This window comes from Marinobacter sp. AN1 (assembly GCF_026013985.1).
GTDB lineage: Bacteria > Pseudomonadota > Gammaproteobacteria > Pseudomonadales > Oleiphilaceae > Marinobacter > Marinobacter segnicrescens.
In genome coordinates this window covers 2,297,136-2,527,821 of the sequence record NZ_CP110342.1, presented here as the reverse complement: position 1 = coordinate 2,527,821, position 230,686 = coordinate 2,297,136, and the positions used below count along the sequence as shown (strand labels likewise).

Annotated in this window: 197 protein-coding genes, 7 tRNA genes, 1 other RNA gene and 5 pseudogenes (2 of these 210 only partly in view); 113 read left to right on the top strand and 97 right to left on the bottom strand. The window is 58.5% G+C overall.

All coding sequences use genetic code 11. The annotated features are described in order from the left end of the window. Positions 1-170, top strand: partial view of a peptidoglycan -binding protein gene (locus LJ360_RS11635; protein ID WP_264994049.1) — the 3' portion only. The gene continues 898 nt to the left of window position 1, outside the view; only the last 170 of its 1,068 coding nucleotides appear in the window; its start codon lies off the left edge, out of view; the stop codon is at positions 168-170. On the opposite strand, the gene rimI is transcribed toward LJ360_RS11635, so the two are convergent. Further along, positions 151-1,296 (bottom strand): ribosomal protein S18-alanine N-acetyltransferase, encoded by a 1,146-nt coding sequence (gene rimI, locus LJ360_RS11630; RefSeq protein ID WP_091848362.1) that lies wholly within the window; start codon positions 1,294-1,296, stop codon positions 151-153. The genes LJ360_RS11635 and rimI overlap by 20 nt on opposite strands. A gap of 191 nt (positions 1,297-1,487) precedes the next feature. Between rimI and LJ360_RS11625 the strand changes: the two genes are divergently transcribed. Beyond that, positions 1,488-2,984 carry a RimK family protein gene (locus LJ360_RS11625; RefSeq protein WP_264994048.1) on the top strand — a complete coding sequence of 499 codons (1,497 nt, stop codon included), beginning with the start codon at positions 1,488-1,490 and terminating at the stop codon, positions 2,982-2,984. A gap of 41 nt (positions 2,985-3,025) precedes the next feature. On the opposite strand, the gene LJ360_RS11620 is transcribed toward LJ360_RS11625, so the two are convergent. Then, entirely contained in the window at positions 3,026-4,165 is a 1,140-nt protein-coding gene (locus LJ360_RS11620; protein ID WP_264994047.1) for a cation diffusion facilitator family transporter, read from the bottom strand. A gap of 455 nt (positions 4,166-4,620) precedes the next feature. Between LJ360_RS11620 and LJ360_RS11615 the strand changes: the two genes are divergently transcribed. Continuing rightward, positions 4,621-5,655 carry a quinone-dependent dihydroorotate dehydrogenase gene (locus LJ360_RS11615; RefSeq protein WP_264994046.1) on the top strand — a complete coding sequence of 345 codons (1,035 nt, stop codon included), beginning with the start codon at positions 4,621-4,623 and terminating at the stop codon, positions 5,653-5,655. 336 nt (positions 5,656-5,991) lie between these two features. On the opposite strand, the gene rmf is transcribed toward LJ360_RS11615, so the two are convergent. Then, a complete protein-coding gene (gene rmf, locus LJ360_RS11610; protein ID WP_091848358.1) occupies positions 5,992-6,204 on the bottom strand; it encodes a ribosome modulation factor in 213 nt (70 codons plus the stop codon). A gap of 396 nt (positions 6,205-6,600) precedes the next feature. On the opposite strand from rmf, the gene rlmKL reads away from it, so the two are divergent. Next, positions 6,601-8,736 carry a bifunctional 23S rRNA (guanine(2069)-N(7))-methyltransferase RlmK/23S rRNA (guanine(2445)-N(2))-methyltransferase RlmL gene (gene rlmKL / locus LJ360_RS11605; protein WP_264996031.1) on the top strand — a complete coding sequence of 712 codons (2,136 nt, stop codon included), beginning with the start codon at positions 6,601-6,603 and terminating at the stop codon, positions 8,734-8,736. Positions 8,737-8,739: 3 nt separating this feature from the next. Here the strand turns inward: rlmKL and LJ360_RS11600 are convergent, their stop codons facing one another. Continuing rightward, entirely contained in the window at positions 8,740-9,258 is a 519-nt protein-coding gene (locus LJ360_RS11600) for a hypothetical protein (protein ID WP_264994045.1), read from the bottom strand. A gap of 534 nt (positions 9,259-9,792) precedes the next feature. Here LJ360_RS11600 and LJ360_RS11595 point away from each other — a divergent pair. Further along, complete coding sequence (locus LJ360_RS11595) at positions 9,793-11,088, top strand: M18 family aminopeptidase (RefSeq protein WP_264994044.1); 1,296 nt, start codon at positions 9,793-9,795, stop codon at positions 11,086-11,088. A 12-nt stretch (positions 11,089-11,100) separates the two neighbouring features. On the opposite strand, the gene LJ360_RS11590 is transcribed toward LJ360_RS11595, so the two are convergent. After that, a complete protein-coding gene (locus LJ360_RS11590) occupies positions 11,101-12,732 on the bottom strand; it encodes a methyl-accepting chemotaxis protein (protein ID WP_264994043.1) in 1,632 nt (543 codons plus the stop codon). 187 nt (positions 12,733-12,919) lie between these two features. Further along, positions 12,920-12,995, bottom strand: a tRNA-Asn gene (locus tag LJ360_RS11585). Between the two features lie 81 nt (positions 12,996-13,076). Here LJ360_RS11585 and LJ360_RS11580 point away from each other — a divergent pair. Beyond that, positions 13,077-14,087: a YheT family hydrolase gene (locus tag LJ360_RS11580; RefSeq protein WP_264994042.1), complete on the top strand. Its 1,011-nt coding sequence runs from the start codon at positions 13,077-13,079 to the stop codon at positions 14,085-14,087. A 29-nt stretch (positions 14,088-14,116) separates the two neighbouring features. Here the strand turns inward: LJ360_RS11580 and LJ360_RS11575 are convergent, their stop codons facing one another. Continuing rightward, complete coding sequence (locus tag LJ360_RS11575) at positions 14,117-14,800, bottom strand: arylesterase (RefSeq protein ID WP_091848354.1); 684 nt, start codon at positions 14,798-14,800, stop codon at positions 14,117-14,119. 69 nt (positions 14,801-14,869) lie between these two features. Between LJ360_RS11575 and LJ360_RS11570 the strand changes: the two genes are divergently transcribed. Together LJ360_RS11570 and LJ360_RS11565 are read left to right on the top strand one after the other, a co-directional pair. Continuing rightward, positions 14,870-15,589, top strand: a complete 720-nt coding sequence (locus tag LJ360_RS11570) for an ABC transporter ATP-binding protein (RefSeq protein ID WP_091848353.1) — start codon at positions 14,870-14,872, stop codon at positions 15,587-15,589. After that, complete coding sequence (locus LJ360_RS11565) at positions 15,589-18,075, top strand: ABC transporter permease (RefSeq protein ID WP_264994041.1); 2,487 nt, start codon at positions 15,589-15,591, stop codon at positions 18,073-18,075. Before LJ360_RS11570 ends, LJ360_RS11565 begins: the two co-directional genes overlap by 1 nt. 48 nt (positions 18,076-18,123) lie before the next feature. Here the strand turns inward: LJ360_RS11565 and LJ360_RS11560 are convergent, their stop codons facing one another. From LJ360_RS11560 to LJ360_RS11545, 4 genes are all read right to left on the bottom strand, one after another. Then, positions 18,124-18,909 (bottom strand): substrate-binding periplasmic protein, encoded by a 786-nt coding sequence (locus tag LJ360_RS11560; RefSeq protein ID WP_091848351.1) that lies wholly within the window; start codon positions 18,907-18,909, stop codon positions 18,124-18,126. 201 nt (positions 18,910-19,110) lie between these two features. Then, on the bottom strand, positions 19,111-20,295 hold the full coding sequence (locus LJ360_RS11555) for an iron-containing alcohol dehydrogenase (RefSeq protein WP_264994040.1): 1,185 nt from the start codon (positions 20,293-20,295) through the stop codon (positions 19,111-19,113). Then, on the bottom strand, positions 20,292-20,852 hold the full coding sequence (locus LJ360_RS11550; RefSeq protein ID WP_091848349.1) for an SCP2 sterol-binding domain-containing protein: 561 nt from the start codon (positions 20,850-20,852) through the stop codon (positions 20,292-20,294). Before LJ360_RS11550 ends, LJ360_RS11555 begins: the two co-directional genes overlap by 4 nt. 130 nt (positions 20,853-20,982) lie before the next feature. Further along, positions 20,983-22,272: a M48 family metalloprotease gene (locus LJ360_RS11545; protein ID WP_413774361.1), complete on the bottom strand. Its 1,290-nt coding sequence runs from the start codon at positions 22,270-22,272 to the stop codon at positions 20,983-20,985. A gap of 177 nt (positions 22,273-22,449) precedes the next feature. On the opposite strand from LJ360_RS11545, the gene LJ360_RS11540 reads away from it, so the two are divergent. From LJ360_RS11540 to LJ360_RS11510, 7 genes are all read left to right on the top strand, one after another. Continuing rightward, positions 22,450-22,920: a PaaI family thioesterase gene (locus LJ360_RS11540; RefSeq protein ID WP_091848348.1), complete on the top strand. Its 471-nt coding sequence runs from the start codon at positions 22,450-22,452 to the stop codon at positions 22,918-22,920. Further along, entirely contained in the window at positions 22,917-23,351 is a 435-nt protein-coding gene (locus LJ360_RS11535; protein ID WP_091848347.1) for a PaaI family thioesterase, read from the top strand. Before LJ360_RS11540 ends, LJ360_RS11535 begins: the two co-directional genes overlap by 4 nt. Before the next feature lie 130 nt (positions 23,352-23,481). Beyond that, complete coding sequence (gene htpG, locus LJ360_RS11530; RefSeq protein WP_264994039.1) at positions 23,482-25,374, top strand: molecular chaperone HtpG; 1,893 nt, start codon at positions 23,482-23,484, stop codon at positions 25,372-25,374. Between the two features lie 6 nt (positions 25,375-25,380). After that, positions 25,381-25,599, top strand: a complete 219-nt coding sequence (locus LJ360_RS11525) for a DUF2835 domain-containing protein (RefSeq protein ID WP_091848345.1) — start codon at positions 25,381-25,383, stop codon at positions 25,597-25,599. A 374-nt stretch (positions 25,600-25,973) separates the two neighbouring features. Further along, a complete protein-coding gene (katG, locus tag LJ360_RS11520) occupies positions 25,974-28,148 on the top strand; it encodes a catalase/peroxidase HPI (RefSeq protein WP_091848344.1) in 2,175 nt (724 codons plus the stop codon). A 148-nt stretch (positions 28,149-28,296) separates the two neighbouring features. Then, positions 28,297-29,262 (top strand): tRNA dihydrouridine synthase, encoded by a 966-nt coding sequence (locus tag LJ360_RS11515; protein ID WP_091848343.1) that lies wholly within the window; start codon positions 28,297-28,299, stop codon positions 29,260-29,262. Between the two features lie 35 nt (positions 29,263-29,297). Continuing rightward, complete coding sequence (locus tag LJ360_RS11510; protein WP_091848342.1) at positions 29,298-30,008, top strand: SIMPL domain-containing protein; 711 nt, start codon at positions 29,298-29,300, stop codon at positions 30,006-30,008. 34 nt (positions 30,009-30,042) lie between these two features. Here the strand turns inward: LJ360_RS11510 and LJ360_RS11505 are convergent, their stop codons facing one another. Together LJ360_RS11505 and LJ360_RS11500 are read right to left on the bottom strand one after the other, a co-directional pair. Then, positions 30,043-30,453: a PaaI family thioesterase gene (locus LJ360_RS11505; protein WP_264994038.1), complete on the bottom strand. Its 411-nt coding sequence runs from the start codon at positions 30,451-30,453 to the stop codon at positions 30,043-30,045. Between the two features lie 156 nt (positions 30,454-30,609). After that, complete coding sequence (locus tag LJ360_RS11500) at positions 30,610-31,530, bottom strand: hypothetical protein (RefSeq protein WP_091848340.1); 921 nt, start codon at positions 31,528-31,530, stop codon at positions 30,610-30,612. A gap of 289 nt (positions 31,531-31,819) precedes the next feature. On the opposite strand from LJ360_RS11500, the gene LJ360_RS11495 reads away from it, so the two are divergent. After that, positions 31,820-32,239 (top strand): universal stress protein, encoded by a 420-nt coding sequence (locus LJ360_RS11495; RefSeq protein WP_091848339.1) that lies wholly within the window; start codon positions 31,820-31,822, stop codon positions 32,237-32,239. A gap of 27 nt (positions 32,240-32,266) precedes the next feature. Here LJ360_RS11495 and LJ360_RS11490 read toward each other — a convergent pair whose 3' ends face one another. The 14 genes from LJ360_RS11490 to LJ360_RS11425 all read right to left on the bottom strand — a co-directional run bounded on the left by LJ360_RS11490 (position 32,267) and on the right by LJ360_RS11425 (position 47,282). Further along, positions 32,267-32,782, bottom strand: a complete 516-nt coding sequence (locus LJ360_RS11490; RefSeq protein ID WP_264996030.1) for a GGDEF domain-containing protein — start codon at positions 32,780-32,782, stop codon at positions 32,267-32,269. Positions 32,783-32,805: 23 nt separating this feature from the next. Next, positions 32,806-33,846, bottom strand: coding sequence for a PAS domain-containing protein (locus tag LJ360_RS11485; RefSeq protein WP_264994037.1), 1,041 nt, complete (start codon positions 33,844-33,846; stop codon positions 32,806-32,808). Positions 33,847-33,984: 138 nt separating this feature from the next. Then, on the bottom strand, positions 33,985-34,455 hold the full coding sequence (locus LJ360_RS11480) for a universal stress protein (protein ID WP_264994036.1): 471 nt from the start codon (positions 34,453-34,455) through the stop codon (positions 33,985-33,987). Then, the gene (locus tag LJ360_RS11475) at positions 34,427-36,046 is read right to left on the bottom strand and encodes a BCCT family transporter (RefSeq protein WP_264994035.1); all 1,620 of its coding nucleotides are present in this window, start codon (positions 36,044-36,046) and stop codon (positions 34,427-34,429) included. The genes LJ360_RS11480 and LJ360_RS11475 overlap by 29 nt, the downstream gene beginning before the upstream one ends. 123 nt (positions 36,047-36,169) lie before the next feature. Next, complete coding sequence (locus tag LJ360_RS11470; protein ID WP_264994034.1) at positions 36,170-37,033, bottom strand: universal stress protein; 864 nt, start codon at positions 37,031-37,033, stop codon at positions 36,170-36,172. Beyond that, positions 37,023-39,443, bottom strand: a complete 2,421-nt coding sequence (locus LJ360_RS11465; protein ID WP_264994033.1) for a Lon protease family protein — start codon at positions 39,441-39,443, stop codon at positions 37,023-37,025. The genes LJ360_RS11470 and LJ360_RS11465 overlap by 11 nt, the downstream gene beginning before the upstream one ends. A 105-nt stretch (positions 39,444-39,548) precedes the next feature. After that, on the bottom strand, positions 39,549-40,337 hold the full coding sequence (locus LJ360_RS11460) for an SDR family oxidoreductase (protein WP_177185956.1): 789 nt from the start codon (positions 40,335-40,337) through the stop codon (positions 39,549-39,551). A 140-nt stretch (positions 40,338-40,477) separates the two neighbouring features. Further along, on the bottom strand, positions 40,478-41,143 hold the full coding sequence (locus tag LJ360_RS11455; RefSeq protein ID WP_264994032.1) for a cupin domain-containing protein: 666 nt from the start codon (positions 41,141-41,143) through the stop codon (positions 40,478-40,480). Between the two features lie 259 nt (positions 41,144-41,402). Then, positions 41,403-41,879 carry a Mut7-C RNAse domain-containing protein gene (locus tag LJ360_RS11450; protein ID WP_264994031.1) on the bottom strand — a complete coding sequence of 159 codons (477 nt, stop codon included), beginning with the start codon at positions 41,877-41,879 and terminating at the stop codon, positions 41,403-41,405. Positions 41,880-41,906: 27 nt separating this feature from the next. Further along, positions 41,907-42,686 carry a Crp/Fnr family transcriptional regulator gene (locus LJ360_RS11445; RefSeq protein ID WP_264994030.1) on the bottom strand — a complete coding sequence of 260 codons (780 nt, stop codon included), beginning with the start codon at positions 42,684-42,686 and terminating at the stop codon, positions 41,907-41,909. A 412-nt stretch (positions 42,687-43,098) separates the two neighbouring features. Beyond that, on the bottom strand, positions 43,099-43,617 hold the full coding sequence (locus tag LJ360_RS11440; protein ID WP_091848330.1) for a PaaI family thioesterase: 519 nt from the start codon (positions 43,615-43,617) through the stop codon (positions 43,099-43,101). Positions 43,618-43,769: 152 nt separating this feature from the next. After that, complete coding sequence (locus LJ360_RS11435) at positions 43,770-45,971, bottom strand: OsmC domain/YcaO domain-containing protein (RefSeq protein ID WP_264994029.1); 2,202 nt, start codon at positions 45,969-45,971, stop codon at positions 43,770-43,772. 144 nt (positions 45,972-46,115) lie between these two features. Next, complete coding sequence (locus LJ360_RS11430) at positions 46,116-46,595, bottom strand: GNAT family N-acetyltransferase (protein WP_091848328.1); 480 nt, start codon at positions 46,593-46,595, stop codon at positions 46,116-46,118. Positions 46,596-46,748: 153 nt separating this feature from the next. After that, positions 46,749-47,282: an outer membrane beta-barrel protein gene (locus LJ360_RS11425; RefSeq protein WP_091848327.1), complete on the bottom strand. Its 534-nt coding sequence runs from the start codon at positions 47,280-47,282 to the stop codon at positions 46,749-46,751. A gap of 408 nt (positions 47,283-47,690) precedes the next feature. Between LJ360_RS11425 and LJ360_RS11420 the strand changes: the two genes are divergently transcribed. Beyond that, on the top strand, positions 47,691-48,365 hold the full coding sequence (locus LJ360_RS11420; RefSeq protein WP_264994028.1) for a DUF2202 domain-containing protein: 675 nt from the start codon (positions 47,691-47,693) through the stop codon (positions 48,363-48,365). 63 nt (positions 48,366-48,428) lie between these two features. On the opposite strand, the gene LJ360_RS11415 is transcribed toward LJ360_RS11420, so the two are convergent. Beyond that, positions 48,429-48,686, bottom strand: coding sequence for a TIGR02647 family protein (locus LJ360_RS11415; RefSeq protein ID WP_264994027.1), 258 nt, complete (start codon positions 48,684-48,686; stop codon positions 48,429-48,431). A gap of 118 nt (positions 48,687-48,804) precedes the next feature. Beyond that, a complete protein-coding gene (locus tag LJ360_RS11410; RefSeq protein ID WP_264994026.1) occupies positions 48,805-50,394 on the bottom strand; it encodes an ABC-F family ATPase in 1,590 nt (529 codons plus the stop codon). Between the two features lie 347 nt (positions 50,395-50,741). Here LJ360_RS11410 and LJ360_RS11405 point away from each other — a divergent pair, with 347 nt between their 5' ends. Next, on the top strand, positions 50,742-50,948 hold the full coding sequence (locus tag LJ360_RS11405) for a cold-shock protein (protein ID WP_091848323.1): 207 nt from the start codon (positions 50,742-50,744) through the stop codon (positions 50,946-50,948). Positions 50,949-51,080: 132 nt separating this feature from the next. Here LJ360_RS11405 and LJ360_RS11400 read toward each other — a convergent pair whose 3' ends face one another. From LJ360_RS11400 to LJ360_RS11385, 4 genes are all read right to left on the bottom strand, one after another. After that, a complete protein-coding gene (locus LJ360_RS11400; protein ID WP_264994025.1) occupies positions 51,081-52,184 on the bottom strand; it encodes a histone deacetylase in 1,104 nt (367 codons plus the stop codon). A gap of 114 nt (positions 52,185-52,298) precedes the next feature. After that, positions 52,299-52,688 (bottom strand): nuclear transport factor 2 family protein, encoded by a 390-nt coding sequence (locus LJ360_RS11395; protein ID WP_091848322.1) that lies wholly within the window; start codon positions 52,686-52,688, stop codon positions 52,299-52,301. A gap of 148 nt (positions 52,689-52,836) precedes the next feature. Continuing rightward, positions 52,837-54,144 (bottom strand): CynX/NimT family MFS transporter, encoded by a 1,308-nt coding sequence (locus tag LJ360_RS11390; protein ID WP_264994024.1) that lies wholly within the window; start codon positions 54,142-54,144, stop codon positions 52,837-52,839. Between the two features lie 263 nt (positions 54,145-54,407). Further along, positions 54,408-55,085 carry a glutathione S-transferase family protein gene (locus LJ360_RS11385; protein WP_264994023.1) on the bottom strand — a complete coding sequence of 226 codons (678 nt, stop codon included), beginning with the start codon at positions 55,083-55,085 and terminating at the stop codon, positions 54,408-54,410. A gap of 178 nt (positions 55,086-55,263) precedes the next feature. Here LJ360_RS11385 and LJ360_RS11380 point away from each other — a divergent pair, with 178 nt between their 5' ends. Beyond that, on the top strand, positions 55,264-55,413 hold the full coding sequence (locus tag LJ360_RS11380; RefSeq protein ID WP_264994022.1) for an entericidin A/B family lipoprotein: 150 nt from the start codon (positions 55,264-55,266) through the stop codon (positions 55,411-55,413). A 92-nt stretch (positions 55,414-55,505) separates the two neighbouring features. On the opposite strand, the gene LJ360_RS11375 is transcribed toward LJ360_RS11380, so the two are convergent. Next, complete coding sequence (locus LJ360_RS11375) at positions 55,506-55,670, bottom strand: hypothetical protein (RefSeq protein WP_264994021.1); 165 nt, start codon at positions 55,668-55,670, stop codon at positions 55,506-55,508. Positions 55,671-55,882: 212 nt separating this feature from the next. Here LJ360_RS11375 and LJ360_RS11370 point away from each other — a divergent pair, with 212 nt between their 5' ends. The 4 genes from LJ360_RS11370 (at position 55,883) to LJ360_RS11355 (ending at position 59,953) form a co-directional block, all read left to right on the top strand. After that, positions 55,883-57,439 carry a BCCT family transporter gene (locus LJ360_RS11370; RefSeq protein ID WP_264994020.1) on the top strand — a complete coding sequence of 519 codons (1,557 nt, stop codon included), beginning with the start codon at positions 55,883-55,885 and terminating at the stop codon, positions 57,437-57,439. A gap of 152 nt (positions 57,440-57,591) precedes the next feature. After that, on the top strand, positions 57,592-58,953 hold the full coding sequence (locus LJ360_RS11365; protein ID WP_143066550.1) for a hypothetical protein: 1,362 nt from the start codon (positions 57,592-57,594) through the stop codon (positions 58,951-58,953). Then, complete coding sequence (locus tag LJ360_RS11360; protein WP_091848317.1) at positions 58,946-59,497, top strand: GNAT family N-acetyltransferase; 552 nt, start codon at positions 58,946-58,948, stop codon at positions 59,495-59,497. Before LJ360_RS11365 ends, LJ360_RS11360 begins: the two co-directional genes overlap by 8 nt. A 132-nt stretch (positions 59,498-59,629) precedes the next feature. After that, entirely contained in the window at positions 59,630-59,953 is a 324-nt protein-coding gene (locus LJ360_RS11355) for a thioredoxin family protein (RefSeq protein ID WP_264994019.1), read from the top strand. A 121-nt stretch (positions 59,954-60,074) separates the two neighbouring features. On the opposite strand, the gene LJ360_RS11350 is transcribed toward LJ360_RS11355, so the two are convergent. Further along, positions 60,075-60,944: a sulfurtransferase gene (locus LJ360_RS11350; RefSeq protein WP_264994018.1), complete on the bottom strand. Its 870-nt coding sequence runs from the start codon at positions 60,942-60,944 to the stop codon at positions 60,075-60,077. Positions 60,945-61,311: 367 nt separating this feature from the next. Between LJ360_RS11350 and LJ360_RS11345 the strand changes: the two genes are divergently transcribed. The 3 genes from LJ360_RS11345 (at position 61,312) to LJ360_RS11335 (ending at position 65,308) form a co-directional block, all read left to right on the top strand. After that, positions 61,312-63,396, top strand: coding sequence for a putative bifunctional diguanylate cyclase/phosphodiesterase (locus tag LJ360_RS11345; RefSeq protein ID WP_264994017.1), 2,085 nt, complete (start codon positions 61,312-61,314; stop codon positions 63,394-63,396). Positions 63,397-63,610: 214 nt separating this feature from the next. Next, positions 63,611-64,438: a MipA/OmpV family protein gene (locus LJ360_RS11340; RefSeq protein ID WP_264994016.1), complete on the top strand. Its 828-nt coding sequence runs from the start codon at positions 63,611-63,613 to the stop codon at positions 64,436-64,438. A gap of 243 nt (positions 64,439-64,681) precedes the next feature. Next, complete coding sequence (locus LJ360_RS11335) at positions 64,682-65,308, top strand: MipA/OmpV family protein (protein WP_264994015.1); 627 nt, start codon at positions 64,682-64,684, stop codon at positions 65,306-65,308. Between the two features lie 21 nt (positions 65,309-65,329). Here LJ360_RS11335 and LJ360_RS11330 read toward each other — a convergent pair. From LJ360_RS11330 to LJ360_RS11270, 13 genes and pseudogenes are all read right to left on the bottom strand, one after another. Next, positions 65,330-65,656 (bottom strand): annotated as a pseudogene (locus LJ360_RS11330) (transposase); the annotation flags it as partial. A gap of 64 nt (positions 65,657-65,720) precedes the next feature. After that, positions 65,721-66,476: an IS21-like element helper ATPase IstB gene (istB, locus tag LJ360_RS11325; RefSeq protein WP_264994014.1), complete on the bottom strand. Its 756-nt coding sequence runs from the start codon at positions 66,474-66,476 to the stop codon at positions 65,721-65,723. Next, positions 66,469-67,965: an IS21 family transposase gene (gene istA, locus LJ360_RS11320; protein ID WP_091848196.1), complete on the bottom strand. Its 1,497-nt coding sequence runs from the start codon at positions 67,963-67,965 to the stop codon at positions 66,469-66,471. Before istA (LJ360_RS11320) ends, istB (LJ360_RS11325) begins: the two co-directional genes overlap by 8 nt. Positions 67,966-68,038: 73 nt before the next feature. Next, positions 68,039-68,668, bottom strand: a pseudogene (locus LJ360_RS11315) (IS630 family transposase); the annotation flags it as partial. 582 nt (positions 68,669-69,250) lie between these two features. Continuing rightward, positions 69,251-69,610, bottom strand: coding sequence for a Rap1a/Tai family immunity protein (locus LJ360_RS11310; RefSeq protein WP_264994013.1), 360 nt, complete (start codon positions 69,608-69,610; stop codon positions 69,251-69,253). Positions 69,611-69,621: 11 nt separating this feature from the next. Then, a complete protein-coding gene (locus LJ360_RS11305; protein WP_264994012.1) occupies positions 69,622-70,467 on the bottom strand; it encodes an abortive infection family protein in 846 nt (281 codons plus the stop codon). A 321-nt stretch (positions 70,468-70,788) separates the two neighbouring features. Next, positions 70,789-72,090, bottom strand: a complete 1,302-nt coding sequence (locus LJ360_RS11300; RefSeq protein WP_011784498.1) for an IS1380-like element ISMaq3 family transposase — start codon at positions 72,088-72,090, stop codon at positions 70,789-70,791. Positions 72,091-72,274: 184 nt separating this feature from the next. Continuing rightward, a complete protein-coding gene (locus tag LJ360_RS11295) occupies positions 72,275-72,943 on the bottom strand; it encodes a hypothetical protein (RefSeq protein ID WP_264994011.1) in 669 nt (222 codons plus the stop codon). A gap of 90 nt (positions 72,944-73,033) precedes the next feature. After that, positions 73,034-73,726, bottom strand: coding sequence for an NrdJb (locus LJ360_RS11290; RefSeq protein ID WP_264994010.1), 693 nt, complete (start codon positions 73,724-73,726; stop codon positions 73,034-73,036). A gap of 27 nt (positions 73,727-73,753) precedes the next feature. Continuing rightward, positions 73,754-75,892, bottom strand: a complete 2,139-nt coding sequence (locus tag LJ360_RS11285; RefSeq protein WP_091848307.1) for an adenosylcobalamin-dependent ribonucleoside-diphosphate reductase — start codon at positions 75,890-75,892, stop codon at positions 73,754-73,756. 343 nt (positions 75,893-76,235) lie between these two features. Then, positions 76,236-77,030, bottom strand: coding sequence for an ABC transporter ATP-binding protein (locus LJ360_RS11280; RefSeq protein ID WP_264994009.1), 795 nt, complete (start codon positions 77,028-77,030; stop codon positions 76,236-76,238). Positions 77,031-77,041: 11 nt separating this feature from the next. Further along, positions 77,042-77,950, bottom strand: a complete 909-nt coding sequence (locus tag LJ360_RS11275) for an ABC transporter permease (RefSeq protein WP_264994008.1) — start codon at positions 77,948-77,950, stop codon at positions 77,042-77,044. A 58-nt stretch (positions 77,951-78,008) separates the two neighbouring features. After that, the gene (locus tag LJ360_RS11270; RefSeq protein ID WP_091848304.1) at positions 78,009-78,980 is read right to left on the bottom strand and encodes an ABC transporter substrate-binding protein; all 972 of its coding nucleotides are present in this window, start codon (positions 78,978-78,980) and stop codon (positions 78,009-78,011) included. Positions 78,981-79,305: 325 nt separating this feature from the next. Between LJ360_RS11270 and LJ360_RS11265 the strand changes: the two genes are divergently transcribed. Beyond that, complete coding sequence (locus LJ360_RS11265) at positions 79,306-80,973, top strand: AMP-binding protein (protein ID WP_091848303.1); 1,668 nt, start codon at positions 79,306-79,308, stop codon at positions 80,971-80,973. Between the two features lie 118 nt (positions 80,974-81,091). Then, positions 81,092-81,565, top strand: coding sequence for a thioesterase domain-containing protein (locus LJ360_RS11260; RefSeq protein ID WP_264994007.1), 474 nt, complete (start codon positions 81,092-81,094; stop codon positions 81,563-81,565). A gap of 5 nt (positions 81,566-81,570) precedes the next feature. On the opposite strand, the pseudogene LJ360_RS11255 reads toward LJ360_RS11260, so the two are convergent. Next, a pseudogene (locus tag LJ360_RS11255) lies at positions 81,571-83,263 on the bottom strand (ABC transporter permease). 107 nt (positions 83,264-83,370) lie between these two features. Beyond that, the gene (locus LJ360_RS11250; protein WP_091848300.1) at positions 83,371-84,390 is read right to left on the bottom strand and encodes a Fe(3+) ABC transporter substrate-binding protein; all 1,020 of its coding nucleotides are present in this window, start codon (positions 84,388-84,390) and stop codon (positions 83,371-83,373) included. Positions 84,391-84,579: 189 nt separating this feature from the next. Between LJ360_RS11250 and LJ360_RS11245 the strand changes: the two genes are divergently transcribed. The 6 genes from LJ360_RS11245 to queF all read left to right on the top strand — a co-directional run bounded on the left by LJ360_RS11245 (position 84,580) and on the right by queF (position 89,081). Continuing rightward, on the top strand, positions 84,580-84,852 hold the full coding sequence (locus tag LJ360_RS11245) for a PilZ domain-containing protein (RefSeq protein WP_091848299.1): 273 nt from the start codon (positions 84,580-84,582) through the stop codon (positions 84,850-84,852). A 171-nt stretch (positions 84,853-85,023) separates the two neighbouring features. Then, positions 85,024-85,449: a DUF3391 domain-containing protein gene (locus LJ360_RS11240; protein ID WP_264994006.1), complete on the top strand. Its 426-nt coding sequence runs from the start codon at positions 85,024-85,026 to the stop codon at positions 85,447-85,449. 20 nt (positions 85,450-85,469) lie between these two features. Continuing rightward, positions 85,470-86,369 (top strand): HD-GYP domain-containing protein, encoded by a 900-nt coding sequence (locus LJ360_RS11235; protein WP_264994005.1) that lies wholly within the window; start codon positions 85,470-85,472, stop codon positions 86,367-86,369. Positions 86,370-86,514: 145 nt separating this feature from the next. Further along, positions 86,515-87,483: an ABC transporter ATP-binding protein gene (locus LJ360_RS11230; protein WP_264994004.1), complete on the top strand. Its 969-nt coding sequence runs from the start codon at positions 86,515-86,517 to the stop codon at positions 87,481-87,483. Then, entirely contained in the window at positions 87,480-88,253 is a 774-nt protein-coding gene (locus LJ360_RS11225; RefSeq protein ID WP_264994003.1) for an ABC transporter permease, read from the top strand. The genes LJ360_RS11230 and LJ360_RS11225 overlap by 4 nt, the downstream gene beginning before the upstream one ends. A gap of 9 nt (positions 88,254-88,262) precedes the next feature. After that, complete coding sequence (queF, locus tag LJ360_RS11220) at positions 88,263-89,081, top strand: NADPH-dependent 7-cyano-7-deazaguanine reductase QueF (protein ID WP_091848296.1); 819 nt, start codon at positions 88,263-88,265, stop codon at positions 89,079-89,081. A gap of 31 nt (positions 89,082-89,112) precedes the next feature. Here queF and LJ360_RS11215 read toward each other — a convergent pair whose 3' ends face one another. Further along, the gene (locus LJ360_RS11215; RefSeq protein WP_413774424.1) at positions 89,113-90,471 is read right to left on the bottom strand and encodes an adenylate/guanylate cyclase domain-containing protein; all 1,359 of its coding nucleotides are present in this window, start codon (positions 90,469-90,471) and stop codon (positions 89,113-89,115) included. A 272-nt stretch (positions 90,472-90,743) separates the two neighbouring features. Between LJ360_RS11215 and LJ360_RS11210 the strand changes: the two genes are divergently transcribed. The 18 genes from LJ360_RS11210 (at position 90,744) to secF (ending at position 109,390) form a co-directional block, all read left to right on the top strand. Then, positions 90,744-91,298 (top strand): nitroreductase, encoded by a 555-nt coding sequence (locus LJ360_RS11210; protein WP_264994002.1) that lies wholly within the window; start codon positions 90,744-90,746, stop codon positions 91,296-91,298. 220 nt (positions 91,299-91,518) lie between these two features. Then, a complete protein-coding gene (flgB, locus tag LJ360_RS11205) occupies positions 91,519-91,917 on the top strand; it encodes a flagellar basal body rod protein FlgB (RefSeq protein ID WP_091848293.1) in 399 nt (132 codons plus the stop codon). Between the two features lie 30 nt (positions 91,918-91,947). After that, positions 91,948-92,397: a flagellar basal body rod protein FlgC gene (gene flgC, locus LJ360_RS11200; RefSeq protein WP_091848292.1), complete on the top strand. Its 450-nt coding sequence runs from the start codon at positions 91,948-91,950 to the stop codon at positions 92,395-92,397. Positions 92,398-92,430: 33 nt separating this feature from the next. Next, a complete protein-coding gene (locus LJ360_RS11195) occupies positions 92,431-93,111 on the top strand; it encodes a flagellar hook assembly protein FlgD (protein WP_091848291.1) in 681 nt (226 codons plus the stop codon). Between the two features lie 13 nt (positions 93,112-93,124). Beyond that, positions 93,125-95,044: a flagellar hook protein FlgE gene (locus tag LJ360_RS11190; protein WP_264994001.1), complete on the top strand. Its 1,920-nt coding sequence runs from the start codon at positions 93,125-93,127 to the stop codon at positions 95,042-95,044. Between the two features lie 521 nt (positions 95,045-95,565). Next, on the top strand, positions 95,566-96,318 hold the full coding sequence (locus LJ360_RS11185) for a flagellar basal body rod protein FlgF (protein ID WP_091848289.1): 753 nt from the start codon (positions 95,566-95,568) through the stop codon (positions 96,316-96,318). Positions 96,319-96,399: 81 nt separating this feature from the next. Then, complete coding sequence (gene flgG / locus LJ360_RS11180; protein WP_091848288.1) at positions 96,400-97,188, top strand: flagellar basal-body rod protein FlgG; 789 nt, start codon at positions 96,400-96,402, stop codon at positions 97,186-97,188. Positions 97,189-97,274: 86 nt separating this feature from the next. Then, on the top strand, positions 97,275-97,919 hold the full coding sequence (gene flgH, locus LJ360_RS11175; RefSeq protein WP_413774423.1) for a flagellar basal body L-ring protein FlgH: 645 nt from the start codon (positions 97,275-97,277) through the stop codon (positions 97,917-97,919). A 29-nt stretch (positions 97,920-97,948) separates the two neighbouring features. Beyond that, on the top strand, positions 97,949-99,013 hold the full coding sequence (locus LJ360_RS11170; RefSeq protein WP_091848662.1) for a flagellar basal body P-ring protein FlgI: 1,065 nt from the start codon (positions 97,949-97,951) through the stop codon (positions 99,011-99,013). Between the two features lie 8 nt (positions 99,014-99,021). Next, positions 99,022-100,059: a flagellar assembly peptidoglycan hydrolase FlgJ gene (gene flgJ, locus LJ360_RS11165; protein WP_091848286.1), complete on the top strand. Its 1,038-nt coding sequence runs from the start codon at positions 99,022-99,024 to the stop codon at positions 100,057-100,059. Between the two features lie 5 nt (positions 100,060-100,064). Beyond that, positions 100,065-102,083: a flagellar hook-associated protein FlgK gene (gene flgK, locus LJ360_RS11160; protein ID WP_264994000.1), complete on the top strand. Its 2,019-nt coding sequence runs from the start codon at positions 100,065-100,067 to the stop codon at positions 102,081-102,083. A 22-nt stretch (positions 102,084-102,105) separates the two neighbouring features. Continuing rightward, positions 102,106-103,653 (top strand): flagellar hook-associated protein FlgL, encoded by a 1,548-nt coding sequence (gene flgL / locus LJ360_RS11155; protein ID WP_091848284.1) that lies wholly within the window; start codon positions 102,106-102,108, stop codon positions 103,651-103,653. 80 nt (positions 103,654-103,733) lie between these two features. Further along, positions 103,734-103,820: transfer RNA gene (locus LJ360_RS11150), tRNA-Leu, on the top strand. A gap of 65 nt (positions 103,821-103,885) precedes the next feature. Next, on the top strand, positions 103,886-104,947 hold the full coding sequence (queA, locus tag LJ360_RS11145) for a tRNA preQ1(34) S-adenosylmethionine ribosyltransferase-isomerase QueA (RefSeq protein ID WP_264993999.1): 1,062 nt from the start codon (positions 103,886-103,888) through the stop codon (positions 104,945-104,947). A 20-nt stretch (positions 104,948-104,967) separates the two neighbouring features. Beyond that, positions 104,968-106,089 (top strand): tRNA guanosine(34) transglycosylase Tgt, encoded by a 1,122-nt coding sequence (gene tgt / locus LJ360_RS11140; RefSeq protein ID WP_264996029.1) that lies wholly within the window; start codon positions 104,968-104,970, stop codon positions 106,087-106,089. 48 nt (positions 106,090-106,137) lie between these two features. Then, complete coding sequence (gene yajC, locus LJ360_RS11135; protein ID WP_264993998.1) at positions 106,138-106,500, top strand: preprotein translocase subunit YajC; 363 nt, start codon at positions 106,138-106,140, stop codon at positions 106,498-106,500. Between the two features lie 63 nt (positions 106,501-106,563). Continuing rightward, positions 106,564-108,438 (top strand): protein translocase subunit SecD, encoded by a 1,875-nt coding sequence (gene secD / locus LJ360_RS11130; protein WP_091848280.1) that lies wholly within the window; start codon positions 106,564-106,566, stop codon positions 108,436-108,438. After that, positions 108,431-109,390 carry a protein translocase subunit SecF gene (secF, locus tag LJ360_RS11125; RefSeq protein WP_264993997.1) on the top strand — a complete coding sequence of 320 codons (960 nt, stop codon included), beginning with the start codon at positions 108,431-108,433 and terminating at the stop codon, positions 109,388-109,390. Before secD ends, secF begins: the two co-directional genes overlap by 8 nt. A 114-nt stretch (positions 109,391-109,504) precedes the next feature. Here the strand turns inward: secF and LJ360_RS11120 are convergent, their stop codons facing one another. Further along, positions 109,505-110,305 carry an inositol monophosphatase family protein gene (locus LJ360_RS11120; RefSeq protein ID WP_264993996.1) on the bottom strand — a complete coding sequence of 267 codons (801 nt, stop codon included), beginning with the start codon at positions 110,303-110,305 and terminating at the stop codon, positions 109,505-109,507. A gap of 204 nt (positions 110,306-110,509) precedes the next feature. Here LJ360_RS11120 and trmJ point away from each other — a divergent pair. From trmJ to der, 13 genes and pseudogenes are all read left to right on the top strand, one after another. Next, positions 110,510-111,354, top strand: a pseudogene (gene trmJ / locus LJ360_RS11115) (tRNA (cytosine(32)/uridine(32)-2'-O)-methyltransferase TrmJ). After that, entirely contained in the window at positions 111,347-112,168 is an 822-nt protein-coding gene (cysE, locus tag LJ360_RS11110; RefSeq protein ID WP_264993995.1) for a serine O-acetyltransferase, read from the top strand. The pseudogene trmJ and the gene cysE overlap by 8 nt, the downstream one beginning before the upstream one ends. Before the next feature lie 76 nt (positions 112,169-112,244). Then, complete coding sequence (gene iscR, locus LJ360_RS11105) at positions 112,245-112,745, top strand: Fe-S cluster assembly transcriptional regulator IscR (RefSeq protein ID WP_091848275.1); 501 nt, start codon at positions 112,245-112,247, stop codon at positions 112,743-112,745. Between the two features lie 13 nt (positions 112,746-112,758). After that, on the top strand, positions 112,759-113,931 hold the full coding sequence (locus LJ360_RS11100; RefSeq protein ID WP_264993994.1) for an IscS subfamily cysteine desulfurase: 1,173 nt from the start codon (positions 112,759-112,761) through the stop codon (positions 113,929-113,931). A gap of 109 nt (positions 113,932-114,040) precedes the next feature. Next, on the top strand, positions 114,041-114,469 hold the full coding sequence (gene ndk, locus LJ360_RS11095; protein WP_264993993.1) for a nucleoside-diphosphate kinase: 429 nt from the start codon (positions 114,041-114,043) through the stop codon (positions 114,467-114,469). Between the two features lie 53 nt (positions 114,470-114,522). Beyond that, positions 114,523-115,635, top strand: coding sequence for a 23S rRNA (adenine(2503)-C(2))-methyltransferase RlmN (rlmN, locus tag LJ360_RS11090; protein ID WP_264993992.1), 1,113 nt, complete (start codon positions 114,523-114,525; stop codon positions 115,633-115,635). A 27-nt stretch (positions 115,636-115,662) separates the two neighbouring features. After that, positions 115,663-116,490 carry a type IV pilus biogenesis/stability protein PilW gene (gene pilW / locus LJ360_RS11085; protein ID WP_264993991.1) on the top strand — a complete coding sequence of 276 codons (828 nt, stop codon included), beginning with the start codon at positions 115,663-115,665 and terminating at the stop codon, positions 116,488-116,490. Beyond that, positions 116,477-117,535 (top strand): RodZ domain-containing protein, encoded by a 1,059-nt coding sequence (locus LJ360_RS11080; protein ID WP_264993990.1) that lies wholly within the window; start codon positions 116,477-116,479, stop codon positions 117,533-117,535. Before pilW ends, LJ360_RS11080 begins: the two co-directional genes overlap by 14 nt. A 75-nt stretch (positions 117,536-117,610) precedes the next feature. Then, positions 117,611-118,729, top strand: a complete 1,119-nt coding sequence (ispG, locus tag LJ360_RS11075; RefSeq protein ID WP_091848269.1) for a flavodoxin-dependent (E)-4-hydroxy-3-methylbut-2-enyl-diphosphate synthase — start codon at positions 117,611-117,613, stop codon at positions 118,727-118,729. Positions 118,730-118,793: 64 nt separating this feature from the next. Beyond that, positions 118,794-120,050, top strand: coding sequence for a histidine--tRNA ligase (hisS, locus tag LJ360_RS11070; protein ID WP_413774360.1), 1,257 nt, complete (start codon positions 118,794-118,796; stop codon positions 120,048-120,050). A 65-nt stretch (positions 120,051-120,115) separates the two neighbouring features. After that, on the top strand, positions 120,116-120,772 hold the full coding sequence (locus LJ360_RS11065) for a YfgM family protein (protein ID WP_091848267.1): 657 nt from the start codon (positions 120,116-120,118) through the stop codon (positions 120,770-120,772). Then, positions 120,772-121,941 (top strand): outer membrane protein assembly factor BamB, encoded by a 1,170-nt coding sequence (gene bamB / locus LJ360_RS11060; protein ID WP_264993988.1) that lies wholly within the window; start codon positions 120,772-120,774, stop codon positions 121,939-121,941. The genes LJ360_RS11065 and bamB overlap by 1 nt, the downstream gene beginning before the upstream one ends. Before the next feature lie 111 nt (positions 121,942-122,052). After that, complete coding sequence (gene der / locus LJ360_RS11055; protein WP_091848265.1) at positions 122,053-123,474, top strand: ribosome biogenesis GTPase Der; 1,422 nt, start codon at positions 122,053-122,055, stop codon at positions 123,472-123,474. A 25-nt stretch (positions 123,475-123,499) separates the two neighbouring features. On the opposite strand, the gene pta is transcribed toward der, so the two are convergent. The 3 genes from pta to LJ360_RS11040 form a co-directional block, all read right to left on the bottom strand. Next, entirely contained in the window at positions 123,500-125,641 is a 2,142-nt protein-coding gene (pta, locus tag LJ360_RS11050) for a phosphate acetyltransferase (protein ID WP_264993987.1), read from the bottom strand. Positions 125,642-125,652: 11 nt separating this feature from the next. Beyond that, the gene (locus tag LJ360_RS11045; protein ID WP_413774359.1) at positions 125,653-126,861 is read right to left on the bottom strand and encodes an acetate/propionate family kinase; all 1,209 of its coding nucleotides are present in this window, start codon (positions 126,859-126,861) and stop codon (positions 125,653-125,655) included. A 74-nt stretch (positions 126,862-126,935) separates the two neighbouring features. Next, positions 126,936-129,341, bottom strand: coding sequence for an EAL domain-containing protein (locus LJ360_RS11040; RefSeq protein WP_264993985.1), 2,406 nt, complete (start codon positions 129,339-129,341; stop codon positions 126,936-126,938). Positions 129,342-129,626: 285 nt separating this feature from the next. Here LJ360_RS11040 and ccoM point away from each other — a divergent pair, with 285 nt between their 5' ends. Then, the gene (gene ccoM / locus LJ360_RS11035) at positions 129,627-129,764 is read left to right on the top strand and encodes a cytochrome c oxidase subunit CcoM (RefSeq protein WP_264993984.1); all 138 of its coding nucleotides are present in this window, start codon (positions 129,627-129,629) and stop codon (positions 129,762-129,764) included. A gap of 7 nt (positions 129,765-129,771) precedes the next feature. Here ccoM and LJ360_RS11030 read toward each other — a convergent pair. The 3 genes from LJ360_RS11030 to LJ360_RS11020 form a co-directional block, all read right to left on the bottom strand. Further along, a tRNA-Glu gene (locus LJ360_RS11030) sits at positions 129,772-129,844 on the bottom strand. A 105-nt stretch (positions 129,845-129,949) separates the two neighbouring features. Beyond that, on the bottom strand, positions 129,950-130,864 hold the full coding sequence (locus LJ360_RS11025) for a TIGR01777 family oxidoreductase (protein WP_264993983.1): 915 nt from the start codon (positions 130,862-130,864) through the stop codon (positions 129,950-129,952). After that, a complete protein-coding gene (locus LJ360_RS11020) occupies positions 130,857-131,234 on the bottom strand; it encodes a sirohydrochlorin chelatase (protein WP_264993982.1) in 378 nt (125 codons plus the stop codon). The genes LJ360_RS11025 and LJ360_RS11020 overlap by 8 nt, the downstream gene beginning before the upstream one ends. An 82-nt stretch (positions 131,235-131,316) precedes the next feature. Between LJ360_RS11020 and LJ360_RS11015 the strand changes: the two genes are divergently transcribed. The 4 genes from LJ360_RS11015 to LJ360_RS11000 all read left to right on the top strand — a co-directional run bounded on the left by LJ360_RS11015 (position 131,317) and on the right by LJ360_RS11000 (position 134,977). After that, positions 131,317-131,925, top strand: a complete 609-nt coding sequence (locus tag LJ360_RS11015) for a DUF924 family protein (protein WP_264993981.1) — start codon at positions 131,317-131,319, stop codon at positions 131,923-131,925. A gap of 104 nt (positions 131,926-132,029) precedes the next feature. Further along, positions 132,030-132,105, top strand: a tRNA-Gly gene (locus LJ360_RS11010). 113 nt (positions 132,106-132,218) lie between these two features. After that, a complete protein-coding gene (locus tag LJ360_RS11005) occupies positions 132,219-133,022 on the top strand; it encodes an MOSC domain-containing protein (protein WP_264993980.1) in 804 nt (267 codons plus the stop codon). Between the two features lie 8 nt (positions 133,023-133,030). Next, positions 133,031-134,977: an ATP-binding cassette domain-containing protein gene (locus LJ360_RS11000; RefSeq protein ID WP_264993979.1), complete on the top strand. Its 1,947-nt coding sequence runs from the start codon at positions 133,031-133,033 to the stop codon at positions 134,975-134,977. Between the two features lie 75 nt (positions 134,978-135,052). Here LJ360_RS11000 and LJ360_RS10995 read toward each other — a convergent pair whose 3' ends face one another. Both LJ360_RS10995 and LJ360_RS10990 read right to left on the bottom strand, forming a co-directional pair. Continuing rightward, complete coding sequence (locus tag LJ360_RS10995) at positions 135,053-135,484, bottom strand: universal stress protein (protein WP_264993978.1); 432 nt, start codon at positions 135,482-135,484, stop codon at positions 135,053-135,055. 182 nt (positions 135,485-135,666) lie between these two features. Further along, entirely contained in the window at positions 135,667-136,479 is an 813-nt protein-coding gene (locus tag LJ360_RS10990) for a hypothetical protein (protein ID WP_091848255.1), read from the bottom strand. Positions 136,480-136,859: 380 nt separating this feature from the next. On the opposite strand from LJ360_RS10990, the gene fadB reads away from it, so the two are divergent. From fadB to topA, 3 genes are all read left to right on the top strand, one after another. Then, entirely contained in the window at positions 136,860-139,007 is a 2,148-nt protein-coding gene (gene fadB / locus LJ360_RS10985) for a fatty acid oxidation complex subunit alpha FadB (protein WP_091848254.1), read from the top strand. A 26-nt stretch (positions 139,008-139,033) separates the two neighbouring features. Then, complete coding sequence (gene fadA / locus LJ360_RS10980; protein ID WP_091848253.1) at positions 139,034-140,209, top strand: acetyl-CoA C-acyltransferase FadA; 1,176 nt, start codon at positions 139,034-139,036, stop codon at positions 140,207-140,209. A 259-nt stretch (positions 140,210-140,468) separates the two neighbouring features. Beyond that, entirely contained in the window at positions 140,469-143,102 is a 2,634-nt protein-coding gene (gene topA, locus LJ360_RS10975) for a type I DNA topoisomerase (protein WP_264993977.1), read from the top strand. A gap of 326 nt (positions 143,103-143,428) precedes the next feature. On the opposite strand, the gene LJ360_RS10970 is transcribed toward topA, so the two are convergent. After that, positions 143,429-144,298: an NAD(P)-dependent oxidoreductase gene (locus LJ360_RS10970; protein ID WP_264993976.1), complete on the bottom strand. Its 870-nt coding sequence runs from the start codon at positions 144,296-144,298 to the stop codon at positions 143,429-143,431. Between the two features lie 425 nt (positions 144,299-144,723). Beyond that, positions 144,724-145,998, bottom strand: coding sequence for a citrate synthase (gene gltA, locus LJ360_RS10965; protein WP_264993975.1), 1,275 nt, complete (start codon positions 145,996-145,998; stop codon positions 144,724-144,726). A gap of 510 nt (positions 145,999-146,508) precedes the next feature. Here gltA and sdhC point away from each other — a divergent pair. The 13 genes from sdhC (at position 146,509) to rluB (ending at position 161,878) form a co-directional block, all read left to right on the top strand. Then, complete coding sequence (gene sdhC, locus LJ360_RS10960) at positions 146,509-146,886, top strand: succinate dehydrogenase, cytochrome b556 subunit (RefSeq protein WP_091848249.1); 378 nt, start codon at positions 146,509-146,511, stop codon at positions 146,884-146,886. Continuing rightward, a complete protein-coding gene (gene sdhD, locus LJ360_RS10955; RefSeq protein ID WP_091848248.1) occupies positions 146,871-147,224 on the top strand; it encodes a succinate dehydrogenase, hydrophobic membrane anchor protein in 354 nt (117 codons plus the stop codon). Before sdhC ends, sdhD begins: the two co-directional genes overlap by 16 nt. 3 nt (positions 147,225-147,227) lie before the next feature. Further along, the gene (gene sdhA / locus LJ360_RS10950; RefSeq protein WP_264993974.1) at positions 147,228-149,000 is read left to right on the top strand and encodes a succinate dehydrogenase flavoprotein subunit; all 1,773 of its coding nucleotides are present in this window, start codon (positions 147,228-147,230) and stop codon (positions 148,998-149,000) included. Positions 149,001-149,015: 15 nt separating this feature from the next. Then, the gene (locus LJ360_RS10945) at positions 149,016-149,720 is read left to right on the top strand and encodes a succinate dehydrogenase iron-sulfur subunit (RefSeq protein ID WP_091848246.1); all 705 of its coding nucleotides are present in this window, start codon (positions 149,016-149,018) and stop codon (positions 149,718-149,720) included. Between the two features lie 316 nt (positions 149,721-150,036). After that, positions 150,037-152,871, top strand: coding sequence for a 2-oxoglutarate dehydrogenase E1 component (locus LJ360_RS10940; protein WP_091848245.1), 2,835 nt, complete (start codon positions 150,037-150,039; stop codon positions 152,869-152,871). A 26-nt stretch (positions 152,872-152,897) separates the two neighbouring features. Next, the gene (odhB, locus tag LJ360_RS10935; RefSeq protein ID WP_264993973.1) at positions 152,898-154,151 is read left to right on the top strand and encodes a 2-oxoglutarate dehydrogenase complex dihydrolipoyllysine-residue succinyltransferase; all 1,254 of its coding nucleotides are present in this window, start codon (positions 152,898-152,900) and stop codon (positions 154,149-154,151) included. 74 nt (positions 154,152-154,225) lie between these two features. Beyond that, a complete protein-coding gene (gene lpdA / locus LJ360_RS10930) occupies positions 154,226-155,668 on the top strand; it encodes a dihydrolipoyl dehydrogenase (protein WP_091848243.1) in 1,443 nt (480 codons plus the stop codon). Positions 155,669-155,905: 237 nt separating this feature from the next. After that, a complete protein-coding gene (sucC, locus tag LJ360_RS10925) occupies positions 155,906-157,072 on the top strand; it encodes an ADP-forming succinate--CoA ligase subunit beta (RefSeq protein WP_091848242.1) in 1,167 nt (388 codons plus the stop codon). Continuing rightward, positions 157,072-157,944, top strand: coding sequence for a succinate--CoA ligase subunit alpha (gene sucD, locus LJ360_RS10920; protein WP_091848241.1), 873 nt, complete (start codon positions 157,072-157,074; stop codon positions 157,942-157,944). Before sucC ends, sucD begins: the two co-directional genes overlap by 1 nt. A gap of 187 nt (positions 157,945-158,131) precedes the next feature. Continuing rightward, positions 158,132-159,307, top strand: a complete 1,176-nt coding sequence (locus LJ360_RS10915) for a tryptophan--tRNA ligase (RefSeq protein WP_245742425.1) — start codon at positions 158,132-158,134, stop codon at positions 159,305-159,307. Between the two features lie 49 nt (positions 159,308-159,356). Next, positions 159,357-160,175, top strand: coding sequence for a segregation and condensation protein A (locus tag LJ360_RS10910; RefSeq protein ID WP_091848661.1), 819 nt, complete (start codon positions 159,357-159,359; stop codon positions 160,173-160,175). A gap of 12 nt (positions 160,176-160,187) precedes the next feature. Beyond that, positions 160,188-160,895, top strand: coding sequence for an SMC-Scp complex subunit ScpB (gene scpB, locus LJ360_RS10905; RefSeq protein WP_091848239.1), 708 nt, complete (start codon positions 160,188-160,190; stop codon positions 160,893-160,895). 17 nt (positions 160,896-160,912) lie between these two features. Further along, entirely contained in the window at positions 160,913-161,878 is a 966-nt protein-coding gene (gene rluB / locus LJ360_RS10900) for a 23S rRNA pseudouridine(2605) synthase RluB (RefSeq protein ID WP_091848238.1), read from the top strand. A gap of 22 nt (positions 161,879-161,900) precedes the next feature. Here the strand turns inward: rluB and LJ360_RS10895 are convergent, their stop codons facing one another. After that, positions 161,901-162,833, bottom strand: coding sequence for a GGDEF domain-containing protein (locus LJ360_RS10895; protein WP_091848237.1), 933 nt, complete (start codon positions 162,831-162,833; stop codon positions 161,901-161,903). 266 nt (positions 162,834-163,099) lie between these two features. On the opposite strand from LJ360_RS10895, the pseudogene smc reads away from it, so the two are divergent. The 3 genes and pseudogenes from smc (at position 163,100) to ligA (ending at position 169,885) form a co-directional block, all read left to right on the top strand. After that, positions 163,100-166,595 (top strand): annotated as a pseudogene (smc, locus tag LJ360_RS10890) (chromosome segregation protein SMC). 121 nt (positions 166,596-166,716) lie between these two features. Then, entirely contained in the window at positions 166,717-167,781 is a 1,065-nt protein-coding gene (gene zipA, locus LJ360_RS10885; RefSeq protein ID WP_264993972.1) for a cell division protein ZipA, read from the top strand. Between the two features lie 73 nt (positions 167,782-167,854). Beyond that, the gene (gene ligA / locus LJ360_RS10880) at positions 167,855-169,885 is read left to right on the top strand and encodes an NAD-dependent DNA ligase LigA (RefSeq protein WP_264993971.1); all 2,031 of its coding nucleotides are present in this window, start codon (positions 167,855-167,857) and stop codon (positions 169,883-169,885) included. Between the two features lie 367 nt (positions 169,886-170,252). Here ligA and LJ360_RS10875 read toward each other — a convergent pair whose 3' ends face one another. The 6 genes from LJ360_RS10875 to flgA form a co-directional block, all read right to left on the bottom strand. Then, positions 170,253-170,885: a CBS domain-containing protein gene (locus LJ360_RS10875; protein ID WP_091848233.1), complete on the bottom strand. Its 633-nt coding sequence runs from the start codon at positions 170,883-170,885 to the stop codon at positions 170,253-170,255. A 127-nt stretch (positions 170,886-171,012) separates the two neighbouring features. After that, entirely contained in the window at positions 171,013-172,836 is a 1,824-nt protein-coding gene (gene mnmC, locus LJ360_RS10870) for a bifunctional tRNA (5-methylaminomethyl-2-thiouridine)(34)-methyltransferase MnmD/FAD-dependent 5-carboxymethylaminomethyl-2-thiouridine(34) oxidoreductase MnmC (RefSeq protein ID WP_264993970.1), read from the bottom strand. A 69-nt stretch (positions 172,837-172,905) separates the two neighbouring features. Further along, the gene (locus LJ360_RS10865) at positions 172,906-173,538 is read right to left on the bottom strand and encodes a peptidylprolyl isomerase (RefSeq protein WP_091848231.1); all 633 of its coding nucleotides are present in this window, start codon (positions 173,536-173,538) and stop codon (positions 172,906-172,908) included. A 197-nt stretch (positions 173,539-173,735) separates the two neighbouring features. After that, positions 173,736-174,206: a flagella synthesis protein FlgN gene (locus tag LJ360_RS10860; protein ID WP_264993969.1), complete on the bottom strand. Its 471-nt coding sequence runs from the start codon at positions 174,204-174,206 to the stop codon at positions 173,736-173,738. 8 nt (positions 174,207-174,214) lie between these two features. Next, positions 174,215-174,541 carry a flagellar biosynthesis anti-sigma factor FlgM gene (gene flgM / locus LJ360_RS10855; protein ID WP_091848229.1) on the bottom strand — a complete coding sequence of 109 codons (327 nt, stop codon included), beginning with the start codon at positions 174,539-174,541 and terminating at the stop codon, positions 174,215-174,217. Between the two features lie 170 nt (positions 174,542-174,711). Further along, positions 174,712-175,416, bottom strand: coding sequence for a flagellar basal body P-ring formation chaperone FlgA (gene flgA / locus LJ360_RS10850; protein ID WP_264993968.1), 705 nt, complete (start codon positions 175,414-175,416; stop codon positions 174,712-174,714). Positions 175,417-175,720: 304 nt separating this feature from the next. Between flgA and LJ360_RS10845 the strand changes: the two genes are divergently transcribed. Together LJ360_RS10845 and LJ360_RS10840 are read left to right on the top strand one after the other, a co-directional pair. Next, positions 175,721-176,650: a chemotaxis protein CheV gene (locus LJ360_RS10845; RefSeq protein ID WP_091848227.1), complete on the top strand. Its 930-nt coding sequence runs from the start codon at positions 175,721-175,723 to the stop codon at positions 176,648-176,650. A gap of 51 nt (positions 176,651-176,701) precedes the next feature. Beyond that, positions 176,702-177,532, top strand: a complete 831-nt coding sequence (locus LJ360_RS10840; RefSeq protein WP_264993967.1) for a CheR family methyltransferase — start codon at positions 176,702-176,704, stop codon at positions 177,530-177,532. A gap of 13 nt (positions 177,533-177,545) precedes the next feature. Here LJ360_RS10840 and LJ360_RS10835 read toward each other — a convergent pair whose 3' ends face one another. Both LJ360_RS10835 and LJ360_RS10830 read right to left on the bottom strand, forming a co-directional pair. After that, positions 177,546-179,243, bottom strand: coding sequence for a diguanylate cyclase (locus LJ360_RS10835; protein ID WP_264996028.1), 1,698 nt, complete (start codon positions 179,241-179,243; stop codon positions 177,546-177,548). 111 nt (positions 179,244-179,354) lie between these two features. Continuing rightward, positions 179,355-180,437 carry an IS630 family transposase gene (locus LJ360_RS10830; RefSeq protein WP_264993966.1) on the bottom strand — a complete coding sequence of 361 codons (1,083 nt, stop codon included), beginning with the start codon at positions 180,435-180,437 and terminating at the stop codon, positions 179,355-179,357. A gap of 328 nt (positions 180,438-180,765) precedes the next feature. Here LJ360_RS10830 and LJ360_RS10825 point away from each other — a divergent pair, with 328 nt between their 5' ends. The 6 genes from LJ360_RS10825 to LJ360_RS10800 all read left to right on the top strand — a co-directional run bounded on the left by LJ360_RS10825 (position 180,766) and on the right by LJ360_RS10800 (position 185,188). Continuing rightward, positions 180,766-181,665, top strand: coding sequence for a LysR family transcriptional regulator (locus tag LJ360_RS10825; RefSeq protein ID WP_264993965.1), 900 nt, complete (start codon positions 180,766-180,768; stop codon positions 181,663-181,665). 135 nt (positions 181,666-181,800) lie between these two features. Next, a complete protein-coding gene (locus LJ360_RS10820; RefSeq protein WP_245742381.1) occupies positions 181,801-182,172 on the top strand; it encodes a hypothetical protein in 372 nt (123 codons plus the stop codon). A 233-nt stretch (positions 182,173-182,405) separates the two neighbouring features. After that, positions 182,406-183,464 (top strand): endonuclease/exonuclease/phosphatase family protein, encoded by a 1,059-nt coding sequence (locus LJ360_RS10815; RefSeq protein ID WP_264993964.1) that lies wholly within the window; start codon positions 182,406-182,408, stop codon positions 183,462-183,464. Between the two features lie 52 nt (positions 183,465-183,516). Next, positions 183,517-184,047 carry a lipocalin family protein gene (locus LJ360_RS10810; protein ID WP_091848222.1) on the top strand — a complete coding sequence of 177 codons (531 nt, stop codon included), beginning with the start codon at positions 183,517-183,519 and terminating at the stop codon, positions 184,045-184,047. A gap of 12 nt (positions 184,048-184,059) precedes the next feature. Next, positions 184,060-184,266: a DUF2905 domain-containing protein gene (locus LJ360_RS10805; RefSeq protein ID WP_091848221.1), complete on the top strand. Its 207-nt coding sequence runs from the start codon at positions 184,060-184,062 to the stop codon at positions 184,264-184,266. Between the two features lie 4 nt (positions 184,267-184,270). Continuing rightward, complete coding sequence (locus tag LJ360_RS10800; RefSeq protein ID WP_264993963.1) at positions 184,271-185,188, top strand: ROK family protein; 918 nt, start codon at positions 184,271-184,273, stop codon at positions 185,186-185,188. An 11-nt stretch (positions 185,189-185,199) separates the two neighbouring features. On the opposite strand, the gene LJ360_RS10795 is transcribed toward LJ360_RS10800, so the two are convergent. After that, positions 185,200-186,090, bottom strand: coding sequence for an AEC family transporter (locus LJ360_RS10795; RefSeq protein WP_264996027.1), 891 nt, complete (start codon positions 186,088-186,090; stop codon positions 185,200-185,202). Between the two features lie 250 nt (positions 186,091-186,340). Here LJ360_RS10795 and LJ360_RS10790 point away from each other — a divergent pair, with 250 nt between their 5' ends. Continuing rightward, positions 186,341-187,090, top strand: coding sequence for a fructosamine kinase family protein (locus LJ360_RS10790; protein ID WP_264993962.1), 750 nt, complete (start codon positions 186,341-186,343; stop codon positions 187,088-187,090). Here the strand turns inward: LJ360_RS10790 and LJ360_RS10785 are convergent. From LJ360_RS10785 to LJ360_RS10770, 4 genes are all read right to left on the bottom strand, one after another. After that, a non-coding RNA gene (locus LJ360_RS10785) (RtT sRNA) lies at positions 187,089-187,231 on the bottom strand. The genes LJ360_RS10790 and LJ360_RS10785 overlap by 2 nt on opposite strands. A gap of 33 nt (positions 187,232-187,264) precedes the next feature. Then, a tRNA-Ser gene (locus LJ360_RS10780) sits at positions 187,265-187,355 on the bottom strand. 279 nt (positions 187,356-187,634) lie between these two features. After that, a complete protein-coding gene (locus tag LJ360_RS10775) occupies positions 187,635-187,973 on the bottom strand; it encodes a branched-chain amino acid transporter permease (protein ID WP_091848217.1) in 339 nt (112 codons plus the stop codon). After that, positions 187,966-188,664: an AzlC family ABC transporter permease gene (locus tag LJ360_RS10770; protein WP_091848216.1), complete on the bottom strand. Its 699-nt coding sequence runs from the start codon at positions 188,662-188,664 to the stop codon at positions 187,966-187,968. The genes LJ360_RS10775 and LJ360_RS10770 overlap by 8 nt, the downstream gene beginning before the upstream one ends. Before the next feature lie 194 nt (positions 188,665-188,858). Between LJ360_RS10770 and LJ360_RS19915 the strand changes: the two genes are divergently transcribed. The 6 genes from LJ360_RS19915 to pgsA all read left to right on the top strand — a co-directional run bounded on the left by LJ360_RS19915 (position 188,859) and on the right by pgsA (position 197,490). After that, positions 188,859-190,472 (top strand): methyl-accepting chemotaxis protein, encoded by a 1,614-nt coding sequence (locus LJ360_RS19915; RefSeq protein ID WP_320108761.1) that lies wholly within the window; start codon positions 188,859-188,861, stop codon positions 190,470-190,472. 64 nt (positions 190,473-190,536) lie between these two features. Further along, complete coding sequence (locus tag LJ360_RS10760; RefSeq protein WP_091848214.1) at positions 190,537-190,791, top strand: hypothetical protein; 255 nt, start codon at positions 190,537-190,539, stop codon at positions 190,789-190,791. Positions 190,792-190,926: 135 nt separating this feature from the next. Then, positions 190,927-194,256: a carboxyl transferase domain-containing protein gene (locus LJ360_RS10755; RefSeq protein WP_091848213.1), complete on the top strand. Its 3,330-nt coding sequence runs from the start codon at positions 190,927-190,929 to the stop codon at positions 194,254-194,256. 157 nt (positions 194,257-194,413) lie between these two features. Then, a complete protein-coding gene (gene uvrY, locus LJ360_RS10750) occupies positions 194,414-195,070 on the top strand; it encodes a UvrY/SirA/GacA family response regulator transcription factor (protein ID WP_091848212.1) in 657 nt (218 codons plus the stop codon). Next, the gene (uvrC, locus tag LJ360_RS10745) at positions 195,054-196,922 is read left to right on the top strand and encodes an excinuclease ABC subunit UvrC (RefSeq protein ID WP_264993961.1); all 1,869 of its coding nucleotides are present in this window, start codon (positions 195,054-195,056) and stop codon (positions 196,920-196,922) included. Before uvrY ends, uvrC begins: the two co-directional genes overlap by 17 nt. Before the next feature lie 7 nt (positions 196,923-196,929). Next, positions 196,930-197,490 carry a CDP-diacylglycerol--glycerol-3-phosphate 3-phosphatidyltransferase gene (gene pgsA, locus LJ360_RS10740; RefSeq protein ID WP_091848210.1) on the top strand — a complete coding sequence of 187 codons (561 nt, stop codon included), beginning with the start codon at positions 196,930-196,932 and terminating at the stop codon, positions 197,488-197,490. Here pgsA and LJ360_RS10735 read toward each other — a convergent pair. Genes LJ360_RS10735 through LJ360_RS10720 form a run of 4 tightly spaced genes read right to left on the bottom strand, consistent with a single transcriptional unit; the run spans position 197,484 to position 200,989 of the window. Then, positions 197,484-198,140: an ABC-type transport auxiliary lipoprotein family protein gene (locus tag LJ360_RS10735; protein ID WP_264993960.1), complete on the bottom strand. Its 657-nt coding sequence runs from the start codon at positions 198,138-198,140 to the stop codon at positions 197,484-197,486. The genes pgsA and LJ360_RS10735 overlap by 7 nt on opposite strands. After that, the gene (locus LJ360_RS10730) at positions 198,137-199,075 is read right to left on the bottom strand and encodes an MlaD family protein (protein ID WP_264993959.1); all 939 of its coding nucleotides are present in this window, start codon (positions 199,073-199,075) and stop codon (positions 198,137-198,139) included. The genes LJ360_RS10735 and LJ360_RS10730 overlap by 4 nt, the downstream gene beginning before the upstream one ends. Position 199,076: 1 nt before the next feature. Then, the gene (locus LJ360_RS10725) at positions 199,077-199,868 is read right to left on the bottom strand and encodes an ABC transporter ATP-binding protein (protein ID WP_264993958.1); all 792 of its coding nucleotides are present in this window, start codon (positions 199,866-199,868) and stop codon (positions 199,077-199,079) included. After that, the gene (locus LJ360_RS10720) at positions 199,862-200,989 is read right to left on the bottom strand and encodes an MlaE family ABC transporter permease (RefSeq protein WP_091848206.1); all 1,128 of its coding nucleotides are present in this window, start codon (positions 200,987-200,989) and stop codon (positions 199,862-199,864) included. The genes LJ360_RS10725 and LJ360_RS10720 overlap by 7 nt, the downstream gene beginning before the upstream one ends. A 237-nt stretch (positions 200,990-201,226) precedes the next feature. Here LJ360_RS10720 and LJ360_RS10715 point away from each other — a divergent pair. Together LJ360_RS10715 and LJ360_RS10710 are read left to right on the top strand one after the other, a co-directional pair. Further along, a tRNA-Gly gene (locus LJ360_RS10715) sits at positions 201,227-201,302 on the top strand. A gap of 89 nt (positions 201,303-201,391) precedes the next feature. Beyond that, positions 201,392-201,465 (top strand) — tRNA-Cys (locus tag LJ360_RS10710). A 153-nt stretch (positions 201,466-201,618) separates the two neighbouring features. Here LJ360_RS10710 and LJ360_RS10705 read toward each other — a convergent pair. From LJ360_RS10705 to LJ360_RS10665, 9 genes are all read right to left on the bottom strand, one after another. After that, positions 201,619-202,500, bottom strand: a complete 882-nt coding sequence (locus LJ360_RS10705) for a hypothetical protein (RefSeq protein ID WP_143066546.1) — start codon at positions 202,498-202,500, stop codon at positions 201,619-201,621. A gap of 10 nt (positions 202,501-202,510) precedes the next feature. Continuing rightward, positions 202,511-205,282: a hypothetical protein gene (locus LJ360_RS10700; protein ID WP_091848204.1), complete on the bottom strand. Its 2,772-nt coding sequence runs from the start codon at positions 205,280-205,282 to the stop codon at positions 202,511-202,513. After that, positions 205,279-205,872 (bottom strand): condensin complex protein MksE, encoded by a 594-nt coding sequence (locus LJ360_RS10695; RefSeq protein WP_091848202.1) that lies wholly within the window; start codon positions 205,870-205,872, stop codon positions 205,279-205,281. Before LJ360_RS10695 ends, LJ360_RS10700 begins: the two co-directional genes overlap by 4 nt. Beyond that, positions 205,865-206,947: a hypothetical protein gene (locus tag LJ360_RS10690; protein WP_245742378.1), complete on the bottom strand. Its 1,083-nt coding sequence runs from the start codon at positions 206,945-206,947 to the stop codon at positions 205,865-205,867. The genes LJ360_RS10695 and LJ360_RS10690 overlap by 8 nt, the downstream gene beginning before the upstream one ends. Positions 206,948-207,143: 196 nt before the next feature. Continuing rightward, entirely contained in the window at positions 207,144-207,578 is a 435-nt protein-coding gene (locus LJ360_RS10685; RefSeq protein ID WP_091848200.1) for a type II toxin-antitoxin system VapC family toxin, read from the bottom strand. Next, entirely contained in the window at positions 207,578-207,814 is a 237-nt protein-coding gene (locus LJ360_RS10680; RefSeq protein ID WP_041333254.1) for a type II toxin-antitoxin system Phd/YefM family antitoxin, read from the bottom strand. The genes LJ360_RS10685 and LJ360_RS10680 overlap by 1 nt, the downstream gene beginning before the upstream one ends. Before the next feature lie 93 nt (positions 207,815-207,907). Next, positions 207,908-208,582 (bottom strand): replication protein P, encoded by a 675-nt coding sequence (locus LJ360_RS10675; protein ID WP_264993957.1) that lies wholly within the window; start codon positions 208,580-208,582, stop codon positions 207,908-207,910. Positions 208,583-208,584: 2 nt separating this feature from the next. After that, the gene (locus tag LJ360_RS10670) at positions 208,585-209,229 is read right to left on the bottom strand and encodes a helix-turn-helix domain-containing protein (RefSeq protein WP_264993956.1); all 645 of its coding nucleotides are present in this window, start codon (positions 209,227-209,229) and stop codon (positions 208,585-208,587) included. Between the two features lie 23 nt (positions 209,230-209,252). Continuing rightward, positions 209,253-210,820 (bottom strand): IS3 family transposase gene (locus tag LJ360_RS10665; RefSeq protein WP_264996024.1). Its coding sequence is split into 2 segments (ribosomal slippage): positions 209,253-210,338 and positions 210,341-210,820, totalling 1,566 coding nucleotides; the frame shifts between segments, so codons are not numbered across the junction. Positions 210,821-211,349: 529 nt separating this feature from the next. Here LJ360_RS10665 and LJ360_RS10660 point away from each other — a divergent pair. Together LJ360_RS10660 and LJ360_RS10655 are read left to right on the top strand one after the other, a co-directional pair. Beyond that, positions 211,350-211,748, top strand: a complete 399-nt coding sequence (locus tag LJ360_RS10660) for a hypothetical protein (protein WP_264993955.1) — start codon at positions 211,350-211,352, stop codon at positions 211,746-211,748. 80 nt (positions 211,749-211,828) lie between these two features. Further along, the gene (locus tag LJ360_RS10655) at positions 211,829-213,130 is read left to right on the top strand and encodes an IS1380-like element ISMaq3 family transposase (RefSeq protein ID WP_011784498.1); all 1,302 of its coding nucleotides are present in this window, start codon (positions 211,829-211,831) and stop codon (positions 213,128-213,130) included. A 207-nt stretch (positions 213,131-213,337) separates the two neighbouring features. Here LJ360_RS10655 and LJ360_RS10650 read toward each other — a convergent pair. From LJ360_RS10650 to istA (LJ360_RS10635), 4 genes are all read right to left on the bottom strand, one after another. After that, a protein-coding gene (locus LJ360_RS10650; protein ID WP_091854787.1) for an IS3 family transposase occupies positions 213,338-214,425 on the bottom strand; the annotation gives its coding sequence in 2 pieces (ribosomal slippage) (positions 213,338-214,173 and positions 214,173-214,425; 1,089 coding nt in all). 102 nt (positions 214,426-214,527) lie between these two features. Then, complete coding sequence (locus LJ360_RS10645) at positions 214,528-215,625, bottom strand: IS630 family transposase (protein WP_264996025.1); 1,098 nt, start codon at positions 215,623-215,625, stop codon at positions 214,528-214,530. A 64-nt stretch (positions 215,626-215,689) separates the two neighbouring features. After that, complete coding sequence (istB, locus tag LJ360_RS10640; RefSeq protein ID WP_091849090.1) at positions 215,690-216,445, bottom strand: IS21-like element helper ATPase IstB; 756 nt, start codon at positions 216,443-216,445, stop codon at positions 215,690-215,692. A gap of 14 nt (positions 216,446-216,459) precedes the next feature. Further along, the gene (istA, locus tag LJ360_RS10635; protein WP_264993954.1) at positions 216,460-218,004 is read right to left on the bottom strand and encodes an IS21 family transposase; all 1,545 of its coding nucleotides are present in this window, start codon (positions 218,002-218,004) and stop codon (positions 216,460-216,462) included. A gap of 405 nt (positions 218,005-218,409) precedes the next feature. Here istA (LJ360_RS10635) and LJ360_RS10630 point away from each other — a divergent pair, with 405 nt between their 5' ends. Further along, the gene (locus tag LJ360_RS10630) at positions 218,410-218,976 is read left to right on the top strand and encodes a hypothetical protein (RefSeq protein ID WP_264993953.1); all 567 of its coding nucleotides are present in this window, start codon (positions 218,410-218,412) and stop codon (positions 218,974-218,976) included. 35 nt (positions 218,977-219,011) lie between these two features. Here the strand turns inward: LJ360_RS10630 and LJ360_RS10625 are convergent. Beyond that, a protein-coding gene (locus tag LJ360_RS10625; RefSeq protein ID WP_091855255.1) for an IS3 family transposase occupies positions 219,012-220,096 on the bottom strand; the annotation gives its coding sequence in 2 pieces (ribosomal slippage) (positions 219,012-219,835 and positions 219,835-220,096; 1,086 coding nt in all). A 127-nt stretch (positions 220,097-220,223) separates the two neighbouring features. On the opposite strand from LJ360_RS10625, the gene LJ360_RS10620 reads away from it, so the two are divergent. Continuing rightward, on the top strand, positions 220,224-220,496 hold the full coding sequence (locus LJ360_RS10620) for a hypothetical protein (RefSeq protein WP_264993952.1): 273 nt from the start codon (positions 220,224-220,226) through the stop codon (positions 220,494-220,496). Positions 220,497-221,045: 549 nt separating this feature from the next. On the opposite strand, the gene LJ360_RS10615 is transcribed toward LJ360_RS10620, so the two are convergent. Further along, positions 221,046-222,773: a putative bifunctional diguanylate cyclase/phosphodiesterase gene (locus LJ360_RS10615; RefSeq protein ID WP_091853726.1), complete on the bottom strand. Its 1,728-nt coding sequence runs from the start codon at positions 222,771-222,773 to the stop codon at positions 221,046-221,048. 139 nt (positions 222,774-222,912) lie between these two features. Further along, positions 222,913-223,857 carry a LysR family transcriptional regulator gene (locus LJ360_RS10610; RefSeq protein WP_091853724.1) on the bottom strand — a complete coding sequence of 315 codons (945 nt, stop codon included), beginning with the start codon at positions 223,855-223,857 and terminating at the stop codon, positions 222,913-222,915. 99 nt (positions 223,858-223,956) lie between these two features. Here LJ360_RS10610 and LJ360_RS10605 point away from each other — a divergent pair, with 99 nt between their 5' ends. The 3 genes from LJ360_RS10605 to LJ360_RS10595 all read left to right on the top strand — a co-directional run bounded on the left by LJ360_RS10605 (position 223,957) and on the right by LJ360_RS10595 (position 229,969). After that, positions 223,957-225,570 (top strand): NADH-quinone oxidoreductase subunit L, encoded by a 1,614-nt coding sequence (locus LJ360_RS10605; protein ID WP_264993951.1) that lies wholly within the window; start codon positions 223,957-223,959, stop codon positions 225,568-225,570. Next, entirely contained in the window at positions 225,567-228,023 is a 2,457-nt protein-coding gene (locus tag LJ360_RS10600) for a YbcC family protein (RefSeq protein WP_264993950.1), read from the top strand. Before LJ360_RS10605 ends, LJ360_RS10600 begins: the two co-directional genes overlap by 4 nt. A gap of 173 nt (positions 228,024-228,196) precedes the next feature. Further along, the gene (locus LJ360_RS10595; RefSeq protein WP_264993949.1) at positions 228,197-229,969 is read left to right on the top strand and encodes a PAS domain-containing protein; all 1,773 of its coding nucleotides are present in this window, start codon (positions 228,197-228,199) and stop codon (positions 229,967-229,969) included. Positions 229,970-230,292: 323 nt separating this feature from the next. On the opposite strand, the gene LJ360_RS10590 is transcribed toward LJ360_RS10595, so the two are convergent. After that, positions 230,293-230,686, bottom strand: partial view of an EAL domain-containing protein gene (locus tag LJ360_RS10590; protein ID WP_264993948.1) — the end only. It continues 2,477 nt past the right edge of the window; 394 of the gene's 2,871 nt are visible here — the last part of the coding sequence; the start codon falls outside the window, past its right edge; it ends in the stop codon at positions 230,293-230,295.

The window sequence follows — 230,686 nt, the reverse complement described above, 5'->3', positions numbered from 1 at the left end:
TGTCCACGGCCAGGGCGGTGGCGGTTGTGCGCTACCTGGCGGACAAGGGCGTGCCGGAGGGTCGCATGGCCGCCGCTGGTTTCGGTGAATTCTTCCCGGTGGCGGAAGGCCGTACCGAAGAGGCTCTCCGCCAGAACCGGCGCATCGAGATCAAGCTGACGTCCCGCTGATGCGGGCATCGCCGGTGCGTTTGGGGCCGACGATGACTGCCGCTTGCAGGGGCTGGTTACGCCCGTACCGGGACATGCGGTCGAAGATCCGGCGGTCAACAGGCAGATACTGGTTGTCAGCGATGGTTTCGCCTTCCTCGACGTCCACTTCCGGGTCATGGAGATAGACGAACTGCTCGTCGACGGCGCAGACGGTTACCCAGTGGGGCACCCGGCTGCGGTTCAGTTGCCAGGTGCTGATCAGTATCACCGGTACCTGGCCTTCTCGCAGGGCCCGTTCGATTTCTTCAAGGGTCAGGGGGTCGTGGTGCAGCTCGATACCGGTCTGACCGATGTCGTGCAGGAAACCCTCATGGACCAGCTCCAGAACCCGTTTCTTGTCATCATTGCGCACCGTTTCCCGGAACAGGGGGCCTTCCTGGCTGATCCATGCCGTGGCGTTGTAACCGCGATTCCAGGCGGCCAGGGCCAGGCCGTGGGGGCCACAACCGCCGTGCCCGGCGAGCATGAAGATGGTAGTGGCCTCCCGCCAGATGCGAAGCTCTTCCAGGGTAGTCAGGGATTGGTCATGGGCTACCGCCGCCATCGCCATCAACAGTGATGCGGGGCCACAGGTAAAGTCCGTGGTCTGGGGGTAGTAGGGTACCTCCGGGAATTCTGCAGACGGCTCATAGAACAGGATTCGTCTCTCAAACCGCAGCGCATCGCCGTGATCCTCGTAGTAATCCCGCAGCGTGCCGAACTGACGATAGCCCAGGCGCTCATACAGTGCGATCGCGCCATGGTTATCGGTGCGCACTTCCAGGCGCATCAGAATACGCCCGACGTCAGCAGCCTGTCGCTCCGATTCCCGCACCAGGGCTTCGCCCAGACCCTCGCCGCGTCGTTCCGGGGCCACCGCAATGGAATAGATCCTGGCCAGGCGGGTGTTGGCTTTCATCAATACCAGGCTGTAGCCGGCCAGCTCTCCTCCCTGTTCCGCCAGGACCAGGCGATCACGGGGCATATCGATAAAGCGGCGGAAACTGCGGCGGGAAATACGATCGTCCCGGAAACACCGGTTTTCCAGCGCGACGAGGGCATCGATATCGGCCAGTGAGGCGTTACGGAAAGTAGTCCTGGTCATAGTGACAGCCGCCAGCAGAGGGTGGAAACGCCGCTATTATGGGTGACAGGGCTCGTACCGGATAGCGCCCTGTCATGCGTAAAAGCACGCATCCGGTGACGATTGCCGAAACCGGTTACTGGTACTACTGTAGCCAACATTGCGTTCACGGGTGAACGCCTTTGCCTGTGCTGGCCGGGAGGCCTCTTCTGATGTCACGATTGCTGCTTGTAGTGGACCATGCCAGGGACTGGGCGCCGTACTATCCCAGTGAGGATCTGCTGACCTTCGATCAGTACCTGCAGTTTTCAGCGCCGGCACACAGCCGGGTACGGGTCATCAACCTCTGCCAGAGTGCCCGCTACCTGAGTCAGGGGTACTACTGTTCCCTGCTGGCAGAGGCCCGGGGCCACCACGTGGTGCCCTCGGTCATGACCCTGAATGACCTGGGGCGCAAGGGTTTGTTCTCGCTGCAACTGGAAGAGTTGGATCCCTCAGTGATCCAGTGGCTGGACCAGGCAGCGAGGGATGAGGTGCCGGACAGCAAGGGTGGCCGTAATGTAAGGGTGCGCACCTTCTTTGGCCAGGCCGAGGTGCCCGATCTCAAGCCAGTGGCGCGGGCCCTTTTTGAACGTTTTCCATGCCCGATCCTTGAAGTGTCCTTCCGGCACCGCAAAGGCAAGGGTTGGCAGATTGATGCCATGAAGCCGGGTGCCCCGGCGGACCTGACGGAAGCCCAGCAGGATGCCTTCGCCGCAGCCCTGGACCGGTTCAGTAGTATCGTCTGGCGCAAGCCCCGCACCCGCAGGCGATACCGTTTCGACCTGGCGATGCTGGTCAACCCGGAAGAAGACATGCCCCCCAGTGACGAAGTGGCCCTGGGCCGCTTCGAGAAGGCCGGGCGCAAGCTGGGTATCAATGTGGAGCGAATCACCCGCCGGGATTACATGCGCCTGCCGGAGTACGACGGGCTGTTTATCCGGGAGACCACGGCCATTGACCACCACACCTATCGTTTTGCCCGCAAGGCGGAGGCAGAAGGCCTGGTGGTGATTGACGATCCGGTTTCCATCCTGCGCTGTACCAACAAAGTGTTCCTGGCGGACCTGCTGAAAACCAACAAGGTTCCTACGCCACGAACGCTGATCCTGTCAAAGGACCAGAAAAACGCAGCGAGCCAGGTGATTGAGCAGCTGGGCTTGCCGGTGGTGGTCAAGATCCCGGACGGGGCGTTTTCAAAAGGGGTACTCAAAGCCCGGGACGAGAAAGAGCTGAGGGAAGCGCTGAAGACCCTGTTCCGCCAGTCCGCACTGGTGCTGGCCCAGGAATACCTCTACACCGACTACGACTGGCGTATCGGGGTACTCGGAGGGCGGGCCATCTACGCCTGCAAGTATTTCATGGTCAAGGGGCACTGGCAGATCTACCAGCACGGGGAAGCCAAGCAGGTGGACAGCGGCGACTTTGATACCTTGCCCACCTACGAAGTCCCCAGGAACGTGGTCCAGGCTGCCCTGAACGCAACCCGGCTGATCGGCAATGGCCTCTATGGCGTAGACATCAAGCAATCCGGGAACCGGGTGGCGGTGATCGAGGTGAACGACAACCCCAGCATAGACTCCGATGTGGAAGACAGGTTCCTTGGGGGAGAACTCTACACGCTTGTCATGCAGGAATTTCTCTCCCGCATGGAGGCCAAGCGCCGGTAGGCCGCCGTAGTTGGGATCGTTTCCCCGATAGTGGGCCGGATTCAGCCTGGCTGCCAGACTCTCAGGCTGCCCAGCCAGGCGGGGGAGTCAAGCCTTGCCATCACAGTGTCCCCAGAAAGGGGGTGTGGCGGGGATTCGTCGAGGAAAAGCTCTACGTGTACCTGATTGCCAAGATAGTGCAGGCGCAGGTGGTGCCGGGTTTTGTCCAGTTCCGGAACCTGCCCGCGTAACCACTCGCGGATCGACTTGCGAGACGGCAGTTCGGGGTTGGTAATGATGCCTTGCTGGTCATTCTCGGCGTCAATATGGAAATTGATGTCGCGGATCTCAGGCAGGGTTTCGCGCATGCGCCGGATGACCTGCATGCCCACCTGGTGGCCTTCTGACACGCTGATTTCCGGCTTTACCACAAGGTGTACATCCACCAGGATATCGCTGCCCATGCGCCGGCTGCGCAGGTCATGGACATTCCGTACTCCCTCCGTTTCCATGGCCGCAGAGCGCAGGCGCTGGGTGTCTTGGTCAGATAGGCCGGTATCCAACAGCTCCCTGACGCTGCTCCAGGTAAACTGCCAGCCAACATGGGCAATAATGATCGCAATGATGATAGCTGCCAGGGCGTCAAGCCAGGGGAAGCCGGCCATGGCACCTATGGCGCCCACCAGTACGACGACCGACGAAAAGGCGTCGGTACGGCTATGCCAGGCATTGGCGACAATCAGGTCCGAGCGTATTTCTTCACCCACTTTACGGGTGTAGCGGAAGATCCATTCCTTGCCGAGAATCGACAGGGCTGCAATCACCAGTACGGGCCAGCCAGGAATCGCCAGTTCATTGGACGTGAGTACCCGCCACAGGTTGTCCCAGGCGAGGGCGCCGCCAATCGCGATCAGGAAGCTGCCCAGGATCATCGTGCCAAGGGTTTCGAAACGCTGGTGCCCATAAGGGTGGTCCGCGTCTGGCCCCCTCCTGGAGAGCTTCATGACCACAAGGACGACCAGGTCGGATGCCACATCGGTGAAAGAGTGGATGCCGTCCACAAACAATGCCTGGGAGTTGAACAGCAGCCCTACGATACATTTAAGGAGACCAAGCACGGCATCCAGTATCATCCCGATGACGGTCACCCGGGAGGCGGCGCGGTACTCTCCGTCCAGGCGATGCTGGTGGCTGGCAGACATGTCAACTCCTGTAAAATGGACTTGCTTTTGAGATCTGCGTCACAGAACTGTGTTCGTTTTATGCACAAGAACCGTGTACGGATATTCGATTGCTAAAGCGTAGCGTAAAGCCTGAATCAATGCGTTGACTAATATAAAATCATGAAAATAAGAGAAAAAATAACTGGTTAAAAAATGATCAATTTGCAGGGGGCGGCTTGAGGCAAGGGATCAGCCCGGTTGAAAGGCGATTTTCAACAGAGTTATCCACAGAATTCGTGGAAAAGGTCACAAGACCTTAACCAGACAGTCATTTAGAGGTCATCGCGATGCAACAGAAGCCACTGTGGAAAACTTCCGCTATACTCGCTGCCCGTTCACAAGGCGCGAAATAATACCAGAAGATTTCACAAGGTCACGTTGTTTTGCCGGTTTTCTGACCAGCGCCGTAGTCGCGATATCAACCAGGGTCTTCTATGTATACGTTGCTTCGCAGGATTTTGTTCACCTTGCCTCCAGAAACCGCTCACCGGGTTGCGCTGGCCGGCCTGGATGTGGCCGCGGCCAGCGGCCTGCTGAAGGCCCTGATCCCGCCGCCGGCCAACCTGCCTGTCAAGGTTATGGGGCTGGACTTTCCCAACCCGGTGGGGCTGGCGGCGGGGCTGGACAAGAACGCAGACCACCTGCTGGGGCTGGGTGCCCTGGGCTTCGGTTTCATTGAAGTGGGGACCGTCACGCCACAGCCGCAACCAGGAAACCCGTCTCCCCGTATGTTCCGCCTGCCGGAGCACCATGCAATTATCAATCGCATGGGCTTCAATAATGAGGGCCTCGATCACCTGGTAGCCCGGGTGGCCAAGCGCCGCTATGCCGGTGTGCTCGGAATCAACGTAGGCAAGAACAAGGACACGCCTGCCGAGGAGGCTGAGTCGGATTACCGAAAGGGTATTGCCGCTGTCTACGATTACGCCGATTACATTACGGTCAATGTCTCTTCTCCCAACACACCGGGATTACGCGACCTCCAGTTTGGCGACTCCCTCAGGCAGTTACTGACGGCAATAAAGGAAGAACAGGGGATCCAGCACCAGGCAACCGGCCGCTACGTTCCTCTGGCGGTAAAGATCGCTCCGGATATGGACGACGAGGAAATCCGGTTTGTGGCGAATGCATTGCTCGAGGCGGGAATTGATGGTGTTGTGGCCACCAATACCACCATCAGCCGAGAGGCGGTGAAAGGGCACCGGCATGCAGGCGAGGCGGGGGGCCTGAGTGGTGACCCGGTTCGTGAACCTTCCTTGCGAGTGATCCGGGGGCTGTATCAGGTTCTCGGCGATGAGATCCCTATTATTGGTGTTGGCGGTATCCGGGATGGTGCGAGTGCTGCGGAGAAGATCCGCGCGGGTGCGCGCCTGGTCCAGGTGTATACAGGCTTTATCTACCGCGGACCGGCATTGGTGAGGGAGTCGGTGGAGGCGATCCGGGCATTGAAGGCGGGTCATCAGGCGTAGCGAGGCAGAGTCTGACGGGCGCACAAAATAAAGGGCCCGCTGAGCGGGCCCGTGCGGGGAATAAACCCCGTGGCGACATGGTTATGTCTGGTTCGGGTCGGGTGGACCCGATTTCAGGTTCCGGCAGTTGATGGAGGGGAGCCGGTGCGCCCCTGCAGAAAACCAGATTGTCAGTTTGTATGGTCCGTCAGTGTGACGACGCCTTGATTTCGTTCTGTGTTATGTGTCCGCCTGAAAGCGGTAAGTCTCTGGTCGTACTTTCACTAAAGTACTGAAAAAACATCCGTCAGAGACATTCTTCCAGCCCGGAGCACGCGGGGTTGTCCAGGGTGACCGTCAGGTCGTGCCGTTGACGGCAAGCCTGTGAATGCCGGAAACGCCGGTCATACCCTCCCAGTTATCGGTGCGTCCTTCCCGCCACCCGTTCAGCCATTCCTGCCTTATTTCTGGCTGGTCCAACGGGCAGGTGTCCTTGGATTTACCGGACACGCCGGCCTGGTATCCCCGCTTGAATGCGCGAGCGTACATGTCTCTTTTCTGTCTTTTCATGCCGTTCCTCACCTACATGGATTTACAGAACAAGCGTGTACACGTCTGCCAGTGTGCGATGAAAGAAACCCTTGAAAAACAAGACCCTCAAGGTCCCGGGTTACTTTCTGACAAGGCAGTCAGGATCCTGAATCAGGGAGGCCACCTGGCACTCCCCTTTATTTGACGCGTCTATGACACCCTATGATGAATCTGGTGGCGGAGTACAGTACTTATTTCATCTATGTGACCGCACCTTTATGTTTATGTGAAATAACCAGGGTCGGTTACCATGCGCTACCCTGACTCTTTGACACCCAATCCCCACACCGGCGTCCCGCAAACCAGGGGCGAGGTGCTGATCCGGAGGTTCCAGTGACCGAGCAATACGAATTTTTTGTGACCTGTCCCAGAGGCATGGACAACCTGCTGCAGGCGGAGCTGGCCTCGTTCGGATTGGAACCCCTGAAGACGGCACCTGCCGGCGTATGGGTTCGGGGCGGGCTCGCCGAAGGTTACCGTGCCTGTCTCTGGTCCCGGCTGGCTAACCGGGTGCTGTTGCACCTGGCAACGGTGGATGCCCGCACCAACGAATCCCTTTACCAGGGTGTCCATGAGATACCCTGGGAAGCCCACCTGGCGGTAACCGGCAAGTTTCGTGTGGTGTTTACCGGGACCAACGAGCTCATCCGTAACACGCAATATGGCGCCCAGAAAGTAAAGGATGCGGTTGTTGACCGGCTCCGGGGGAAGGGCACGGTGCGTCCCAGCGTGGACGCAAAGGATCCGGACATTACCGTGTCAGCTCGCCTGCACCGGGGAGAGCTGGACATTGCTGTTGACCTGAGTGGCGATAGCCTGCACATGCGGGGCTATCGCACAGAGAAGGGGATCGCCCCGATAAGGGAGAACCTCGCGGCAGCGCTGCTGATGCGTGCAGGCTGGCCGGACATTGCCGCAGAGGGTGGGGACTTCATTGATCCCATGTGCGGTTCCGGAACGCTGGTGATCGAGGCGGCCATGATGGCCCTGGACCAGGCGCCGGGAAGGCTGCGCAAGACCTTCGGCTTTGAGCGTTGGCTGGGCCATAAGCCGGAAACCTGGATGGAGTTGCGCCAGGAGGCGGAACGCCGGGCCTGGGAGGGCAAGCAGGGCCGGATACCCCGTTTTGTCGGCTACGACCGGGACAGCCGGGTGATTGCCACCGCCTGGCGTAACATTGCCCGGGCAGGGCTGGACGGTATCATCCACGTGGAGGCAAGGGCGGTGGCAGACTTCCACCGGGACGGACAGTGGGCATCTGAGGGCCTGGCCCTGGTCAACCCGCCCTATGGTGAGCGCCTCAGTGAACGGCGCGAGCTGGGAAGCCTTTACCAGGCCCTGGGAGAAGCCGTCCGTGAACACTTGCCTGGCTGGCGTCTGGGGGTCTTCACCGGTGCCCCTGAGCTGGGGCACTCCCTTGGCCTGCGGAGCCATAAACAGTACCGGTTCTTTAATGGCAAGATACCCGCCCAGCTGCTGTTGTTCGATATTAACGAGGGCAATATCGTCCGTCCGCGGGATGTCACAGCGCCGGGAGAGATCCGCGCGAAGATCAGCCACCCCGAGCGGGCGCAGATGCTCGCCAACCGTCTGAAGAAAAACCTGAAAGCCCTTGGCCAGTGGGCCCGCAAGCAGAATATCCAGTGCTATCGCCTGTACGATGCGGATATGCCGGAATTTTCCATGGCGATCGATATCTACGGCGACCGGGTTCATGTGCAGGAGTACGCCGCCCCGAAATCGGTAGACGAGAAAAGTGCCAGGGAGCGGCTGGCGGAAGCGCTGGCGGTCATACCCGAAGCACTGGGTGTATCTCCGGAACAGGTGGTGTGCAAACAGCGCCAGCGCCAGACCGGAACCCGCCAGTACGAAAAGCAGGACGCTACCGGCGAGTTCATGGAAGTGGACGAGCTTGGCAGTCGCCTGAAGGTCAATCTGAGGGACTACCTGGATACCGGCCTGTTCCTGGATCATCGCCCGGTACGACGCTGGATTCGTGACCATGCCCGCAACAGGCGATTCCTCAACCTGTTCTGCTACACCGGTGCTGCCACGGTGCAGGCGGTGGCTGGGGGCGCCAGCCGGTCACTGAGCCTGGATATGTCCAACACCTATGTGGATTGGGCCCGGGACAATCTGGCGCTCAATGGCGCAGATCCGAAGAAACACGTGGTTGAGCAGGCGGATTGTCTGAAATGGCTGGCGGACAAGCCGGCGGCGGATCAGCGTTTCGACCTGATTTTCATGGACCCGCCGACCTTCTCGAACTCTGCCCGTATGCAGGGGGTTCTCGATATCCAGCGGGACCACGGCAAACTGATCCACCAGGCCATGTCCCGGCTGACGGCCGACGGCGTGCTGATCTTCTCCAACAATTTCCGGCGTTTCCGGCTGGATGAGGGCCTGGACGAGCTGTTCGAGGTGGAGGATGTGACCCCGGCCACCCTGGACCGGGACTTCCAGAGGAATCCCCGGATCCATCAGTGCTGGCATATCCGTCACAAGGTGTGATGGTCACCACTCATCGTTATGGTGGTCTGCGTCCGGAGCCTCGATAAGGCCTTCCTGACGGGCGAGCAGGAGCAGGGCGTAGACGCCGTTTTCCGGCAGTTGGGGCTCCAGGCCCTGTTCGAACATGAGGTCCCGCCGGTGGTCTTCGAGGGCATCCCGGTCCAGGCCCGGTATCAGGTCGTCCAATGGTGCCAGCTCGAAGGGCACGGGCATGGCGACGGCGTCGAAGATCAGGTCGATCAGGGTTTCGTCCGGGTCGAGGCCGTCGGTGTAGACCTGCTGGTCGGGCAGGTCTTCGTGGAGTGCCCGGGCCAGTTCGATGAGGGGGACGCCCTGTTCCCGCAGGTACCGGAGTTCGTCTTCGGCCAGTTCGGCATCCTGGGGCAGCCAGCTTTCGTCCGGTTCGATGACGACGGTTTTCATTCGGCCATCGGCGAGGCTCCAGGCGATGGCGGTGGGGAAGAAGAGGTCGTCGTTCTGGAAGTATTCGATGTCCAGAAAGTGGGGGATGCCCTGCGGCATATTGGCTCCTAAGTATTCGATGATCAGCGACTGCAAGCTAACAGTCTACCCGAGAAGTAAGGCACGGTGTTGGGGGGAGGTTTCCAGGACCGTCGAAAACAGGGATGTTTTCGTCGAGCTTACAGAGATGTATTCACAGCGTGTCCTGGAAACCTCCCCCCAATGGCGGGCCGTCAGGGTAGCACCGTATTCGAGTTCTAGACTATGTAGGCCTGGGAGTGCGTGCCAGGGGCCAGGGAGCGGTATAATTTTCCGGGACACGCCGTGGATCCGTCCATGGAGGCTCTTCAAAAACGTCCCTGTTTTTGAAGGTCCCGGAAAATCATCCCCCACCCTGTCCCTCCAACAGAGGGGTGGCCTCTAATTCAGAATAAGCTTTAAAGCTGAAAACCAACTTAGTGTTCGCCGAACATTTTGCCCACTGATCACCTGCAGCTCGAGTGTGGCTGTAAGCTTAACCCCTCAGTAGAGTACACCCCGGTCCCCATGCGATACTCCCTTCAACTGAATTCCCGTGCGAGTCTTTGAGAACCTATGGAACACACCAGCTTTAACCAGAAACTGCTCGAATTCCTTTCCGCTTCACCAACCCCCTGGCACGCAACCCGCAACATGGCCCAAACCCTGGACAAGGCCGGGTTCCAGGTCCTGGATGAACGGGAGGAGTGGAACCTGCAGCAAGGTCAGGGTTACTACGTCATCCGAAACGGCTCATCCATTGTTGCCTTCCGGACCGGTAAGCGGTCGCCGCTGGAGGCGGGTGTCCGTATGGTCGGTGCGCATACCGACAGCCCCTGCCTGAAGGTCAAGCCCAACCCCGAACTGCGTCGTAAAGGGTTCTACCAGTTAGGGGTGGAAGTCTACGGTGGTGTACTGCTCAACCCCTGGTTTGACCGGGATCTGTCACTGGCGGGGCGGGTAACCTTGCTGGACGGGCAGGGCCGGGTTCAGGACCGGTTGGTGGATTTCCGGCGGCCGGTGGCGTTTATTCCCAGCCTGGCGATTCACCTGGACCGGGACGCCAACAGCAGTCGTTCCATCAATGCCCAGACGGATCTGCCCCCGGTGCTAATGCAGGCTCCAGATGATGACAAGACGGCGTTCAACGACCTGCTCGAGGCGCAGGTACTCAAGGAGTACCCGGAGCAGTCCATCGGCAAGGTGCTGGGTTATGAGTTGAGTTTCTACGATGCCCAGCCGGCCAGTTTGTCCGGCCTCCGGGACGAGTTTATTACCTCTGCGCGGCTGGATAACCTGCTCAGTTGCTACATTGGCCTGCAGTCGCTGCTGGATTCAACCGGTGATGAGCCGGCACTGCTGGTATGTAACGACCATGAAGAAGTGGGCAGTATGTCCGCAGAAGGGGCTCAGGGGCCGTTCCTGTCGTCGGTGCTGGACCGCTGGTGCGGTGCGGAGAACCGTAGCCGGGTGATCGCCCGTTCCATGATGATCTCTGCTGACAACGCCCACGGCGTGCACCCTAACTACAGTGACCGGCATGACGAAAACCATGGTCCGTTGCTGAACCAGGGGCCGGTGATCAAGGTAAACCACAACCAGCGCTACGCCACCAACAGCCGATCAGCGGCCCTCTACCGGCATATCAGTGACGAGCTGGGCCTGCCGCACCAGACGTTTGTGGTGCGCAGTGACATGGGCTGTGGCAGCACCATCGGACCTATTACGGCGGGTAACCTTGGGGTGACCACCCTGGATATCGGTGTGCCCCAGCTGGGCATGCACTCGATCCGTGAACTTTGTGGCACCCGGGATGGCTATACCCTGTACCAGGTGCTCAGGGAGTTTATGGGGTGGCCAGAGGTTAACTGACCACCCGAGCTGTCAGCGCTTCTGGTGGATCCGGGAGGCCAGTTCCCTGGCTTCCCGGGCCATGCTTTCCAGTTCCGGTACCCGGCGCAGGTTCTCTTCGGCACTGGTACGCATGTTCTCTGCGGTTTCCGAAACGTCGGTGACATTACGGTTGATGTCGTCGGACACGCTGGTCTGCTCTTCGGCCGCGGTCGCTACCTGGATAGTGGCGTCGCTGATCTGTTTCATGCGGTCGTTGATGCCGGCGAGGGTCTGACGGACGGCGTCTACCGCCTCACTGGTCTCGCCGGCAACGATTTCACTGGCGCGCATGAACTCGGTGGCGTCGTTGGAGCCCCGGGTGATGGTGTCCACGATGGTATCGATACGCGTGGTTGCCTCCTGGGTCTTGGCTGCCAGGCTTCGCACTTCGTCTGCCACCACCGCAAAGCCGCGACCTGCCTCGCCGGCCCGGGCCGCTTCGATAGCCGCATTCAGGGCCAGCAGGTTGGTCTGGTCGGCGATTTCGCGGATCACGCCCATCACTTCGCTGACCTTCCGGCCGTCGCCTGCCAGGCGCTCCACGGTCGCGGCTGATTGGCGGATCTGGTCGCTCAGCCGGCCCATGCTGTGTGTTGCCTGTTGGGTACGGTCGTCAGCGTCGTCCACCTCAGCGGTGGCTTCCCGGGTTTCCACCGACACCGAAGTGGCGTGGTTGGCGACGTCCTGGGCGGTAGCAGACATTTCATTCATCGCCGTGGCAATCTGCTCGATGCGCTGGTGGGACAGGTCGGAATGGTTCGCGACCGCCTGGGCGTTGCTGCGGAGACTCTCGCTGGTACTGGAAAGCTGCTCTGCAAAGCGTCCCATAAGGGCTCCGGTCTCAGACAGGAAGGCATGCAGGTTACGTGCTGCATCAGCCAGGCGGCCGAGTTCGTCCTCGCGTCGCAGGGTGGCCGGATCTGAAAGGTCGCCTTCGCCCAGGCTGTGAAGTTGGGCCGTCAACGTACGGACCGGTCGCACTACGGAGCGGGATAGCACCAGGATGCACAGAAGGGTTCCTGCGATGATGGACAGCAGCATCAGCGACCCGATAAGGGTGGTGTTGCGGCTGACGGATTCGTTCAGGGCGGACGCCTGCGTCAACGCCTGCTCACGGATCAGCGTAGACGCTTCTTCGATCAGTTGAGCCGGCTCACGGTCAATGCCCTGCACAGCCTGGTCACCGGCCTGGTGGTCATAATTTGACCGGCTGAAGGCTTCGAAGCCTTCCCGGTAGGCCAGGCCCATACGCTGGTGGGCGTCCCGGAAACGACTCATCAGGTCCCTGGCTTCACCGTTCTGGAGCCGGGGTAGGAGGTCGCCCAGTGCCTGTTGAATGCTGGTCTCCTGCTGCTGGAACTGGCGCCAGTACTTGTTCCGCTGGTCACTGTCACTGCCACGGATCAGCACGTTCTTCCATTCCTGAACCTGGGTCTTGAACTGATTGAGGATGTCTTCAGCTTCCAGGGCGTTGACCATCTGGTCGCTGGCCAGGGCGTGGTATTCCCGGTTCGAACTCAGCGAGTGACTGAAGTAAAGCAGGGCACAGATAGCAACCAGCAGGTTAGCTGCCAGGACAACGGAGAGGACTCGGGCGAGAATACTTCTGGAAAACAGGGACATTAGTGGTCTGGCGCTCCATGGCAAGGCGGGCATATGGTGGAGTTAACGGCCGTGGCACGGATTTCTTGAGCGTTAGTAAGCGGGTATTTTCCGAGTTCAGGAGATGGCAGTGGATGTGGGAGGGAGGCGAGCTACGAGCAAAATAAAAAGCCGCCAACCTTGTAAAAGGTGGCGGCTTTTCGGAATATGGCTCCCCGACCTGGGCTCGAACCAGGGACAAACGGATTAACAGTCCGTTGCTCTACCAACTGAGCTATCGGGGATTGGCGTCGAGATGGCGCGCATATTAAGGTCTTTGGGGGGTGGGGTCAAGCCCCTGAAAACACAGGATTCGAATTTTCACCATGTCTGAAACAGCGGTATCCGCAAGTCCTGAACAGGCACCGGCGGAGGTGGCTTCCACAACGCCTTATCGGGCTCCATTGCTGCTTCGTAGTGGCCACGCCCAGTCTATCTGGCCCAGCCTCTTCCGGCGGGTGGACCTGTGTGAGCCCGAAGCGGAAGCGATTGTCACACCAGACGATGATGAACTCTGGCTGGACTGGTACCGGCAGGGTTCGGATCGGGTGGTCGTTGTCTGCCACGGGCTGGAAGGGCACAGCCGGCGCCCCTATGTGCAGGGACTTGCCCGTGCGCTGTTGGCGACAGGCTGGGATGTACTGGCCTGGAACTATCGCTCCTGTGGCGGTGTCATGAATCGTCAGCCCCGGTTCTACCACAGCGGCGCTACCGAAGACCTCGATGTGGTGGTTCGCCATGGCCTGGGCCAGGGTTACCAGGCCATGGCGCTCGCCGGTTTCAGTATGGGCGGTAACCTGGCGCTGCAATACCTTGGCGAGCAGGGTGAAAGGGTGGACAGCAGGATTGCCGGTGCGGTGAACTTCTCAGTCCCCTGCGACCTGGCCGGGGGCGCTGATGTATTGGCGCTCCCGAGCCGTCGGCTGTATATGTCCCGCTTTATCCGGGACCTGAAGCCCAAGATGGCCGAAAAGGCCCGGCGCTTCCCCGAGCTGATCACCATGGAGGGCTATGACCGCATCCGCACCTTCCACCAGTTTGATGAGCGGTATACGGCACCACTTCATGGCTTCGCCAGCGCGCAGGATTACTGGCACAGGGCGTCTTCCCTGTTTCGCCTGAGGGATATCCGGGTGCCGGCGCTCATAGTGAACGCCGCCGACGATCCTTTCCTTTCACCCGCCTGTTTTCCCGGAGATCCGGGAGTCCTCGGTGCGTGGACGCAACTGGAGACTACCCGCCATGGCGGGCACGTGGGGTTTGTGCAGTACGGCCGTGGTGGCTGGTACTGGTCCGAGCAGCGGGCCGTGGGTTACCTTGGCGCGCTCGTCCGTTAGACATGGCTCTGCAGGGGCGGCCAGGCAAACTACCGGCTGGCGGATGCTGTTTCCTGCAGGAGCGGCTGAAGGTGCGGCCAGACGTTTTCCAGCAGGAGTGGCTGGGCTTCGCTGGTAGGATGAATGCCATCATCCTGCATCAGGCCATCGCCATTGTAGATTCCGTCCAGAAAGAAGGGAACCAGGGCCGTGTCATACTGGTCTGACAGGTTTGGGTACATCTCGGTGAACAGGCGGGTATAACTGGCGCCATAGTTGGGAGGAATCTGCATACCGACCAGCAGTACACGGGCACCGGCCTGCTGGGAGGCTTTAATCATGGCCGACAGGTTGTCCCGGATGACCGGCGGCTGGAAGCCCCGAAGGCCATCGTTGCCGCCCAGTTCGATGATGACAATATCCGGTTGGTGCTTGTCCAGCAGCGCCGGCAGGCGACGGGCACCGCCATCAGTGGTTTCTCCGCTGATGCTGGCATTGACCACCTGCCACTGCTCGTGGTCGTGCTCTTCCAGGCGCTCCCGAAGCAGGTTGACCCAGGCAATTTCTGTTTCCACCCCATAGGCGGCACTCAGGCTGTCGCCCATAACCAGGATGGTCCGGGCTGCAGCGGCACCGGGCAGGACCAGGCAAGCCAGTAACCAGAAAAGCAGAACCGTTGATCTCTGGCGGGAAAATACCGTAGTTATAGAAGCAACCACCGAGTTAACGACCATTAAGCGTCCTCTTGTCTTTCTATCAGGCAAGGTAGAGTGGCAAATACTGAATCAGTTCCCGGAGCATACGTGACAGACCTTTCCAGCGGACCCCGACAGACTTCCGAAGCCATTCTCACAGTAACCGATCTGACTCAGCGGGTAGACCTGGGCAGAGATACGCTCACCATCCTGCAAGGGGTCAGTCTTGAAATCAAGCGTGGAGAATCCGTAGCCATTGTGGGGCGCTCAGGGTCTGGAAAGACCACGTTGCTGGGCCTGCTGGCAGGGCTGGATACGCCCACCGAAGGTGAAGTGGTGCTGGAAGGCAAGGCCATCAGCCGACTGAGTGAAGATGAGCGGGCCGCGTTGCGGGCCCGGCGTGTTGGCTTCGTGTTTCAGTCGTTCCAGTTGCTGCCCGCACTCACTGCGCTGGAAAACGTGATGCTGCCGCTGGAACTGGCGGACTTCCCGGACCCGCAAGCCCGGGCCCGGGAGTTGCTTGGGCGTGTCGGGCTTGGTGATCGCCTGACTCATACCCCGCGCCAGCTTTCCGGGGGTGAGCAACAGCGGGTGGCCATTGCCAGGGCGTTCGCCTGTGAGCCGGTGATCCTGTTTGCGGATGAGCCCACCGGCAACCTGGATAACCAGACCGGCCAGGAGATCCAGGAGTTGCTGATGGCCCTGAACCGGGAGCAGGGCACTACCCTGGTGATGGTGACCCACGATGAAACCCTCGCGGCCCGTTGTCAGCGCCGCCTGACCATTGAGGCCGGACACCTGGAAGCCGCCCGTGAGGAGACCGCCTGATGTCGGCCAGCCAGAAACTGGGTTCCGTCAAGAGGGACTGGCGCCAGCGTGACGTCAAGGTGGTGCTCAGTGCCCTGATCATTGCGGTGGCCACCGTTGCGATCATTGCCCTGTTCGCCAGCCAGCTTCAACGCACGCTGATTACGTCTGCCAGTTCCTTCCTGGCGGCGGACCGCCAGCTCGAGGCCGAGCACGGCAAGCCCATTCCTGCCGAATGGCGGGAAGAAGCCCGGAACCGGGGACTGCAAACTGCCCGTATGGTGGAATTTTCAACCATGCTGAGCGGCGGAGAACGTTTCCAGCTGGTGTCTATCAAGGCAGTCAGCGATGAGTATCCTCTGCGGGGGCAGATTGAATTCCAGCAGGATGCCGACAGTGACCGGCAGTTGCTCGGGCAGGGCCCACGTCCCGGGGAAGCCTGGCTGAATCCCCGCCTGGTGCGACTGCTGGAGATTGATGTTGGTGACACCGTCGAGGTGGGTAACCTTGAACTTACCGTATCCGGCCTGCTGGTCCGTGAGCCGGATGGGGGCTTTAACCTTGGCGGGCTGGCCCCCCGGGTGATGATGCACGCGGACGACGTGGATGCTACCGGTGTCATCCAGGAAGGCAGCCGTGTCGAGTACGTCAACCTGTTTGCCGGTGAAGAAGCCGCACTCGATGGCTTCTACCAGTGGCTCCAGCCACGGCTGGAACCCTCCCACGAATGGGAAAGTATCCGGGATGGCGAAGCCCTCTCCGAGTCCCTGCAGCGGGCGGAGCGTTTCCTGCTGCTGGGGGGCAGTATTGCGGTTCTGCTGGCATCGGTGGCAGTGGCGGTGGCCAGTCGTCAGTTTGCCGTCGGCCAGCGGGACACTGTCGCACTGCTCAAGACCCTTGGCCTGTCCAGCCGACGCATCGGCCATATGTACCTGGTGCGCCTGTCTGTCTGGGGCCTGGCTGGCATGGCCGGAGGGTTGCTGGTGGCGCTCCCTGTCTATGGCTTTCTCAACAATCTGATGGCCAGGGTGCTGGAGCAGGAGATTCCGTTCACGGTGGATCTGCCATCCCTGATGCCCGCCCTGGCCACAGCGGTCGTTTCACTGTTTGCGTTTGCGTATCCCCCGATTCGTCGCCTGCGCCATGTGCCTGCGATGCGGGTGCTGCGCAGTCAGCCCGGTGAGGCAGACAGTCGCGCCTGGAGCGATATCGCCATTGCCGTAGTGGCCATATTCGGCCTGGTATGGCTGTACGCCCGTGAAGTGATGCTGGTAGTGGCACTGATTGGCGGGCTGGTGGCGTTACTGGGCACCCTGGCCCTGCTGGGCTGGTTGTTGCTGCTCGCCCTGCGCCGTGTCACCGGTGGTGGCAACGCCTGGCGACTGGCGCTGGTGGGCCTGTACCGGCACCGCCGCGCCAGCCTGTCACAGATTGCCGTGTTCGCCATGACGCTGATGCTGGCCAGTACGCTGATCCTGGTGCGTTCCTCTCTGCTAGCGGACTGGCAGGCACAGTTGCCGGAGCAAACCCCTAACCATTTCCTGATCAATATTGCCCCGTCGACTGTGGATGAGGTTGACGCCTTCTGGCGTGAGCAGGGGCAGGGCCTGGATACCCTCTATCCCATGGTCCGGGGACGCCTGACCGAGATAAACGGCCAACCGGTGAGGCAGGTGGTCAGCAAGGATGACAGCGTGAACGCCCTTAATCGTGAGCTGAATCTTACCTGGATGGAAAGCCTGCCGGAGGATAATCGCATTGTTGCGGGCGACTGGTTCGGGAGTGATCAGACGGAAGGGGTTTCCGTCGAAGCGGAGCTGGCGGCTGAACTGGGCGTTGAGGTTGGCGATGTGCTTGGATTTACCATCGGCTCGGAAACCATCGCCGAACCAATAACCAGTATCCGCACGGTGCAATGGGAGAGTATGAAGCCCAACTTCTACATGGCATTTCCCCCTGGCGGCGCATTGGAAGGGTTGCCTGCTACCTGGATTACCAGTTTTTACCTGCCGGAGGACCGCAAGGACGCCCTTAACGAATTCACCCGCGAGTTCCCGACGGTTTCCCTGCTGGAAGTCGATCACATCATCGAGCGAATACAGGCAATCGTGGGGCAGGTAACCCAGGCCATTGAAGCGATACTGGCGTTGATCCTGGCGGCTTCCCTCGTCGTCATGGCAGCTGTGGTCAGTGCCACGCTGCAGGACCGGCAACGGGAGGGCGCCCTGTTGCGGACTCTGGGAGGTCGCCAGTCGTTGCTGGTAAACAGCACCATGCTGGAATTCGGCCTGGCGGGTTTGCTGGCAGGGATACTGGGCGTACTGGCGGCGGAAAGTGCAGTGTGGGCCCTGCAGTACCGGATGTTTGGCGGCGAATTCCGGTGGCACTGGCAGGTGGCGCTGCCCATCCCGCTGATCAGCGGGTTCGTACTGGCACTGCTGGGCCGATGGCAATTGCGGCCCGTGTTGCAGGTCAGCCCGATGCTGCTGTTACGACGGCTGGAATGACGACCGGGATGCGCCCGCCGTCGGACGAACCGTGGCGGGTGCATTGGCTCAGCGGTACTGGTTGAGGATCTGCTCCAGCTCGCCACTGGCTTTCATTTCGGCCAGCTCTTTGTTGAAGGCTTCGGCAAACGATGCCCAGTCCTGGCGGAGCATCAGGCGGTAACCATAATCGCTGAGTGCCTGGTCGCTATGGCGAAATCGTCCCTGCCAGTTATTCTGACGAATAATCCACTGGCCCACGGCCAGGTCGGCGATTGTCGCGTCCAGGCGCCGTCCATGGAGCAGGTAGGTGAAGATGTCCCGGTCGTCAGACACCTCGTACCGCCCAATAATGCCGCTTTCAAACAGCGGCTCCAGTTCAGGGTAATGGTAGCCGAGCGGTGTCACCAGGGTGACATCCTTGAGTTTTTCCAGACCGTCGAACCGGAAGTCAGATTCAACCGGTGTAAAGAAGACTTCCCGGATGGATACGATGGCATCGGTGAACAGGAAATCCCCCGGCGTTTCCGTCCATTCCCTGGCCCTGGGTGTCGCATCAATGTAGCCATCCTGCAGCATGGCATCTACGCGCTTGCGTGGAATTTCATGGGGCTTGAGGTGGTAACCGAGGCGCTCGGAGATCCGGCTGACCACCTCATAGGCGATACCACCATAACGGTCTTCACCAAGGTGAATCAGGTAGGGGGGGTAGCCGCTGGTAGACACGTTGAAGTTGAGGGTCGGGTTCTCGCCGTTCAACGGTTCGGACGAAGTCACCGGTTCACTGGCATTGGCCACGGTGGACGCGAGGGGAATGACAGCCGTGGCCAGCCAGCGCAGAAGGGGATGGAGCATGGTTAAGATACCCTGTTAATGCTGTTTCACACGGTATGGATGTCGCGCCAAAACCGCAGGGTTGAGACTCAATGCCCAGTGAGCAAAAAGGGCATCCGATCCGTCTGCCTGTCCCGTAAGCGTTTTCTGGTTCCTTGTTAGCTTGCAAAGATTGTTACCCGTTTCGTTCTGCTATTCAACCCTCAAAAAGTCGGAACTGCTTCATCCCCATGCCTTATCGAGTATTGACCGGACTTCTTTGAGGCTGGCCTCCCGCGGGTTGTAGATAATGGATCCATCATCCAGCGCCTGGCGGGCGATGGCATCCAGCTGGTCTTCTTTTACCTTGCCGGTCTCCCGCAGGGTTCTGGGCAGTTCACAACGGTGGTGCAATTCGTCCCTGAGGTGACGGATGGCAGAGATGGTGGCCTCTGCGCGACGGGACGCGGGAGTGGCTGACCAGACTTCCGGACCCTCCAGGTAAAGCAGGAGCTCTGCCAGCGGCTCACGTATGTCTTCCAGGTTGTATTCAAGTACGTATGGCAGGTAGAGGCTCATGCAGAGACCGTGGGGAAGGTGACAGATTGCGCCAGTGGCATGGCCAAGGGAGTGGACCAGGCCCACCATGGAGTTGGAGAACGCAATACCCGCCATGGTCGAGGCTTCCGCCAGGTCCAGCCGACCCTTGGCGTCGTCAGGGTTGTCCATAACCGCCAGTAATGAACGACCGATTTTCCTGATCGCGGCCGTCGCATAGGCGTCGCTGAGAGGGTTCTTGGCCAGGCAGGTGTAGGCTTCCGTGGCATGGGTCAAGGCATCCATGGCGGTCGCTGCCGTGATGTGGGGCGGCAGGGTCAGGGTCATTCTCGGGTCGATGATCGCGGCATTGGGCAGCAGGAATGACGACGTGAAGGGCAGCTTCACTGACCGCTCGGTGTCGGCAATCACGGCTACAGAGGTGACCTCCGAGCCCGTGCCAGCGGTTGTCGGAATCACAAAGAAGGGACGCAGGGGCCGGGTCAGGACACCTGCACCGCTGTACGCGGCGATGTTATCACCGCCCTCGGAGACCAGGATATTTACGGCCTTCGCGGTATCGATGGAAGACCCACCTCCGATCGCGATAATGGCGTCGCATTGTTGCTGCCGGTAGAGGTTGGCGATATCCCGGACGATCGTGGTGGAGGAATCCGGCGGCACTTCATCGTAGATGGCCGCGATGGTGACCGCGCTCTCTTCACAGGCAGCGATGACCGGATCCAGCAGGCCAGCGGCCCTTACGCCTGCATCGGTGATGATCATGGGGCGGACAGACGCGATGCCGGTCAGCTCGTAGGGCAGGTGCTCCAGTGCGGCTTCACCGGCGATGACCTTTACCGGGCAGAAGAACTCGTAATAGCGACTCATTGTGACAGGCCCTCTTTGCGTAAATCGCGGATCATCGAAAAAGCCACCCGGCGATACACACCGATGGCTCCGGGTACCTTTTCCAGCAGGCCAAGTTCGGACGGGTATTCCTTAACCGCCCTGCGGGCAACAAGCCTTGGCAGGATGATCGCTTCCAGGCGATTGAGAATCCGGGTCATGCGTACTGCCAGGGCAATGTCACCGTCCACCACCATCCGGTCGTTGGCAAAGGCCTCCACCGTTTTTTCCTGGAAGGAAAGCACCAGGAACGCATGGGCAAGGTGCTTGAAGCGGATGGACAGGTCCACGGGGCCCTGGTAATGGCTGCCCAGGTAGCGAAGAGAACCGCCCCCGGTGTGTTCAACCGCCAGCGAGGGGCCGGCAGGTAATACCGTCATCTGGAATACCAGGCCTTCGGGCAACGCTGAGGCCTCATCGATAACCGTCTTGTCGAAGCGGGAGATGGCCTCCAGGGCATGGCCCATGAAGCGGAACATCATGCCGACATACTGTCGGCGCGCGCGACGCGCGGTTGAGCGGGAGAAGCTTTCCAACATGGGCAACACCTTCGTGGGCAGGCCAGGAATACTGAGTTTCAGGGGGATTGCCCAGCCAAGTCAATGCCGGATGGCGGGAAGGGAGACCCGTGACCGAAGGGCAGGGAGCTGCCCTTCGGTATGCAGGGGGTTACCTGAGGTTTGACAGCTTGCGTTTTGCTTCTTCAGCCAGTTCGCCATCCGTCTTGGCGACTTCGTTGTAATAGGCTGCCGCCTTGTTACGGTCACCCTGCCGGGCCGCAATGTCCCCCAGCCTCAGATAGGCAATGGACGTGGGAACCACTTGCGCAGACGCCTCCAGGTCGGTCCTGGCGCCCTGCAGGTTACCCTTGTCCAGCCGGTCAAGGCCTCGGTACAGGCGATAGCTGAACATCTCCGGGTAGAGCTCGACGGCTTTGTCAAAATCCGCTTCGGCCTTGTCCGGGTTGTTCATGGCGTCATACAGACGGGCCCGGGTGGCAAAGAACGCCGCCTCGCGGGGTGCTTGCTTGAGGGCCTGGTTCACCTTGTCCAGCGCCGCCTGGTACTTCTTCTCACCGGCGAGCTTGAGGGCTTCATCGTGCAGGTCGTAGGCCGGCTGCAGGCGCTTTGCTTCGGCGATCATCTGCTGGTACCTGTCCCGGTTTCGGGTACCTCCAGTGCCCAGCTCCCGGGCCATTCGCCGGTTCTCGTCAACCCGTCGCTGTGACGGCGGGTGAGTAGCGAACAGACCTTGCAGGAAGCTGGACGAGCGGCCCTCGGACAGTTCAAGGAACAGCTCCTGTAGTTCCACCGCTGCCTGGGGGTCATAGCCGGCTTCCACCATGTATTCGATACCGTAACGGTCAGATTCCAGCTCGTGGGACTGGCTGTACTGGGCCAGGGCCAGCTGGCTACCGACGGCGGCGCCGCCCATGATCAGGCCACCCCATTCGTTATCACCCAGTGCCAGGCCCAGCCCCGCCATACCGGCGCTCAGCAGCATGCCCTGTTGCATACGCTGAACACTGTGGCGGGCAGCGGCGTGGACGATCTCGTGGCCAAGGACGGATGCGAGCTGGGCTTCATCCTCCAGCTTCACCAGCAGCCCGCGGTTGATGGCAATCTTGCCGCCCGGGAGCGCCCACGCATTGGGCACACTGCTGTTCAGTACGGCGAATTCGTAGGGCAGGTCAGGTCGGTCACTGACCTGTGCCATCTTGTTGCCCACTTCCTGGACATAGACTGTGAGCTCCGGGTCCAGGTAGAACCGTCCACCCTGGGTCTGGATGGTGGGGGTGTAATTTTCCTGACCGAGCTGACGTTCCTCGTTCTCGCCGATCAGTGACAGCTGGGACTCACCGGTAACCGGGTTGGTGGCGCAGCCGCTGGTCAGAACAACCAGTGCCGTCGCAGCAGAGATAATGGCTGCCCTGGCCCTGGTCAAAGACAGTTTGCTCACGTAGGTCTCCTTGCCTGTTGTTTGAGATGTGTGCCCAGAGTGTCCCTCAAGAACACCCTGGTATAATAGCTGAATCTGTTGCTTCAGGTAGTCCTCCAGCAATCGGGGTGTCGCCGCTGAACCCATCGATTAAATGGGGTATGATCCGCCCGTTTTTCGCCCGACGACAGGATCGCTATGACCGATAAAGTGCTTATGGACCGGGTCGACCGGTTCATCAACATCCTTAACCAGGCCCGTGACCTGGGGCTGACCGTTGCGGATGCCGACGCAGGGCAGTTGACCCTGTGCCTGCCCTACAGCGAAAAAATCATCGGTAACCCGGAAACCGGCGTGATTCACGGGGGGGCCATTACCACGCTGATGGACACCACCTCGGGCTCTGTCATGATCTGCGCACTGGACGAGTTCGAACTGTGTCCCACGCTGGACCTGCGCGTCGATTACATGCGTCCCGCCGAGCCGGGCAAGCCGGTCTACGCCCGGGCAGAAATCCGCAAGATGACCCGAAACATCGTGTTTACCCGCTGTGAAGCCTTCCAGGACGATGGCGAGATCGTGGCCACCTGTGTGGGCACCTTCATGCGTATCGGCAAGGATGCCACACCCAAGGCGTACCGCGACATGATCATGGGGGTGGACCAGTGACTACTGCAGATATTCTTCGCGAAACCCAGCAGACCGGTGACTTTACCCGGCTCCTGGAGAGCATCCCCTACGCCGGTTACATTGGTCTGCAGTGCGACCGGTTCGGCGATGACCTGATCTTCCGTCTGCCCCGCAAGGACTCCAACCTGGGCAACCCCATGCTGCCGGCCATCCACGGCGGTGTGATCGGCGGCTTCATGGAAGTTTCCGCGGCCATTTACCTGATGATGTCCCAGGACACCTTCCGTATGCCCAAGATCGTGGATTTCTCCCTCGATTACCTGCGTGCGGGACTGGACCGTGAAACCTACGCAGAGTGTCACCTGACCCGCCAGGGTAACCGGGTGGCCAATGTGATGATCAGCGCCTGGCAGAAATCCCGTAACGAACCCATCGCGACGGCACGGGCGCATTTCCTGCTGGAAAAGTGAGTCCTTTCTGGGGCTTGAAATGGCCCTCGATATCCCCAAATTAACTCCACACCATGAATCAGCCACACCGGCCGGTTGTTATCGGCCGGTGTGGGACGTTTGTCAGACATTGAGCAGGAGATACCGCGCCATGACGGTTGATACCGGTAAAGAAACCCTGGGTTTTCAGACCGAGGTGAAGCAGCTGCTTCACCTGATGATTCACTCCCTCTATTCCAACAAGGAAATCTTCCTGCGAGAGCTGATCTCCAACGCCTCGGATGCGGAAGACAAGCTGCGCTTCGCCGCCCTCAAGGACGACAGCCTGTACGAGGATGATCCGGAGCTGAAAATTCGCCTGGACTATGACGCTGATGCAGGCACCGTCACCCTGACTGACAACGGCATCGGCATGTCCCGGGACGATGTAATCGAGAACCTGGGCACCATCGCCAAGTCCGGAACCGCCGAGTTCCTGAAACAGCTGTCCGGTGACGAGAAGAAGGACAGCAAGCTGATTGGCCAGTTCGGGGTTGGCTTCTATTCAGCATTTATCGTGGCCGACAAGGTGGAGGTCTATACCCGCCGCGCCGGCGCACCCAAGGCCGAAGGCGTGCACTGGGAGTCCCTCGGTGATGGTGAATTCTCCATCGAGAACCTTGAACTGGACAACCGTGGTACCCGAATCGTCCTCCACCTGAAAAAGGACGAGAAGGAGTTTGCGGACGGCTGGCGCCTGCGCAGCCTGGTCAAGAAGTACTCGGACCATATCTCCTTCCCGGTGGTCATGAAGTCCGAATCGGAAGACGAGGACAAGAAGGGCGAGGACGAAACCGTCAACGACGCCACCGCCCTGTGGACCCTGCCCCGTACCGAGATCAAGGACGAGGAGTACAAAGAGTTCTACAAGCACATCGCCCATGACTTCGAGGACCCGCTCACCTGGTCTCACAACAAGGTGGAAGGCAAGCTGGACTACACCAGCCTGCTGTACATCCCCAAGCGTGCACCGTTTGACCTCTATAACCGGGAAGCGCCCCGCGGGCTGAAGCTGTACGTACAGCGCGTGTTCATCATGGACGACGCCGAGCAGTTCCTGCCGCTGTACCTGCGCTTTGCCAAGGGTGTGATCGACTCAAACGACCTGTCCCTGAACGTCTCCCGGGAGATCCTGCAGAACGACAGCACCGTGGAGTCCATCCGCAGTGCCATGACCAAGCGCGTACTGGACATGCTGTCCAAGCTCGCCAAAAAGCAGCCCGAAGACTACCAGGGCTTCTGGAACGAGTTCGGCACAGTCCTCAAGGAAGGCCCGGCGGAGGACTTCAGCAACCGGGAGAAGATTGCCGGCCTGCTGCGGTTTGCCTCGACCCACACCGGCGAGAGCGCCCAGAATGTCTCCCTCGACGACTACATCGGCCGTATGAAAGACGGCCAGAACAAGGTCTATTACATCACCGGCGACAGCTTCCAGGCAGCCAGCAGCAGCCCGCACCTGGAAGTCTTCCGCAAGAAAGGCATCGAGGTGCTGATCCTTTCCGATCGCATCGACGAGTGGATGATGGGTTACCTCAGCGAGTACGACGGCAAGCAGTTCCAGGACGTGGCCCGTGGCGACCTGGACCTGGGCGAAGTTGAGACAGAGGAAGACAAGAAGCACCAGGAAGAAGCCGCCAAGGAGCACAAGGACCTGCTGGAGCGGATCAAGACTGCCCTGAGCGACCAGGTGCAGGAAGTACGCGTGACCAACCGGCTGACCGATTCACCGGCCTGTCTGGTGGTCGGGCAGTTCGATATGGGCGCCCAGATGAAGAAGATCATGGAAGCTGCCGGCCAGAAAGTGCCGGACAGCAAACCCATCTTCGAAATCAACGTGGACCACCCGCTGGTACAGCGACTGGAAACCGAGCAGGGCGAAGAGCGCTTCAAGGAGCTGTCCGCTGTCCTGTTCGACCAGGCCACCCTGGCCAGCGGCGAACAGCTGAAGGATCCGGGTGCCTACGTCAGCCGCCTTAACCGGTTGCTGCTGGAGCTGTCGAACTGATCTGCCATGCAGCAAATTATTGTGGACATCCAGATCAGCCCGGACGAGTGGATCAAGCTCTACCAGGGCGTTGCCACCGATGTCCACACCACGGCCCGGGACGGACGATCTGTCCGTTTCCCGGCCCGTATCCTCTCCCGCTTCTTCCTCCGCGATGGTATCCGCGGCAGCTTCCGCATCCTCTTCGACGACGCCGGCAAGTTCCTGTCCATCGAACGGTTATAGCTTTCTGATCTGACCATTGTGGGTCAAACATAACCACCTGCCCGTCGATCGATAGTAAAAAGCTTTCAAAAAAGTTCTTTTAATTAATTGTAACCAGGACTGCTCCCCGGCGTACAGTGAACCTGTTGCTGATAACGCAGGAGTTGCCCTATGTCAGTGTTGACCGATTTCACGCAGTTAGCATGGAAAGAGACGCTCGCAATCCTTGCTGAATACTACGGCGACTATGCCAGCGCTCAATGGCCCGCTGGCTATAGCGATTCGCTATCCAGACGTTAGGAAAGTTTCAAGCAGGGGCGATCAGCTTGACCTATGTTAAGTGATGCCCCTCAACAACGTGTCCCTTGCCGAAGTGGTAAACACAGGAGTGAACGATGAGTCAGAATAACAGTACAGGTGGAAAGTGCCCGGTCATGCACGGAGCCAACACCGCCAGCAGTCAGAGCGTGACTGGCTGGTGGCCTGAATCCATTAACCTCGACATCCTCCATCAACACGACATCAAAACCAACCCGATGGATGAAGGCTTCGACTATCGGGAAGAAGTGCGCAAACTGGACTTCGACGCCATCAAGCAGGATCTGCATGCACTGATGACAGACAGCCAGGACTGGTGGCCAGCAGACTGGGGTCACTACGGTGGCCTGATGATTCGTATGGCCTGGCACTCTGCCGGAACCTACCGTATGGCCGATGGCCGCGGTGGCGGTGGCACCGGTAACCAGCGGTTTGCCCCGATCGCTTCCTGGCCGGATAACGCCAGCCTCGACAAGGCCCGACGCCTGCTGTGGCCTGTCAAGAAGAAGTACGGCAACAAGATCAGCTGGGCGGACCTGATGATCCTGGCCGGCAACATTGCCTATGAGTCCATGGGCTTGAAAACCTACGGTTTCTCCTTTGGCCGTGAAGATATCTGGCATCCGGAGAAAGACATCTACTGGGGTGCCGAAAAAGAGTGGCTGGCTCCCTCCGATGAGCGTTACGGCGACATCGAGAAGCCGGATACCATGGAAAACCCGCTGGCAGCGGTGCAGATGGGGCTTATCTATGTAAACCCGGAAGGCGTTAACGGCCAGCCCGACCCCATGAAGACCGCTGCCCAGGTGCGTGAAACCTTCGCCCGTATGGCCATGGACGACGAAGAAACCGCTGCCCTGACGGTGGGTGGCCATACTGTGGGTAAATGTCACGGTAATGGTGATGCTGGTGCACTGGGGGCCGAGCCAGAAGGCGCGGATATCGTTGGCCAGGGCTTCGGCTGGGATAACCCCAATATGCAGGGCAGGGCGTCCAACGCCGTCACGTCGGGCATTGAAGGCGCCTGGACCAAGGAGCCCACCAAGTTCGACATGGGCTATTTTGACATGCTGCTGGACCACGAGTGGGAGCTGAAGAAGAGCCCTGCCGGTGCCTGGCAGTGGGAGCCGGTGGACATCAAGGAAGAGGACAAGCCGGTGGATGCCACCGACCCGTCCATTCGCCACAACCCGATCATGACCGACGCCGATATGGGTATGAAGGTGGATCCGACCTACCGCAAGATCCTCGAGGACTTCCGCAAGGATCCGCAGCGGTTCCAGGACGCCTTTGCCCGTGCCTGGTTCAAGCTGACCCACCGTGACCTGGGGCCCAAGTCCCGTTACATCGGCCCGGAAGTGCCGGATGAAGACCTGATCTGGCAGGACCCGATCCCGGCCGGCCCCACGGACTACATCGAGGAAGTGGTCAAAGAGAAGATCGCCGATGCCGGCCTGTCCATCAGTGACATGGTCAGCACCGCCTGGGACAGCGCCCGGACCTACCGTGCCTCCGACATGCGCGGTGGTGCCAACGGTGCGCGTATCCGCCTTGCACCCCAGAAGGACTGGGACGGTAACGAGCCGGAGCGCCTGGCCAGGGTGCTGAAGGTGTATGAGCAGATCTCTGCCGACACCGGGGCCAGCATTGCCGATGTGATCGTACTCGGCGGCAGTGTTGGTATCGAGAAAGCTGCGAAGGCGGCTGGATACGACGTGCACGTACCCTTCCTGAAAGGTCGCGGTGATGCTACCGACGACATGACCGATGCGGCTTCCTTCGATGTGCTGGAGCCGGTGGCCGACGGTTTCCGTAACTGGCAGAAGAAGGACTACGTGGTCAAACCCGAAGAGCTGCTGCTGGATCGTGCCCAGCTGATGGGCCTGACCGCCGCACAGATGACCGTTCTGATCGGTGGTATGCGGGTATTGGGTACTAACCACGGTGGCAGCAAGCACGGTGTATTCACCGACCGGGAAGGCCAGCTGACGAACGACTTCTTCGTGAACCTGACCGATATGGCCTACAGCTGGAAGTCCGCCGGTGACAATCTCTATGAGGTTCGTGACCGCAAGACTGACCAGAAAAAGTGGACCGCTACCCGGGTCGACCTGGTATTCGGCTCTCACTCCATCCTGCGGTCGTACGCCGAGGTGTATGCCCAGGACGACAACCACGAGAAGTTCGTTCGTGACTTCGTCTCAGCCTGGGCCAAGGTCATGAACAATGACCGGTTCGACGTACAGGCCTGATACGCCAGTAGTGTCGTAAAAAGTCAGCCGGACACCCTGATTTCAGGGTGTCCGGCTACCATCTTCCCCGCATATTCCTTACAATCCGCCCCGCCTGATTTTTGATCAGCTGAACCCTGACTCACTTCGCTCAGACCCTGGAGCTTCCATGCGAATTATCCTTGCCCCGATGGAAGGGCTGGTGGACGCACCGATCCGCGAAACCCTGACCCGGGTTGGTGGTATTGACCGGTGTGTTACCGAGTTCATTCGCGTGACCCACGGCATGTTACCACCGCGGATCTTCTACAAGTACGCGCCGGAACTATACAACCAGGCTGTGACAGAAGCCGGCACCCCGGTTGCGGTCCAACTGTTGGGCTCTGACCCTGAAATGATGGGCCGCCATGGCGCCAAAGCCGCCGAGCTGGGTGCAGGGCAGGTGGATATCAACTTTGGTTGTCCCGCCAAGACCGTCAATAAACACAAGGGCGGTTGTGTGTTAATGCGGGAACCCGAGCTGATGTACGAGATCGCTGCTGCTGTGCGCAGGGCTGTACCGGCTGAAATCCCGGTGACCGCCAAGATGCGCCTGGGCTACGATGACCGGTCCATGGGTGTCGCCTGTGGCCAGGCCCTGGAGGCAGCGGGTGCTGCCGAGATCGTTATCCACGCCCGCAGCAAGGTTGACGGCTACAAACCGCCAGCCTACTGGGAGGAAATTGCCCGGGTACGGGAGGCGGTCAACGCCCACGTGATTGCCAATGGCGAGATCTGGTCCGTCGAAGACTACTGGCGCTGCCGCAGGGTGTCTGGCTGTGACGACGTGATGATCGGCCGGGGCCTGATTGCCCGGCCGGACCTGGCCCGGCGCATCAAGGCCAGCCAGGCTGGAGAGGCCGAGCGGGAAATGACCTGGGCTGAGGTGGTCCCGCTCATCGCCGAGTATGCCGAGGCCCTCCAGGCCCGGCTCGAAGACCGCTATGTGACCGGGCGCATCAAGCAATGGCTCAATTACCTGCGCCAGGGCTTTGTCGAGGCGGAGCAGCTTTGGCCCCAGGCACGCAAACTGAAACAGGTTGATGCTATGCTGGGTTGTCTGGCGGGTACCGCTGGTGAAGAACAGGCAGCTTGAAGCTGTTGCCGTTAAAGACCGTAAGGGAATACCCCATGAAATTTCTGGTAGCGCTGATTCTTGGAGTCAGCATGATTTTCTCCGCCTCGCTGCTGAAGGATGGCCTGACCGAAATGCGCACCGGTGACCGCTATGTCACCGTCAAGGGCGTGGCCGAACAGGAGGTCACCGCAGACCTGGCCCTGTGGCCGATTCGTTTTGCCGCCAGCGGCGATACGCTGGACGCGGCCCGGGAGCACGCTCGCAAGAGCAGGGACGGTGTCATGGCCTTCCTGAAGCTGCAGGCTATCGCCGACGATGCCGTGGAGCTGCAACGACTGGATGTGGTGGACACCGGGGCGAACCCTTATCAGCCTGAGGGGGGCACCCGCAAATTCATCATTAACCAGGTTCTGATGGTGCGCACCGATGAAGTGGACAAGGTGCGACAGGCGGCCCAGAACGTCAGCGACCTGGTGGACTCCGGCGTCATCCTGTCGTCGGATTATGGCCCGGCCGGACCGACCTACCTGTTCACCCGTCTGAACGATATCAAACCGGACATGATTGCCCAGGCCACAGCCGCGGCGAGGGAGTCTGCGCAACAGTTCGCCCGTGATGCCGACGCCGAACTGGGCGGCTTGCGCCGCGCCAACCAGGGTGTCTTCCAGATCCTGGCTCGGGACCAGGCGCCGGGTGTCATGGCTGAACAGCAACCCGTGAAGACGGTGCGTGTTGTCTCTACCTTCGATTACTACCTTAGGTAGCGCTGGCGATGCCAGCTGCCCCGGCATATCCTGGCTATGCGCTCTTGCCCTGTGACGGGTTGCCGTTACCGGATTTTATGCGGAAAATCGCATAGTTGCCGTTGGCCTGGGCCACCAGCACATCATCCACATACAGGCGGGACTCCAGGTTGGCGATGGTCTTGCCGCGGTTGATCATTTCGGTGCGGCACACCACCTTTCCGGCGAACACCGGCTTGAAATACGTCATCTTGATCTCGATGGTGGCACACACCTGACCCTCATCCAGGGTGGGGAACAGGGCTGAGCCCATGCCGGTGTCGGCCAGCGCGTAGAGTACGGCGCCGTGGGCCACGTTATTGGTGTTCATGTGCTTTTCGCCGATCTGGATACTGTTAACGCTCCAGCCGGGTTCACTCTCATCCATGACCATATCGATCAGGTCGGGAAAGGGGTGTTTCATCATGGACTGTCAGCCTGTTATTGGGGGTATTGTTATTGTGGTCAGGTACGGAAGTTATCGGCACCGGTAAAGAGAGTAGTTTGCAAAGGATTTGTGTGAAATGGAAGCCTGTTGATGCTGCCAGTGTCACAGGAGGCCCCGGGTGGGGCCTTCAGGGTCTTAGCCTGCCGCTTCTTCGTCGTAGTGAGGGTAGGAGTGCTTCAGGGTGGCGTGGTTCAGGAGCATTTCCGCCTTCAGGGTCTCTCCGGCAGCATCGTAGATGCGTGATCGTACCCAGTAGGACTCTGTACGCTTGCTCTCTGACAGGGCAACGATTTCCCGGCGAATCAGGTAGTCTTCACCTACAAAGAGCGGGCCGTCCACCATGCGGATTTCCTGGTCGGCAAAAAGGCCGACAGTGGGCTGCTTCACCGGGAAGCGTGCATCCTTGCTGCTGTATTCGGCCAGTACACTGACCATCTCCAGGGGGATAATCGCCCGACCCCAGGGGGTCGAGCTGCCATCGCTGTACCAGGGGGTGTTTTCGGTGATGCGTTCGAGCTTCTGGTTCAGGGAGAAGGGGTACAGCTTGCCCATGTTCTGGTCCGGGTCCATGCGCACAGGCTCGTCTTTCTCTCCAGTCATGCCAATGCGGAGGTCCGACAGAATCACCAGCTTTTCCGGAGCCCGCAGTTTCGCCATCCGCTGGTCCAGCAGGGTGTCGCCGTCACCAGGGCCGAGGCTGGCACTGGCTTCCAGCACCGGGGTGCCGTCTGCCTTCTCGGCCCAGGCCCGGACTCGGGTGGCACCTGGTGCCGGCCGCTCAATGAAGGCACGCACCTGCTCCCCCTCAACCACCATGTTCTGGAAGTGAGCGGAGAAGCAGCCCCGTTCGAACCAGTCCCGCCCCCAGACTTCCGCCAGCAGCGGTACAAACTGACTGAAATGGGTGGGTCCTTCAATGGGGCCGGCCTGGAAGCCCAGCTTCTCGGCCATGCTGTCATCGTGGATGGAGGTGTGCCCGCTGTACTCCTGGTCCGCCAGCATCTGCCGGGGCTCGCGAAGTGGGCCACACAGGTAGAGAGGTGTATCAAAGGCCATGGCTTGTCCTTGTTGTCGGTGAACCACAAACGGCACCCTCGGTCGGTGCCGGACGTTATTGGAACGCTAACTTTAGTCGATTCCCCGGTCTGGGCGAAAGCACTGAAGTATTCACTGGCCATCGCTGGCAAAGACGCCATCGCCGCAAACCGTCCCTGGTTTCTGGTTACCTCATCACCTACAGGATGGATCAGGGTCATAGGCTAACCACCATGCAAGCGGTAGCCTTGGTCTAGACTTGCTGAGAGGAGTCAGACCATTCACCCGGCCAACCAAAAGGAGGCCGCTTATGTACAGCAAGATTCTGGTACCCGTGGACCTTGGTCACCTGGAGAAACTGTCCAAGGCGCTCAACACAGCCATCGACATTGCCAGGCACTACAAGGCCACCCTCCATTATGTGACCGTTACCAACAGCACGCCTTCGTCGGCTGCGCACAGCACCCGGGAACTGGAGGAGGAGCTTGGCCGGTTTGCGGAGGAGCAGGGAAAGGACCATGGTATCGACACGTCCTGGTCGATGATTACTTCACCAGATACTGCCGTTGAGCTGGAAAAGCGACTGGTCTCAGCGGTCAGGGAGACCGGGGCGGACCTGGTTGTCATGGCCTCGCACGTGCCCGGTATTGGGGACAAGCTCCATTTCATCCATTCCAACGCCGCCAACCTGGTGAAGGATACGGATGTTTCTGTCTTTGTCGTGCGTTAACCGGGCAGTCCAGACTCTACCGTGAAGTTACTCATCGGCCTCAGCCGGCTGTTGCCGGCGTGGCTGACCCTCAGCGACGATCTGATCACGGCCAGACCGCTTGGCGCTGTAGAGTGCCTGGTCAGCCAGACGCATGAGGCGCTCCGGGTCTGCCGGATCCCCGGGTTGCCAATGAACCAGTCCCGCGCTGAAACGAACCGTATGAGAGGCGGGTAGTCCGGGTATATCCAACCCGGCCAGTGCATCCCGTATACGTTCAAGCAGCTGAAAGGCGGCAGCTGTGTCTGTTTCCACCATCAGGATGACGAATTCCTCTCCGCCGAAGCGTGCCAGCAGGTCGGTGCTGCGCAGGTTTTTCCTGCAGCATTCTGCGAATGCCACCAGGACCTGGTCACCCGTGCCATGACCATATTGATCATTGATCCGCTTGAAGTGGTCCAGGTCGATAACCGCAAATGACAGGTTGTGCCCATATCTCTGGCAACGCTCCATTTCAGAGCGAATGCCAGTATCAAAGGCTCGCCGGTTGAGGGTTCCAGTCAGCGAGTCCCTGGTGGCCAGCTGGTTCAGCTGGTTTTCGAGGGCTTTGTGGTGGCTGATATCGCGAGCTCCAGAATGCTTTGTGACTCGCCGTTCCCAATGGGAGAGAGGGTGATTTCGCAGTCAAAGGGGCCATTGTCTCTGTGGACTGCCAACAGGTCCTGCTGACGGACACCGCCCTGATTGAGGTAACCCCTGAGTCTGACCTGGCTGCTGGCGCTGAACAATCCACTGACGGGCAGGCCCAGCAACTGGTCGCGATTGAGCCCTGTCAGCTGTTCCAGGCCGGTGTTGGCATCGGTGATAACCTTGTCACTGAGAATGGCTACGCCTGAGGTGGAAGCGGACATTAGCCGCTCGAAGCGTTCGGCACTTTGCCGGGCTTCGACAGCGTGGCGCTCGCTCTGGGCGAGGATTCGCTGCATGGTCATGAGCGTCACGCCAATAAAGCCCATGACAAGGGCCGGAATTGCAAAGTTGTAGGGCAGCAGGTAACTGAAGGAGTCATAGGGCATCTGGTAGGGTTTGCCCTGCCACCAGTCCAGGTACCCCAGGGCACCCCGCATCAGCGTGACCACCGAGTAAACCAGCAGGCTCAGCCCAACCAGGAGGCGTGCGGGGCGAGTCACCGTATCGTTCCTGGCCTTGATCAGCAGCCAGATGGCCTGTATTGGCAAAAGTCCCGCAATAGTGGAATAAACGCCCATCAGGAAATCGGAGTTTCCGGAGTAAACCCAGTAGTGGATATTGAAGGCCACCATGGTGCCCACGCTGGCGGCAACAATCCACCAGGGCAAGGGGCGGCCCATAAACCGGAAAATGCCCAGCAGGAATATGGCCTCACCGGCAAGTTGTCCCGCGTTACCCAATACATTCAGTACGGGGTTGCCGGTAACCATGAAACCGATAAAGAAGACGATGCCGCCGATCAGTGACCAGCAACCGGCCATCCAGAATCCGGGGCCGGCGTAGGGTCTCGACATGCGCCACAACGCGGTTGCCGCAATGGCGACGGCAACCAGCAGGCAGAGCCCAAGGAGCATGGGTGAGAAATACAGCTGGCTCATCGGTCTGATAACTCCTGTAAATAAACGCCGATGGTAGCTCAGCGACAGATGGGTATCACAAACGGTTGACGAGGGCGCTCTGATGTAGCCGAACAGTATAAATCGGCTATGCGGATAGAAAAACTGCCCGGTGCGGCCTTAGCCTGTCTGGCCAGGCTCGTCCACTTCCTCTTTTCCGTTCCTGTTAATCTCGGGCAATACCAGTACCGCGCAGTTGGCGTTGACCGTCACATACTCTACGGTAGCTTTTCTCAGGGGCCAGTGGCCACTGCTGCCCCTGGATACCAGTATGACCAGGTCAACGCATAGCTGTGCGGCCAGCGCCACGAGTTTCTCGCCAGCTGCACCCGCCACTACGTGAAGACTGGCGCTTCGGTTCAGTGGCAGGTACTTGCGGGCAAGGAGGTCAAGCTTCTCCCGTACCCTTGTCTCCTTTTCTTCAGGGGCCTCTTCGGTGACATGCGGGAAGAAGCCGCCGCTGACAGGCTGATACACGCTGGCCAGGTGGAGCTCGCCAGTCTCATCCAGCAATGCCAGCGCCGCTTCCAGCGCACGCTTGCCTTCACCGTCGTCTTCCGGGTCAATCGCGATCAGTAGCTTCCGGTACATAGTCGGTCTCCTTTGGTTGGGGCGGTACGGCTTCCACTTCCGGATAGGCCTGGCCTTTTACCAGTTCGTCAATGCTGTAGCCCCGGTAGTCGGCATGGAGAGCCCGGTACAGGGCAACCGCCATGAAAATGAGTAGGACACAGAATGGCAGTCCCAGTGAGGTGATGACGTTCTGCAGGGCATCCAGACCCCCAGCCAGTAGCAGTGTGGCCGCAATTACCCCCTGGGCAGCTGCCCAGAATATGCGTTGCCGTATCAGTGACGGCTGGTCTTCCCGACGGGTGAGCAGGTCAATCACCAGTGAGGCAGAATCCGATGAGGTCGTAAAGAAAATGACGATAATCACCACGCTGAGCGCGGACGCTGCCTCTGCCAACGGGAATGCCTCAAGGAACGCAAAGATGGCTACTGAGGGGTCCTGCTGAACCTGCTGTGCGAGGGCCACCCCACCGCCGGATTCCACCTGGATGGCGGACAGGCCGAAGACGCCGAACCACACGAGGGTAAAGGCCGTTGGCGCGAAGAGTACACCGGCCACGAATTCACGGATGGTTCGCCCCCGGGAGATCCGGGCAATGAAGATGCCGACGTAGGGCGCCCAGGAAATGGTCCAGGCCCAATAGAACAGGGTCCATTGGCGCTGCCAGTCGCTCTCGCGAAAGGTTTCGGTCCAGAAGGCGAGCCAGGGAAGGGCATGGAGGTAGTCGCCCACACTTTGCACCATTCCCTCGGCGATAAAGACGGTGGGGCCGACGATTGCCACAAATCCGATCAATACGATGGCGAGCACGATATTGAGCTGCGAGAGGCGGCGCACGCCCTTGTCCAGACCGAGCGCGACAGAGGTTGCGGCAATACTGGCAATCACCGTGATCAGCACTACCTGGACGAGGCCACTGACGGGCACTCCGAACAGGTAGTTGAGACCGCTGTTCAACTGAAGTGTTCCGAGGCCCAGGGAGGTGGCGACACCAAACAGGGTTCCCAGTACGGCGATGACGTCCACCGTCCAGCCCCAGGGGCCGAACGTTTTCTCTCCGAGGATCGGGTAGAACAGGCTGCTGATCCGCATCGGGAGGTTGTGGCGGTAGGCGAAGTAACCGATGGCCAGGCCGGGCATGGCGAAGATGGTCCAGGTGTGCAAGCCAAAGTGGTAGAGTGCCAGGGTCATGGCGTCGCTGGCTGCCCGTTCAGAGCGGGGTTCCACGCCATCGAACGGGGGACTGGCAAAGTGGGAGACCGGCTCGGCCACACCCCAGAACATCAGGATGGTGCCAATGCCGGCGGCGAACAGCATGGTGAACCAGGTAAGGTTGGAGTAATCCGGCCGGCTGTCATCCGCGCCCAGACGGATGCGGCCGTAGCGACTCATGGCCAGCGCCAGCAGGAAAATCAGCAGCGAACTGACTGACAGGATATAGAACCAGCCCATATTGCGGGCAACCCAGCCGGTCAGGTCGCCAAACCGGATAGCCACTTCCTGGTCGAAGGGAATGGCCAGGGCTACAAACACAATGGCAATACCCGCCGAGGTAAAGAACACCCCGGGAATGGTCTGCAGGCCGAGCCGGCGTTGCAGCCGTTCTAGCACGTGCGCCTCCGTTACCGTCGTGAATGGGGGGCAGCCGTGAGCTGCCCGACCCAACAACGCTATCACATGCGGGCTGCTCAACGCCCTTGTCAGGTCAATTTATAGCGAATCGGCCTGTCAGGATCAGGGTGTTACCGTCAGAGGCAGGCTTAGCTCCGTCAGCAGGTTGTCGGCGCCTGGCTCGCTGAACAGGCTGCAGGTGCGGCTGATCACCAGTTGCGATGCGCCTTCTTCCTGCAGTGCCCGCGTCACGGCACTGGCCGATGCCATGGGCAGTAGCCGTATGCGAGCGGCGATGCCCTGTTGCTGCAGATAGCTCAACAGGTCTTCAGTGACCCGCTGATGGTCGCCATTCGTGGTACGAACCAGGACCGAGAGCGGCTGATGGTACTGCAGGGCAAGGTCTGCTCCCACGCGTACAGCCCGGTGGTTGGCCCCCTGGTCGTGATTGAGCAGGACCACGACCCGGCCTTGCGGTCGCTGGCGGGGACGGGTCCAAAGCAATACGTCTCCGGGGGCCTGGCGCACCAGTGACCGGGCGGTAGAGCCAATGCGCGAGCCCGGCGCAGCGGACCAGCCCACCCGGCCCAGAACCAGAAGGTCTTCCGGGCTTGCCAGGCCCAGGACTTCCTGCACTACCTGGCCCCGGCAAAGCTTCAGCGTCTGGGGAATGCCGCGCCGGGACATGGCCTGTGCCAGTGAACGCCTGGCCTGTTCCGCCAGGGCATGCATCCGTGCCTCGATGTGGGCTGAATCCAGGGGGCGGGCCTGGCCTGAGCTGGCGCCCACCTCCCGGGCAAAGCCATAACCGGCGCTGCGCAACAGGTTCACCTCTTCGACAAAGATGCCGAGTACTTCGGCACCGCGTGAATGCGCCAGATCCGCCGCCGCTTCAAGGGCATCGAGGCTGAGGCGGGATCCGTCCAGCAGCACCAGCACCCGGCCCGCGGGCCGGGTCGGGTCGGGGATCTTCGGTTCACTGGTCATCGTCGCCCGCTCCACTGCCGCTGTCGTTACCGTTGCCGCCGTTATCCCCGTTATCGTCCTTCTTGCGCCCGACTTCGGCGAACTCTGCAAGTCGGTCAGCGACCCGCCGGTTAAAGCTGCCTTCGGGGAAGTTGCCGTCTGCGTCAGGTTCACCGGGCTCCATACCGGTCATCAGGGTGATGGCCTGGTTGATGTGGGTGACCGGGTAGATGGCAAACCGACCCTCACTGACGGCTTGCCGGACCTCGGCGTTCAGCATCAGGTGTTCGACGTTACTGGCAGGTAGCAATACGCCCTGGCCGTCTACCTTGCCGGATTGCTGACAGACGTTGAAGAAGCCTTCGATTTTCTCGTTTACGCCGCCAACTGCCTGGACCTCCCCATGCTGGTTCATGGAACCGGTCACTGCCAGGGATTGGCGCAGGGGTACACCACTGATGGCGGATAACAACACGCAGGTCTCAGCAACCGAGGCGGAATCGCCCTCGACGCCGCCGTAGGACTGCTCAAAGGCCAGGCTGGCGGAGAGCGAGAGTTCGCTCATGGGTGCGTAGTGGTTGGCCAGGAACCGGGACAGGATCATCACCGCCTTGCTGTGAATGGGTCCCCCCAGTTTGACCTCCCGCTCGATGTCCACCACCTGGCCCTTGCCGGGCCGCGCGGTGGCGGTAATACGGGTAGGCTGGCCAAACATCATGGCCCCCAGGCGCAGTACGGAAAGACCGTTGACCTGCCCGGTGACCTCGCCGCTGGTGTCGATCATCACCACGCCACGGCGGATCTGTTCAAGGCTGCGTTCACGGACCCGGCTGGCCCGGTAATCCCGCTCATCAATGGCCTGCTGGATATGGCTGGCGGTGATGAGGTCGCTCTCATTCCGGGATGCCCAGTGGTCGGCCTCGTTGAGCAGATCCTTTAGCACCCGGTCATGGGCAGTGAGTTTCTTCTGGTCGCTGGCCAGGCGACTGGCGTGTTCGATCAGGCGCGCAACGGCGCCCCGGTCCAGGTTTCGTGCCTGCACCGAGCGAGCCATGGTGGCGATCATACGGGCATAGAGCTCATAGCTGCTGTCATCCCGGTCCAGGTCATCCTCGAAGTCTGCCTCAACCTTGAACAGGTCAAGGAAGTCCGGGTCGTAGTGGGAGAGCAGGTAATAAAGCATCCGGTCACCCAGCAGCACGACCTTGACGCTTACCGGAATCGGTTCCGGTTGCAGGCTGACGGTACTGACCAGGCCGTAAAGCCGTTCCAGCGACTCGATACGGATCTCACCGGAGAATAACACCCGCTTGAGGCTCTCCCAGGCCATGGGGTGAGTCAGGATTCGTCGGGCATCGACGATCAGGTAGCCACCGTTGGCCCGGTGCAGGGCGCCACCCTTGATCAGCGTGAAGTCAGTATACAGGTTGCCCTGGTGGGCCCGGTGTTCGATCTGTCCCGCCAGGTGCTGATGGTTTGGCAGGTCTTCGTAGATCACGGGTGCGCCTTCGGTACAGGCGTTATCCACCATCAGGTTGACCCGGTAACGATTGAGCAGGCCCGATGGCGGGCCGTTGCCGTCATCCTGGAAGGCCTCGGCGTGTTCTACGATGTCATTTCGCACCCTATCCAGGTGTTCGACCACCGCTGGCACGTGGGTCCATTTTTCCCGGAGTTCTCCAAAAGGTCCGCCAAGGGTGAGCTGAACCATTTCCTCATTGAGCGCATGGATACGTTCGCGGACTTCCTTGCGCAGCCGGGGAATCTGCTGGATCGCCTGCTGCAGTTTCTTCTGCAGTTCCTCAACCTTGGATTCGATGAGTTCCTTCTCGTCGTCGGAGAATTTCTTGTATTCATCCGGCTCGATGACCTCTCCATCCCGCATGGGGGCGAAAGTGAACCCGGCCGGAGTGGTGATCATGGCGATGTTACTGCGGTTCGCTTCCTGCTGGATTTCGAACAGGCCCTGATGTTGACGCCGGGCCACCTCTTCCTGCAGTTCCTGCAACCTTGCCTGGTATTCCTCGCTTTCGAAGGTGGCCGGGACGGCGGTTTTCAGTTCGTTGGTCAGTTCCTGCATATCCTTGCGGAATTCCCGGCCCTGACCGGCGGGCAGTTCCAGGGCGCTGGGCTTGTCTGAGGACTCGAAGTTATAGACATGACACCAGTCCGGGGGCACTGGCTGAGTGGCGGAGTGCTTTGCCAGGAAGCGTTCGACCAGCTCATTCTTGCCGGCACCGGAAGGGCCGAGAACGAACAGGTTGAAGCCGCGGGCGGCCATGCCTGCGCCAAATTCAAGGGCGCGGAGCACCCGCTCCTGGCCAAAGGGCTGGTCCAGGTCTTCCAGGGTTTCCGTGGTATCAAAGGATAGCTTTTCAGGGGGGCAGTAGTGGTAAACCTGGTCCTCTGTCAGCGCGGTGGGTAACGTCATCCGGTCCTCCTTGGTGGTCCGTACTGCAGTGACAGTACCTTTTGGATCATTTCAAGGATAGACCAGTTGGCGCTCCCCGCGACTGACAGGGATCAAAAGGGACTTTTACTCGGTATACGGCAGCTTGGCGTAGGCGTGGCCTCCGTCTACTGCGATGGTGTCGCCAACCACATAGTCACCGGCGCGGGACGCCAGGAAGATCGCCGCACCGGCCATATCCTCGTCGTTGCCAACCCGCCCCAGAGGGGTCTTGTGGGCGACTTCATCCCCGTTATCGCGGGCATCCCGGTTCATTTCTGACGGGAACGGGCCCGGGGCAATGCCGCTGACCACGATGCGATCCTGTACCAGGCGTGCAGCGATGCGGCGGGTCAGGAAAATCAGGCCAGACTTGGAGGCGTGGTAGGAGTATGTTTCCCATGGGTTGAGGCGGATGCCGTCAATGGAGGCGATGTTGATCACCTTGGCGGGCTTCTGGTCGGATGCGCCGGCCTTGAGCATACCGTGCAGGGCCTGGGTCAGGAAGAACGGCGATTTCAGGTTCAGGTCCATCACCTTGTCCCAGCCGTGCTCGGGGAACTCGTCAAAGTCAGCGCCCCAGGCGGCGCCGGCGTTATTGACCAGGATATCCAGGTGATCTTCCCGCTCCTGCAGCTTGCGGGTCAGCTCCCGGCAGCCTTCCACGGTGGACAGGTCCTGGGGCAGGGAGAAGCAGCGGCCATTGCCCTCGGAGAGTTCCTGGGCAGCGGCATCGCACTGGTCCGCCTTGCGGGACGAGATATAGACCTTGGCACCCTGGGCGATAAAGCCCGCGGCAATCATCTTGCCGATACCACGGGATCCGCCGGTGACCAATGCCGTGCGGCCTTCAAGGGAAAACAGGTTTTCGAACATCAAGGTTGCTCCGAATTATCGTTATGGGTAAATGACCGTGGCTGACAACAGGCCGGCCATTCAAGGCCGGCCACCAGCACGGCTTGGCAACTTAGCGCACCCATTCTGACGCTTTCCGGGCTGGATGAGAAGTTATTGGGCTATGACGGCGAGTGCGTCACCGGAAGATGTCCGGTCTTGACCCAGATTACGGTCTCCTGCTCCACGAACGGATGATGCTGGCCCATGTGCGGGCTGCGTAGCCAGGTACCGGCTGGATACCTTCCATGCTCGTCGCGGAACTCACCGGAGAGCACGAAGATCTCTTCTCCACCAAAATGGCGGTGGGGCTGGAAGCGCTCGCCGGCCGGCCATTTTACCAGGGCAACGTGTTCATGCTCGAAATCGTGAAGGGGCATGACCTGCAGGCCGCCCTGGCCAGGCAGCCAGGGGGTAGTCCTGGTATCAACCCGTACGGTTTTCAGATCCCGGGGGTCGAACTGGTGCAGTTTGACCAGCAGGGTGCAACCCTCCCGGGAAAATGGAGCGTGGCCACTGCCGGGTGGGTTGCGAAGGTAGGTGCCGGCGGGATAATCACCGGTTTCGTCGGAGAATACGCCCTCCAGTACGAGGATCTCTTCCCCCAGTGGGTGCTCGTGACGATTGAAGCTGGCGCCAGGCTCGTAGCGAACCACAGAGGTGGCGTGTCCGCGCTCAGCCTCTTCCCGGGCCAGGGGCTTGCGCAGAACGCCCCCCGCCGGACTGGGCACCCACTCCTGCTGGTTGGTGTTGATCACCACCCGTTCATCAAAATTCATGTTGAGCATGTCGGCCTCCGCAAGGTAGTTGGCCAGTGTTACGTCCGCTCGCGTACGACGGATGACGGTCACCGGATGCCTGAATAATCCTTGACCCGGCAGGTGGTTTAAAACCCCTGGGCGGCTTCGTCTATACCGGGGCACCGCAACAGGTGGTGTTGCCACCTTTGCCGCCGGTTAATCCGGCCCCTTGAGATTGTCTAAAACGCATCCATCAAGCAGGGACTGTCGGTGAGTATAGGCAGGGTGGGTTGATGCAGGTAACCGGTCAATCGGGAAAGAGCGTTTCCAGAACCCGCCGCATACGGCGGGTATGACTGCCCGGCCAGTATACCCGGCCACAGCCGGGGCACCTCAGAAACGGCCCCGGGCGGGCGCGTGCCTTGTCCGGCACCAGCGTTGCGACTTCCTGTTCAGTGGCCTGCCGCAACTCCGTATTACACACCATGCACCGGGTGAACAGATCCTCCGCCATACCGATACCGCATGCCTCGGCCACCTCCAGCAGTTGCTCGTGTGGCGACAATGACTGCAGCAATAAAGAGTTGCGGGGTCTGAGATAGGTGACCAGGTGGCGGTCACGGGTGAGCAGGATCCTGCCTTCCCGGTCGGCCAGGGCCACCAGGTCATGGTCATCAACATCCGGGATGTGAACGGTATCGAAGCCCAGCACCCGAAGCCATCGGGCCAGGCGGCCCAGCATGGCGTCTGCGGCAAACCGTTTTTCTGCTTCAGGGTAGCTCACAATAAACGCGTCCCGTCGTGAGGACGTTCACCCCGGAGTGGATCGCCAGCGTGCCGCCGGATCGACCCCGGCAATGTCACGGAGGCCGTCCACATCCATGAGGGTGATGCCCTGATTCTGTGTGGTGATCATATCTTGTTCACGCAACTGTCGCAGCACGCGGCTGACGTGCACAATGCTTAGACCCAGGGTGTCTGCAATCACCTGCTGAGGGATGCGGAACGTGAGTGGAGATTGCAGGCCCTTGTTCGCCTGGTCCGCTTGCTCGGCCGGCACTTTGCGCAAGGACCGTACCCCAATGGGGTTGGCATAGCCACCCCGGTGCAGAATCTCCAGCAGGAAGTGTGCGACCCGGCGAAGCGCACCGTGGCGAGCGAGGCCTACGATGCGCTCCGTCATGATTGCCTGCCCCCGTGAGACCATGTGGAGCAGTAATCGGGCAAGGGCCGGAGAGCCCGTAAACAGGTGCATTACCGAAAGCTTGTTGTACATGAACAGGGCTGTATCGGTCATAGCCGCCAGGCCAGACAGGTGCAGCGGCTGCGAAAGCTGGTCCAGCCCAACGATCTCGCCGGGAAAGTGTACATCGATAATATGGCGTGTACCGTCGTGCAGGAAACGCTGGGTATAGCAAAGTCCCTTTTCCACCACGAACAGACCATGGGCAGGCTCGCCTTCTCGAAGAATCACCTCATCTTTCGGGCACACGAGGCGTTCTGACGGTAGTTCCACCAGTTGCCGGCGCTCCCGTGCCGGCAACGTGTCCGCATCTTCGAAACATGCATAGAGCCCTGCTTGTGATGCCATGGCGCACCTCCTGGTTCGCTGATTCCGTTACCTTTCACACCAATCCTGCGGCGCCGGCGACAAGTACCGGGGCTGGACAGGCCGTAACGCCTGTGTCTCAGCTGCCGCTTGCAGGTCATAAATTACGGTTTGTACGTATCCAAGCTATTGATTAATCGAATTTTCTGTACATAAAAGATTGCAGGCAGGTGCTCGGGTTTTCAATAAGGAGGGGGCGCAAGAACCGGGTGCCAGGGTGAAATCAAACATCCGTTTAATGTTTTCGGGTGTGCTTAAGTTGTTCTTGTGAACCATTAACCACGTGATCCGTTAGTGATTGTGGGGACGGATTCCGGGGAGGTTATTAAATTTCTGTAGTTGGGCAGGGACTGGATGTTTGCCCGCTTGCAGTGCCTTCCGTGGCGTGGTGCCGTCAGGCGCAGACGGTGTCCCTTTCCTTGCGGCCGTGTGCCTTGTCAGTCAGTTCCTCCGTGTCCACTCGCACAAAGACTGAATCTGCCACGACGGTCATTACCTCACCTGCCCAGACTTCACAGATGACCCGACTCTTGCGGCCAACGTCGCCTTCAACCCGGGCTTTCAGGGTAAGTTCCACGCCCATGGGTGTGGGCTTCAGATAGGTCAGGTTGAGTTTGCCGGTGACGCAGTCGATTCGGGGCAGGGTGCCGGGCTCGCGGCCTTCGGCCCGATAGTGCCAGGCCATGGCAGTCCAGTTGGAATGGCAATCCACCAGCATGGCCAGCAGGCCGCCATAGACCAGTTCCGGCCAACCAGTGTATTCGGGGGCCGGTGTGTGCCGCGCCACGACATGGGTGCCGTCGTCTGACCAATAGCTTTTCAGTTGCAGGCCGGTGGGGTGAACGGTGCCACAGCCGAAGCAGATCCCGTCGGGGCTGGCCAGGTCCTGCAGTGCGGTGGGTGTATCAGTCATTACTGCTATCCTTTGTCGGTTTCTTAGATCGGGATAGCATAACCGCAGATCAAAAAGGAATCGAGCGGTCGCTCGGTTTTGGCAGGTAATTTCTCACTCAGGGTTACCGATGAGCGACGCGGGCGTCGTCGCTCATCGGCTTGACGGCCAGGTTACGCAGAACGCGCAGTTGCAGCCTGTGCCCGTGCAGCCCGCGCTGCATGAAGCTTGTTGTAGCTCTCCAGCAACCGCAGGTGCCGGTCAAGGCCTTCCAGCTGCATGTTGGTCGGCGTCAGGCCCTGGAAGCGCACACTGCCGTCCACGGAACCCACCGCGGCGTCCATGGTCTCGTCGCCGAACATGCGTCGCAGGTTGACGTCAAAGTCCTCCAGTTCCAGTTCGTCATCCAGCACGATTTCCAGTACCGCATTCATGGCCCGGTAGTAGAGGTTGCGCTCGACCGTGTTGTCGTTGAACTGGAGGAAGGCATCTACCGTGTCCAGGGCCTCCTCATGCTGCTGCAGGGCCAGGTAGATCATGAGCTTGAGCTCGAGGATGGTGAGCTGGCCCCAGATGGTATTTTCGTCGAACTCCACGCCGATCAGGTTGATGATCTTCATGTAGTTGTCCAGCTGGCTCTCTTCCAGGCGCTCCACCAGGTCGGCCAGCTGCTCGTCATCCAGGCGGTGGATGTTAAGGATCTCCTCCCGGTAGTCCAGGGCCATGTTGGTGTTGTCCCACACCAGGTCTTCCACCGGATAGACCTCGGAATAGCCGGGTACCAGGATACGACAGACGGGGGCGCCCAGATCCACGTGGATGGCCATGTAGACCTCCTTGCCCAGGTCTTCCAGGATACCGAACAGCCTGTCCGCTTCTTCCTGGTTGGTGCCGGAAAAGTCCCAGTGACTGAATTCGTATTCGGAACGGGCGCTGAAGAAGCGCCAGGACACCACGCCGGTGGAGTCGATGAAGTGTTCCACGTAGTTGTTGGGCTCGGTAACCGCCAGGCTGTTGAAGGTGGGCGGGGGCATGTCGTTCAGGCCTTCAAAGCTGCGGCCCTGCATCAGCTCGGTCAGGCTGCGTTCAAGCGCCACCTGAAAGCTGGGGTGGGCGCCGAAGGAAGCAAACACGCCGCCGGTTTTCGGGTTCATCAGGGTGATGCACATTACCGGGTACTGGCCGCCCAGGGAGGCGTCCTTGACCAGGATGGGGAACCCCTGTTTTTCGAGTGCCTGTACACCTTCCAGAATGTGGGGATACTGCTCCAGCACGGACAGGGGTACGTCCGGCAGGGCGATTTCCTCTTCGATGATCTGCTTCTTGACCGCCCGCTCGAAGATTTCCGACAGGCACTGTACCTGGGCTTCCTGCAGGGTGTTGCCGGCGCTCATGCCGTTGCTGAGGAAGAGGTTCTCGATCAGGTTGGAGGGGAAATACACCTCCTCGCCATCAGAGCGCCTTACAAAGGGCAGTGAGCAGATACCCCGGTCCACGCGGCCAGAATTGGTGTCAATCAGGTTGGACCCCTGCAGCTCGCCTTCCGGGTTATAGATGGCCAGGCAATGGTCATCCAGGATGCCTGCAGGCAGTTCATCATCCGGTCCGGGTTTGAACCACTGTTCATTCGGGTAGTGGACGAATGCCCGATTGGCGATGTCCTCGCCGAAATACTGGTCGTTATAGAAGAAGTTACAGCTCAGACGCTCGATAAACTCACCCAGGGCGGAACACAGGGCGCTTTCCTTGGTGGAACCCTTGCCGTTGGTGAAACACATGGGGGAGGAGGCATCCCGCACATGGAGCGACCAGACGTGAGGCACGATGTTGCGCCAGGAGGCGATCTCGATCTTCATGCCCAGGTCCCGCAGGATTCCGGTCATGTTAGCGATGGTTTCCTCAAGCGGCAGGTCCTTGCCCTCAATAAAGGTGCGGCTGCCCTCCGGCGTCGTCATCAGCAGGGCCTGGGCGTCTTCGTCCAGGTTGTCCACGGTCTCGATCTCGAAGGTCGGGCCGGTCTGGACCACCTTTTTCACGGTACAGCGGTCGATGGAACGCAGGATGCCCTGGCGATGCTTCTCCGGCAGGTCTTCCGGCAACTCCACCTGGATTTTGAAGATCTGGTTGTAACGGTCCTCCGGGTCGACAATATTGTTCTGGGAGAGCCGGATATTGTCCGTGGGTATATCCCGGGCCAGGCAGTAGACCCGCACGAAATAGGCGGCGCACAGGGCAGAGGAGGCCAGGAAGTAATCAAACGGACTGGGCGCGGAACCGTCACCCTTGTAGCGAATAGGCTGGTCTGTGAGAACGGTGAAGTCGTCGAACTTCGCTTCCAGTCTCAGGTTGTCGAGAAAGTTAACGTTGATTTCCATGGCGAGTCTACCGGATCCGGAAAAATGGCGGGCTTACTGAACTGGCCGCCATTATCCAGATTTTGCCGGGTCCCGTCTCGGTGGATTACCCCGACGTCGGGCTGGCGCTGGCTGGATCGGTCGGGGCGGGGCTGGAAAACCGCCCTACAAGGCCTTGCGCATGTTGTACCGCAGGAAATGGGCACCGCGCACGGTAGTCTGGTACTCCTGCTCGATTTCGAAGCCGTGACGGAGGAAGAACGGGCGGGCAACCACGCTGGCTTCGGTGAGCAGTTCCGTCACGCCCAGTGTCCTGAGGTGTTCCTCAGCCCTCCGCAACAATGCGGAAGCCACGCCCTTGCGAGCATAGTTGGGGGCCGTGTAGATCAGGTCAATCTGGCCGGTGAGTTCATAGGAAATGAACCCTGCGAGCTGGCCGGCCTCCTCTGCCACCAGGGTCTCCAGAGAGTCCAGCCGGTGCTGCCAGGTATCCAGGTTGGGAGTCCGTGATGCCCAGGCATAGCGCTGGGTTTCGTCGTAGGCGGTTGCGGTCAGCTCATGCACCGACTCGGTAAACAGCCGGACAAGCGGGCTGAGATCCTGAATCTGGTATTTACGGATACTGATGTTACTGTCGAGCGGCATTGGCGATTCCATCGGGTATGTTACTGATGAACACAGTACGACAAATCCGCCCCGTGGCAAACCGGGAATTCCATTACAAGCTGGAAGGATGGCCCCCTCAAGGTTCAGGCATTGGACGCTTGATCCGTCAGGGGCCTGCTGGCCGCCAGGGCATCAGAAGTTGACCAGGATCCCGAGGCCGATACCGTCGATGGTTACGTCACGGTCGTCATAGTAGCGCATGTACTCAAGGTTACCCGAGAGGTTGCGGGCGAGCTGGACGTTCACCCCGGCGCCGTAGGAGAAGTCTGACTCGTCGTCGGAGCGCGAGCCTGCCTCCAGTTCCACCCGGGTGAAACCAAGAATGGCATAGGGGGTGACGGGGGTCTCGTTGGCCATATTGATGGTGGCATAACCGCCGAAGAAATTATCCAACTTGACCTCAGTGCCATTGACGGTGTCATCGTTTACGCCGAATCCGGCCCGCGCTTCGGCACCGAAGTACTTGTTAGCCTGGACGCCAACCTTGGCGGAAAGCGTGCCCACGTCTGCGTCCTCCTGGGCATCAATATCGATAAAGGTGTAGTTCACGCCGGTGTAGAGTCCGCCCACACCAGATTTGTAGATGTCCTGTGCAAGGGCTGCAGATGACATTGTGATACCTGCGGCAGCCGCGGTTGCGACGAGAATGGTCTTGCGCGTACCCATGGGCAATCTCCTTTGATTGGAAGGTCAGGGTTGATCGCAATCGGAACCAGGTGTGCCCGGGTCCGGTATATGACGGTCAGGTTTCAGCACATCCTGACTGTTCAAATACAGGCTGCACCAACGATAGTGATCCTGCCATCGGGATAGCCGGTGTTTACAAGGACTTTACGCTTATCCCCAAGGCTGGGTGGGGCCTGCCATTATTGGAACAGAAGAACTGAAAGTAGTTCGGGACGTGTTGGAAAGCGAAACGAGGACACGTCGCATTTTCATGAAAATGCAGTGATCTAGTGGGTTATGCCTACTAAAATGTCCTAAATGTCACAAAAAAGATCGAACCTTTTTTCTTTGTTAGCGTCATAACTAATGTGTACGGGCAATTTCACGCCCATTTAAAGAGAGGTAGTTATGAATGCAAAATCCCTGATCGCCGCTACGCTTATCGGTTCCCTGGCTCTTGGTAGTTCGTCACTTGTCCTTGCCGGCCCCGGCAACGGTAACGGTAATGGTAACGGAGGACAGTCAGTTGACGCCCCCACATCCGCGGTTGTCGATCCGGACCTTACTGAGATCGAAATCAGCGATCTCCGTTATATGAGGGAGGAGGAAAAGCTGGCCCGGGATGTATACCTTACGCTCGATGAACAATGGGGCAAGCAGACCCAGGTATTTGCAAGGATCGCTCTTTCCGAGGAAACCCACACAACAACAGTGGACTATCTGCTCGACAAGTTTGGCGTTGAGGATCCCGTCGTTAACGACACGATCGGCGTATTTACCAATCAGGAGTTGCAGGCCCTTTATGACGAACTCGTCGCCAAGGGCAAGACATCCTTCATTAACGCACTTTATGTCGGTGCACTGATTGAAGAAAAGGATATGCGCGATATTCTCGCGGCCATCGACCAGACCGACGAACGCCCCATTATCATTGCCTACTCCAACCTCCTGGATGGGTCCAAGAGTCATTTGCGGGCCTTTGTCAGGGTGATCGAAGCCCAGGGCCTGACCTACGAAGCCCAACTGCTGGACCCTGAAGAAGTCCGGTTAATCCTTGAAGATAACAGCGCGGTTGAAGAGTAACCGGCCCTGAAAACAGCAAGGGCAGCCTTCCGGGGCTGCCCTTTTTTATGTCTGTGTCCCGTTCTACAAAACTGTGTCACCCGTGCTGCTGGTAAGCACCGCGAGGGTTTTCTGCACATGCTCGGCAACTTCCGCCCCCAGTGGCGTGAGGTAACCGCCATCCTTCTGGGATATCAGGCCTTTGCCATGAAGGCGCTCGGCTGCGGCTACCACATCCGGGTCGGCAGTGTGTTGATGTACCTTGATGCCTTCCTGCGTAGAGGAAGAGTCAAACAGCGCCAACAGGTTGAGCTCGCTGAGATGGTCCTGGGAAAAGGGCATGGGGTTTTCCTTTTTTGTAACTGGAACAGCGGTCATCCCGGCAGAAAGCCGGGGACGACCCCGGTCTGTGACTTTCGCAGTGTCGGTCAGATCCGCTGCCTTGTCCAGATAACCGGCCTTATACTGCGACACCCAGGTTCCGGAGGTAGTCGTCGTAGGTACCGCTGAAGTCAGTCACGCCATCTTCGGACAGTTCGATGATGCGAGTGGCCAGGCTGGAGACGAACGCCCGGTCATGGCTTACGAAGATCAGTGTGCCAGGGTAGTGCTCAAGGGCCAGGTTCAGGGCCTCGATAGACTCCATGTCCAGGTGGTTGGTGGGTTCATCCATGACCAGTACGTTGGGCTTCTGGAGAATCAGCTTGCCAAACAGCATGCGGCCCTGCTCTCCGCCAGAAATGACCTGCACCGATTTGCCGATATCATCGTTGGAAAACAGCATACGCCCAAGCGTGCCCCGGACAAGCTGTTCACCACCCTCGGTCCATTGGGACATCCACTCAAACAGGTTGCTGTCGTCAGCGAAGTCGTCGCCGTGCTCCTGGGCAAAGTAGCCAACCTGGGCGGCATCTGCCCATTTCACGGTGCCTTCGAGGGGGGCGAGGTCTCCCACCAGCGTGCGTAGCAGGGTGGTCTTGCCGATACCGTTGGGGCCAATGATGGCCACACGCTCACCGGCTTCGATCTGCAGGTCCAGGTTGCGGAACAGCACCTCGTTGTCAAAGCCCTGGCTGACTTTCTCTGCTACCACGGCCTGGCGGTGCAGCTTGCGGTGCTGCTCGAAGCGGATAAAGGGACTCATGCGGCTCGACGGCCGGATTTCCTCCAGCTGAATCTTGTCGATCTGCCGGGCCCGGCTGGTCGCCTGCTTGGCCTTGGAAGCGTTGGCAGAGAAGCGGCTCACAAAGGTCTGTAACTCGGCGATCTGGGCCTTCTTCTTGGCGTTGTCGGCCTGGATACGCTCCCGGGCCTGGGTGGCGGCGGTCATGTATTCGTCGTAGTTGCCCGGGAACTGGCGTAGTTCGCCGTAGTCCAGGTCAGCCATGTGGGTGCAGACACTGTTCAGGAAATGGCGGTCATGGGAAATGATAATGATCGTGCTGTTGCGGGCGATCAGGATCTGCTCCAGCCAGCCGATGGTGTTGATGTCCAGGTGGTTGGTGGGCTCATCCAGCAGTAGTACATCCGGATCAGAGAACAGCGCCTGGGCCAGCAGCACGCGGAGTTTCCAGCCGGGAGCAATCTCGCTCATGGGTCCGTTGTGCTGTTCCAGCGGAATACCCAGGCCAAGGAGGAGCTCCCCCGCCCGGGACTCGGCAGTATAGCCATCGAGTTCCGCGTATTCATTCTCCAGCTCACCCACCGCCATGCCGTCTTCTTCGGACATTTCCGGCTTGCTGTAGATCCGCTCCCGTTCAGCGTGCACCTGCCAGAGCCTTTCATGGCCCATGATGACCGTGTCCAGCACGGTGTAGTCCTCATACGCGAACTGGTCCTGGCGCAGCTTGCCCAGACGCACGTCCGGGGCAAGCATGACCTGGCCACTGGAAGGCTCGAGCTCACCACCGAGGATTTTCATGAAGGTGGACTTGCCACTGCCATTAGCGCCGATCAGGCCATAGCGGTTACCGCCACCGAACTTGACAGAAACGTTCTCGAACAGGGGCTTGGCACCGAATTGCATGGTGAGGTTTGCGGTAGAAATCAAAAGAAACAGTCCTGGAAGGAAGAGGGCGGCCCGGCACAAGGGGCTGACCTGAAAAATTGGGTGCGTAGTGTACAGGTAGTCGGCGATCGTTAATAGCCTGGTAACGGCAATCCGGATTCAGGGGTTTGTACTTATTAAAATAAATTAGGTAACGGGGACTTTATGGGTTACTGTGGGTGGGTAGAAAAGATTTGTTTCGAACTTCAAGAATAAGACGTTTCTCTGGTTATTACTGGTAGTCCACCGTCCTGTTTTCGAGTCTTCATATTTTTTCCGCATATCGCTGACCGGTCATCATTCTGATGAACTGGCGGCAACCAAAATTAATGATTACAGGATATTTCTATATGTCTATTACTACCGGTACTGTCAAGTTCTTCAACGAAGCAAAGGGCTTTGGTTTTATCACTCGTGAAAGTGGCCCGGATGTGTTTGTTCACTTCAGCGCCATCCAGGGCAGCGGCTTTAAAACCCTGGCAGAAGGCCAGCAGGTTGAATTCAACGTCAGCGATGGCCAGAAAGGCCCGCAGGCGGACAATGTAGTCGCTATCTGATATAGCCAACTACATGATCTGAAAAAGGCAGCTTCGGCTGCCTTTTTGCTTTGTGTCTGAAATAGAAGCCGCTGTTCTGGCTCCCGTGCCGTTAGATATCAACAGCCTGCCGGTGTTCTTGACATTCGGGTGTCAGATTTCCTCACCGAAAGCCGAGCGATGGAACGCCACGGCCTCTTCAGCCTCCGCAATACCGGGTTCCTTGAGAACGGGTGCCTCGCCGCCGGCGAGTACTTCCAGAACGGCATGCACACCCCGGCCCAGGGAGGTCAGGTTATAACCGCCCTCCAGAACGCAGGCGATCCGCCCCTGGCAGTGCCGGTCCGCGATGTCCCGGACAATGCTGGCCATCATCCTGAAACCGTCATAGGACACGTTGAAAGCCATATCGTTGCGGTGGGGGTCGAAACCGGCTGAGACCAATACCAGGTCTGGCTTGAAGTAATCAGCGGCAGGTACCAGGATCTCCCGGAAAACCTTTTCAAAAGCGATGTCACCCGCCGCCTCCGGCAGGGGAACGTTGGTGGTGTAGCCTTCCCCCATACCCTCACCCACGTCCTGTAACAGCCCGGAACCGGGATAGAAGGGTGCCGCGCAGTGGGTGTCGAAGAACAGCACATCGGGGTCTGCCCAGAAGATTTCCTGGGTTCCGTTGCCGTGGTGGGCATCCCAGTCGACGATCAGAATGCGCTCGCAGCCGAGTTTCGCATGGGCATGGGCGGCAGCTATGGCGACGTTATTGAGCAGGCAGAAGCCTCGGGCACGTACCGGCTCGGCATGGTGGCCCGGTGGTCGCACCAGGGCAAACGCACTGTCTGAGTTCCCGGCCATGACACTCTCTACGGCGGCAATGGCATTGCCTGCGGCCGTGGTAGCTGCATGGATGCTGTCCGGTGATACAGCGGTGGTGTCCCTGTCCAGCCAGGCGCGTTGGCCCTCCAGAGAGAAAAGGTGGTCCAGGTAGGAGGTGGTATGAACCCGGGAGAGCTGTTCATAGGTTGCCGGAGCAGCCCCCTGCTCAATTCGCACGCCGGGCACCGGGTAGTTGTCCAGCCAGGCCTTGATTGCGGACAACCGGCCCGGATGCTCAGGATAGCTCCACTTGAACTCCAGGTTCTGAAGAATCGACCGGACACGTTTCTCAACCCGGCTCGGAATGAACGGCAGGTCAACCTGGGGGTTGTGTCCCAGCATGACTTCATCATAGAAGACACTGACAGTTCGATCGCCTATCACGGGGTTTTCCCTTCCCATAGGTTGGTTTATCTCCCTTCAGACTAGTCGGCCCATGGCCAAATTGGGAGTAAATCAACGATGAGTGGGAGGTGGGGCTGTGCTGGCTTGCGGCGTTTACTGGCTGGTATCAACAGCGGTGGGGAGGTTGCCGCCCAGCATGTTTTCCACAACAGCGGCGTTATAGAAAGCTTCCACTGTGAGAATCCGGTCGTCCTCAACCCGGAACCAGAGGGCAAGCCTTACATCGCCGATTGGCTCGAAGTGGGTCTGGTAATCGAGGATGGCGAAGACATGCTCGCCGTCAGCGCTGAGCTGGCGGACAATCAGGTCCTTCTGGATGGCCGCCATGCCAAACTGGTAAGCCAGCATGTCATCGCGACTGAGGAAGCGCATATTGGGTCCAACATATTCGAAGCCTTCAGTGGCCAGCAGCTCTTTCGCCTCATCGAATCGCTGGGCGTGTATATGGGCAATAAACTGCGCGACCAGCTCTTTAGGTTTCATGAACGGATTCCCTTTGTCTCAAGCGTTGCTGATGAGTGGCGATATGGCCGGGTTTTACAGGTTGGAGGTGCCAGAAGCGTTGTACCTTGAGACCTTCCCCGGAAAGTGTACAACGAAGGTGAGATTTTCGGTTGCCCGGGAACCTGCGTCAACCCCGGCCCTCGTCACTTTCGTCAAGCGCCGCTGAGCCCGCAGTGGGTTCTGGCGTCACGGGGCTGAAGGGCTCGCCGTGCTCGTCCTGTAACTGATAATCATAGGCCGCCTGAAGACCGGTTTGCTCTTCGCCGGCCTCGTCGGCTTCCTGCTCAATATAGCGGGGATACAGGGGGGAGAACATTGCGACGATGATTCCCGCTGCTGAAAACATTGCAAACGCGAAGGCGTAGCTGAACTCATTCACCAGTATGCCAACCAGTGGAGACCCTGCGGCCTGTCCCAGGGAGATTGCCACAAAGGGCATGACCGGTCCCATGGATAGCCTTCCGGGCAGCAGGCGGATCCCGGTCATGAGATAGAGCCCGGTCAGGCTCATGTACGCCAGGCCGAACACCAGCCCAGAGAATATAGAGATCACCATCTGGTCGGGGCTTGCAGCGAGCAGTGACAGGCTGGCAGCCAACATCACCAGCATCAGTGCGTGGGTGATCGGCGGGTTATTGCGATCGGCAAGGTCCGCCACCACGGCACCGCCGAGGCCAGCAACACCGACTGCGAGCCACAGCCAGCCTGTCATGCTGGCTGGCAGGTTTCCGAGGGTGACCACCAGGTCCGGCGCGAAGACCCAGTAGGCAGCGGAAACAAAGCCCATCACAAAGGCAAACAGCGACAGCCTGAACAGCCGGGACCATTGGGCAAGGGTGATGCCAGGTGGGGGTGCGGCGTTTGCCGGGGTGACCCGCGATACCGAGGGAATGAAATACCAGGTGGCGACGATGCCGATAACAGCAAGGACAGCGAAGGATGCATACGCATAGCGCCATGCATCCGCGAGGAATAGTACGGCCGGCACTGACACTGCCACGCCGATGCTGGTACCGGCGTTCATCACCGAGCTTACCCTGCCATGCAGGGAGCGCTTTACCAGCGCCTGCATGGCCGCCGTCAGAGCCGGCATCATAAGGCCTGTACAGAGACCGCACGCAAACACACCCACCCCAAGGGACACGGCTCCGGACGCCTGGCTTATCAGCGCCAGCCCTGCTGCACCAAAGCCACCGGACAGGATGGCGGTGTTGCGTGAGCCGAGCCGGGTGGCAGCCCGGGGGGCAACCAGGCTGGCCAATACAAAACTGATGAGCGGCAGCGCGCCAATCAGGCCGATCACCTCCGGCGACAGGTCCAGTGCGCCCCTTATCGGCGGAACGAACAGACCGAAGGCGAAGCGCGCCAGCCCATAGCTGATGGCGATGAGGGCTGCCCCCAGAAGGGCAAACGCTGTGCTTGAAGGAAACTTCATGCTGCTCCCGCCGGGCTTTAAACGAACATTCCGGACCACCATGGGACACTGTGGTCCGGGCGGATGCTGTAATGCGGCTACAGGGTGCACAGGCAGCCACAGCGTTTTCAAGTCAGCGTAGACCGCAATGAAACGATCGGCCAACGTCGACTTTCCACGACATTGATGACTTCTGGGGGAGGGAGGGTGACCCGGGGCCCGGGCAAAGTGCTCCGGGCGCCGGTGTGTGTCTCAGGAGTGAAGAGCTGCTGTGGCGGGGCGGTTCAGATACCGTAGAGCGCCTTGAGGTGAGCCATGAACTGCGGCCTGTTCTCGGCAGCATCGGCCTGGACCTTCTGCACTGCCGGCCTTTGGGCCATACGCTTGAAGTACTCGTGTAGCCCCGGCACCTCAGCCAGTGGGTCGCGGTCAAGGAATGCCTTGCCGACGTTACGCACGATGGGCAGGTTCAGAATCGCTGCAATATCCGCCACGGTGAACTTGTCGCCATAGGCAAACTGATCAAACGACGACAGTTTCGGCAGTGCTGCCGCGGCCTTGTCGAGACTGGTCTCCACTTCTTTCAGTACGGCAGGGTGCGGCTGTGTGCCCCCGAGAAGGTTCGGGATCAGGCGGCGGGCCACCAGCTCGAAATACAGTTCGATGAACTGCGACAGTTCCTGGACCTTGGCAACGTCAAACGGTGACTGGGGTATCAGGGAAGGCTCCGGGTAGGTGCGCTCGATGTATTCCAGAATGGGGCGGGATTCACTGATAAAACCTTTCGGTGTTTCCAGTGCCGGCACCTTGCCAAGCGGGCTCTTGTCCAGGTATTCCGGCTTGTACTTCGGGCCGACGCCGGTATAGGAAAGCACTTCCTCAAACTCGACACCTTTCTCCAGAAGGGCAAGCTTGGGCACGTTGTAGTAGTTGCTGGCAGAAAAACCGTGGAGTCGAATCATTGTTGTTCCATTGGTTGGTGATGGGGCGTTGTTTTGTGGGTCAGTATAGGTGGTACGTCACCGTAAACACCACCCGCGAGTGGCTTCGCTGCCAGCTCCAGCCACGGGCATTTGTACTACAGTCAGAGCGTGGTCTTTAATGATTGATGCACATACGTGCTGACTGGGAGGGTTTGCTATGAAACTGGAAAAGATTGTTGAATCCACCGCACGCCCCTTGCTGATCTTGTTGTTTTTGGGAACAGGCCTGGCGGGCTGTAATACCATGGAAGGCTTTGGAAAGGATGTCGAGGCGGCTGGTGAAAAGATCGAGGAGGAGGCAGACTGACGGGCTTGCTGGCTAAACTCCTAACACCGCCCGGGCTCAGGCGCCGGGTGGTGCGGATACCTCAGGCGGCCCAGCCGGGGTTCCCTTTACGGTTATTTATCCGTTTTAAGGTTAATTTGTTTTGACCCGGTGAGGGAGAGTTGCCCACTCTTGCCCTTGTCGACATACTCAATGGTTCCGCCAGACTTCAGAAAAGCAGCGGTCTGCTCCTCAATCATGGCCGTAGTTAGCGTCGCTTTTACCGGTTTCTTGCTCATATTGTTCTCCCGATCGACGGTTGGCTTGTTTGCCACCGTCAAACACTCATTATATCGGAAATCGCAACAAATTGCTGGGCTGGTCGCTCGGGCAGTAATCCGTTGTGATGATAACGGGGGTCGGTTACTACGGACGCCGGGCTGGCCGGCATCCTGTGCAAAGTGGAGGCCTTTCCTGTAGGGTGCGCCGTTTTTCCTGAAGGCCTGACCCTATGACTGCTGAGTCCGTTCCCGCAACGGGAGCCAAATCCCGCCTCCTGACCGATAGTGATCCCGTGGTACTCACGCTGACCATCGGTTTTATCCTCCTGTTTGTTGGTGCCTCCGTGGTGGACAGTAACTACGTTGCCGGCCTGATTGGCAACGGTTTCACCTGGACCGCCAAATACCTGGGGTCGTTCTTCCAGGTATTGTTGCTGCTGACCTTCTTTATCGCCATTGGTACGGCTATGAGCCGTGCCGGCGCCGCCCGGCTTGGTGGGCTTGATAAGCCAGAAATCAGCCGCTTCCGCTGGTTATCGATGATCCTGTGCACCTTGCTGGCAGGTGGTGGTGTCTTCTTCGCCGCCGGCGAGCCGGTGTATCACTTTGTGGTATCACCACCTGCCTCCGGCGCTGAAGCCGGCACATCCGCGGCTGTGGCGCCAGCCATGGCCCAGTCGTTCACCCACTGGGGCTTCCTGGCCTGGGCCGTACTTGGGTCGCTGACGGCACTGGTGCTGTCCCGGGCACATTACGGCCAGGGCAAACCACTGCAGCCACGCACGCTGCTGTACCCGGTATTTGGGGAGAGCGTCATCCAGGGGCGTCTGGGTGGCGTAGTGGACGCTTTCTGTGTCATCGCCGTGGTGGCGGGCACCGTGGGACCGATCGGCTTCCTGGCAACACAGATGAGCTTTGGCCTGCATGAACTGTTCGGCGTTACCGATGGCTATGGTACCCAGTTGACCGTACTGGCGGTGGTGGCCGGGGTGTATATGACCTCTGCCATGAGTGGGCTGCACAAGGGTATCCAGATGCTGAGTCGTTTCAACGTGCTGCTGGCCCTGGCCATCGCAGCAGTGATCCTTGTGTTCGGACCGACCCTGTTCCTGGTGAATACCTATACCCAGTCCATGGGTGAATATATGTCCTCATTCTTTGCCATGGCCACTATGACGTCGGAAACCGCTCCAGCCTGGTGGATGAAGTGGTGGACGGTGTTCTTCTTCGCCTGGTTTATCGGATACACCCCGCTGATGGCGGTGTTTGTCTCCCGGATCTCCCGGGGCCGGACAGTACGGGAGATGATCGTAGCGGTGGCCGTGTTAGCGCCGATAGCGACCACGATATGGTTCACCCTGCTGGGCGGCTCCGGCATCTACCACCAGCTGGCCGGCACCTTTGACCTGACCGAGGCACTGGGCAATTTTCAGTTTGATGTGGCGACCCTGACCGTAGCCCAGGCCCTGCCAGGTGGCACCTGGATGGCCGCTGCCATACTGCTGTTGACCACGATTTTCGTGGCCACCACGGGTGACTCCATGAGTTATTCCATAGCCATGGTTGGCGCCGGGCATGACGAGCCAAACCCCTGGATCCGGGTGTTCTGGGGCGGCGCGATGGCCCTGATGGCGGCAATCCTGTTGTACATGGGCGCCGGCCAGATCGGCGTGCTGCAGCAGTTTATTGTGCTGACCGCGATACCCGTTTCCCTGATCATCCTGCCGTCCCTGTGGACGGGGCCAAAAGCCGCGATGGCGATGGCACGGGAGCAGGGCGTCGCCTGATACCGGTTCAGGCATATCTGGTGCGATCCGGCAAGGCCACCCGTCTTAATTGGGGCCCTGTCGGTTGCCCGGTCAGAAGAAGCTGTTTATTCTTTTGAGAAGGCCCTGATCGGGCTGAATGAAAACGTACGATTTTACGTAACGAGGGGCTCATGGAGGAACTACGAGGATCCTTATTGTACTCGATCAGATACGACCTGGGTGGCTCGATTGTAGAAGAAGGAGTTCTAGACACATGTCTGGCTCGCATGAGGGAGGTGTTTCCTGATCTTCGTCCCAGACTTTCTGACCTTTCCGTTTTCAATTTCAGTTATCTCGCCCGGGCAGATCAGAAATACGTACTCGCAGAGGAAGAGATAATTTTCAAGGGACAGCATTGGCACTTGAGAACGGAGTTGGATCCAGCAGGTACACTTGGTTTCTGGCTGCAAAGCCCAAAGTACGAGGCGAAAGAACCTTGCGAACTAGCCAAAAGACTTCTTGGCTCACATCAGCAGTTCCTTGATGATAAAAACCTTGACTATCTGATCTATCTTTCGCGCAATGGTGAGGTCAGGGGAAGGTTGAGTTCGTTCGAGATTCCGGCGGATCGCGGCGAACTTGATTTTGGTCGTCGAGTGGACCAGATACTCTCACTGATCAGTGACCAGGTCGCCCAACGAAAGCGGTATAAGTTTCATGATTTTCGCCCGATCTTTCTATTAAGCGATGATGCGTTCGCCAGCGAAGAGACTCGAAATGCGTTGGTGTTCCTTGACCAAAACAGCGCCATAAAACAGGGTTGCGGTCTGAACAGCTCTGCAACGGATGAGCCCTTGCGCGGTTCGGAGGGGCGGTATGTTGCTAACACCTGGTCGTTTGTCGTTCGGGAGCAGTGCTGGACGAATGAACTGGAGCAGATGTTTTCCCACGCCCATTCGCACTGGTTCCAGATCCATGGCTCTATCTTCGAAATCAGGGATCTTGAGGCTTATATTGACAGGACAGTAATCAAGCGTCGTGAGCTCAATGTTGCTTATCTTCAAAGCTTCGGGAGATTTCTTGAGGCGCGTAAGAACGAGATGTTCTCCAGCATTTTTGCAGCACAGAATTCAGACTTTATCACCAAGAATGCACAGTATAGAGACGATCTTGAAATATTCATGACTGACTTCGGGATCGATAAACAGATCGGAATTCTGAAGGACTTCGCTGAAAGGATCAGTAATTATATTGTTGAGCAGAACAATTATTTGTCTCTGCTGGAAAGTCGGGCGCTCAACCGAAACACCAAAATGCTGGAAGTGCTTTTCTTGTTGAATACCGCAGCCGGGATTGCAGCATTTGCTCCGTCGATTTTCTCCAGCGACATTCAACCAGAGTTTGTTTTTGACCTTCCGCGTATGCTTGCCCTGCTGATACTGTTTGGATCTTTCATCTTCTACTTTGGGGTTATTTTCCTGGGGAGTCAGCTTAGCCGCCGAGAACAGGTCGCAGTTGCCAAAAAAGACTGGATGAAGATGATTGATGACTAACCGTGTTGCTACTGAAATTCAGTACCTGGAATGCCTAGCTCAGGATCCTGCTGCCTCTTCTGGAGTCTGGGATATCCTGAAGCTGGTTGATCAGGAGTTTGTTCCTCCCCTCTCTGCGCGCGAGGGCACGAAAGATGTGGTTTTCGGGAAAGATTCCAAGGTTATCGCAGAGCCACATCAATATTTTGCGACTATGAGCCAACAACCGGTATTTTTGGCCAGGATTGGGCCGGAAATTGCGGGCTTTCTGTCCTTCAGACGCGATTATCCCTATGACGCGGCCGCTTTCAGGTCATCGGCCTATGTCACCACCATTGCGGTGGCTCCAGCTTTTCGTGGCAGGGGTGTCGCCAACGCCTTGTATGAAGCCATTGAGGATTATGTAAGACAAGCCGAACCCAACGGCATCGTCAGTGTGAGGTCATGGTCTAGCAACTCATCGCATCTTCGTTTGCTGGAAAGTCGCGGTTACGAAACCAGGCTTCAGTTATCAGAGGATCGGGGGCCAGGAGTGGACACGGTTATTGTTGCTAAGGCAGTCTGAACGCTTTTTGTTGAAGCGATCAAGGTACCTGTAGTTGGCTGAACTGGTCTAACCGGCCAGGGGTCTAACTTTAGCTCAGGCAGCACCCACGAATTGACCCTGAGTCGGATGAGCTGATCAAGAGGGACAACCATGAGCTACGCCAGCCAATACAACGCGGACGCACCCAGTCGCGAAGAGATTGACCAGACACCGGGGCCGCTGGTGCTGGAGTTTGGAACCGGTTGGTGCGGTTTCTGCCAGGCCGCCCAGGCCGACATAGCAAAAGCCTTTGAGTCCCACCCGGAAACGCCCCACCTGAAAGTCGAAGACGGCAAAGGCCGCCGGCTGGGGCGGACCTTCGGGGTCAAGCTCTGGCCGACGATCATCTTTCTGAAGGACGGGCAGGAAGTTGATCGGGTGGTGCGGCCCTCCAATTGCAGTGCTGTTGAGGCCGGGCTCGATCAGATCAGTTGAACGATCAGAGCACCGGCGCTGGCGAAGACCAGCAACCATCCCAAGGCGCATCATCTACCCAGGTAATGCCCGTGATGAAGCGATTGCTCGCTGGTGCGCAAACGCCTTCCCGGTTGCCTGTTCACGCGGCGGCGGAAGGCGCCATCTCGATGGGCAGTGACTCATCGGCACTCCATTCGTACCAGCTGCCCAGGTAATTCCGCAGTCGGGTGAAACCCGCCATTTTCAGGGCTGCAAAGGTGTTTGAGGCCCGCGATCCCTTGAAACAGTAAATGATGATGTCATCGTCCTGGTGAATGCCCTTGGCGGCCAGAATGTCGGTGATCTCACTGGCGGATTTGAAGGTCGGGATGTCACTGTTATCCAGCAGTTCGTACCATTCCAGCCAGCGAGCCGTCGGTATCCGGCCACGTCGGGGCGAATAGTCGACACCATCGGCGTCGTAGGGCGAAGACCCTTCGCAGAGCCACTCCCGGGCATCGCGGTTATCCAGCAGGACGACGCTGTCGTCTTCAATAGCCGCGAGCACATCATCCCTGGTGGCGATAATGTCGTTATTCACCATCACCTTGAAGTCGCTCGGCGTTACCGCAACCGTGTGGTTATCGGTGGCCAGGCCCGCTGCCTTCCAACCGGCCAGGCCCTTGTCCAGGATGGCGGTATTGTCATGCCCCAGGTGATTGAGCAACCACCAGCCGCGACAGGAACTCCCGAAGCGCGTAGTCAGGCCGTCTTCGTAGAGCACCGCTTTCTGGCCCGGCCGGAGGCCGACGCCGGACAGTATGTCTTCGAACTTCTGGTAGGTAGCACTGAGTTCATCCTCTGAGGTGGTTGTCAGGTGATAAAAGATATCGGGCACGTTGACGGCCCCCGGGATGTGTTCTGCAGCGTAATCGGCGGCATCCCGGACATCGATCAGAAGGATATCGTCGTCGTTGTTGTCGAGTGTGGCTTTGAGTTCAGTGGCGGTCAGTACGATGGATTTGGTCATGGTCCACTCCTGGAAGTCTGTCTGAGCCCGGGCAGGAAAGCATGTCGGACAGGCTGAATGCCTTGCTGACGGACGGTGCAGGTTCAGGTTTGCAATGGGTATGCCATTGACCGGGCGCCGGGAAAGACCCTGGCGAGACATGGCCAGGCCCCGGGCCGATGTGGGGTGTTATGGGTGAGCGCCGTCAGCGGGACTTGTGCAGATCCCGGACAAACGCAATGACACTGTCAGACATTGTTCGCCATTTGAGCAAATCGGGGAATCTTGTATCCGTATAAGCAAAGTTTTAAATTGGCCGTATAACAATTAGAGCGAAATACATGAATGCGCGATGTCTGGCCGCACGCACACTGTGGCTGATGCACTGATGAGTCGCAATGGAAGGCGGGAGGAAGAGCTGATCGCCCTGCTTGGGGAGCTGCCCGTTGCCTGCATGCTTCTGCGCGAGGCCGACCATACCGTGGTCGCCGTCAACCCGGTGTTCGAGGCTTTGTTCGGTTGGAGTGCTTCCCGCATGATCGGTCGTTCCTACGCTGAGCTGCCTTTATGGTCCAGTTCGCGGCAACGCGAGGATTTTCGCCGGCAACTGTTAACCAGCGGCCGCATTCAGCAACATGAAACCCACTTCCAATGCGGCGATGGCCAGACCAGACCCTGCCTGGCCTATGTCGAGCAGGTCCGCATCGGTGACCAGTTGTACCAACTGGCCACGGCCCACGACATGTCCGAGCGGAGCAACGCCAACCAGGAACTGAAGCAGAGCGAAGCCAAGTTTGCTGCCCTGTTCATTGACTCCCCCGAACCCTATGTACTGTTTTCCAAACGTACTGCAAAGATAATCGAGATCAACCACCGGTTTACCCAGGTGTTCGGCTACCAGTCACAGGATGTGATCGACAGGAATGCCAACGAATTCGGGTTCTGGCGGTATCCGGAAAAACGTCCGGCGGTCATCGACAAACTGATGCGCGAGGGTTGCCTGCGCAATGAGCCGGTTGACCTTGTCGCCAAGGATGGTCGCGTGCTGAACTGTGAGGTTTCCAGCAACTTCATCCTGGTCGGCGAGGAGTGGTGCACCCTGTCCAGCTTCAAGGATGTCACCGAGCAGAGAAGAATCGAGGCGCGTGTCAAGCATCAGGCATATCACGATGCGCTGACGGATCTCCCCAACCGCCTGCTGCTACACGACCGACTGCAACAGTACCTGGCCCTCAGTGAGCGCCATGGTCTGAGTTGCGCGCTACTCTTCTTCGACCTGGACCATTTCAAGCGCGTCAACGACTCCCTCGGTCACGGCTGTGGTGATGCGGTCCTGCAGGAGGTAAGTCGCCGCCTGCAGGAGCGGGTGCGCAGGGCTGATACAGTCGCCCGCCTGGGCGGCGACGAGTTCGTCATCCTGCTTACCGGCCTGTCCGGCAAGCCGGAACAGATTGCCGAGCAGGCGCGAGCCAACGCGGCCGAATTGCTCGAGGTTGTGTCCGCCCCCATGCAAATCGAGGGTTACGGACTGCAGCTGAGCTGCAGCATCGGTATTGCCCTGTCCTCCGAGCATGGCAATACACCGGAAGACCTGCTAAAGCATGCCGACACCGCGCTGTATGGCGTCAAGGCCAGCGGACGCAACAACATCGCCTTTTTTGAGCCGCAGATGCAGGTGGCCGTCAGCCAGCGTCTGCAACTGGAAACCGAGTTGCGCAACGCGCTGCTGGAGGGGGAATTCCAGTTGCACTACCAGCCGCAGGTCGACGCCTGCACGCAGCGCATAACAGGTGCCGAGGCGTTGTTGCGCTGGCAGCACCCCGAAATGGGAATGATCGGTCCTGGCACCTTCATGCATGTGCTCGAAGAGAGCGCCATGATCCTCGAAACCGGCCACTGGATCCTTGAGCAGGCGTGCGACTTCATCGCCCGGCTTCTCGATCAGGGGCTGATCGCAACTGACCAGTTCTGCCTCAGTGTCAACATAAGCCCCCGGCAGTTTCGCCAGGCCAGTTTTGTTGCCCAGGTGGCAGCAGCCATTGCCCAGAAGCAAATTCCCGTGCAGTGCCTGAAACTGGAAATTACCGAAAGCATCATGATCCACAACATATCCGACACGGTGGAGAAGATGAACGAGTTGCGGGACATGGGCATCCGTTTCGCGATTGACGATTTCGGGACGGGCTACTCTTCGCTGAGCTATCTCAAGCGATTGCCGGTAGACCTGCTCAAGATCGACCAGTCATTCATCGACGACTGCACCCATGACGGTAATGACGCCGAGATCGTCCGCGCTATTATCGCCATGGCCCGAAGCCTGAAGATGGAGTTGATTGCCGAGGGCGTGGAAACCGCTGAGCAGTTGGATTTCCTGAAGCAGCATGGGTGCCGAACCTATCAGGGATACTACTTCAGCCGGGCAGTCAGTGAAGAAGCCTTCTGTGTACTGCTTGGTCCACCCGCGACCCGTTGATCAACTGCGAAGTAACCTGGGACGTTCGACTATTTTTCCAGGGGGCTGTCCCAAATAGCCCATGCCCCAAATACCCAAAATACACCATTCGGTGTTCCGCCCTGAGTGCTTCATTGGTCGCGGATGACGATTGACATATTTGGTCTATTCATTCGTGCCACACGTATTCTTTACCGTGTTGTTCTTCATCAACTCATAGCCGGGCGGAACTCAAGTGAGAAAATTTACAGGTCTACTGTTGGCCATCTGCGCACCTGCATTCTTTGTTCAAACCGCATTAGCACAGGAAGAAAAAACGGCGTTGGTGCCATTACCCTCGCTCGACGACTTCACGCGGGGTGAGGACGGCTGGGGCTTCGGGTTGGGCCTGGGTGTTGAATACGAATCGGCCTACGAAGGGTCGGATGAATTCGACTTCGAGGTCAGTCCTGCTGGCGCGGTACAATGGCGCAAGGGCGATGATATCTTTTACTGGGCCGGTGAAGCGTTGGGGTGGCGTGGTCTTCGTTCTGACACCTGGCTATTGCAGGCATCAGTAGGCTTCGAAGAGGGACGCGAAGAAAGCGATTCTGACGACGGTCGGCTGGATGGACTTGGCGATACCGACGAGGGCGTTGAATTCGTGCTGCAGGCACGGCGTGCGTTCGATGCTGACTGGCGTTACTGGTTGGATGGTCGAATTGTGACCGGTGAGACTGGAAACCTGGGTATTGTGGGGGTAGGTCGTCGCTTCGGGGATCGGAACGATGGAGCCGGCTCTGAACTTTCGATCGCGGCGGTTTTTCACGATAGCGATCTCGCCAACGAACAGTTTGGCGTAGACCCAGCCCAGGCTGCGGCATCAGGACTGGACGAGACCGAACTAAGCGGGGGCTTCCGCTCGATTGGCGTCAATTACAATTATCGTGCTTACATCAACGATAACTGGCAGATTTTCGGTGAAGCGCTCTATGAGCGCTATAGCAGCGATATTGCGGATAGCCCGATCGCACGCAACAACTATGAAGCCGAAGTAGGTGTCGGGTTTATTTACGTCTTCTAGACTGCTGAACGCCCTCGCTGGAGCATATGGATTCTGTAGCGAGGGTACCGGAGGACAAGCAATCGGGACGACGAAGCAATCGCGACGAGAAAATAAGTCTGTCCCGGTTTTCAATTAACCCACCCTCCACGGCAAAATTTCGAGACTGGCCATAGCCAGGGGCCCCGGTCGGACTCAATTCGGTAGTTTATGCCTGATTGTCGCGAGACTGGTCAAAACATAGATAAATATGCTGGGTAGCGTGTGATCACGACTGAGGCAGCAGCCTCGGCACGCGGTTTATTGGTTTTCTTCCTTGGTAGTGCCTGTCCATGGTTTTATCTGCGTGGTCTTCGGTCTGATACCTGGCTCTTGCAGGCATCAGTAGGCTTCGAAGAGGGACGCGAAGAAAGCGATTCTGACGACGGTCGGCTGGATGGACTTGGCGATACAGACGAGGGAATTGAGTTCGTGCTGCAGGCACGTCGTGCTTTCGATGCGGACTGGCGTTATTGGTTGGATGGCCGAATTGTGACCGGTGAGAATGGAAACCTGGGTATTGTGGGGGTGGGTCGTCGCTTCGGTGAGCGGAACGATGGAACCGGCTCTGAACTTTCAATCGCGGCGGTATTTCACGATAGCGATCTCGCCAATGAACAGTTTGGCGTAGACCCAACCCAGGCTGCCGCATCAGGACTGGACGAGACCGAACTAAGCGGGGGCTTCCGCTCGATTGGCGTCAATTACAATTATCGTGCTTACATTAACGATAACTGGCAGATTTTCGGCGAAGCGCTCTATGAGCGTTATAGCAGCGATATTGCGGATAGCCCGATCACACGCAACAACTATGAAGCCGAAGTAGGTGTCGGGTTCATTTACGTCTTCTAGTGTCCCGTCTGGGTAATTCGTTTATTTATCATTAATGACACTCAACTTTGCTCGCGCCACTGAAGTCATAATCGATTCTGCGCTTTTGTGCCAGCGGAAGGGCTTTGCCAGCTTCTCATTATGAGTTTGGATAAAGCGACGAATCGCCTTCTTCAGTTCGCCGACACTGGTAAAAATGCCACGGTACAAAGCACGGCGTTCCAGTTGACCAAACCAGCCCTCCACGGCATTCAGCCAGGAGGCGCTGGTTGGTGTGAAGTGAAGCTTGAACCGGGGATGTTTCTCCAGCCAGGCTTTTACCTCTGGTGTTTTATGAGTCGAGCTGTTGTCCAGAATCAGATGAAGGTCCTTGTACGGCGTCAACTATCTTGGCCGGTCCAGCGTCGATTAAGTTGGCCGGTTGACGGTGAACCTATGTTGTCTGCTTCTTGAGTGAGGCTTTTCTCCGGTAGCTTTCCCCCGTGCATTGAAGGATGGTGGCGTGATGGACCAGTCGGTCGATGGCGGCGACGGTCATGATGGTGTCCTCAAACAGCTTGTCCCAGTGCTCGAAGTCCTGATTGGAAGTGATGATCAGGCTGTGGCGCTCGTAGCGATGGGCGATCAGCTCGAACAACACAGTGCTTTCCTGCTCGGTTTTCCGAACGTAGCCCAGGTCATCGATGATGAGCACAGCATACTTGTCGAGACGGGCCAGAGCATCGCTAAGACGCAGGGCTTCCTTGGCGCGTTGTAGGCTTTGTACGAGCGCCGTGGCGGCCACGAACTTGACCCGGATGCCGGCCTCTATCAGGCCGTAACCGATGCTGCTGGCCAGGTGGGTTTTACCGATCCCGCTGGCACCGAACAGCAACAGGTTGTCACCACGTTTCACCCAGTCTGGCTGGTTGATCAGCTGGCTGATGTGAGGCTTGGTCACCCCCGTCACCGCGTCGAAGTTAAAGCTGCCCAACTGCTTGCCCGGTGGTAATGTAGCGTCCTTCAGATAGCGCTGTAAGCGCTTGTCTTCCCGTGAGGCAAGCTCCAGGGCACACAGCTCGCTCAGGTACTGTTCCGGACGCCAGTGTTCCGTCACGGCCTTATCCGCCAGGGGTTGCCAGTGATCCTTGATGCTGCCCAGGCGCAGGTGTTTCAACATCAAGGGTAGTGAAGCCGTCACGTCACTCATGGCAGCCTCCCATGTGCAGCAGCGCCTGGTAGTCGCCCAGCGCATGCTGATGAACCACCATAGCCGGCAGAGCCGGATTGAGGCTCAGGAAGCGGTCTTCGCATTCCAGCAGACTGGGGAGTTTGCCGCGCTCAATGCCGGCCAGCACGTAACGACCCAGGGCGCTTTCGCGGTCGCTCTTCTTGGCCAGGTGCAGCAGTCTTACGATGTAGTGGCAGGCCTTGTCTGCGTTCAAGGTTTCGTCGACATGCTGCCAGATACGCCGGTAATCGTCGCCGGGTAGCAGGTCATCGCGCCACTGAGAGTGCCGGAAGGCGCGGGGCTTTTTAACCAGGGATTCGATCACATGGCAGTAATTGACGCTGCGCCGGCGTTGCTGTCCCCGGGCGTGGATGCGGGGCAGTGTCAGCGTATGCACACCGGCGCACCACAGCTCCAGGCGGGCATCGAACAGGCGTACCGTCAGCCGGCTACCGATCAGTCGTGAGGGCACCGAGTAGGTCACCCGCTTAAGCGCGATGGTGCTGGTGCGGCTGACCCGCAAGGTATGCTCACTGTAGGTATTGCTGTCATGAGCAGGCAGTGGTTGGAGACGTTGCTGCTCTGCCTTGAACACGGTGCTGATCCGGCGGTTGCGCCGTGTCACCACTGCCTGAACGAAGGCTTCGTAGGCATCACGGGTGGTAAAGTCATGGCTTCCGCGCAGTAACAGGGCTTGTTTGAGTTGCTGCTTGATGTGGTTGTTGGGCGATTCGATGGCACCGTTCTCGTGAGCCACGCCCCGATTGTTGCGGGTAGCTCGGACATCGTAGTGGTGACAGAATTCGGCAAATCGCTCGGTAAAATCCTCCTGCTCCTGCCGGTTCTTATAGGCGGCACTCAGACTGTCGGTGCGTAATTGTCGCGGCACTCCGCCACTGTTCCGGAAGGCCTTTTGCAGGCCATCCGACAGCGCACTGAAGCTCTCGCCACCATAGGTGACCTGAGCGTAGGCCCAGCCGCTGGCAACCAGGCGGTAATGGAACAGCTTGTGCGGTAAGGCCTCACCCGCAATGGTCACCGGCTCTTTAACCCAGGTGAAGTCGGCAATGCCCAGTTCTCCAGGCTCGTGGCTCTGGACGAACATGACCGGTTGGGCTGGCCCGTGTAATTGTCGCCAGCGGCCAATACGCCGTTCCAATGTGCGTCGTGCACGGGGATCGAACTGATCTGTATGGTACTCACAGAGGTGATCAAAAATACCCACTGGTGTGAGGTCAGGCGATGACTCCAGCAGCGGTAACACGATGCTATCCCAGACTTCTGCCAACGGGTCTTTACGAGTACGCCAGTTGCGCTCTCGCTTCTGGGGCTGGTGCAATTGCTGGTCTATGCGACGGGCGGACCGCTCTGAGATACCGGCCTTGGCCGCGGCGACGGTCTGTGTCTGGCTTTTGCGGTGGTGCATGAATAACCTGACCTGTTGATCTGTAATGTGTTTGCCCGACACAGCGACTCCTCCGTTCTGCTGTGTCGGACCCTATCAGATCAACCGGCCAACATAGTTGTCGCTGGACCGGCCAAGTTAATTGTCGCGCTATATCGTGGGTGCGACGCTCGATCTGGCCGGGTTTCAATTGCAACTTTGGTTGAGTGCGATCCAGTGCCTGGATCTGCGTTTTCTCATCAACAGACAGCACCAGGGCGTTATCCGGCGGATTCAGGTACAAACCGACAACATCGAAAACTTTATCAGCAAAGTCCGGATCATTGCTGATTTTGAAAGTTTTCAGCCGGTGCGGTTTCAGGTCAGCGGCTTTCCAGATCTGATGCACTTGCCAGCGACTAACACCGGCATATTCGGCCATCAACCGGACGCTCCAGTGGGTTGATTCCTTGGGCAGCTTTTTGACCGTGTCATCAAGAATTGCCTTAACCTTTTTCTGATTCAGCTTTCTGGGTTGCCCGGGTCTTGGTGCATCCTGAAGACCGCTCAGGCCCTGTTCGGTGTAACGATTACGCCACTTGAATACCGTGGCCGTCGTGGTTCCCAGTCGCTCAGCAACGACTTTGGGTGATTCACCGGCATTCAGGGCCAAAACGATTCGCGCTCGCAGAACGAGATTCTGACTCAGCGTGCTTGTTCGCAACCAGCTTTCCAACTCCAGTTGATCGTTTACCGTAAGATTAAAGGGAGCTGGTTTCCGGGCCAAAACAGAGTCTCCAAACTCGTGAATAATAGCTCGAATTATAGCATATATGCGCTTAGGAAATACCCGGACGGAACACTAGACTGCCGAAGTCCCTCGCTGGAGCATATGGATTCTGTAGCGAGGGTACCGGAGGACAAGCAATCGGGACGACGAAGCAATCGCGACGAGAAAATAAGTCTGTCCCGGTTTTCAATTACGTTTTCTTTTTTAAGAGTGCCTGTCCTTGTGGGGTGGAGTTTTCTTCCTTGGCAGTGCCTGTCCATGGTTTTCATCGGGACCAGGGTTCGGACGTTTCTTCTTTGGGAGTGCCTGTCCATGATCAGGTACCGGCCTGTCCCAGTTTCTGCTCCGGCCTGGATTTGGCAAACTGAGCCAGTAATTGGCCGAAATGACGAATTTGGCTGCGATCCGGTCTGCTTCAGGTTCGGGGCACCTGGATCAGTGGTGGAATAGCACTAGCTACGCGTTTTCTTTCTTGTGAGTGCCTGTCCCAGATATCCTTTGTCCCAGATATCTTGAATCCGGCAAAATCGGCGCTCAGCTATTCAGTCAGCGCCTGTCCCAGCAGTCTTGTTAACCAACTCACTCACACGGGTACTGCCTGCTGAACGCAAACGTTGTCAATGCTCCTGCGCTGACGTGTAGTACTTCTGGGGATTCGGCCAGATGCTTGTTCATGATTCTTGCGAGCTGAATGATCGGTACTCCTTCCGGGATGCAGAATAGCTTAGTGCCGTGCTCAAAACCTGCGAACTGTGATGCATGAATTACTCCGCTTATAACGCCTGCGCAAAGCCCTGAGTCAAAATCTACTGCATCCGGATTCTCAGGCAGTTGAACCAGTTTTTCGCAGCCTTTGAGAAGGTCGTTACCGTCGAAATCCGACGAAGCATGGGCTGTAGCTGCACCCATCACAAGAAACAAAGTGAGAAGTAATTTCATGTGTGCTCCGGTCAAAATTTCGGTGTAGAAGCGAGCTTTATTTTATCCCAAGACTCTAACACGAACGTTGCTAGCGTATGGGCGCTGTGGATCGCCAATCGAGCGTGCCGTGGTTCGAGCTTGTATATCTGCTTGCCTGCTCCGTGGGCTGAACTGGCGTGTGTGCGCAGCGCACCAACCCCATCAACGACTGAGTTCATACCGGAGAGGATTTTCCGTAGATCAGTGTCCTCTATCCGCTTTGGGTCGAAATTTAGGTAATCTGCAACCGGCCTCCACAGGTTTTTCAGGTCCTGTTTCGAGGGTTTCTCCAGTTTCTCTTCGTCGATCATGATTTTGAAAAGAGACTCAAGAATGTTGCACGCTGCTGAGCACGCTTCCCTCGGCTCGCTGTTCGCGTTATCAATTGCTCTCTCGAATTCCATGTCTATAGATATTAACTCGCGCCCCTTTATCAGGTCAGAGAGACTTTTGGTGGCCCCCTTCATGCCCACTGCAGGCTGAACCTTTCCGCCGATCCGATATACTAAATCATAACGTTCGAGTACTTCCTTTACCTTTTTCTGAAAAGTCTCACGTGACAAAGCCCCGTAAGGTGTTCCCAGTGATTTCGACCAGTCATCGTCAGGAGTCTCCATTTCCTCTTCGATTAATTTTCCCAGGACCGCAAGAGGAGTAGAGGATTCTGCGTTAGTGCGCCTGAGCCAGTCTTGGCACTTAACAGGCTTGCTGCCTTCTGGCGGCTCCCCAGGAGCGTCTGCGTACATAAACATACTGTCCAGGTCCGCGTGGGTTTTAACCTGAGACAAGTGCTTTGCAATGATAGCAATGATCGGAGCTGGTATCTGCGTCTTCAAACTGGTGTCCTCTCATTTGACTCACACTCATATTGTACAGAAAGTCTGAGGAGTCATCTTTTCCCGATAACAAAATGACAGCTCGCTAAGCAGATACTGCCTCCGAGATCTCGGCATGCCCCGATTTTTATTGGTATCAAAACCAAACCCAGCCCCTAGCCCGGATTTCTCATAGTGCTCCAACAACCTTCGCAGACCAAGCCTGGTAGTGCCAGATCCGAGTGGTCATGGTCGAAGTTGGCGATTATTTAGCCAGTTTCCGGCATTCAGGCACAACTCCCCCTTTCCCCCATTGGTATCGGGCCGGGGGAGCCCGATTATCTACTGGGGCACCAAGCGCTGAACCAGTGCTGAGAGATCGTTCTTGTGTGGATAGCTATCACTCATCAACACCCGTATTCGGCGGGTGTTGCGGATGATGACTGCGCCAACCTTGATCAGCTTCAAGCGCAAGGTGCCGGCACTCATACGTTCGAAGGGCGTGTTTTTCAGATGCACCCGCAAACGCTCGAACAGGGTGTAGGCGAAGCCGGATAAGATCAGCCGCCACTGGTTGGTCCACCAGTGTGTGCTGGAGGTGCGACCGGCAAACAGATCCAGTTGTTGATCCTTGATCCGGTTCTCCATATCACCCCGTGCGCAATACTGTTCGTAGTAGAGCTTGAATCCGTCATCGTAGCGGGAGCTGATAACGAACCGGGGGTTCGGGCCTTGAGGGCCATATTCCAGGCGCGCAACCACCCAGCGTGGCTTATGCCAGCTTCGGGCTTTGTAGCGGAAGCGGAAGGTGCTGGCGAGCTTATGGCCATGAGCCTCGTAGTAGGTCCGGACTTTGTCCATGGCTGGGGCGGCAAGCGCCTCCAGCCGCTGGTTGCGGGCCATGCCTACGATGTAATCCACCTGGTTGCGATCGCACCAGGCCAGCAGTCGGGGCTTGCTGAAGTGGGAGTCGCCCCGGAACACGATCCGGGTCTGTGGCCAATACTCGCGAATAAATCGCACCAGCAGCGCCAGAATGGCCCAGCTGTGCCGGGCATCACCTCGATTGCTGGTGCGCAGATAGCTCACCAGCAAGTGCCTACCGCAGAAGACGTAAAGCGGGAAGTAGCAGTGATGGTCGTAATACCGGTTAAAGAACTTACCCGGCTGGTCGCCGTGCACCGGAATATCGGTGCCGTCAAAATCCAGCACGATTTCCTTGGGCGGCTTCTCATGCTGCTCGATAAAGTGGTGCCAGAGCAACTCATGCGCTTTGACAATGGTTTGCCGATCCATCGCCTGCTCCATTCGACAAAGCGTGGACTTGCCGGCCAGAGTCGAGGCATTCCCCGTGGCGGTTTGTAGTGCCTGATCAAAGCGAAGCGCTTCATGATCATTCAGATCTTCGTAGCCACCGGCCACACCGTAGACCCGTTGCCGGACCAGGGACTTGAGCTCATGACGAATCATCCGGGGATCCCGCTGGTCGGTCAGAGTCTCGGCCAGCCGTTGGGTTAACCGGTGTTGTTTGTCGACTTCGCGCAGTAACAGCAAGCCGGCATCGGAGGTGATATGGCCTCCGGAGAAGTCGGTTTCAATCTGGCGGCGGGAAAGTGGCGAGAAGGTCAGTTTTTGAGGTACCATTTTGGATAGCGGTTGTTGGTGTTGATTGATGGTGTAAGGTCCTGAAATTTTAACACTTTCAGCCGCTTTCTTTTATCCCCTCATGAGAAATTCGGGCTAGGACACCTGAGGTGGACACCATCAGGTTGTCCAGCTATTTGGGGCCCTCACTCACCGTTTGGGCTCTGCTTTTTCTTTGGAAGCATCATGCTCTTGAATAAAGCTCCACTTGTTCCCTTATTTTTCTGAGTTGATCATCCAACGTGCTTAAATGTCGACGAAGTTCCGAAACTCTTGAGTTTAAAGCGTCGAAATCTTCTTTTAAAAACGACCTTAGATCTTCTGTTTGTATTGTTATATCCAACGATAGTTGGTCGGAATATACGGAAAGCCAATGGATTGTACTGTTCATAGAAGTCAAACAAGAATTGACTATTTGGTTATGTATATCTGAGTATGTTTGACAACTGATTTTTTCGTAGCCGTCCTCCATTTTTCTTACATTCCGAACGAAGGACTCAATTGGATCATTGGCCTGTACAGATCTAAGACAATAATCTGCTCTTCCATCCAGTTCAGTCACTATTCTAATGAGGTAGTTGGTCCTATGAGCCACATCCTTATGCTCTTCATAGTGCCGAACTATTTCAGAGTGAGTTATAGCTCTTGTGCTTACCTTGGTTATAGTAAGAACGGAAATAAGTATAGCAACTACCGAGAAAAGGACTGCTGCGTCTTCATATCTCTGAATGAAAATGAGGTAGATCAACCTCGCTACGGCAAAAACTAATATCACAACTACGAAGCGCGACAGGGCAGAAATGTCTTTAGATAGTGCTCTAAATTCTTTCTGAAGGTTTTCGATAACTGTCACGAACCGCTCCCCTGACTTAAGGCAAAAAAGGCCCGACAATCACTGATTGCCGAGCCTCCTAGAGTACTACTTCATCTGTCTACCAACCCCTCAACCACACTTGGAATCGCCACAAGAAAGACAAGTAGCACACCCATCCATAATAACGACAGCCTTGGTATTACACTTCCCACAAAGCGTGGAATTAGCAGGGTACTCCGAAGCCGACTCATCATTCACAGAAGTCTTCTGGGCCTCTTCAAACTCAGCCCGCTTCTCCGCCAGGATCCGCTTGGTAACCTCACTCATCTCTTCACTTTCAATAAGGCCAATGGCCTTCAGGTGCCGCTCGATGACTCCGCCAATCTCGGCCACAAGGGACGGCATGAACACGCCGCCTTTCTTGAAGTAACCCCCGTTGGGGTCATAGACCGAGCGCAGCTCTTCCACCAGGAAGGTGACGTCGCCGCCCTTGCGGAACACTGCGGAGATAACCCGGGTGAGGGCGATAACCCACTGGAAGTGCTCCATGGACTTGGAGTTGATGAACACTTCATAAGGCTGCCGGCTTTCGTGGTCGGTGTCCTCGTTGAGGATGATGTCGTTGATGGTGATGTACATCGCGTGCTCGGCCACCGGCGGCTTGATCTTGTAGGTGGTGCCCAGCAGGAAGTCCGGCCGTTCGATGTTTTCGTTCATCTTGACCGGGTTGGGGCCCTGTTGCTCGGGGGCCGGTGCCTGGGCCTCCGGGTCTGCTTTCTTGACCCGGTAGCCGACGATCTTGTTGGTAATCTTTGCAGTCATGGTCATAAGTTCCTGTCAGTTCCCGGATCAGTATTTGCCGTAAGTGCCTTCTTTGAGGGCGTCGAAGAGGTTGGCGGCGGTGTGGATTTCGCCGTCGTACTCGATCTGCTCGTTGCCCTTGAAGGTTACCTTGCTGCCGTCGTCCAGGGTGAACTCATACAGCGTGTTTTCCAGGTCGGATTCCTTCACCAGTACGCCCTGGAAGGCTTCCGGGTTGAAGCGGAAGGTGGTGCAGCCCTTCAGGCCCTGCTCATAAGCGTACATGTAGATGTTCTTGAAGTCCGGGTACGCGAAGTCTGTGGGCACGTTGGCGGTCTTGGAGATGGACGAGTCCACCCACTTCTGGGCCGCCGCCTGGATATCCACGTGCTGGGTCGGTGTAACGTCGTCCGACGTGGTGAAGTACTCCGGCAGCTTCTTGTCGGCGTCGTCAGAGAACGGCATGGCGCCGGCGTTGATCAGGTGGCGGTAGGCCAGCAGCTCGAAGCTGAATACGTCGACCTTCTCCTTGGTCTTGCGACCCTCCCGGATGATGTTGCGGGAGTAGTGGTGGGAGAAGCTCGGCTCGATGCCGTTACTGGCGTTGTTGGCCAGTGACAGGCTGATGGTGCCGGTGGGTGCGATGGAGGTGTGGTGGGTGAAGCGGCCACCTTTCTCGGCCAGTTTCTCCACCAGCTCCGGCTCTACCTCGGCAATGCGCTTCATGTAGTTACTGTATTTGGCGTGGAGGATACGCCCTTTAACCTTGTCGCCCACCTTGTAGCCGTCGTCCGCCAGCTGCGGGCGCCAGGCCATCATCTTGGGGGTGATTTCAAACTCTTCGTCCATGATGGGCGCCGGGCCTTTCTCTTCAGCCAGGGCCAGGGACTGGCGCCAGCCTTCCACGGCCATTTCACGGACCACTTCCTCGGTGAACTGTACGGACTCGTCAGAACCGTAGGGCATGCGCAGCATGGCCAGGGTAGAGCCCAGGCCCAGGATGCCCATGCCGTGACGGCGCTTGTTCATGATTTCGTGCCGCTGTTCTTTCAGGGGCAGGCCGTTGATTTCCACCACGTTGTCCAGCATGCGGGTGAAGATGGCTACTACCTGGCGGTACTTCTCGTAGTTGAAGCTGGCCTTGTCGGTGAAGGGGTTCTCCACGAACTTGGTCAGGTTGACCGAGCCCAGCAGGCAGCTGCCATACGGGGGCAGGGGCTGTTCGCCGCAGGGGTTGGTGGCGCGGATTTCCTCGCAGAACCAGTTGTTGTTCATCTGGTTCACCTTGTCGATGAGGATGAAGCCCGGCTCGGCGTAGTCGTAGGTGGAGGTCATGATGGTGTCCCAGATGAACTGGGCCTTCACCGTACGGTAGATGCGGCAGGCCACCTTGCCTTCGTCGTTGGTGACGTAGCCTTCCTGCACCGGGAAGTCACGGTAGACGAACTGGCTGGCGTCGTTCAGGTCCAGGCCTTCGTCTTCGGCTTCCTTGGCGGTCACCGGGAACGACAGGTGCCAGTCGTCGCCATTCTTCACGGCTTCGATAAAGTCTTCGGTGATCAGCAGGGACAGGTTGAACTGGCGCAGACGGCCATCTTCACGCTTGGCCTGGATAAACTCGATCACGTCCGGGTGGTGCACGTCGAAGGTGGCCATCTGCGCGCCACGGCGGCCACCGGCAGAAGACACGGTGAAGCACATGCGATCGAAGATATCCATGAACGACAGCGGGCCGGAGGTGGTCGCACCGGCACCCGCCACGTAGGCGCCACGGGGGCGCAGGGTGGAGAACTCATAGCCGATACCGCAGCCGGCCTTGAGGGTCAGGCCGGCTTCGTGGTTCTTCTCCAGGATATCGTTCATGGAATCCTGGATGGTGCCTGAGACGGTACAGTTAATGGTGGAAGTGGCCGGCTTGTGGGCCTCGGCACCGGCGTTGGAGGTAATTCGCCCGGCCGGGATGGCGCCGTTCTGAAGGGCCCAGATGAACTCCTTCATGTAATGGTCACGCTTGCCCTTGGCCTCCACTTCCGACAGGGCTTTGGCAACCCGTTTGTAGGTCTCGTCAATGGTGCGGTCTACAGGTTCGCCGGTCTTGGTTTTCAGCTGGTACTTGCTGTTCCAGATGTCCAGTGAGGCATCCTGCATCGGAATATCTGTGGTTACTACCTGTAGTTTCGCGCTCATCTCCACCCTCGGTTATGCCTGATTTTTTATGGTCCGAACGCCGCGTAAACGGCGCTCACTGCGGGTTTGGCGACCCTGTCGGGGGTTTGGGCCAAACACTATATCTAGTTGGGATGTGCGGGAGTATAGACACTATATAGTGTTGTGTGAAGAAAGGAGGGGCTATTAAAAGGGGCTTGCTGGTGCAAAAAAATTATCACTAAAACGGTTGCAACGGCGGCAAGCCAGACGGGGCAAGGGTTCGGGTATTTATGGTCTGCAAAGCGACAGATGTTTCGGTTTGTGAAGCAGGGCACTGTTGCTGGTCAGGCCCTGCTCACATTGTCCAAGGGGTGAGCAGCGGTCAGCCCAGCAGCAGGCTGTCGTCTTCCACTTCCAGGCCGCGCTGTTTCTCGAACAGGTCCAGAAGGTCTTTCACCTCAAGCCCCTCCCGCTCCGGTCCGGCAATGTCGAAAACCACCTGGCCCTGGTGCAGCATGACCGTACGGTCGCCCACTTCCAGCGCCTGTTTCATGCTGTGGGTGACCATCAATGCCGTGAGTTTCTGCTCGGCGATGATGTCCTGGGTGAGTTCCAGCACGAAGGCAGCGGTTTTCGGGTCCAGGGCGGCGGTGTGCTCATCCAGCAGCAGGATGGAGGAGGGCGTCAGACTGGCCATCAGCAGGCTGACGGCCTGGCGCTGGCCTCCGGACAGCAGACCCATCTTGTCACCCAGGCGGCTTTCCAGGCCCAGGTTAAGCTTGGCGAGGGCCGCCCGGAAGCGTTCCATGTAGCTGCGCTTGACGGCGCTGGTGAGCCCCCGGCGTTGGCCCCGCTTGATGGCCAGGGCCAGGTTTTCCTCGATGGACAGGCCTTCACAAGTGCCCGCCAGCGGGTCCTGGAAAACCCGGGCTACCCGGCGCGCCCGTTTGTGGGTGGGCAGCCGGGTCACGTCCTTGCCGTCCACTTCGATACGACCGGAATCGACAATCACTTCCCCCGCCAGGGCGTTGAGAAACGTGGACTTGCCGGCGCCGTTACTGCCGATCACCGTGACGAATTCGCCCTGGTTCACGGTCAGGCTCATGCCCCGCAGGGCCGGGTTCTCCAGCGGCGTGCCCTTGCCGAAGGTGAGCTTGAGGTTGTCTGCACTGATCATGTCTCGCTCCTTCAGGCCTTGTTGCGGGTCATTCTGGCCTGCACCCTGGTGCGGAAACCGGGCAGGACGATCGCCAGGGTCACCAGTATGGCGGTTATCAGGTTCAGGTCCTGGGCGCCCAGCCCGAGCACATCCGCGTTGAGGGCGAAGGCAATGGCCAGGCGATAGATAATCGCGCCCACCACGCAGGCCAGCAGGGCTCTCAGCACCGAGGCCGGGCTGATAACGGCTTCACCACCGATGAGGGAGGCCAGGCCGATAACAATGACACCCACACCCATGGTCACGTCTGCCGCGCCCTGGCTCTGGGCGACCAGGGCACCGGCCAGGCCCACCAGGCCGTTTGATAGGGCCACGCCCAGCACCACCATGGCACCCGTGGCGATGCCCTGGGCCCGGGCCATGCGGGGATTGGCGCCGGTGGCACGCATGGACAGGCCAATCTCCGATTTCATGAACCGCCACAGCAACACCAGTACGATGGCGGTGACCACGACAAACAGCAAAACCGGCGCCAGGAAATAGTACTCCGGCGGCAACAGGCTGTCCCACCAGGTGACGACAGTGTCCTGCATCAGCAGTGGCACGTTGGGACCGCCCATGACCCGCAGGTTCACAGAGTACAGGGCGATCATGGTGAGGATGGACGCCAGCAGGTTGAGAATGCCCAGCTTGACGTTCAGCAGGGCCGTGACTGCACCTGCAGCCATACCGGCAACAATGGCCATGCCGGTGGCAAGCCAGGGATTCCAGCCAGCGATGATCAGCACGGCGGCCACAGCGGCACCCAGGGGGAAGCTGCCATCGACGGTCAGGTCAGGGAAGTCCAATACCCGGAATGAGATATAGATGCCGAAGGCCACAAGGCCGTATATGAGGCCGGTCTCGACAGCACCGAAAAAAGCAATCTGACTAAGCATGAGAGGGCGTTCGCAAGGCTGGAGCAGGCCCGGCACAATGGCCGGGCCTGCCGGGTGTTCAGTCGTTGCCGACTACTTTGGAGGCTTCGGAGATGAGCTCATCACTGAGGGTGATGCCCATTTTCTCTGCGGCGGCCGGGTTCACGTAGAGTTCCAGCTTGTCCAGGGTTTCCACCGGCATATCGGCCGTGGCGGCACCTTCCAGGATGCGCGCGACCATGGCGCCGGTCTGGCGGCCCAGGTCATAGTAGTTGAAGCCCATGGCGGCAACGGCGCCGCGCTCAACCGTGGCGGTATCGGCCGCGAATACCGGAATCTTTGCGCGCTCGCCCACAGAAATCACTGCTTCTGCGGCACTGATAACGGTGTTGTCCGTCGTCAGGTAGATGGCGTCCACCTTGTCCGAAAGGGAGCGTGCGGCACCCAGCACTTCGGAGGTCTTGGTGGCAGCGGCCTTCTCCAGTTTCAGGCCACGGGCCTCCAGGCGCTCTTCCAGTAGTTCCACCAGGGCGACGGCATTGGCTTCGCCCGGGTTGTAGACGGTACCAACGGTCTTGGCGTCCGGTACGACACGCAGGACCATGTCCAGGTGCCGGTCCAGGGGCAGCATGTCGCTTACACCGGTGATGTTTGCGCCAGGAGCTTCAAGACTCTTTACCAGCTTGGCAGCGACCGGGTCAGTTACGGCGGAGAACACCACCGGGATGTTGCGGGTAGCGGCCGCTGCAGTCTGGGCAGACGGCGTGGCAATGGCGACGATGACGTCCGGCTGGTCACCCACAAACTTGCGGGCAATCTGGCTGGCGATGGCGGAGTTGCCCTGGGCGCTTTCGTGCATCAGCTCCAGGTTGTCACCTTCGTTGTAGCCACGCTCAGCCAGCTCGTCCTTGACGCCCTGGTGCACGGCATCAAGGGCCGGGTGTTCCACAATCTGGGTGATGGCAACGGTTTTGGTTTCATCCGCCTGGGCCAGGCCGAAGCCGGTCAGCAGGAGGGTACTTGCCAGGATGCGCAGAAAAGTCTTGGCCATGAGCCGTCTCTCCGGATATTTGGCGTGTTGGGTAGGCCCGGTATGGCCGGGCCAGCTGCAAAAAAGGAGGCGGGAGTTTACCACATGGTGCCGGCTTTTGCGCCATCAATAACACCAGCCAGTGGCTGGTCCGGAGCTGCAGTCCGGTCGTAAAAGTATGGGTATTGCCGCAAATTTGTTGTTAACGGCTTTGACGGGGTCCATGGTCTTGCCATAGTCTTCAGATACCGGCAGCAGATACGTCGGAAATTCCAAGGATAACAACAAACAGGCGCAGTTCCGCAACGGCGGCGCCTGATACAGCCAGAGGTCTTCGGGAAGACGCATGAGTACACAACAAAAACTACCGCTCAACTTGATTTACCATTGGGAAACCGCCCGCGCTGAAAACGTTTACATGACCCAGCCTTTCACCGACGGCAAGGTGGTGGATTACACTTGGCGTCGTGCAGTGGGCGAGGCCAGGCGCATGGCCACCTATATCAAGTCGCTGAACCTGCCAGAGAAAAGCCGTATCGGCATCGTTTCCAAGAACTGCGCCCACTGGATCATGTCGGATTGGGCGATCTGGATGGCCGGGCATATATCCGTACCCCTGTACCCGACCCTGAACGCGGATACCGTCAGCTATATCATCGAGCATGCCGAAATCGAGGTAATGTTTGTCGGCAAGCTGGACGACTGGGAATCCATGAAACCCGGTGTGCCGGATTCGGTGAGGTGTATCAGTTACCCCCTTAGCCCGCCCACCAGCTTCGAAACCTGGGACGATATTGTGTCCCAGAATCCGCCCATGGAAGAGAACACCGCTCGTGAGGCGGATGAGCTGGCCACTATCGTGTATACCTCCGGCAGTACCGGCCGACCCAAGGGCGTTATGCTGAGTTTCCATAACCTGGCCTATGCGGCTTCGGGCGCCGCGGACCGGCTGGAGGTCACCAGTGAAGACCGCTACCTGTCCTACCTGCCCCTGGCCCACGTTTTCGAGCGCTATGTGGGCGAGCTGGTCTCCATGAACAAAGGGTTCCACCTGTATTTCGCCAACACCCTGGACACCTTTGTGGAAGACCTCCAGCGTTGCAGGCCGACCCTGTTCATCGCCGTACCGCGGATCTGGACCAAGTTCCAGCACGGTGTGTTCGAGAAGATGCCCAAGGAGAAACTGGACAAGCTGCTGAGGATTCCGCTGCTGAACCGCCTGATCAAGAAGAAGGTGCTTACCGGCCTGGGGCTGCAGCATGTGCGTTACGCCGGCTCCGGCTCCGCGCCCCTGTCCCACGACATCCTTGAGTGGTACCGGAACCTCGGCCTCGAGCTTCTCGAAGGCTATGGCATGTCCGAAAACATCGCCTACTCCCACACCACCCAGCCTGGCCGTGCCCGTACCGGATATGTGGGTGAGGCATTACCCGGTGTGGAGTGCAAGATTGGTGAAAACGGCGAGGTGCTGGTGAAAAGCCCCACCACCATGATGGGCTACTACAAGGACGAGGAAAAAACGAAGGAGGCCTTTACCGAGGATGGCTTCCTGCGCACCGGTGACGTGGGCGAGATTGACGAACTTGGTCGCCTGAAACTCACCGGTCGCCTGAAGGAAATCTTCAAGACCAGCAAGGGCAAGTACGTGGCGCCGGCCCCCATCGAGAACAAACTGATGCGGGATGACCACATCGAAGCCGTCTGCGTATCCGGTGAGAACCAGGTATCTCCGTTCTGCCTGGTGATGCTGTCTGAAGCCGCCCAGGCGAAGCGGGAAGATCCGGCTTTCCGCAAGAAGCTTGAGAAAGACTTTGTCGAGCTGCTCAAGGACGTCAACCAGACCCTCGATCCCCACGAGCACCTGCGCTTTATGGTCGTGGTCAAGGAGCCCTGGACCATCGAAAACGACTTCCTGACACCGACCATGAAGCTCAAGCGCAACGTGGTGGAAGACGCCTACCGGAGCCAGGTGGAAAACTGGTATGCCCAGGACAAGACCATTATCTGGGAATAACGATGCCGGTTGGCCGCCCGATGGCTTTCCATTAATCTTTGCGGTAAGTAATACTGAAACCGGCCCCAGGGCCGGTTTCGTCGTTTGAGTCCCTTTTCAGCCTGCACCGGAGAAGTTGATGAGCCGCCTGTCCGATTTCCAGCAACGCATCCATCGGGTGATTCCGCTTACTGACGCCATGGCAGCGGAGCTGGTGGCCTACGATGGTCAGAGCCTGCTGGTACGCGCGCCCCTGGCACCGAACAGCAACCACCAGGGCACCGGCTTCGGTGGCTCGGTCTATTCCATCGCCGTGCTGGCTGCCTGGGGCCTGATCGAGCTGGTCGTGGAAGACGCCGGGGTGGATGGCCACGTGGTTATCCAGAGCGGCCAGATGGACTACAGCCAACCGGTGGATGGTGACTTCTACGCCCTGTGCCAGCTGCCGGGCGAACAGGAGCAGCAGCGCTTCCTGTCTATGCTCCAGCGCAAGGGGCGGGGCCGGCTGGCGCTGACCTCACGGGTGTATTGCGGAGAGCCCACCACGGCACCTGAATCCGAACCGGTTGCCACCTTCGAGGGCCGGTTTGTGGTCCGGGCTGCCAGCGCGTAACAGGTTTATTGCTGGCTGTAGGCCCGGGCAGATCCGATTGAACGGCTCATCAGGATGATGGGCACGATGCCGGCCAGTACGATGATCAGGGCGGGCAGGGCGCTGATGCCCAGCAATTCGTCCGAGGCGTACTGGTACACGTGGGTGGCCAGGGTGTCGAAGTTAAAAGGCCGCAGGATCAGTGTGGCCGGAAGTTCTTTCATGCAATCCACGAACACCACCAGGGCTGCCGTCAGCATGGTGCCACGCAGCATGGGCAGGTGTACCTGTAGCAGTGTCGCCGTGGTGCTGCGACCGAGGGACCGGGCGGCCATGTCCATGCTGGGGGTAATCTTCTGCAGGCCGCTCTCCAGGCTGCCGGCGGATACGGCCAGGAAGCGAACCGTATAGGCGAACACCAGGGCAAAGGCCGTGCCGCTGAACAGCAGCCCGGTACTGATGCCGAACCAGTCCCGCATCCAGGAGTCCAGCTGGTTATCAAATGCCGCCATGGGAACAATGACCCCCACCGCCAGGACCGCCCCGGGCATCGCATAACCGAGACTCGACAGCCGCATCATCACCTGCATGGGCTTGGTGTCATGCAGCCGGCGGCTGTACGCGAGGATCAGACCAATCGTCAGCGTGGTGAAGGCAGCGGCCCCGGACAGGAACAGGCTGTTGAAGGTGTTTTCCAGGAAGTCACCGGTCCAGCTCTGGTCAAAGTAGATCACCGCGTAGCGACCCAGAACCACTGCCGGAACAATAAAGCCGAGGATGATGGGGGCAGCGCAAACCGCAACACAGATCCACTGACGGGGCCGGCTCATGGAAAAGCGCTGGATGGGCGCGCGATTGTCGCGGCCGGCGTATTGCTGCTGCCTGCGGCGTGAGTAGCGCTCCAGGGTCACCAGGATGACCACGAACGTCAGCATGATCATGGCGATCTGGGCGGCGCGCCGAGGTTGCCCAGGTTCATCCAGGTGTCGAACAGGCCAGCAGTGAGGGTCTGCACCGCGAAGAAGTCCACCGTGCCGAAGTCATTGAGGGTTTCCATCAGCACCAGTGAGAGGCCAACGGCCACCGCAGGGCGTGCAATCGGCAAAACCACCCGGAAAAACGTGCTCAGGGCCGAGTGGCCCAGGCTGCGGCTGACGGAAAACAGGGAAGGCGACTGCTCCAGGAACGCCGCCCGGCGAGCAGGTAGACATAGGGGTAGAGTACCAGCCCCAGCATCAGGGTGGCGCCCCACAGGCTGCGAATGTCCGGAAACCAGTAGTCCCGGGCATTGGTCCAGCCGAACCAGTCTCTCAGAGCGCCCTGGACAGGCCCGGCGTACTGGAGGATGTCGGTGTACACATAGGCAATCACGTAGGCCGGCACCGCAAAGGGCAGCAGCAGCGCCCATTCGAACATCCTGCGGCCAGGAAAATTGCACATGGTGACGGCCCATGCGGTCGCCAGACCGATACTGAGGGTGATGGCCGAAACGCCCACCATCAGCAGCAGGGTAGTCCACACGTACCGCGGCAGCGTGGTCTCCAGCAGGTGGGGCCAGATATTCTCGTCAGGGAACAGTGCCAGCCACGCCACGGAAAAGACCGGGAGGGCAACGATCGCGGTAATGAGGGCGGCAGACGTCAGCCAGCGCTTGGAGGTACGGCCAGGTGTCAGCGGTGATGGGGTTACCGGTTCCTCGAAGACGTCGGCCTGGTTCATGCTGATCCTGTTCGGTGGAAAAGGGCAGAAGTGTAACCAACAGCACCCCGAACAAACAATGCCAGCGGGTCATGGAACCCGCTGGCACAGGGTTTTATTGACCGGGATCAGAGATTGTCGTAGTCAACCCGGTCAACCATCCGTACCGCCTCGTTGGCGTTTTCGGCGATGGTCTGCAGTGACAGGGTGTCAGCATTAAGCTCACCCCATTCCGCGACGATGCCAGTGGGCGATACGTCGGGGTTGGCCGGGAACTCGTTGTTGGCTTCGGCGTAGATCTGCTGGGCCTCGTCGCTGGACAGGTATTCCATCAGTTTGATGGCGTTGTCGCGGTTAGGCGCACTTTGGGTCAGGGCAATACCGCTGATATTGATGTGGGTGCCCCGGCCTTCGGCATTGGGGAATACGATGCGTACCTGCTCCGCAATGGGACGCTGCTCTTCATCCTGCAGCATGACGCCGTAGTAGTAGCTGTTACCGATGGCGACGTCACAGACGCCTTCTGCAACGGCACGGATCTGGTCACGGTCGCCACCCTGGGGTTTACGGGCCAGGTTGTTCTTGACGCCTTCCAGCCACTCTTCGGCTTGTTCAGCGCCGTGATGGGCGATCATCGAGGAGATCAGCGCGATGTTATACGGATGCTTGCCACTGCGGGTACAGATGCGACCTTCCCATTTCGGGTCTGCCAGTTCCTCGTAAGTGGTGATCTCGCCTTCCTCAACCCGGTCAAGGGAGGTGAAAATCATGCGGCCACGGGTGGTCAGGGCGAACCACTTGCCCTCGGGGTGGCGCAGGTTCTCCGGGATGTTCGCTTCCAGGGTTTCGTTATCCACGGCGGCGGTCAGGTCACGATCTACCAGTTCGGAGATGCGCGAGATATCGACGGTCATCACTACGTCTGCAGGGCTGTTACGACCCTCACGCTCAAGGCGTTCCGCCAGGCCGTTCTTGGCGAAAACCACGTTGGTCTCGATGCCGGTGTCCTTTGTGAACGCGTCCAGCAGGGGCTTGAGCAGAAATTCCTGGCGGTAGGAGTAGATGTTGACTTCGCCGCTGGCGGCAGCAGGCAGGGGAGCGAGGGTAACGGCGCAGGCGGCAACGGCCGCGGCAAGTTTCATCTTCATATGTTGAATCCCGTTGCTAATCTGGTGAAAAACAAAAACCATTCTCATTTGTTGTTGCGGCGCTGTCAACAGGTTCACATTCTTTTAACACTGAAAATTATTGTTACGAATCAGTGCTATGTTTTAAGTCAATTTTTCTGGTTAAGTGTGATGCATATTCAACAAACTTCAGGCAGGCGCCAGAGAGCCATGACACAGCCGGATCGACGTGAACATATCCGTACCGCACTCAATGCCAGGGTGAGTGTTGTCCATGACACCCTTGGCACGCGTCACTTCGCCACCCGCGATATCTCTGATGGCGGTGTATTCGTGGTAGTAGAGGAAGACGACTTCAGGCCCGAATTGGGGGATGTGGTGACGGTGCAGGTTCAGGGATTGCCCGTGCCGGCCCCGGAACTGCGCATGGTGGTGGTGCGGCTGACGGTAGACGGGTTCGGGTTGCAGTTCGCTGACCACTGATCCGCCGAACGCCACCTTTAATCGGACACCTCTCTCTTCCGTAGCCGGGTTGTGATCCTTGTCACGGTATTACGCTATATTGCAGAAGGACAATAAAAGTAACCAAACGTAGTTGTCTGGTAACGGTTTTCCATCCGGTTGTAATGGACTGGCGACAGGGAGGTGGCGACAATGGATGTTGTCGAGAAACAGGCAGGTCAGAGGTGGAAGGTGGGTGTAACCCAGAAAAAGGTTAACGCGCAGGACCTTGAGGTCGGGATGTTTGTCTCGGACCTTGACCGCCCATGGCACCTGACGCCCTTTCCGATCCAGGGTTTCTACATTCGCTCGCAGGACGATATCCGTGCGCTGATTTCCCACTGTCGCTGGGTCATGGTGGATGTGGCCGAGGGTCGGGACAGCCTGGAATATGACCAGGCCGGCGCGCCCAGCTTTGCCCGCCGCACCAGTCGCAAGGTGCGACAGCAGGATATCCTCGAACTGCCGCCTATTCAGCTGAAAACCCGGTTCGCCACCAGCCCACACGTTCGCTACAGCGCGAGTTGCGCGCCAGCCGTAACCTGCTCCGGTCAGCGGAGGACGCAATCCGGAAGGTAGCGGGCAGCCTTGGTAATGATATGGTGCCTGATCTGCGCCCGGTCTCGAAGGTTGCCCGCCAGATGACCGCCAGTGTGCTGCGTAACCCGGATGCCCTGCTTTGGCTGGCCCGGGTACGCGAGCAGGACGACCATAGCTATCGCCACTCCCTCAAGGCCGCGGTATGGGCGCTGGTGCTGGGTCGCCACCTGGGCCTGGATGAGCCGTTGCTGACCACCCTGGCCACCGGATGCCTGCTGGCCCATATCGGCAAGGCTGAGTTGCCCCGGGCGTTACTGTTCAACGAGCATCAGCTGGATGCTGACCAGTACCAGCAGTACCGGACCTACGTCGAACTTGGCGCACGGCGACTGGAAGAAGCGGGTCTATCCCGCGCAGTGGTCGCGGTGGTGCGAGGTCACCGGGAACGCCACAATGGCTCGGGCTTTCCGGCGGGGGTTCGGGGTGACCGCATCCCGCTACTGGCCAAGATCGCTGGTCTGGTGGATTATTACGAGACCCTGATTGCACCCCGTGAAGGCTATCAGCCACTGTCTCCTGCCCAGGCGGTAAGCCAGCTGTTTGAATTGCGCAATGTGGAGTTCCAGGAAGACCTGGTGGAACAGTTTATCCAGTCCATCGGCATCTATCCCATCGGGACCCTGGTCCAGCTGACCAATGGCCAGCGTGGGGTTGTGGTGTCGCATTCACCCAAACGCAGGCTGATGCCCAAGGTCATGGTCATGACCGATGTTGGCCAGCAACCCCTGAAAGCGGCAAAGATGGTTAACCTTGCCACCTGCAACGAGGGACGCCCCGTGGAGCAGAGCCTGAGGGTGGAAGGTTGCCTGCCCAACGGTACCGACGGCCTCGACCCGGCCAGGTACGATATTACCGGCGTCGAGAGCCGCTGGAACCTGCGTCGACTGGTAGGCGCCTGACCTCCCGCCCGGCCCTTCCGGCCGGGCCTGTTCCTGGAACCCCTTACCCACTGGCGGCAGTTGTTAGCGGGCTACCCTTGAATTTTCCCCGGTTTGGCTCAAGATATAGCGCTTTCTTAAACTCACCTCCCCGCCGGTATTTTTGATGACAGTCCAAGCCAACCAGGAAGCGCCAGCCACCTGGGCCCTTGAAATCGAAGGTTTGAAGAAACGTTACGGCAGCGGGTTTGAAGCCCTGAAAGGCATCGACCTGCGTGTCCGTGAAGGAGATTTCTTTGCCCTGCTGGGGCCTAACGGGGCGGGCAAGTCCACCACCCTGGGGATCGTGTGTTCGCTGGTGAACAAGTCGTCCGGCAAGGTAAGGGTGTTCGGCCACGACATCGACACTGACCTGGCGGGTGCGAAGCTGAACCTGGGTGTCGTGCCCCAGGAGTTCAACTTCAACCAGTTCGAGAAGGTGTTTGACATCGTTACTACCCAGGCCGGGTATTACGGAATTCCACTGCGCAAGGCGCGGGCGTCTGCAGAGCGTTATCTCAGAAAGCTTGGCCTGTGGGACAAGAAGGACACGCCTGCCCGGATGCTCTCCGGGGGTATGAAGCGCCGGCTGATGATCGCACGGGCGCTGGTCCATGAGCCAAGGTTGTTGATCCTGGACGAACCGACTGCCGGCGTGGATATCGAGTTGCGCCGGTCGATGTGGGCCTTCCTGGAAGAAATGAACCGCAACGGCACCACGATTATCCTGACCACCCATTACCTGGAAGAGGCGGAAGCCCTGTGCCGCAACATCGCCATTATTGATCATGGCGAGATTCTGCGACACACCAGCAAGAAAGAGTTGCTGACCCAGTTGCACGTGGAAACCTTTATCCTCGACACCGACCAGTCCCTGGCCACTGCCCCGGTGCTTGAGGGCTTCGAGACCCGCCTTGATGGCGAGGGGGCTGTCGAGGTTGACGTGGAAAAGAGTCAGGGGCTCAACGGCGTGTTTGCCCAGCTTGATCAACAGGGCATCCGGGTACTGAGTATGAGGACCAAGTCCAACCGGCTTGAGGAGCTGTTCCTGCGTATGGTGGAAGACAACGCCCGTCAGGGGGAGGTGACCCAGTGACAGCCAGTGCAATCCTGACCGCATTCCTGACCATTGTTGTCCGGGAAATCCGCCGGTTTACCCGGATCTGGCCGCAGACCCTGTTGCCGCCGGCAGTAACCATGACGTTGTACTTCATCATTTTCGGCAATCTGATCGGCTCCCGAATCGGGACCATGGGCGGTTTCGACTATATGTCGTTCATCGTGCCTGGCCTGATCATGATGTCTGTTATTACAAGCACCTACGCCAATGTCGTGTCATCTTTCTTTAGCATGAAGTTCCAGCGCAGCATTGAGGAACTGCTGGTGTCACCGACACCGAACTGGACGATCCTCGCCGGCTATGTGGTCGGTGGCATGGCCCGGGGACTGGGTATCGGCCTGATTGTTACCCTGTTGTCGCTGGCGTTTACCCGGTTGCAGATCCATAACCTGCCGATGATGGTGCTGACCGTGTTTCTTACCTCGGCACTGTTTGCGCTGGGGGGCTTTATCAACGCCATGCTGGCGACCAAGTTCGATGACATTTCCATCGTACCAACCTTCGTGCTCACGCCGCTGACCTACCTTGGTGGCGTATTCTATTCCATCGAGCTGCTGCCGGAGTTCTGGCAGGGCGTGTCGATGATCAATCCGATCCTGTACATGGTGAATGCCTTCCGCTACGGCATTCTGGGTGTATCGGATGTGAATCCCTATGTGGCACTGGGAATGATCCTGGTGTTTATCGTCATTCTGTCCGTGGTGTCCCTGCGCATGCTGCAACGGGGCAAGGGCATACGTCACTGAGGAGTTGTCATGGCCCTTGACCATGCCCCCCTGGGCAAGTCCAGTGAGTACCCTGATCGCTATGCACCGGAGTTGCTGTTCCCGGTGCCGCGGGATGATAACCGTCGCCGTATCGGGTTGGAGGACGGCCGGTGGCCCTGGTTCGGCGATGACCTGTGGCAGGCATGGGAGCTGTCCTGGCTGCGCCCTGGTGGTGTACCGGTGGTGGCGTGGGGTGAGTTCCGCGTGCCGGCCGCGTCGCCGTCGCTGATCGAATCCAAGTCCCTGAAGCTCTACCTGAACTCCCTGAACCAGGAGGTTTTCTCCAGCCATGACCAGGTGAGGGAGACCATCGAGCGAGACCTCTCCAGTGCCTGTGGTGCCCAGGTGGCGGTGAGCCTCTATAGCGTTGACCGGGGCATGACAGCAGAAGGGCGTCCCCCGGGGGCGATCCTGATTGATGACGAGCCTGTCAGTAGCGTGGGCTATGACTATTGCCCCGAGGTATTGAAGGCGAGCGGCGAAACGGTAACCGAGAGTCTTTGCTCCCATTTGCTGAAGAGCAACTGCCCGGTGACCGGTCAGCCCGACTGGGGGTCTCTGCTGGTGGAGTACACCGGCCCCGCTATTGACCGCTCAGCGTTGCTGCAATATGTGGTGGGTTTTCGCCAGAAGCAGGATTTCCATGAGCACTGTGTGGAAACCGTCTTTACCGACCTGATGCAGCGGTGTCAGCCAGAGCACCTTGTGGTGAGCGCCAGGTATACCCGCCGTGGCGGGCTGGACATCAACCCCTGGCGCAGTACCGATCCGGGTGAGGCACCGCGAATGAGGCTGGTGCGGCAGTAAACTGAGGGGGTGTTCTGGCAAGTCGGGCAGTTCAGGTCTGCTCGGACTCCTCTTCAACCCGCAGCCGTTCAGCGGCCTCCTCAAGGGCTTGCAGTATGGCCTTGCGGTCGTTGTCCGCAATCTTGCCGGAATCCAGGTACATGGCAAAGCCTGCGTGTTCATGCTCCAGGAAGCTGCGGTTGGGGCCAAGATCGCGGCGGAAGTCGATGACCTCATAGATGGCCACCGGGCGACCGAAGCCCTTCACGGTAATTTCCCCCTTGTCCCGGCACATGATCCGCTCCTTGATCAGCGAGAAGGTTTCGTAGGAAACCAGGATCTGCCCTGGTTCCGCCAGTTGCTCCAACCGGCTCGCCAGGTTTACTTCCTTGCCGATGATGGTGTAGTCCATGCGGTTTTCGGCACCGAAGTTGCCCACGGTGACAAACCCGGAGCTGATGCCCATACGGATTTCCAGCGGGGTACGGATACCCTGGCTGCGCCAGCGCTGACGCATGATTTTCATGTGGTTGCGCATGTCGACAGCCATGGATACGCAGGCCAGGGCGTCTTCCTTCTGGCCCCGGGATGAAGGGTCGCCAAAGAAGATCATGATGGAGTCACCAACGAACTTGTCGATGGTGCCGCCATATCGCAGGGCGACTTCCGACATTTCGTTGAAGTAGTTATTGAGCAGTTCGGTGAGGGCCTCCGGTTCCATTTCCTCGGACAGGTCGGTAAAGCCCTTTATGTCAGAGAAGAAGACGCTCAGTTTCTTGCGGCGGGTTTCCAGCCGCACGTCCCGTTCACCGGTAAAGATGGACTGCCAGACCTGGGGTGACAGGTACTTCGAGAGCTTGTCCGACAGGGCAATGGACTGCTCCCGCTGCTTCTGGATCTGGGTCTTGGCGGCCAGCAGGATGCGGGCCTGCTGGTGGGTGTAGAAGGCTGTTACGCAGATATAGAGCCCGGTACCCGCAAGTGAGACCAGGCTGGTGAGCAGGGGCGTGGTGAAGTCCTCGGTGACGCCCAGCAGGCCCACCACCAGGCCGGCGGCCGCAACCAGCAACAGGGTGCCGTAAAACCACAGGTAAAGGCCGCCAACAATCAGGCAGCTGAACATCAGCATCAGCGCCATGGCCAGCGAGGGCACTGGGGTCAGGCCGGTGAGGCCGATAACCAGGCCACCGGAGATGCATTCTACCAGTAACAGATACTGACGGATGCGGGGCTGGCGGTCGGCACCCAGCTTGCGGCTGAGGAACAGGATCGTATGGGGCCAGAAGACACCGGCGGCCAGTAACCAAAGCAGGGACTCGGGAAAAATGCCATCCACAACGCCGGCAACGATGATGCCGCAGAAGGCCGCGGCACCGAGCACCCGGCCGTTGAAATCCGGTAGTGGCGGGATCGCCTGAGGCGCGTCTTCCGGCGTAGAATCCGCGCGGACTTGCGGCTGGTATCCGGCGTGCTTACATACCCTGACATGCTTCGTCCCTGTGGAAGACGGATCGTGATCGTGGATTCCGGTGCCGGCCGGGGTGGCGCGGCAGTCTTGTTATTTTCGCTGGTGACGGTTACGGTTCCAGCGGAAGTGTCCTGAATCCAGCCGATGAGATTACCAGTAACGGCGAGGGCGGACAATCCGGTGCGGTTTCACACAGCGGGAGATAACAGCTGACCATGCACAGCATAACCGAGGCTCTGCTCAATCGTAGTTCTGAACCCCGCCTGAAAGCACCGGCGCCGCCGCAGGACGTGCTGGACCTGGCGCTGGCCTGTGCTGCCAGGGCGCCGGACCACGCCCTGCTGCGACCCTGGCGCTACCTGGTTATTGAAGGGGAGGGCCTGGAGCGCCTGGGCGAACTTTTCGAGGCCAGCGCCCCGGCAGGTGCCAGCGACGCCCAACGGCAAAAACTGCGCAAGGCGCCGCTGCGTGCGCCCATGGTCCTGGTGGCCATTGCCTCCCCGGTATCACACCCCAAGGTACCTGAGTATGAGCAGGAGTACGCCTGCGCGGCCAGCGCCGCCTACCTGGTGCTGGCACTGCAGGCCGAAGGTTACGGTGCCATGTGGCGTTCGGGTGAAGTGTCGGATAACGACCAGGTGTGTAAAGGGCTGGGCCTTGGGCACAGGGAGTCCATCGTGGGCTTCATTTATGTGGGTACTGTTGACTCGGAAAAGCCGCCGGTGCCCCGGCCGGAAATCAGTGAATTTACGTCCCGCTGGCCCCAATAGCTTGCAGGGGCCCGCCTGTCTGCGGCAAGGGAAAGGGGTTGCCGCTCCTGCTACCATCGATCTCCTGCATTGCCTCTCCGTATTGGCCGCATACCCTTAAGTCAATGAAATAAAATAATAAAATAGATTTCCAATAACTCTGGCACTGTCATTGCTTCTTACTCTGCAAAGACCCCTGACCGGCAACAAGCGGCAGGGTGGTGCAGTTACTGGAGGCATTATGGCAATCACCTTCGACAAGGCCCTGGGTATCCATGAGCACGCACTGGCAGCTCGCAGTCAGCGGGCCCAGGTGCTGGCGAATAACCTGGCCAACGCCGACACCCCGGGCTACAAGGCCCGTGATGTGGACTTTCAGTCCATGCTGAAGCAGGCAACCGAGGCGTCACAGGGAGAGGGAATGGCCCGTACCCATCCCTCCCACATGGACGTTTCCGGTTCCGGTGGCAGCCCCGAGCTGCTCTATCGCACGCCGCACCAACCCTCCCTTGACGGTAACACCGTAGACGCCCAGCAGGAACAGACCCGGTTCATGCGCAACGCCATGGACTTCCAGGCCAGTTTCGAGTTTTTGAGCAGCAAGTTTTCCGGCCTGAGCAAGGCCATCAAAGGCGAATAAGCCGGCCACCGGAAACAGAGGAGAAATCGCATGTCCCTGGGAAACATCTTTGATATCGCCGGCTCCGGCATGACCGCTCAGCAACTGCGGTTGAACACGACCGCATCGAACATTGCCAACGCCGAGACGGCCAGTTCCAGCGTCGATCAAACCTATCGCGCCCGTAAGCCGGTGTTTGCCGCTATCCAGCAACAGCTGCTCAACCCGGACCAGTCAAGCGGCCACTTCCGTTTTGGCCAGGAGCAGGGCACCGGCGTTACCGTTGAAGGCATCGTTGAAAGCCAGGAAGAGCTGCAAATGCGTTACGAGCCGCATCACCCCGCTGCCAATGAGGAGGGGTACGTTTTCTACCCCAACGTGAACGTGGTGGAGGAAATGGCTGACATGATGTCGTCGTCCCGCAGCTTCCAGATGAACGTGGATGTGATGAACGCCGCCAAGACCATGATGCAGCGCGTGCTCACCCTTGGGCAGCAGTAACAGGCCAGTGATTCTTGTTCGGGGAAATGACCAATGAGCATTGTAAATAACACCACCTCAACGGCCGACGTGCTTGCGGAATACCGTACCAGGCAGGAGAGCAAGGGTGCCGGTAGTGAGGAGTTGGGCAAGAACGAGTTCATGGAACTGATGATTGCCCAGCTCAAGAACCAGAACCCGCTGGAGCCCAAGGGCAACGGCGAATTCATTGCCGACCTGGCCCAGTTCAGTTCGCTGGAGGAAATGCAGAACCTGAGTTCAACGGTTGGTGACGTTGTCGGCGAATTCCGTTCCTCCCAGGCCCTGCAGGCGTCAGCCATGGTAGGCAAGAGTGTGCTGGCGCCAGCCAACTTCGGCACCCTGGGACAGGACGGTGAGATGAAAGGTGTGGTGAGCGTGCCATCCAGCACCGGTGGCCTGAGAATCAATATCGAAAATTCCGCCGGCGAGATGGTACGCCAGCTTGACCTGGGCCAGGCCTCTGCCGGCCAACAGGCCTTCACCTGGGATGGTGAAGACGGCAACGGCAATCCCTTGCCGCCCGGTCGCTACTACGTCACCGCCCAGGGCAGTTACCCCCAGGGCACAGAACAGCTGCTGACCCTGATGAGCGCAAACGTGGACAGTGTGTCACTGGGCCAGGGCGGCAGCATTACGCTTAACCTTGCCGGCATGGGGTCGATTCCCCTGTCGGACGTACAACAAGTCAACTGAGTGAGGTTGAACCATGGCATTTAATATCGGACTCAGCGGGCTTCGTGCCTCACAGGTTGACCTGGACGTTACCGGCAACAACATTGCCAACGCCAGCACAGTCGGTTTCAAGGGCAGCAAGGCCCAGTTCGGCGACCTTTACTCCAGCGGCTTCCTGAGTTCCGGCAAGATGTCGGTGGGCAGCGGCGTGAAGGTTCAGGACATCAAACAGAGCTTCGCCCAGGGTTCGATTAGCGGCACCCAGAATGGCCTGGATATGGCGATTGATGGCGATGGCTTCTTCGTGCTGAGCAACAACGGCCAGGTACAGTACTCCCGCGCGGGCCAGTTCAGCATCGACAAGGATGGCTTTGTGGTGAACAGCCAGTCCATGAAAGTGCAGGGTTACCAGGCCGACGGCGATGGTAATCTCAGTGGTGTTCGCGGGGACCTGCAGATAGATACAGACAACCTGGCGCCAAGGCGGACCACCCGGTTTGATTCCGAGGTGAACCTGGATTCCCGTGAGTCTGTGCTGGAAGTGATCCGGCAGTCCTATGAAGTGAATGCGCTTGACCCTTCGGACGCTACCAACCCGGCTGAAGAAGATACCCTGACCTTTACCTACGACGATAATCGCACCAGCGAACTTACGTTTAACGGTGACCAGCAAGCACGGGAGATCGCTGAACAGCTCAATGAGCTTCCCGGGGTAACGGCGTCAGCGCGCACGACTTATGATATTGACCCGGCCCTGATTCAGCCGGATACCAATTTCCGCATCCAGGGCACTGACTTCAGCATTCCCGGCGCACCGGACGTGGCCGACGCGGGGGAAGCGCTGAGCTGGCTACAGGACGCAATCAATGCTTCTCCACTGAATACCATCAATGCGACCAACCAGGGTGGGCAGCTGAGGCTGATTGACAGTCGTGGTAATGACCTGGATATCTCGCGGGTGGATGATGATGGCAACCTTGAGCTGGATGGCTCCGGTGCCGCGATCCTTGATGAAAGCGTTCGTGGGCAAGTTAACGAGCTGGTCCTGGACAGGACCGTAACGGTCAGTTCCGCCAATGGCACGGACGGACTCCTGGCTACGGCAGATCCTTCTGTGACCCGAACCAATACGTTCAATCCGGAAGACCAGCGCACCTACAACCATGCTACGTCTTCGACCATCTACGATAGTCTGGGTAATCCTCATACCATGACCCAGTACTTTGTGAAGGAGCCGGTTACCGGTGGTGAAAGTGTCTGGGCAATGTATATCCAGATTGATGGTGAAGACGTCGGGGACCCCCCTTTCACAACCGGGGAGCCGACCCGGGCCCGCTATGAACTGGAGTTCAACAGCGACGGCAGTATCGCATCGGTGGATGGTGATCCTGACGGGCAGGTGCTGATCTCCAACTGGACACCGAAAGATCAGTCAGGCCAGCCCAATGGTTCGGACGGTCCGCTGCCCATCGCCAACGGCGGCCAGCTGCCGATTGCCGATCCCCCCGTGTCCTCGAACTTTGCCATTAACATGAACGAGACTACGCAGTACGGCTCTTCGTTTGGTGTCGTTGATCAGCGGCAGAACGGTTATACCACTGGCCGCCTGTCAGGCCTGGATGTATCCGGAGAAGGGGTTATCTTTGCCCGTTATTCCAATGGTCAGTCCCAGAACCTGGGGCAGGTTTCACTGGCGACCTTTGCCAATGCTGACGGCCTGTCGCCGGTCGGAGATACCAACTGGGTGGAAACCTTCGAGTCTGGCCAGCCGATTTTCGGCGCGCCGAGTACGGGTACTCTGGGTTCGATTTCCGCAAGTTCGGTGGAGGAGTCCAACGTGGACCTGTCGCAGGAACTGGTGAACCTGATTATTGCCCAGCGTAACTACCAGGCCAATGCCAAGACCATTGAGACTTCGGATGCGGTGACTCAGACCATTATCAACCTTCGTTAACTCAGTGGATGATTGAGGCGATACGCTAACTGGGCTTGTCTGATACGTATGGTGGAGGGCCCCGGGGGTCAGGGGCTCTTTCTTCGCCGCAATTCACGGCCCGTCCCTGGGCCGGCCTTGCTCCGCGCCATCCATGGCGCTGCTACGAAAGAGCCCCTGACCCCCGGGACCTTATGAACCCCGTGCTGGCCTGATGATCCCAGCGGGATCTTCAGGCGATTGTTTCACGGCTGGTTGTTGCCGCTGTTTTAGTAGTGTTATCACAGCAGACCATAGAGACGGAGTGTGGTGGTCCTTTTTCGCAACAGCGCCAGGGATGGCGCGGAGCAAGGCCGGTCCAGGGATGGACCGTGAATTGCGGTGGAGAAAAAGGACCACCATGCTCCGGCTCGGCACCGAGCTTTGGTCCCGTACAACAATTCCCTTTCCCCGCCAAAAACGCCAACTAAGTTTTTGGCACGACTCCTGCAAGAACCAGGAAAACGACGAATGAACGTCAGATTTCCGGCAGGAGTTTTCCCATGGATAAATCCATCTACATCGGCATGTCCGGCGCCAAGCAGAACATGATGGCGCAGCAGGCCCATGCCAATAACCTTGCCAACGTCAACACTACCGGCTTCAAGAAAGACTTCGCCCAGGCCCGCAGCATGCCCGTTTTCGGCGAACACCATCCTACCCGCGCCTACGCCATGACCGAACGCCCCGGCACCGACTTCAGCGCCGGACCGCTGCAGCAGACCGGTCGCAATCTCGATGTCGCAATGGATGGTGAAGGCTGGCTGGCCGTCCAGAACAACCAGGGCGAAGAAGTCTTCACCCGTTCCGGCAGCCTGCAGGTGGATGTTAACGGAATGATTCGGCTTGGCTCCGGTGAAATGGTTCTTGGCAACGGTGGCCCGGTGGCATTGCCTCCCTATGAGCAACTCCTGATCGGCGCTGACGGCACTGTCTCCATCCAGCCTGTGGGTGGTCCGCCGGACCAGTTGGTGGAAATCGACCGCCTGAAACTCGTCAATCCCCCATCAGACGCCCTGATGAAAGGGGAGGACGGCTTTATCCGTCGCAAGCCTGACCAGGCTATCGATGGACCGGAGCAGCCTGATGCAAACATGCGGGTGGCGTCGGGCTTCCTGGAAAGCTCCAACGTCAATGCCGTTGAAGAAATGATCGCCAACCTGGAGCTGTCTCGGCAGTTTGAAATGCAGGTAAAGGTCATGCAGACCGCTGACGAGAATTCCGAGGTTACGGCACGACTGTTGCAAAACCTCTGATAACGACACGTACAACGGCCCCGTTGCCCGAAAAGCGGCAAACCCTCGCCGCCCGGTGGCCGGCCTGAAAGGAGTACCGACATGCATCCAGCACTTTGGGTCAGTAAAACCGGTCTGAGCGCCCAGGATACGAAGATGACCACCATCTCCAACAACCTGGCGAACGTTAACACCACCGGCTTCAAGCGCGACAACGCCGTGTTCCAGGACTTGCTGTACCAGGTGAACCGGCAGCCAGGTGGCCTCAATGCCCAGAATGCCGAGCTTCCGTCAGGCCTTCAGCTGGGTACCGGTGTGCGGGTAGTGGGAACCACCAAGCAATTTACCCAGGGCAACCTGCAGGTAACCGAACAGCCGCTGGACCTGGCGGTCGATGGCCGTGGCTTTTTCCAGATCCAGATGCCGGATGGCGAGATTGCCTACACCCGGGATGGCCAGTTCCAGCTCAACTCCGACGGTGATGTGGTCACCCCGGACGGTTATCTGCTGGAGCCCAACATCAATATCCCCGAGAACGCCACCAGTGTGACCATTGGCAAGGACGGCACCGTGTCTGCGGTGGTCGAGAACCAGGCCGATCCGGTGAACCTGGGCGAAATTCCCCTGGTGGACTTCATTAACCCCCAGGGCCTTCAGGCCATGGGTGGCAACCTGTTCCGGGAAACCGCCGCCAGTGGTGATCCACAGGAAGGGGAGGCCGGCATCGGTGGGCTGGGCTCTATCCAGCAGGGGATGACCGAGGCCTCCAACGTGGAGGTGGTGGAAGAACTGGTCAACATGATCACCACCCAGCGGGCCTATGAAATGAACTCCAAGGTGGTGTCAGCTTCTGACCAGATGCTGCAGTTCATCACCAATAATATTGGTTAATGGTTGACAGGTTAATGAGCATGACAGTCCATCCCAACAAGTCTGCCAGCAGCACCGCCCGGAGCGCCCTCGGGGCGGCGCTGGTCATGGTGCTGGCCCTGCTGCAGGGCTGTCAGTCCATGACCCGGGAGCGCCCGGTGCCCAATGACCCGGCCTATGCCCCGGTGCGCGCCGAGGCGATGGTTCGCCGGGAGCCCCATACCGGCAGCATCTATCAGAACTCCCGCAACTACAGCCTGTACGGTGACAGTACGGCGCTGAACGTGGGCGACATCCTGACCGTCACCCTGCAGGAGTCCACCAGCGCCTCCAAGAATGCGGAGAGCAGCATTACCAAGGACACCGAGATTGGCCTCGGCACCCCGTCCTTCTTCGGGCGTAACTTCGAACGCCTGGGGGGCAGTGTGAACAGCGAGCGTGATTTCGAAGGCCAGGCAGAGGCGGACCAGAGCAACAGCCTGGCAGGCAGTATTACCGTGACGGTCACGGAAGTGCTGCCTAACGGCGTACTGCATATCCGGGGTGAAAAATGGCTGTCGCTGACTAACGGCGACGAATATATCCGCGTCAGTGGGCTGGTCCGTCCCCAGGACATTTCCCCGGACAATACTGTCTCTTCCCAGCGCATTGCCGATGCAAGGCTGGCCTACGGCGGTACCGGCGACTTTGACCAGGCCAACCAGCCAGGCTGGCTGACCCGATTCTTCAACAGTGAGTGGTGGCCCCTGTGAGTGCTGTCAGAATACTTGCAACCTTCCTGATGTTCGCCCTGGTATCCGGCCCGGTGTTGGCGGATCGGCTAAAGGATCTGACCCGGGTGAAGGGCGTGCGTGACAACCAGCTCGTGGGTTACGGCCTGGTAGTGGGCCTCGACGGCACTGGCGATTCAGCGCCTTTTACCAGCCAGACCTTCCGCAACATGATGAACCGGTTCGGCATCACTATTCCCGAGGGCGTGAACCCGGATACCGACAACGTGGCGGCGGTCAGCGTCCACGCCACCCTGCCGGCATTCGCCAAGAACGGGCAGACCCTGGATATAACCGTGTCTTCCCTGGGCAACGCTGACAGCCTGCGCGGCGGCACCCTGTTGATGACCCCGCTGAAGGGTGCTGATGACCAGGTCTACGCGATGGCGCAGGGCAGCCTCGTGGTGGGTGGTTTCGGTGCCCAGGGCCAGGACGGTTCCCGGATTACCGTGAATGTCCCCAGTGTCGGGCGTATCCCCAACGGGGCAACCATCGAGCGGGAAGTCACCAGCCCCTTCACCGAGGGCGACACCATTACCCTTAACCTGCTGAGGGCGGATTTCACTACGGCGCGCCGGGTGGTGGAGACCATCAATGGCTTCCTGGGTGAGGGCATGGCCTACGCCCACGATGCCACGTCGATTTCGGTTAAGGCGCCCCGCGACCCCTCCCAGCGGGTGAGCTTCCTGTCGATCCTGGAAAACCTGGACGTGGATCCGGCGCAGGAAGCGGCCAAGGTGGTCATTAACAGTCGCACCGGTACCATCGTGGTGGGCCAGAATGTGGAAGTAAGTCCGGCAGCCGTCACCCACGGCAACCTGACGGTCACTATCCAGGAAAACCTGCAAGTGGACCAACCGAACCCCTTTGCCGGTGGTGAAACAGTGGTCACGCCCAACACCCAGATTGCCGTTACCGAAGACCCGGCCCGGATGTTCCAGTTCGGCCCGGCCACCACCCTGAACGAAATCGTGCAGGCCGTGAACCAGGTAGGCGCGGCGCCGGGTGACGTGATGGCGGTGCTTGAAGCCCTGAAGCAGGCAGGCGCGTTGCGTGCCGAGCTGATTGTCATATAGGTGATCTGATGCAGCAGTCCGGAATCCAGCAGGCACAGTTCTACACCGAGTTCAGCGGCCTGAACGCCCTGAAGACACAGGCCCGTACGGATCGCAAGGCAGCGCTGGAAGAGGTGGCCCGACAGTTTGAAGGCCTGTTCCTCAACCAGATGCTCAAGAGTATGCGCTCGGCCAATGATGTGCTGTCACAGGGCAACTATCTGCAGAGCAACGAGTCGGGGTTCTACCAGGACATGTTCGACAGTCAGTTGAGTCTGTCCATGGGCAAGGACCAGGGCTTCGGGCTGGCGGATGCATTGGTCCGGCAGCTCAGTCGGCAGATTCCGGGCATCGATGACCAGGGCAATGCCATGCAGGGGGCCCGTCGCACCCTGGCGGATTATGACCGCAGCCTTCCGCCCCTTTCTCCAAAGCTGCCCGAACGGGTGGATGAGGTCAGGGCGCTGGCCGAACAGCCCCTGAATGAAAGCCCGGCCGAGGTCAGCGAGGAGCAGGTCCGGAACCCGGTCACGACGGGCGACCAGCCCATGCCGGACCGCTTTGAAAGCCCTGAACACTTTGTCCGCACGCTGCTGCCGCTGGCAGAGGATGTGGCAGCAGAGTCGGGTATTGACCCGCGGTTGATGGTGGCCCAGGCCGCCCTCGAGACCGGCTGGGGCAAGCACATGATCCGTGGCAATGACGGAGCTCACAGCTACAACCTGTTCGGTATCAAGGCGGACAGCCGCTGGCAGGGCGAATCGGTGAACATCGCTACCACTGAGTTCCGCGAAGGCGTGGCCATGAAGGAGCGCTGGGATTTCCGTCGCTATCCGGATTACCGGGAGAGCTTCCGGGATTACGTCAGCTTCCTGCAGGACAACCCTCGTTACCGGGCTGTCTGGGAAGTGGCCGATCAGCCGGAGGTCTTTGCCGAGCGTCTGCAGGAGGCCGGTTATGCCACTGACCCGGCCTATGGCCGCAAGATTCGAAATATCATGGAAGGGGAGCCCTTCGAGGCGGCCCTGAACCAGTTCCCGACCCTGTCCATGGTCGGTGAGGAGTAATCGCCATGGCAGGTCTGATTGGTATCGGTCTGAGTGGGGTTCTGGGTCATCAGTCTGCCCTGAACACCACCGGCAACAACATCACCAACGCCAATACCCCGGGCTACAGCCGGCAGGAAGTGCAGTTCGAGTCCAGCCCCACCCGCTACACCGGCAACGGGTCGGTGGGCACGGGTGTAGATATTTCCAATATTCGCAGGCTGGCGGACCAGTACCTGGTGGATCAGGTGCGCTCCGATACCGCCCTGTACAACGAGCAGGAAACCCTCCGCAAGGAACTGTCTCGCCTGGATGACCTGCTCGGTGGCCAGGACACCGGGCTGTCCCAGACCCTGAACAACTTCTTTGCGGCCATGCAGAACGCCGCCGAAGATCCGGGTTCACTGCCCCAGCGTCAGTTGGTGCTGAGTGAGGCCCAGAGTGTGGTTAACCGGTTCCAGGCGCTGCACGAGGAATTCATCCAGCAGCGGGAACTGGTCAAAACCCAGCAGACCCAGAATGTGGCGGATGCGAACACGCTGCTGAATACGGTGGCTCAGCTGAATCTGGCCATTTCCGAATCTCCCGGTGTGGCCCAGGGGCGCCTGCCTAATGACCTGGTAGACCAGCGGGATGAGGCCGTCCGCAAGCTATCCGAGATTCTCCAGGTCCGGGTGAACCAGGTTGGCGGTGGTCAGCTGAACGTTTCCCTGGCCAATGGGCAGGCGCTGGTTGTGGGAGCGGATGCCTCCCAGTTGGGCACCCGTCGTAACGCGGATGATCCGACGCGGTTGGAGTTCACCCTGACAAACGGGAACCGTACCCAGGTAATTGATGACCAGATAACCGGCGGCAAACTGGGTGGTCTGCGTCGGTTCGAAAGCGAAGGCCTGGCCCCGGCCTTCGATGAACTGGGCCGGGTGGCCATTGCGCTGCAGGAATCCGTCAATCATCAACATCAAATCGGTATGGACCTGGAAGGTGACCTGGGCGGTTTATTCTTCAGCGAAGTGAACAGCCGTGAGAAGCAACTGGCCCGCGCCATTGCCAGTGGAGACAACCAGCCGCCACAGAATTCCGTGGTGGGGGTGGATATCACCAACCCCTCTGAGTTGCCGGCAGGCTCCTGGACCCTGTTGTTTACCGAAGAGAACGGCCGCAGCTACGAGCTGATTGACCAGAAGAGTGGTAAGGTGGTGAACCAGGGCCGTCTGCCGGATGAACTGCCGGCCGAAATTACCATGCCTGGTTTCAACATATTCGTGGAGTCCGGTGACTTCAGCAAGGGGGACAGCTTCCAGATCCAGCCGACCCGTTTTGAGGCGGCCAATATTGACCTCAAGGTTGAGCGGGAAGAAGACCTGGCCTTCGCGAGCCCGGTGCGTGCGCAAGCGGATAGCGGTAACAGTGGCGATGCCAGGATCAACCAGGGGCTGATGTTTGATGTACGCAATCCGCTCACCAACGCCCCCCTGTCCGAGTTCAGCCAGCGGGGTCAGTTATCGCCGGAACTGGAAATCTATTTCACCAGCGATACCGAGTATGTGATCCGGGACCCGGCGAATCTGGGCACGCCGCTTGAAACAGGCACCTACCAGCCGGGCATCAGCAACAAACTGTTCACAGAAGATCCGTCGGACCCGGACTACCGCGGGTTTCAGTTCGAAATCAGCGGTAACCCGAAAACCGGGGACAGCTTCACCATTGGTTATAACACTAACGGCACTGCAGATAATCGTAACGCCGAACTGATGGCAGCGCTGGCCACCAAAAACACCATGAACAACGGCAGCCAGAGCTTCACCGAAGGCTATGCAGGACTGGTGGAGCAGGTCGGGGTGAAAACCCGACAGGCCCAGCTGGACAGCGACTCCGGCCGGACCCTGCTGGATCAGTCCGTAAACCAGCGGGAAGCGGTATCCGGCGTCAACCTGGACGAGGAGGCCGGCAAGCTTATCCAGTACCAGGCTGCCTATAACGCCTCCGCCCGGGTGATGGGCGTGGCCCAGGAACTGTTCGATACACTGCTTGGCACCTTCCGATAGGCCAGGGTTGAGGTGATGTAACATGATCAGAATTTCATCGCAGCAGATCTTTACCGGCGGCATCAACCGCCTGCAGGACCTGAATGTCAACCTGAATCAGACCCAGGAACAGGTGTCCACCGGCAAGCGTGTCAACCGGCCCTCGGATGATCCGGTAGCGGCCGCCCGTATCCTCAAGCTGGACCAGGAAGTGGGTCGCATCGAGACCTACCAGCGCAATGTGGGGCTGGCGGAAAACCGACTGCAGCTCGAGGAAAGCTCTCTGGACAGCATGGTGGATATCATCCAGCGGGTACGTGAGCTGACGGTTCAGGCGGGTAACGGCTCGCTGACCGCGAACGACCGCCAGTCCATTTCTGCGGAGCTGAAACAGCGCCTGCAGGAACTGGCTTCCCAGGCCAATACCCAGGACAGTGCCGGCTCCTACATCTTTAGCGGCTTCCAGGGGGAGACCCCCGCCTTTGCAAAGAACATCAATGGCGACTGGGTATACCAGGGCGATGAGGGGCAGCGGAAGCTGGAAATTGATGATGGCGTAAACGTAGCCATCAGCGACCATGGCAAGGACCTGTTTGTGAACGTGCCTGCCGGGGGGCCAACGTTCTTCACCGAAGTAGGGCCGAATGTCGGGTCCGGGGCGCGGATCAGTAGTGGTGTGGTGCTGGATCCCGAACAGGTGGCCGGTGCTTCGCCCACGGATTACCTGGTGACAATTGAACAGGACGCATCACAGACGTCGGGGTTTCGTTACGATATCCGTGACAAGAACGACCCAGCGGGCCCCGTGTTGGAGTCCGGTGAATATGTCAGTGGCGGGAGCATTCGCTACCAGGGAATGCAGTTCGAGGTTTCCGGAGCCGGGGATGGCGACGAGTTCCTTATCAATACCAGTGAAAAGCAATCGATATTCCGCACTATCGAGAAGCTGATCTATGGCCTTGATAATCTACCGAAGCAGCCGGAGGCAGGCGCGATCACCAGCTTTGCGCCCGCAGTTGGTGATGTACTTGAAATCAATCAGGCTGTTTTTACGTTTGATGGCAGTGAAGACCTGGCGGATCTCGCCGCGCTGATTAATGACTCGGACGATGAGTCACTTGCAGGGATAGAAGCGAGGGTTGAGAGCGGTGAACTCAAGCTGATCTCATCGGGTAAAGAGATCAGTATTGATGCCACTGGAATGGCCGCAGGGGAGCTGCAAACGTCCGGTGCCCGTTTTGACAATATCAACGTGGGCCCGTTGGTTGCTGACCCGGTCGCTGAGGCCAACTTCCTCAGCACCCAGGCTACCTATGACCAGCTGATCGGTGACTCGCTGGCGAACCTGGACAACGCCCAGGAGTCCATCCTGCGCACCCAGACCGAGATCGGCGGGCGGATGAACCAGCTGGAGTCCACGGGCAAGTTCCTGGAAAACTCGTCCCTGTACGCGAAAGACCTGCGCTCCCAGTTGCAGGACGTGGATTACGCCGAGGCCATCAGTAACCTCTCGTTCCAGAGTTTTGTGCTGCAGGCGGCCCAGCAATCCTTCGCCCAGACCTCCCAGCTGTCACTCTTTGACCGATTGTAGGACAGCTTTGCTATTCCGCCGTTTGCTTTCGCAACCGGCGTCAGTATAATCCGGGCTCTCGACAACCGGGCAACCTGTGTGGCGGCGTGGTGAAATTGGTAGACACGACGGATTCAAAATCCGTTGGGGTAAAACCCGTGGCGGTTCGAGTCCGCCCGCCGCTACCATTCCTCATTGGCCCGGTGTATTCAGAATTCCGGCCTTCTCGGGCCGGCCCCGAGTCGACCTGTCCATGAAAGTCTCTGATTTCCATTTTGATTTGCCCGCTGAGCTGATTGCCCGTTATCCGATGGCGGAGCGCAGTGCATCCCGCTTGCTTTGCCTTGACGGCGTGTCCGGCGCACTGGCCCACCGCCAGTTCCGCGACCTGCCTGACCTGCTGGAGCCCGACGACCTGCTGGTGTTCAACGACACCCGGGTTATTCCCGCCCGCCTGTTCGGCACCAAGGACACCGGCGGACGGGTGGAGGTTCTGGTGGAGCGGGTTGAATCCACCGATACCGTACTGGCCCATGTGCGTGCTTCCAAGGCGCTGAAACCCGGTCAGCGGGTAGTGCTGGAAGATGGCTCCGCACTGGTGATGCTTGACCGGGAGGACGCCCTGTTCAGGCTGAAGACCGAATCCGGCGAGGCCATGCTGGATCTGCTCGAACGGGCAGGGCACATGCCCCTGCCCCCCTATGTCGACCGCCCCGACGAAAGCACTGACAGGGAACGCTACCAGACTGTCTATGCCCGGGAGGCCGGCGCCGTAGCCGCTCCCACGGCTGGTTTGCACTTCGATCAGTCGATCTTTGATCGCCTCGCCGAAAAGGGCATACAGACCGCCTTTGTTACCCTTCATGTCGGAGCGGGCACTTTCCAGCCGGTGCGCGTGGAAAAGGTAGAGGACCACGTGATGCACAGTGAGGTGGCTACGGTGCCGGAAGCCACGGTCGAGGCCATCAGGGCGGCCAGGCAGCGTGGTGGGCGGGTTATCGCCGTTGGCACTACCTCGGTACGTTCCCTGGAGTCCGCCAGTCGGGGTGGGGTGGTGCGCCCGTTCCAGGGTGAGACCGATATCTTCATCCGGCCCGGGTACCGGTTCCAGACCGTCGACGGGATGATCACCAACTTCCATCTGCCGGAATCCACCCTGATCATGCTGGTGAGTGCCTTCGCTGACTATCATCACACCATGTCGGCCTATCGGGTGGCAGTGGCCGAAAGCTATCGCTTCTTCAGCTACGGTGATGCGATGTTTATTACCGGTCAGGAGCCCAGTCTCGGGGCGCTAGCCGGACCAGGAGCCTGAAAATGCGCGACAACTGTTTCCTGTCATTTGAAAAACTCGGTGAAGACGGCAAGGCCCGTCGGGGCCGCCTGACCTTTCCCCGGGGTGTGGTTGAAACCCCGGCATTCATGCCTGTGGGTACCTACGGCACCGTAAAGGGTATGCTGCCCCGGGATATCGAAGCGACCGGCGCCCAGATCATTCTCGGCAACACCTTCCACCTGATGCTGCGGCCGGGCACTGAAGTGATCAAGGCCCACGGCGACCTCCATGACTTTACCCAGTGGCAGGGGCCCATCCTCACGGATTCCGGGGGCTTCCAGGTATTCAGCCTTGGAGACATGCGCAAGATCACTGAGCAGGGTGTGAGCTTCCGTTCGCCGGTGGATGGTTCGCCGGTGGAGCTGAACCCGGAGATTGCCATGCAGGTCCAGCGGGACCTGGGCTCGGACATTGTGATGATCTTTGACGAGTGCACTCCCTACCCGGCCACCGAGAAGCAGGCCCGGGAGTCCATGGAAATGTCCCTGCGCTGGGCGGCCCGTAGCAAGGTGGCTCATGGCGAAAGCCCGTCCGCACTGTTCGGCATCATCCAGGGCGGCATGTACAACGACTTGCGGAAGCGGTCCCTGGAGGGCCTCGTCGACATCGGCTTTGACGGCTATGCCATCGGCGGCCTGTCAGTAGGGGAGCCGAAAGAGGAAATGATCGCGGTATTGGACTACCTGCCGGTGCGGATGCCGGAAGATCATCCCCGCTACCTGATGGGCGTCGGTCGTCCGGAGGACATTGTCGAAGCGGTGCGTCGTGGTGTGGACATGTTTGACTGTGTCATGCCCACACGGAATGCCCGTAACGGGTATTTGTTCACTTCCACCGGTATCGTCAAGATACGTAACGCCACCCATCGCCACGACACCTCACCGCTCGATGCCGAGTGTGATTGCTATACCTGTTCACATTTCTCGAGAAGTTATCTGCATCATCTTGATAAGTGTGGTGAAATGCTGGGCTCGCAATTAAATACCATCCACAACCTTCACTACTACCAGAAGGTGATGGCCGGATTGCGTGGGGCTATTGAAGCAGGTACATTGTCCGACTTTGTGGAATCCTTCTACGCCAAGCGTGGCCTGCCTGTGCCGCCCCTGGCCGGTGGCTGAACCTCCACGCACCCGTATTCATTGCAGAACGACTAACGGAGACATCCTATGAAAGCAGTAAAAGCCATGTTGGCCACCCTCCTGGCCTCCGCCGTGCCGGGTGTTGCCCTGGCCCAGGACGCCGCCCAGGGTATGGGAGTTATGGGGCAGGTCATTTTCTTCGGTGGTTTCATCCTGATTTTTTACCTGCTGATCTGGCGCCCGCAGTCCAAGCGTGCCAAGGAGCACAAGGCCCTGATGTCGGGCCTGAACAAGGGTGACGAAGTGGTGACCTCTGGCGGCATCGTTGGCCGGATCATCCGTGTGACTGATGACTTCGTGGTGCTGGAAGTGGCCGATAACGTGGAACTGAAAGTTCAGAAGGTTGCGGTTGGTGCGGCCCTGCCCAAGGGCACTCTGAAAGACATCTGAACACAATGACCAGGGAGGCCACCGCCATGCCGGTGGCCTGGTAGCGGTCAACAAAGGGCTCCTATGCTGAACAAGTATCCGCTTTGGAAAAACATACTGATCCTGGTCGTTCTGGCGATCGGGTTCGTCTATGCCTTGCCGAACGTATTCCCCGACGACTATGCCATCCAGATTACCGGTGCCCGCAGTGGTACCGAGATCAGCCAGCAGACAGTCGACCGGGCGTCCGAGGCACTGGAGGAAGCCGGCATCACCATCAAGGGCATTGACCGGGAGGAGCGCAGTGCGCTGATCCGCGTGAACAGCTCTGATGACCAGTTACAGGCGCGGCCGGTTGTTCAGCAGGCCCTGGGTGACGAATTCCTGGTAGCCCTGAATATGGCAGAGTCCACCCCGGACTGGCTGAAGGCAGTGGGTGCCGGCCCTATGAAGCTGGGCCTTGACCTTCGAGGGGGCGTTCACTTCCTGCTCGAGGTGGATATGGAGACCGCAGTTGAGCAGCGCCTCGATGCCACCGCCAGTCAGATCAAGCGGGAGCTGAGGGAGGAGCGCATCCGTTATCGTGGTGGCGATGTTTCTGACGGCAACCGTATCGAGCTGTCTTTCCGCAGTGAGCAGGACCGCTCACAGGCGTTCGACATTATCCGCGATCGTTACAATGAGTTCCTGCTCGACGAGAGTACAGAGGAAGACAACTATCTGTTGAACCTGAGCCTGTCCGAGCAGGAGATCCAGCAGATCCAGGACTATGCCATCGAGCAGAACCTGACCACTATCCGTAATCGTGTCAATGAACTGGGTGTCGCTGAGCCGCTGGTGCAGCGCCAGGGGGCCGACCGGATTATCGTGGAACTGCCTGGGGTACAGGATACCGCCCAGGCCAAGCGGGTACTTGGTGCAACCGCCAACCTGGAGTTCCGCCTGGCGGCGCGCCAGGATGCTCCCGCAGCCTCTACCGAGACCTATCCTTTCCGGGATGAACCTGGTCGTACCGCACGGCTGGAGCGGGAGGTGATTGTTACCGGTGAGAACGTCGCCAACGCCAGTCAGAGCTTTGACGAAAACGGTATGCCACAGGTCAACATTACCCTTGACGGGGTGGGTGGTGACCTGATGACCCGCGCCACCCGCAACTCGGTCGGTCGCGGTATGGCGGTCCTGTTCATTGAATTCCGTACCGAGATGGAACAGGAAGTTGTCGACGGCGAGGTGGTGACCCGTGAAGAGCGGGTACAGGAGACCAGCATCATCTCCCTGGCCACGATACAGTCCACCCTGGGCTCCAGCTTCCGTATTACCGGGCTGGACTCCATCCATGAAGCGTCAGAACTGGCCCTGCTGTTGCGTGCCGGTGCCCTGGCAGCGCCCATGTACTTCGTCCAGGAGCGGACCATCGGACCGAGCCTTGGACAGCAGAACATTGATGCCGGCTTTATGTCGGTTGTCGTCGGCTTCTGCCTGGTGCTGGTGTTCATGGCGGTTTTCTACCGGGCTTTCGGCCTGGTCGCCAATGTTGCGCTGACGCTCAACCTGATGCTTTTGCTGGCCTGCATGTCGATCATTTCCGCCACGCTGACCTTGCCGGGGATTGCCGGTATCGTGCTGACGGTGGGGATGGCGGTGGACGCCAACGTACTGATCTTCGAGCGTATCCGTGAAGAGCTGCGGGAAGGGGTTTCACCCCAGCTGGCGATCAATTCCGGCTATTCGCGGGCCTTCGTTTCCATTGTGGACGCCAATATCACCACCTTCCTGGTGGCGATTATTCTCTTCGCCATGGGTTCGGGGCCGGTAAAGGGGTTCGCGGTAACCCTCAGTATTGGTATCGTCACCTCCCTGTTTACCGCCCTGGTGGTGAGTCGTGGAATGGTGAACGCCATATACGGAGGCCGGAAGGTCGAATCTCTCTCGATCGGAGGCAAGCTGGCCAATGTCTGATACCCGTACCGAAAAATTTGATTTCATGAGTTTGCGCAAGCCCTTCGCCATCATCTCGTTGTTGCTGGTGGTGGCATCCATTGTGGTGCTGGGAATGCGCGGACTTAACTTCGGCCTGGACTTCACCGGCGGCACGTCGGTGGAGCTGGAGTACGCCGAGGCTCCCGAGCTTGATGACGTCCGCGAGGCGTTGACCGATGCCGGCTACGAGGACTTTGTGGTGCAGAACTTCGGGTCTGACACGCTGGTGCTCATCCGTATGCAGGAAGCCGGTGATGACGAACTCGGCCGCAGCATACTTGCGGATATGCAGAATCGTTCCGACATCGACGTGGAGCTGGTGAGCTCGGAGTTCGTAGGCTCCCAGGTCGGTGATGAGCTCAAGGAGAGCAGCGGCCTGGGCATGTTGCTGGCGCTCGCGGTGGTGCTGATCTACGTGGGTATGCGTTTCCAGTTCAAGTTCGGTATCGCATCGGTGATACCCCTGGCCCATGATGTCATCATCGTACTGGGGCTCTTCGCGCTGTTTCAGTGGACCTTTGACCTTACCGTACTGGCGGCCCTGCTGGCGGTTATTGGTTACTCCCTGAACGATACCATCGTCATCATGGACCGTATCCGGGAGAATTTCCGGAAGCTGCGGATTGATGATCCGGAGGAAACCGTCAACCTCTCTATCCATGAGACGATCAACCGGACCATCAATACGTCTTTGACGACGTTACTGGTGCTGATGGCACTGTATTTCCTGGGCGGTGAAGCCATCAATAACTTCGCCATCACCCTTGCTATTGGCGTGATCGTGGGCACGTACTCATCCATCTATGTCTCTGCGAACCTGCTTGTTGCGTTGGGTGTGACCCGCACAGATATGGTCGTGCCCCCGAAAGAGGGCATTGCCGGAGAGGGCGAGGAAGAGGAAGCCCCCCCGGAGTGGCTGAATCGGATGTAACTGGTGGAAGGGTCTTCGGCGACACGGTTGTCCGCCGGGGATCTTCCAGGCATAAAAAAACCGGGCTGGATGATTTCAGCCCGGTTTTTGTGTTCGGCCGACCGCGTTACCGGATCAGCGTGGCAGCCTGGCCTGGAACGGGCGCAGGGTGCGCAGCACTTCCCGGATCAGCTTCGGGTTGGCAATGGCCAGCTGGCGGGTGTCACCTGAAGACGGGTTACCGGAAAAATCGCTGCTGAGAACACCGGCTTCGTTGGCCAGAGCCAGTCCGATATCCAGGTCCTCCTGCGACGGGCGAAACAGTATCGCGACATCCAGGTGGCCGGCAGCCACCCGGGCAATGTCCAGCACACTGCAACCGGTGCTGCGGACCTGTCGGGCCTGGGAGGCCAGTCCCGCTGACAGTTCACCCCAGACCAGCGGCTCTTCAGCGCCACGGGCCTGGTCCAGCAGGTTGGAAACCACAACCGCCTCGCTCAGGTGTCGGGTCTCGCTGACCCGCATACGGCGACTGTTGAGGGCGGCGCCCCGGCCACGGCTTGCGGAATACTCCTCACCGGTTACCGGGTTTATCACAAGCAGGTTGTCGGTGCGACCGTCTTTTTTCTGCACCAGGGCTACCACGAAATCCGGGATGCCGCGCAGAAGGTTTTCGCCACCAATAACCGGGAAGATATGCCAGCTAAGGGCGTGTCCATCGGCATTGCCGTCGCCGGCGGGGGCAATGTAATGATCCTTGTAGGCCTTCTGTAACTGCTCGGAAAAGTTCTCGAACATGTTACCAGTGACCCGGTCAAGCTGACGCTGACGATCTTCGGCGGTGTTGCCGGCAATGTCCTGGCGTTCGAAGTGGGCTTTCAGGTAATCGGCACCCTGGCGCGCGACACGCAGGGCCATTTTAATGGCTGGTTGCATCGGATTCTTCAGTTTCTGGAGTGATCAAAGGCGCGATCATAGCAAATCGCCGTCGGCCCTTGAAACTTTTCCGGTCCGTAAAGACCCCCATGGCGGCCAGGGCAGCAGTTACCGGAGGCCAATACCATCAAAAAATCGCTGCCTTCTGGTAACATGTTGGCTTGTTTGCTGATCTCTTTTTACCGCTTCGGAACCGGACCACTCATGCACAAGCCCGCATTGCCAAGTACCTTCGACCTGCCTGCCCGTGACTATGTCCGCGTGGTAATGGTGGAAACGTCCCATTCCGGCAACATTGGCGCCGTTGCCCGGGCTATGAAAAACATGGGGCTGGGCAATCTCTGGCTGGTGAACCCCGCCTCGTTTCCTGACGAAACCTCCTACGCCCGATCTTCCGGTGCATCCGATGTGCTTGACCATGCGCGGGTTGTGTCCAGCCTGGATGAGGCTATCGAAGACTGTGTCCTGGTAATGGGCACCAGTGCCCGTGGTCGCAAGGTGCCCTGGCCAGTAATGTCGCCAACCGATGCCGCCCGCCAGGTGGGTGAGTACCAGGGGAGGGGGCAGGTGGCGCTGGTGTTTGGCAGAGAGAGCAATGGCCTCAGTAACGAAGAGTTGCAGCGGTGCCATGTGCACATACATATCCCGACCAATCCGGACTACAGCTCCCTGAACGTGGCGATGGCGGTCCAGGTCATGTGCTATGAAATTCGCATGGAATACCTGCGGGGGCTTGAAAACAGTGACAATAACCCGCAACTCAAGCCTATTACGGCGCCCGGGGACACGGGCTGGGTTGTGCCCGCCGCTACTGTGTCGGAGCTGGAAGGCTTTTTGCCCATCTGGAGACGACACTGGCGGAGATTGATTTTCACCGCAGGGACAACCCCCGCCAGCTCATGACCCGGCTACGCCGGCTTTATCAGCGGGCCCGGCCGGACCAGATGGAAGTCAACATCCTCCGGGGCATACTGACAGCGGTACAGAAATCCACCTCGGCATCGGGCAGGGGTGACGGTGGACGCAAACAGGACCAGACAAATGTTTGAGCGACTCAAAGAAGACATTGGCAGCGTATTTCACCGGGACCCTGCTGCCCGTAACACGTTTGAGGTTCTGACCAACTATCCGGGGCTGCACGCCCTGTTGCTACACCGCCTGGCACACCGGATCTGGCAGGCCGATTTCAAATGGCTGGCCCGGAGCATTTCCACCTTTTCCCGCTGGCTGACCGGTATCGAGATTCATCCCGGCGCGACCATTGGCCGGCGATTCTTCATCGACCATGGCATGGGCGTTGTAATTGGTGAAACCACGGTGATCGGGGATGACGTTACCCTTTATCAGGGCGTTACCCTTGGCGGCACTAGCTGGAACAAGGGCAAGCGCCACCCCACCATTGGCAATGGCGTGGTGGTAGGGGCCGGCGCAAAGATACTTGGTCCGTTCGAGGTGGGTGAGGGGGCCAAGGTGGGCTCTAACTCGGTGGTGACGAAGGCGGTTCCCGCCGGCGCAACCGTTGTCGGCATACCCGGAAGGATGGTGGTGAAGACCCGCGAAAAAGATGACCGTCGCAAGGAAATGGAAGAACGCATGGGCTTCGATGCCTACGGTGTGACCGAGGAAATGCCGGATCCCGTGGCCCGGGCGATGCGTAGTTTGCTGGATCATATGCACGCCGTGGACGAGCGTATCGAAAAGATGTGCGCCGCCATCCACAAGGTCAACCAGGACTATGTGGACAATGGCAAGTTGCCGCCGCTGGATGCGGGGGAGTTTGATTGCGTGCGGTATGATTCTGCTGAGTCAGTGGATCACGCCGGGGAGGACCGGCGGGCAGCGAGCGGCGCCGAGGACCGCTGAATACTTGACCAAAAAGGTTGGTCAATTCATACTCAGCGGCTGGAATTCCATGAACTTCTGAGCCGGGGCCGCCGTTATGCGACTGACTACCAAGGGCCGCTACGCCGTAACTGCCATGCTGGACCTTGCCCTCCACGGAGACGAGGGGCCTGTCAGCCTGGCCGACATATCCCGGCGCCAGGGAATTTCCCTGTCTTACCTGGAACAGTTGTTCTCCCGTCTGCGCCGTGAAAAGTTAGTGAGCAGTGTGCGTGGCCCGGGTGGCGGCTACCGTCTGGGTCGGTCCAGTGACCAGGTGTTTATTGCGGATGTGGTAGATGCCGTCAATGAGTCCCTGGATACGACTCGCTGCAGCCACAAGGGGGATTGCCAGAACGGCGAAATGTGCCTGACCCACCACTTGTGGTCCGATCTGAGTGACCAGATCCACCAGTTCCTGAGTCGCATTAGCCTTGCCGACCTGATGAACAAGCGCGAAATCCAGGCGGTGGCCAGTCGACAGGATGGCCAGGCCCGGGAAGATGCGCTGGCCGATACCATCAACACCGAGCGTCTGGAAGACCAGGCGCCCGCCTGACCTGAAACAGAGCATGAAAACACCGGTTTATCTTGATTACGCAGCCACTACGCCTGTGGACCCTGCCGTTGCCGAGCTTATGGCAGGCTACCTGACCCTGGACGGGGTTTTTGGTAACCCGGCCAGTCGTTCCCATGGTTATGGCTGGCAGGCGGAAGCCGCTGTAGAAAATGCCCGGCGACAGGTGGCGCAGCTAATCGGTGCCGACCCAAGGGAGATTGTCTGGACCTCCGGAGCCACCGAGTCGGACAACCTGGCGATAAAGGGCGCCGTTGGCGCTAACCGCAACCCGGATGTGCGCCCACACATCATCACTTCCGCCATTGAGCACAAGGCGGTCCTGGATACCTGCAGCTGGCTGGAGGGTCAGGGCTGCGACGTTACCCGGCTGACACCGGATGCCACCGGTCAGATTGCCCTGTCACAGGTGGAACAGGCTTTAAGGCCGGAGACACTGCTGGTCAGCCTGATGCTGGTCAACAACGAGCTGGGCACCATAAACGATATTGGCAAGATCGGAGCCATGTTGCGTGAGCGTGGCGTGCTGTTCCATGTGGATGCGGCGCAGGCCGCTGGCAAGGTGCCGGTGAACGTGTCTGACCTTAACGCAGACCTGGTCGCCCTTTCAGCTCACAAGGTGTACGGGCCCAAGGGCGTGGGGGCGCTTTACGTGCGACGCTCACCGGATGTTCGCATCGAGGCCCAGATCCATGGCGGCGGCCATGAGCGGGGCATGAGGTCCGGTACGCTGCCTACCCACCAGATTGTCGGGATGGGCAAGGCCTTTGATATGGCAGGAGAGCTGCTCGAAAATGAAATGGCCCGGCTGGAAGCGTTACGGAGCCGGTTCCTGGGAGCTGTTGGCGAACTCGAGGGCGTGACCTTAAACGGCCATGAAACTAAACGGGTCCCCGGGATCATCAACCTTTCCTTTGACGGCATCGAAGCGGAGTCGCTGATGCTGGGTCTGAGGGAGTTGGCGGTCTCATCGGGTTCGGCCTGTGCCTCGGCGACCATGGAGCCCTCCTATGTACTTACGGCCATTGGCCTGAGCGAGGCCCAGGCCCATGCAGGTCTGCGGTTCTCCCTGGGGCGTTTTTCCACGGATGAGGAAGTGGATTTCGCCGCCGGCCAGGTGGTCTCGGTGGTCGAACGGTTGCGTGAACGTCGGCGCACCTCCGCCTGAGCCCGCTGGTCTGTCATGGTAAGGGGCCGCTGTCGGTAGGCAGCCGGCCCCTTACTGCGTATAATCTCAGGCCGGAATTTCCACCTGAAACCCAACTGGAGCAAAGATTATGTCCAACGAGCGCACGCTCTCTATCATCAAGCCGGATGCTGTTGCCAAGAACGTCATTGGCGAGATCTACTCCCGCTTCGAAAAAGCCGGCCTGAAGATCGTTGCCGCGAAGATGATACACCTTTCCCAGGAGCAGGCTGAAGGCTTCTACGCCGAGCACAAGGAGCGCCCGTTCTTTGGTGACCTGGTGGCGTTCATGACCTCTGGCCCGGTTGTGGTTCAGGTTCTGGAAGGCGAAGGCGCCATTGCCAAGAACCGTGACCTGATGGGCGCAACCAACCCGAAGGAAGCGGACGCAGGCACCATCCGCGCGGATTTCGCTGACACCATTGACGCCAACGCCGTCCACGGTTCCGACTCTGCGGCTTCCGCTGAGCGGGAAATTGCCTATTTCTTCAACGACAGCGAAATCTGCCCGCGGGGCTGATGCTGTCCGGGGCGGCTGCGGCCGCCCCGTCTGTTACCTGATCGAGACTGACCATGACTGCTGCTGTCGAAAAAACCAATCTGCTGGGAATGCCCAAGGCCAAGCTTGAGGCATTCTTCGAAACTTTGGGGGAGAAGCGTTTCCGCGCAACCCAGGTGCTACAGTGGATCCATCAGCGGGGTGTGGACGACTTCGATGAGATGACCAATATGAGCAAGGTCCTGCGGGACAGGCTCAAAGAGGTCGCTGAGGTTCGTGGCCCGGAAGTGGTCTACGATGAAACCTCCAGGGACGGCACCCGCAAGTGGGTCATGCGCATGGACTCCGGCAACAGCGTGGAAACCGTGCTGATACCGGATGGCGAACGGGGCACCCTGTGCGTGTCTTCACAGATCGGCTGCAGCCTTGACTGTACCTTCTGTTCAACCGGCAAGCGGGGGTTTAACCGTAACCTGACCGCCGCCGAGATCATTGGCCAGGTATGGGTGGCACGTAAGGCCTTCATGCCCTTTGAACCCAATGCGGACCGTCCCATAACCAACGTGGTCATGATGGGGATGGGTGAACCGTTGCTGAATTTCGACAACGTTGTCGACGCCATGAACCTGATGATGGAAGACCTGGCCTATGGCATTTCCAAGCGCCGGGTAACGGTGAGTACATCAGGGGTCGTGCCTGCGCTGGATCGCCTGGGGGAAGTGACCGATGTTTCCCTGGCCATTTCACTCCATGCGCCGAACGATGAATTGCGAAATCAGCTGGTCCCTCTCAACAAGAAATATCCGATTGCCGAGCTGCTGGCAGCCACTCGCCGCTACTTGTCCCGACTGCCGGACAAGCGCAAGGCCACCATCGAATACACGGTCATTGAAAATACCAATGACCAGCCGGAGCATGCACGGCAACTGGCAGAGGTCTTGCGGGGACTCCCGTGCAAGATCAACCTGATTCCCTTTAACCCGTTTCCGGAAAGCGATTTCCGTCGTCCGAGTATGAATGCGACGCGTCGATTCCAGAAAATTCTCAATGAAGCGGGGTACATCACAACCATTCGTACCACAAGGGGCGATGATATTGACGCCGCTTGCGGTCAGCTCGTGGGTCGTGTGGAAGACCGGACCAGGCGCAGCCAGCGCTATATCCCGGTGCACCAGATGACACCCTAACCCCGATACAGGCTTCAGGAAGAGACCATGCGTTCAGTGTTGTCACCAGGTTCCGGCATTAGTAACCGTTTTATCCTGTCCCTGTGCATGCTGGTACTTGCGAGCCTGTTTGCCGGCTGTGTTACGACCACGGACAGCCGGTTTGCGCGGGAAGAAGACGAGGACAAGGCGGTCGCCAACTACGTTCAGCTGGCCACAGCCTACCTTTCCCAGGGGAACACTGACCGTGCCCGAAAACACCTGGAGCGGGCCCTGGACCTGCAGGCAGATGACCCTGCGGCACTGGCTACCCAGGGGCTTCTGATGCAGCGTGAGGGCGAGCCCGAGCTGGCCGAGGAATCCTATCGTAAGGCCCTTCGCAGTGACCCGGGGTATACTCGAGGCCGTGTGTTCTACGGTGCCTTTCTGTACCGTGAGGAGCGCTATGAAGAGTCCCGGGAACAGTTCGTCACGGCCTCCCGTGATACCGGTTACGAGGATCGTGCTTCCGTTTTCTATAACCTGGGGCGGGCCAGCGAACGTACCGGAGACATGGATGCCGCGGTCGGAGCCTACCGCCGCGCACTGGAACTTGATCGTGGCAATCCACGGTGGTTGCTTGCCCTGTCACGGGCGCTTGTGGAGACGGGAGACTACGCTGCGGCCTCAGGGTATTACAGTCGCCTGACCACCATGATGCAGCGTAACCCACAGCTGAGCCATACCCCTGAAAGCTTGCTGGTGGGTATCCGGATTGCCAGGCACTTCCGTAATTACGACCAGGAATCCAGTCTCGCACTGCTGCTTCGCAACCAGTATCCGGACTCCGAAGAATATCGACAATACAAGGTGTTAACGGCCGATGACAACGGATAACGCCAAGCAGGAAAGCCATCAGCCAGGTGTCGGTGAGCGCCTGAGGAAGGCCCGTGAAGCTGCCAGACTGACCATTACCGAAGTGGCTGATCGCCAGCACCTTCGCCCGGCTGTGATCTCGGCGATCGAGAACGGCGATTACAAACAGATTGACAGCGAGCTGTTTCTAAAGGGGTATGTGCGGACCTACGCATCACAGGTAGGTCTTGACCCGGAAAGCGTGATTCGGCAACTGGACAGTGAGCTGGAACCGCTGCGGGAAGAACAGAAGGCTCGGGTGGAGGCCAATCCCCTGATCAACATTGAGCGCCGTAAGCGCCGCAAGCGTCAGATAGCCCGTATCGTGGTGATTCTGGTAATCCTGGCGGTGCTTTTCTATGGCGGATCACTGTACCTGGCTCGCGAGCAGGCGGAGGTCACAGGGCAAACTGCAGGCGAGGGCAGCGCCCCGCAGCCAGGCCAGGTGGAAGAGGGCACGGGGGACGCTCTCCCGACAGGCACCCAGATTACATCGGAACGAATTCAGGGTGGCTCGGATGGCACACTGGAATCCACGGGTTCTCCCAATGACACCAGCGGCTCCGGTGTCGATTCCGGCATCAGCGATGCGGCCGGTGCAGACGATGGGTCATCCGTTGATGCGACCGTCCAGACTCAGGTTGAATCGGGTCAGGACGTTGATGACAGCACGGCTGAACTCGTGGATAACAGCGCCGGTGCCCCGTCGGAAGCTGCTGACCAGGACACCGCCGTCCGCTCTGAACCCCTGGACGAAGTTGACCCTGCTGTTAGTGTTGCCGATGAGGGCCGCCTGACGATCGAATTTTCTGGTGACTGCTGGGTCGAGGTACAGGACAGTACAGGTCGCACCCTTGAGGCATCTCTGCGTTCAGCCGGCGATACCCTGGAGCTGACCGCAGAGCCACCGCTGCGGGTCGTACTTGGAGCCGTTAGCGGCGTGGATTCGGTGCGATTCGGTGGAGAGGCAGTAAACCTGTCTGAGCGCCAGGTACGGAATAACCGGCTGGTCCTGAACCTGCCGTAACAGGGTGGCCGGAGCGGTCTGTCGCATCGGCCCTCCCACAGCAACGATCTAAATTTCACATCGGTTTGGCCGTTTATGAAACTCGAATCCCCCATTAAAAGACGCAAGTCCCGCCAGATTCATGTCGGCAACGTACCGGTCGGTGGTGATGCACCCATTGCGGTTCAAAGCATGACCAACACGGAAACCTGTGATGTGGATGCTACCGTTGCCCAGATTGAGGCACTCCAGCAGGCTGGCGCCGATATTGTCCGGGTTTCGGTCCCTTCCATGGACGCTGCGGAAGCGTTTGGCAAGATCCGCGCCCGGGTTTCGTTGCCGCTGGTGGCGGATATTCACTTTGACCACAAGATAGCCCTGCGGGTTGCCGAGCTGGGGGTTGACTGCCTGCGGATCAACCCCGGCAACATCGGCCGGGAGGACAGGGTGAGCGCGGTTATCCAGGCTGCGCGGGATCGCGGTATCCCCATGAGAATCGGGGTAAATGCGGGCTCCCTGGAAAAAAGCCTTCAGCGCAAGTACGGCGAACCCACGGCAGACGCCCTGGTGGAGTCTGCCATGCGGCACATCGATATTCTGGACAGGTACGATTTCCAGGATTTCAAGGTCAGCCTGAAGGCCTCCGAGGTTTTCATGACCGTGGACGCCTATCGCAAGATTGCCAGTCAGATCGAGCAGCCCCTGCACCTGGGCATCACCGAGGCCGGTGGCTTCCGTTCCGGCACGGTCAAGTCGTCTATTGGTCTGGGCATGCTGCTTATGGACGGCATCGGGGATACGATCCGGGTGTCACTGGCGGCGGACCCGGTACAGGAAATCAAGGTGGGCTTCGATATTCTCAAGAGCCTGCGCCTTCGGAGCCACGGCATCAACTTTGTCGCGTGCCCGAGCTGTTCCCGCCAGAACTTTGATGTCATCCAGACCATGAATGACCTGGAAGCCCGCCTGGAGGACGTTAACGTGCCCCTGGACGTGGCCATTATCGGCTGCATCGTTAACGGCCCGGGCGAAGCCAAGGTGGCGGATCTGGGACTGACCGGTGGTTCGCCGAAAAACCTGTTCTACGCCGCTGGCAAACCCAACCAGAAACTGGACAATGCCAACCTCACTGATGACCTGGAGCGGCTGATCCGGGAAGAGGTTGCCCGACGCCAGGAACAGGAAGAGTCAATTATTGCGAAGTCCGCTGAGTAATCATTCCGGGCTTCTATCCAACAGAAAAGGTTCTACTTTGGCTAAGATTCAGGCAATCCGCGGGATGAACGATATCCTGCCCGAGCAGACCCCCGTCTGGCAGTATCTTGAGGCCAGGGTGCGCGGGGTGTTGCAGTCTTACGGTTACCAGGAAATCCGTATGCCCGTGGTGGAGCATACCGAACTGTTTCGTCGCTCCATCGGCGAGGTTACTGATATCGTCGAGAAGGAGATGTACACCTTCGACGACCGCAATGGCGACAGTCTCACCTTGCGGCCTGAGGGCACGGCGGGTTGCGTACGCGCCGCCGAAGAACATGGCCTGTTGTTCAACCAGACCCGGCGTTTGTGGTACACGGGTCCCATGTTTCGTCACGAGCGGCCCCAGAAGGGGCGTTACCGTCAGTTCCACCAGTTTGGCGTGGAATGTTTCGGCATGGATGGCCCGGATATTGACGCTGAACTGCTGATCCTTACCTCAAGGCTGTGGCAGGCCCTTGGCCTGGAAGCCCATGCCCGGCTCGAAATCAACAGCATCGGTACCGCAGAGGCCCGCGCCGAGTACCGCCAGGCGCTGGTGGATTATCTGGGGGATTACCGTTCCGACCTGGACCCGGACAGCCAGCGTCGCCTGCTGACCAACCCGTTGAGAATCCTCGATTCAAAGAATACCGAGACCCAGCGGATCCTCGAGAAGGCACCGTCACTTGACGAGTACCTTGATGATGAGTCCCGTGAACACTTCGAGCAGCTGACCGCCATGCTGGATGCGGCCGGGGTGCCCTACACGGTGAACAACCGCCTGGTCCGCGGGCTGGACTACTACGGCAAGACTGTCTTCGAGTGGGTCACAGACAGTTTGGGCGCCCAGGGTACTATCTGTGCCGGCGGTCGCTATGATGGCCTGGTGGAACAACTGGGTGGCCGCCCCACCACAGCTGTCGGCTTTGCCATGGGGGTGGAGCGGCTCATCCTGCTGCTTGAGACCCTTGAGCTGGTGCCGCCGGACGTCAACAACGAAGCGGATGTATTCGTTACTGCCATGGGAGAGGCTGCGGTTAGCGCGGCGTTCCGGGCCAGCGAAGCAATACGCTCAGCCATGCCTGGGCGTACAGTCGTGACCCATTGTGGCGGCGGCAGCTTCAAGAGCCAGATGAAAAAGGCCGACCGCAGCGGCGCCCGGGTAGCGATCATCATTGGTGAGAACGAAGTCCGGGACGGAGCCGTTGGCGTCAAGTACCTGCGCGAGGAGCGAGACCAGGAGCAGGTTTCGCTGGACCAGGTTGGCAGCCACCTGGCCAGTCAGTTCGCTAACACCTGACCTCTGCCACGACAGACAATCGCATCAAACACAATCAGAACCGGACAGGACACTCAGGAGTCACCATGGCCGAAATGCGGACCGAAGAAGAACAGATAGAAGCCATCAAACAGTGGTGGAAGAAAAACGGCAGTTCACTGCTGATCGGTATTGCCCTTGCCCTTGCCATTGTCTTTGGCTGGCAGGCCTGGCAGAACCACCAGGCCACCCAGCAGGCGAAGGCTGCCGCGGACTTCGGGCAGCTGATACAGCAGGCCACCGAGGCTTCCTCTGACGAGGACCGTGAATCTGTTGCCTACCTGGCCAACAAGGTCCGGGACGATCATGCTGGTACCGCCTATGCGGTTTACGCCATGCTCATTCTCGCGAACCAGCAGATGATGGCGGATAACGATCCGGCAGCTGCGGCCGAATCCCTTCAGTGGGCCCTGGACCAGTCGGGCTCCAGCGAGGCCCTGTCTCTGGTGGTGCGTACCCGGCTTGCCCGTGCCCAGTATGGCGCCGGTGACTATGACGCAGCCCTGGCTACGGTGCGTGGCGCAGACAACGCAGGTGAGTTTGAAGGCCTGTTGGCCGAACTGGAGGGGGACATCCTGCTGGCAACCGGCGACCAGTCCGGTGCCGAGGAAGCCTATTTGAGGGCTCGTGAGTCTGGTGGTGACGGTGGTATCGGATTACTGCGCCAGAAGCTCGCCAGCCTGGGTGTCGGAGGTGATGCGTGATGGGTTTCAGCCGCCGTCTGAAATCACTTGGCATGCCCCTGGCACTTGCTGGCGTGGCAGCAGTGATGGTGGGTTGTAGCTCGTCGGAAAACCTCGAGAAGCCGGATCCGGTGCCTGAGGTTGTTTCCTCGGTCACATTGAAAGAACAGTGGTCCCTGAACGTGGGGGATGGCCACGACGGTCAGTATCTTTACCTCGAACCGGTGATCGTGGGCGGAAGCCTGTACGCGGTCTCGGCAGACGGTGAAGTGGTCGCAGTGGGTCCCGCTACCGGGGATATACGCTGGCGCGTTGACCTGGACGACCGCATTATGGCCGGTGTTGGCGGCGACAGCCGTCAGCTCTACGTGGTGAACGATAACGCAGAGCTGATTGCCATTGACCGGCAGGAAGGCGAAGAGAACTGGCGTCTGAACCTGCCCAATGAGGTGCTGGCTCCGCCCCAGTCCAATGGCAACCTTGTCTTGACCCAGACCATCGACGGCAAGGTGGTTGCGGCCAACGCCCAGAGCGGTGAACGTCTCTGGCAGTACGATGCGCCTGCACCGTCCCTGTCGATACGCGCAACTGCATCACCGGTGGTCGGTGGGGAACTGGCACTGGTCTCGTTGGCGAACGGACGTGTCGTAGCATTGGCGCTGGCCAGCGGGCAGCCGGTCTGGCAGTACGTGGTTGGCGAGCCCTCCGGCCGTACCGAGCTGGAGCGCCTGGTGGACGTGACCGCCGAGCCGGTTATCGTAGAAGGCGCCGCCCTGCTTGCCGGGTATCAGGGTAAGCTGGCACTGGTGGACCTGCGTAATGGCGAAGAGATCTGGAGCCGGTCAACATCAACGTTCCGTAGCCCCGCGCTGGGTCCCGAGCGGGTCTTTGTGGTCAGCGACAATGGTGATGTGACCGGACTGGATGCTCGCAGCCTGGATGAGGTATGGACCCAGGATGCGCTCTCCTGGCGCCGGTTGTCCGCACCTGCCGTCATTGGTGATCAGTTGGTGGTGGGCGACTATGAGGGCTATCTTCATATCCTGTCCCAGGAAAACGGTCAGTTCCAGGGCCAGGTATCCTTTGACGATGAGGGGATCCGTGCGCCGATGCAGCGCTGGGAGGACCGCCTGGTCGTCTATGGCAACGGTGGTCGCCTCGCTGTGTTTACCCTTGAGAACCGCGATTGACATGCTTTCTGCGGCCTGGTGTTACCAGGCCGCGGTTATAGGGCGATACGTAACGGATCTGCTCCAAATATTCAGGTTATTAACCTTGGCTTCTAACCCCAGGCATACCCAATGACACCGGTAATCGCTCTGGTGGGCCGCCCCAACGTGGGCAAGTCCACCCTGTTCAACCAGATGACCCGTTCCCGCGATGCGCTGGTGGCGGACTTCCCGGGCCTGACCCGCGATCGCAAATATGGCGACGGTAACTATGAGGGCCGTCGCTTCATCGTTATTGATACCGGCGGGCTGACAGGTGATGAGGCAGGGCTGGATGCCGAGATGGCCCGCCAGTCCATGCAGGCGGTGGAAGAAGCCGATATCGTTCTGTTCCTGGTCGACGGGCGCTCTGGCCTGACCGCCGGCGACGAGATGATTGCGGACCACCTTCGCCGCTCTGGAAAACCGGCCCACCTGGTGGTCAACAAGACCGATGGCCAGGATCCGGACGTGGCTGCGGCTGACTTCTACTCCCTGGGCTTCGAGTCAGTCTACCAGATTGCCGCGGCCCATAACCGGGGGATCCGCTCCATGCTGGAGCACCTGCTCGGCGAACTTCCCGAGGAGGAAGAGGACCGTGCCGACAAATACCCCGGCATCCGTATTGGCGTCGTCGGTCGCCCCAATGTGGGCAAGTCAACCCTGGTGAATCGCCTGCTGGGAGAAGAGCGGGTGGTGGTCTATGACATGCCGGGCACCACCCGCGACAGCGTGTACATCCCCTATGAGCGCCAGGGCCAGGAATACACCCTGATCGACACCGCCGGGGTAAGGCGACGCAAGAACGTTCGGGAAGTGGTGGAGAAGTTCTCCATCATCAAGACCCTCAAGGCCATCGAGGATGCCCATGTAGTTATCCTGGTGATCGATGCCCGGGAAGGCCTGGTGGACCAGGACCTGCACCTGATCGGCTTCGTACTGGATGCCGGGCGTTCGCTGGTCATTGCCGTGAACAAATGGGATGGCATGGATCCGGAAGAAAAGGACCGGGTGAAGGAGCAGGTCCGGCGCCGGCTCGACTTCCTGGACTACGCCGACAAGCATTATATTTCCGCATTGCACGGCTCCGGGGTAGGGCTGTTGTACGACTCTATCGGTGATTGCTACGAGTCGGCCATGGCGAAATGGTCCACCAACCGCCTGACCGCGATTCTGCAGGATGCCGTTGCCCAGCACCAGCCACCCATGGTTCGGGGGCGTCGGATCAAACTGCGCTATGCGCACCAGGGTGGCTCAAACCCGCCGGTAGTGGTGGTGCATGGTAACCAGACGGATGCACTGCCGGGTGCCTACAAACGCTACCTGGAAAACACGTTCCGCAAGGTGCTCAAGGTCAACGGCTCACCTATCCGCTTTGAGTTCCGCTCTGGTGAAAACCCGTTTGCCGACAAGGTGGACCGGCGAACGCCGCGGCAGAAGGTCAAGCAGGATAACGACCTCAAGAGAGGGCGTCAGATCAAGAAAACCCGCATGAAGAGCAAGAAAAAGGGCTGAGCCAGGCTCAGCCCTTTCCCTCCCGCTATCCGGCAGACTCGGCCTGGGCGGCCTGCACCGCAGTCAGCGCGATGGTAAAGACAATGTCATCGACCAGGGCGCCGCGCGAGAGGTCGTTTACAGGCTTGCGCAGGCCCTGAAGCATGGGGCCGATGCTCACCACGTTTGCACTGCGCTGAACCGCCTTGTAGGTGGTATTTCCGGTGTTGAGGTCCGGGAAGATAAACACCGTGGCCTTGCCGGCCACCGGGCTATCCGGAGCCTTGCTTTTGCCAACATCCGCAATAGCAGCGGCGTCATACTGCAAGGGGCCGTCAATCACCAGGTCGGGGCGCAGTTCCCTGGCAATACGGGTGGCTTCGCGCACTTTTTCCACATCGGCGCCGCTGCCAGAACTTCCGGTACTGTAACTGATCATGGCTACGACAGGATTGACGCCGAATGCTTGCGCAGAGTCCGCGCTCTGAATGGCAATATCTGCCAGTTCCTCAGCATTGGGGTCCGGGTTGATGGCACAGTCGCCGTAAACCAGTACCTGCTCCGGCAGCAGCATGAAGAAGACCGACGACACCACTTTGGCATGGTCCGCCGTCTTGATCAGTTGCAGGGCCGGACGCACTGTGTTCGCGGTGGTGTGGATGGCGCCTGATACCAGGCCATCAGCTTCGTCCAGTGCCACCATCATGGTGCCAAGGACCACGTTGTCTTCCAGCATGGCTTCCGCCATGTCCGGGGCCAGTCCCTTGTGCTGGCGAAGCTTGACCATTGGATCCACATACCGTCCCCGAACGGCCGCAGGATTGATGATCTCCAGTTGCTCGGGCAGGGTCAGTCCCTGAGACTCGGCAACCGCTTCGATTTCGTCCCGTTCGCCCAACAGGATGCAGTGGGCCAGCTCCCGCTGGGTACAGATGATAGCGGCTTGCACCGTACGTGGCTCACTGCCTTCCGGCAACACGATGCGCTTGCCGGCCTCCCTGGCCAGCCTGGAAAGCTGGTAGCGAAATGCCGGTGGCGACAGGCGACGCAGGCGCTCGACCCGGAGATGTTGCTGCAGCCAGTCGGCGTCCAGGCGGGATGCGACCGTTTCCATCACTTTCTCGATGCGGTCCGGGTCATCGGCGGGGACCGCGCCAGGGAGGTTGGCAAGCTGATGAGCGGTCTCATAGGTGTTTGTGTCCGCCTTCAGCACCGGCAGGCCCGTCGCGAGGGCGCGGCGGCACAGTTCAATGGTGCGCTGGTCAGGCATCAGGCCACCTGTCAGCAGCAGGCCAGCCAGGGGAACGCCGTTGAGGGCAGCGACCGCAGTGGCTACCAGGATATCCTCCCGGTCCCCGGGGGTGACCATAAGGGTGCCCGGTCGCAGGGTGTCGATCATGTTGGGAATGGTCCTGGCGCAAACCGAAACCTTCTGTACCCGCCGGCTGTTCAGGTCGCCTTCGTGGAGAATATCGGCCGGCAGAGCCCGGGCGATATCGGACACCCGGGGTGCAAGCAAGTCAGGTTGCCAGGGTATGGAGGCCAGCAGTCGCAGCCGTCCTGAACTGAACATCCGGCACTGGCCCTCGTAGTCCAGGCTCTGCCCGGCCTCCCGCTGGCTGAAGCTGGGCAGGAACCCGGTCTGTTCCGGCTTTCCCACCTTGTTCAGTACCACCCCGATGACGTCCGGGTCTTCCGGGGCAGCGAACAACCTGGCGGAAAAGTCCAGCCAGTCATCCAGTTCCTTGCAGCTGCGGCCGTTGGGTGAGCACACCAGTATCACATCCGAGCCCAGGTTGCGGGCCATTTCCACGTTCATGCGCGCGGTATAGGCTTCACTGCGGTCGGGGACCAACCCTTCCACGATTACCACGTCCACGTCGCGGGCAACCTGCTGGAAGCGGCCGACCATGTCTTCCATAAACTCATCGGTCTTGCCCCGGTTGAGCTGATTCTGGGCTTCTTTCAGGGGGACCGGGTTCGGCGGGTTGAGATCCGAGCGGGCCCTGACAAACGGTACCGAAAAGTCTTCCTGGGAGCTTTCGCCGGCAGAGCGGGCCGGCTGGCTTACCGGCTTATAGAAGCCGACGCGAACGCCCACGCGGTCGAGGGCACGGAGCAGGCCCAGGCACACAGACGTGAGGCCGCTGTCCAGTTCGGTGGGCGCGATAAAGAGACTCTTTGCCATGGAGAATTCCTTCAGTGTTGCCGGCTTGTTTGTGCGTGGGAGTCTGCCACAAGTGCCCTGGCTTCGCGGGCAATCATGGCCTCTTCGCGAGTCGGGATGACCATGACCGGGAAGCGGCTGTTGCCAGCGGCGATATGACCCCCGTTGTTTCGGCCGTGGTGAGCGTTGGCGGCTGGATCTACGCGAAACCCGGGCAGGACAAGGTGCTCGAGGGTGCGGGCACGAACGTCCGTGCTGTTTTCGCCGATGCCACCGGTAAATACCAGGGCGTCGAGCTGTTCCAGTGAGACCATCATGGCGCCAATGTAACGGGCGAGCCGGAAGCAGAACACTTCGAAGGCATCCTTGCATTGCCCGTTGCCTTCACGGGCTGCGCTGACCAGGTTTCGCATATCACTGGTATGTCCGGAGAGGCCCAGAAGTCCGCTTTCACGGTTGAGGATCCGGTGAGTTTCCTCTGCGGTGACGCCCTTGGCGGCCAGGAAATCGAATAGCCCAGGGTCCACGTCACCACTGCGGGTGCCCATGACCAGTCCTTCCAGGGGCGTCAGGCCCATGCTGGTGTCGACACTCAGGCCGTTACGTATGGCAGTAATGCTGCAACCATTACCCAGGTGGGCGGAAATGATGGAGGTTTCCTCCAGCGGTTTGCCGAGTCGTCGGGCTGCTTCTTCGGCCATGTACTGGTGACTGGTGCCGTGAAACCCGTAACGACGAACCCCGTAGTCGTCATAGAATCGGCGTGGTAACGCATAAAGCCACGCATGGCGGGGGAGGCTCTGGTGGAAAGCGGTATCGAAAACGGCCACCTGGGGTACTTCTGGAAAAAGCCGGCGTGCGGCCTCGATACCGGCGAGGTTCACCGGGTTGTGGAGCGGGGCAAGGTCTGCGCAGGATTCAATGGCACGGATGGCATTCTCATCCAGCAGGGCGGCCTTGTGGAAGGCCTCGCCACCGTGCACTACCCGGTGGCCGATCGCGGTTGGCTCGGTGGAAAGATAACCGGCCCCTTGCAACCACTTGATGGAAGCCTCAAGGGCCTGGTGATGGTCTGCCATGGCCGGCAACGATACGGACTCCTCCCCGTCGGCAACCAGCCGGGCGTCGGGCTGGCCGAGCTTTTCGGCCAGGGCGCTCACAAGCACCGTGCCGTGGGAGTCGAATACGGCGATCTTGACGGAAGAGCTGCCGCAGTTAACGACCAGTATCTGATCATCCATGGGTGAAGACATCCCTGGTTGATTGGGTTTGTAACGACGCCGATATCGTCAGTTCCGGTATTTTCAGTGTCGGCTCAATGATCCCGGAGCCAGGCCACGAAGTCTGGTTCGGGGGCTGGCCGGCTGTAAAGATAGCCTTGGGCAAAGTCGCAGTGATGTTCCCTGAGGAAATCCTGCTGGGCCGGCTCTTCAACCCCTTCGGCGACTACCGTCAGTTTGAGACTGTGGGCCATGTTGATGATGGCGAGGACCAGGGATGCATTATCCCCAGACACCATTACATCGGCCACGAAGGCCTTGTCGATCTTGAGGGAATCAAAGGGGTAGCTTTTCAGGTAACTGAGGGCGGAAAAGCCCGTGCCGAAGTCATCGACCGACAGGCGGATACCGGCCTCGTCCAGTTGCCGGAGGATGGTAGCGGTTTCGATACTGTTGTCCAGTATAAGGCGTTCCGTGATTTCCATTTCCAGTCGATTCGGCGGCAAATCGCAGGCAGTGAGGATTTCCAGCGTCGACTCGACAAACTCAGGATCGCGGAACTGCCGGGGGGACACGTTGACCGCGATCTGCAACTCCCGCCCGGTTGCCTCCTGCCAGCGTCGGGCCGCCATGCATGCCTGTTCCAGGACCCAGCGACCAATCGGAATGATCATACCGGTTTCTTCGGCAAGCGGAATGAACCTGTCCGGCATGATCAGGCCCATCACAGGGCTGTTCCACCGCAACAATGCTTCGGCGCCGGTGACGTGGCCGGTCGCAGTTTCCACAATGGGCTGGAACCAGAGCTCGAACTCATCCAGCTCCTGGGCCCGGCGCAGGCGGGACTCCATCTGCAGTCGTTCGTGGGAGACTTCTTTCATCTCTGGCGCGAAGCGCTCCCAGGCGCTCTTGCCCTTGTGCTTGGCCTCGTACATGGCCGCATCGGCATTCTGAAGCAGGGTGCCGGAATTGTCGCAATCGGATGGGTAGATCGCGATGCCGATGCTGGTGGTGACGAACACTTCCTGCCCACCCAGGACAAAGGGTGTGCTGAATCCGGCGAGAATGCGGTCTGCCACCTGCTCGGTGTCGCCAGGATCCTTCAGGCCAGGCAATACCACCAGAAATTCGTCACCACCGAGACGGGCCACGGTGCTGGTTCCGCGGAGACTGGCGGAAATCCGTCGGGCAGCCTCCACCAGCAGGGTGTCACCGGCATCATGGCCCAGGGTGTCATTGATGTGTTTGAAGTTATCCAGGTCGAGGAACATCACCCCCACCAGGGTGTTTTCCCGTTGCGCCTGGGCAAGGGCCAGCTTGAGCCGGTCAAGGGCAAGCATCCGGTTCGGCAGGCCGGTAAGGATGTCATAGTTCGCCTGGCGCAACAGCTGTTGTTCGTAGCGTTTGCGAATGGAAATGTCTTCGCCCACGACCAGGAAGTTGGTGACGCGACCTTCCGGATCCTTGATAGAAGTCACCACAATCTGCTCCCAGAAGCGGTCGCCGTTACGGCGAACACTGTTCACCTCTCCCTGCCAGACACCCACTCGTTGCACCTGAAGGCGGATGGTTTGCCACAGTTGCTGGGTGCTTCGGGTATTTCTTCCCCCCAGGGCGAGATCCCCCGGGCGTTGGCCAAGGACCTGGTCTGCCGGGTAGCCGGTGAGCTGGCTGAACTTCTGGTTGACGAACTCGATACGCCACTGTCGGTCGCATATCATTACCGACGAAGGGCTCTGTTCGACGGCCATGGACAGTTTCCGGATTTCAGATTCGTCCCGCTTGCGGCGTTCGAGGTCCTCAGTGAGTCGCTCACGCATCTGATTGAACGCATCGGTCACCTGGCCGAGCTCGTCTGACCGATAGCGGAGGGTATCAGGTCGGTCAAGCTTCAGTGGCTCATCCAGGTTCTCGAGGGAAAAGTTACGTGCGTAGGAGGCCATCCTCGACAGATGGCGGGTAACCAGCTGGCGCAGGATCCAGACAATGAGGATCGATACCACGAAGGTCTTGAAAAACTGCGTGGTGAGAATAACCCAGATCCTTTGTTGGAGGTCGCTGTAGCTACGCTCTAGGGAGGCTGTGACGACCAACTCTCCCAGTTGGGTATCAATGCTCCCTTGATGGCCAATCTGGAAGCTGTGCTGACGGATGGCTGTGCCGTTCTTGGGTCGTTCACCCATTACCAGCTCCGAGTCAGGGTAGATGCGAAGGCGCAGATGTACGATATCCGGCAGTGACAGTATGCCTTCGAGCTGTATCTGGATCAGGTTCTGGTCGAGGGCCCACAGACTGCGGGACAGGCTGGAGCGATAGCCGGTTTCAATGACATGGAGCCTGTCATCGATGACTGAGACGTCTTTCCGGAAATCGGTGTAGATCTGCAAGCCGGAGGCAATCAAGGTGAATACGGAGCTGAACAGCAGGATATACGCCAGCAAACGGAACGACAGGGGCGAGCCGCGGCGAAACTGCTGAAGACGCGAAATCAATCTGGGCATCCCGTTTGTCAGTTTGTCTTCCTGGGTGAAAATTCTGGCAGCTGCCATCAATGCGGTAATAACGCAAGGTATTATCGGAATTGATGAAATGCCATACACGTGTTTCTCGAACTATAGCAGTCTGTCGTCATCAGTGCGTGTTCCGTATCAACTGCGTCGCCCAAAAAGACCGGTTAAAAGCCGTGTACGCTATTGATACACGTCAAGATCAACTCGCGAGGGCAGGCGTAATCTGGATTCAGAAACAGGTTGAACCTAGCATCCACAGGAGGATAAGCCATGTATATGGACGCGGTAGTAATCGCTGGTGTAGGAACCGTACTGTTGATGGTCGGCTTTATGGCCGCAGTAGGTTATTTCGTGCTAAGGGATGCCCGACACAAGGCTGTAAAGGCAACGGACCGTAAAACCCACGGTCACTGAGAAAGAGTGGCGTCCCCTAGGGGTTCGACCCTGTTGCCGCCGTGAAAGGGCGGAGTCCTAGGCCACTAGACGAAGGGGACGCATTCCTCAAAACCTTGCCTCGTCGAGGTGGCGCGTATATTAAGAATGCGCCTTGCGGGTGTCAACTATTGCCGGCAAAAAATCCTTTAACTGACCGCGACGCTTCAGGCAGGACGGTCAAGTGCCTCGCGAAGTGCCGGTTCCAGGTCAGGGTAGCTGAAGCTGAATCCCCCTGCCTGCAAGCGTTCTGGCAGCGCCCGCTGTCCGGTCAGCAGTAGGCGGGACATCTCTCCCAGTGCAACTTTCAGTGCCACCGCAGGTACCGGAAGTATTGCCGGACGCCCAAGCACCCGGGCAAGGGTACGGGTGAACTCGCGATTCGTTGCAGGGTGGGGACTGACCACGTTATAAGCTCCCTGAGCGTCCCCGTTCTCCACCATCCACAGGATCGCCCTTACCACATCCCGGCGATGAATCCAGGGCATATATTGCACTCCGGAACCTATACGGCCGCCAAGCCCCAGTCGGAAAGGAAGTACCATGCGTTCCAGGAACCCGCCATCGCGGCCTGCGACCACGCCGGTACGCGAATAACAGACCCTTACGCCCTTGTCAGCCAACGGTGCGGCAGCCTTTTCCCAGTCCGCACACAGGCGGTGGCTGAATTCGTCCTTGGGGGGACTGGATTCGGTGACAGGGCGCCCCCCCTGATCCCCGTAAAAGCCCACCGCAGAGCCTGATACCATAACCGCTGGCAGCCGGTCGCAGCTGAGCAGCGCGGTGACCAGCTCCCGGGTCAGGGCAATACGACTGTCCCTGAGTGCCTGCTTGCGGGTCTCGCTCCAGCGTTTCTCGGCGATTCCCTCTCCGGCGAGGTTGACCACGATGTCATAGCCCCGGCTGCCATTGATGGCGGACAGTTCCCGGATGGGTGTCACTCTTCCACAAAGGGCACGTACTGCCTCGGACGGTTGCCGGCTCAGAACATCGACGCTGTAGCCGGCCTTGATCAGCTCCTGGCACAGAACCTGACCGATAAATCCGGTGCCACCGGTGACCAAGACGGCTCCTTCAGTCATGGGTGGCCTCCAGGGAATCAGCGACAATGTCCTTAAGTGCCAGCCCCAGTCGCGGATCCTCACCGATTGGGGGCAGCAGGGTAACCTGCACCCCCAGGCGGTCGCGGTAGGCATCGAGCATGGCCGGGACGTCCTTGCGCAGGTGACGACCGGCAGCGAGGAACAGAGGTACCACACGGATGTCGGTTATACCCTCAGCTACGGCTTTCTCGACCTCGGCTTCCAGTGAGGGTTCGGCCAGTTCCATATAGGCCACCCGGGCTTCAGGCAGGCTGTCGAGGGTTGGTGCGGCGAGCGCTTCGAAGGTTTCACACCAGCGACGGTCGCTGCTGCCGTGGGCGAGTAACAGAATCCGTGTTCTGGCCGTCATGGGTCTGGGCTCCTTTGGCGGGTTTCAGAATCAGTGTATAACTGCGAAATCCTGACTGCGAATACCAACAGCCGGAGACTATATGTTCGCTTGGCATGAACTTCTGGATTTCTGGTTTGGCCCGCTGGACCAACACGGGCTACCTGACAAGGCTCATCGGGAAAGGTGGTTCCGGTCTTCACGGGCCTTTGACCAGGAAATCCGCCGCCGTTTCATTTCCATGGTGCTGTTTGCCTCCGAGAACGGCCTGGATCACTGGCGTCGGGAGCCCGGGGGACGGCTGGCAGAAATCATTCTGCTGGACCAGTTTACCCGACATATTCACCGGGGGGGTGAACTTGCCTTTTCCAATGACCGGCAGGCTATCGCCCTGTGCCTTGAAGGGCTGGAGGCAGGGGCTGACACCAGGCTGATTCCCATCCAGCGGGCCTTTTTCTACATGCCTCTCCAGCATTCGGAAAAGTCGGCGCACCAGGAACGTTCCGTGGCCCTTTACGAACAGTTGGCGGCCATGGAGGGTGGGCCGCTGGGGGCCTTCCTGGCCAGTTTCCTGGAGTCGGCAAGGGACCACCAGTCAGTTATCGAGCGGTTCGGGCGCTTTCCTCACCGCAACCGGGCCCTGAAGCGGCGTTCGACACCGGCGGAGGAAGCCTACATGGGCGGTGGGGGCAAGAGCTATGGGCAGGGCTGAGTTAACGATGACACGAGGGTTCAAAAATTTTTAACAAAACGGTTGACGGCTTCGGTCCGATCAGTAGAATACGCAGCCGTTGACAGGCCAAGCGCCTTCGACAAGCGGGAATAGCTCAGTTGGTAGAGCACAACCTTGCCAAGGTTGGGGTCGCGAGTTCGAATCTCGTTTCCCGCTCCAGATTCCGAAAACCCGGCCAGAAATGGCCGGGTTTTTTCGTCTCAGGCCCCCTCACTGCGGCCGAACTTCAGTATACTGGCGCGGTTTCTGTAGCCAGCCAGGCCTGCATGCCCATGAAGATCAAAGCGCTCTACTATTATCCGGTCAAGTCCCTGGCCGGAATCGCTACCAATACCTTGCCCCTTGACCGGTTTGGACCGGTAAATGACCGGCGTTGGATGCTGGTAGATGAGCAAGGTCGGTTTGTGACCCAGCGGAAGTATCCTGCACTTGTGCAAATAAAACCGGCATTCTCCGATGATGGCCAGCTGGTCCTGGATATCCCGGCGCAGGGCATTGTGACTGTGACGGTGGGTAACCGGGAGCGGGAAGTAACCGTCTGGCGTGACCAGGTCGCTGGTGTTGTCGAAGCCGGCCGTGATGCGTCAGGGGCGCTCTCGGAGTTCCTGGGCAGCACCGTTACCTTGGTATACATGCCGGAGAACGTCACCCGGCCGGCGCGGCACGATTGCCTGACTAAGGTTCATCCGGTCAGCTTCGCGGATGGCTTCCCGTTCCTGGTCACCAGCCAATCCTCGCTGGACGACCTGGCTTCACGGAGACCAGGATACGGTGATATGAGGCGTTTTCGCCCAAACGTCGTGGTGGAAGGCGCACCGGCCTGGGATGAGGACCAGTGGCGTTCCATTCGGCTTGGCGAGGTCTCCGTCGACCTGGTCAAACCCTGCAGCCGTTGCATCATGACCACCGTTGACCCGGACACCGGCATACGCTGCCCCAAGGGCGAACCCCTGAAAACCCTCGCGGGTTTCCGGCGTACCGATGACGGCGTGATGTTCGGTGTCAACGGAGTACATCAGAGCCCGGGTACCCTGCGTGTCGGGGATCCGGTGACGCTCATTGCATCAAAGGAGTAACACCGGTCATGCCATTGCTGACCCTTGAGAACATTTCCCTGGCCTTCGGGATGCAGCCTTTACTGGACCACGCCTCGCTGGTAATCGAGCCCGGTGAGCGGGTCTGCCTGTTGGGCCGCAACGGTGAGGGCAAGTCCACACTGCTGAAGATCATAGCCGGTGACGTGACTCCCGACGGCGGGGTGGTGCGTCTCGACAGCGGTGCGAAGCTGGCGGTGCTGCCCCAGATGCTGCCCACAGACGATACCCGTACGGCCTACGACGTGGTTTCCGGTGCCTTTCCGGAAACCGGTGAACTCCTGGCGAGGTTTCACCACCTTTCCCATCAGGCGGATGAAGCCTCCCTCGATGAGATGATGAAGGTGCAGGAGCGACTGGAAGCGCTGGATGGCTGGCGCCTCGACCAGAAAGTAACGGCGATCCTGCAACAGTACCGCATCGATCCTGACCAGACCCTGAACACATTGTCGGGCGGCTGGCAGCGCCGGGTACTGCTGGCAAAGGCCCTGGTGGCAGAGCCTGACATCCTGTTACTGGACGAGCCCACCAACCACCTGGATGTACCGGCCATTGCCTGGCTCGAGGACGCGCTGGCCCAGTTCCGCGGCGCCATTGTGTTCGTATCCCACGACCGTGCGTTTATCCGTCGTATGGCTACCCGGGTTGTGGAGCTGGATCGGGGGCACCTGGTCAGCTTTGCGGCCAGTTATGACAAGTACCTGGAGCTTAAAGAGAAGGCCCTGGAGGAGGAGGAGCGACAAAATGCACTCTTCGACAAGCGCCTGAAACAGGAAGAAGCCTGGATTCGCCAGGGCATCAAGGCCCGCCGTACCCGGAACATGGGCCGGGTGAGGGCGCTCAGGGCCATGCGGGAAGAACGACGTCAGCGCCGAGAGCGGGTCGGAACAGCAAGCTTTTCCGTGGAAGATGCCTCACGGTCCGGCAAGCTGGTGGTAGACGCCTCCCACGCCGGTTTCCGTTATCCGGATGGCAGGGAGGTTATCCGGGACCTCACCCTGACAATCCTTCGGGGGGACAAGATTGGCCTGGTGGGGGAGAACGGCACTGGCAAGACCACCCTGGTCCGCTTGCTGCTGGGTGACCTGGAGCCGAGTGAAGGCCACATCCGCCTGGGTACCAATCGCCAGGTGGCCTATTTCGACCAGCTGCGCGGTGAACTGGACCTGGAGCGCAACGCGCTGGATAACCTGTCGGAAGGCCGTGAGTTTATCGAAATCAATGGTCAGCAGAAGCATGTGCTGGGCTACCTGCAGGAGTTCCTGTTTTCCCCGGAACGGGCACGGTCGCCGGTGCGGGTTTTCTCGGGTGGCGAGCGCGCCCGTCTGCTGCTGGCCAAGCTGTTCAGCAAGCCCGCCAACATCCTGGTGCTGGATGAGCCTACCAACGACCTGGATGTAGAAACCCTGGAACTGCTGGAAGCGCGGCTGGTGGACTTTGCCGGCACTGTTATCGTGATCAGCCACGACCGGGAATTCCTCGACAATATTGCCACCGATACACTGTTCCTCGACGGCTCCGGGCAGGTCCGGGAATACGTGGGTGGCTATTCCGACTGGCGACGCCAGGGTGGCCGCTTTCCGACCGAACTTGAGTCATCCAAGCCAGGGGAATCCGGATCCGGTAAGGGAGCGAGTCCTCGAGCCGCCAGTGCTTCGGAGTCGGGAAAAGCTACGGCATCTGTGGTTGCCACAGAGAAGAAGCCAGCCAAGCTCAGCTACAAACACAAACGGGAACTTGAACAGTTGCCGGGCCAGATCGAGGCCCTGGAGTCACAGCTCGAATCCCTTAACGGGCAGGTGTCGGCGCCGGATTTCTATCAGCAGGGGACCGAGGCGGTGAACGCAGTGCTCAAAGAACTGGCTGATACCGAGGCGAGCCTGGAACAAGCCATGGAGCGCTGGATGGAGTTGGAAGAGATGCAGAACGGCGGCTGATTGCCACCCGGGGCATTACCAGAAACCAGCGGTTGCAGGCGCCCACCGAAGCCGGTCACGGGCGCCTGCAAGGAATCAGTGAATCCTGACCGCCAGCACATCACACTTGGCACCGTGCAGCACGCCATTGGCCGTTGAGCCCAGCAAAAGCTGGATACCACTGCGGCCATGGCTACCCACCACCACCAGGTCCACGCCCTTGTCTTCTGACAGGTGGTGAATCTCGGATTCCGGCCGGCCCACGGTCACAATCTGGTTTTCAGCAGGAATGCCATACTCCTTGCCATACGTAGCGAGCTGTTCCCGCGCCGCCTTGTCGAGTTGATCCTGGAGTTCGCTCAGGTCCATGGGAATATCGCCGCCATAGGCATAGCCCACCGGCTCAACCACGTGGGCCAGCAACAGCTGAGCATTATGTTGCTCGCTCAGGGATACGGCCTTCTTGAGTACCTGCGGCGCCTCCTCAGTGAGGTCGATCGCTACCATGATCTTGCTGTATACAGACATAGACACTACTCCTTGTTCAGGGAAGAGCGGGACTTGCCTGGTTGAAGCGTGCCCACTCCGGATTGATTACCCAACACTTTAGGCAAGTTTACACCACTGTAAACTGACTGGGGTCAAATAACGAAAAACGGGCCATCCGAAGATGGCCCGTTTCGAGGAACGGAGGCGGGTCTGGTCGGTAATCAGGCGTTCTGCAGAGATGATACAGCGGCGTTCAGTTCTTCCAGGATCGAGCGGGAATAGCGCTCTATCACGAAAACCACGTTCTGCTTGTTGTAGTTAATGTAGGAATCGCGAATGAACCCCCACTTGGTCTTGATTTCTACTGCCGTGCCCCTCAGGTTTCCCTGACCTGTAGACGTTACGAATTCGCCGATCAGTTTGTCCAGTTCACGGGCCTGCTCATCCAGGGGCGCAAGGCCGGAGGCACCCTGGAACGTCTGGGTGACCGGGCTGTAGGAACGGGCGGCATAACGGGAAAGCATCTGTGCCATCAGCACGGACGCCGAGCGGGCAGTTTCAACTTCCGGCTTGACCGGGGTCTGGGAGCTGTCCCGGGCCTGGGCATAGAGCTCCTGGGCAACGTTGCTCAAGGTGACTGCCTGGTTGGCCATTTCCCCCACCAGTCGCAGGTCGGGGTAGCCAATCTCGGTAACGTCGCTGACGTTCTGCGCCATCAGTTCGCTGAAGGTGCCGAACTCGCTGCGCAGGGAGGCAACCTGGTCAGCCGTCAGAACGTTGGCGCCGCTTTCGGATACCGCCTGCAGGTTGCGGGTGGCCTCGCCCATCAATTCCTTGATGGCGGCCTCGGCGGCGGCGTCATTGGTTGCGCTATATCGATAGTAGTTGCTGAGCGCCATGAAATTGTTCACCCGGAACTCGTGGAGGTCACGGAGAAAGGCAGCACCTTCATCGGCACGAACCGAGAACGAGCTGACCAGCAGCAAGACCAGTGCTGCCAGAACAGAGGGTAAGCGGAGGCGAGAGTTATTCATCGGGGCGGTACTCCATGGAGATGCGCTTTCTTGTTGGAATGGACGGGATCCGGGTCACAAAGCTAAATTAAGCCTTACGGCCAATCAAGCGCGACGTTATAGATTGCGACGTCGTTCCGCGATTTTACGGAATTTTGCAGTTTCCCGGTGAAGTCAGCCCTCCCGGCCGCGTTGGGCTCGTGTCACAAATTGATTGACAAAATCGCTGTTTTTTCACAAGGTGTGCCCTCCGGATTCAAACGACTGTATGAATTTTTGGTCCGAAGGCTGATGCCCGCTTGGTACAGGGGTGTCAAGGCAGTGACCGACAATCCGCTGTCAGGCCGGTTCCGTGGATCGCGGGCTGGGCACAGCAATTAACACAGACTGGAGATCAGTTGATGATTTACGAAGGTAAAGCCATCACCGTAAAAGAGATCGAAGGCGGAATCGCGCAGCTGAACTTTGACTTGCAGGGTGAGTCAGTTAACAAGTTCAACCGCCTCACCATCGAGGAATTGCGTGCTGCCACCGATAAGCTGAAGGCGCAGGGCAGCCTCAAGGGGCTGGTGGTCACCAGCGGTAAGGACAGTTTCATCGTCGGTGCCGATATCACCGAGTTCACCGACCTGTTTGCCGGCCCTGAGGAAGAGCTGATCAACAACAACCTCACTGCCAACGCCGTTTTCAACGACATTGAAGACCTGCCATTCCCGACGGTCACCTGCATTAATGGCATGGCCCTGGGTGGCGGCTTCGAGATGGGCCTGGCCACCGATTACCGGGTTATGGACAGCAAGGCGAAGGTAGGGCTGCCAGAAGTAAAACTGGGCATCTTTCCGGGTTTCGGCGGTACCGTGCGCCTTTCTCGCCTGGTCGGCGTGGACTATGCCATTGAATGGATCTGCATGGGCTCCGAGAACCGTGCCGACAAGGCCCTGAAAGTGGGCGCGGTAGATGCGGTCGTGGAAGCGGACAAGTTGGTTGACGCCGCCCGTGCCATTATCGACCAGTGCAACGAAGGCAAGCTGGACTACCAGGCCCGCCGTGAAGAAAAGAAGGGCAAGATCCAGCTGAACAATATGGAAAGCATGATGGCCTTCGAGACCGCCAAGGGTTTCGTGGCCGGCCAGGCTGGCAAGAACTACCCGGCACCGGTAGAAGCCATCAAGGTCATGCAGAAACACGCAAGCCTGCCCCGTGACAAGGCAATCGAAGTGGAAGCCAAGGGCTTCGCCAAGATGGCCAAGACCAACGTGGCGGCCTGCCTCGTGGGCCTGTTCCTGAATGACCAGAAGCTCAAGGCCAAGTCCAAGCAATGGGAAAAGGAAGCTGCTGAGGTCAAGCAGGCTGCGGTACTGGGCGCAGGCATCATGGGTGGCGGTATTGCCTATCAGTCTGCCTATAAAGGCACACCCATCCTGATGAAGGATATCAATGAAGACGGTATCAGCCTGGGCCTGAAGGAGGCCAAGAAGCTGCTGTCCAAGCGGGTTGCCAAGGGCAAGATGAAGCCCGAACAGATGGCTGACGCGCTGAACAACATCCGACCGACCCTGAGCTATGGCGATTTCGGCAACGTGGACATTGTTGTGGAAGCCGTCGTGGAAAATGTGAAGGTCAAGGATTCCGTGCTGCGTGAGGTTGAAGACCAGGTGTCTGATGACACCATTATCACGTCCAACACCTCTACCATCTCTATCGATACCCTGGCGACCAACCTGAAGCGCCCGGAAAACTTCTGCGGCATGCACTTCTTCAACCCGGTGCCGATGATGCCGCTGGTGGAAGTCATCCGTGGTGAGAAGTCCAGTGACCGTGCCATCGCCACTACCGTGGCCTATGCCAAGGCCATGGGCAAGACCCCCATCGTGGTCAATAACTGCCCGGGCTTTCTGGTGAACCGTGTGCTGTTCCCGTACTTCGGCGGGTTTGCTGGCCTGGTTCGCGACGGCGCCGACTTCCAGCGTGTAGACAAGGTGATGGAAAACTTTGGCTGGCCCATGGGCCCGGCCTACCTGCTGGACGTGGTGGGCATGGACACCGGTAAGCACGCCAACGAAGTGATGGCAGAAGGCTTCCCGGATCGCATGAAGACCGACTGGAAATCCGGCATCGACGTGATGTACGAGAACAACCGTTACGGTCAGAAGAACGGCAAGGGCTTCTACGCCTACGAGGAAGACCGCAAGGGCAAGCAGAAGAAGGTCGTCGACGAAGAGACTTACAAGCTGCTTGAGCCGGTTGTCCAGGACAAGAAGGAATTCACCGACCAGGACATCATCGCCCGCATGATGATCCCCCTGTGCATGGAAACCGTTCGCTGCCTGGAAGACGGCATTGTCGAAGAGCCTGCAGACGCCGATATGGGCCTGATCTACGGTATCGGCTTCCCTCCGTTCCGTGGTGGTGCCCTGCGCTATATCGATGACATGGGCGTCGACAAGTTCGTCGAACTCGCAGACAAGTATGCAGACCTGGGGCCGCTGTACCACCCGACCGAGAAGCTGCGTGAAATGGCGAAGAACGGCGAGAAGTTCTTCGGCTGAACCCTATTCCGAACGGAGAAAGATCTATGAGCCTTAATCCGAGAGACGTTGTCGTAGTGGATTGCGTGCGGACTCCGATGGGTCGTGCCAAGAACGGCTGCTTCCGCAACGTTCGCGCCGAGAACCTGTCTGCCGCGCTGATTGATGCACTGCTGGACCGCAACCCCAAGCTCAACCCGAAAGACGTCGAAGACGTGATCTGGGGCGCGGTTAACCAGACCAAGGAGCAGGGTTTCAACGTGGCACGCCACATCTCCCTGATGACCCGCGTACCCCACGAAGCGGGCGCCCAGACCGTAAACCGCCTGTGCGGTTCCTCGATGACTGCGATTCACACCGCTGCCCAGGCTATCCAGACCGGCAATGGCGATGTGTTTGTGATCGGTGGTGTGGAACACATGGGCCACATCCCCATGACCGAGGGCTTTGACCATAACCCGGCGTCTTCCAAGTATTCCGCCAAGGCCTCCAACATGATGGGCCTGACCGCGGAAATGTTGGCCAAGATGCACGGCATCAGCCGCGAGCAGCAGGACGAGTTTGGTGCCCGTTCTCACCGCCTGGCCCACGAAGCCACGCAGGAAGGCCGCTTCAAAAACGAGATCGTTCCCATCGAAGGCCATGATGAGAACGGCTTCGTCAAGCTGATCGAAGAGGACGAGACCATTCGCCCGGAAACCACCGCTGAGTCCCTGGGCCAGCTGAAACCGGCGTTTGATCCGAAAAACGGTACCGTTACCGCCGGCACTTCCTCCCAGCTCACCGATGGCGCGTCCGCCATGTTGATGATGTCGGCCGAGAAGGCCCAGTCCCTGGGGCTGACCCCGATCGCGAAGATCCGTGGTATGGCGGTCGCCGGTGTGGATCCTGCGATCATGGGCTACGGCCCGGTGCCGGCTACCAAAAAGGCGTTGAAGCGCGCAGGCCTGACCGTCGACGACATCGACTTCTGGGAGCTTAACGAAGCCTTCGCCGGGCAGTCCCTGCCAGTGCTGAAGGATCTCAAACTGCTGGACGTGATGGACGAGAAGGTCAACCTGAACGGTGGCGCCATCGCCCTGGGCCATCCGCTGGGATGCTCCGGTGCCCGGATTTCCACCACCCTGCTGAATATCATGCAGGCCCGTGGTGGTAACCTGGGTGTTTCCACCATGTGTATTGGCCTCGGCCAGGGCATCGCAACGGTCTGGGAACGGGTGTAAACCTGGATTGACAGCAAGCCCGAAAAAGCCCGGCCCAGTGCCGGGCTTTTTTGATCATGGTGCCGTCAGGGCCCACTTTCGATATGTGTTATAGCTTTACCAAAAATCAAAGTATGGGTTGTCTTGACTTTGCTGACACTGTAAAACAGTGCACCTATGCGCTCCGGCCAGCCACCGCAGGCACTCCAGTTGGCTGATTTTTCTTGCGGTTTGAAGTCTGGCTATTTATTGAACTGTTTCCAGGGGTAATGTCTCTGATATGGGTAAAAGTCTCGTTATCGTCGAGTCGCCAGCCAAAGCGAAGACCATCAACAAGTATCTGGGCAACGATTTCATTGTAAAGTCCAGTGTTGGTCATATTCGCGACCTGCCCGTCAGCGGCAGTGGCTCCACCTCAGACCCCAAGGAGCGTGCCCGCCAGGCCGCCCAGACCCGGAAGATGAATCCGGACGAAAAGGCCACGTACAAGAAACGTAAGGCCCGTGAACAGTTGATCGCCCGCATGGGCGTTGACCCCGACCATGACTGGCAGGCCCGCTACGAGATTCTGCCGGGCAAGGAAAAGGTGGTCAGCGAACTCAAGCGGCTGGCGAAGAATGCCGACCACGTGTACCTCGCAACGGATTTGGACCGGGAAGGGGAGGCCATCGCCTGGCACTTGCGGGAAACCATTGGTGGCGAGCCAGACAAGTACCGTCGCGTGGTGTTCAACGAGATCACCAAGCGCGCCATCCAGGCGGCCTTTGAGGATCCCGGCAGCCTCGACACTAACCGGGTAAACGCGCAGCAGGCCCGCCGATTCCTTGACCGGGTCGTGGGTTACATGGTCTCGCCGTTGTTGTGGTCCAAGATTGCCCGGGGGCTGTCTGCCGGACGTGTACAGTCCGTTGCCGTCCGCCTGATCGTGGAGCGGGAAAAAGAGATACGCAGCTTTGTACCGGAAGAGTACTGGCAGCTGCATGCGGACCTGAAGAAAAACGACGCACCGGTCCGTTTTGAGGTCACCCGATACCAGGACAAGGCCTACCGCCCGGAGAACGAGAAACAGAGCAGCGAACATGTTGCCCGTCTGGAGCAGGGCAAGTTTCGGGTAGACAAGCGTGAAGACAAGCCGACCCGCTCGCGGCCCTCTGCTCCCTTTATAACCTCGACCCTGCAGCAAGCGGCGAGTAACCGGATGGGCTTCAGTGTCAAGAAGACCATGATGCTGGCGCAACGACTGTACGAGGCCGGCTACATCACCTACATGCGGACCGACTCCACCAACCTGAGCCAGGACGCGGTCAGCAGCGCCCGTGACTATATTGCCAAACAGTTCGGTGACAGGTACCTGCCTGAAGCGCCGCGAGTCTATGGTAGTAAGGAGGGTGCCCAGGAAGCACATGAGGCGATTCGCCCAACGGAAGTTACAAGAAAGCCTAGTAATATCAGTGGCCTGGAAAAGGATGCCGAGAAACTGTATGAACTGATCTGGCGGCAGTTCCTGGCCTGCCAGATGGCAGATGCCGAGTTCCTGAGCACCTCTATCGTTGTTGCCAACGGTGACTACGAGCTTCGTACCCGTGGCCGGATTATCAAGTTTGAGGGTTTCCTTAAGGCGGCACCACAGTCTGCAAAGAAAGATGAAGATGTCGCCCTGCCGGATATCAAGGTGGATGAGGTGCTGGACCTGGCAAAACTGGACCCAACCCAGCATTTCACCAAGCCTGCACCGCGCTACACGGAAGCCAGCCTGGTCAAGGAACTGGAGAAGCAGGGGATTGGCCGGCCATCAACCTACGCGTCCATCATTTCCACCATCCAGGACCGGGGTTATGTCCGGCTCCAGAACCGTCGCTTCTATGCCGAGAAAATGGGTGACATTGTCACCGAACGGCTGTCCGAGTCCTTCCCGAACCTGATGGATTTCGACTTCACGGCGCGCATGGAAGACGAACTGGACGATATCGCCGAAGGCGAGGAGGACTGGAAGAAAGTCCTTAACGATTTCTACGCCCGCTTCCGCAAGCAATTGGAAGAGGCGGAGAAGCCGGAAGGCGGCATGCGCAGTAATACGCCCACGGAAACCGATATTCCTTGTCCCAGCTGTGGCCGCAATATGCAGATCCGGGTGGCCAGCACCGGGGTCTTCCTGGGTTGTTCTGGCTACTCGCTGCCCCCCAAGGAGCGCTGCAAGACCACCATCAACCTGGTCTCAGGTGATGAAGTGGTCAGCGCGGATGATGATGTGGAAGGTGAGGGCGAGAGCCGCCTGTTGCGCAAGAAACGTCGCTGCCCCAAGTGCGGCACTGCCATGGACAGCTACCTGGTCGACGAGAAACGCAAACTGCACATCTGTGGTAACAATCCGGATTGCTCTGGGTACGAGGTGGAAGAGGGCACCTTCCGTATCAAGGGCTATGACGGGCCCACCCTGGAGTGCGACAAGTGTGGTTCTGAAATGCAGCTCAAGACCGGCCGTTTCGGCAAGTACTTCGGCTGCACCAACCCCGATTGCAAGAATACCCGCAAGCTGTTGAAAAACGGCGAACCGGCACCGCCCAAGATGGACCCGGTGCCCATGCCGGAACTCCAGTGTCAGAAAGTGGACGACACCTATGTACTGCGGGACGGTGCCTCCGGCCTGTTCCTGGCGGCCAGCAAGTTCCCCAAGAACCGGGAGACACGTCCGCCCCTGGTGATGGAGATCAAACCCCATCGTAAGGAAATCGACCCGAAGTACGATTACCTGATGGACGCACCGGAGAAAGACCCGGAGGGCAATCCCACAGTCATCCGGTACAGCCGCAAGAGCAAGGAGCAGTACGTCATGTCCGAGAAGGACGGCAAGGCGACCGGCTGGTCAGCGTGGTATGAAAACGGGCGCTGGGTGCCGCGGGACAAGAAGAAATAGGAGCTTTTGGCCACGGAATCCACGGCCCTTCGACAGGCTCAGGGCGATCGGCCCCTCGGGATGGTCGGCCCTTCGACAGGCTCAGGGCGATCGGCCCCTCGGGATGGTCGGTCCTTCGACACGCTCAGCGTGTGACGCCTTTCGACAGGCTCAGGGTGATAGGCCCTTCGACAGGCTCAGGGTGACAGGCCCCTCGGCAGGCTCAGGATGCTCGGCTTGCCAAGGTGTCCGAAGCTGCCACAAAAACGTACCTGCGCGTGTTTCCCGGGATTAAAAATTTTCGTTCGCCCTGAGCCTGTCGAAGGGCGGGGTTCCATTGTAAACGATCAGTTCCTCCGAAGCCTTTGCACAAGCGACGACGTATCCCAGCGCTTTCCTCCCATGTCCTGTACATCGGCATAGAACTGGTCCACCAGCGCCGCTACCGGCAGCTTGGCGCCATTGCGGCGTGCCTCCTCCAGACAGATGGCCAGGTCCTTGCGCATCCAGTCCACCGCAAAGCCATGATCAAATTCACCAGCGATCATGGTGGCTGAACGATTTTCCATCTGCCAGGACTGGGCGGCCCCCTTTGAGATCACGTCGATGACCTTCGACACATCCAGGTCCGCCTGCTCGGCAAAGTGAATGGCCTCGGACAGACCCTGTACCAGCCCGGCAATGGCAATCTGGTTCACCATCTTGGTCTTCTGGCCGCTGCCGGCCGGTCCCATCAGGTTCAGGGCCCTGGCATAGAGGCTCAGGGTCTTGCTGACCCGGGTAAAGGCATCCTCCTCTCCGCCGCACATGATGGTGAGCTGGCCGTTCTCCGCCCCTTGCTGGCCACCTGACACGGGCGCATCGATAAAGTGCTGGCCGGCGGCAGACGCCGCTTCGCTGAGCTCCTCGGCAATGCCGGCGGAAGCGGTGGTGTGATCCACCAGTACAGCGCCCTTTGGCGCGTTGGCGATAATGCCCTGGTCACCCAGGTAAACCTCCCGCAGATCCGGATCGGCCCCTACACAGGTCAGGACCACATCGGCGCCATGGACGGCGTCGGCAATAGTGATACAGGCCTCACCGTCGTATTCATTGGCCCACTGACTGGACTTCTCGGCACTGCGATTCCAGACATTGACCGTTAGCCCGGCATTCGCCAGGTGTCCGGCCATTGGATAGCCCATTACTCCAAGGCCGATAAACGCAATGTTCTTCATCCGCCGTTCTCCTAATTTCCAGCTTGTTGTTTGGTTTAAGCATCGATGATTACAGATGTACTCAGGTTGTTAAAGGCAGGGGGTTCAATGTCGCTGGCATTTATCGCTTCATTCAGTGGGTTGGGGTTGGTGCTACCCAGGGGATTGGGGTGGGCGGGTAGTGGGGTGCTCTTTCAGAGCAGGTGCAGGGATGCCCCGGAGCAAGGCCGGTCCACGGATGGACCGTGAATTGCGGAGGCGAAAGAGCACCCCACTGGCCGGCCGCCTTTCACCCAAGCAAGCAGCCTGAGACAGAACGAACACCATAAGCTGGCAAGCGAGCCATACAACCGAAACACCCGGCAGAATTTGCGTCCCCTGCAATCAAAAAGGCCGCCAGGAAACCCCGGCGGCCTTCAGGTAGTTCCAGCCAACAAAGGCAGGATTTACTTCTTCGGATAATCCCGCTTGTCGGACCCGGTATAAAGCTGACGGGGACGACCGATGCGGTAGTTGCCAGACACCATTTCGTTCCAGTGGCTGTACCAGCCAATGGTGCGAGCCAGGGCAAAGATCACCGTAAACATGGACGTCGGAATGCCAATGGCCTTCAGGATAATGCCGGAGTAGAAGTCCACGTTCGGGTACAGCTTGCGCTCCACGAAGTACTCGTCTTCCAGGGCAATCTTCTCCAGGCGCTGGGCGATCTTGAGCAGGGGGTCGTCTTCCAGACCCAGTTCCTGCAGTACCTCGTGGGCGGTCTCACGCATAACCTTGGCGCGGGGGTCGAAGTTCTTGTAAACCCGGTGGCCAAAGCCCATCAGGCGGAAGGGATCGTCCTTGTCCTTCGCCTTGGCGATAAACTGCTCGATGTTCTTCTCGTCACCAATTTCAGCGAGCATATCCAGTACCGCCTCGTTGGCACCGCCGTGGGCCGGTCCCCAAAGGGCAGCTATACCAGATGCGATACAGGCATAGGGGTTGGCGCCGGTGGAGCCGGCCAGGCGTACAGTCGAAGTGGATGCATTCTGCTCGTGGTCAGCATGCAGGATAAAGATCTTGTCCATGGCCTTCGCCAGAACCGGGTTCGGCTTGTACTCCTCGCAGGGCACACCGAACATCATATGCAGGAAGTTTTCTGCGTAGTTCAGGTCGTTGCGGGGGTACATAAACGGCTGACCGATGGAGTACTTGTAGCACCAGGCCGCAATGGTCGGCATCTTGGCGATCAGGCGATGGGCAGTGATCTCACGCTGACGGGGGTCGGCAACATCCATCTGGTCATGATAGAAGGCGGACAGGGCGCCCACTACACCACACATGATAGCCATCGGATGCGCATCCCGGCGGAAACCGTGGAAGAAGTTGCGCATCTGGTCGTGCAGCATGGTGTGGTTCTTGATGGTGGTGTGGAACTGTTTGTTCTGTTCCGGGGTGGGCAGTTCACCATTGAGCAGCAGGTAGCAAACTTCCAGGTAGTCGGAATGCTCGGCCAGCTGATCGATGGGATAGCCACGATGCAGCAGGGTCCCCTGGGCACCATCAATATAGGTAATGGCAGACTCGCAGGCCGCGGTGGATACAAAGCCCGGATCGTAAGTGAAAACGCCTTCCTGGACGAGGCCGCGAACGTCGATGACGTCAGGGCCGACGGTGCCTGAATAAACCGGAAGCTCAATGGATTTGTCACCCACCGAGAGCGTTGCTTTCCTGTCGGTCATGGTGCTCTCCTGTTATCAGCGTTAGTAGCGCGGGAAGGCGCGTATTATTGGTAAACCGGCGGCAAAATATAGGGTGTTGGCTTTTTTTGTCAATGCGCGGCGAGATAAAACATCGTGAAACAATCCGGGCATCATAACCGATTGTGGGGAGAATGGCAGGCACCGCTCCTCCACAGGCGTTTGTTTTCCGTTGTCGAGGGTAAGTGAGACTGTTGTTTTTTCAGTCTCAAATAGCATTTGTCAATCATCCCAATAGCTGAGTCCGTGGCCTGATGTATCAGGGTTTTCCAGACTTGCCGGTTTGTAATTCCGGGGGGCACTCCTTATAATCCCTAGCCCGGAAACGGGGACTAACCAAGCCGGAACGCCGGCAACGACGTCTGCGGTTATGTCCTCCCTCCTGAATAACCTGTGCGGGCACAACGGTGTGCCGACACGGTCATCCTTCATACCAACCATCCGCTCCGGTTCGCCCGGAAAAGCGGAGCAACGAGAGAGTGTGAGAGCGCTGTGAATAGCAAACGACCAGTTAATCTCGATCTCGGCAAGTTTCATTTTCCGCTACCTGCCATTACTTCCATACTGCACCGCATCAGTGGCGTCATCATGTTTGTTGGTGTTGCCTTCCTGTTGTACGGGCTGGACCTGTCATTGTCCGGGGAAGAGGGCTTTGCTCGCGTCAATGAACTGCTGGACAGCTTCCTGGCGAAGCTGATCATCTGGGGCATCCTGTCCGCCCTGCTGTACCACCTGGTGGCCGGCATCAAGCATTTGCTGATGGATATGGGTATCGGTGAAGAGCTCAAGAGCGGTCGTCTGGCGGCGAAGCTCACAATCGTTATTTCGGTGATCCTGATTGTTCTTGCGGGGGTATGGGTATGGCAGTGAACAGCGTAACAAATCTCGGCCGCAGCGGCGTCTATGACTGGATGGTCCAGCGCGTCAGTGCATACCTGCTCGCGCTTTACACAATTTTCCTGCTCGGCTTCATGCTGACAACGGACCTTGATTATGAAGCGTGGGCCGGCCTGTTCAGTCAGACCTGGTTCCGTATTTTCAGTCTCGGCACCCTGATTGCGCTTGGCGGACATGCCTGGGTCGGTCTGTGGACGGTTTCCACTGACTACATCAAGGCAACACTGCCGCGGTTCCTGTTCCAGGCTATCTGCGGCACCGTGATGTTCGTATATGTTGTCTGGGGCATTCAGATTCTTTGGGGGCTTTAATAGATGGCTAATATCAAGACCATTTCCTACGACGCGATTGTTATCGGCGGCGGCGGTTCCGGCATGCGTGCCGCGCTACAGCTGACCGAGTCAGGCCTGAACACTGCCTGTATCACCAAGGTGTTCCCGACGCGCTCCCACACCGTCTCTGCCCAGGGCGGCATTACCTGTGCGATTGCCAGTGCCGATCCCAACGACGACTGGCGCTGGCACATGTATGACACCGTCAAGGGCTCCGACTACATCGGTGACCAGGACGCCATCGAGTACATGTGTTCCGTAGGTCCCCAGGCGGTCTTTGAGCTGGAGCATATGGGCCTGCCGTTCTCCCGTACCGAGCAGGGTCGTATCTACCAGCGTCCGTTCGGCGGCCAGTCCAAGGGTCCGGACAATCCCACCCAGGCCGCTCGTACCTGTGCCGCGGCTGACCGCACTGGCCATGCTCTGCTGCACACCCTGTACCAGGCCAACCTGAAAGGCGGGACTACCTTCCTGAACGAGTGGTACGCCGTCGACCTGGTCAAGAACAGCAAGAACCAGGTGGTGGGTGTTGTCGCCATTGAAATCGAAACTGGCGAAGTGGCGTACATCAAGGCCAAGGCGACGGTTCTGGCCACCGGCGGTGCAGGTCGTATCTACGCCTCCACTACCAACGCCCTGATCAATACCGGCGACGGTGTCGGCATGGCGCTGCGCGCCGGCTTCCCGGTCCAGGATATGGAAATGTGGCAATTCCACCCGACCGGTATTTACGGCGCTGGCACCCTGGTGACCGAGGGTTGTCGCGGTGAGGGCGGTTATCTGATCAACGGCGAGGGTGAGCGTTTCATGGAGCGCTACGCACCTAACGCCAAAGACCTGGCCGGTCGTGACGTGGTGGCCCGTTCCATGGTTCTGGAAATTCTCGAAGGCCGCGGCTGCGGTCCCGAGAAAGACCACGTTCTGCTGAAGCTGGACCATCTGGGGGAAGAAACCCTCAACCTGCGTCTGCCGGGTATCTGTGAGCTGTCCCGTACCTTTGCCCACGTAGACCCGGTCAAGGAACCAATCCCGGTTGTTCCTACCTGTCACTACATGATGGGTGGCATTCCCACCAACGTGGGCGGCCAGGCCCTGACCCAGGACGAGAACGGCAACGACAAGCCGATCGAAGGCCTGTTTGCCTGTGGCGAAGCTGCCTGTGTATCCGTTCACGGTGCCAACCGGCTGGGCGGCAACTCCCTGCTTGACCTGGTGGTCTTCGGTCGCGCCGCCGGCCTGCACATCGAGAAGATGATCCGCGATGGCTTCGAGATCGACGCTGCCACTGACGAGGAAATCCAGAAGGCCATGGCTCGCCTGGACCGTCTCAACAGCACCGAAGAGGGTGAAGAAGTGGCCAAGGTCCGCAAGGATCTTCAGAACTGCATGCAGCTGTACTTTGGTGTATTCCGGGACGGTGAGAGCATGGAGAAAGGCCTGAAACTGCTCGACGAAATCGGTGAAAGGGTGCGCCGCACCAAGCTTTCCGATCGGAGCAATGCTTTCAACACGGCCCGTATCGAGGCGCTGGAACTGGACAATCTGTTCGAGGTTGCCTATGCAACGGCAGTCTCCGCTGTAGAGCGTAAGGAAAGTCGTGGCGCCCATGCCCGAAATGACTTTACCGAGCGTGACGACGAAAACTGGCTGAAGCACTCTGTCTACTTCCCGCTCGAAAAACGGGTAGGCAAGCGTGACGTTAACTTCGCGCCGAAGACGGTTCCGACCTTCGAGCCGAAAGTCCGGACTTACTAAGGGGGATAGATCAAGATGTTGGTAAGCCTTTACCGTTATAACCCGGAAACTGACAACGCCCCTTACATGCAGGATGTTGAGCTGGAGCTTCCGGAAGGCAAGGACCTGATGGTGCTGGACGTGCTCAACCTGCTCAAGGAGAAGGACCCGTCACTGGCGTACCGTCGCTCCTGTCGGGAAGGGGTCTGTGGCTCCGATGGCATGAACATGAATGGCAAGAATGGACTGGCCTGCATTACCCCGGCTTCCGAGGTGGTCAAGCATGGCAAGCTGGTTCTGCGCCCGCTGCCGGGCCTGCCTGTCATCCGTGACCTGGTGGTGGACATGAACCTGTTCTACCAGCAGTACGAGAAGGTGCAGCCGTACCTGATCAACAATACGCCTGAGCCGGCCATCGAGCGCCTGCAGAGCCCGGAAGACCGGGAGAAGCTGGACGGCCTGTACGAGTGTATCCTGTGTGCCTGTTGTTCCACGTCCTGTCCTTCGTTCTGGTGGAATCCGGACAAGTTCATCGGGCCGGCCGGTCTGCTGCAGGCCTATCGTTTCCTGGCGGACACCCGTGACACCGCACAGGCTGAGCGACTGTCCAACCTGGACGATCCGTTCAGTGTGTTCCGTTGCCGCGGCATCATGAACTGTGTCAGCGTATGTCCCAAGGGTCTGAACCCGACCCGCGCTATCGGGCATATCCGCGACCTGTTGTTGCAGCGGGCCACCTGATCTGCGGTTTGCTGTAAGACCGCTATACTGTTCTGGAAGTGTCAGGCCGCCGGTCTGCCTTCCGCCTGGCTGAATAGCCTTCTACCAAAGGCTCATTGGCAGGTGGGGACCGGTAAGGCAAGCTATCGTGCCGCAGCATATGCCCAAAAAGCGTTGCTGCGGCCCGATTCAGTATAAAAAACCACCGGGGAACGGAAAACATCCGTGTAAGTTGTGGTGGCTACAGTCGATCCCGTAAAAACCCGTATTGACTGAGAAATACCCCTGGCCGACCATGATGAGCTCCCCCGCACCAGTCCAAGGTGAGCTATTCAAAATGCATGAAAGCATAATGGAGCAGTTATGGCAGACCTCCCATCTACAGGGTGGGAATCTGGCCTATGTTGAGCAGCTTTTTGAAACCTACCTGACCGATCCCAATGCCATTCCAGAGGAGTGGCGAAGCTATTTTGACAAGCTTCCGGGCGTCGACGGCAATACCCGTGACGTTGCCCATTCCACCATCCGTGAACAGTTCGAACATATCTCCCGTAACCAGCGCTTTTACAGTGGCGCCGGTGTTCCCGCCTCTGCCACGACTGACGCCGACCGGAAACAGATCCGTGTCCTCCAGATGATCAACGCCTACCGCTTCCGCGGACACCAGGAAGCGCAGCTTGATCCTCTGGGCGTTTGGCAGCGGCCGCAGGTGGAAGATCTGGATCCGGGCTTTCATGAGCTGTCCGACGCGGATCGTGACCTGGAGTTCCAGACCGGTTCGCTGAATTTTGGCTCCGAGAAGATGAAACTCGGCGATATCGTCGATGAACTGCGCAAGACGTACTGCAGCAGCATCGGGGCTGAGTACATGCACGTGGTCGACACCCGTATCAAGCGGTGGTTCCAGCAACGCATGGAGCCCGTCAGGTCCCGCCCCGCCTATGAGGCCAAGACCCGCAAACATTTGCTGGAACGGCTCACTGCTGCCGAGGGCCTGGAAAAGTACCTGGGCTCACGCTATCCGGGCGTCAAGCGTTTCGGTCTTGAAGGCGGCGAAGCACTGATTCCCTGCCTCGACGAACTGATCCAGCGTGCCGGCAGCTATGGTGCCAAGGAAATCGTTCTGGGCATGGCACACCGTGGCCGCCTGAACGTGCTGGTTAACACCCTGGGCAAGAACCCGAAAGACCTGTTCGACGAGTTCGAAGGCAAAAAAATGGCGGATTCCGGCTCCGGTGACGTCAAGTATCACCAGGGCTTTTCTTCCAATGTGATGACGGAAGGTGGTGAGGTTCACCTGGCACTGGCCTTCAACCCGTCGCACCTGGAAATCGTTTCTCCCGTTGTTGTCGGGTCTGTTCGTGCGCGGCAGACGCGACGCAAAGATACCGACGGCAGCCAGGTGGTACCGATCATCATGCATGGTGACGCGGCCTTTGCCGGTCAGGGCGTGGTGATGGAAACCTTCCAGATGTCCCAGACCCGGGGCTTTGGTGTGGGCGGTACCATCCACATCGTGATCAACAACCAGGTTGGCTTCACCACCAGCAAACAGGAAGACGCGCGCTCCACCGAGTACTGCACCGATGTGGCCAAGATGATCCAGGCGCCCATCCTGCACGTGAACGCCGACGATCCCGAAGCGGTTATGTTTGTCACCCAGATGGCCATGGACTACCGCAACGAGTTCAAGCAGGACGTGGTGATTGACCTGGTCTGTTACCGCCGCCGGGGGCACAACGAGGCCGACGAGCCTTCCGCGACCCAGCCGGTGATGTACGACAAGATCCGCAAGCTCAAGAGCACCCGTCACCTCTACGCCAGCCAGTTGGTGGAGGAAGGGGTCCTGTCCGAGGACGACGCCAAGAAAATGGAAACCGAGTATCGGGACGCCCTCGATAACGGTGAGCATGTCGTGAAGTCCCTGGTCAAGGAACCGAACACCGAGCTTTACGTTGACTGGACTCCGCACCTGGGCCATGAATGGACTGCCAAGTGCAAGACCAGCGTGACCCTCAAGAATATTCAGCGTCTCGGCAAGAAGCTGACCTACGTGCCGGAAGGCTTCTCCATTCAGCGCCAGGTCCAGAAGATTGTCGAAGACCGCAACAAGATGACCGCCGGTGCCCTTGGTCTCAACTGGGGCTATGGTGAGATGATGGCCTACGCGTCCCTGCTGGACGAGGGCCATCCGATCCGTATCACCGGCCAGGACGTGGGCCGTGGCACCTTCTCTCACCGCCACGCTGTGTTGCATAACCAGAAGGGCGGCGATACCTGGACCTCCCTGGCCAACCTGTCCGAAAAGCAGCCATCTTTCGAGATCTACGATTCCCTGCTGTCGGAAGAGGCGGTGATGGCCTTTGAATACGGCTACTCAACCACCACGCCGAACGCACTGATCGTTTGGGAGGCCCAGTTCGGTGACTTTGCCAACGGCGCCCAGGTAGTGATTGACCAGTTCCTGACCAGTGGCGAGCACAAATGGGGCCGGCTTTGTGGCCTGACCCTGCTGCTTCCCCATGGCTATGAAGGGCAGGGGCCTGAGCATTCGTCTGCACGACTGGAGCGGTTCCTGCAGCTGTGTGCCGAGCACAATATCCAGGTGTGCGTGCCGACCACGCCATCGCAGGTCTTCCATATGTTGCGCCGTCAGGTGAAGCGTCCGCTGCGCAAGCCGCTGGTCGCGATTACGCCGAAGAGTCTGCTGCGCCACAAGGAAGCGACCTCATCCCTGGACGACCTGACCTCGGGCACCTTCCAGACCGTATTGCCGGAAAAGGAACCGTCTGACCCGAAAAAAGTCACCCGTCTGATCCTCTGCAGCGGCAAGGTGTACTACGATTTGCTGGAGAAGAAGAAAGCTGACGGTCGCGATGACGTGGTCATCTTCCGCATCGAGCAGCTGTATCCGTTCCCCGGCGATGACCTTGACGAGCTGCTGGCGCCCTACACCAGGCTCAAGCATGCAGTGTGGTGTCAGGAAGAGCCGATGAACCAGGGTGCCTGGTACTGCAGTCAGCATCATATGCGTGCGGCCCTGCATCGCCTGAACCCGAAGCTGTATCTGGATTACGCAGGTCGTGATGCTTCTGCTGCACCGGCTGCGGGCTATATGTCCGTGCACGTTGAGCAGCAGAAGAAGCTGGTAAATGACGCCTTTGAACTGTGACGAGCTACCGAACGTAAGGAATTGAGATGTCAACAGAAATAAAAGCCCCCGTTTTCCCCGAGTCGGTCGCTGAAGGCACCGTTGCCACCTGGCACAAGAAGCCGGGTGAAGCCTGTGAACGCGACGAACTGATTGTCGATATTGAGACCGACAAGGTGGTTCTTGAAGTGGTTGCGCCTGCCGACGGCGTGATCGAGGAAATCATCAAGGACGAGGGCGACACCGTTGAGAGCGGTGAGGTGATTGGCAAGTTCAAGGAAGGCGCTGCCGGTGAAAGCAAGTCCGGATCGAAGGATGATTCCGGCCAAGAGAAGCAGGCCGAGGAAAAAGCGGAATCTGCGTCCGCCGGCGATTCCGGTCAGGGCAGCGCGGCCGCCTCCGGTGATGCCATTCTGAGCCCGGCAGCCCGCAAGCTGGCCGAGGAAAGCAACGTTGACCCGGATTCGGTCAAGGGCACCGGCAAGGGTGGTCGCGTAACCAAGGAAGACGTACAGGCTCATATCGAGGGAGGCAAGTCCTCCAGCGGCCAGGCCGCGCCGCAACAGGCGCCGGCTCCGGCAGCAGATCTGCCCGCTGGCGAACGTCCCGAGAAGCGCGTGCCCATGACCCGTCTGCGTGCCAGCATCGCCAAGCGCCTGGTACAGGCCCAGACCGATGCCGCCATGCTCACCACGTTCAACGAGGTGAACATGAAGCCGGTCATGGAGCTGCGCAAGCAGTACAAGGACTCCTTCGAGAAGCGTCACGGCGTCAAGCTGGGCTTCATGTCCTTCTTTGCCAAGGCTGCCACCGAGGCGCTCAAGCGCTTCCCCGCAGTCAACGCGTCCATTGATGGCAACGACATGGTCTACCATGGCTACCAGGACATCGGTGTGGCCGTTTCCACTGACCGTGGACTGGTTGTTCCGGTGTTGCGTGATGTCGACGGCATGGGCCTGGCGGACATTGAGAAGAAGATTATCGAGTACGGCCAGAAGGCCAAGGGTGGCAAGCTGGGCATCGACGAGATGACCGGTGGTACCTTTACCATTACCAACGGTGGTATTTTCGGTTCGCTGATTTCCACACCGATCCTGAACCCGCCGCAGACGGCCATCCTGGGTATGCACAAGATCCAGGAGCGTCCGATGGCGGTGAACGGTCAGGTCGAGATCCTGCCAATGATGTACCTGGCGCTGTCCTACGACCATCGCATGATCGATGGCAAGGAAGCGGTACAGTTCCTCGTCGCCATCAAGGAAATGATCGAGGATCCGACCCGCATCCTGCTGGACGTCTGAACCTATCAAACTCATTCCGGAGCCCCGGAGGCGAACACGCCTGCCGGGGCTTCCGCCAGATAACGGGATAGAACATGTCTGAAAAGTACGATGTGATCGTCATTGGCGCCGGCCCCGGCGGTTATGTGGCCGCCATCAAGGCCGCACAGCTTGGCCTGAAAACCGCCTGTGTGGAGTCCTGGACCTCCGAGGACGGTAAGCAGCAGGTGCTTGGTGGTACCTGCCTGAACGTGGGCTGTATTCCGTCCAAGGCGCTGCTGGAGATTTCCCACAAGTACGAGGAAGCCCAGCACGGTTACGCGGACCAGGGCATCGAGCTGAAGGACCTGAAAATCAATGTTGGCAAGATGATGGAGCGTAAGGCCGGCATCGTTCAGCAGCTTACCGGCGGTATCGCCGGGCTGTTCAAGTCCAACGGCGTTACCTCCATCCACGGCCATGGCAAACTGCTGGCGAACAAACAGGTGGAAGTGACTGACAAGGACGGCAACACCACGACCTATGAGGCTGACAACGTCATTCTCGCCAGCGGCTCCAAACCTATCGAGATCCCGCCGGCGCCTTTCGACGGTGACTACATCGTTGACTCTGAGGGCGCCCTGGAGTTTGATGAAGTTCCCAAGCGCCTGGGTGTGATCGGCGCGGGTGTTATCGGCCTTGAGCTGGGCTCTGTTTGGGCACGGCTGGGTTCCGAAGTGACCGTACTGGAAGCCATGGACACCTTCCTGCCGGCGGTTGATCAGCAGGTCGCGAAGGACGCCCTCAAGCATTTCAGGAAGCAGGGGCTGGACATCAAGCTGGGCGCCCGCATGACCAATGCGGAAATCAAGCGCAAGCTGGTGTATGTGGACTATGAAGACGGCAAGAGCAAGGAGCAGGTCAAGTTCGACAAGCTGATTGTTGCCGTTGGCCGTCGTCCCAACACCGAGAACCTGCTGGCGGCGGATGCCGGTATCAACATGGACGAGCGCGGCTTCATCTATGTCGATGACCAGTGCAAGACTGAAGTACCGGGTGTATGGGCCATTGGCGACGTGGTCCGCGGGCCGATGCTGGCGCACAAGGCGTCGGAAGAGGGTATCATGGTTGCCGAGCGCATTGCGGGCCACAAGCCGCAGGTCAACTATGACGCCATCCCCAATGTTATTTATACCTCTCCGGAAGTGGCCTGGGTTGGCAAGACTGAAGAGCAGCTTAAATCCGAGGGTGAGGCCTACAAGGTCGGTACCTTCCCGTTTGCTGCCAACGGTCGCGCCATGGCCGCCAATTCCACCGGCGGCATGGTGAAGATCATAGCTGACGAGAAAACCGACCGGGTGCTGGGCTTCCATGTTGTGGGCCCCCAGGCATCCGAGATCGTGGCGCAGGGTGTGATTGCCCTGGAATTCGGCTCCAGTGCCGAAGACCTGGCGCTGACCTGCTTCGCGCATCCGACCCTGTCGGAATCCGTGCACGAGGCGGCCCTGGCCGTCGACGGTGGTGCCATCCACAAGGCCAACCGTCGCAAGAAGAAATAACGCCGGTGGTGTCGGCGGGGCAGGTCAGGACGACCCGCCAGTACGGCGTACACGGGCCGTGTCGACACCCGGTGTTTAGGTGCGCTGAGGCGATCCCCGGCGTACCGTAGCGAATTCGCATGAAGGAGCGCATCGGAGTCAGGCTGCAAGCGTATTGCGCGGGCCTTGTTCCGATGGGTTCCGGCGGGTTCAATTCCGTATGTGGTTATCCTCCATCAAAAAGCGGGACACTTGACTATGAATTTGCATGAATATCAGGCCAAGCAGCTGTTCGCTGAATACGGCCTGCCCGTATCCAAGGGCTATGCCTGTGATACTCCTGAAGAAGCTGCAGCGGCGGCAGACAAGATCGGCGGCGACGGCTGGGTTGTGAAGGCCCAGGTTCACGCCGGTGGTCGCGGCAAGGCTGGCGGTGTCAAGCTCGTCAAGAGCAAGGACGAAATCAAGGCCTTCGCCGAGCAGTGGCTGGGCAAGAACCTGGTGACCTTCCAGACTGACGAGAAGGGCCAGCCCGTCAGCAAGATTCTGGTTGAGTCCCTGACCGATATCGATCAGGAACTGTATCTGGGTGCAGTGGTTGACCGCGCTACCCGTCGTATCGTTTTCATGGCCTCCACCGAAGGTGGTGTTGAAATCGAGACAGTGGCCGAGGAGACTCCCGAGAAGATCCTCAAGGCCGAGATTGATCCTCTGGTTGGTGCGCAGCCGTACCAGGGCCGTGAGCTGGCCTTTAAACTGGGCCTGAAAGGCGCGCAGATCGGTCAGTTTGCCAAGATCTTCGTTGGCCTGGCCAAGCTGTTCGAAGACAAGGACCTGGCCCTGCTGGAAATCAACCCGCTGGTTATTACCAGTGAAGGTAACCTGCACTGCCTGGATGCCAAGATCAATGTAGACGGCAACGCCCTGTACCGCCAGAAGCAGATCCAGGAAATGCACGATCCTTCCCAGGAAGACGCCCGCGAAGCGGAAGCGGCCAAGTGGGAACTGAACTACGTGGCGCTGGACGGCAACATTGGCTGTATGGTCAACGGTGCTGGCCTGGCCATGGGTACCATGGACATTATCAAGCTGTCCGGTGGCCAGCCGGCCAACTTCCTGGACGTTGGCGGCGGTGCGACCAAGGAGCGCGTCTCCGAGGCGTTCAAGATCATCCTGTCCGATGACAACGTGAAGGCGGTCCTGGTGAACATCTTCGGTGGTATCGTCCGTTGCGACATGATCGCCGAGGGCATTATCGGTGCCGTGAAGGAAGTGGGCGTGAAAGTTCCTGTGGTGGTACGCCTGGAAGGCAACAACGCTGAACTGGGCACCAAGGTCCTCGAAGAGAGCGGCCTCAATATCATCGCTGCAAGCAGCCTGTCCAATGCTGCAGAGCAGGTCGTTAAAGCCGCAGGGGGTAAGTAATGAGCATCCTGATCAACAAAGACACCAAGGTTATCTGTCAGGGCTTTACCGGTGCCCAGGGTACCTTCCACTCCGAGCAGGCGCTTGACTACGGCACCAAGCTGGTTGGCGGTGTAAGCCCCGGCAAGGGCGGCACCGAGCACCTGGGTCTGCCGGTGTTCAACACCGTGCGTGAGGCAGTCGAGAAGACCGGTGCCGAGGCTACCGTTATCTACGTGCCGGCGCCTTTCTGTAAGGACGCCATCATCGAAGCGGCTGACGCCGGCATTCAGCTGATCGTCTGCATCACCGAGGGCATCCCCACCATCGACATGCTCTATGCGAAGGAGTACGTCGACAAGAAGGGCGCCCGTATGATCGGCCCGAACTGCCCGGGCGTGATCACCCCGGACGAGTGCAAGATCGGCATCATGCCCGGTCACATTCACAAGAAGGGCAAGGTGGGCATCGTATCCCGCTCTGGTACCCTGACCTACGAAGCGGTCAAGCAGACCACGGACTTCGGCTATGGCCAGTCTACCTGTGTGGGCATCGGTGGCGATCCGATCCCCGGCTCCAGCTTCATCGACATCCTGAAGCTGCTGCAGGAAGATCCGGAAACCGAGGCCATCGTGATGATCGGTGAAATCGGTGGTACCGCTGAGGAAGAAGCCGCCGCCTTCATCAAGGACAATGTGACCAAGCCGGTAGTGTCCTACATCGCGGGTGTTACTGCGCCTCCGGGCAAGCGGATGGGCCACGCTGGCGCCATCATCTCCGGTGGTAAGGGTACTGCAGACGAGAAGTTTGCTGCCTTGCAGGATGCCGGTGTGAAGACCGTGCGCAGCCTGGCTGATATCGGCAAGGCCCTGAAGGAAGCAACTGGCTGGTAAACTGCTGGTTTACTGGCTTGAATGCCCAGAACCCCCGCCCGGTGTGACCGGTGCGGGGGTTTTGCGTTTTCAGGACGGCAACTTCTGTCATCCGGCAACGGTCTGATTTATCATGACCGGTCAATTATGACCATAAGGAGTTCATGCTTTGGGTTCTGTTGATTCCCAGCAACGGGTCTTGTCCGGAATGCGGCCCACGGGGCGCCTGCATCTGGGGCATTACCACGGAGTATTGAAGAACTGGGTGAAGCTGCAGCATGAATTCGAGTGCTTTTTCTTTGTGGCCGACTGGCACGCCCTGACCACCAGTTATGATGATCCCTCGCAGATCCGCGAGAATGTCTGGGAGATGCTGATCGACTGGCTCGCAGCCGGGGTAAATCCGGGGTCGGCTACCCTGTTCGTGCAGTCCCAGGTACCGGAACACGCCGAGCTACACTTGCTGCTTTCCATGATCACGCCCCTGGGCTGGCTTGAACGAGCACCGACCTACAAGGATCAGCAGGACAAACTACGTGAGAAAGATCTCGCAACCTACGGATTTCTGGGGTATCCGTTGCTACAGAGTGCGGATATTCTGCTCTACCGGGCCGGCAAGGTACCCGTAGGGGCGGACCAGGTCTCCCACGTGGAAATTACCCGGGAAATCGCCCGTCGGTTCAACCATCTGTATGGCCGCGAGCCAGGCTTCGAGGAGCAGGCGGAAGCCGCCATCGTCAAGATGGGGAAGAAAAACGCCCGGCTTTACCGCTCTCTCAAGCGCCGGTACCAGGAAGAGGGCGATATGGAAGCGCTCGAAACTGCGCGTGCCCTGCTGGGCGAACAACAGAACATATCCCTTGGCGATCGGGAGCGGCTTTACGGCTACATCGAGGGTGGGGGCAAGGTGCTTCTGCCCGAACCCCAGGCCCTGCTCACGGACGCTTCAAAAATGCCAGGGCTTGATGGCCAGAAAATGTCCAAGTCCTACGGCAATTTTATTGGCCTGCGGGAGTCACCGGACACGGTGGAACAGAAAGTTCGCACCATGCCGACTGATCCGCAGCGGGTTCGCCGTACCGATCCTGGAGAGCCGGAAAAGTGTCCGGTGTGGGAATTCCACAAGGTCTATTCCGATGAGGCTACCCGGGAGTGGGTCCAGACTGGCTGCCGCAGTGCAGGCATTGGCTGCCTGGATTGCAAGAAGCCCGTTATCGACGCCATCGTCGAGGAACAGCGACCGCTCCATGAGCGGGCCAGGGAATACGAATCCAGTCCGGACCTGATCCATGCCATTATCCAGGAAGGGGCGGACCAGGCACGGGATGCAGCGCGCGACACCCTGGAAGAAGTTCGTGAAGCCATGGGCGTGGTCTACCGTTGAAGACACCGGGGGGTAAAGTGTGACCGCACCGGAAACTGGCGCTGAAGACTTGCCGGAACAAACGTCGGCAGAGCCTGTCAGGGACGAGGCTCGGCCCCCTGTTGCCCGGGTGGAGGGCAGGCCGGTATCTGACCTTCCCCAGGACCTGTACATTCCCCCTGATGCGCTGGCTGTATTCCTCGAAGCGTTCGAGGGCCCACTGGACCTGCTGCTTTACCTGATCCGGCGCCAGAATATGAACATTCTGGATATCGACGTCAGTGAGATCACCCGCCAGTACATGGAATATATCAGCGCGGCTGAAGCCATGCGCTTCGAGCTGGCTGCGGAGTACCTGGTAATGGCTGCGACCCTGGCCGAGATCAAGTCGCGCATGCTGTTGCCAAGGCAGGAAGTGGAAGAGGACGAAGAAGACGATCCGCGGGCGGAACTGATCCGTCGCCTGCAACAATACGAGCGCTTCAAGAAGGCTGCCGAGGACGTGGATACACTGCCACGGATGGAGCGGGACACTTTTCCGAACTCGGCTGCTTTACCAGATCTGCCAAGGGGAGACGCGCACCCGCCGGTGGACCTGAGGGAAGTGTTGCTGGCTTTGCAGGGTGTGCTGCAGCGGGCAGACCTGTTTACCAGCCACCACGTGGAGAAGGAGCGCCTGTCGACCCGTGAGCGGATGTCGTCAATACTGGCGATGTTGCCGGCGGACCGGTTCATGCCCTTCGAAGCCCTGTTCACCCGGGAAGAAGGGCGTCTCGGTGTTGTGGTGACCTTTCTTGCGATGCTCGAGTTGGTCAAGGAAGAGCTGATAGAGATTGTGCAGGCCGAAACCCTGGGCGCCATCCATGTACGGGCCCGGACCAGCAACTGAGGTTAAAAACGCATGAACGAGGAAAACCTCAAACGCGTACAGAACATTGTCGAGGCCGCACTGCTTGCTGCAGGTCGTCCCTTGAACATTGACCAGTTGCGGGATCTGTTCGAAGAACATGAACGACCCGCCCGGCAGGTGATGGAGCATGTCCTGATGCTGCTGGAAGAATCCTGCATTGATCGGGGGTTTGAGCTTAAAAAAGTGGCCAGTGGCTACCGCTTCCAGGTACGGCAGGAGTTTGCCCCCTGGGTGGGGCGCCTGTTCGATGAGAAACCTCAGCGCTATTCCCGGGCCTTGCTGGAAACCCTCGCGCTGATCGCCTACCGGCAGCCCATTACCCGGGGCGAAATCGAGGATATCCGGGGTGTTACGGTAAGCAGCAATATCATTCGTACATTGCAGGAACGAGAATGGGTTCGCGTAGTCGGGCATAAGGACGTACCTGGCCGTCCAGCCATGTATGCCACCACCCGCCAGTTCCTGGACTATTTCAACCTGACCAGCCTGGACGAACTGCCGCCGCTGGCGGAAATACGGGACCTCGAGGAGATAGGTCGCGAGATAGAGCAGGAAATACAGGCCGAGATCCAGTTTGATACACCTGAATCAGGAAAAGGTGAACAACCCGGCAGCGACGAGCCGCCGACAAACCCGGATGAGTCACCGGCGCAGAAACCGCCCGGTGATTCATCGCAAAGCAATACCACACTTCATTAAGTCAACAAGGATTCATCATGGCGTCGCAACGCCCCCCCAAGCAGTCCCAGCAGGGCGCCCGTCCGGTATCCGGAGAACCAGAGCGCCTGCAGAAGCTCCTGTCCCGTGCCGGGGTAGGTTCACGGCGCGAAGTGGATGCCTGGATTCAGGCTGGTCGGGTCACCGTTAACGGTAATGTAGCCGCGCCAGGCGACCGGGCACTGCCCACCGACCGTATCGCGGTGGACGGGAAGCCGGTGGAAAGCCGGTCCGCTGAAGCGGTTGTGCGCCGGGTGCTGATCTACAACAAGCCGGAGGGTGAAGTCACCACCCGTAACGATCCGGAAGGGCGGCCCACGGTTTTCGACAGCCTGCCACGGCTGAAAGACCAGCGCTGGGTGGCGGTAGGTCGACTGGATATCAATACCACGGGGTTGATGCTGTTCACGACGGACGGCGACCTGGCCAATCGACTGATGCATCCTTCCAGCGAGATTGACCGGGAATACGCTGTGCGGATCTTCGGCGAGGTGGATGATGACATGATCCAGCGACTGCTTGAGGGCGTGCTGCTGGAAGATGGCCAGGCGTCTTTCTCAGACATCTCGCCGGCCGGCGGCAAGGGCCATAACCAGTGGTTCCATGTCACCCTGCTGGAAGGACGGAACAGGGAAGTTCGTCGGCTCTGGGAATCCCAGGGCGTGAGGGTCAGCAGGCTCAAGCGGGTGCGATACGGACCGATCTTCCTGCCCAGCAGGCTGAGTGTTGGCCGATGGGAAGAACTCGACCAGAAAGCGGTTGATACGCTAAGCCGTGCCGTGGGTATGACGCCGGTAGACGTTCCGGTAAAGACCCCCGGGGAGCAGGCAGAGCATGATCGCCGGCGACGCAAGGCGCCTTCACGCGGTAACAAGAAGCCTGCCGGTGGCAGGAAATGGCAGGTAGACGACAGCAAGCCGGCGCCGGGTAGCAGTCGTACCCCTGCGCCACGCAGGAAAACCTGAGAGAACCGGCTTTTGCCGGTCTTCAGGCAATCACATGGGCAATATGGGTGCGGTTGCGGCCTGCATCCTTGGCCCGGTATAGCGCATCGTCTGCCCGTGCGAGCCACTGGACCGGGGTTTCTTCCTTGCGACGGGTGGCGACGCCGGCGCTGGCGGTAACACGGGCCTGCCTGTCACCACAGGGAATGCGGATGTCGTGAATGGCTGCCCGAATCCGGTCAGCCACCTGTTCTCCGTCCGTTGAGTCCGCGTGGGGCAACAGGACGGCAAACTCCTCGCCACCGAATCGGAAAATACTGTCGCCATCCCGGGTGGCTTCCCTTAACGCCTTTGCCGTGGCCTTCAGGATATGGTCACCGATCACGTGACCGAAGGTATCATTAACGTCCTTGAAATAATCCAGGTCACAGAGAATCAGGGTAAAGGCATCCCCGTGGCGGTCACCGATACTGCAGTCCCTGGCCAGGGCCATGTCCAGGGCGCGCTTGTTGGGAATCTCCGTTAACGAATCCGTCAGCGCAGCCTGTTCCACTAACGCATACTGACAGGCATTGCGCAGGGGGCAGATCAGTATGCCTAGCAGGAATTCAATGGCCTCCAGTTCATCCTCAGTGAAACGGGTCCGGCGGGTCAGGGACAGAGCGCCATAATGATTGCCCTCCAGGTTCAGCTGGTAGTCACAACGATGAGGGCCTCCCATGCCCGACGTGTAGACAAAATCCTGGTGCCCCAGGCGGTGCCGGTAGACCAGTTGGCCAAACGGTAACACCTGGCCGAGCTCCTCAGCGAAGATGCCCAGCAGGGTTTCCAGCGAGAGTGTCATGCTCACCCTGCGATAGAGGCGTGCCACCGGATCGTCAGCCTGGGTCCAGGCTTCCCGGGCCTGGCGCAGGGCAACAAGGCGGGCGGGCCGGGCCGATGAGGCTTCAAGGGGGGTGCGGTTGTTTCCTGCCATGGGTAATGCCTTTCGGGAAGATTTCCCGTTAAGAAGCAGGCATCATGCCATTCGTTACAAAGTCATATTTATCAATAATATGAGAGCAATGATTGAGGTCAGGATCGAGGTGTGTAGCTGGAGGCGGCAATTTTCCGTCATGGATGTTCCCGGCTAACCGAAGTCTCTGGAAATGGGAGGGAATCGAACTGGGCATCCGGCGACGGTATGGTACACTTCGGCGCTTGTGACCACGCCATAAGGGCCAGAGGTAGATACGGAACAACATGCGCCTGAAGTCCATCAAACTCGCGGGTTTCAAATCCTTTGTTGACCCCACCACCGTTCCCTTTCCCTCCAATATGACGGCGGTGGTTGGACCCAATGGTTGTGGTAAGTCCAATATCATCGACGCCGTTCGCTGGGTTATGGGGGAGAGTTCCGCCAAGTACCTGCGTGGTGAGTCCATGACGGACGTTATCTTCAATGGCTCCAGCGCCCGCAAGCCAGTGGGCCAGGCGTCCATCGAGCTGATCTTTGACAACTCTGACGGCTCGGCCCCCGGCGAGTTTGCCCGCTTCAATGAAATCTCGGTGCGTCGCCGTGTCTCCCGGGAAGGGCAGTCTGACTACTTCATGAATGGCGCCAAGTGCCGCCGGCGGGATATTACCGATCTTTTCCTGGGTACTGGTCTGGGCCCTCGCAGCTACGCCATTATCGAGCAGGGCATGATCTCCCGCCTGATCGAAGCCAAGCCGGAAGAGTTGCGGGTCTATATCGAAGAAGCCGCCGGGATATCCAGGTACAAGGAGCGGCGACGGGAGACGGAGAATCGCATCCGTCGGACCCAGGAAAACCTGGAGCGGCTGACTGACCTGCGGGACGAACTCGGCCGCCAGCTACAGCACCTGCAACGCCAGGCGCAGTCTGCCGAACGTTACAAGGAACTCAAGGCCAGCGAACGGCAGTACCGGGCGGAGCTGGCGGCGTTGAAATGGCAGGGGCTGGACCAGGAACTTGCCCAGCGCCGGGAGCAGTTGCGGGAGACCGAGCTGGAGCTGGAAAACACCTGACCGATCGGGTCAACCTTGAAACAGCGCTTGAGCGCTTGCGGGATGACCACCAGCAGCGTACCGATGACTTCAACCGTAACCAGGCCCGTTATTACGAGGCGGGCGCGGACATTGCCCGGGTAGAGCAGAGCCTGGAGCACCAGCGGGAACGCAGTCGCCAGGTGGCCACCGAGCTTGACCAGGCCCTGGCCAGCCGTTCGGAGATCTCCCGGGAACTGGCCCAGGACGAAGACAAGCTGGAGGCCATCAACGACGAGCTGGCGGCCATCGAACCCGAACAGGAAAGCCTTGCTGCCCAGGCTGAAGAGTCTGCCTTGCAGCTACAGGCTGCCGAAGAGGCTATGGGTGACTGGCAGCACCAGTGGGAGGCTTTCAGCGCACGTTCCTCCGACACCAAGCGGGAAGCTGAGTTGGCTCAGAACCGCATCCGTAACCTGGAGCAGGAGATCGAAAGCCTGATTGCCCGTCAGCGACGCCTCCAGGATGAACGGGATTTGCTGGACGGGCAGCTGGACCGGGACGAGCTAGACGAATTACTGGCACGGCAAGAGGAGCTGAACCTGCGCCAAGAGGAGGCCGTAGAGGCGATTGAAGACGCTGGTGACCGGCTCCAGGATCTCCGGGGCGACCTTCGCGAACAGGAACAACAGGTCAGTGAATTGAGCCAGCGGGACCAGTCCCTCAGGGCTTCGCTGGAGTCCCAGCAGGCCATGCTCGATGAGCAGCTGGGGGCGGATGACGAAGCCCTGCAGCAATGGCTCGGCCAATCAGGCCTCCACCAGGCACCTCGTCTTGCGCGCCAGTTGCAGACGGAGCCCGGGTGGGAATTTGCCGTAGAGGAAGTGCTGGGGAACCTGCTGCAGGCGGTGCAGGTTAACAGCCTGGAGGCCCTGACCCGCGAGCTGGCCGAGGCCCCGAAGGGCCTGGCGCTGGTGCAGGCTGGCTCTGAATCGGCCAGCCCTGCGGCAGGCAGCCTCGCCGCCAGGGTAAGCAATGCCGGTGGGCTGGGCCATTGGCTGGGACAGATTCGTACTGCCGGGAGCCTTGCTGAGGCCCTGGCGATGCAGGGCAGCCTCGCGGAGCAGCACTCAGTCATCACTCCGGACGGCATCTGGCTGGGCCGGGGCTGGCTGAGAATGCGGCGTCAGATCGATCTCGCACCGGGGTTATCGAACGCCAACAAAAGGTGGAAGAGCTTGCGGCAGCCCTGGATGACGCCGAAACACGACTGGCAGAAGGTCGGGAGAGGCTTGCCGAGTTGCAGCAGCGGACCTCGGAGGCAGAGCTCCTGCGGGATCAGGCACAACAGGCCGCCAGTGATGTCCAGGGAGAGCTGTCGTCCCTGACTTCCCGCGTCAGCGGCCTGAAAGCCCGGGCTGAACAGATCAATGAACGCCTGCAGCGGATTGAGGAAGATGCCGGTGACCTGCGCGAGCAGCTGGCCATGAAGCAGGAAGAGCTGGAAGAGGCGCGCATGCAGTGGGACCAGTCCCTGGCCGAGAACGAGGGTGCGGAAGATGAACGGGAGCGCCTCCTGGGTCAGCGGGACGAGCTGCGTGGACGTCTCGACCATCTGCGCCACCAGGCCCGCAGTGATCGCGACCATGCTCACCAGCTGCAACTGGAGATTCAGTCCCTGACCAGTCAGCAGGATGGCCTGCGCCAAACCCTTGATCGCACCCGGCTGCAGGACCAGCGGCTGGAGGAACGGCTCGAAATCCTGCGCGAAAACCGGGAAAGCGCCGAAGCGCCTATCGAAGACCTGGAAATGCAGCTTGAGGGATTGCTGGATCGGCGCCTGGCAGAAGAGGAAAAGCTCTCGATGGCGCGGGATGCCCTGGAAGACATCGATCGCCAGGTCAGGGAGAAGGAACAGTTCCGCAGCCAGGCTGAGCACCGTGCCCAGGAAATCCGTGGTCAGCTGGAGAAGCTTCGGATGGAATCCCAGGCCCTGGAGATCCGTTCCACCAACCACCTGGAGCAGCTTGAAGAGCTGGAGGTGAAACTTGCCGATATCCTCGGGCAGTTGCCAGAGGAAGCTACCGAGCAGGCCTGGTCAGAGGAGCTGGAAAGGATCGGCAACCGGATCCAGCGACTTGGTGCCATCAACCTGGCTGCGATCGAGGAATACCAGGTCCAGAGCGAACGAAAGACCTACCTGGACAGCCAGCATGAAGACCTGATGGAAGCCCTGGAAACCCTGGACAGTGCGATTCGCCGAATCGACCGGGAGACACGCCAGCGTTTCAAGGAAACCTTCGACAAGGTCAACGGTGGTCTGCAGGCGCTGTTCCCGAAAGTGTTCGGTGGCGGTACCGCCTACCTTGAGCTTACTGGTGAGGACCTGCTGGAAACCGGTGTTGCCATCATGGCTCGCCCACCCGGCAAGAAGAACAGCACCATTCACCTGTTGTCCGGGGGCGAAAAGGCGCTCACCGCCATTGCCCTGGTATTCTCCATTTTCCAGCTGAATCCGGCGCCGTTTTGTATGCTGGACGAAGTGGATGCGCCACTGGACGATGCCAACGTGGGCCGTTACGCCAATATGGTGAAAGAGATGTCATCTCAGGTTCAGTTCATCTACATTACCCATAACAAGATAGCCATGGAAATGGCCGACCAGTTGATGGGCGTCACCATGCACGAGCCGGGTTGCTCGCGACTGGTGTCAGTGGATGTGGATGAAGCCGCCGCCCTTGCGGAAGCGTAATCACGGGGCTGATTTGTCGCGCGACATGAAAATCCGCCACCTGGTCGTCCATTGCGTTGTATTCACGCCGGTCTTTTCATAGAGTTACCGCTTTAAGGACCACAGACAGGATCAGGTTGTTATGTCGCTTCGGGAATGGTTGATTGCCATTGGTGCCCTGATTATCATCGCCATCGTTGTTGATGGCCTGCGCCGGATGCGGCGTGCCCGCAAGGACGCCATCACTATTTCGAAGGGGATGGGTGCCGACGATATTGAGGGCACTCCCCTGGATGACGACTTCAATCCTGAGCTCCCCAACGGCGGCGCTCGCCCGGTGTCGCGTAACACCCTGGAGGAGAGGGGATACTTTACCTCCGCCCCGGCCGCCGATGAACCATCTGCGGAAGCAGGGGATGAACCGAGCGACCACGACCTGCGTCCTGCAGCGGGGCAAAAGGCCCATGACACCGAGTCCGAGCCGGACATTCCCTCGTTCACTGCAGACCCGGAGCCTGAGCCGGAACCGGAGCCCTTCCGGGAGCCCGAACCCGAATTCCATACCAGTGACGTCCCGGGCCAGCATCACGAAGAGCTGCCCGGGGAGTCCCGAACCGTCCGTGCACCACGCCGGCCGGAAAAGAAAAAGCCCTTCTTCCGCAAGAAGCCTGAGCCTCCGACTGTCACAGAAGTCGAGGAAGACACAGCAAGCAGGGGAGACCGTGCCGAGCCGCCCGCAGCCGATCAGCCCAAGGCCGGTGCCAATCGCCCTCCGGCAGAAGAAGTGGTTGTCATTAATGTACTGGCCTCCTCAGAGCAGGGGGATTTTTCCGGTGCAGCCCTGAAGAACCTGTTTGAGGCCTGTGGCCTGGAACATGGTGACCTGGATATCTACCACCGCCACGAGACAGAGGAAACCACCAGCCCGGTCCAGTTCAGCGTAGCCAGTGCGGTCGAGCCTGGTACCTTTGTTCCCGGTGAGATGGAAAAAATCTCGACGCCAGGGATCAGCTTTTTTATGAGCCTTCCCGGGCCCACCAATTCCATGCAGGCCTTCGACTTTATGCTGGAAACCGCCCAGACGGTGGTACGCAACCTCGGGGGTGAGCTCAAGGATGAACGCCGTAGTGTGATGACGGCCCAGACCATTGAGCACTGCCGCCAGCGCATCCGTGAATACGAGCGCAAGCGCCGCTTCAAACGCTGACTGCAGGGCCGGTGTTCTGCCCGTTCGCGCCCGGGGCGGAACATCGGCGCCTTGAGTCCCGGAACCAGAGACCATGAGCCAGAACTCATCCCCTGAACGTCGTATCCAGGAACTTCGCCAGGTCATTGACGACCACAATTATCGTTACTACGTGCTGGACGAGCCCGCCATTCCTGATGCGGAATACGATCGTCTGATGCGGGAACTGCAAACCCTGGAATCCGCACATCCCGAGCTCGTGACACCGGATTCCCCCACCCAGCGTGTTGGTGCCGGCGGTGACAACACCTTTGCCGAGGTGGTCCATCGCCTGCCCATGCTTTCGCTGGATAACGCCTTTTCTGACGATGAACTGCGGGATTTTGACCGACGGGTACGGGACCGTCTGGGGCGTGATGAATCGGTGGAATACGTTTGTGAGCCCAAACTCGACGGCCTTGCGGTCAGTCTGCATTACGAAAAGGGTGTGCTAACCCAGGCAGCAACTCGTGGCGACGGCTATTCCGGCGAGGACATCACTGCCAATATCCGTACCATCGAGTCCGTACCTCTACGGCTACGAGGTAAGGATCTGCCGGAGGTGGTAGAAATTCGCGGTGAGGTGTACATGCCCAGCGCCGGCTTTGAAGCCCTGAACCGGAGACTGGCCGACCAGGGTGAAAAAACCTTCGTTAACCCACGCAACGCCGCCGCCGGCAGCCTTCGGCAGAAGAATCCCCGTATAACCGCCAGGCGGCCGCTGGAAATGTGTGCCTACAGCGTTGCGGTTCCGGACGAGGGCATACTGCCCGATAGCCATTACGCGGCCTTGCAGATGGTTCACGAATGGGGCTTCCGTATCAACCCGGAAATGAGCCTGGCTACCGGTCCGGAAGAGTGCCTGAAGGCCTATCAGGACCTGTTGGACAAGCGGGACAGCCTGCCCTATGAAATCGATGGCATCGTGTTCAAGGTCAATCAGATCGACCTGCAGCAGCAACTTGGCTTTGTCTCTCGCGCCCCCCGCTGGGCCATAGCCCACAAGTTTCCGGCCCAGGAAGAACTGACGGTGCTTGAGGCGGTAGAGTGGCAGGTTGGTCGAACCGGCGCGGTCACCCCGGTTGCGCGCCTGAAACCGGTGTTCGTCGGCGGGGTGACCGTCAGCAACGCCACACTGCACAACATGGACGAGATACGGCGGCTGGATGTCCGCATCGGTGACACGGTATTCGTGCGCAGGGCGGGAGACGTCATCCCACAGGTGGTCAAGGTGGTCAGGGACAAGCGACCGGAACAGGCTCCCGAGGTGAAGTTGCCGGCGCATTGCCCGGTGTGTGGCTCTGATGTTATCCAGATTGAAGGCGAGGCGGTGGCCCGTTGCAGCGGTGGGCTTTATTGTCCGGCCCAGCGCAAGGAGGCCATTCGCCACTATGCTTCCCGCAAGGCCATGGACATCGAGGGGCTGGGTGAAAAGTGGATTGATATGCTGGTGGAGCGGGAGATGGTCCGCACTGTGGCGGACCTGTACCAATTGCGTAAGGCCGACCTGGTGCGGCTCGACCGGATGGGGGACAAGTCAGCGGACAACCTGCTGAAGGCCATCAACGACTCCCGTGAGCCTGAGCTCTGGCGCTTTCTCTATGCCCTGGGTATCCGGGAAGTAGGTGAGGCCACGGCCAAGGCGCTGGCGATGCACTTCGGGACCCTTGAGAAGATCACTGAAGCGTCGGAAGAGGAACTGCAGGAGGTTCCAGATGTGGGGCCCATAGTGGCGGGCCATATCTACAGCTTCTTCCGGCAGTCCCATAACCAGGAGACCATCGATGCGTTGTCGAAGCAGGGCGTTCGCTGGCAGTCGGTGGACGTCCCCGAGCCTGAGCAGATGCCTCTGAAGGGAGAAACCTGGGTATTGACGGGCACCCTGTCCGACATGACCCGGGACGAAGCCAGGGACAAGCTGGAGCGACTTGGGGCGAAGGTGGCCGGTAGCGTTTCGAAAAAGACCAGCTGTGTGGTGGCCGGAGAGGCTGCGGGGTCTAAGTTGGCGAAGGCTGAATCGCTGGGTATTCGGGTTATGAACGAAGAAGAGTTTGTGGCCTTTCTCGCCAAGACTTCAGAGCGTTAGATGCCAGTAAGGCTAGCATCTCTAGCGGGCACCTCAATCATTCGAGGCACGTGGGGTGAGGGCTTTTTCCAGGACCGTCGAGCGCCAGGGAAGGCGCTCGTCGAGCCCTACATGGACGTACTTGCGGGCGTGTCCTGGAAAAAGCCATCGCCCTGCGGGCCCTTCACCATTGCTGCAATCCTGTAAGACTGGGACTCTGTGCCTGGGCACGCGAAGCGAGGGCCTTTTCCGGGACACGCCGTGAATCCATCCATGGAGGCTCTTCAAAAACGTCCCTGTTTTTGAAGGTCCCGGAAAAGGCCCTCACTCCCCGTGCCGAAGCTTGTGTGCAGGTCTCATAGACTGTCAGCGATTGATCCGGGGGAGTTTAGACTTCGCCTTCCTGTCGACTGAGACTCGCATAAAGCCTCAGATAGTCCGTACTCGTGATAATGCCGGACGGAGTACCGTCTGCCTCCACCACCAATGCTGCATCAAGCTGGTGGGCCAGCATCAGCCGGGCCAGTTGGTGGGCATCCGTTTCCGGGGATGCGGTCAGAAAGGCTGGCAACTCGATGTTCAGGAAGCTCCGTGAGGCATCCTGGTCCTGGTTTTCATGGAGCCAGTTCAGGATCCAGCGCATATCCACCAGGCCTCCGACAACCCCGCCCGAGGTAATAACCAGGTGATGAACACCATGTTCATCCATCACCGCCAGGCCCTCCGCCAGGGAAGATTCGGCCGCGAGGGTGTGAATCCATGGACTGCAGACGCGGCTGACCGGCAGGTAGACCCGTTCTGGCTCTGGCCGTGCGTCCTCTGCCTGGCTGTACCGGGCAACTGCACGACGAGCGGTTACCTCCCGCGCCTGCTGGTACTCGCCGTCAGAAATTTCTTCACTGCTTTCTCGTAAAGCGTGGGATTCTGCCATCTCGTCGAGGCTGCCCACACGGCGGTTCCGGAATATTTCCGGTAGCCGGGTTCCGGTCGGGCGTCCGGGTTCACTTACGTGTATCGACATGGCTGCTCCGGGGCTCAGGGACAACGAAAAACGGTTGGGCGCCCATTGGAAATTGCTGGTATTGGCAGGCGTCCGTTAGATAGTTATACCTGTTTATCGGCTACCCGTGCCAGAACTGGAGCCCATATCAGGCCGGGGACTCACTTGTTCTGGTTGCAGCAAGGCACCGTGCCGGGTGGACACGACGGGTCAGGGAGTGGGGAAGGGCCAGCGGCTCACCGGTAATAAGGTCGGCCAGGTATTCAGCCATCAGTGGCGCCCACATCAGCCCCTTGCTGCCAAGGCCGGTGAAGAGCCACGCGCCACCCAGGGTGTTACCCTCGCTGTTAACAAGCGGTCCGACAATGGGTTGGTAGTCGTGGGTGGTGCAGCGGAAGGAAACCCGGCCAGTGATATCGTCTGTCGGCTTAATGCGCGGGTCCAGCAGGCCCGGTAGCATCGAGTCCAGGCCTTCAAGGTTTTCCTGGTGGCTGTTGGTTCGGACCAGGGGATCATTGTCCCTCAGATCGAACGTGGCGCCGGTAACCAACTGTCCGTCAGCAGGCGGGTTAAGGTATCGGGCGCCGGTGACCACAGCCCTGGGGGCTGCGGTAAGCCTGTCCGAAGGAATCCCGGTGATCTGCCCACGAATGGCCTTTATCCGGAACTCGCCGGTGACCGGCATGAGCTGGCGGGTAAGGTGTCCGGCGGCGAGTATAACGGTATCCGCCACCAGGTCCTGGCGGCCTTCACCGGACAGGCACCAGCGGTTGTTGCACGGAAGCAGCCGGCTTGCGCGGAACTGGAACTCGGTCCGGATGTTGGGGTGATCGAGCAGTGACTGGCATACCCTGGCCGGCTCCAGCCAGCCGGAGCGGGGAAACCACAGCCCGCCCTTAGGACAGGCTATGCCGGTCAGGTCGCTGGCTTTTTGGTCGTCAACCGGGTACAGCACGGTCCGTGGGTAGGTATTGGCTTGAAGGAATTTTTGCTGGCGCTCCCGCTCGTGCTCGGAGTAGCCCATCATCAGCAGGCCGGTCGGGTGCCATTGCTCGGGGGTTTCCGCAGGGTAGAAGCGCTGGGCGTGGAGCAGGGCGGCCAGTGCCAGCCTGACCTGGTCGTTCAGCTGTACTCCGAGCTTTGCGTAAAGGGCGCCCTGGGGGTTTCCGGAGGCCCCGGCACCGGGGCTTTCGCCCTGGTCAGCTACCGTCACCTGGTAGCCGCGCACGGCCAGGTTGCGCGCAACCATGGCACCGGCGATGCCGGCTCCCACCACCAGTATCTGCCCGGTTGGTTCGGCACTGCGGTGCGAACCCTGTTCCAGGACACCCCGTAGCATATCCCGTTTTGGGCCGAACCCGGCCACGCGTTCCATCCGGAAACCGACGTCAGACAGTGCTCGCCGGACCCTGCCTACGGCGGTGAAGGTTGCCAGTGTGGTTCCCCGGTGGCTGTGTTCGCGCACCTGGCGGATCAGCCGGTCCTGCCACAGGCCGGGGTTGCAGGCGGGGGCAAACCCGTCAAGGAACCAGGCGTCGGCGCTGAACTCCAGCGAGTCAAAGGCTTCCAAGGCGTCACCGAAATAAAGGGTCAGACGCACCCGTGCCTGATCAATCACCAGCCGGTGGCAGCCGGATACCGGCTGCGGGTAGTTATGGGCCAGCTCCCGGGCAAGGGGCGCAAGCTCGGGCCAGAGTGCCAGGGCCCGTTCCAGGTCTGCCGAGCCAAGGGGGTATCGTTCTACCGAAACAAAGTGCAACCGGGCGCTTGCCGGCGCGTACTGGCGGAATGCCTGCCAGGCCGCAAGAAAGTTGAGGCCGGTGCCAAATCCGGTTTCTGCAATGACAAAGGTATCTTTGTCGCTCAGTTCACGGAATCGCTCTGGGAGATGATTGTGGTGCAGGAAAACGTAGCGGGTCTCCTCCAGGCCGTTTTCGCGGCTGAAATAGACGTCGCCGAACTGTTCGGACACGGGCTGTCCGTCCCGCCAGGCTAACCGGGCGGTTTCAATCAGTGGTCCACCAGTCGTTCCGTCCATGGATCATTGGCCGTTATCAATACGCCTGACCGATTCGATCACGACCGGTTCGACGGGTACGTCACCCATGCCATTGCGACGGGTGGTGGAGACCTTGCCGATGGCATCGACAACGCCCATGCCTTCAGTCACTGAACCAAACACCGTATAGCCAGGCCTGGCCCGGGTAGCATCCAGGTGGGGGTTGTCCACCAGGTTGATGAAAAACTGGGCAGTGGCCGAGTCCGGGTTTGCTGTGCGCGCCATGGCAATCGTACCCCGCAGGTTTTTGGCGGTCTGGCGGGACTCGTTTTCCACCGGGTCACGGGTGTCCTTGCGGTTCATGTCCTGGTCAAAACCGCCAGCCTGCACCATGAAGCCGGGAATTACCCGGTGGAACAGGGTGCCATCGTAAAATCCGTCGTCCACGTACTGGAGGAAGTTAGCCACGGTTTTCGGCGCGAAATCTGGGCGCAGGCGGATGTTGAAGGCACCCTCAGTGGTCGAAACACGGACCTCCGGCAGCGCTTTGTCGCTGACACCGGACTGCTGGGCGTGGGCGGGAAACGTTGTCACCAGGGCGACCATCGCAGCAAAGACCAGGTACAGGGCGCTGGAAAACAAGGGGAAACACTTGGGGCGCGGGCAGAAATCCATGACAGGCTCCGGTTCGTGAGAGGTTGCACGGGAGTCTAACAGAACCTGCCGGGAAGAGGGTCGTCAACTGCTCCGAATTAGTACTCGGTGGTAACAACGGTACCGGACTGCGCCAGGGGACGGTGCCATCCGGATAACCTGGACTACAGGTGCGTTGCCCCGCCTGGTGTCCCATGAAGGGATACCGGGTCGGGACTCTAGGCACTGGCCAGTATATTCCGTTGGCCAACGGAGGTTTGTTGGCCGGTGGCACCGTACAGTTTTTGCTGTCCGGAGCTGCCCCGGAAAATGTCAGTGAGACGGGACAGGCGGCTCTGCAGGTGGGCTACAACCTTGCTGTTCTGCTGGTTCAGGGAGTGACACCGGGCCAGGACCGACTGGGCGGCCTCCCAGCTCTGATAGAGCCCGGTCAGTCCGGCACTGCGGATAAAACGGGAGGGGTGGCCCTGATCCGGGCGGAACCCCATCTCCACCAGCAGGTGGACTTTCTGGCGGGCCCGTTCGCGGATGTCCCCGAGCAGGGCGTTCTTGCGGCTGGTCACTGGCTCTATAGCCCGAACGTCGGCATCGCCCAGCAGGGCTTGTTCTTCTTCCAGCAGGGTTTCAAGCTGCCGGAGCTGCTCCAGGTCCTGGTTCAGCAACGCCTGGAGTTTGTCTGTGGTGGACATGGTCTACCTCACCCAAAAATGCTTTCATCCATCTCAAGCATTTTCTGGGCCACTTTTTCGGCATCCACTTTGTAAGAACCATCGGCCAGGGCAGCACGGATCTGTTCAACCCGGCTGTCGTCCACTTCCGGGGTGCTCTCCAGCCTTTCACCCATCTGGCGAATTTCCCTGGCCTGCTTGCTCAGGTTGACGTTTTCGCCCCGGGCCGCTGGCGCCTGGGCCTTGGCCTGTTCTGCGGGCGCTGGCTGAGCAGGCTGCTTGGCTGCACCTTTATCCGCAGAGGTGCGCGGGCTGTTAACCTGACTGTTGCCAATTCCGTTGAAGTCAACTGTCATGACGATTACCTTCTTTGTCTCATGCCGCTCCATGGCGGTCGAAATGTGTCTCTGACCCTTTATCGGCCGGGCTTACTGCAACTTTAGTTAAAACTTTCTTCATGTTTGGCCAGTCAGAAAGCGCACTGTGGCATGACGCTGCCGCTGGCCGGCAATGCACTGCCGGTACGTCACATGGTGATTTCAACCTGCCCAGGCCCCGTAACCCTGGCGCGGATTTTTCGGGCAGAGGAAAGATTTTCCACCAGTACCTGCTCACCCACCCGGGCGTTCGCGAGGGCCTTCCCCCGGGTTTTAACCGCGAACGAACCGCTTCTGGCGGTGATCATAACATGGTCCCCCCGGGCCACCGCATCCGGTGAGGTCACCAGGTCCGGGGTAAAGGGGGTGCCCGCATTAACCGAGCGTTTCAGTTCCAGGCCCAGCAGCTGTTCACGGTCCGTAATGGCGCCACGGCGAATGGCATTAACCACAACCCGATCGGTCGCCACCATCGCTGCCGTCAGCCGGTCACCACGGCTCAGTGGTCGGGCGGCGATCAGGGCATCGCCGTAGATATCGAGTGAAACCGACAGATACATGCGCCATGGACGTTTGCCCTGGCAGGACACCATCAGGGAAGGCTGCGTGGTTTGCCAGGGATCGCTGCTGAACGAGACATCAATGCCGTCTTCCGGGCAGGGTGCCAGCGCCAGTCGCGGGTCCAGGTTGCCGAGGGTGTATTCTGCGTCAAAGCCTTGGCTGGCATGGGTCTCCACGAACTCTTCCATAAACAGCTGACCCGCTGCCAGGATGTCACTGGCCTCGGTCTTTTCAGAGCCGAGGGTGGTGGCGCTGTAAAACAGGATGAGCGTAAGCGTTATCAGAATGCGCATTTACCCGGCATTGTCCTATGCTGTTGAAGGGCAGGGGAATATGTGACCTGCCTGACACGAATGATGTGATCGTTTGCGCAGCCCGTTAAACTAATCCGGATACCAGCCGTTACATACGCTATGGGAAAGCGGCGTTACAATGCCCCAACTGCGGGTGGAAAGCAGTCACCGGCACCGCGGCGGAATTCCGTCACTGGCTTGTTCAAACTGCTGCTTGACGACAATAAAGCAACTACCGTGCCCAGCTGGCAATCCGACATTCCGGAAGCCGTGGGTCTCAGTACAGGTTTCGGAGACTATTTCGATGGCAGGCGTCCTTGACAGTGTTAACCAACGCACCCAGCTGGTAGGGGAAAACCGTCTGGAGCTGTTGCTTTTCCGCCTACGTGGGCGGCAGATGTATGGCATCAATGTCTTCAAGGTCAAGGAAGTGCTGCAGTGCCCGAGGCTGACATCCATCCCCAACAGTCGGTCAGTGGTTCGTGGCGTGGCCCATATCCGGGGCGAGACCATTCCGATCATCGACCTTTCCATGGCGATCAGGGGGCCGGGCATCCCTGCCGAGGAGCTTGCTACCAGCTTCGTGATAATTACCGAGTATAACCGGCGTACCCAGGGCTTTCTGGTGACCGGGGTGGACCGAATCGTAAACATGAACTGGGAAGACATTATGCCGCCGCCCAAGGGCGCAGGTAAGGATGTCTACCTCACTGCGGTTACCCGCATGGACGACGCCCTGGTGGAAGTGATCGATGTGGAGAAGATCCTGTCCGAGGTTTCACCACTGAGCGAGGACGTGACCGAGGCGGTTCTCTCGAAGAACACCCGGGATCGCAGTGCTTCAAGGCCGGTACTTGTCGTGGATGACTCTTCCGTTGCCCGTCGTCAGATGATTCGGTGCCTTACGGCTATCGGGCTTGAGGTGGAGTCAAGGAACGATGGCAAACAGGCGTTGGAGTATCTTCAGGGGCTGGTGGCGGACGGCAGCAGCATTACTGACCATGTTTCCCTGGTGATTTCGGATGTTGAGATGCCCGAGATGGATGGTTACACGCTGGTGGCGCGCCTGAAGAATGACCCTGCCCTGAAAGACCTGTACATTATGCTTCACACGTCCCTTAGCGGCATATTCAACCGTGCCATGGTACAGAAGGTGGGTGCTGACGATTTCATGGCCAAGTTCAGCCCGGACGAACTCGCTGAGCGGGTCATGGAAATTCTGGATCGTGGGTAAGACAGTCGGCAAATCCCATGGTTTGACCTATAGGGCAACTGCAGAGATTCGATGAAAGCTGATATCACGCCACAGGAATATGAGGCCTTCAAGAAGTTCCTGCAGGATGCCTCTGGCATTTTGTTGGGCGATAACAAACAGTACCTGGTCAAGAGCCGGCTGCGTCGTCTGCTGGAGGATAATGGGATGGATTCGCTGGGGGACCTGCTCGGTCGCCTGCAGCGTCCCGGATCGGCCCAGCTCAGGGAAACCGTCATCGATGCGATGACCACCAACGAAACCCTGTGGTTCCGGGATACCCACCCGTTTCGCATCCTTTCCGAAAAACTCATGCCGGAGTTGGCTGCACGTAACAGCACCCAGCCCCTGAGAATCTGGTCCGCTGCCTGTTCCACAGGGCAGGAACCCTATTCCATCGCCATGGTCATCGAGGAATACAAGCGTTTCCAGCCCGGGCGGTTGAAAAGCGACGTACGAATCGTTGCCACGGATATTTCACGGCCGGTACTGGAAACGGCCAAGCGGGGTGAATACGAAATGCTCGCGTTGGGCAGGGGGTTGTCGCCGGAACGCCAGAGGCATTTTTTCTCCTCCCTGCCCAGCGGGGGCTGGAAGGTCAAGCCACAGGTCCAGCGCATGGTCGAGTTTCGTGAAATGAACCTGCTGGAGCGGTACCTGCTCGGGAAGTTCGACCTGGTTTTCTGTCGGAACGTATTGATCTATTTCTCTGCTGACCACAAGAAAGACATCCTCACCCGTATGCACGCCTGCCTGAACCCGGGTGGTTACCTTATCCTGGGCGCTTCCGAATCATTGAACGGGCTTTCCCACCTCTACGAAATGGTGCAGTGCCATCCGGGTATTATTTACCGCAAAAAGTGATCCGGATAGCGAGTCAGAAATCAGCTGGCACCTCAGCCTCAGTAAGGGAATCCTGCCCAGGCAGGATAAAACGACAGGTGTTTCTTCCAGCCACCTTGCTTTCATACAGCGCTTTATCCGCAAGGGAGTACACCTGCTCGGCTGACAGCTGTTCATCCGGAGGGATAATGGCAACCCCCGCGGACACTGTCAGTCCCCTCTCGCCAGCCGGACCCGTAAGTGACTCTGACAGACTGGAACTCAGTGAGCTCAGCTTATCCCTGAGGTACGCCGCCGGGGTCTTACTGACGACAATGCCAAACTCTTCACCGCCAAGCCGATAGAGCTGGTCTGTGGTGCGCTGCCAGTGTTTACGGATAAGGGTCGCAACATGTTGGAGCACGCGGTCGCCTTCCGGATGTCCATAGAGGTCGTTTACTTTCTTGAAATGGTCAATATCCAGAACGATTAACGCCGTTTTGCATCCAGTGCGATTGCCATGTTTCAGCTGATTGCCCAGCGATTCGAGAAATGTCCGGCGATTGAGCAGGCCAGTGAGTGAATCCGTGACGGAGTCCTGTGCCAGTCGGCGATTGACTTCACGGAGCTCCCTTGTCTGTTGGTCAACCTGCTTTTGGAGTTCCTCTTTCAGTTCCCGTTCCCTGCGGATGAGGGAGGTTTTGTCTTCAAGCTGCTGTCGTTCCAATTGTTTGATTCGGTCAGCCAGTGCAAGGGCCAGTACAAGCATCTCGACCAGCGACCCGATGTTGAGCGCATTCTCGGTAAGCCACGTGGATGGCAGCAGGTCCAGTACCCTGGCGTAGTAAGCAAATGCAGAGAGAATCAAGAGTGTCCATGCGAGCAGGAATATTCTTGCACTGCGATTCCCTTGCAGGGAGAGGCGTGTAGCCGCGAGGAGGATCAGCACCATGTTGATCATGGCAATTGGAATCAGGACTGCGAAGGTGGTGCTGTAGACTCCGATTATCGCCAGCCAAAGCGGGTACAACATGAGTCCGCACGCGAGAAGCAGACCTTTCCGAAGCCAGGGCGCATTGTGTGTGAGCTGGAGAAAACGCAGGGTGAACGCGTTCAGGGTTAGGAATAGACAAACGGAGAACACACCAACCGCTGCGTTATTCCACCAGGTGCCGCCCGGCAGGCTGAAATACGACGCGTAACCCCGGAACGGAAGATTCCACAGCAGAAACATCGCGAGGTAAAGGCTATAACTCAGGAAGTTGCCTGAACGGGTGACGAGCCCAATGATGAGGTTGTAGAGCAGCAGAACCACGATGGCTCCGTAACAGAATCCGAACCAGAGATTCTCGATTTGCCGCTTGTTATGGAATTCAAGGTAGGACGTTAATGAGAGCGGAAGAGAGTCGTAGAGCCCGTCGTGGGTATCAAGGCCCAGGTAAAGTGTGCGAGCGTCGTGCCCCGGAATCTGCAGGGGAAAGGCGAATCCACGATAAGCTAGCGGTCGGGCTTCGGCTGGACGACGGTCGCCGGTTTGCCAATAGTCAAGCACGTCGCCGGCTGACGAGATATACCAGGCGTCAATATAGTCCTGCAGCGGCTGCTCCAGGTCCAGCACCAGTTGCCGTGGTTCCTCACCCTTGTTGGTGAGCTCAAGTTTTATCCAGTAACGACTGTTACTGAAACTGAAGTTGGGTGCCAGATTGACCAGAGGTTGCCAGTCTGCAACTGGCCTTTGTCTGACCTGCTGTATCGTCAGATCCTGGCCCGGGTCTTCCAGCAGATAATAACTGGCCTCAATTGGCGGGTTGCCCGAGGTGCCATGACTGGCCGCAGGAACTAGTGTCCCGTCTGGGTAATTCGTTTATTTATCATTAATGACACTCAACTTTGCTCGCGCCACTGAAGTCATAATCGATTCTGCGCTTTTGTGCCAGCGGAAGGGCTTTGCCAGCTTCTCATTATGAGTTTGGATAAAGCGACGAATCGCCTTCTTCAGTTCGCCGACACTGGTAAAAATGCCACGGTACAAAGCACGGCGTTCCAGTTGACCAAACCAGCCCTCCACGGCATTCAGCCAGGAGGCGCTGGTTGGTGTGAAGTGAAGCTTGAACCGGGGATGTTTCTCCAGCCAGGCTTTTACCTCTGGTGTTTTATGAGTCGAGCTGTTGTCCAGAATCAGATGAAGGTCCTGCTCTTTCGGTGTTTCTCGATTAATCTGTCGCAGAAAGTCGAGAAACTCTTTGGCTCGGTGGCGTTGCGTAATGCGCCCAATCACTTCGCCGTTCAGAATGTTCAGAGCCGCGTATAAGCTGGTCGTGCCGTGCCTCTTGTAATCGTGGGTGCGACGCTCGATCTGGCCGGGTTTCAATTGCAACTTTGGTTGAGTGCGATCCAGTGCCTGGATCTGCGTTTTCTCATCAACAGACAGCACCAGGGCGTTATCCGGCGGATTCAGGTACAAACCGACAACATCGAAAACTTTATCAGCAAAGTCCGGATCATTGCTGATTTTGAAAGTTTTCAGCCGGTGCGGTTTCAGGTCAGCGGCTTTCCAGATCTGATGCACTTGCCAGCGACTAACACCGGCATATTCGGCCATCAACCGGACGCTCCAGTGGGTTGATTCCTTGGGCAGCTTTTTGACCGTGTCATCAAGAATTGCCTTAACCTTTTTCTGATTCAGCTTTCTGGGTTGCCCGGGTCTTGGTGCATCCTGAAGACCGCTCAGGCCCTGTTCGGTGTAACGATTACGCCACTTGAATACCGTGGCCGTCGTGGTTCCCAGTCGCTCAGCAACGACTTTGGGTGATTCACCGGCATTCAGGGCCAAAACGATTCGCGCTCGCAGAACGAGATTCTGACTCAGCGTGCTTGTTCGCAACCAGCTTTCCAACTCCAGTTGATCGTTTACCGTAAGATTAAAGGGAGCTGGTTTCCGGGCCAAAACAGAGTCTCCAAACTCGTGAATAATAGCTCGAATTATAGCATATATGCGCTTAGGAAATACCCGGACGGAACACTAGCAACAACAGAATGCACACCGGTATCAGTTTCGACAGCAATGACATTATGAATACTTTATGGATCAGGTTGGTTTGATGCTCTCTGAGGCCGGGCCATGGAGGCAGGTTCCCGGTTAAATCCGGTTGCCTGGGGTGGGCAGATGGCCGCTGGTCGAGAGTATAGCCGGATATAGGCCAGTTAGGACTGGACATTGCAAAGTATTACAATCCTGCTCCACTGGAGCCGTTGTTATTTGACCGGGTAGCGCTATGAAAGACCTTAACTTCCGCCATCTCTATCATTTCTGGATGATTGCCCGGGAAGGTGGGTTGAACCGCGCTGCGGAGCAACTGGACCTTACGGCCCAGACCCTGAGCGGACAGCTGGCTTCATTGGAAAACCAGCTAGGCGGGGCCCTGTTCCACCGTCGCAATCGTCGCCTGGTGTTAACGGACTTTGGTGAAACCATCTTCCGGTACGCTGACGAGATGTTCACCACTGCGGAGTCTTTGTCGGAACTGCTGCAGCAGCCACCGGAGCATCGACCGCTGACACTGTCAGCGGGGCTTTCTGCGTCCATTCACAAACTGATCGGTTATCACCTCCTCGCGCCGGCGCTTGGCCTGAGCCGGGAAGTGCGTCTGCAGTGCCAGACCGGTGATACCGATAACCTCCTGGACCGGCTCGCTCGCAAGGAGCTGGATGTGGTGCTGACGGACAGGCAGCCCCCCTCGGAGCGGGCCGGGGCGTTCCAGGCCCATCGCCTGGCGAGTTCATCGATTTCGCTTTTTGCCGAGCCAGCACTGGCCAGTGAGTTGCGTGACGGCTTCCCTGGCAGCCTCGACGGTGCGCCTTTCCTGGCCACCTCCCTGGACGCTCCGTACTTTACTGAATTGATGAACTGGTTCGCCGGTAACCGGGTTCGGGTGCGGGTGACCGCACAGGTGGATGACAGTGCCCTGATCAAGGTCTTTGGCCGGCAGGGGGTGGGGTATTTCGCCGCCCCTACCGCCATTTCCTCCGAGGTTTGCCGACAGTACCAGGTGGAAGCCATCGCCAGTATTGAAGAAGTCCGTGATGTGCTCTTTGCGGTCACCCGCGCTGGACAGATCCACCATCCGGCGGTTGACGCGATCATCAAGCCGAGGGGGTCTATCGGCCAGGAATGAGCCGGGAACCGCTGGCGAGGTCTGCGCGGAACCAAATAGTTCGATAAAACCGAACTTTCAATCTTGTTAAATATGATTTATTGAGGTGCCTGGCCACGGGATACTGGCAGCGTGTTCCACAGAGGAGGACCTGCCATGAAAACCATTCACAAGTTCCGTATCGACCTCTCCCGGGAGCCGACCCGGCTGACACTGAAGCAGGGCTTCCGGGTTGTCCGCTGCGAGTACCTGGTGCCGGACAAGGGGGTTTACCTGTGGGTCGAGCAGCCCCTGAACATTACGACCCCTACCGTGGAGCGCCAGTTTGCCCTGGCCTTCTCCGGTGACCCGGTACCAGACAGTTATGGTTACCTCGATACCGCCCTGGATCCCTTCGGGCCCGAGGCTTACCACGTGTTCGAGGTGCCGGTGGAATCAGAAGCGCCGTTACTCCGGGGCGCAGCCCAGAGCCAAGTGGATTCCCCATTGCTTGGCGAGGCCAGGTATCAACGAGCTACAGCCAACTGACCAGATAGTTGTGCACTCTCTTGGGCCCTTCGGGGCCCTTTTTTGTTTGGATTCCCGGATCCATCAATGATTGTGTCGAAAATGGACAGTAGCTGTGTCAGGCTCTGTTCCTGCTTTGGTGCTTATCGGCATCGTGATTTGCCAAACCAGGCGGGGCGGGATTGAATAGGTAAAGGCAGCGCTTTGGGCCCGCGGCCAAGGCGCTGCACGAGACCTTGCCACCAGGAGATGTTATGACAGGACTCATACTGCTCGGACTGGCACTTTTACTGGTGGCTGTTACTGTTCTCGGCAAGGTACCGGTGCATGATTGGTGGGTGAGGGCCTGCGAGTTCCCCAGGATACAGATTGCGGTCTTTGCGCTGCTCCTTGCAGTGGTCTCACCGTTGGCTGGTGAGTGGTTTGCCTGGGTCCTTCCGGCATCGGTGCTGGTTCTGGTCGTCCAGTTCTTTCGCATCCTGCCCTGGACCCGTCTGTGGCCGCTGCAGGTTCAGTCCGCTGAATCGGGGCAGGACGAACGGTGCTTCACCCTGATGGTGGCCAATGTGCTAACCCCGAACCGGGACAGCGACGGACTGATCCGCCAGGTTAAAGACCAGCAACCGGACCTGCTGTTGACGCTTGAATCGGATCAGTGGTGGGGAGATCGCCTGGACGAGGCCTTCGGAGAATGGCCCTGCATAATCCGCATCCCCCTGGATAACCTGTACGGTATGCACCTGTACTCCCGGCTGCCGCTGGAAGACGCCGAGGTTAAATACCTGATCCAGGACGATATTCCGTCTATTCACGGCTGGCTGCGCCTGCCTCAGGGGAGCCGTTTCCGGTTTCACGCGTTGCACCCTCGGCCGCCGGCCCCCAGCGAGAGTGAAGAATCGTTGTGGCGGGATGCGGAGTTGTTACTGGTCGGGCAGGAAATCCGTGAATCGGGCTTGCCCTCGGTTGTGGCAGGCGACCTGAATGATGTGGCCTGGTCAAGGACCACCCGCCTGTTCTGCAAGGTCAGCGGAATGCTGGATCCACGACGGGGCCGGGGCATGTTCAGCACATTCCACGCTGGCCACTGGTTTCTCCGTTGGCCTCTGGACCACGTGTTCACCAGTGAGCATTTCACCGTAAAGCAGGTTCGACGCCTGGCGTACTTCGGTTCCGACCATTTCCCGATGCTGGTTACCCTGTGCTACCGCCCGGCCCGCGCGGGCGAGCATGAAACACCAGAGGCGGATGCGGAGGAACACCAGGAAGCGCGGGAGACCATCCGGGAAGGTAAGATCCGGGACCAGGAAACCTGATGGGAAAAGTCGTCGTATTTGCCAGCATTCACTTTGTCAGCAGGGTATAGATATGGGTATCAGAACTGTCATTGTAAGTGTACTCGGCCTGTCCCTGGCGGGGTGTACCAGCCTGCCCGAGGGCATAGAGCCGGTGCAGGGATTTGATGTGGACCGCTATCTGGGCACCTGGTACGAGATCGCCCGGTATGACCATTCCTTCGAGGAGGGGCTTGAAAGCGTCACCGCCGAATACGAACTGAACGAGGATGGCAGCATTAAGGTTATCAACCGGGGCTATTCACCAGAAGATGGCGAATGGCAGGAAGCCGAAGGCAAGGCCCGGTTCGTGGAGGGCGAGACAACAGCTCACCTTAAGGTATCGTTTTTCGGTCCTTTCTACGCATCTTACGTAGTGTTTGGCCTGGACCATGACAATTACCGGTACGCCTATGTCACCGGATATGACCGGGACTACCTCTGGTTCCTGTCGCGAACGCCCACGGTAAGCGACCAGGCCATGGAAAGGTTCCGAGAGGCCGCCCGTGCCAATGGCTTTGACCTGGACGAACTCATTATGGTGGATCAGGGCCGTAATGAGTGATCGAGGCTGAGTATGGCACGCTGGTTTGTTATTGCAGGCATTATCCTGCTGGTTATCGGCCTGGTGCTCCACTTTGCTCCCGGGTTGGTTCAATGGTTCGGCAAGCTGCCCGGCGATCTGCACTGGCGCTCGGAGCGAACCCAGGTATTTGTGCCGATTACCTCCATGATCATTATCAGCATCGTGCTGACTATCCTGCTTAACCTGTTTAACCGGTAACCCTATGACCTCAGAGTGGCAGATTGGCGTAGATCTGGGCGGTACCAAGACCGAGGTTATCCTCATGGACTCCGCCAGTCGTGAGCACTTCAGGATGCGCCTGCCTACCCCACACGGAGATTATCAGGGAACCCTCGCGACCATTGAGCGGCTGGTGCACGAGGCTGAATTCCATGCGGGCTGTTCCGGATTGCCGGTGGGGGTGGGGATCCCCGGTTCAGTCTCCCGGCTGACGGGAAGGGTAAAGAACGGCAATTCCACGTGGCTGAACGGTCAGCCCATGGCGGAGGACCTTGCCCGGATACTGTGCCGCCCGGTGACCCTGACCAATGATGCCAACTGCCTTGCCCTCTCGGAAGCGACCGATGGTGCTGGTGCAGATTCTCCAGTCGTTTTCGCGGCCATTCTGGGGACAGGGTGTGGTGCGGGGATCAGTATCGGGGGGCAGCTACTTACCGGGCCCAATGGGTTAGCGGGGGAGTGGGGCCACAATCCCTTGCCATGGACCAATCAGCGGGAACTGGACGAGCGCCCCTGTTTCTGTGGGCGTCGGGGTTGTAACGAAACCTTCCTCTCCGGTACTGGCATGGCGCTGACCCATCAGTTGCGATGGCAGGAAATGCGCACCAGCCAGCAGGTAGTCGCTGCTGCGGCCAAGGGCGATATCCGGGCACAGGAAACCCTCGACCTATACCTGGACCACCTGGCCCGGGGGCTCGCATCCGTTATCAACCTGCTGGATCCGGATGTCATTGTGCTCGGTGGCGGGTTGTCCAATCTTGAAGCCGTTTATCAGCAATTACCCCGCCGTCTTCCGGACTACGTGTTTGGTGGCGAGTGCGATACGCCTGTGGTTCGAGCGATTCATGGCGATTCGAGTGGGGTGAGGGGGGCCGCCTGGCTGGCTGTGAAACCGGCCTGAGCAATCCCCTGTCAGATCAAGCCTGCGCTCTGCAGGATAAAGACGCCAAGGGTTACCGTCACACTGGCCAGCAGCGTGGTGATGGCGACGATATTGGCCGCCATCCGTGCATTCCCTCCCAGAGCCTTGACCATCACAAAGCTGGCGGCTGCCGTTGGGCTGGCAAAATACAGGAACATCAGCCCCAGCTCACGGCCCTCAAATCCTGCCGCCCAGGCCGCCAGCGTGCACAGTGCGGGCAGCGTAACCATCTTGAACATACTGGCGCCCATCGCCGGCCCGCTTTCTTTACGGATCGCACTCACCGAGACGGTTGCACCGATACACAGCAGTGCGAGGGGCAGGGTTAGGGAGGCGAAATAGTCCCCACTGGTCATCACCCATTCGGGGAAGGATACCTCCCACCACGCAAAGGGTATCGATATCAGTACTGACAGAATCAGTGGGTTGCGTGCGATATCTCCGAGAATTTTTCCCCAGCGGAGCTTCTGTTCGGACTGGTAGGTCAGCAATACCAGTACTGACAGAATGTTATAGCAGATAATCACCAGCCCCAGCAGGATCCCGCCCGCCGACAGGCCATAGTCGCCGTACAGACTGGCTGCCAGTGCGAGGCCAACAATACCGCAGTTGCCACGGAAAGCCCCCTGCACATAGACGCCACGGTCGGCACGAGGGACGCGCCAGAGCGCCCAGGTCCATACCAGGGCGAAGCTACCTGTGGTGGCCAGGGCGAAGAAACCCAGCAGCTGGGGGTTGAAAGCGGTATCCAGGTCCGCCCGCAGGATGCTCAGGAAGATGAGAGTGGGCAGCGTTGCTTTAAAGACCAGTGCTGAGGCGGTATTCACAAAGGCCGCGTCTATCCAGCCGAGTTTCCTCAGCCCCAGCCCGATAAACACCATGGCGAACACCGGAAGGGTGGTAGCCAGTGTTTGCAGAAAAACCTCAATAACTGTATACAAACTGAACATTCCTTAACTTCTCCCTGCGTGGAACAGGGAGTTAAATAGGTCAGGTAATAAGCAGGGATCGTTGAATGCTATCACGCTTTACGCTCCGGGATTGCCGTAGCATGTGTCCCTGACAAGTCGGAACTCAGCCAGTCATTGGATGTCATGTCTGCTAGCAGGCGTCCCGGGAACAGGGGGGGTTGTGTATACCAAGAGGAATGAAACCGGTTATGCCGACGCCCTGATCCGAGAGGCGGAGGGGCTAGAGTTGCTTCGCAACGCCCTCGAGATCGCGGGTGTATCTACCGTGCGGGTGCCCCAGGTCTATTCGGTCAATGAAGAACGGATGGAAATGACCGCCATAGTTCCAAAACGCCAGACCGATGACCTGCTGGCAAAGCTGGGAGAGGGGCTGGCCGCCGTACACAGCCTGCCCCAGGCCTGTTACGGTTTTGGCCGGGATAACTATATTGGCCTTAACCCCCAGAAAAACCGGGAAACCGACAACTGGGGTGAATTTTTCCTGGACTACCGACTGGGCTACCAGGTAAGGCTGGTCTCCGACGCTTCCATCCGTAGGCAGTTTACAGAAGTACTTGAAAGCCGGCGCCAGGTATTGGTGGACTGGCTAAACGACCACAGCCTGGGTCCCAGCCTTTTACACGGCGATCTCTGGTCCGGTAACGCCCTGTTCGATGAAGAGACCGCCTGGCTGATTGATCCTGCGGTCTATTACGGCGACAGCGAAGCCGACCTGTCGATGACCGAAATGTTCGGCGGCTTCGGCCCGGCTTTCTATGATGCCTATAACGCCAGGCGACCGTTGAGTGGGGAGTACCAGCGGAAGCGGGTGATTTATAATCTCTACCACTTTCTCAACCACTATAACCTGTTTGGTGGCTGGTACCTGGGGCCGTGTGAAAAGGGGTTTGAGGTTATCAGGCGGCTCTAAGGCGAGAGGGAGGGATTATTCGGCACTTCGTGCCTCACCCCCTTCGGGGGCCGTCGTCGCGTTGCTCCGACGTTCCTTCCGCTGCGTTGCAGCCTCCGGTCGAACCCACGAGGCTTCTCACCCGCCCTCACGGCCAATAAAAAAAACCCCAGCATTTCTGCTGGGGTTTCGTATTGGCGGAGAGGGAGGGATTCGAACCCTCGATACGCTATTAACGTATACACACTTTCCAGGCGTGCGCCTTCAGCCACTCGGCCACCTCTCCAAAACGGTATAACTGTGCCTGATTTATCGCGCGGCGCTTGCTCTGCAAGCGAACTTTCCAGGCGTGCGCGTTATTCGGCCCTGCGGGCCTCACCCCCTTCGGGGGCCGTCGTCGCTTTGCTCCGACGTTCAGTCGGCCTGGCGGCCTTGGTGTCAGCCACTCGGCCACCTCTCCAATAAACTGTTCCAAATCAGCGACATTGTCGCTCATTTGAGGGCGCAAACTGTAATGGTTTTTTTTGGGCTTGGCAACCGTTGGAGGAAAAAATTATTGGGCGGGTTACAGGGTGAACACACTCGTTTGCTGGATAGCCATGTAGACGGCAGTGCCTGCGACGATGGAGAGCAGGGCATTTCTGCGCCAAAGGTGAAGGAGGATCACTACCAGGCTGGGGATCAGGGCGTCGGCTCCGAAGGCCGGGGCTGTCCAGTTGGCTGATCGTAGCAGAAACACCAGCACCAGCAGGGCCATCACGGCGGCTGGCAGATAGCGCCCAATGTGCAGCAGTAATGGGTGCTCATGGTGCCTGGACAGGAACAGGAACGGGATCACCCGGGTCATGAACGTCGCCACGGTCGCCACCGCGATAAAGGCGAGTATATAGGTGGTGTTATCCATGGGCAGGCCCCTCGCGCCGGCTCTTGCGCCAGCGATATTGCAGCAACAGTGTGCCCGTAGCGATAACCACGGCACCGATCAATTGATGGGCGGTCGGCAGCAGTGTCACGGCTATGGCCGCCGCCAGGGCACCTGTCCACAGGGGGAATTGCTCGCCCAGGGCCTTGTATTGCTCGATGGTCAGCACAATGAAGAGCGCCACAAGGGCGAACTCGATGCCTGTACTGTCAAAGGCCATGTTGTCGCCCAGAAGTGCCCCCACGGCGCATCCCACTACCCAGTAGAGCTGATTGAACAGGGTAATGAGGAAGTCATTACGCTGTTCCTCGCTCCTCGTGCCCGGCCTGGGCCGGCTGGTCAGCAGGGAGTAGGTTTCATCGGTCAGCCCGAAAATCAGGTAGAGCTTGCGCCAGCCGGCACCCCGAAACTGGCCCAGCAGGGACAGGCCATAGAACAGGTGGCGGGCGTTAAGCACGAACATGGCCACGAAGACTTCAAGCAGGCCCGCACTGGCGGCGATCAGGCTCACGGCCAGTATCTGACCGGCACCGGCAAAGATGGTGATCCCCATCAGAGGAGCGTACCACCAGGCATAGTCCAGCTGTGCGGTAAACAGCACCCCGAAAGCCATACCCAGGGGCAGGTAACCGAAGAGGATGGGGAGGGTTTGTCGAAAGAGTACGGCGCTCATGGGTGTCAGGAGGATCCTCGGAGCGTGGAAAAACCGCCAATCATACCGCGGCCGCCTGTGCCTGCCTACTGTTGTTTGGTACCTACTGGTTTTTACAATTTTTCACCGTAAACCGCACTGTTGCGTTATTTCTGAAACCGGACTGTCATATAGGCGACTTAGGGTGCGTGCATTGCATCTGATCCGGAGTTGCCATGTTCGCCACTGTTCGCGCCCGTATATTCACCTTCGCCTTTCTCGCCCTGGCCGCATTGGCGGCGCTGGGCGCCGTCAGCTGGTCGATCATTGCCCAGTCGTCGCGCGCGACTGACTCCCTGATCAACGACGACCTGGAACAGAGCTGGCAGTTGTCGGCACTGGATGAGTCGCTGCGCCAGCTTCAGGATCTTTCCTACAAGACCAAGGCCCAGTTGCTGCTGTGGGATGAGATTGAGCCGGCCTTCAGCCAGCTTGAGGTGACGCTGCCCGGGCACTGGCAGACACTAACCGCGAACCCGGGGCTTTCCGATTGGGCACAAGGGCATCAGGACGACTTCGGCAGGGTTCAGGAACTTCTTGGGGCCATGTCGGAAGGAATCGGGGCTCGCTCATACTACCAGGTGGGCCAAGTGGTCGATTTCCGCTTGATGCCGGCCGTGGAACCACTTTTGCTGGCCATCCGCGGGGAGCAGCTCAAGCGTCGTGAAACTATCCAGGCCAGTGCTACCCGGTTGCTTGCCTTTATGGATCGGCAGGGAGGGTACCTCCTGGCCGGATCACTGGTATTTCTTTTGTTAGTAATGGGAATGACCCTTTGGCTCCGTCACTCAGTGATTCTGCGCCTGCGCCGCACCGAGCTGACCCTGCGTGAAATGGAGGCCAATTCGGACCTGCGACAGCCCCCCGAGATATCAGGGCGGGACGAAGTTGCCGGTGTGGCAGCCGCCATCAATAGTCTGGTAACCCGGTTCGGCCGGTTCATCCATGACATACGCCATGCCGCAGCCTCCCTGGATGATCGTGCTCGTACCCTGGAAGAGCAGGCGGAAACCGTGCAGCAGGCCTCAGCCAGGACGCGCAGCCAGATAGACGAGGTGTCAGGCTCCATGGAGGAGATTGGCGCCCAGGCAAATCGTGTAGAAGAGTCGGCGAGGGACTCCCGGGCAACCATTGCCACCGCACTTGAGGGAAACCAGGGTGTGCAGGATGGGTTGCAGCGTTCGGAGCGGGCGGCCGAACATACGGTGGCGGTCATTGGTGAGGTATCGGCCGCCATACAGGTGCTGGCGAATTCTGCAGGCAAGGTAGAGCAGGTGGTCAGTGTGATCGCCGATATTGCCGAGCAGACCAACCTGCTGGCTTTGAACGCGGCCATCGAGGCTGCCAGGGCGGGGGAGCATGGCCGTGGTTTTGCGGTCGTTGCGGATGAAGTTCGCACTCTGTCCCGGCGTACTTCGGACTCAACCGGGGAAATCCGCCAGTGGGTGAATGACCTGGTGGAAAACGTTCAAAGCATTGAGGATCGACTGCTGGAAATGCGTTCGGCAGGAGATGAAAACCGGAATGAACTTATACAGTTACGGGACCATCTTGAAAGCCTTGATAAGCATTTTGACCGCCTGGCCACCCTCAGCGAGACTATCGACAGTGCTGTCTTTGCCCAGCGTGAGAATATCGAACGGGTTGGCAGACGAAGCCGCACCCTCTCCGACAGCGCTGACCTGCTGGTGCGATCGGTGGAGCAGGCCCGAAACGTTAGTGATGCGCTGCGACTGGAGTCTGGGGTCATTCGTGAGATCGGGGCCCGCTTCGAGGTTCAGGAGGCCTGACCTGCGACTGCAACGCCTGGTTCCGTTATCATGGCCGCCGACCTTTGCTGATGGAGCTGAATCCGTGGAAGAGACCGAGAAGACCCCGCAACAGGACCCTCGCGAGGAACCCTTTGTCGTTGATACGGCACTGCTGACAGAGGATCAGCTGGAAGGCCTGGTCCAGGAGTATTGCACCCGGTACCACGGCCTGAACGATCAGGAGAGCCCCTTGCAGGAGCATAGCCGGGTACTGTCCGCAGTTCGTCGCGGTGACCTGGTCGTCTGGTTTGATCCGGTGGAAAACGCCGCCGGTCTGGGGCATCCGCCAGGCCAATAAATTCCATGCATGGAAGGTTATAACCATTAGCCGGTTCAGTTGATGGGGTTTCCCCTTTATCATGACTCTCCCGAAAACCCGGTTGCCTTCCTTTACACGAAGTGTGCCGGCGGCTGATCAACAATAAATGGAAACATGCTCATGGCCAGTTTTCGCAGTGTCCTGATTGCCAACCGTGGTGAGATCGCCATCCGTATCGCCCGTAGCCTTTCCGAGGCCGGAATACGCTCTGTCGGCGTGTATGCGCCTGATGATGCTCAGTCCCTCCATGTCCGTCGGGTGGACCATGCAGTGGTGCTGAGCGGGCAGGGCGTAGAGGCCTATCTGGATGCTGTCCAGTTGGTAAAGCTGGCCCGCGCCGAAGGCTGTGATGCCATCCACCCGGGGTACGGTTTTCTTAGCGAAAACCCCGACTTTGCACGTCGTTGCGAGGAAGCCGGCCTGGTCTTTATCGGTCCATCCGCCGGTTGCCTTTCGCTGCTCGGCGACAAGGCCCGGGCGCGAGACCTGGCCCGGGAGTGCCGGGTGCCCCTGGCGACGGGTACTGATGGCGACCTTACCCTGGACAAGGCGAGCGTGTTCCTCGGGCAGCTTAAAGCTGACCATGGCGATTCCGCCGGTATGATGCTCAAGGCTGTGGCCGGCGGTGGCGGTCGCGGAATGCGCCCCGTGTTCAACGCCGGGGAACTGGAATCCGCCTGGCAGGCCTGTCAGCGCGAGGCGCAGCGAGCCTTCGGTAATGACTCACTGTATGCCGAGCGATTGCTGGCTAGCGCCCGCCATATTGAAGTCCAGGTTCTGGGTGACCAAACCGGTGCGGTAACCCACCTGTGGGACCGTGATTGCAGTCTGCAGCGTCGGCGCCAGAAGCTGGTTGAGCTGGCTCCGGCCCCTCACCTTACCCCGGGGCAGCGCCAGGGGATGATTGATGCGGCCCTCGCCATGTCTCGCGCGGCTGGGTTGCAGGGACTGGCGACCATCGAATTCCTGCTGGATATTGGTTCCGGTGATTTTGTGTTTATGGAAGCCAATCCGCGCCTGCAGGTTGAGCATACGGTTACTGAGATGATCAGTGGCCAGGACCTGGTTGCCTTGCAGTTGGCACTTGCTTCCGGCAAGACCCTGGCCGAGCTTGGACTGGCCGGTACTCCCGCCGAACCGGGCGCAGCCAGCGCGGTTCAGGTAAGAATCAATATGGAGACCCAGGGCCCGGACGGCCAGGCCATGCCGGCATCGGGTACCCTTTCGGTCTACGAGCCGCCGGGCGGACCGGGAATTCGCGTCGATGGCGCCGGCTATGCTGGCTACCAGAACACCGGTGGCTATGACTCGCTGCTTGCAAAGCTGGTGGTGTCCGGCCAGGGCCCACTCAATGAACTGATGCGCAAGGCCTACCGGTCGCTGTGCGAATTCCGTGTTGAAGGCATCGATACCAACCTGGAGTTTCTCCGCAACCTTGCCCGCCTGCCTGAAATGGCCGACTGGTCAGTGACCACCGCCCTGGTGGAAGAACGGATGGCTCAGCTGAGCGATGCCCGGGAGGATGCTCATCCACGTTACTTTTTCGAGCAGGCGCAGCAACCGGCGACGAACAGCATTCAAAAAACCGGGAGTCAGGCCCCGGAGTTGCCTGAAGGCCAGGCCGCCGTTAACACTCCGGTGCAGGGCACGGTGGTTCGCATTGCCGTGTCTTCCGGTGAGACCGTTACCCCCGGGCAGGTGCTGGCCATCATCGAATCCATGAAAATGGAGTTCGAGGTGAAAGCCACCTCAGCGGGTCAGGTCAGGGAAGTCCTGGCAGGGGAGGGTACAACCCTGCGGGAGGGCGAGGCACTGTTCCACCTCGCGATGGATGGCACGGTCGCCGAAGACATACTGACTGAGGAGAGCTGGGACCTGGAAAAGATTCGCGAGGACCTGGCGGATGTCCTGGAGCGCCATGACCGGTTGCAGGATCACCGGCGGCCGGCGGCTGTCGCCAGGCGACGCAAGACCGGTCAGCGTACGGCCCGGGAGAATATCCTTGACCTGATGGATGAGGGCAGTTTCACGGAATACGGGGCGCTTGCCCTGGCAGCCCGCCGTCGGCGGGTTCCCATGGACGAATTGATGGAATCGAGCCCGGCGGATGGCCTGATCGCCGGAATCGGCACGGTCAACCGGGACCAGGTAGGGCCCGAAGCCGCTCGCTGCATGGTGATGTCCTACGATTATACGGTTTTCGCCGGCACCCAGGGCATGATGAACCACAAGAAAACCGATCGTATGCTGCAACTGGCTGATCGCTGGCAGTTGCCCCTGGTGCTGTTTGCCGAGGGTGGTGGTGGCCGACCCGGGGACACCGACCACGTTGGGGTGGCAGGGCTGGATTGTCACACCTTCACGGCCATGGCAAACCTGTCTGGCCGGGTCCCGCTTGTTGGTATCGTTTCCGGGCGGTGTTTTGCCGGGAATGCCGCGTTGCTTGGCTGTTGCGATGTCATCATTGCCACCCGGGATGCCACGGTCGGCATGGCGGGCCCGGCCATGATCGAGGGTGGCGGCCTGGGCCGCTTCACTCCCGAAGAGGTGGGCCCGGTGTCGGTGCAGGGGCCGAACGGGGTGGTCGACATCATTGTAGAGGATGAGGCTGAGGCAGTGGCTGTGGCGAAACAGTACCTGTCTTACCTGCAAGGAGGTACGCCGGACTGGAGTGCGGAAGACCAGCGCCTGCTCCGTCACCTGATTCCGGAAAACCGGTTGCGGGTCTATGATATCCGCCGGGTTATCCGGGCGCTGGCGGACCAAGCTTCGGTAACCGAGCTCCGCCAGGAGTTTGCACCGGGCCTGGTCACTGCACTGGTACGCATCGAGGGACACCCGTTTGGACTGATGGCCAACAACCCGGCGGTACTCGGTGGCGCAATCGACGCTGCTTCCGGTGACAAGGCTGCACGCTTCATGCAGTTATGTGACATCGCCGGGCTGCCCATTCTGTCATTGTGCGATACCCCAGGCTTTATGGTGGGGCCGGACGCCGAGCGGGAAGCCACCGTGCGTCACGTGTCCAGAATGTTTGTCACCGCCGCCAAGCTTCGGGTACCGTTCTTTACAGTGGTGTTGCGCAAGGGTTACGGGCTGGGGGCCCAGGCTATGGCGGCTGGCAGCTTCCATTCGCCCATGTTTACCATTGGCTGGCCGAGCAGCGAGTTCGGCGCCATGGGGCTGGAAGGCGCAGTAAGGCTCGGGTACCGCAAGGAACTCGAGGCGATTGCAGACCCCGACGAACGGCAGGCAGCCTTTGAGAAAATGGTGGCCAAGGCCTATGAGCACGGCAAGGGCATGAACATGGCCAGCTTCCTGGAAATCGACGCGGTCATAGACCCAGCAGAAACCCGGCGCTGGGTTATCCGTGGCCTTGAGTCTTCACCGCCGGACAGTCGGCAGGGGTATAACCGGAGTGACCGCTTCATTGATGCCTGGTGATCCTCGGGAAATGGAGCGGTTGGTGACCCGCGAAGATATTGATGTGCAGGCTATTCGTTGATTCTGGTAGGCGGTACAATCGCCGAAACACTATTGTTGTATATCCAGGCATTGTTCCGGTGTTCCGCTACGCGGGACAGGTAGCGAGAGGTGAACATTGATCAGCGTACTCGTTGTAGACGACCATGACCTGGTGCGTTCGGGAATTACCCGGATGCTGGCCGATAACCCGGACATTGATGTGGTTGGCGAGGCCTCGTCGGGGGAAGCCGCCATCGAGGCCGTCCGCCAGCGCCGGCCAGACATTGTGCTGATGGACATCCGCATGCCCGGTATTGGTGGCCTTGAAGCGACCCGCAAGATTCTTCGCCTGGATGACTCCATTCGGGTCATTGTTGTTACTGCCTGCGCCGACGACCCGTACCCCACCCGTGTGATGCAGGCCGGGGCCACGGCTTATATCACCAAGGGTGCTGACCTGGACGAAATGGTCCGGGCTATCCGCAAGGCGCACTCTGGCCAACGCTACATCAGCCCGGAAATTGCCCAGAAGATGGCGCTCAAGCAACTGGGTGGCGACTCCGAAGACCAGGACGAATCCCTGTTTGACCGCCTTTCGGAACGTGAGTTGCAGATCGCCATGATGGTGGTCGATTGCCAGAAGGTGCAGGATATTTCCGACAAGCTTTGCCTGAGCCCGAAAACGGTCAACAGTTACCGTTACCGCATTTTCGAGAAGCTGGAAATCTCCAGCGATGTGGAGCTGGCGCTTATGGCGGTTCGATTCGGGTTGCTTGATGCCGACAAGGTCTGACACCCCGCCCCGGGAGAGCAACGACCAGGGATTTGACAGCAAGGCATTCCTCAAACGGCTGACGGAACGGCCTGGCGTTTACCGCATGTACGATGATGGCGGTAACATTCTCTACGTGGGCAAGGCCCGCAACCTTAAAAAACGGGTAGGCAGCTATTTCCGCAAGTCCGGCCTGGCGCCCAAGACGGCCGCCCTGGTTACCCGTATCCACCACATCGAAGTGACGGTGACCGGCAGCGAGACAGAAGCGCTGCTGCTGGAACAAAACCTGATCAAGTCCGAACGGCCGCCATATAATATCCTGCTGAGGGATGACAAATCCTACCCCTATATCTACCTCTCCGGGCATGACGACTATCCGTCACTGACCTTCCGCCGGGGTCGAACCCGGAAGGGGCAGGGCACCTGGTTCGGGCCTTATCCCAGCTCGGGAGCGGTCAAGGAAAGCCTTAACATCCTGCAGAAGATATTCCGCATAAGAGATTGTTCTGAAAGTTATTTCAGAAATCGAACCCGTCCATGCCTTCAGTACCAGATCAATCGTTGTACCGCACCGTGTGTCGGGTATATCACTCCGGAGGATTACCAGGCGGATGTGCGTCACGCCACCATGTTCCTGGAAGGTAAGAACCCCGCCATTATCCGTGACCTGATGGACAGCATGGAGCAGGCGGCGGCTAACCTGGAGTTTGAAAAGGCTGCAGCCTGTCGTGACCAGATCAACCACTTGCGCCATGTTCAGGAGCAGCAGGCTATCGACAGCGAGGGTGGCGATGCGGATGTGATTGCCATGGCCCAGGACGCCGGTATTGTCTGCGTGGTGGTGATCATAGTGCGGGGCGGTCGGGTGCTGGGAACCAAGGATTACTTCCCGCGTTTCTCGCTGGAACAGACCGACGCTGAACTGCTGGCGGCGTTCCTCGGCCAGTTCTATTTCGGTAGCGCCACCCGGCGAGAGATACCCCGGGACGTACTTGTAACCGCCATGCCGGACGAGCATGAACTCCTCTCCGAGGCCCTCAGTGACCAGGCTGGCCGTGAAACCCGCATCCGGCAGAACGTCCGTGGGGAGCGCCGCAAATGGCTCGAACTCGCCCAGACCAACGCCCGCCAGACCCTCATGACCCACCTTGCCAGCAAGGAAACCGTGTACCGGCGCTTACTGGCCCTGCGTGACTTGCTGGACCTGGCGGAAACCCCGTCCCGTATGGAATGTTTCGACATCAGTCATAGCCATGGGGAAAACACGGTCGCATCCTGCGTGGTTTTCGACGAGAATGGCCCGCTCAAGAGCGATTACCGACTCTATAATATTGAAGGGATTACCGGCGGCGATGATTACGCTGCCATGAAACAGGTGCTGACACGCCGTTACCGCCGGATGGTCAACGGCGAAGGCAAACGCCCTGACCTTGTGCTGATTGATGGCGGTAAGGGTCAGTTGAGAATGGCCAGGGAAGTGTTCGAGGAACTGGGCATACGGGATATTCCATTGATTGGTGTCGCCAAGGGCGTTACCCGGCGGGCGGGTATGGAGCAGTTGATTGACGCCCTGACCGGTCGGGTCTTCCGGGTGCCACCGGATTCGCCGGCCCTGCACCTGATCCAGCACATCCGGGATGAGAGCCACCGCTTTGCCATTACCGGGCATCGCGCACGACGGGACAAGAAACGTCGGCAGTCGACACTGGAAGGTATCGAGGGGGTAGGGCCCAAACGCCGTCGGGACCTGATCCGCTATTTCGGCAGCGTAAAGACGCTGCGTGATGCCGGAGTCGATGAAATTGCCAAGGTACAGGGCATCAGCAAGACCCTGGCTGAATCCATTTATGCCGCATTACACGATGAGTAAGGAATCCATGAACCTGCCAAACATCCTCACCCTGTCCCGTATCGTGATGATTCCGGTCTTCGTGGCGATCTTCTACCTGCCGGCGCAATGGAGCTATGTGGTCAGTGCAGCCATTTTCGCCATTGCCGGGGCCACTGACTGGCTGGACGGTTACCTGGCCCGCAAGCTTGATCAGTCCACCCCGTTTGGCGCATTCCTGGATCCGGTGGCGGACAAGCTGATGGTGGCCGTGGCGCTGACGGTACTCATCGAGGAGCACGCCAGCTTTATTCTCACGGTTCCGGCCATGGTTATCATCGGTCGTGAGATCGTCATTTCGGCCCTGAGGGAGTGGATGGCAGAGATCGGTAGCCGTGCCAGTGTTGCGGTTTCCTATATTGGCAAGATCAAGACCACCGCGCAGATGGTATCCATCATCATGCTGCTTGCGGTTCCGCCCGGGGGGACGATTGCGTGGTTTGGCACTGCACTGCTGTACCTTGCTGCCGTACTCACGCTCTGGTCCATGGTGTTGTATCTGCAGGCAGCCTGGCCGGACCTGTTTCCGGAAACGGAACAGCGTCAGTAATTCTCCAGGACCCCGGCCACCCAGTCTGCTACTTCGGCGGAAAGCCGGTCCGCGGCGCGGCCGAAAGCGGTTACAGCGTCTTCTATCGAGCCCCCCGTTGCATCGCTTTGCAGGGGTATGTTGATACGGAAGTCCCGGGTTGCAAGGACGGCGCGGCTGCCGTTCTCCACCAGCTGGGCCTGGAGGAAGAGGCGAACCCGGCGCGGGTCTCCTGCGCGGTCTTCCTGGAACTCCAGCATCGAGGAATTCAGGGTAATTTGACTGGCGGCACCACTGTCGTCGGAAACCACCGTGCCTATTCGAGGATCCTCCCGAAGTGCCCGTAGCAGGTGGTCGCGGAGCAGTTCAGGAGCTTCCGTTACCCAGCGCACACTGCCATAGGCCGCCAGTTCGTTGGGGCGAGTCTCAAGTACGATGCGTTTACTCCCAATCAACCCACTTGCTCGCGGCCGGTCAATTCTGAGCACCGGGACACCACCTTGTGCCTGGGGGGATGATGAATCCGCCTGGAAATGGTAGGGCAGGCTGAATTGCCGCTGAGGTTGTTTCTCGGGAAACAGTGAAACGCTGCAGGCGGTCAGGGCCAAAACCAGGGCAGCGGTGCCGGCGGCTTTTAAGATACCGGGACGAAAAAGACGACAGGGCTTCATGGTGATACCTCCTGAATCGGGTCCTGACCCAGCAGCGCCTTGCCCGGATCCTCTTCCAGGCGCTGGGTAAGCCGTCGCAGGTTGCGCAGGGTAGTTTCCAGCTCCTGCATGACTGGCGCCAGTTCCCCCAGGCTTTGCAGTCCCTGGCCGACCGAGCCTTCGTTATCGGCCACCAGGGTATCGATACGGATGGTCGCCTGTTCCAGGGATTCGGCTGCCGAGCGGGCTGAGGCGAGCATCGGCTGGCCTTCCTGCTCAAGCAGCTCGTCCAGGTAGTTTCCCAGCCGATCGTATCGCTCAAAGGTCTGTTCGGCCCGCGCTGCCGCTTCGTAAACCGCCACCAGGGCACGGTTGAGGTTTTCCCTCTCACCCACCAGCGAATCCGAGGCGGTACGCAGGTTTTCGAGCGCTGCGGTGAGGTTGTCGGCGTTTTCCTCAGACAGGAACTGGTTGGCATTGGTGAGGAAATCATCGGCCCGCTGGAAAAGGCTCTCGCTATTGCTCATCAATGCGCTGAGCTGGGAGGGTTCTGCCTGTATATAGGGCGGGTTGCGCCGGTCGCCTTTGAGTATCTTACTGTCCGCTGTGCCTCCGGACAGCTGGATGGTCATGGCGCCGGTAATATTGGCCAGGCTCAGGGAAGCCTTGGTATTCTCCCTGACCGGTACATCCTCGTACACCCGCACCAGCGCCAATACATGGCTGGGATTCTCCGGGTCCAGCCGAAGTTCCGCCACGTTCCCCACCTCGATCCCGCTGTATTGCACCGGGCTGCCTTCGGACAGTCCGCTGACACCCTGGCGGAAGCCGATTTCGTACCAGGTGTATTCCCGGTTGCCTTGCGAGTCACCCAGCCAGAGTGCAAACAACAGGATGGCGGCAATGGTGACAACGGTAAACAGGCCGATCAGTACATGGTGGGCCCTGGGTTCCACGTTAGTGGTCCTCCCTGCTCAGGCGTTTGTGGGCGTCTGCGGCGGCACGGCCACGGGGACCGTGGAAGTAGTCCTGTATCCATGGGTCCGGGTTGTCTTCAACCTGGCCAAGCGAGTCGGCAACAAGTACCTTGCCCCTGGCCAGCACTGCCACCCGGTCACAGGTAGTGTAGAGGGTGTCCAGGTCGTGGGTAACCAGGAAAACGCTAAAACCAAGGGCATCGCGAAGGGTCCGGAGCAAGCGGTCAAACCCGGCCGCACTGATCGGATCCAGGCCAGCGGTAGGCTCGTCGAGGAAAAGCACCTCCGGGTCCAGGGCCAGCGCCCGGGCCAGGGATGCGCGCTTTACCATGCCACCCGAGAGTTCTGAAGGATAGTTCTGTGCGGCCTGTGCTGGCAAACCGGTAAGGGCCAGTTTCATCCGCGCCAGGTGTTCGGCATCGTCACGGCTCAGCCCGGAGTGTTCGACCAGGGGCAGGGCGACGTTCTCCTGCAGGGTCAACGAAGTGAACAGGGCCCCGGTCTGGAACAGGACACCGAAGCGTTGTTCGGTTTGTGAGCGCTCCCGGGGCGACAGCGTTGCCAGATCCTGGCCAAACACCCGGATGGTGCCGGCGGTGGCCTGTCGTAATCCGATAATACTGCGCAGTAACACCGACTTGCCGGTGCCGGACCCACCCACAACACCAAGGATCTCGCCCCGATAAAGGTCAAGGTCCAGGTCTTCGTGAACGGTATGGTCGCCAAACCGGTTAACCAGGCCCCGTACTTCAATCAACGGTTGCCTCACCATCCCATCTCCATAAAAAACAGTGCAGCAATGGCGTCCAGCAGGATTACCATGAATATCGACTGCACGACGCTTGAAGTGGTGTGTTCACCAACGGACTGGGCGCTGCCGCTGACCTTCAGGCCTTCAAGGCAGCCTATGACGGCGACCACAAAGGCGAAAATCGGCGCCTTCCCCAGCCCGACAAGAAAGTGGGTCAGGGCGATGTCCCGCTCGAGAATCGTCAGGAACTGGGTGACAGATATATCCAGGCTGTACAGGCACACCAGCATACCGCCGAAAATGCCGGAGAGCATGCCGGCAAAGGTGAGGAAGGGGAGGCTGATAACCATTGCCAGTACCCTGGGGAGCACGAGCATTTCCATCGGGTCCAGCCCGCCTGCCCTCAGTGCGTCTATCTCCTGGTTAGCCTTCATCGAGCCCAGTTGGGCAGTGTAGGCACTGGCTGTCCTGCCGGCGAGCAGTATGGCTGCCAGCACCACGCCGAATTCCCGCAAAAACGCGTAGGAGACCAGGTGAACCGTATAGATGGTGGCACCAAAGTCATCGAGCACTGTGGCCCCGAGCCACGCAACGACAGCGCCGACCAGAAAGGTCAGCAGTGCCACGATGGGGAGTGCGTTAAGCCCCGTTGACTGGATATGGGATACCAGTGAAGTGATCCGCCAGCGACCAGGCCGGGGCAGTACAAACATTAAGGCGGTCAGGGTCTGACCGATGAACCCGGCCAACAGCTTTTGGCCCTGGTAGAACCCCGCTACTCCGCGACCAACCAACGCCAGTGCGTGACGTAGTCCGGTGGGCGGTTTTATCTCTTCCGCCTCAAGTTCTGCGGTAGCCCTGGCCACCGCCACCATAAGTTCCCGGCGTTCCGGAGCCAGTGACGCATCTGCCTCGGCCAGGGCAATGAGGCGTTCGCTACCCACCAGTTCCGCAATCAGCGTTGCGCCAGCGCTGTCCAGGCGCCCGAGTCCTGACCAGTCCACAGACGGCTTACCGCCTCCCTGATGACCGGCGAGGGCTTTATGCACCTGTTGACGGAGTTCGCTGAAATGACCAAGAACCCAGTCCTCGGTGAGGACCAGGCTATCCCTCTCAATGATCAGGTTGCCGGCTGTCGGCATCCGTCACTCCCTAACTGAAAAAAGACTTGTGCCTCAATGATAGCGGATAGCAAGCCAGAGGTAATGTCGTGATCGTTGCGAGCGGGCAATGAGGGTGGCAAACCGGTTGGCCTGAGGTTTGTCTGAATTTTCACCACAAAACCTGACAAAACAGAAACTTGTTAAAAAGGTGTTGACGGCGGAACCGGAATCCGTAGAATACCCAGCCGTTGACGAGGCAATGCCTCCAGACGAAGAGCGGGAATAGCTCAGTTGGTAGAGCACAACCTTGCCAAGGTTGGGGTCGCGAGTTCGAATCTCGTTTCCCGCTCCAATTTCTCTCCGGTTCCGCCGGTTGGAAAGCACGATCCAAGTCTCTCAACGCCCACCTGAGAGCAGAAAGCCCCTTCGAATGGCTTTTCCGGCGCGGTGGCAGAGTGGTTATGCAGCGGACTGCAACTCCGTGTACGCCGGTTCGATTCCGACCCGCGCCTCCATTTTTACCTTTTAAAATCAACCAATTACCTCATCTCCATTTAGTTGATTTTCTCACCCAAAAAATATCCAAATTAAACCCAAAGTATTATCCGCTTCAATCCGTGACAGAAGAGCGGACAAGTGAATGTGCAGGGCATCTTGAACAAGCGTGATTAGCTGTCTGTTGCGACCAAAAACACAGCCTCTTGCTCTAACGCCTTACCGCTCAGCTTAAGGGCCGCAATAAGCTCCAGCACCTCATCGGGTTCCTGATCCAAATTTAAACTTGCCTCGGCATTGGCGACATATTTGAGATTATTTCGCCATACCTCTGAATTGCCATAGCGCTCCAATTTGGTTGTCCAGTCAGGCATTAGCCAAAGTTCGACATCGTCACCCAGCGCTTTGCGTAGGCGGGCGTAGTTCTCAAGTCCGACGCCATCGTAGTCTGGAAACATGAGAATCCGTGGACTGCGTTTTTTCTCGCATAGCCACTCTATCAGCCGTTCACTGACTTGGCCCTGATAATAGAGTACGGATCCGTGCAAGCCCTCAGGTACCCAGCTGGTGTCATCCAGCAACCCCTGGTTTTCCACCAGCCATAAGGGACTGTCGGTGGCCAGAGGCGTTTCATTCCGACTGATATCGATGGCGAGGGCTCCGGCGATGGATGTCAGCTGCCATAGGTCGAGCAACTCTCCATCACGATTCCAGCTTACGCCCGGCATTGTTGCCTTCAGCAGGCGGTAAGAAGCGGCGTGTAAACTCTTTCGACCTTTGGTGGACCGAGTAAACGCGAGGTTTTGTGCCCGGACTGGATGAGCTCGGTTGGCTGAATCTGCATCGGGCCGCAACTCCCGAAGGTGTTGCTCAAACACCGGTGAGTTGCTGATGCGATAAACGAAGCCATTGCCCTGGCGCAGCTTGGCGACACATGCCGTTCTGCGGAGGAACTCATCAAGCACCCGCTTCTGTGTGGGCGTGAACCGTGATCCATGACATTCTCCGCCGGAATCCTCAAGCTTAACCAATGCTTCTCTGAGCGATCTTTTCATTACGGGGAGCTCATACCTCGACAGCCTCAAGCGGCTGCAGAATCTGCCAGTGCTTGCGGCTGATGTGGTTTTTTCCGTTGCTCAACTGTTGGATAGGGACGCAGTAATGAGCGGTAATCAACGGTGAAGGGGAAGCGAACATAAGAGCGAATCCGAATTCGGAAGCGGTTTTGATCAAACTTCTCTGGTTTGCAGCATCCAGCGCCAGGGCTTCGTCCAGGTAGCAAAGGGCTTGAACATTACGGCTCTTATCCTGCATCAGGTGGAGCATGGCCAGGCCGGTCACCAACTTGGCCATGAGCACGGTTCCGTTGGAAGCTGCGCTGTCGATGTCGTCAAAGCTTTCTACGTCTTGGTTTTCTTTGCCCAGCTCGAAAGTGAGGCGAAACAAATCGGCAACCTTCAGCCCTTGTCGAGCGCTACCTTCGTCGATCAGTAACTGGCGGGCTTGGTCCAGCTGTCGGTCGTCCAGTACGCTGGATTGGTTGAAGAGCTCGAAGGATTCGCCAGACTCCACTTTTTCTGCCGTTTGGATCAACAAGTCGATCGCTTCGACAAGGTGATTCTCGTGAACCGGCTGAATGCGGAAGACCTTGAGATCCGACAGTTTCCTGCGGCTGATCAGACGGTTGAATTCATGCATGGCGTTTTCGAATGACTGCAGGTTGTCCCGAAGATCCCTGAGGCTGGCCGTCACAGTGACCACGGCACTGCGGGCTTTCTTTTCCAGGGCTTCTGCCTCTCGGGCCAGATGATGGCGGAACTCTACCATCAACCGGATTTCCTCTTCCGGGTTGGGGGCATACTGGAATTTCGTCAGGCCACCGCTATGCAGCGTGATGCGTCGGTGCTGCAGATCCCGGTCCAGTTCTTTTAACTGATAGCAGTCCTGCTGATAGTTACGCAGCGTTTGCGCCAGTTGGTCGAGCGGTAGCTCCGGGTCGCCAACCCAGGGGGTATAGGGCAGGTCAGCAAGCCAGTTGAACTGCTCGTCGGTGTCGCCACGGTTCTGGCGGATACGATCTATCTCCTGGTGAGCGGTATCCAGTGCTTGCCGCTGCTTGGCGACTTCCTGGATCTGCTCCCTGAGCGTTTGTTGCTGGGCACCCGCCTGTTTCTGAGCGTGCTCTATCTCTGCCAGCTCTTGATTGGTTGCCTCCATTGCTTTCAGGCGATCCGGGCGCGATTTCTGAAGTTGAGCCAGTTCGTCAAACTGTTCCAGGTCCTTTTCCAGGCGTTTTACTTCCTGCTCCAGTTCTACCTTGCGCTTCTTCTGAGTGTCCAATTCGTCGGTAGCGGCCTTTTGTTCCTGCAATTGCCGGTGCCGGTCTTGGCAATCCTCAATCAGTTGGGCAATCTCTTCGTCTGATCGTTGTTCATACTGCGGCGCTTGGTGTTCAACAGACAGATTCAGCCCGGGTAGTTGAAACCGATCTTCGCGCATTTCCTGCAGCCATTGGCGCAGCTGGCCCGAATCCAGTTGATAGTCCCCAGGCGGCAAGGTAAGCAGTTGGCGGTTGAGCCCTCGGTTGAGAATACTGATCTGCTCTTCGGAGAGGTGCTGTTTAAGTGTGAGATAAAGATTGTCCGAGAGTGTTTCCTGTTCCTTGCGCAGTGCTGATAGCTCCTGCTCCTCCCGCCGCAATTGATGATCAGTGGCGGTCGCAGACTGCCCATGGGCATTGGCGAGTAAAGCAATCTGACGGTCGCGTTCTGCGGTGGCACTAGCAAGTTGCTGCTCAAGCTGGCTGCGGTCATTGACCAGCGCGAACCGGTTCTCCAGTTCGTCACGGCGCTGCTCGTCCTTGTTCAGTGCCTCCAACTGCTGATTGAGCTCACTCTGGCGGCGGGTCTGCTCCCTGTCCCTCTGAAGCAATTCTGCTTCCTGCTTGTGCAATTTCCCATGCTGATGCTGGAGGCTTTCGCTTTCTTTCTGGTAATGGTTCTGCCAGCGTTGCAGGCCATCGTCGATGAGCGGTCGGCGGGCAATGATTCGGCCTCTGGTGGCGAGTCGTTCGTCCTGCTGGCGTTCCAGATCGTCAATCTGAGTTTGCTGGTTTTTGGCGGCCCGGTATTGTTCCCGATCCTGGTTCACCTCGGCAAAAGCCTTATCCCATTCCTGTTTGAAATCCACCACGGAGTCCGGCAACAAACGGCTGAAGATCTGCAGCAGGTGGCGTTTTACTTCGCCGGAACTGAGTTTGTCGAGACGTAGGGTGCGGGTAAGAACCTGACGGTAGGCGTTTGCATCCTTGCGGTTCTCTAGCCGGAAAATGGTAAATTCGGAGCTGGACTGTCCCCGCTTTCGGGCACCGCCGTAGACCATTTCGGCAAACTCAGTCGATGAGTAGAAATTGGCCGTTCGCCCATGATGAGCCAGCTGCTCCAACAGCTGTGGCTGCGTCACCAGCTTGCCATTGGCCAGCCTGTACTCCTCAATTTTCAGAGGGCCCCGATAGGCAAAATAGGCGTAGTCATGACTAAAGCCCTTGCCCACACACCCCAGCACCACAGAGCCAGCTTCAGGTAAAGTGACTTCTAGCAGGATATAGCTGCTATTGGATGGGAAGTAGAAACGTCTCGCTTTGTCTTTGTCGTGGGCACCAAAATCCAGGTGCCGCTTGTCGATAATCAGCAGATATTGCAGGGCATTAATCAGGCTGGTCTTGCCAGTATTGTTGGGGGCAATGAGAGAAACTGACTCATCCAGAGGGAGCTCTGCGCGCTCATAGCCGGCGCTGTTGAGAAGTACCAGCTGCTGGAAGCCGTAATCGGAACTCATAGGGAATTATCCTCGTCATCCTGATCGCTAGCCCAGGAAACATCTTCATCCTGATCCACCTGGCTGGCCAGTTCTTCGTAATGATCCAGGTAACGACACACAGCAGGCAACAGCTGCCAGGCTCCGCTATCGTAACGGGCAAAGCCGAAGTTTTCTGCGGTTCTCATCAGGCTCGCCAGGCCGGACAGATCCAGCTCTTCTGCCTTCAGCAAGTCCTGGTGTTGCTCGAAAACCGTTGTCAGCAGGGTTTGATCGATTCGCCAATGCTCGAATTTCATCAGCGGAATGCCGGCATCCGCTTGAGTATCAAAGATGACCATGAACAACAGGGCCAGTTGTCGGGTGGCTTTGTTTGTATTGCTGCTGCCGTCGTCCTGATGGAACCAGGCGAAGCCCCGGCCATCAAGGCGAAGGTCAAAACCCAGTGCGGTAAAAATGGCCACATAATCGTCGAGGTTGCGTTCAAGCTCTTCCCACAATACTGGTTCTGAGATCCGGTTGAGATGCCGGCCCCGGTTGAACCACCGAAAAAGATGGGCCAGGTTTGGCAGGTTGCTAGCGATTTGTTGGAATTGGCTGGTATTACTCACGAGTTTTATTCACCGGTTGTGTCAGACGGTAGGGCCAGTAGTGCACTGAAATCAGGGAAAGGGCGGATATTGTAGGCTGCGCTTCCAGCTCCATCTCCCATAGGTCCTCTCGTGCCAGGTCATGATAGAGCCGCAGAAGAACCTGGTCAGGCAGGGAGGGGTAGTGGTGCTTCAGCCACTCCAAAAGGTTGCCGACCGGGAGGTCCTTTAACAACTGTTGCCGGAGCTGTTCTTCGTTAATCCACTCAGCAATGGTTATGGGTGCCGCATCGACTTCGCCCGGGAACTCCCGTTCAGAAGGCTCAAAGTTCCTCGCTTCCGCCATGATTGTTTTTATTTCGTCGCCTACAGACACACTGCGGCTTTGATTCACGCGCCACACCGGCAGCCAAGACTGATCCTGGCGTTTGCGAAAGGTGCGGTTGAGCCCTTTTTTGCGAACCTGTCCCAACAACCGGCTGATAGCTGAGGAAAGATTGTTGTGTTGGCGTGCCTCTTCTCGGAGGGGCAACAGAATTTCAGCACATTGCTGAGCCGTGATTCGCCCCAGTCGTCGCAGTTCCTTGGCCTGATAACCAACGTGCCGGAGACGGTTGAGGTGGCTGTAGAGTGCGCCTTTGGTATTCAGGCGATTGTATCCGAGGTCGAGGGCGTCTTCCGCTGCGGCGAGGTGATGGTAGAAAATGCCGGAAGGTCCGGAATCCATCATCTCGTTCATCGGTTCTACATATTGGTCGTACGCGTCGAGGACGGACTTGTAGCGTTTTGCAATGGGAGCCCGGGTGTCTGCTGATTTTGCTTGCTCGGCCAGCTCGGCAATCGCATGGCGGTCCTGCTCGAGCTGGCGGGCAATATCTCTGAACAGGGTAGATAGTTGGTTAATGGCTTGAGTCTGCTGACCGGTATCTCCGGCTTCGATACCCGCGGTGAGGGTCTCTGTCGCGCCACGAATTGCTTCGATGCGCGCCTGAATGACTGATGACAGTCCTAGTTCGTGTTCATGCGTCAGGCCACGGACAAACTCAAGTACATGGGCATTGACCACGAAGCTTTCAGAGCGGCTTTGAGTCTCCATTACGCCACTTCCCAAAAGCCTACGTAGGGCCTCCCTGACTTGAACGTCGTCCAGGGCCGGTTGAGCCTGGCGAATGGCAGCAAGAACCTGTTCCTCGGAGAACGCCGGCATCTCCCGGGTGGCCCGAACCAGTGCCTCGACAGTTTCCCATTGCTCATAAAGTGTTCGAGTGAGGTGTTTTGGGCTAGCCATGGTGTTAGTCGCCCTTCGAAGCAAGGCGGGCGTCGATGCCAAAGAAAACCGCCGCGTTCACCAACGCTTCATCCTCACTGATAAGTTGAGCCTGGTGATGTTCTGCGCATGCCAAATGAAGTGCATCCAACGTTCTCAAGCTTGTCTTCCTGGTGCCAATCCAGTGGCTGGCCCGTTTATAGTGGGCCGTTTCAATGGGGCACAGGCTGAAGCGCCCATGGCTGACATCATCGTGGAATGCACTTTCGATCCGGTTCGCCTGGGGTTCGCTGAGCTCTCCCATCCGAACCCACCGGGCCAATGCGCTTGCCACCTCAACTTCAGTCAGATGACTGATAAGAACCGGCTCGGTCTGTGATTCAAGCAATACCTGAACACGATCGCTGGCGTGCTCTTGTCGGTAGTAGGGGAGAACGGCGCTGGTATCGAAGTACAACATTAATAGCGCTCTTCGTCTCTGAGTTCCCGCACCGCCTGAGCAGAGCTTTCCCGGACGGGGGGCAGAGATGCCCTGAGTTCCGAACGGTTTGGAAACTGAATCTTTTCGGGCAAGGCCGCGGTTAGGCGTGCAGCAGGTTTACCGTGACGCAGAATTACAACCTCTTCTCCTGCGGCCACAGCGTCCAGAAGATTTGAGAGCTTTTCCCGAGTTTCTCGAACATTGATCGTTTGCATAATTCTCACCATATCCGTGTACACAATGAGTGTACTCTCAGTAGAAGTTCTATAGCAATCAGGTCCGTTGGAGATTTTTCGGTTTTATCTAACTCACTCAGAAAGTTTCTGTTCCCGCTCAAATCTGATCGTTGTCCTCGCCCGCTTAGGCGGCTTGATCAACCGATAATGATTCCGCATGGCCTGCGTTTCATGTCCGCCTTTGTCGTTTTCTCCTTGGCTCAGGAATTCTTCGGTCAGTCCTTTCTTGCGGAGGTCTCTGAGGTGGTACATGCCTCCATAGCCTGCTGTCTTGCAGGCATCTCGCCAGGCGGCCTGCATAGTTCTGTGTTTTACTTGTTGAGCTCTGGAGCGCTTATCGAAGTAGCGTGGGTATACTAGGAGGTATTCGCTTATGATGGCCTCCTTCCGCTTGAACTGTCCCGCCGGATGTATTCTCCGGCAGGCTTCCTGATAGGCCCTCACAGCTGATGGTAACCCCATAAACTCAGGGTCAGGCTTGCACCAGCTTATGAATTTTCCTACGGGAGGGCAGTGCGCGGAGCCGCTTTTCAGAGTTTTATGGAGTCCGCACTGGATTTCGAGGTCGCTTCGAATATTCGCATCCAAAAGTGCTTTCACCCAGAATTTTTTTGCTTTTTTCTCAATCGATTCATTTGTCCAAATATACTTCCAGCCCGGACAGATCAACTTAATCTGATCGAATATAACGTTCACGGCTTCGGCCATTTTTATTTCAGCATCACTCGGCTTTTCATTTGGCTGCATCGTTAACCCTCCCATAGCCAGGAAATGTCCCCGTGACTAGATTGATTCACCAATGTCATTGGCTCGCCACCTGACCTGGTTGCCTTCTTTTCTCTGTCCAGGGTTGGCTTCTTTCGCCTAGTGCTCGGTTTTAGCTGCGCATTAGTGATGTTTTTATTTTTTGAATATTTCTTTTTGGAAATTGTCTTACATAAAGGGCCGTTTGCACCGGTGTCGGATTGACCGTGGCCCGAAAAGCCGGCATCGGTATCCCCGTTTTTGGTAACGGCAGGTTTCTGAGGGGTCTGGTGAATCGTGATGCCAGTGATCCAGCGCCCATATGCTCCACGCACTTTTTCCCGAACCAAATAGCCGGCATCCTCAAGTTCTTTGAAAATTCGCTGTTGTTTATCTTTCCCAATGCCAAATTTCTTCCGAATATGGTCCGCACGGACCTCCCAGTCCTTTGGGAGCGATAAGAGGTAAACCAATACACCGATAGTGTCCAGGGAAAGCCCCTTTTCCTCGAATAAGGCATTTGGAATCGAAGCGAAGTTTTTGGTTAATCGCTCTTTTTTAATCGGCTTTGCAGCTTTCTCCCGGAGTTTGAATTCATTAATTAAGGAATCCCGCGGAACTGCTGTTGCCGCTGTTGCGGTAATTTTCAACCCAGTTGTCCATTTTACTGCGTTTAAGCAGCCGATTTATTCAGCTCGATTTCCTGCAATTTGCCGGGGTTGAGTGACACAGCACCCACAGGCTTCCAGTTTCGGGTTGCCTTGGACCAGCGCCGAGGATTCCGACGTTTGGCTGCCTCATACACCCGCTTACGATGCTGCAATTGCTCCAGATCCTTTCCGGTATGACGCGCACTCGGGGTGACGAAGTTGATGCCGCTATGCAGGTGATGGTTGTTGTACGCATTTTCGAACGCCAGCATCCAGTCGCGCCCCTCAACCAACGAGGCAAACCCCTTTGATGGCCAGGCCGGGCAGTATTTCAGTGTCCGGAACAGCGACTCTGAGTACGGGTTGTCATTGCTGACACGAGGCCTGCTGTGTGACATCGGCATGCCCAGTTCAGCCAGCCGTGCACGTAACGTGTGCGACGTCATAGGCGCCCCATTGTCCGAGTGCAGAACCGGTGGCTTGTTCCAGCAACCTTCGCGCAACAGCGCGCGCTCGATGAGCTGTTTTGCCAGCATTCCGGACTCAGCATCATGTATTTCCCAAGCCACGATCTTGCGGCTGTAAATGTCCAGCACCAGGTACAGGTACCAGTGCTGACCACGAACCGCCGACGGGCAGTAACTGATGTCCCAGCTCCACACCTGATTGGGGCCAGTGGCGGTAAAGCTGGTGGGCTCCGGCACCTTGCGCCTTGGCTTCATATGCCCTCTGTGGTTCTGCTGCTGATGCTTTTTCAACACCCGGTAAAACGATGATTCAGACGCCAGGTAGACACCCTTATCGGCCAGCTGAGGAACAATCTGCGAAGGCGGCAGGCTGCGGTATTCAGTCTGATTACAGGTGGCCAGAATGGCAACCTCCTCGGCAATCGTCAGCTGATGTGGCTGTTCAGCCTGCTTGACCAGTGGCCGGCGATCCGGGGTAACCATCCCGTCGGCTTGTCGCCAGCGCTTTACCGTGCGCTCGCTCAGACCCATGAGCTCGGCTGCCTTGTGCCTAGGGGCGCCGCCAGCCACAGCCTCATCAAAGTACTGCAACAGCCTTGTACGCTCAGCCAGCGAGGTCAGTTGTCCTCGTTGTCCGGGGTTTCGCCGTACAAGGCTTCGAGCTTTTTTGATAACACCAGCAAGGAGGTCGTTTCCGCCAGTACACGGTCTTTGCGACGCACTTCTGCCTGGAGCTTCTTGATAGTTTTGCGTGCCTCACGCTGCTGCTTATGAGCGGTCTTATCGCTTTCCACCTGCATGCCTGCGCCCTGGAGGCAACCCGCCTTCCAGCGCTGGATTTGCTCGGGGTACAAGCCCTTCTCGCGACAATACGCGCCGAGCTCGGCTTCAGACATGGGCGCTGTTTCAATCACAGCAGCCAGCTTGGCTTCAGGAGACCACTCGTCTCCATTGTTACGATTACCCGGCACAGGCATTCCTTGTTGTCGACACTGTTTCAACCAACTATACAGGGTCACATCGGAGATGCCTTCCTCTGCGGAGACAGAGACAACGGTCCGGTTATGGGGTGGCAAGAGCTTGTTGAGAACTGCCGCTTTACGTTCATCGGAATAGCGTGGCATGTGTGCATCCATACCGCCCCCTGTGATGTGGTTTCAGGCAAAACTGCCTACTGGACAACTAGGCTGACACAGGGGGGTTGCTCCCTAATGCGTGAAAACTAATTTACTCGGTTACAACCCGTCTGACTGAACACACGCAAGCGTAAAAATGGCTGCGTGTTGCGTTGACAAAACCAATGAGCGGTAATTTCGAGCGATCCCGCTACTATCTACAGATATTGCGTTCGCACTAAAGCGTAGGGATCAAACGAGGATGAATCTCTCGAGGCAAGCCGTATTAGTAACTCGTTGGCTTCTTGCGGCCCCATCTCACGAGGCTGCTTTATCTCCATGATGTGATTCCTTGCAAAGAGCTGAATATTTGAACAATGTCACCTATTGCGTAGTTCAAAGATGTCACAGGATTTCATCGCAAGGTTGCTTGCAGTGGGCTAAGCTTCTGTTTTCTATGTCTAAGGGCTGGCGAATGGGGATTCAGCGACCGGATTAATGAAACGGTCAAATTTCTACACTCGCAAAGCAGCGCTCTGTGCAATTACTGTTATGTATCACCGAAGGGGTTGAGAAAGCGATGACTGTAATCATCAATACGGTATGGGGAGGGCGGATATCACAAATCGTCGACCGCCAGATTTCTCGAATCCGTCCGAGCGGTGGGCACACTGTAGTAGATAATGAATCAAACAAGGTTATCGTCTTACTTGCAAAAGATGCCTTGGCAACGATCGCGTATACCGGAATAGCAGTTGCGAATCAAACGTGGATGGATTGCCAGATCGCTAACTGTATTGCGCACAGAAAACTGGACCTCGCCTATATTCAGCCCGGCACCAACTACCTCGCAAGGCCCATTCACACGGTATTGAGTGAGCTAGCAATAAATCTAAACGGGTGCTTAAACTCTGACTCTAGCCCGAATTTCTCATGAGGGGATAAAAGAAAGCGGCTGAAAGTGTTAAAATTTCAGGACCTTACACCATCAATCAACACCAACAACCGCTATCCAAAATGGTACCTCAAAAACTGACCTTCTCGCCACTTTCCCGCCGCCAGATTGAAACCGACTTCTCCGGAGGCCATATCACCTCCGATGCCGGCTTGCTGTTACTGCGCGAAGTCGACAAACAACACCGGTTAACCCAACGGCTGGCCGAGACTCTGACCGACCAGCGGGATCCCCGGATGATTCGTCATGAGCTCAAGTCCCTGGTCCGGCAACGGGTCTACGGTGTGGCCGGTGGCTACGAAGATCTGAATGATCATGAAGCGCTTCGCTTTGATCAGGCACTACAAACCGCCACGGGGAATGCCTCGACTCTGGCCGGCAAGTCCACGCTTTGTCGAATGGAGCAGGCGATGGATCGGCAAACCATTGTCAAAGCGCATGAGTTGCTCTGGCACCACTTTATCGAGCAGCATGAGAAGCCGCCCAAGGAAATCGTGCTGGATTTTGACGGCACCGATATTCCGGTGCACGGCGACCAGCCGGGTAAGTTCTTTAACCGGTATTACGACCATCACTGCTACTTCCCGCTTTACGTCTTCTGCGGTAGGCACTTGCTGGTGAGCTATCTGCGCACCAGCAATCGAGGTGATGCCCGGCACAGCTGGGCCATTCTGGCGCTGCTGGTGCGATTTATTCGCGAGTATTGGCCACAGACCCGGATCGTGTTCCGGGGCGACTCCCACTTCAGCAAGCCCCGACTGCTGGCCTGGTGCGATCGCAACCAGGTGGATTACATCGTAGGCATGGCCCGCAACCAGCGGCTGGAGGCGCTTGCCGCCCCAGCCATGGACAAAGTCCGGACCTACTACGAGGCTCATGGCCATAAGCTCGCCAGCACCTTCCGCTTCCGCTACAAAGCCCGAAGCTGGCATAAGCCACGCTGGGTGGTTGCGCGCCTGGAATATGGCCCTCAAGGCCCGAACCCCCGGTTCGTTATCAGCTCCCGCTACGATGACGGATTCAAGCTCTACTACGAACAGTATTGCGCACGGGGTGATATGGAGAACCGGATCAAGGATCAACAACTGGATCTGTTTGCCGGTCGCACCTCCAGCACACACTGGTGGACCAACCAGTGGCGGCTGATCTTATCCGGCTTCGCCTACACCCTGTTCGAGCGTTTGCGGGTGCATCTGAAAAACACGCCCTTCGAACGTATGAGTGCCGGCACCTTGCGCTTGAAGCTGATCAAGGTTGGCGCAGTCATCATCCGCAACACCCGCCGAATACGGGTGTTGATGAGTGATAGCTATCCACACAAGAACGATCTCTCAGCACTGGTTCAGCGCTTGGTGCCCCAGTAGATAATCGGGCTCCCCCGGCCCGATACCAATGGGGGAAAGGGGGAGTTGTGCCTGAATGCCGGAAACTGGCTAAATAATCGCCAACTTCGACCATGACCACTCGGATCTGGCACTACCAGGCTTGGTCTGCGAAGGTTGTTGGAGCACTATGAGAAATCCGGGCTAGGGGGTAATCCCCCCATTTTTAGCGGGGTTCAAAAGTAGACCTCAGGCCATCATGGCCAACTTCTGTTGAGGGGTAATCCCTCCAAGTCCCATGTTGGGCCGTTCGTGATTGTAGTGCCATAGCCAGCGGGTGGCGTAATCCTGGACTTCGTCGGTGCTGTCGAACAGATAGTGAGCCAGCCAGTCATACCGTACCGTTCGGTTGTAGCGTTCGATGTAGGCGTTCTGCTGGGGCTTGCCGGGCTGGATAAACACCAGTTGGATGCCCTGGGTTTCGGCCCAGGTCGCCAGCTTGCCACTGATGTACTCCGGGCCATTGTCACAGCGAATAGAGCGTGGCTTGCCTCGCCATTCGATGATTTGCTCCAGTGCGCGGATCACACGCTCTGCCGGCAACGAGAAGTCGACCTCAATGCCCAGCCCCTCTCGATTAAAATCGTCGATGACGTTCAGTAACCGATAACTGCGGCTGTCACTAAGTTGGTCATGCATAAAGTCCATGGACCAGCTGTCGTTAATCGTTTCCGGCACGGCCAAGGGCTCCGGCTTTTGACGAACCAGACGCTTCTTGGGCTTGATGCGCAAATTCAGCTCCAGCTCCCGGTAAATCCGGTATACCCGCTTATGGTTCCAGGTAAAGCCTTTCACATTACGCAGATGCAGGAAGCACAGACCGAAGCCCCAATTCCGCTGGTTGTGGGTTAACCGGATTAGCCAGTCCGCGATCTCAGCATTTTCGCTGCTGAGCTTGGCCTGGTAGCGGTAACAGGTCTCGCTGATACTGAACATCCAACACGCCAGGCGAATACTGACGCCCTTCTCACCGACGGCTTTCTGCGCCATCTCACGGCGACGAGACGGCTTCACCACTTTTTTTCGATGGCTTCCTTGAGGATGTCCGACTTGAGCCGTTCCTCGGCGTACATCTTCTTGAGCCGGCGGTTCTCATCCTCCAGCTCCTTCAACCGGGCCATCATGGAAGCGTCCATGCCACCGAACTTAGCGCGCCACTTGTAAAAGGTTGCACTACTCATGCCGTGCTCACGGCACAACTCCGGAACCGGGACGCCATTCTCGGCTTGCTTCAGGATCGACAGGATCTGGCTGTCGGAAAAACGTGATTTCTTCATGCAGAATCTCCCTGCGTGTAGCTTACGGAAAATTCTACTTTTGACTACCGCTGTTTTTCGGGGAGATTACCAGATACCTAGTGTCCCGTCTGGGTAATTCGTTTATTTATCATTAATGACACTCAACTTTGCTCGCGCCACTGAAGTCATAATCGATTCTGCGCTTTTGTGCCAGCGGAAGGGCTTTGCCAGCTTCTCATTATGAGTTTGGATAAAGCGACGAATCGCCTTCTTCAGTTCGCCGACACTGGTAAAAATGCCACGGTACAAAGCACGGCGTTCCAGTTGACCAAACCAGCCCTCCACGGCATTCAGCCAGGAGGCGCTGGTTGGTGTGAAGTGAAGCTTGAACCGGGGATGTTTCTCCAGCCAGGCTTTTACCTCTGGTGTTTTATGAGTCGAGCTGTTGTCCAGAATCAGATGAAGGTCCTGCTCTTTCGGTGTTTCTCGATTAATCTGTCGCAGAAAGTCGAGAAACTCTTTGGCTCGGTGGCGTTGCGTAATGCGCCCAATCACTTCGCCGTTCAGAATGTTCAGAGCCGCGTATAAGCTGGTCGTGCCGTGCCTCTTGTAATCGTGGGTGCGACGCTCGATCTGGCCGGGTTTCAATTGCAACTTTGGTTGAGTGCGATCCAGTGCCTGGATCTGCGTTTTCTCATCAACAGACAGCACCAGGGCGTTATCCGGCGGATTCAGGTACAAACCGACAACATCGAAAACTTTATCAGCAAAGTCCGGATCATTGCTGATTTTGAAAGTTTTCAGCCGGTGCGGTTTCAGGTCAGCGGCTTTCCAGATCTGATGCACTTGCCAGCGACTAACACCGGCATATTCGGCCATCAACCGGACGCTCCAGTGGGTTGATTCCTTGGGCAGCTTTTTGACCGTGTCATCAAGAATTGCCTTAACCTTTTTCTGATTCAGCTTTCTGGGTTGCCCGGGTCTTGGTGCATCCTGAAGACCGCTCAGGCCCTGTTCGGTGTAACGATTACGCCACTTGAATACCGTGGCCGTCGTGGTTCCCAGTCGCTCAGCAACGACTTTGGGTGATTCACCGGCATTCAGGGCCAAAACGATTCGCGCTCGCAGAACGAGATTCTGACTCAGCGTGCTTGTTCGCAACCAGCTTTCCAACTCCAGTTGATCGTTTACCGTAAGATTAAAGGGAGCTTGCGTATTCCGGCGAACGTGACCGGTCATTCCGGGGATCGTGACCGTTTTGCACACGGCCATCACGCTGGAGTCAGTTTTGTACTCTGAGCGGTCACGATGGGTCAACCGATTCCGCATTTTGTGCTTTTGCTTTTCGCAGTGATTCCCCCTTCAGATTGAGTCGGTGAGCCCCGTGCAGGAGCCGGTCCATGATGGCGTCAGCCAGCGTGGCGGAGCCGATGTAGTCATGCCAGTGTTCGGTTGGTAACTGGCTGGCGATGAGCGTTGAGCCTCGCCCGTGCCGGTCTTCGATCACCTCCATCAGATCCTGACGTTGTTGTGCCGTGACCTTCTGCATACCCCAGTCGTCCAGGATCAGCAGGTCGGTTTTCAGCAACTGGTTCATCAACCGTGCGTAGCTGCCATCGCCGTGGGCGATGCGCACCTGCTCGAACAGGCGCGGCACGCGCAAGTAGCGAACCGAGAGCCCTTGCCGGCAGGCCTGGTTGCCCAGGGCGCAGGCCAGCCAGGTCTTGCCGCAACCGGTCGGGCCGGTGATGCACAGGTTCAGGGATTGGCGGATCCAGTCACAGCTGGCCAGCCCCGCCATACGGGAGCGCTCCAGCCCTCTCGGGTGGCGGTAATCGACGTCTTCCACGCAGGCAGGGACCCGCAACCGGGCCGCCTTCAGCAGCCGATCCAGACGTCGATTTTCACGATGTAGCACCTCCCGGTCGATCAGCAAGGCCAGGCGTTCCTCGAACGCCAGGTCGTGGGTGTCGGGCTGTGCCCGTTGTTGTTCCAGGGCATCGCACATGCCGGTCAGCTTGAGCTGGCGCAGGGTATCGAGGGTGTTTTGAGTCAACATCAGTGTCTCCGGGATCAGTGGTAGTAGCGGGGGCCGCGAACGTTGGTGTGAACGGGCAGATCGGCCAGTTCCGGTTCTTCCTCGGTCAGTGGCAGAGGCAACTGATCCAGACCCCGCTTCAGGATCGAGGTGATGCTCTGGTAACTGGCCGAGTTGATGGACAACGCCCGGGCACAGGCCTGCTCCAGCCGGTCACGGCTGTAACGTCGGCTCAGGTTCAACAGCCCCAGGCAGGCCCGGTAGCCATGCTCGGGATGAGGACGATCCTTGAGCTGGCGCTGCACCACGTCGAGCGTGGCGGGGCCGATGTCCGTGGCCCAGTTCAGGAAGCGGCCCGGTGACCAGTTCTGGTGGGCCTGATGGGACTTGGGCATATGCTCGGTCAGGGTGACGAAGCGGCCCTTGCCGTGACGGGAATGAAGGGCGACCCGCTGGCCCTTGTGCATCACCTCCACGGACGTATCGGTCACCCGAACATCCAGCTTCACGCCCACGAGTGTGTGAGGCACGCTGTACAGCCGTTTGTCGATCTCGATGTGGTAGTCGATGCCCGGTCGTGCCTTGCGCCACTCGGCGTAGACGTAGGGCGTTGCGGGGAGCGGCCTGAGCGCGGGTCGGTCCAGTGCCTCGAACAGGCTTTGGCGGCTCTCGGAGCGCCCCTGGAACGGGCGCTTGTTTAGGGCCGGTAACAGCCCGGTGATGGCTGCATTTAGCTCGGCCAGGGAGAAGAACGTCTGATGTCGTAACCGGGCCAGGATCCAGCGCTCAACCAGCAGCACAGCGGCTTCGGCCTTCGCTTTGTCCTTGGGCTTGTAGGGGCGTGCCGGTAATACCGCCGTCTGGTAATGGGCGGCCAGCTCCGCGTAGGTCTCGTTGATCTGGGGCGTGTATCGGTCTGCCTTGGTGACCGCTGCCTTGAGGTTGTCCGGAACCAGCAGTTCCGGCACGCCGCCATAGAACGCCAGCATCCGCTGGTGGGAGGCGATCCAGTCCGGCAGGCTCTGGCTCCAGGTGGCCTCGGCGAAGGTGTAGCTGGACGCACCCAGCACGGCCACAAAGACCTGGGCCTTGCGCATCTCGCCGGTGCTACGGTCCACCACTGGCACGGTGGGACCGCAGTAGTCGATAAAGACCTTCTCGCCGGCCCGGTGGACCTGGCGCATGCTGCGCCGCTGCCGGCCTCGCCACAGCCGGTAGTGATGGCAGAACTGGCTGTACCGGCGGGCCTTGTCGCCGTGGCGTTCCACATATTCGGCCCAGAGTAGTTGCAGGGTGACGCCCTTGGTCTTCAGCTCCTGATGGACCTGGAAGTAGTCGGGCTCGGCAAAGCGTGAAGGCGGCGTTTTGGCCGGGAACAGCTGGGCTTCCAGCCGCGCTTCGTCCGTGCCTTCCGGCAACGGCCAGGTGATGCCTTGAGCGGTGGCCAGGCTGACGTATTTACCGACCACACCCTTGGAAAGGCCACAGGCGCGGGCAATGCGGTCATGGCTCAGGCCCGCTTCGTACTTGAGGCGCAAGACCTCGATGATTTGTCGCATGGAAATCCTCGCTGCCGGCATCCGCCCTTCCTCGTGATGAAAAAGGAAGTGGTATGCCGGATAAAATTGAAGAATTCCAGCGCTTTGGCAGTGATTCCGGAGGAACGTGACCGATGATTCCGGCATCGTGACCGGCGATTCCGGAAAACGACCCGAAATCGGTCACGATAAAACGGAATGAGCGGTCACGATCGCCCGGAACAGGCGGTCACGTTCAAACGGAATGGGTGGTCACGATGGGCCGGAATATGCAGGAGCTGGTTTCCGGGCCAAAACAGAGTCTCCAAACTCGTGAATAATAGCTCGAATTATAGCATATATGCGCTTAGGAAATACCCGGACGGAACACTAGACGACAAACCTAATTGTCTTCCTCAATAAAAACACCGGTGCACCATATTTAATTTTTTAAAAAAGGGAAAATGTGTGACAAATATTTACAAAGAAATACTCGGTGATGAAGCAAGTCAATATATTCCAATTATTGAAAAGATACTTTCTGAGTGTGGATCGTATAACTATGAGTTTCTCAATGAGGAAGATTTTAAGGATCTTATAAGGCGAGATGTTGCGGAGTCGCAGGCCCAATATATAAAAGAATTACTCTACAGGTCTCACTTTGTTTCTATGTCTGCAATTGCTCGGAATTTTCAGTGGTTGGAGGGGATGAAGTGTGCTTATGAGGCTGGCCTATACTTACCTTTCGCAGCGTCTATGCGCTGCTTTCTTGAATCAACTGCTGACAGCTATTTCTCTCTGCAAAGCCTTTGCACAACACTATCAAAAAATATTGGAACTATTAACGATACGATAAATAAATGTACTACCCAGTTTGGGATTTTTACTGAGCTTGAAAATTTTCTTATCCACTATACCCACGCAAGAAGGCTTGAAAAAACTGAGATTGCACCAGACTCCCATGAAGCAAAAACTGCCGCAAAATATATCAGAGACCTAGAAGAAAAATCCAGTGCTCAAGTTCAAAGATTGTAATCCCCCCATTTCTAACCGTTCTTTTGAATAGAGAATTAAGCGGCCTCCAGTAGTCTGGACGGGGGTATTCCTCCAATGGCCGTGTTCGGTCGTTCGTTGTTGTACTGCCAGAGCCACTGAGTCGCTAATAGCTGAGCATGGGCAATGCTTTCGAACTGATGCAAGTCTAGCCATTCATGTCGTGCGGTCCGATTGAACCGCTCGATGTAAGCATTCTGGGTGGGCTTGCCAGGCTGAATGTAGATCAGCGTAATTCGGTTTCTGTTGGCCCAGTTTATCAGTGACTGCGAGATGTATTCTGGCCCATTGTCACATCGAATCGCTGCGGGTTTGCCGCGCCATTCAATGATCTGGTCCAGGGCACGAATCACCCGTTGTGCGGGTAATGACAAGTCGACTTCAATGCCCAGGCCTTCCCGGTTGTAGTCATCAATCACATTGAAGGTTCGGAACGTCTTGCCGCTAACCAGTTGATCGCTCATGAAGTCCATCGACCAGACCTGATTGGGCGCGGTCGGCACATCCAGCTCACCTGGATAATCCCGCTGGATCCTTCGTCGGGGCTTGATGCGCAGGTTCAGTTCCAGCTCCCGGTAAATGCGATACACGCGTTTATGGTTCCAAGGGTAGCCCTTCACGTTACGCAGATACAGGAAGCACAGGCCAAAGCCCCAGCGCTTGTGCGTTTGTGTGAGCCGTAACAGCCAGTCCGCCACCAGTGCGTTCTCGCCACCAAGCTTCGCCTGGTAGCGATAGCAGGTTTCGCTGATGCCATACACCACACAGGCCAACCGAATACTGATGCCATGTTTGGCCACGCCCTTGATGGCCATCTCCCGGCGTTGAGATGGCCTTACAACTTTCCCTCAAGAGCTTCCTGGCGCAGTTCAGCTTTGAGCCGCTCTTCGGCATACATCTTCTTCAGGCGAGCGTTCTCAGCTTCCAATTCCTTCAGGCGCTTCATCATGGATGCATCCATACCGCCAAACTTCGAACGCCACTGATAAATCAGGGCCGTGCTGACGTTGTGCTCACGAGACAACTCAGCCACCGGAACACCGGCTTCGTGCTGCTTCAAAATCGCCATGATCTGGCTGTCAGTAAATCGAGACTTCTTCATCTGTCGCTCCTTCTGCGATCATTGTAAAAGTCTCTACTCAAAACCTCGATTATTTTCTGGGGGGACTACAAGATGTTACTCAGAATTGTGCCAACTAAGCCACCCAGCTGCGCAAGGTGTTCTGCATATGATGGTTCCTGTCAGTGAAACTGAGTTTATGTTTGAGCACGGGCACGGTGAGGTAAAAATAGAAGCTCTACTAAGTAAATATCGTCAAGATTTCGTGTCATTATTAACTTTTTCTTTTAATCCTTCTATTCTAGCCTTAAAAGTTATCAATTATGTCGATTGGTCTCACCTGCATGTGGAGCCGATAAATGAAATTAATATGAATAATATAGTGGCTTGGAATAAATGTAAGAAAAATATCGACGAAGCAAGATTTCAAAGGGCGAATTAAAGGGGCATAGATAAAAAGCCATTCCACTTCCTCACGGCCCTCCACCGGGCGGCCTTTTCTCCACTTCGCTGAGCAAAGGCCGCCGTTGAATATTTACGTTGAGGTTGACGAAAAATTTCGAAGTCTCACAACCCCGGCTTGGTAGGATCAGGTAAACGCACAAAGAGCTGTTAGCATGCACGGTTTCAAGCATTACAACTACTGCCAGAACGCCATCGTAGTGACTAGCTACATATAAGATGCTGAGAATTGGGGAAGCGAGTGCACTGCGAACGTAAGTGGTACCTATGGAAGCTCAAATTTTCACCCAAAAAATAATAACGTAACTTATTGAGCAGAAACGCTTTAATAAAAACTGAATAAGCGTAGTTTCGCTTTAAAGAATATCCCGTAACATTCTGTATTTAAAGAAGAAATAATTTTCAGGAGGTTCGTCCTGCAACTCCGTGTACGCCGGTTCGATTCCGACCCGCGCCTCCATTTTTCCTTTTAGTGTCATTATTTGGCCTTTTCCAGGTTTGTTGTATTTATCGGTTTCCGATAGAGCCCTCAGGCGTTGAGCTCCGCCAGGAACGCAGGCATTTGAGCTGCCGGTCGTGGCGTGGCATACAGAAAACCCTGAGCCAGGTCGCAACCCAGATTCTTGACGAGAATATCCTGCTCCTCGGTCTCAACCCCCTCGACGACCACCGTTAAACCAAGGGTATGTCCTACCGTGATCATGGCTTTCATTATGGCCATATCACTGTCGTTGCTCATCGCGTGGTGGAGGAAGCTCCTGTCAATTTTGATGCTACAAACCGGCAGCTTGCGCAGATACACCAGCGAAGAATAGCCGGTTCCGAAGTCGTCGATTGATATATGAACGCCCGAACGCTTCAATCTTTCAAGTTGTCTTATCTGTCCGTTGTCGCTGCCAAAGACTTCGTTTTCCGTCAGTTCCAGGCCCAATTGGGAAGTGGTCAATCCATGACGTTGCAGTGTCTCCAGAATCTCATCCGCCAGGCGGGGGTTGTTCAACTGCCTTCCCGACAGGTTGATATCAATCCGCATGTGTCCAAGGGCTGTGCCCTGCCAGGCTTTGAGTTGCCTGCAAGCCGCTTCGATGACCCAGTTGCCAATCCGGTGTATCAACCCTGATTTCTCGGCTACCGGTATGAAGTCTGCTGGCGAAACAGCCTGACCGTGTTCATTGAAACATCTCAGCAGGGCCTCACAGGAATCCATACCACCATTCACCAGGTCAATTTGTGGCTGGAAGTACAGTTGCAGGGTATCGCTGGCGATCGCTCGGCGGAGCAGGGTGGTGATATCCTGATAGTGGGTGAGCCGGTCATTTATGTCAGGTGTATAAAAGCAGACGCTGTTCTTGCCTGTTTCCTTTGCCTGATACATGGCGGCATCGGCGTTGCCCATAAGCTCAGCGCTTGTTGTTCCATTGTCAGGAAACAGGCTTACACCGAAACTGGCTGTTACCTGGAAATAGTCCCCATCGATGGTAAATCCACGATCCAGGGCGTCGATCAGGCGGCGCAGCAGTTCATGGATGCCTTCAGGCCCGTCAAAATCGAACAGCAGCAGTACAAATTCATCACCCCCGAACCGGCTCAACAGATCAGCACCGCGGATTTCTTTCTTAAGAACATCAGATACCGCTTTTAACAGCTTGTCTCCCTGATGGTGGCCAAGCGTGTCGTTGATCAGCTTGAAATTGTCCATGTCGATAAATACGACTGCCACTTCCCGCTTTAGACGGGACGCTTCCGCCAAGCGCACGGTTAATTCCGCTTCCATAAAGCGCCTGTTGGGCAGTTCGGTTAAGTCATCAAAGAAGGCATTCCTGTGCAATTCCGCCCTGGCTTTCTTTTGCTCCTCCAGGCTGATATCAACACAGTACATTTCACATTCACCGGTGTCCTGCTTGATCATGACATGACTGGAATACACCGGGACCAGGTGGCCCTCCTTGTGTTTGAGTTCCAGTTCTTCTGAAGGAATCCCGACGTTTCTCTCGAGCCAGTCTGTGTGCGCCTTTATAACACCGTCCCGCATAGAGTCCGGGATTATCAGGTCTTCCAGTAACTTCCCCTGGGCTTCTTCCCGGGTATAGCCGTACAAGCGCCGGCTGGCCTCATTCCAGTAGATAACCTCTCGGTTCCGGTTATAGCCCTGAACGGCCACCATGGGGAGGCTTTCTATCAATTCATGGAACTTTCTCTCGCTTCGATCGAGGAAAGACTGTGAACGTTCTTTGCGGGTCGCAGACGATCCCTGCATGTTCAGCGTTTGCTTCTCCGGCATTATTGGTAACCCCAAACATCGATCAAAAACCAGAAGCCGAATTGCCTACCTTTGGTACGAGCATAGGTTGGTATTTGGTCACTTTCTAGCCTGTTCTCCGGGGGCGATGCGAATCTCAGGTTCCAGGACTGGTAACCCGGGACGCTTGCGGTTGGTTTTCTGACTCAGAATTCAGCCCCAGGAAGCTGTCTGCCGGTTGTGCCATGAGCTCCCGAATGGTGTCGGTCTCGAACTGGCGGCGGATGTTGATGGCATAGAACTCTTCGTACACCCCTGGCAGGGCACCGTAATCCTCAAGGGTACCGTTGCGTAGCTCATCCCTGACAACCACCGGGGGGAGGATGGCAAGGTGTCCGGTATCCCGGGTCAGCAGGCGCATCAGTGCCATATCATCCACTTCTGCGGCGATCCGTGGCTGGAACCGGTGGTAATCGCACAGCTGCTCGAAGGCCTGGCGGATGCTGTTTTCTGCACCGGGAACCAGCAGGGCGCGGTCAGACAACATGGCCGGGAAGCCGTCCCGTGATTCCAGGCCCGGCGGACCGATAATGCTGACCGATTGCCGGGCAATGAGTCGTGAACGCCAGGGGTTCTGATCATCTCCCTGTATCGCCTGGTTGGCCAGGATCAGATCCAGGCGGTGAGCTGACAGTCGTCTGAGAAGTTCATCAAGGTGGCCGCTCTGCAGGCTGAGTTCCAGGTCCTCCCGGCCCAGGAGTGGCTGCAGAAAGGCTTCCTGGAAGTTTCTGGACAGGGTGGCAACCGCACCGATACGCAACACCTCCCGGTTGGGGCGTGCGCCAGAGGCAAACATGGCGGCCAGTTCCTCGCCCTGGCGGAAGATGTCCTCGGCGTAGGAAAAGGCCAGTCGACCCGCTTCCGACAGCTTCAGGCGCCGGCCCTCCCGGATAAAGAGCTCATACCCCAGGCTGTCTTCGAGTTTTCGAATCTGGCCGGAAAGGGCGGATTGGGAGATGTGGAGCGCGTTGGCCGTCCGCGTGAGATGGCCGGTACGGGCAACCTGCCAGAAGTAATACAGGTGGTGGTAATTGAGCTTCATTGGATTCTGTTCCTAAAAAAAGAACGATAAGATCAGTATAAACTATTTTTTATATTGAACGAAAAGAGGCAAAGTGCCCCTCATCAGGAGGTAGCGCTTATGAGTCCTTTCGGAGAAATCGTTTCATTGACCGTGCTGGCAGTCTGGCTGCTGCTGGCTATATCCCTTTTCCTGCTTGCAGGCTTGGCAGGGTGGGTGCGGAACCCATTGAAAATAGATCACTGTTGGCGGCTGTCCGGACACCTGTTGTTGGCGTCGCTAATGGTAACGTTACTGGTGGCAGCTACGGTTATTGCCCAGGCTCTCGCCGGCAACGCCATGGTCACTGACGCAGGGCGACAGTTAGGGCTATATCCTGGCGGCATCAGTGTCTGGATGGCGCTGATGGTTACCTTCGTGGGCTGGGTGATTCTCAGGTTCGCGGATACTTACCTGAGGGGTGATCCCGGGCGGGAGCGGTTCCTGCCCTGGTTCCTTGTGATCATCGGTTCTGTGCTGGTTCTGGTCTTCACCAACCACCTGCTGGTTCTTGCCGGAGCCTGGATTGGCGTGAGCCTGGCGCTGCACCACCTGCTGACGCTTTATCGGGACAGGCCCGAAGCGCGCATGGCGGCGATCCAGAAGTTTATTGTCAGCCGCCTCGGGGACACCCTGATTGTCGCGGGCGTGATGTTGCTTTACCTGCACTATGGCACCTTCTATATCCCCGAGATGTTTTCCCTGAGTGGCAATCACTCCGCTGACAGCATGAGCCTTGCCCTCGCATCCGTGGCACTGGCCCTGGCGGCTGCATTGAAATGCGCCCAGATTCCATTCCACGGCTGGCTGATTCGGGTGATGGAAGCGCCAACGCCAGTGTCGGCCCTGCTCCATGCCGGCGTGATCAACCTTGGCGGCTTTCTCTGGTTACGACTGTTTCCCCTGTTTGATGGATTCACCGCCGGTCATATGATCCTTCTGGTCGTGGGGGGCGTTACCGCGGTGGTCGCTGTGATGACCATGATGACCCAGTACTCGGTGAAGCACGCGCTGGCCTGGTCAACCTGCGCCCAGATGGGCTTCATGCTGTTCGAGATCGGTATGGGCGCCTACACACTGGCCTTCCTTCACCTGTTGGCCCACTCGTTGTACAAGGCTCATTCGTTCCTTGCCTCGGGCCGAACTGTGGTGGTCACGGCTAAACGGCCTTTCCCGGACGCGTCTAACACAACCCGCGTACTGTGGGGGGTGGGGGCCGGTACCATGGCAGCGATGCTGCTGGCGATCGAACCCCGCATCGTTGAGCACAACATTCTGCTGGGGGCATTGCTGGTCTTTGCCGTTGCGGCCGCGACACTGGGAATACCTGCAGCCACCACTCACATGGCGCGGCTGCGGCTGGCCGGGATGGCGCTGATGCTGGTGCCAATCTATGTGCTTTGCCACCTTTTGATCGGGCCCGCGGTGCCGGATCACAGCGGGTTTGCCTTGACCGCAATAGCAGAAGTCGCCGGTGGGCTGATTCTGGCGGCCCTGGTCACTGGCTCGCTTCTGGTGACACTGGCACCGAAGCACCCGTTAACCCGCAGTCTGAGAGTGCACTTCAGTCATGGCTGCTACCTGGAACAGCCCTTTGATCGCCTGACGCGCAAACTTGCCTCGGAAGCCCTTCGGGCGCCAGCCATGTTTTACAGGCATCCCCACCGTCCGTTTACCCGGGAGGAAAGGTCATGAGTAATATGAATGCGATGCTGAAGTCTCCCCTGGTTCAGCAGGATAACTGGCAGGGCGTCCTGCGTAGGGCCAGTGAACTGGTTGCTCCGGTGTGGCCACTGGATGAATGGATAGCGGTTAATCCCTTCTGGGGAATGAGGCAGATGCCAATCCATCGTGCTGACGAACTGTTGGCAAAACGGGGAGGCTTTTCCATGCTGATGCCGGCAGAATTCTACCGGGAAGCCAGGGCCGGTGGCCGGATCTGTGACACTGATTTGCAGGCCAGTATCGATGAGTTGGGTGCCGGTGGCGACATCGGGTTTTACGAACAGTGGTTGTCACGTCGATCGAGCCTGGAAGACACTGCGAAGGTCTCCACCCTGGACGTGTTCGAGCCGCAGCGAAGTGGCGTAAGACCGGTGGCTGAGGCGGTGAGGGGTCAGGTCGCCGGGGTTTGCGCCCGGTTTTTCGACGCTCGCCAGTCACAATGGATGACGTCTGCTGATGGCGGTGATCTGTTCAGCTACTGGTTGCGGTCATCCAGGGAAGATCGGGCCCTGGACGGTCGCACGGGCATCCGGGGTGCAAGGAAACGGTTGCTTGATGTTCCGCAAAACCTCTCGGAGGCCCTCCCCATTGTCGTATCAGCCCTCGGCCTGACTGAGAGGGAACTTGAGTCTGTCGCCCACAGCTTGCTGCTGCGGATCAACGGCTGGGCGTCCTGGTGTCGGGGTGTGGATTGGCGAGAGGGCCTGGAAAACCGTGCATCCGACCGTTGCGGCGAATTGCTGGCTGTTCTGCTGGTTTGGGAACTGGTGGGCCTGGGGTGCAGCACGCCGGAGCAACGGGCGTTGTGGCACAAGGCCCGCAGCAGGGCACGGCAGCCCTTAGATGATAGTCACCCTGATGGCTTGTGGGTCTGGCACCGTGCCTATGAGGCCGGCTACCAGCGTCGTCTTTGGAGGGTGCTGACCGCTTCACCGGTCCCTGGGAGCGAGGGCGCCGCAAGTGAGACGGACGTACAGGCAGTCTTCTGTATCGACGTGCGCTCGGAGGTTCTGCGTCGTCACCTTGAAGAGGTCTATCCGTCTGTCCGGACCCTCGGGTTTGCCGGGTTTTTTGGCTTGCCGCTGACTTACCGGGCATTGGGACCGTTGCAGCCGTCACGTCACCTTCCGGGCCTGCTTCCTGCCTATATGGAACTTGTTGATACCCTTGGCAGCCTGGGTGATGACGCTGCAGAAAGTCGCCGGCTGGACCAGGGGGAGGTAACCCGGTCGTCGGTAAGGAAGGCCAAATATGGGAGCCTATCCACCTTCACCCTGGTGGAAACCACCGGCCTGGCCTGGGCCTGGAAGCTGGTGCGGGACAGCCTGAAACAGGGCCATTCCGCAACAGACGAGGCAGCAACGGTACGAATGACAGCAGGGCAACTGGTCCACCGGCATAACGGCAAAGTGCTATCCGATCAGGAAAAAGCCGCGCTGGTGGCTGGCATGCTTCGGGGTATGTCATTAACCAGGGACTTTGCACCACTGGTGGCTTTTGTGGGCCATGGCAGCCATACCGACAACAACCCCAATGCAGCAGGCCTTAATTGTGGGGCTTGCGGGGGCCGCAGCGGTGCGGTCAGTGCCCGCCTGGCCGCTGAACTGTTCAACGACCCGGGTGTCCGGCGAGCGCTGGAAGAAGAACAGATCGTTATTCCCGAGCAGACATGGGCTGTCGCCGCTGAGCATTGCACGGTGACCGATGAGGTGACCGTACTCGATGCCCACCATGTGCCGGATACTCACGCCGATCGTTTACGTCAGCTCCAGGCAGGCTTTGAGCGCGCTGCCTGCGGGGCCCGTGCGGAACGCGCCACTGTCCTGAAACTGAATGGCATGGCGGACCAGCCGCTGAAAGAAGCCCTGGAAACCAGGACCAGGGACTGGTCTGAAGTTCGACCTGAATGGGGCCTTGCCAACAACGCCGCTATCCTGTTTGCACCCCGGGCCAGAACCCGTGGCAGGGATCTTGGGGGGCGGGTTTTCCTCCACGACTATGACCCGGAACAGGACCAGGACGGAGTGATTCTCGAGGCCCTGCTGGCGGCACCGATGGTGGTGGCCAACTGGATCAACCTGCAGTACATGGCCTCGGTCACTGTGCCGGAGGTGTATGGCTCCGGTAACAAACTGTTGCATTCGGTGGTGGGAGGGAATCTGGGCGTCGTTGAGGGAACGGGCGCTGATCTCAGGATCGGCCTGCCTCTGCAGTCAGTCCATGATGGCACCTGTTGGCGGCATGAGCCGCTCAGGCTCACTGTGTTGGTGGATGCTCCCCGGGCAAGGATAACAACCGCCCTGCAGCGCCAGTCGGACGCAGCAGCGTTGGTCAACAACCACTGGGTACTGCTGTATCGTCTCTGCGACGGGGGTGTCGAGCGTTATGAGTCCGGTCAATGGAAGGTGGTGGAATCTACGTGACGGGGGTACCCACCCCGTCACCCGACGCGATTTCACAGAAACTGACAAAGTGGTGGCCGCCTCGGTGTGTTATGTAAAGACATAGGTCCATTTTTTCAGTAACTTGTCATGGGTATAACGAAGAGGCGCCAGGCTGGACGAGCGCCCGTAAGCCATAATCCGGAAGCGGACCCATGACAATAACCAGTAACCTCTCACGACAGGTGGCATTATTCCTTCTTGTCACTGGCTGCCTGTCCGTGTCCGTGCTGACCTTACTGCTGATGCTATTGCCGAACTATCCGGTTTCCCTGGTCTGGAAACTTTCCCCCGGTGGAGCCATCGGTGTTGCGCTGGCCAGTTCGACGCTCAGCGCAGTGTTACTGGGGGATCGTCTGGGGCGGCTGATCCTGCCGATATTACTGAGCCTGTACGGTCTGGGCAGCGCGCTCTATCAGCTGGTATCCCCGGCCTGGGGGCAGACGTTACCTGCTGAACCCTTCCTGATGCCGGTGGCGCCCAGCCTGATCCTGGTACTGATGGCGTTTTGTTGCTGGTACGGCAACAGGCGTCGGCCAGGCCGTTTTCTCTGGCGAGTGGGGGGATTGCTGGGTATCGCTTTCGGACTTGCGGCGGTTGTGGGTTCAACAGACCTCGGTGCAGGCGGCGCGCTGGAAAAGGTAGGGGAGCAGGCCACCCCGCTGGGCGCCATTTCGGCCATCGCCCTGGGCTCGGCCTTCCTGCTGGTGGGTACGGGTAGCGGGGGCATGGACAAGCTTAGGCTCTCCCAAACCGTGATGATGCTAGGCCTGGGCGCGCTTATCGTGACCATGTCCCTTGCCTACCAGGCCACCCACGACCAGGAAACCACCCGTCGTGCGCTTGCCGATCAGTGGCTCAATGACTATTCCCGCGCCCTGCAAGGTGCGCTCACTAACCGGGCCCAGATGCTGGAGCGATTGGTAGACAGCTGGGCAAGGCTCGATATTCGCCTCGGTAACGAGGACCTGGTCAGGGATGCCCGAATCCTGTTCTCCGATCACCCGGATTTCCGCGCGTTACTGAAGATCAATAAACGGGCGAGGGAAAACTGGCGTTTTTCGGATGACCCGGACCTGACCCTGTGGCTGGAAAATCAATTGCTGACTGACGCCGGGCTGCGCTGGGTCAGGCTATTCCCTGAACGCAGTGAGATTCGCTCGTGGCTGGTCCCCGACACGGACTCCCCGGAGCGGCTGCTGGTGATTACCCGCCCGGCAGACAGCACCCAGTACTACCTCGTAGCGTTGCTGGACCTGGGCGTACTGGTAGATCGCGAGTTGTTGCCGGACCATGATGAACTGGGTTTGCGCCTTATCGGGCCGCAAGGGGAGATGGACGTGTTCAATCAGTCAACCTCCGGGGGCAGGGCCATCATGGCAACCCGCTCGTTTGATCTCGGCAATAACTCCGCCACACTCACCCTGGCGGCGACCGGACAGCCAGGCAGGATGGGAATACTGCCTGCCGCGATCCTGCTCTTTGGCTCGGTCCTGGCTTATATAGCCATGGCTTCCCGGGCCTGGATGGAGGACAAGGCCAGCGAGGCAAAGGAAGGGGCGCTGGAAATCCAACGGCTACGATCACTGATGGACCGGAACCCGGCCCCGGTTTTCGTGATCGATCGGGAGGGGCGTTTCACACGTCTCAACCCGGCGACCGCAGAAATACTGGGGATGAGCAGGAACCGGCTGACGGGCATGGATTTCCGTGAGCTGATCAACGAAACCACTGTGCCCGCAGAAGACCTGGCAAACCTGGAGAACGCCTTTAGCCAGGCCCTGAACGGGCTGGCACCGTCCGGTATTACGATGACCTTCCAGAACTTTGGTAAAGATCCCAGACGTTTCAGCCTGCTGTTTATCCCTGTCATGGTCATGGGCAACCTTGAAGGGGTGTTCGGACTGGCAAGGGAGCAGCCGGCCTGAGCGTGGCTCAGGCAGATCGGGAGTGACCGGTACTCTAAAACTTAGTAAGCTTACGGGTTTCTTCCAGTCACCCTGCCATGACCAAGAGGACCTGCCATGACCACCATCCGGCTCTGGGACTTGCCCCTGCGACTGTTTCACTGGCTCCTGGTCATTGCCACATGCCACGATCAAGGTTGGTGGCGACTGGATGGCCTGGCACGAGCAGTTCGGGCTTGCGGTCGTTGGGTTGCTTATTTGCTCATTCCGTAAAGCAATAGCAGCTTAATGTTACGGCAAGGAGAAAACCTCAGTAAAGAAGAGGTTATGTCAGGAGACCTGTTCTAGCACTGTTCCGGCAGGGTCTGAAGCAACGCGGTGAATGCCTTTGGTGGAACTGGCCGGCCGAAGTGGTAGCCCTGAGCCTCATCACAGTCCAATTGGGCGAGATGCTGTGCCTGTCGTTCAGTTTCCACGCCTTCCGCGATGACGTTCAGGTCGAGGCTGTGTGCAAGCCGGATGATGGCGGTAACCACGGACGCACTGTTCCTGTCTGTATCCATCTCGCGGACAAAGGACTGGTCAATCTTGAGTTTGTCCACCGCAAACCGGTTAAGGTAGGCCATGCTCGAGTAACCAGTACCGAAGTCATCGATAGCGACCCGGATGTGATGGTGTTTCAGCAGCGCTATGGTCTGGGCAACCCTTGCCTCGTCACCCGCAAGCACGGATTCAGTC

Bases quoted from the DNA above. Each gene is read 5' to 3' on its own strand.
- LJ360_RS10970 (WP_264993976.1), bottom strand. From the start codon at position 144,298: ATGAAGAACATTGCGTTTATCGGCCTTGGAGTAATGGGCTATCCAATG.
- topA (WP_264993977.1), top strand. From the start codon at position 140,469: ATGGGTAAAAGTCTCGTTATCGTCGAGTCGCCAGCCAAAGCGAAGACC.
- flgG (WP_091848288.1), top strand. From the start codon at position 96,400: ATGCATCCAGCACTTTGGGTCAGTAAAACCGGTCTGAGCGCCCAGGAT.
- flgL (WP_091848284.1), top strand. From the start codon at position 102,106: ATGATCAGAATTTCATCGCAGCAGATCTTTACCGGCGGCATCAACCGC.
- LJ360_RS10620 (WP_264993952.1), top strand. From the start codon at position 220,224: ATGATGGTTCCTGTCAGTGAAACTGAGTTTATGTTTGAGCACGGGCAC.
- LJ360_RS11025 (WP_264993983.1), bottom strand. From the start codon at position 130,864: ATGACTGAAGGAGCCGTCTTGGTCACCGGTGGCACCGGATTTATCGGT.
- LJ360_RS10610 (WP_091853724.1), bottom strand. From the start codon at position 223,857: ATGAAGCTCAATTACCACCACCTGTATTACTTCTGGCAGGTTGCCCGT.
- LJ360_RS11360 (WP_091848317.1), top strand. From the start codon at position 58,946: ATGACTAACCGTGTTGCTACTGAAATTCAGTACCTGGAATGCCTAGCT.
- gltA (WP_264993975.1), bottom strand. From the start codon at position 145,998: ATGACCGACAGGAAAGCAACGCTCTCGGTGGGTGACAAATCCATTGAG.
- zipA (WP_264993972.1), top strand. From the start codon at position 166,717: ATGTCGCTTCGGGAATGGTTGATTGCCATTGGTGCCCTGATTATCATC.
- LJ360_RS11020 (WP_264993982.1), bottom strand. From the start codon at position 131,234: ATGACGGCCAGAACACGGATTCTGTTACTCGCCCACGGCAGCAGCGAC.
- LJ360_RS11265 (WP_091848303.1), top strand. From the start codon at position 79,306: ATGAGTACACAACAAAAACTACCGCTCAACTTGATTTACCATTGGGAA.
- LJ360_RS11565 (WP_264994041.1), top strand. From the start codon at position 15,589: ATGTCGGCCAGCCAGAAACTGGGTTCCGTCAAGAGGGACTGGCGCCAG.
- LJ360_RS10755 (WP_091848213.1), top strand. From the start codon at position 190,927: ATGCTCATGGCCAGTTTTCGCAGTGTCCTGATTGCCAACCGTGGTGAG.
- LJ360_RS11100 (WP_264993994.1), top strand. From the start codon at position 112,759: ATGAAAACACCGGTTTATCTTGATTACGCAGCCACTACGCCTGTGGAC.
- LJ360_RS11460 (WP_177185956.1), bottom strand. From the start codon at position 40,337: ATGTTCGAAAACCTGTTTTCCCTTGAAGGCCGCACGGCATTGGTCACC.
- LJ360_RS11250 (WP_091848300.1), bottom strand. From the start codon at position 84,390: ATGAAGATGAAACTTGCCGCGGCCGTTGCCGCCTGCGCCGTTACCCTC.
- katG (WP_091848344.1), top strand. From the start codon at position 25,974: ATGAGTCAGAATAACAGTACAGGTGGAAAGTGCCCGGTCATGCACGGA.
- LJ360_RS11510 (WP_091848342.1), top strand. From the start codon at position 29,298: ATGAAATTTCTGGTAGCGCTGATTCTTGGAGTCAGCATGATTTTCTCC.
- LJ360_RS11270 (WP_091848304.1), bottom strand. From the start codon at position 78,980: ATGGCCAAGACTTTTCTGCGCATCCTGGCAAGTACCCTCCTGCTGACC.
- LJ360_RS11235 (WP_264994005.1), top strand. From the start codon at position 85,470: ATGGTGCCTGATCTGCGCCCGGTCTCGAAGGTTGCCCGCCAGATGACC.
- LJ360_RS10735 (WP_264993960.1), bottom strand. From the start codon at position 198,140: ATGAAGCCCTGTCGTCTTTTTCGTCCCGGTATCTTAAAAGCCGCCGGC.
- LJ360_RS11080 (WP_264993990.1), top strand. From the start codon at position 116,477: ATGACAACGGATAACGCCAAGCAGGAAAGCCATCAGCCAGGTGTCGGT.
- flgH (WP_413774423.1), top strand. From the start codon at position 97,275: ATGGTGCTGGCCCTGCTGCAGGGCTGTCAGTCCATGACCCGGGAGCGC.
- htpG (WP_264994039.1), top strand. From the start codon at position 23,482: ATGACGGTTGATACCGGTAAAGAAACCCTGGGTTTTCAGACCGAGGTG.
- LJ360_RS10990 (WP_091848255.1), bottom strand. From the start codon at position 136,479: ATGAATAACTCTCGCCTCCGCTTACCCTCTGTTCTGGCAGCACTGGTC.
- fadB (WP_091848254.1), top strand. From the start codon at position 136,860: ATGATTTACGAAGGTAAAGCCATCACCGTAAAAGAGATCGAAGGCGGA.
- LJ360_RS11515 (WP_091848343.1), top strand. From the start codon at position 28,297: ATGCGAATTATCCTTGCCCCGATGGAAGGGCTGGTGGACGCACCGATC.
- LJ360_RS11445 (WP_264994030.1), bottom strand. From the start codon at position 42,686: ATGGCATCACAAGCAGGGCTCTATGCATGTTTCGAAGATGCGGACACG.
- LJ360_RS10770 (WP_091848216.1), bottom strand. From the start codon at position 188,664: ATGAGCGCCGTACTCTTTCGACAAACCCTCCCCATCCTCTTCGGTTAC.
- LJ360_RS11210 (WP_264994002.1), top strand. From the start codon at position 90,744: ATGCACAGCATAACCGAGGCTCTGCTCAATCGTAGTTCTGAACCCCGC.
- LJ360_RS10795 (WP_264996027.1), bottom strand. From the start codon at position 186,090: ATGGTGTTTATCGGGCTGGGGCTGAGGAAACTCGGCTGGATAGACGCG.
- LJ360_RS11555 (WP_264994040.1), bottom strand. From the start codon at position 20,295: ATGAGTCGCTATTACGAGTTCTTCTGCCCGGTAAAGGTCATCGCCGGT.
- LJ360_RS11500 (WP_091848340.1), bottom strand. From the start codon at position 31,530: ATGGCCTTTGATACACCTCTCTACCTGTGTGGCCCACTTCGCGAGCCC.
- LJ360_RS11065 (WP_091848267.1), top strand. From the start codon at position 120,116: ATGGCCGAAATGCGGACCGAAGAAGAACAGATAGAAGCCATCAAACAG.
- LJ360_RS10815 (WP_264993964.1), top strand. From the start codon at position 182,406: ATGACAGGACTCATACTGCTCGGACTGGCACTTTTACTGGTGGCTGTT.
- LJ360_RS10725 (WP_264993958.1), bottom strand. From the start codon at position 199,868: ATGGTGAGGCAACCGTTGATTGAAGTACGGGGCCTGGTTAACCGGTTT.
- LJ360_RS11425 (WP_091848327.1), bottom strand. From the start codon at position 47,282: ATGGGTACGCGCAAGACCATTCTCGTCGCAACCGCGGCTGCCGCAGGT.
- queA (WP_264993999.1), top strand. From the start codon at position 103,886: ATGAAAGTCTCTGATTTCCATTTTGATTTGCCCGCTGAGCTGATTGCC.
- LJ360_RS10860 (WP_264993969.1), bottom strand. From the start codon at position 174,206: ATGTCCACCACAGACAAACTCCAGGCGTTGCTGAACCAGGACCTGGAG.
- LJ360_RS10915 (WP_245742425.1), top strand. From the start codon at position 158,132: ATGCGGCCCACGGGGCGCCTGCATCTGGGGCATTACCACGGAGTATTG.
- flgM (WP_091848229.1), bottom strand. From the start codon at position 174,541: ATGACAGTTGACTTCAACGGAATTGGCAACAGTCAGGTTAACAGCCCG.
- LJ360_RS11525 (WP_091848345.1), top strand. From the start codon at position 25,381: ATGCAGCAAATTATTGTGGACATCCAGATCAGCCCGGACGAGTGGATC.
- LJ360_RS11365 (WP_143066550.1), top strand. From the start codon at position 57,592: ATGGAGGAACTACGAGGATCCTTATTGTACTCGATCAGATACGACCTG.
- LJ360_RS11385 (WP_264994023.1), bottom strand. From the start codon at position 55,085: ATGATTCGACTCCACGGTTTTTCTGCCAGCAACTACTACAACGTGCCC.
- LJ360_RS10700 (WP_091848204.1), bottom strand. From the start codon at position 205,282: ATGAGTTCCGATTACGGCTTCCAGCAGCTGGTACTTCTCAACAGCGCC.
- LJ360_RS11625 (WP_264994048.1), top strand. From the start codon at position 1,488: ATGTCACGATTGCTGCTTGTAGTGGACCATGCCAGGGACTGGGCGCCG.
- LJ360_RS11195 (WP_091848291.1), top strand. From the start codon at position 92,431: ATGAGCATTGTAAATAACACCACCTCAACGGCCGACGTGCTTGCGGAA.
- LJ360_RS11600 (WP_264994045.1), bottom strand. From the start codon at position 9,258: ATGCCGCAGGGCATCCCCCACTTTCTGGACATCGAATACTTCCAGAAC.
- LJ360_RS10645 (WP_264996025.1), bottom strand. From the start codon at position 215,625: ATGACCGGTCACGTTCGCCGGAATACGCAAGCTCCCTTTAATCTTACG.
- ligA (WP_264993971.1), top strand. From the start codon at position 167,855: ATGAGCCAGAACTCATCCCCTGAACGTCGTATCCAGGAACTTCGCCAG.
- fadA (WP_091848253.1), top strand. From the start codon at position 139,034: ATGAGCCTTAATCCGAGAGACGTTGTCGTAGTGGATTGCGTGCGGACT.
- LJ360_RS10595 (WP_264993949.1), top strand. From the start codon at position 228,197: ATGACAATAACCAGTAACCTCTCACGACAGGTGGCATTATTCCTTCTT.
- queF (WP_091848296.1), top strand. From the start codon at position 88,263: ATGGCCCTTGACCATGCCCCCCTGGGCAAGTCCAGTGAGTACCCTGAT.
- ccoM (WP_264993984.1), top strand. From the start codon at position 129,627: ATGGACGCGGTAGTAATCGCTGGTGTAGGAACCGTACTGTTGATGGTC.
- LJ360_RS10705 (WP_143066546.1), bottom strand. From the start codon at position 202,500: ATGAAAAGATCGCTCAGAGAAGCATTGGTTAAGCTTGAGGATTCCGGC.
- LJ360_RS11550 (WP_091848349.1), bottom strand. From the start codon at position 20,852: ATGTTGGAAAGCTTCTCCCGCTCAACCGCGCGTCGCGCGCGCCGACAG.
- LJ360_RS11595 (WP_264994044.1), top strand. From the start codon at position 9,793: ATGGAACACACCAGCTTTAACCAGAAACTGCTCGAATTCCTTTCCGCT.
- LJ360_RS11380 (WP_264994022.1), top strand. From the start codon at position 55,264: ATGAAACTGGAAAAGATTGTTGAATCCACCGCACGCCCCTTGCTGATC.
- odhB (WP_264993973.1), top strand. From the start codon at position 152,898: ATGTCAACAGAAATAAAAGCCCCCGTTTTCCCCGAGTCGGTCGCTGAA.
- LJ360_RS11405 (WP_091848323.1), top strand. From the start codon at position 50,742: ATGTCTATTACTACCGGTACTGTCAAGTTCTTCAACGAAGCAAAGGGC.
- LJ360_RS11395 (WP_091848322.1), bottom strand. From the start codon at position 52,688: ATGAAACCTAAAGAGCTGGTCGCGCAGTTTATTGCCCATATACACGCC.
- sdhA (WP_264993974.1), top strand. From the start codon at position 147,228: ATGGCTAATATCAAGACCATTTCCTACGACGCGATTGTTATCGGCGGC.
- LJ360_RS11350 (WP_264994018.1), bottom strand. From the start codon at position 60,944: ATGACCAAATCCATCGTACTGACCGCCACTGAACTCAAAGCCACACTC.
- LJ360_RS11575 (WP_091848354.1), bottom strand. From the start codon at position 14,800: ATGGTCGTTAACTCGGTGGTTGCTTCTATAACTACGGTATTTTCCCGC.
- LJ360_RS11540 (WP_091848348.1), top strand. From the start codon at position 22,450: ATGACCGATAAAGTGCTTATGGACCGGGTCGACCGGTTCATCAACATC.
- LJ360_RS11560 (WP_091848351.1), bottom strand. From the start codon at position 18,909: ATGCTCCATCCCCTTCTGCGCTGGCTGGCCACGGCTGTCATTCCCCTC.
- sucC (WP_091848242.1), top strand. From the start codon at position 155,906: ATGAATTTGCATGAATATCAGGCCAAGCAGCTGTTCGCTGAATACGGC.
- rmf (WP_091848358.1), bottom strand. From the start codon at position 6,204: ATGAAAAGACAGAAAAGAGACATGTACGCTCGCGCATTCAAGCGGGGA.
- LJ360_RS11260 (WP_264994007.1), top strand. From the start codon at position 81,092: ATGAGCCGCCTGTCCGATTTCCAGCAACGCATCCATCGGGTGATTCCG.
- LJ360_RS10820 (WP_245742381.1), top strand. From the start codon at position 181,801: ATGAAAACCATTCACAAGTTCCGTATCGACCTCTCCCGGGAGCCGACC.
- LJ360_RS11480 (WP_264994036.1), bottom strand. From the start codon at position 34,455: ATGTACCGGAAGCTACTGATCGCGATTGACCCGGAAGACGACGGTGAA.
- uvrC (WP_264993961.1), top strand. From the start codon at position 195,054: ATGCCGACAAGGTCTGACACCCCGCCCCGGGAGAGCAACGACCAGGGA.
- LJ360_RS10680 (WP_041333254.1), bottom strand. From the start codon at position 207,814: ATGCAAACGATCAATGTTCGAGAAACTCGGGAAAAGCTCTCAAATCTT.
- LJ360_RS10775 (WP_091848217.1), bottom strand. From the start codon at position 187,973: ATGGATAACACCACCTATATACTCGCCTTTATCGCGGTGGCGACCGTG.
- LJ360_RS10690 (WP_245742378.1), bottom strand. From the start codon at position 206,947: ATGGAGACTCAAAGCCGCTCTGAAAGCTTCGTGGTCAATGCCCATGTA.
- LJ360_RS10940 (WP_091848245.1), top strand. From the start codon at position 150,037: ATGCATGAAAGCATAATGGAGCAGTTATGGCAGACCTCCCATCTACAG.
- istB (WP_264994014.1), bottom strand. From the start codon at position 66,476: ATGAGTGACGTGACGGCTTCACTACCCTTGATGTTGAAACACCTGCGC.
- flgJ (WP_091848286.1), top strand. From the start codon at position 99,022: ATGCAGCAGTCCGGAATCCAGCAGGCACAGTTCTACACCGAGTTCAGC.
- LJ360_RS11245 (WP_091848299.1), top strand. From the start codon at position 84,580: ATGACACAGCCGGATCGACGTGAACATATCCGTACCGCACTCAATGCC.
- LJ360_RS11240 (WP_264994006.1), top strand. From the start codon at position 85,024: ATGGATGTTGTCGAGAAACAGGCAGGTCAGAGGTGGAAGGTGGGTGTA.
- LJ360_RS10675 (WP_264993957.1), bottom strand. From the start codon at position 208,582: ATGCAGCCAAATGAAAAGCCGAGTGATGCTGAAATAAAAATGGCCGAA.
- LJ360_RS11495 (WP_091848339.1), top strand. From the start codon at position 31,820: ATGTACAGCAAGATTCTGGTACCCGTGGACCTTGGTCACCTGGAGAAA.
- LJ360_RS11285 (WP_091848307.1), bottom strand. From the start codon at position 75,892: ATGAGCGCGAAACTACAGGTAGTAACCACAGATATTCCGATGCAGGAT.
- istB (WP_091849090.1), bottom strand. From the start codon at position 216,445: ATGTTGACTCAAAACACCCTCGATACCCTGCGCCAGCTCAAGCTGACC.
- LJ360_RS10945 (WP_091848246.1), top strand. From the start codon at position 149,016: ATGTTGGTAAGCCTTTACCGTTATAACCCGGAAACTGACAACGCCCCT.
- LJ360_RS11415 (WP_264994027.1), bottom strand. From the start codon at position 48,686: ATGCCCTTTTCCCAGGACCATCTCAGCGAGCTCAACCTGTTGGCGCTG.
- LJ360_RS11190 (WP_264994001.1), top strand. From the start codon at position 93,125: ATGGCATTTAATATCGGACTCAGCGGGCTTCGTGCCTCACAGGTTGAC.
- LJ360_RS11355 (WP_264994019.1), top strand. From the start codon at position 59,630: ATGAGCTACGCCAGCCAATACAACGCGGACGCACCCAGTCGCGAAGAG.
- LJ360_RS11390 (WP_264994024.1), bottom strand. From the start codon at position 54,144: ATGAAGTTTCCTTCAAGCACAGCGTTTGCCCTTCTGGGGGCAGCCCTC.
- LJ360_RS11435 (WP_264994029.1), bottom strand. From the start codon at position 45,971: ATGGAAATCAACGTTAACTTTCTCGACAACCTGAGACTGGAAGCGAAG.
- pta (WP_264993987.1), bottom strand. From the start codon at position 125,641: ATGGCAAAGAGTCTCTTTATCGCGCCCACCGAACTGGACAGCGGCCTC.
- bamB (WP_264993988.1), top strand. From the start codon at position 120,772: ATGGGTTTCAGCCGCCGTCTGAAATCACTTGGCATGCCCCTGGCACTT.
- istA (WP_264993954.1), bottom strand. From the start codon at position 218,004: ATGCCGGCAGCGAGGATTTCCATGCGACAAATCATCGAGGTCTTGCGC.
- flgK (WP_264994000.1), top strand. From the start codon at position 100,065: ATGGCAGGTCTGATTGGTATCGGTCTGAGTGGGGTTCTGGGTCATCAG.
- LJ360_RS10685 (WP_091848200.1), bottom strand. From the start codon at position 207,578: ATGTTGTACTTCGATACCAGCGCCGTTCTCCCCTACTACCGACAAGAG.
- LJ360_RS10840 (WP_264993967.1), top strand. From the start codon at position 176,702: ATGAAAGCTGATATCACGCCACAGGAATATGAGGCCTTCAAGAAGTTC.
- LJ360_RS11230 (WP_264994004.1), top strand. From the start codon at position 86,515: ATGACAGTCCAAGCCAACCAGGAAGCGCCAGCCACCTGGGCCCTTGAA.
- rlmKL (WP_264996031.1), top strand. From the start codon at position 6,601: ATGGACAACCTGCTGCAGGCGGAGCTGGCCTCGTTCGGATTGGAACCC.
- secD (WP_091848280.1), top strand. From the start codon at position 106,564: ATGCTGAACAAGTATCCGCTTTGGAAAAACATACTGATCCTGGTCGTT.
- LJ360_RS11430 (WP_091848328.1), bottom strand. From the start codon at position 46,595: ATGCCGCTCGACAGTAACATCAGTATCCGTAAATACCAGATTCAGGAT.
- LJ360_RS11300 (WP_011784498.1), bottom strand. From the start codon at position 72,090: ATGGTACCTCAAAAACTGACCTTCTCGCCACTTTCCCGCCGCCAGATT.
- LJ360_RS10655 (WP_011784498.1), top strand. From the start codon at position 211,829: ATGGTACCTCAAAAACTGACCTTCTCGCCACTTTCCCGCCGCCAGATT.
- LJ360_RS10800 (WP_264993963.1), top strand. From the start codon at position 184,271: ATGACCTCAGAGTGGCAGATTGGCGTAGATCTGGGCGGTACCAAGACC.
- LJ360_RS11290 (WP_264994010.1), bottom strand. From the start codon at position 73,726: ATGACTGCAAAGATTACCAACAAGATCGTCGGCTACCGGGTCAAGAAA.
- ispG (WP_091848269.1), top strand. From the start codon at position 117,611: ATGAAACTCGAATCCCCCATTAAAAGACGCAAGTCCCGCCAGATTCAT.
- LJ360_RS11485 (WP_264994037.1), bottom strand. From the start codon at position 33,846: ATGAGCCAGCTGTATTTCTCACCCATGCTCCTTGGGCTCTGCCTGCTG.
- LJ360_RS11015 (WP_264993981.1), top strand. From the start codon at position 131,317: ATGTTCGCTTGGCATGAACTTCTGGATTTCTGGTTTGGCCCGCTGGAC.
- rluB (WP_091848238.1), top strand. From the start codon at position 160,913: ATGGCGTCGCAACGCCCCCCCAAGCAGTCCCAGCAGGGCGCCCGTCCG.
- LJ360_RS10895 (WP_091848237.1), bottom strand. From the start codon at position 162,833: ATGGCAGGAAACAACCGCACCCCCCTTGAAGCCTCATCGGCCCGGCCC.
- LJ360_RS19915 (WP_320108761.1), top strand. From the start codon at position 188,859: ATGTTCGCCACTGTTCGCGCCCGTATATTCACCTTCGCCTTTCTCGCC.
- LJ360_RS10865 (WP_091848231.1), bottom strand. From the start codon at position 173,538: ATGGATTTCTGCCCGCGCCCCAAGTGTTTCCCCTTGTTTTCCAGCGCC.
- LJ360_RS11375 (WP_264994021.1), bottom strand. From the start codon at position 55,670: ATGAGCAAGAAACCGGTAAAAGCGACGCTAACTACGGCCATGATTGAG.
- LJ360_RS11620 (WP_264994047.1), bottom strand. From the start codon at position 4,165: ATGTCTGCCAGCCACCAGCATCGCCTGGACGGAGAGTACCGCGCCGCC.
- LJ360_RS11505 (WP_264994038.1), bottom strand. From the start codon at position 30,453: ATGATGAAACACCCCTTTCCCGACCTGATCGATATGGTCATGGATGAG.
- LJ360_RS10805 (WP_091848221.1), top strand. From the start codon at position 184,060: ATGGCACGCTGGTTTGTTATTGCAGGCATTATCCTGCTGGTTATCGGC.
- rimI (WP_091848362.1), bottom strand. From the start codon at position 1,296: ATGACCAGGACTACTTTCCGTAACGCCTCACTGGCCGATATCGATGCC.
- LJ360_RS11280 (WP_264994009.1), bottom strand. From the start codon at position 77,030: ATGATCAGTGCAGACAACCTCAAGCTCACCTTCGGCAAGGGCACGCCG.
- LJ360_RS10600 (WP_264993950.1), top strand. From the start codon at position 225,567: ATGAGTAATATGAATGCGATGCTGAAGTCTCCCCTGGTTCAGCAGGAT.
- flgC (WP_091848292.1), top strand. From the start codon at position 91,948: ATGTCCCTGGGAAACATCTTTGATATCGCCGGCTCCGGCATGACCGCT.
- LJ360_RS11420 (WP_264994028.1), top strand. From the start codon at position 47,691: ATGAATGCAAAATCCCTGATCGCCGCTACGCTTATCGGTTCCCTGGCT.
- LJ360_RS11000 (WP_264993979.1), top strand. From the start codon at position 133,031: ATGCCATTGCTGACCCTTGAGAACATTTCCCTGGCCTTCGGGATGCAG.
- flgB (WP_091848293.1), top strand. From the start codon at position 91,519: ATGGCAATCACCTTCGACAAGGCCCTGGGTATCCATGAGCACGCACTG.
- LJ360_RS11005 (WP_264993980.1), top strand. From the start codon at position 132,219: ATGAAGATCAAAGCGCTCTACTATTATCCGGTCAAGTCCCTGGCCGGA.
- hisS (WP_413774360.1), top strand. From the start codon at position 118,794: ATGAACGATATCCTGCCCGAGCAGACCCCCGTCTGGCAGTATCTTGAG.
- pgsA (WP_091848210.1), top strand. From the start codon at position 196,930: ATGAACCTGCCAAACATCCTCACCCTGTCCCGTATCGTGATGATTCCG.
- LJ360_RS11275 (WP_264994008.1), bottom strand. From the start codon at position 77,950: ATGCTTAGTCAGATTGCTTTTTTCGGTGCTGTCGAGACCGGCCTCATA.
- LJ360_RS10875 (WP_091848233.1), bottom strand. From the start codon at position 170,885: ATGTCGATACACGTAAGTGAACCCGGACGCCCGACCGGAACCCGGCTA.
- sdhD (WP_091848248.1), top strand. From the start codon at position 146,871: ATGGGTATGGCAGTGAACAGCGTAACAAATCTCGGCCGCAGCGGCGTC.
- der (WP_091848265.1), top strand. From the start codon at position 122,053: ATGACACCGGTAATCGCTCTGGTGGGCCGCCCCAACGTGGGCAAGTCC.
- LJ360_RS11590 (WP_264994043.1), bottom strand. From the start codon at position 12,732: ATGTCCCTGTTTTCCAGAAGTATTCTCGCCCGAGTCCTCTCCGTTGTC.
- LJ360_RS10995 (WP_264993978.1), bottom strand. From the start codon at position 135,484: ATGTCTGTATACAGCAAGATCATGGTAGCGATCGACCTCACTGAGGAG.
- LJ360_RS11040 (WP_264993985.1), bottom strand. From the start codon at position 129,341: ATGCCCAGATTGATTTCGCGTCTTCAGCAGTTTCGCCGCGGCTCGCCC.
- ndk (WP_264993993.1), top strand. From the start codon at position 114,041: ATGTCCAACGAGCGCACGCTCTCTATCATCAAGCCGGATGCTGTTGCC.
- LJ360_RS11580 (WP_264994042.1), top strand. From the start codon at position 13,077: ATGTCTGAAACAGCGGTATCCGCAAGTCCTGAACAGGCACCGGCGGAG.
- LJ360_RS10845 (WP_091848227.1), top strand. From the start codon at position 175,721: ATGGCAGGCGTCCTTGACAGTGTTAACCAACGCACCCAGCTGGTAGGG.
- LJ360_RS10605 (WP_264993951.1), top strand. From the start codon at position 223,957: ATGAGTCCTTTCGGAGAAATCGTTTCATTGACCGTGCTGGCAGTCTGG.
- sucD (WP_091848241.1), top strand. From the start codon at position 157,072: ATGAGCATCCTGATCAACAAAGACACCAAGGTTATCTGTCAGGGCTTT.
- pilW (WP_264993991.1), top strand. From the start codon at position 115,663: ATGCGTTCAGTGTTGTCACCAGGTTCCGGCATTAGTAACCGTTTTATC.
- LJ360_RS11615 (WP_264994046.1), top strand. From the start codon at position 4,621: ATGTATACGTTGCTTCGCAGGATTTTGTTCACCTTGCCTCCAGAAACC.
- LJ360_RS10825 (WP_264993965.1), top strand. From the start codon at position 180,766: ATGAAAGACCTTAACTTCCGCCATCTCTATCATTTCTGGATGATTGCC.
- LJ360_RS10810 (WP_091848222.1), top strand. From the start codon at position 183,517: ATGGGTATCAGAACTGTCATTGTAAGTGTACTCGGCCTGTCCCTGGCG.
- LJ360_RS10615 (WP_091853726.1), bottom strand. From the start codon at position 222,773: ATGCAGGGATCGTCTGCGACCCGCAAAGAACGTTCACAGTCTTTCCTC.
- LJ360_RS11045 (WP_413774359.1), bottom strand. From the start codon at position 126,861: ATGGATGATCAGATACTGGTCGTTAACTGCGGCAGCTCTTCCGTCAAG.
- LJ360_RS11470 (WP_264994034.1), bottom strand. From the start codon at position 37,033: ATGACCAGTGAACCGAAGATCCCCGACCCGACCCGGCCCGCGGGCCGG.
- scpB (WP_091848239.1), top strand. From the start codon at position 160,188: ATGAACGAGGAAAACCTCAAACGCGTACAGAACATTGTCGAGGCCGCA.
- yajC (WP_264993998.1), top strand. From the start codon at position 106,138: ATGAAAGCAGTAAAAGCCATGTTGGCCACCCTCCTGGCCTCCGCCGTG.
- secF (WP_264993997.1), top strand. From the start codon at position 108,431: ATGTCTGATACCCGTACCGAAAAATTTGATTTCATGAGTTTGCGCAAG.
- LJ360_RS11120 (WP_264993996.1), bottom strand. From the start codon at position 110,305: ATGCAACCAGCCATTAAAATGGCCCTGCGTGTCGCGCGCCAGGGTGCC.
- flgA (WP_264993968.1), bottom strand. From the start codon at position 175,416: ATGCGCATTCTGATAACGCTTACGCTCATCCTGTTTTACAGCGCCACC.
- LJ360_RS11310 (WP_264994013.1), bottom strand. From the start codon at position 69,610: ATGAAATTACTTCTCACTTTGTTTCTTGTGATGGGTGCAGCTACAGCC.
- LJ360_RS11455 (WP_264994032.1), bottom strand. From the start codon at position 41,143: ATGCTCAACATGAATTTTGATGAACGGGTGGTGATCAACACCAACCAG.
- LJ360_RS10720 (WP_091848206.1), bottom strand. From the start codon at position 200,989: ATGCCGACAGCCGGCAACCTGATCATTGAGAGGGATAGCCTGGTCCTC.
- rlmN (WP_264993992.1), top strand. From the start codon at position 114,523: ATGACTGCTGCTGTCGAAAAAACCAATCTGCTGGGAATGCCCAAGGCC.
- LJ360_RS11170 (WP_091848662.1), top strand. From the start codon at position 97,949: ATGTTCGCCCTGGTATCCGGCCCGGTGTTGGCGGATCGGCTAAAGGAT.
- iscR (WP_091848275.1), top strand. From the start codon at position 112,245: ATGCGACTGACTACCAAGGGCCGCTACGCCGTAACTGCCATGCTGGAC.
- LJ360_RS11370 (WP_264994020.1), top strand. From the start codon at position 55,883: ATGACTGCTGAGTCCGTTCCCGCAACGGGAGCCAAATCCCGCCTCCTG.
- LJ360_RS11345 (WP_264994017.1), top strand. From the start codon at position 61,312: ATGAGTCGCAATGGAAGGCGGGAGGAAGAGCTGATCGCCCTGCTTGGG.
- cysE (WP_264993995.1), top strand. From the start codon at position 111,347: ATGTTTGAGCGACTCAAAGAAGACATTGGCAGCGTATTTCACCGGGAC.
- lpdA (WP_091848243.1), top strand. From the start codon at position 154,226: ATGTCTGAAAAGTACGATGTGATCGTCATTGGCGCCGGCCCCGGCGGT.
- LJ360_RS11440 (WP_091848330.1), bottom strand. From the start codon at position 43,617: ATGACTGATACACCCACCGCACTGCAGGACCTGGCCAGCCCCGACGGG.
- LJ360_RS11465 (WP_264994033.1), bottom strand. From the start codon at position 39,443: ATGACGTTACCCACCGCGCTGACAGAGGACCAGGTTTACCACTACTGC.
- LJ360_RS11185 (WP_091848289.1), top strand. From the start codon at position 95,566: ATGGATAAATCCATCTACATCGGCATGTCCGGCGCCAAGCAGAACATG.